Raw genomic sequence first — 225,147 nt, 5'->3', positions numbered from 1 at the left:
GCCACCGCCGACCAGCTCTCGCAGAGCCCGCAGGCGCTCATCGTGGTGCCCACCCGCGAGCTCTGCACCCAGGTCACCAACGACCTGCAGACCGCCGGCAAGGTCCGCAACGTCCGCGTCCTCGCGGTCTACGGCGGCCGCGCGTACGAGCCGCAGGTCGAGGCGCTGCAGAAGGGCGTCGACATCGTCGTCGGCACCCCCGGCCGCCTGCTCGACCTCGCCGGGCAGCGCAAGCTCGACCTGTCGAAGGTCCGCGCGCTGGTCCTCGACGAGGCCGACGAGATGCTCGACCTCGGCTTCCTGCCGGACGTCGAGAAGATCATCACCATGCTGCCCGCGAAGCGGCAGACCCTGCTCTTCTCGGCCACCATGCCCGGCCAGGTCATCTCGCTGGCCCGCCGGTACATGAGCCAGCCCACCCACATCCGCGCCGCCGCGCCGGACGACCAGGGCGCCACCGTCGCCAACATCGAGCAGCACATCTTCCGTGCGCACTCGCTCGACAAGGTCGAGATGGTCTCCCGGATCCTGCAGGCCGACGGCCGCGGACTGGCGATGATCTTCTGCCGCACCAAGCGGACCGCCGCCGACGTCGCCGAGCAGCTGACCAAGCGCGGCTTCGCGGCCGGCGCCGTCCACGGCGACCTCGGCCAGGGCGCCCGCGAGCAGGCGCTGCGCGCCTTCCGCAACGGCAAGGTCGACGTGCTGGTGTGCACCGACGTCGCCGCCCGCGGCATCGACGTCGAGGGCGTCACCCACGTCATCAACTACCAGTGCACGGACGACGAGAAGACCTACCTGCACCGGATCGGCCGCACCGGCCGCGCCGGCGCCTCGGGTACCGCCGTCACGCTCGTCGACTGGGACGACATCCCGCGCTGGCAGCTGATCAACAAGGCGCTGGACCTCCCGTTCAACGAGCCGGAGGAGACCTACTCCACCTCGCCGCACCTGTACGAGCTGCTCAAGATCGCTCCGGGCACCAAGGGCATCCTGCCCCGCTCCGAGCGCACCCGGGCCGGCCTGAACGCGGAGGAGGTCGAGGACCTCGGCGAGACCGGCGGCCGTGGCCGCGGCCGCGGCGGGCGCGACGGCGGCCGGGATGCCGGCCGTGACGCGCGCGGCGGTCGGGACGGCCGCGACGGGCGTTCGGGCGGCGGGCGTGACGCCGCTGCGGCGGCCGAGGCCGTTGCCGAGCGTCCGGCGCGCCGCAAGCGCGAGCGCCGCCGTACCCGCGGCGGCAGCCAGCTGGAGGCGGGCGCCGTCGCCACCGAGTCGGTGGCGTCCCCGGCCGCCGTCGAGGCGCCGGTGACCGAGGAGGCGCGGGCCCCGCGCAAGCGCACCCGCAACCGCCGGGGCGGCGGGGAGAACGCCGCCGCGGCAGCCGTCGAGACCCCGGTGGTCGAGGCCGCCGCGGTGGTCGAGGCCGCTCCGGTCGCGGAGGAGGCCCCGGCCGCCCCGCGCAAGCGGACCCGCAGCCGCAAGACCGCCGAGACCGCCCCCGTCGCCGAGACCACCGCGGTGGTCGAGGCCCCCGCGCCGGTCGAGGCCGCTGCGGTGACCGAGGAGGCCCCGGCCGCCCCGCGCAAGCGGACCCGTGCCCGCAAGGCCGCGGAGGTCGCCCCCGTCGTCGACACCCCGGTCGTCGAGACCCCAGTGGTCGAGACCCCGGTGGTCGAGGCCGCTCCGGTCGCGGAGGAGGCTCCGGCCGCCCCGCGCAAGCGGACCCGCAGCCGCAAGACCGCCGAGACCGCGCCCGCCGCCGAGACCACCGCGGTGGTCGAGGCCCCCGCGCCGGTCGAGGAGGCTCCGGCCGCCCCGCGCAAGCGCGCGGCCCGGAAGACCGCCGCGGCTCCGGTCGCCGAGGCCGCTCCGGTGGCCGAGGAGGCCCCCGCGCCGCGCAAGCGCGCGGTCCGCAAGGCCGCCGCCCCGGCCGCCGAGACCCCCGCCCCGGCGGCGGAGGAGGCCCCCGCCGCCCCGCGCAAGCGGGCCAGCCGGGCCAAGAAGGCCGTCGAGGCGGACGCCACCGCGGTCGAGACCGCCGAGACCGCCGCTCCGGCGGCCGAGGAGGCCCCCGCCGCGCCGCGCAAGCGCGCGGTCCGCAAGGCCGCCGCCCCGGCCGCCGAGGCCCCCGCCCCGGCGGCGGAGGAGGCCCCCGCCGCCCCGCGCAAGCGGGCCAGCCGGGCCAAGAAGGCCGTCGAGGCGGACGCCACCGCGGAGGCGACCACCCCCGCGCCGCGCAAGCGGACGGCCCGCAAGACGGCCGCGACCGCGGCCGAGGAGATCCCGGCGCCGCGCAAGCGCGCCACCAAGGCCGTGGCCGAGGTCGTCGCCGAGGGCTGACACCGACCGGAACCGTCCTGACCAGGGGCGCGGGGAACCGCGCGCAGCGGTAGAGCCGACCGCCGCACCTCCACCGGAGGGCAGCGGCACAGAGGTAGGCTCCTGCCGACTCGCGCAGTTCCCCGCGCCCCTCGGCTGTCTCCAGGGCCCCGGCGCGAGGGCGGTGCGCCCACCCTCACCCCTGCTGGAGCCCGCTGTGAGCACTCCCCCGTTCCTCAAGCTGCCCGCCTGTGCCCGCGCGCTGCGGGTCGAGACCGACCGCGGTGCCTTCGCGGCGCTGTGGGCTGAGCCGGCGGCGGGGCCGCGGCGCGGGACGGCGCTGCTGGTCCCCGGCTTCACCGGCAGCAAGGAGGACTTCATCGCGCTGCTGGAGCCGCTCGCCGGCGCGGGGTTCCGGGTGGTCGCGGTGGACCAGCGCGGGCAGTACGAGACGGGCGGCGAGCCCGACCCGGCGGCGTACGCGGTGGCGGAGCTCGGCCGGGACGTCCTGGCGCTGACCGCGCGGCTCGCCGACCCGGACGGCCTGCACCTGCTGGGCCACTCCTTCGGCGGCCAGGTGGTGCGGGAGGCGGTGCTCGCGGCGCACGCGTCCGGGGAGCCGCTGCCGTGGCGCTCGCTGACCCTGCTGTCGACCGGCCCGGGCGCGATCGACCCGGCGGAGGCGGCCCGCACCCAGCTGCTGGTCGACGCGCTGGGATCGCTGGACCTGGAGACGATCTGGCAGATCATGCGCGAGATGGACGCCGACAGGCCCGCGCCCGCGCCGGAGATCGGCGAGTTCCTGCACCGCCGCTGGCTGGCCAACGTCCCGGTCGCGCTGTCCGCGGCCGGCTCGCACCTGGTGGCCGCCCCGGACCGGGTGGACGAGCTGGCGGCGGTGCCGCTGCCGAAGCTGGTGGTGTCCGGCGTGGAGGACTACGCGTGGCCGGTGCCGGAGCAGTCGGCGATGGCCGAGCGGCTGTCCGCGCGGCGCGCGGTGGTGGAGGGTGCGGGGCACTCCCCGAACGCCGAGCGACCGGCCGAGACGGCCGCCGTGTTGACGGACTTCTGGTCCGCTTGAGCGGCGCTTGACCGGTGCTCGGGACAATTGGGGCGACAGAAATCGTTAGCTCGGGTAATATTTGATTCTGTCCGGGATCACTGCACGCGCGAACAGCCGACCATCTCGACTGAAACAGCGACTTAACGGGCGGGCAACCGCTCCGACTCCACCGCAGGGCACCGTTGTTCCATCGCCACACCGAGGCACTCCCGCCTCTCCCCGGTGCCACCGTCCCGGACGCCCGACCGATAGACCTGGAAGGGAGAAGCCCATGCGTTTCGAGATCCTCCGACTGGACGACACCAACGGCGTCGCCACCGATCGCCTGATCGCCGACGCCGAGACCGTCAGCGAGTACGTGAAGGCCGCGGCGCTCGCCGGCGAGCGCCTGTACATCCGGCCGTGCGAGGCCTGCTGAACGATCGGGGCGCCACTGACGTCCCGATACCCGACTGACGCCCCGTCATCGCGCAGCGCGCGGCCGACGGGGCGTCAGTGCGTCCGGGCCCGGCCCCGACCAGCGCGGTGTTTGGCGGCGCCCCCGGCGGGACATCCCCCGAACGGATCGGCGGCGGCCGCCGGTCGACGGCCGGTGACACACCGTGACACACCCCTTACGGGTGATCGTCCTTGACGCGGCTGTCCGGAGGGAGGACCGTTGTCGGTTATGAGGGGCGAGCCAAGCTGCCCGAGGTGCGCCGGTCGGGTCCGCGCCCCCGGTCTCTTCTCCGACACCTGGCAGTGCGACCAGCACGGCGCCGTGTACCCGATGCAACCGGTGCTGCCCCCGAGCGTGGAGGCGCTGAACGTCGCGGTCACCCGTTCGCAGGTGCCGGTCTGGATGCCGTGGCCGCTGCCGGTCGGCTGGCTGTTCACCGGCATCGCCCATGCGGGTGACGACCTCTCCGGCGCCAGGGCCACCGCGGTGGCGTGCTCCGGTCCGGCGCCGCTGGGCGGATTCGGCGAGCTGGTGCTGGTCGCGGAGGAGCTCGGCGTGGGCCTCGGCGCCCGGTACGCGGGGCTGGTCGGCCCGGATCCGGGCGACTCGGTGTCGCTCTACAAGCCGGCCGACGCCAAGCTGATGGCGGCCGGGCGGCCGACCCCGATGTTCCACGTCCCCGAGGCCCCGGACGACCGGGCGGTGTACGTCGGCGAGGCGCGCGGCCTGTGGCTGTGGGCGATCGCCTGGCCCGAGCAGTCGGCGCTGCTGATGCACGACGAGCTGGTCCTCACCGACCTCCGGGACGCCGGCGCCGAGCTGGGCCTGCTCCCCTGCGGCGCCCTCAGCACCCGCCTGCTGGGCTGAGGCAGGCGGCGCCGCCGGGCTCCCTATCCTGGACGGCATGCGCATCGACCTGCACGCCCACAGCAACGCGTCCGACGGCACCGACTCCCCCGCCGAGCTGGTGGCGGCCGCACGCGCGGCCGGACTGGACGTGGTGGCGCTGACCGACCACGACACGGTGGCCGGGTACGGGGAGGCGACGGCGGCGCTGGCCGGGACGGGACTGACGCTGGTGCCGGGCGCGGAGCTGTCCTGCCGGGCCGGCGAGATCTCGATGCACCTGCTGGCGTACCTGTTCGACCCGGCGGAGCCGGAGTTCGCGGCGGAGCGGGACGCGGTCCGGGGCGACCGCTTCCGGCGCGGCCGGGCGATCGTGGAGCGCTGCCGGGAGCTGGGCGCGCCGATCAGCTGGGAGCAGGTCGAGCGGATCGCGGGCGAAGGCTCGGTGGGCCGGCCGCACATCGCGTCCGCGCTGGTGGAGGCCGGGGTGGTGGCGACCGTGTCGGACGCGTTCACCGCCGACTGGCTGGCCAACGGCGGCCGGGCTGACGTCCGCAAGCACGAGACCGACCCGGTGACGGCGGTCCGGCTGGTGCGGGCGGCGGGCGGGGTGCCGGTGTTCGCGCACCCGGGTGCGGTGAAGCGCGGGCAGACCGTCTCGGACCAGGTGATCGCGGACCTGGCGGCGGCCGGGCTGGCCGCGCTGGAGGTCGACCACATGGACCACGACGAGCCGACCCGGGCCCACCTGCGAGGGCTGGCAGGCGAGTTGGGACTGCTGGTGACCGGTTCGAGCGACTACCACGGGCACCGCAAGACGGTCCGGCTGGGCGAGTGGACCACGGACCCGGCGGTGTACGAGGCGCTGGTGGCGCAGGCGAGCGGGGCGAAGCCGGTCACCGGCTGACCGCGGCGCGGCGGGCGGGGGCGGTGTGGCGTTGGTCACCCGCCGGTCCGGCAGGTCCGGCCGGTCCGACCCGCTGCCGCGGCCGTCGCCCCCCTGCGTCCGCGGACCCGGGTCAGTCCAGCGGGACGCCCCGGCGCTGCGGGTCGCGCAGGTCGGTGCCGTGCTTCAGCCAGCGCTCCTCGAGCGCGGCGGCGCCCTGGACGCGCTTGAACGCGGCCTCGTTGGGGGTCATCGGCAGCAGCGGCAGGAAGCGGACCGGCTCGGCCGGATCGGCGAGTTCCAGGTCCTCGACCAGACCGCCCGGTTCGGCCGCCAGGACCGAGGTGAACGGGGCTCCGGTCCACAGCGGGGAGCCGAGGTCGAGCGAGCCGCCGGGGGCCACCACCAGGCCCTCGACCTGCGGGGTCGAGGCGAAGACGGCCAGCGCGCGGTGCACCTCGTCGCGCCCCCCGCGGACGGTGAGCACCAACTCGGCACGGGGGCCCCGGACCGGGTCGGCGACCGCCGAGGTGGGGTCGGCCATCGGTGCGCCGGCCATCCCGAGCGTCGCGTAGCGGACCAGCCCGTCGGCGTCCGGGCCGAAGCGCAGCACCTCGATCCGGTCGGCGCCGACGAAGGTGACCGCCGCCCGGCCGCTGGGCTCGCCGAAGGTGGCGAGCAGCCGGGCCTCGACGGCGGCGAGCACGGCGGAGCGGGTGAGCTCGGAGCCGGCGTCCGGGTCGGAGAAGTCGCCGAAGAGCGGGAAGTCGTGCGCCATGCACGCGACCTTAGCGCGCCACGGGCCGTGCGTTCCCGGACACCCCAGCGGGCGGGGCAGAACAACTGTTAGTGTGAGCAGCTGGCCACCGGGGATCCTTGTCTCCGGGGCCTCGGCGTGAAGGAGGTGGTCGCGGTGGATAGCAGTCGACCATGCAGTACCGGCAGCTCTGCCCGGCCTGCCGACCTCCGCTGCGCCCTCGCCCGCTGATCTGCGGCCTCTCGACGCGGCGTCACTTCCCTGGCCGGGAGAGCACCTTCCCCGGAGTCTGACCGCCCAAACCATCGCCCTCGGCGGTTTCTTGGCGCGCGCCCAGGCACCGGCGTGTCCATCGGTGTATCCCGCCGCCGCCCCAGGCCGCCCCATGACCTGCCGTGCGACGGCTCCCGCGCAAGGAGCCAGCTGCCATGTCGATGATCAACAACCTTCGCGCCGCCGTCCGTCCGGCCCGCCGCCGCGCCGACGACTCGTACGACACGCTCCGCCCGGGCCACGCGCCGTCCGCCGTGGTGGACTGCGCGGTGTACCAGCACGGCAAGCGGGCGGGTGACACCTGCAGCCCGCGCGAGGCGGCCCGCCGGGTCCGCGCGGCGGGCGGGCACGAGGACGGCCGCTCGTTCAGCTGGATCGGCCTGCACGAGCCGACCGAGGCCGAGTTCGAGGGCATCGCCCAGCGCTTCGGCCTGCACCCGCTGGCCGTCGAGGACGCGGTGCACGCGCACCAGCGCCCCAAGGTCGAGCGCTACGACGACGTGCTGTTCGCGGTCTTCAAGACCATCCGGTACGTGGAGCACGACCAGCTCACCCCGACCAGCGAGGTGGTGGAGACCGGCGAGCTGATGGTCTTCGCCGGGCAGGACTTCGTGATCACCGTCCGGCACGGCGGCCACTCCTCGCTGCAGGAGCTGCGGCACCGGCTGGAGGCCGACGCCGACGGCGCGGGCCTGCTGCAGAAGGGCCCGCACGCGGTGCTGCACGCCATCGCCGACCACGTGGTGGACAACTACCTGCTGGTCGCCGACCGGCTGCAGACCGACGTGGACGAGATCGAGTACGACGTCTTCGCCAACAAGGGCGGCCGCGGCACCGACGTCGGCCGGGTCTACCAGCTCAAGCGCGAGGTGCTGGAGTTCAAGCGCGCGGTGACCCCGCTGCTGCGGCCGATGCAGCAGCTCTCCGAGCCGATGCAGCGGCTGGTCGACCCGGACATCCAGAAGTACTTCCGGGACGTCGCCGACCACCTGGCCCGGGTCACCGAGCAGGTGCACGGCTTCGACGAGCTGCTCAACTCGCTGCTCCAGGCCAACCTGGCGCAGGTGTCGGTCGGGCAGAACGAGGACATGCGCAAGATCACCGCCTGGGCGGCGATCTTCGCCGTGCCCACCATGATCACCGGTGTCTACGGCATGAACTTCGACTACATGCCGGAGCTGCACCACAAGTACGGCTATCCGATGGTGCTCGGCGCGGTCGCGCTGATCTGTGTCGGCATGTACCGCGGCTTCCGCCGCAACGGCTGGCTTTAACGTTTCGCCGGCCGGGCGACCAGCACCAGGCCCAGCAGGATCAGGCCGACCGCCGGGTACGCGGCCACCGGCGGCCACTGGCCCAGCCACAGGGCCGCGATCAGTGCCGCACCCGGGGTCTCCAGCAGGATCGCCGTCGAGGTGATCGACGGACCCAGGGTGCGGACCACGCGGTTCGACAGCGAGTGCCCGAGCAGCTGCGCCGCCACCATCAGCAGGAAGATCTGCCACCACACGCCGCCCGACCAGCCGCCCAGGTCCACCCCGGCCACCAGGCAGACGGCCAGCAGCGCCACCGCGCAGGTGGCGTAGCAGACCAGGGTGTACGCGGTGGTGGAGACCGTCCTGCGGACCTCCGCGCCCAGCAGCATGTACCCGGCCGCGGCCAGGCCCGCGCCCAGCGCCAGCGCGTCGCCGAGCAGGGCGCGCGGCGACAGCGACAGGTCGACGCCGGTCAGCACCAGCACGCCGGCGAACGCCACGCCCGTGCCCAGCCACACCGTCCGGGGCGCCCGCACCCCGAGGATCCGCATCAGCAGGATGGTCCACAGCGGGGTGGTGGTGACCAGCGCGGTCGCCGAGGCCACCGAGGTCATCCGCAGGCTCGGCATCCACAGCGCGAAGTGCACGGCCAGCAGGACGCCCGCCGCCATCGCCAGCAGCAGCGCCCGGCGGCCGATCCCGCGCAGCTCCGCCCGGTGCCGCAGCAGCGCGTACGGACCGAGCACGCCGACCGACATCAGGTTGCGCCAGAACGCGATCGCCAGGGCGGGCGCGGCGGTGGCGCTGATCAGCGGCGCGGAGAGCGAGATGCCGGCGATCGAGACGGCGAGCAGCAGCAGGTCGACCCGGGGCAGGCCGGCCCCGGTGTCGGTGGGGGCGGCCGCGGCGGGGGCGAGCGCGGTGTCGGGCCGGGCGGCGGGCACGGCACTCCTCATCAGGGCGGAACGGACCGGGGAGACACTACGGTAAGGCCTGTCGAGCGGGGACGGAACTGTCGTCCCGGGCCGTGAGACACCCGGCGGACGGGGGGTGAGGCCAGGCCGTACGCTGTGCGCCATGGAGCGTACGACGACCGCCGCAGCCGACTTCCTCGACCGGGCGCTGCTGGAGGAGGCCGCGAAGAAGTCCGGGCTGCTCTGGGTGCTGCCCGCCGGGCAGCCGCAGGCGCGCGCGCTGTGGCACGCCTGGCACGACGGCGCGGTGGTCGTGGTCGGCGACGGCTCCGAGCAGCCGCTGCACGGCCTCGCGGCCGGCTCGACCGCGGTGGTGACCGTGCGCAGCAAGGACAAGTGGGGTCGCCTCACCGGCTGGACCGCGGCCGTCAGCGAGCTGGCCCCGGGCAGCGAGGGCTGGCAGGGCGCCGTCGAGGAGCTCAAGGGCAAGCGGCTGAACGCGCCCGACACCGACACCATCGGCGACCGCTGGGCCCGCGAGTGCCGGGTGCTGCGCCTGGAGCCCGCCGGCGGCCTGACCGAGCAGCCCGGCGCCATGCCGGACGGTCCGCTCACCGCCCAGCCGATGCCCTCCCCGGCCACCACCCGCAAGCCCGTCCCGGCGGGCCTGCCCAAGCTGCTCCTCAAGCGACGGCAAAGCAGGTAAACCCGGGCGAGGCCGCCGAGCCCGGGCGGGGGCGCACGGGTAGCCTGGGCCCGGGACCACGCGCGCGAGGAGGAAGTCCATGGCAGGGCCGGGCGGCCGGGTCTTCATCTCGCATCTCTCCGGCCTCGCGGTCTTCGACCCCAACGGCGACCAGGTCGGCCGGGTCCGCGACGTCGTGGTGACGCTGCGGATCGGCGGGCGCCCGCCGCGGGTGCTCGGCCTGGTGGTCGAGGTGATCGGGCGGCGCCGGATCTTCCTCCCGATGACCCGGGTGACCAGCCTGGAGTCCGGCCAGGTGCTCACCACCGGCGTGGTCAACATGCGGCGCTTCGAGCAGCGCGCGTCCGAGACCCTGGTCCTCGCCGAACTGCTGGACCGCACGGTCACCCGGGTGAAGCACGGCGACGAGGTCACCGTGCTGGACGTGGCGATGGTGCAGGCCCGGGTCCGCGAGTGGGAGATCGACAAGGTCTTCGTCCAGGTGGGCAAGGTCAGCCGGCTGCGCCGGGCCAAGGCCGAGACGCTGCTGCTGGACTGGTCCGCCGTCACCGGCTTCTCGCTCACCGAGGAGGGCCAGGGCGCGGCCAACCTGCTCGCCACGTTCGAGCAGCTGCGCGCCGCCGACCTCGCCAACGTGATGCACCACCTCTCGTCCAAGCGCCGCGCCGAGGTCGCCGCCGCCCTCGACGACGACCGGCTCGCCGACGTCCTGGAGGAGCTGCCGGAGGACGACCAGGTCGAGATCATCGGCAAGCTGAAGGAGGAGCGCGCCGCCGACGTCCTGGAGGCGATGGACCCGGACGACGCGGCCGACCTGCTGAGCGAGCTGCCCGAGGAGGACGCCGAGCGGCTGCTGCGCCTGATGGAGCCCGAGGACGCGGCCGAGATGCGCCGGCTGCTGTCCTACGCGGAGGACACCGCCGGCGGCCTGATGACCACCGAGCCGATCGTCCTGGAGCCGGACGCGACGGTGGCCGAGGCCCTGGCCCGGGTGCGGATCTCCGACAACAAGCCGGCCCTCGCCGCCCAGGTGTTCGTCTGCCGGCCGCCGAACGAGACCCCGACCGGCAAGTACCTGGGCACCGTGCACTTCCAGCGGCTGCTGCGCGAGCCCCCGTACACGCTGGTCGGCTCGCTGATCGACGACGACCTGGACCCGCTGCCGCCGGACACCCCGCTGCCGCTGATCACCAGCTACCTGGCCACCTACAACATGGTCGCGGCCCCGGTCGTCGACGAGGGCGACCACCTGCTCGGCGCGGTCACCGTCGACGACGTGCTCGACCACCTGCTGCCCGAGGACTGGCGCGAGGCGTCGCTGCACGACCTGGCGGAGAGCGAGGTGTCCGGTGGACGCTGACCGCAAGGGGCGCCGCGAGGACTCCCCCCGCCAGCGGATCCAGGGCGAGCTGCGGGAGCTGCGCCAGCTGCGCGAGCTGCGCGCCCGCGAGGGCGGCCGGGACCGGCGGCCGGAGACCACGACCGGCACCGGCCGGGTCCGGCTCGACCAGCCGCGCACCGGCCGGCCCGGGCTGATCACCCTGCCGACCTACGACCCGGAGGCGTTCGGCAAGCTCTCCGAGCGGATCGCCCGCTTCCTCGGCACCGGGCGGTTCATCGTCTGGATGACCGTCGTGATCATCGCCTGGGTGGTCTGGAACACCCTGCTGCCCGACGCCGTCCACTTCGACGACTACCCCTTCATCTTCCTCACCCTGATGCTCTCCCTGCAGGCCTCGTACGCCGCGCCGCTGATCCTGCTCGCGCAGAACCGGCAGGACGACCGCGACCGGGTCAACATGGAGCAGGACCGGGCCCGCTCGGACCGCAACATCGCCGACACCGAGTACCTCACCCGCGAGGTCGCCGCGCTCCGGCAGGGCCTCGGCGAGGTCGCCACCCGCGACTTCATTCGCTCCGAACTGCAGCAGTTGCTCAAGGAGCTGGACGGGCAGAAGGAATCCTCCGAAGCGTTGTGACCGGCGGCACGCCACCGATGGGTCAGGCGCTTTTCCGCGGCGCCGTACCATCAAGGCATGGCCAACGAGACTGAGGTTGCGGCCGGTGTGACGGAGGAATCCGTCCGCGAGGCCCTGGCGACCGTGCACGACCCGGAGATCAACCGCCCGATCACCGAGATCGGCATGGTGAAATCCGTCGGGATCGCCGACGGCGGCGCGGTGAGCGTCGGCGTCTACCTGACCGTCTCCGGCTGCCCGATGCGCGAGACCATCACCCAGCGGGTCACCGACGCGGTGTCCGCCGTCCCCGGCGTGACCTCGGTCGCCGTCGAGCTGGACGTGATGAGCGACGAGCAGCGCCGCGAGCTCTCCACGCTGCTGCGCGGCGGCGCCCCCGAGCGGGAGATCCCGTTCGCCAAGCCCGGCACCCTGACCCGGGTCTACGCGGTCGCCTCCGGCAAGGGCGGCGTCGGCAAGTCCTCGGTGACCGTCAATCTGGCCGCCGCGATGGCCGCCGACGGCCTCAAGGTCGCCGTGGTCGACGCCGACATCTACGGCCACAGCGTGCCCCGCATGCTCGGCGTCGAGGGCCGGCCCACCCAGGTCCAGGACATGATCATGCCGCCGTCCGCGAACGGCGTGAAGGTCATCTCGATCGGCATGTTCACCCCCGGCAACGCGCCCGTCGTCTGGCGCGGCCCGATGCTGCACCGCGCCCTCCAGCAGTTCCTCGCCGACGTCTACTGGGGCGACCTCGACGTCCTGCTGCTCGACCTGCCGCCGGGCACCGGCGACATCGCCATCTCGGTCGCCCAGCTGGTCCCCAACGCCGAGATCCTGATCGTCACCACCCCGCAGATGGCCGCCGCCGAGGTGGCCGAGCGGGCCGGCACGATCGCCCTGCAGACCCACCAGAAGATCGTCGGCGTCATCGAGAACATGTCGGGCATGCCCTGCCCGCACTGCGACGAGATGATCGACGTCTTCGGCACCGGCGGCGGCCAGACCGTCGCCGACGCGCTCACCCGCTCGGTCGGCGCGACCGTCCCGGTGCTCGGCTCGATCCCGATCGACGTCCGCCTGCGCGAGGGCGGCGACGACGGCCGCCCGGTCGTCCTGGCCGCCCCCGACTCCCCGGCCGGCGCCGCCCTGCGCGCCGTCGCCGGCAAGCTCGGCGGCCGCCAGCGCGGCCTCTCCGGCCTGTCCCTGGGCCTCACCCCCAAGAACAAGTTCTGATCAAGCACCGGGCTGGTCAGCGGCTGGGCCCTCGCCCACCCCGCTGACCAGCCTTTTTGCTGTCATCAACCGTCAACGTTGGTTGCTTTCGGCTTACGTCGCACGGCCCACAGACGGCCCCGGCTCACCCGCCGGGGCCGTGACTTGTTCCCCTCAGACCTTGACCAGCGCAGGAAATAGGAACTAACGTTCGATCTTGCTGGTTCCAAAAATCCCGCCTCAGATGAGGTACGATTTTTGGAACTGACACAGGAGGTGGCATGGACCCCGTGCTTCACGTGGGCGTCAACGCAGTTGCGCGCCTGCAGAGCCTCGACTTGGCTCCCCGCGACCTGCACCGTCCGCTCGAAGCTGCGGCTGCCGAGGCCCGCCTCTGCACCGACATGGACTCGCCCGGCATGGCCGGGTACGTGTTCTGGTCCCGCACAAACCGGTTTTTCCGGGAACGTCAGGAGCGTCACGGGTGGACTTACAGCAACTCCCAGACCATCTTGCGTTGCATTCACCCGTCGCGGAGGTTCGCGATCACCGCCGTGAGCGGTTCCGGTAAGGTTGGCGATGAGGACGCGGCCTGGTCCGGGGACGTGCGCTCAAAGAACCCGAAGGGTGCAGCAGTAGCAAAGCTGGTCCAGCGGAACTTCGAGCAGCTACCCCTGTTCTCGTTGCCTGGATTTCCGGTCGATGACCAGGAAATCAATGCAATCCCCACATGGTTTTTGCTGTACAAGTCCGGCGAGGAGGGACTCTCCTTCGAGCTTTCCATGCCTGTTGAGATGCACGGCAAGTACGTCGACACATGGCAAGAGCGCATCATCTTGCCGGACAACCCGTTCGCCGGTCCTCAATTCGACATCAAGAAGCTGGACGCGGTATTGGAAGGCCCCGCCGTTGACGTTCCGGTGGGCTTCCGGGGGGCGATCTAAAGCACTACTTTTTAGGAGAGAGTGTCATGCTGACTTCTTCGCGATTGATCCTTGCGCGGAAGAGGCGGCGCATGACACTTGCCAGCCTTGCCAAGATGTCGGGTGTATCGACCCGCAGCTTGACGGCCTTTGAAAATGGCCACAAGAACCCGGCACCAGAGACAATCGAGTCTCTGGCCCGGGCTCTTGAGCTGCCTGTGTCATTCTTCCTGGCATCCGACGTCGACGAGATTGAAGTCGACGCCATCAGCTTCCGGGCGCCCTCAAAGATAAGCGCACTTGATCGGGACTCTGCGCGGAGCGCCGGCCGGATCGCCGTAGAGATCAACGACTGGATCGAGCATCTCTTCAGTCTTCCGAAGTCCGATGTACCGACGCTCCCTCACCTATCTCCGGAAGATGCTGCCGAGCGAGTTCGGGCGCTATGGGGACTCGGCGAAGCGCCGATTCCTAACATGGTGCATCTTCTCGAAGCTCACGGCGTTAGGGTTTTTTCACTCGCGAGCGACTGCTCCGTCGTAGATGCATTCTCTTTTCGATGGCAGCGAACTCGACCTTTCGTGGTCCTGAACCTCGAAAAGAGTGGCGAGCGAGGCAGGTTTGATGCAGCTCACGAACTTGGACATTTGGTTCTTCATGCAGAGCATAGAATTCCGCACGGCCCGGATGCAGAGCAGGAGGCCCAACAGTTCGCCTCAGCCTTCTTGATGCCTCGATCCGGCCTGCATGCCCAAATGCTTCACAGTGCTGACACGGCAAGAATTCTTAGCGCAAAGCGCAAATGGGAAGTGGCCGCTGTCGCGCTAGCCTACCGCCTCCGAGACATGGAGCTCATCTCCGAGTGGGGGTATCGAACGTCCGTGAAGCAGCTTTCACAGATGGGATACCGCAGCGGGGAGCCAAACGGAATTCGCCGGGAGAGCTCCCAACTACTCGGCAAGGTATTTTCTGTTTTGAGGTCCGAAAAAATCTCACCCTTGACCATGGCGCGCGACTTGAATCTCACCGTCGATGAGCTAAATATGCATGTATTCGGTTTGGTGCCACTAGCTCTCGACGGGGGAAGCGAAGCATCAAGTTCTGCGAAGCCACAGCTGCGCCTGGTCCAAGCTTGACGGACCGCTGGCGAGTGCGCGTCGCTACGGATGGTGGAGTCTCAATGCCCGAAGTCAAGCCATCGACAGTAGATGCCCGCCTCCAGAAGGCGGGCCATGCTCACCTGTCATGACCTGCGCCGATGCCGCTTCTACCGAGACCGGCGAGCCGGCCCGCTAGTGTCCCGGCTGACCGTGGCGTGCCGCCCGACCTGGCACGACTGCGGCACGGTCGATGCCCAGCTTGAGGGTGACAGCACCAGCCGACCGCTGACCAGCGCACTCGCCGATCCGGGGCAGGAGTGGGCACCTTGCCGTTTCCCCGCTAGGTACCAGCTGGTCGGCCACGAGGAGGGCACTGCGTTGTGATGGGCGTCTAGGCGTTCAGGAGCCGCTTCCCGTGGGTGGTAGCAGCACTTCGCCAATAGCAAGCCGTACAACGTTCCAGGTATACGTGCGGCGACGCATCCATGGCTTCAACCTCTGGCATCTCCCGGAAATTGCGGCGGTCGTGTACTCGCCCGCATGGGGCGTCGGCCGAGTGGTAGACGGTCAGACTCGGCCCCGGGGTGCATCGCACAAGGCACGGCAGGCTGGAGCTTCGGTCCCCCAGCTGCCGGATCTCGTTGTCGACTTCTCGGAGCAGGGCATCCACACCCCGTCGCAGCCTCCCCTGAGCCTGGTGGTAGTCATCCAGGATCTTGAGCCTCCGGAGCCGGAGCGTGTTCATCTCTTCAGCGATCGTAGTCACAGGGACTCCTAAGAATTGCTAGGCGCGATGAGCACTTCTTAGGGCCCGGAGATGGCCGCCGTCACGCCGATGGGCCGGATCGACAGATAATGGCCGGCCAGTGCCGCTTAGTGACAGGTTAGACGCATATGATGGCCGATCCGTGGAGCACCTTGACCACGCGGGTGGTGGAGTCCTAATGATCGAAGTCGAACCTGGGAGTGCGTTCTGAGCTTGGGAATCTCGCTGCTAAGCTGATCCACCAGCCGCTTTCACCTGCAGTCATGCTGACCGTCCGGCCGGTTCGCCCGGCCCGACCGCAGGTCGCCATTGACCGTGGTTTGTCGCTCTCGCCCGCCCGCTCGGGCACGGTTGGGACACGCGCCCGCCTACACCGTGCGGAACAGCTCTGGTGGAACGTGGGGCGGCATCGCGTTGGTGAGAGTCACGTACACCGGCCCCGTACGGTGTCTCGACACGCCAGTGTTCCCACTGGTCCAGCTCGTGCGAGATGTACCGGCGCACCAGGTTCCGGAGCTGGTCCCACTTCACGTTGGACAAGCGGCCCTTGGGCTCCACGCGGGGCCGCTGTAACGCCGTTAGACACCCAGCTCGGCGCGCCCCGGGCGTTCGCTAGCGCCTCGCCGACGAGCCGGGAGTTCCAAGATCCCCCTCAGCGATTCGCTGAGAGATTGCTCGGTTCACAATGGCAGTGACGGTCGGCGTCATCCCCTCCAGATTAAACCGGTTGATGAATGCCACGATGCCCATTTCAAGCGCCAACTTTCCTAGAACTTCATCGGCAAAGCTTGAGGAAACGACATTTACGCCACTGAAGTCCAGAATTAGGCGCGGCGCGCCTAGATTCAGGTAGTTTACCAACTTCGTTCGAACTTGCTCGGCCGAGCGCCTGGTGCCTAGTCCTTCTTCAAATTCAGCCACACTGATTCTATGCTCCCCGGCCTCGTCCTCGATCCGCTCAAGCAGAAGGTTTGGCTCTGGGAAGTTGAGCGCCTCGACCAGGCTCACTGGGCGACTTAGATCTAGCTGCCAATCCACTGTTGTGCCATGGTGATCGTTGAGATCGAGAAGTGGCACCGAATAGGAGCAGTCGCCCTTGAGGCTTCCATCCTGGAACTCCAGCCATCCTCGCCCTGATCGGATTTGCAGGCTCCCCCGGTTCAGCCCGACGACTCGCATCAGGCCGTACAGGCCGTTGCCCATGTTCTTGGCCTTGCTGGTGACTTTCTCTTGCACGGCCAGCATGATGGCTTCATATGCATTCTTGGCCGAATATACTTGACTCTCGATGAATGATTTATGGATTCCGATGCCATAGTCTGATACGGCAACGGTGCAGAGCCTATTCTTTCGATGGATCTGCATCATCGCATAGCCGCAATCTGCATGACTATGCTGAAATACATTGTCGAGAACCTCAAATAGGCACCAATTTAGCGACTCGATTACACCGTCTTCGCACAGTGCGTTCTCTTCGAGCATCCTAATGAAAGCGTTGCACAGATCATTCGCCTGAGTCTCGCTGCTGTACTTCCATACGACATTGCTAAGGGGATTGGCGTCCAAATTCCTCCGCGTGGCGGGGAGGGGGTTGAGGAAATTTGTTCGCCTGACATTTTCATTGAGGCCCGATGCGGCAACCCTGAGCCCTTCTTGACGAAAGTACTCCAATGCTGTCGCCATCGGGACCGCGCCGTTGGGGTAGATGGCGTGGGTGCCAGAAAGGTCGAGTGACAGGCCTCCGCCTTTCGCCCTCTGGGCGGCACTAATGAGCGCTGACGTATCGGCCGCACCGGACATGCTCCGGACGATGTAGGGAGGCATATTCGGATCGTAGCGCTGTGAGCACCCTGCAGGTGGGCACACCGCAGGAACGCGGGTGGTGGAGCGGTTTTGGCCGGTGTCCTGTCTGGTCTGGGTCGATCATGATCGGGGGCCGCAAGCTGCTGCAACTCGGTCAGGGCTCTTGGGCCTGACCGCAATTTGGCCGAGTGGCCCCCTGTCTTGCTCGGTGCGGGTCCCGGTCCTGGCAGGTGGGTAAAACCGTGGAGCCGCCCGCCCCCAGCCCAGGCGAGGTTCTGGGCTCAGCCCTCCTCTGCCGTCCGTCCGCCGGCGCGGCCGGGGCACCGCCGGAGCGGGGCGAAGACAGGAGCGTCGGCGAGCGGCCAGGGCCGCGCGCTGGCGCGCCGTGCGCGCCTTGATGAAGTAGCGAAACTCGTAACACGCAAGCAATCGGAGGGGCCGCGGACACCGTCCGCAGCCCCTCCGCTCATCTCTGGTCAGCGCGGGAAACCACCTGACCGCCCGCAGGCAGCCCCGGCTGGCGGCCCACCTCCCGCTCGAAGAGCGCCCCGGACTGCCTATGCGGCAGGTCAACAGTCCGAAGCAGGTTGAAGCCCTGTCCCCGGTAGTACCGGTGAAGCGCGGGGTTGGTCTTCCACGCGTCGAGCCGGAGCCGCGACTTGCCCACAGCCGCCGCGCGGCCGGCCGCCCAGTCGAGCATCCGGGCCCCGAGCGCCTGTCCCGCCGCATCCCGGGCGATCGCCATCCGGTGCACGTACAGCGCCGTTTCGGGTTCGTCGCCCGGCTGCCAGAACTCCGGGTCAGCCTGCTCGTCAACGGTCAACGTGCCGACGACCCGACCGTCAAGAGAGGCAAGGAAGCACTCACCTCGGCTCATTGACTCGATCAACCGCTCACGGCGGGGCGGGAATTGCCACTGATCGCTCCCCAGCGAGGCAAGCCATTCCGAAGCGCCCGCCAGCAGGTCCTCGACCAAGCCGAGCTCATCCGGCCGGGCGGCGCGCATCTCCAATGCGGTCACTCGGCACCGTCCTGGGGCTCCCAGCGGCGCTCATAGGAAATCACGTGGCGATCGCCAGGCAGGACGGTCACCGCGACGCGCACCGGCTTGCCCTCCGCGGTATAGCCCGTGCAAACGTGGTAGCCGACCGGCGTTCCCGGTCCCAGCTCCAAGCGGTGCACCTCATCCGGGGTGGGCATCCGCACGTAGACCTCATCAAGGGCCGTCACCTGACGGTAGCCCAGCTCAGCCAACACCTCGTTGGCACCACGCGTGATGTCCTCGGGGCGCATGATCTCGGACTCCCGCACGATGTCCAGCGGGAAGTAACTGTCGTTCAGGTTGAATGGTTCGCCGTCCAGCCACCGGATCCGGCGCCGCACTGCAGCCAGCTGACCCGGTTCGAGCTGCAGCCGCTTCGCAATGTCCGGGGCGGGCTCCACGATGGCCACCTCGATCAGCTGACGGGGCTCCCGCCCGTCAGCCGAGTGCTCCAGGACAAACGCGTCCATCTCGGCCGAGAACGGCCGCTTTCGGAACTCAGCCTGGGGCCGGAACACCATCGGCCGGCGCTCCCGCACGAAGTAGCCGCGGGGCCGCTGCGGCACGACAAGCCCCGCGTTGACCAGATCTCCGAGCGCCTGGCGGACCGTGCCGCGCCCAACACCGTACCGCTCCGTCAGGTCAGCCTCGGTTGGCAGCTGCGCACCGGCCGGGAGCGTTCCATCTGCGATCTGCTGCCGCAGAGCTTCAGAGATCTGCTGGTACATCGGGGCTCGCCCGGAGCGCATCGCTGACATGCCGTCCATGGAACCGCAGCTCAGGACGCATTGTCCAGTCAATGCGGACGATGCGCTTGACCGGCGATCGCAGAGCGTGCCAATCTCTTCACCGGCAGCATTGTTCGGACAATGCGGACGATGCCAAAGGCTTTGCCGTGGAGCGGTGCCAAACCGCCAAGTCAACCACCGCTCCACGCCCCTCGAAGGGAGCTCCATCATGCACGCAACGCTCTCCACTCCGCAGCTTTCCCCTGCCTCTGCGGTCCTGTCCGGCACGGCTCGCGCGGTGGCGCTATACGCCTCGGACATGCCGGACCGCAGCCGTTTCAGCGCGACCGGTGAAGTCCAGACCGAAGCCTGGGTCTCGCAGGGCGTCGAGCGCCTGGGCCTGGAGCAGGTCCAGGCGGACGGCGAGTTCCTGCGCTCGTTCCACCTGTCGCTGATGCGCTTCGAGGACACCCCGGCGGACCACCGGGCCTTCCGGCAGCGCTTCCCGTCCAAGCGCCGGATCTCCAGCGCCGAGGACATGGCGGCCATGCTCACCTGGACCCAGGCGAATCGCGCCGACGCGCAGCGCGTCAAGGTCGTCCCGTTCCCGTACACGGTGCAGTCCACCGAGGAGCTGATCGCCGAAGGCTGGATGGCCGCATAGACCGTCGTGAGCGCGCTCACGGCCTGATTGCCCGCGCTCACCGGTGACCAGCCAGGCCGTTCCCCGGGGTGTACCCGATCTTGGGAACGTTCCGGCGGACCGACCGCCACGGGACGACGTAGCCGCCGGTGGCCTGCGGCGGAACCGTAACCCGACCCGGTGAGCGCGTCCGTGAGCACCACGTGAGCGCCGGTGAGCGCGCCCCCGACTCCCGGCCCCGGGATCGGCCGATCCACGCAGGCCAGACCCCGACCAGCACCCTCCTTCGCACCGCCGCCCGACCGGCCGTGAGCGCCCCGTGAGCGCTCGTGAGCGTCGGTGAGCACCCGACCCAACCCACTTGTTTCGGGCCCGCCGCCCGACCGAGGAGACCCGCATGGACACCACCGTCTCGCACACCGCCGACCCGACCCCGCCCGCGCTCGCGGACCCGACCGACTACCTGACGGTGCCCCAGGTCGCGTTCGCCCTGCGACTGTCGCAGGAGACCGTCTGGCGTATGGCCCGCAGCGGCACCCTGGCCGCCTACCGGGTCGGCAACGGCCGGGGCCAGGTCCGTATCTCCCGCGACGCGTTCCGCGCCTACCTGACCGCCACCGGGCTGCCCGCCGGCCTGTCCGCCGTCGCCGCCTCCGCCCCCTCCAGCAGCCGCGAGCGCGCCCCCTGGACCAAGCCGCGCCGCTGACGAAGACGCTTACCGGCCGCGCGGCACTCGCGTCCCTAACGGCAAGAAGAGCACCGGCCCGCCCGGCGCGGGGTGCTCCTCTTGCTGTTCGGCGAAGCCGCCCGAAGGTCGTGCCGCGAAGCGGCTCCTCCTTTTGCTCTGAGAGAGCGCCTAAGTACAAGAACAGCCCCTCTTTTTTCCTAAGTAGAAGACGCTGCGTCACCTTCGTCACCCGAGCCGAAAAACGGCCCCTGACCTGCGACAACAAAGGTGACGCAGACGGCTTCCTCTGCGTCACCTCTGCGTCACCGCGTCACCTCCAGGACGCAGCCTGCGTCACCCGGTGACGCACACCCGAATCCCCTCGATTCCTGCGTCACCCGAAAACCGCAGGTCAGAGCGCTAAATGACGCTGATGTCGCGGTGACGCAGAAATCCCTACCTGGGACACACGCGCCCCGCCCCGCTCCGGGCTGACACCCCTGACACCTGACACCCCTGACACCCAAACCCCTAGGCAAACGCGGGTGTCAGGGCCCGCTGACACCCGCTGACACCCGCCCCTGACACCTCGCTGACAGTGCCGCAAGCAGTCCGGCACCGCCGCCTACTCCCCGCCTGCAGCACCTCGGCCAGCCCCCGGAGTGCCCGAAGCCCGGTAGCAGGCCCGCTATCGCTAGCACCTCCACCCGCTAGCGATAGCACCCCCGTTAGCAGCCCAAAGCCCGCCCGGCCTGGGTGTTAGCGGATAGCACCCCACCGCCGGTAACCCCGAAAACCGCCCCAACCCCGGGTTTCCGACCCCCGACACAGCCGCTACCAGCAGCACCAGCTGGCACTAGCGGTAGCGGTCCGATGGCACCCGACCCGACAACCACCGGCCAGCCCACTTGGTCACTCACAGCTACTGAGTACTGGGTACTGGCTACCACGCCACTAGCCAGTAGACGCCCCTCCAGGGGCCCAAAACGGCCTCTCCCGCTGGGAATCCCCAGTACCCACTCTCCAGTACGGCCACTGTCAGTGACGCCCAGCGCCTAGCGCACACCTCGCTAGATCTAGCGAGGTCGCCAGCGACCCAAATCAGCCCTGACCAGTCGCCTAGCGCCTTAGCACCGCCCCCAGCACCACCCGGAAGCCCGCCCGCGCCAGTGGCCCGGCACCCCGCCGGCCGCTAGCGCTAGGCCAAACCGGAGCGGCACCAACCGCCAAGTCAACTGCCGCTCACCATGCCTCGAAGAGGAGTCCCGCCTCATGACCAGCCGCCAGCGATCCGACGCCGCGCGACTGCTCCACAGCCTCAGCACCCACGGCAGCGGCCCCGGTGCCCCACCGAGCCTGCCCGCCCGCTACCTCAGCCCTGAGGACGTCGCCGCCCTCTTCGGCGTCCCCCTGGAGACCGTCTACCAGTGGCGCCGCAAGCGCACCGGCCCGCCCGGATTCCGCGTCGGCCGACACCTGCGCTACGACCCCAACGCCGTCGCCCAGTGGGTGGCCGACCAGAGCCGAGAGGTGGCCTGACCCGTGGCCGGACACATCCAGGACCGCTGGTACAAGACCGAGACCGGCCCCGACGGCAAGTCGCGCCGGGTGAAGACCGACCGGCACGGAACCGGCAGCCGCTACCGGGCTCGGTACGTCGGCCCGGACGGTAGCGAGCGGAGCAAGTCGTTCCCGGACCGCCAGAAGCGGCAGGCCGATCAGTGGCTCGCCCAGATCGAGGCGGACATGGCGCGCGGCCAGTTCATCGACCCGAACGCCGGGCGCATCACGGTCAAGCAGTTCGCCGAGAAGTGGCTGGCGTCGCTCACCATGGACCCGCTCTCGTACGTCACTACCGAGCAGCGCGTCCGACTGCACGTCGTGCCGCACCTCGGCATGCGGCCCCTGGCATCGCTCCGACCGTCCGACCTGCGCGAGTGGTTGGTGAAGCTCGCAGAGGGAGGCCTGTCGGCGGCAAGCCAGCGAGGGGTGTTCGCCAACCTCGGCACCATGCTGACCGCCGCAGTCGAGGACCGGTTGATCCCGAACAACCCGTGCAGGTCGACGTCGGTGAAGGCTCCGAAGCTGGACACCCGCAGGATCACGCCCTGGCTCCTCGATCAGGTCCTCTCCGTGCGGAAAGCCCTCCCGGAGAGCTACCGCCCGCTGGTGGACCTGGCCGCTGGATGCGGTCTTCGTCAGGGGGAGACCTTCGGCCTGGCCGTGGACCAGGTGGACTTCATCGAAGGCACAGTGCACGTCGTCCGGCAGATTCGGCTCATCCGCAATCGGCCGGTCTTCTCTCCGCCGAAGGGTGGCAAGACCCGGCCTGTACCGCTTCCGGAGACCGTGGCTCGGGAGCTGCGAACGCACATCACGGCTCATCCTCCGGTCAGCATCACGCTCCCCTGGGTCCGGGTGGACGGCCCGCCCGTCACCGCCAACCTGCTGTTCGTCGACGCCAAGAGGCGTCACCTGCACCGCAACGAGTTCAACCGGACGGTCTGGCGTCCCGCCCTCACGTCGGCCGGCGTCCCGCTGGGTCGCGACAACGGCATGCACGCGCTGCGGCACTTCTACGCCTCGGTCCTGCTCGACGCCGGGGAGAGCATCAAGGCCCTGAGCGCGTACCTCGGTCACCACGACCCGGGCTTCACGCTCCGCACCTACACGCACCTGATGCCCAGCAGCGAGAAGCGGACCAAAGAGGCGGTCGACCGGGTCTTCGGGGGTGGCCCCGATGCGGCTGACGGCCCCACGACGGCCCAAGGGCCCGAGTGACCCACTTCCACCGCAGGTCAGAGGGCATCCCGCCCGAGTTGAACAAGTTCTGACGCGGCGGACACCGACGGCCCCGGGCGGGAGCGCCCGGGGCCGTCGCGCGCGGGTCAGCGGCCGTTGTAGACCGTCAGGTCGGGCACCGTGGTGAAGCCGGTGCCGTAGGCGGAGACGCCGCGGCCGTAGGCGCCGAGGAGGACGCCGGGGGCCTCGCCGGCCAGGACCCAGCCGTACTCGGACTCGCGGTAGCGGAAGGGCTGCGGGAGGCCGTTGACGGGCAGCGTGAGCGAGGACCAGCCGGGGCCGTCGAGGTCGTCGGCGAGGTCCCAGGCGAGCGCGGACTGCTGGTCGAGCCAGTCCTGGCGGAGCGTGCGGTCGAGGTTGCCGGGCCAGGTGGCGGCGAGCAGCCCGGAACCGGCCAGCCAGGCGGCCGAGGAGGCCGAGGTGGCCTCCAGGGTGCCGGTGTTGTCCGCGGAGCGGCGTCCGGGGCGGCGGGCGACGGTGACCACGACCGCGAAGCGGCGGATGTCGCGGGCGTCGCGCGGGTCGGCCTGCCGGGCGGGCTCGTCGCCGTGCCCGAGGGTGCCGTAGTCGGCGGTGGCGGGGGTGTCGGCGGTGGCGCGGCCGGTCTGTCCGGCGCCGACCTGGCCGAGCCAGCGGCGGCCGGTCCAGCCCTCGTCGAGGCCGTACCAGGGGAAGTCGGCGGCCAGGTAGGGCGCCAGCGGGTCGATCGGGCCCGCTTGGGCCCCCACCGTGCGCGCGGTGGCGGTGGCCCCCGTGCTCCCGGTTGTCGTCGCGTCCATCCCCGGTCCTCCTCAGGCGACTGGCTCCGGCCGGAGCGCGCTCCATGGTGGCGCACCGCGGCTGCTCCGGCGCGCATTCCGGCACCGACACGTCCGGTGGTGGCGGACGGCGGCGACGGACCGCGCGGCGGAGTCAGTCAGCACAATAGCGGCGCGGACGCCGACGCCCCGTCCACGGGGACGGGGCGTCGGGCGGGCGGGGCGGGACGGCTCAGGTGGCGTCCGGGTCGAACGGGGGCCGTTCGCCGGCGGCCAGCGGCGCGGACGCGCTCGCGATCGGCGAGGCCGGCTTGCCGAGGTCGGTGCGCGCCGCGGCGGGCGCGGAGCCGCCGTTCAGCGTGGACTTGAGGTCCAGGCCGTCCTTGATCTCCTTGAAGCCCAGCGGGTCGTCGTTGCCGCCCAGCAGCTGCTTGCGGACGAAGGTCTTCGGGTGCAGGTCCTCGAACTCGAAGTCCTGGAACTGCGGGCCGAGCTCGCTGCGGATGTCCTCCTTCGCGGTGTCGGCGAAGGAGCGGATCTTGCGGATGAAGCCCATCGTGTCCTGGATGAGCTTCGGGAGCTTGTCAGGCCCGAAGATGACGATGGCCATGATGGCCAGCGTCACGACCTCCAGCCCGCCTATGTCTGAAAACACGTGTGCTCCCCAGCGCCCGACTACGGTCTTCTACAGGGTAATGGAGCCGCAGGTTAGCGCAGCAGACCGTGCGGGTCACCCGGCTCGGTCGGGCCGGACCGGCCGTGCGAGGGGTAGTCGCGGAAGTCGGCCGTGAGCTGGGCGTTGACCGGGACGACGCCGCCGGCCGGGGTGACGGTGGTGGGGCGCTGGGCGCCCCCGGAGGCGGCCGGGAGGCTGCCGACGCTGCCGAGGGTGACGGCGGCGACGGAGACGGCGCCGGCCGCGGCGAAGACCAGTCGGCGGCCGCGCGGGGCGGCGCGCAGGACCGGGGCCCCGGCGACGGCGGCGAGCGGGCGCGGCAGCGCGGACTGGCCGCGCCGGCCCGCGAAGGGCTCGCCGAAGGGGCGGCGGGCGCGCGGGTCGATCCCGGGTATCGGGGCGTCCGCGCCGAGCGCGCCGCCGCCGAAGGTGGAGCCCGCGCCGCGGCCGAACGAGCCGCCGGTCAGCCGGCTGCCGCCGAACACGCCGGTGGACGGGCCGGGCTCGTCCCGCCCGGTGTGCGGGTCGGTCGCGGAGTGCGGCGGCTGCGGGCCGGGGCCCTGGGCGCCGTCGGAGTCGTCCGGCAGGGCGGCGACCGCCAGCAGCCGGGCCATCAGCATGGAGGACGGCGGCGGGGTGCCGGTGCCGTGCAGGGCGCGTTTGACCGCGCGGGCCGACTCGGCCTCCGCCAGGCAGTCCGGGCAGGTCGCCAGGTGGGCCTGGACCCGCTCGCGGGAGTCGTGGCCGAGTTCGCCGTCCAGGTACGCCGAGAGGCGGTCGCCGAGGTGCTCCTCGACGGCCGGCTCGACCGGACGCACCGGCAGGGCGCGCAGCTCGGGCGCGGCGGCCGGCGCGGGCTGCTCGGAGCGCCGGGCGAGCTGCGCCCAGCGGGAGCGGCTGCCGCCTTCCGTGCGGCCCTCGCTCATGAGCCCCTCCGATCGCTGTCGGCGGGCTCCGCGCCGACCGGCACCGGTTCGGCGGAGCCGCCGCGGCGGGCCCGGCCGGCGGCCGTGTTCGGCGCGCGGTGCTTGAGCGCGGCGCGCAGGTGCGAGCGGCCGCGGTGGATCCGGCTGCGGACCGTGCCGAGCTTGACGCCCAGGGTGGCGGCGATCTCCTCGTACGAGAGGCCCTCGATGTCGCAGAGCACCACGGCGGCGCGGAACTCGGGCGCCAGGGTGTCCAGCGCCTGCTGGACGTCGGCGTCGAAGTGGGTGTCGCTGAAGTGTTGGGCCGGGCTGGGCTCGCGGCTGGGCAGCCGCTCGGCGGCGTCCTCGGCGAGGGCGTCGAAGCGGATCCGCTGGCGTCGGCGCACCATGTCCAGGAACAGGTTGGTGGTGATCCGGTGCAGCCAGCCCTCGAAGGTGCCGGGCGTGTAGGTGGAGAGCGACCGGAAGACGCGGACGAAGACCTCCTGGGTGAGGTCCTCGGCGTCGTGCTGGTTGCCCGTGAGGCGGTAGGCCAGGCGGTAGACCCGGGCGCTGTGCGCCTCGACGATCTCCTCCCAACTGGGCGGCGTCCAGCTCTGCGCGTCGGGGCCCTCGGCGAAGGTGGCGAGCGTGCCGACGGTCTCGGTCGTCGAGTCGTCTTCGTCCGACTTGTCCAGGGGGGAGTGCAGAGTCTGGTTCATCACGGGCTTCGGCGTACGGGCCGACGCAATGCCGCGGGAGTGCCGCTGCACAGGGACGTCGCCCTCGGCCACACCTCCTCGGTCGGCTCTTCTGCCCAGCAGAGCCACCACCATATCCACCTCACCCGTCGGATCCGGATAAAAGCGATTGAAAGCCAACCCGTAGGACTTCAACGGCCAGCCGCCGAACACGGTTCCCGCCCGGCCAGTAGTCTGTGCCGGGAAATGTCGACATCGGGTCGGCACCACCGCTGCGGAGGGGCAGCCATCACCGAATTCGGGCCGGCGCGGGTGGCGCTCGCCGACACCTACGTCGGCGAGGACGCGGTGCTGACCTACGCCCGGGCGCTGTCGGCCCGCACCGGGATCCGGGCGATCGGCCCGAGCGGCGGCGCCTGCCTGCGGCTGCTGGCCGCCGCGCTGGACGCCAAGGCGGTCGCCGAGATCGGCACCGGCACCGGCGTCTCCGGCGTCTACCTGCTGCGCGGGATGCGGCCGGACGGGGTGCTCACCACCGTCGACTCCGAGCCGGTGCGCCAGCAGTACGCCCGCGAGGCGTACCACGCGGCCGGCTTCGCCCCCAACCGGGCGCGGTTCATCCCCGGCCGGGCGCTGGACGTGCTGCCGCGGCTCGCGGACGGCCAGTACGACCTGGTGTTCTGCGACGGCGACCCGGCGGAATCCCAGTCGTACCTTGCAGAATCGTTGCGCCTGCTGCGGCCCGGCGGGATGGTCTGCTTCGAGGGCGTCTTCCAGGAGGGCCGGCTCGCCGAGCCCGAGCTGGACGACCCGCAGACGCACGCCGTCCGGGAGCTGGTCCGCGAGGTCCGGGAGAGCGAGCTCCTGCTGCCCGCGCTGCTGCCGGTCAGCGACGGGCTGCTCTGCGCGGTCAAGCGCCACTGAGCGGCGGGCGCCGTCGCTCCGACGGGCCCGGAGCGAAAGAAGGCCCGGGCCCGTCGGAGTGACGGACCCGGGCTCTCCCAGGATCAGAGGGGATACCTGCCGACGTCAGCCGCAGGCCTTCTTCAGCGCCTCGCCCAGGGCATCGGCCTCGTCCGGCGTGAGCTCCACCACCAGGCGACCGCCGCCCTCGAGCGGGACCCGCATGATGATGCCCCGCCCCTCTTTGGTGACCTCGAGCGGGCCGTCACCCGTCCGCGGCTTCATGGCCGCCATGCTCGTTCCCCTTCCTGCAACCGCTCAGCTACGTACCGGCAGTCCGTCCACCGCCGGTATCGAACGCATTGATCGGAAGCCATTATCCCGCATGCGACGCCCGGATGACCAACATCACTCTCTCCGCACACCCGCCCGGACCGGGCCGAAACCCCTGATTACCTGCCGGAAGCCGCATCCCGCCACGGGCCGACACGCGCCCCGAAGGTGCGGCACCTCACACTCCCCAGCCGGGCCGCCGCTCCGGCATGCTGGCGGACGACCACCCACGAACCCCGGGAGCCCTCGCCCATGACCGACACCGTCAGCCACGAGCTCGACGGCGGCCTGGCCGTCGTCACCATCAACCGCGCCGACGCGATGAACGCCCTCGACGTCGCCACCAAGGTCGCGCTGCGGGACACCCTGATCGCCGTCGCCGAGGACAGCGCCGTCCGCGCCGTCCTGCTCACCGGCGCCGGCGACAAGGCGTTCTGCGTCGGCCAGGACCTCAAGGAGCACCTCGGGCTGCTCAAGCGCCAGGAGGAGACCGGCGAGGGCGCGCTGCGCACCGTCGCCGAGCACTACAACCCGCTGGTGCGGGCGCTGGCCGGGATGCGCAAGCCGACCGTCGCCGCGGTCAACGGCGTCGCGGCCGGCGCGGGCGCCTCGCTCGCCTTCGCCTGCGACTTCCGGATCGTCGCCGACACCGCGGGGTTCAACACCTCGTTCGCGGGCGTCGCGCTGACCGCGGACTCGGGCGCGTCCTGGACGCTGCCCCGGCTGGTCGGGCACGCGAAGGCCACCGAGCTGCTGATGCTGCCGCGCACCGTCAAGGCCGACGAGGCGCTCTCGCTCGGCCTCGCCACCCGGGTGGTGCCGGCCGCCGAGCTGGCCGCGACCGCGCGGGAGTTCGCCCAGCGGCTGGCCGAGGGGCCGACCGTGGCGTACGGCGCGATCAAGGAGTCGCTGGCCTACGGCGCCTCGCACTCGCTGGGCGAGCTGCTCGACAAGGAGGACGAGCTGCAGACGCTCGCCGGGCAGAGCGAGGACCACGCGATCGCGGTGCGGGCGTTCGTCGCCAAGGAGAAGCCCGCCTACGTCGGGCGCTGAGCCCCCGCCGGGTGCCCCGGGCCCGCCGTCGGGCGGGCCTCAGCGGGGCGCCCGGTACCCGCAGTCCGCCAGGTGGTCGTTGACCAGGCCGCAGGCCTGCATCAGGGCGTACGCCGTGGTCGGGCCGACGAACCGGAAGCCGTGCTTCTTGAGGTCCTTGGCCAGCGCGGTGGACTCCGGGGTGACCGCGGGGACGTCCGCGAGGGTCCGCGGGGCCGGCCGGGCGGGATCGGTGGCGTACCGCCAGACCAGCGCGTCCAGCTCGCCCTCGCCGAGGTCGAGCGCGGCCCGGGCGTTGGCGACGGTGGCCTCGACCTTGGCCCGGTTGCGGATGATGCCCTCGTCCTGGAGCAGGCGCTCCACGTCGGCGGGGCCGTACTCGGCGACCCGCTCGATGTCGAAGCCCGCGAACGCCGCCCGGAAGCCCTCGCGGCGCCGCAGGATGGTGATCCAGGACAGCCCGGACTGGAAGGCCTCCAGCGAGATCCGCTCGAACAGCGGACCGTCCCCGTGCACCGGCACGCCCCACTCGGTGTCGTGGTAGACCCGGTAGTCGTCCGCCGAGTCGCCCCACGGGCAGCGCAGCAGGCCGTCCGCGCCGAGGACGGCGGCGGTCACTTCAGCTCCTTGCGCTGCTCGGGAGCGGCCGGCCCCTCCTCCGGCTCGACGACCTTGGCGAAGGACTCCAGACCCGGCAGCGGCTCGCCCGCGCCCGCCTCGGCGCCCGCGCCGGCCTCGACCGAGCCGCGGACCACCGCGACGGCCTCCAGCTCGGCGATCCGGGAGTCGCGGAGGGCCAGCTCGGCGCCGAGCCGGTCGAGGACGTCGTCGACCTCCTCCATGCGGTAGCCGCGCAGCGCCATCGGCAGGCGCAGCTCGTCCACGTCGAAGCGGCTGAGCGGACGGTCCTGCGGGAGGCGGGGGACGAGCCGGTCGTGCTCGGCCTCCGGCAGCGAACCGCCACCGCCGAGCGCCACCAGCGCCGCACCGCCGACCACCACGGCCATCGCGGCCACGATCACCCAGAACACGAGTCGTCCTCCGTCAGTCCCCGGTACGCCACGGCCGGTGGGATCATGGTCCCTGTGTAGGCCGGGGCCCATCATTGCACCCGGGCGAGCTGTGGAGGAGACACCGGTGGCACTACGTCTTGGCCCGTGCGAATTCGGCCCCGACGAGCTGGTGATCATGGCGATCGTCAACCGCACTCCGGACTCCTTCTTCGACCACGGCGCGACCTTCGCCGACGAGCCGGCGTTCGCGGCGGCGGAGCGGGCGGTCGCCGAGGGTGCGGCGATCCTGGACATCGGCGGGGTGAAGGCCGGCCCCGGCGACGAGGTGACGGTCGAGGAGGAGCTGCGCCGGACCGTGCCGTTCGTGGCGGAGCTGCGCAAGCGCCACCCCGACGTGGTGATCAGCGTGGACACCTGGCGGCACGAGGTCGGCGAGGCGGTCTGCGAGGTCGGCGCGGACCTGCTGAACGACGCCTGGGGCGGGGTGGACCCGAAGCTGGCGGAGGTCGCGGCCCGGTACGACGCGGGGCTGGTGTGCACGCACGCGGGCGGCGCCGAGCCGCGGACCCGCCCGCACCGGATCGGGTACGAGGACGTGATGGCCGACATCCTGGGCGTGACCGTGGGCCTCGCGGAGCGGGCGGCGGAACTCGGGGTGCGGCGGGACGCGCTGATCATCGACCCGGGGCACGACTTCGGGAAGAACACCCGGCACTCGCTGGAGGCGACCCGGCGGCTGCCGGAGATGACCGCGACCGGCTTCCCGGTGCTGGTCTCGCTCTCCAACAAGGACTTCGTCGGCGAGACGCTGGACCGGCCGGTGGACGAGCGGCTGCTCGGCACGCTGGCGACCACCGCCGTCTCGGCCTGGCTGGGCGCGCAGGTCTACCGGGTGCACCAGGTGGCCGAGACCCGGCAGGTGCTGGACATGGTGGCCTCGATCCGCGGCACCCGGCCCCCGGCGGTGGCCCGCCGGGGGCTGGCGTAGCGGCTCAGATCTCGGTGCCGGCGGGGCGGCGGCTGTCCTCGAGGATCTTCAGCACGTCGTCCACGTCGTCGGTGACGTGGAACAGTTCGAGGTCCTTCGGGGCGGCCTTGCCCTCGGCGACCAGGGTGTTCTTCAGCCACTCGACCAGGCCGCCCCAGTAGGAGCTGCCGAAGAGGATCACCGGGAAGCGGGTGACCTTCTTGGTCTGCACGAGGGTGAGCGCCTCGAAGAGCTCGTCCAGGGTGCCGAGCCCGCCGGGCAGCACCACGAAGCCCTGCGCGTACTTCACGAACATCGTCTTGCGGACGAAGAAGTAGCGGAAGTTGAGCCCGAGGTCGACGAACTCGTTGAGGCCCTGCTCGAAGGGCAGCTCGATGCCGAGGCCGACGGACAGCCCGCCGGCGTCCGAGGCGCCGCGGTTGGCGGCCTCCATCGCGCCGGGGCCGCCGCCGGTGATGACGGCGTACCCGGCCTCGGCGAGGGCCCGGCCGATGGCCACGCCCGCGGCGTACTCGGGCGAGTCGACCGGCGTCCGGGCGGAGCCGAACACGCTGATGGCGGCCGGGAGTTCGGCGAGGGCGCCGAAGCCCTCGACGAACTCCGAGGTGATCCGCCAGACCCGCCAGGGGTCGGTGTGCAGCCAGTCGGTGGGGCCGGTGGTGTCCAGCAGGCGCTGGTCGGTGGTGCTGGTGCCGACCTGGTCGCGGCGCAGCAGCACCGGACCCTTCTGCTTCTCGGGCCAGGGCTTCTTGCGTTCGGGCGCGGCGGCTTCCTCGGGTCCGTGCCCGTAGTGCTTGTCATCTCCGGTGGCTGTCATGACGAAACCCTACGCCCGGCCGCCCGACATTCCGGGGAACACCGGGCAACGGCCGGCTTTCAGCTCAGCCAGGCGCGCAGGCGCTCCTCGGCCTCGGCGATGGCGGTCAGCGAGACGTGCTCGTCGACCTTGTGGGCGAGGTTGGGGTCGCCCGGGCCGTAGTTGACCGCGGGCACGCCGAGCGCGCTGAACCGGGCCACGTCGGTCCAGCCGAACTTGGCCCGGGGCTCGCCGCCGATCGCCGCGACGAAGTCCCGGGCGGCGGGCTGGGAGAGGCCCGGCAGGGCGCCCGGGGAGACGTCGACCAGGTCCAGGTCGTAGCCCTCGAAGACGGAGCGCAGGTGGGCCTCCGCCTCCTCCACGGTGCGGTCGGGGGCGTACCGGAAGTTCACGTGCACCCGGCACTCGTCCGGGATGACGTTGCCGGCCACGCCGCCCTCGATCCGGGTGGCGTTCATGCCCTCGCGGTACTCCAGGCCGTCGATGACCACCCGGCGGGGCTCGTACACCGAGAGCCGGCGCAGCAGTTCGGCCGCCTTGTGGATGGCGTTGTCGCCGAGCCAGCTGCGGGCGGAGTGCGCGCGGGTGCCGCGCAGCACGATGTCGCAGCGCAGGCTGCCCTGGCAGCCGCCCTCGACCACACCGCCGCTGGGCTCCATCAGCACCGCGAAGTCGGCGGCCAGCCACTCCGGGTGGGCCTGGACGAGCACGCCGAGGCCGTTGCGGAACGCCTCGACCTCCTCGCAGTCGTAGAAGACGAAGGTGAGGTCGCGGTTGGGCTCGGGCAGGGTGGCGGCGAGGCGCAGCTGCACGGCGACGCCTGACTTCATGTCCGAGGTGCCGCAGCCCCAGAGCAGGTCGCCGTCGACCCGGGAGGGCACGTTGCCGGCGATCGGCACGGTGTCGAGGTGGCCGGCCAGCACCACGCGCTCGGCCCGGCCCAGCTGGGTGCGGGCGACGATGTTGTTGCCGTGCCGGTCGACGGTGAGGTGGGGGTAGGCCCGCAGCGCGTTCTCGACGGCGTCGGCGAGGGCCTTCTCGTTCCCGCTGACGGAGGGGAAGTCGACGAGCCGGGCGGTCAGCGCTCCGCCGTCGATGGTCAGGTCGAGGGGCGTGTCAGGGCTGCTCATGGTCGGCAACTGTACCGGAACGGTTCACTCTCCGTAACGGTCGCAACCGATGGCGGCCGTACAACCGTCCGACCGGTTACGGTGTCCGCGAACGGCGGGACCGGAGCGAGAGGAGCCGCAGGTGACCGAGCACGCCGAGGGCACGGACGGCGGGCAGGCCGGGCGCGGGCGGCGGCCGTGGGGCCGGATCGCGGTGGGCCTGGTGGCACTGTCCGTGGTCGGCGGCCTGGTGCTGTACCTGAACCGCGAGCACCTGACGCTGCCGCCGGAGGGGTGCACGGTCGCGACGGCCGCCGGTTCGGGCACGCTGGACCTGTCGGCCGCCTCCAACGCGGCCACCATCACCGCCGTGGCGATGTCCCGCGGTCTGCCGGAGCGCGCGGTGACCATCGCGCTGGCCACCGCGATGCAGGAGTCCAAGATCCACAACCTGGAGGGCGGCGACCGCGACTCCATCGGCCTGTTCCAGCAGCGGCCCTCGCAGGGCTGGGGCACCGCCGACCAGATCAAGGACCCGGTGTACGCCACCAACAAGTTCCTGGACGGCCTGGTGAAGGTGCCCGGGTACGCGCGGATGCCGCTCACCGACGCCGCCCAGCAGGTGCAGAAGTCCGGCTACCCGCAGGCGTACGCCAAGCACGAGACCAACGCGACGCTGGTCTCCTCCGCGCTGACCGGGCGCGAGCCGGCCGCTCTCAGCTGCGTGGTGCACGACCTGGCGCAGCCCGCCCCCGACCCCTCCCCCGCGCCGGGGCAGCAGCCCACCGACCTGGGCGAGCGGATCCGCCGCGAGTTCGGCAAGGTCGTCACCGTCGCGCCGGGAACGCCGGCCGCGAAGGACCCGCGCAAGGTGCTGGTGCTCACCCCGCAGGCCACCGCGAGCGCCGACTCCGGCCCCGGCGCCGCCCGCCAGGTCGGCTGGGCGGCCGCCCAGTGGACCGTCGCGCACGCCGTCGAGCTCGGCGTCGGCGCGGTCGCGTTCGACGGCAAGGTGTGGCGGGTCGACAAGCCCGCGGACGGCTGGAAGGCGCAGCCCTCCGGCGCCCCGGCCGACCGCGTGACGGTGACCCTGGGCGCCCCCGCCAAGAAGTGACGGTGCACCCGGTTGACGGACTGGTGAGCGGGTTGCCGCTCTCCGGGTGATTCCGGTCAACCGCGCTTGACCTCGGGTTTCGCGGCCACTTCGCTTGTGACACAAGGGAAGTGACGTTCCCTCGGCGCCTTCCCGCGGCCCCTGCTTGGGGGTTGCTTTACCTTGACCGGCCGAAACCTTCTCGCTCCCCTAGCGGTAAGCAACGAGTCCGCCCGGCGGACCGTTCACCTCACCTCTTAGGAGCACCATGTCCCTCCCCCTCACGCGTCGGATCGCCCAGGCCGCGCTGGTCGTCGCCGCGAGCGCGGCGCCCTTCGCCGCAGCCGGGTCCGCCTCCGCCACCGAGGTGGTGCCGCCGACCGACCTCGGCGCCGGTGTGACCAAGCTGGCCGACGTGCCGAACTCGGGCTCGACGGTGCAGGGGGCGACCCACGAGATCGGTCAGGTGGTCGGCACCACCGGCTCCGCCACCCTCGCCGCCGGCGGCCCCGCCGCGGGCGACGCCGCCGGCAACACCCTGGCCAGCACCCTGCCGGACACCGACGACGCGCTCGGCGAGCTCGGCCCGGTCGGCAAGGCCTCCGTCCTCACCGACCAGCTCGGCACGCTCACCGAGCGGGCCGCCCCCGCCGTCCAGGACAAGGTCGGCCCGGCCGTCACCGACAAGGTCGTCCCGGCCGCCCGCACCGCCACCGCCAGCCCGCTCGGCACCGTCTCCAAGGGCCTGCCGACCAGCAGCCTGACCCAGAGCCTGCCGGCGGCCGGCGCGCTCGCGCCGGTGACCGGCGTCGCGCAGAGCCTGCCGGGCGGCTCGGCGCTCAGCGGCCTGGCGGAGCACGAGTCCGCGAACCGCCTCGGCTCCATGCCGGGCCTCGGCGGCGGCAGCAGCCCGCTCGGCGGCGCCACCGGCGCCCTCGGCCCGGTCGGCGGCCTGCTGGGCGGCGGCCTCCCGCTCCTCGGCGGCTGAGAAGGCCCCACCAGGGGCTCACCGGCAGAGGCTCACCGACAGGGGCTCGGGGCTCTGTCCGATCTGCGGCTCCGCCGCGTGAGCGACGCCAACCCCGCTCCCGCTCGCACCAGCGCTTGACGCCGACCACGTGAAGGGGCGCGAGGAACTGCGCCGCCGACCATCGCTCTACCGAGTGCATGGCCGGTCGCGCAGTTCCTCGCGCCCCTGTCGTGCTTGCGCTATCCCCGCAGGCGCGCCACCGCGGCGGCGACCCGCTCGTCCGTCGCGGTGAACGCCACGCGGACGAAGCGCTCCCCCGCCGGCCCGTAGAAGTCGCCGGGCGCCACCAGGATGCCCAGCTCCGCGAGTTCGGCGACGGTCTCCCAGCACGGCCGGTCCTGGGTCGCCCACAGGTACAGGCTGGCCTCGGAGTGCTCGATCCGGAAGCCGTACGCCTCCAGGGCGGCCCGCAGCGCGGCCCGCCGCGCCGCGTACCGCTCCCGCTGCTCGACCACGTGCGCGTCGTCGCCGAGCGCCGCGATCGTCGCGGCCTGCACCGGCGCCGGCACGATCATGCCGCCGTGCTTCCGGATCTCCAGCAGCTCCCGCACCACCACCGGGTCGCCGGCGACGAACGAGGCGCGGTAGCCCGCCAGGTTGGAGCGCTTGGAGAGCGAGTGGACCGCGAGCAGCCCCTCGTGCCCCTGCTCCCCGCAGACGGACGGGTGCAGCACCGAGACGGGCTCGGCGTCCCAGCCCAGTTCCAGGTAGCACTCGTCGCTGACCAGCAGCACCCGGTGCTCCCGGGCCCAGGCGACGGCGGCGCGCAGTTCCTCCGCGCCGAGCACCCGCCCGGTCGGGTTGGACGGCGAGTTCAGCCACAGCAGCCGCACCCGCGAGCCGTCGAGCTCGTCGACGCTGTCGTACGCGACCGGCTCGGCGCCGCAGAGCAGCGCGCCGACCTCGTACGTGGGGTAGGCGAGCCGCGGGTAGGCGACCTGGTCGCCGGGGCCGAGGCCGAGCTGCCCGGGCAGCCAGGCGACCAGCTCCTTGGAGCCGACGGTGGGGAGCACCGCCTCGGGGCCGATCTCCGCGCCGACGCGCCGCCGCAGCCACCCGGAGACGGCGCCGCGGAGCTCCGCGGTGCCCCAGACGGTCGGGTAGCCGGGGGCGTCACCGGCGTCGGCGAGGGCCTTCTGGATGACGTCCGGCACCGGGTCGACCGGGGTGCCGACGGAGAAGTCGCACAGGCCGCCGGGGTGGGCGAGCGCGGTCGCCTTGTACGGCTCCAGCTTGTCCCAGGGGAAGACCGGAAGGCGGTCGGATACGCGGCGCGCCGCCCCCGGGTGTCCCGGGAACGGCGCGGACGTGCTGTTCTTGGTGCTCACAGCTCGGATGCCACCGATCAGTGGTCGGTGTTCTGCGGCGGAAGGGCCGCGATGAACGGGTGGTCCCGCTCGATCAGGCCCAGCTTGGAAGCGCCACCGGGCGAACCGAGGTCGTCGAAGAACTCGACGTTCGCCTTGTAGTAGTCCTTCCACTCCTCCGGGGTGTCGTCCTCGTAGAAGATGGCCTCGACCGGGCAGACCGGCTCGCACGCACCGCAGTCGACGCACTCATCCGGGTGGATGTACAGAGAGCGCTCGCCCTCGTAGATGCAGTCGACCGGGCACTCTTCGATGCACGCCTTGTCCTTGACGTCGACACAAGGCTGCGCGATGACGTAGGTCACGCTGTCGTTCCTCCTCGGAAGGGCTGCCGCCCTACTGTTTACTCGGTCGCGCAATTGAGCGCGGCGTCGTCGATGCCCGCCCCTAGTATCGCGGGTCGGAGACCGCAAATGCACAGGAGGTGCCGATGAGCCCGAGTGGAACGCCGGTGGAGGGCCGTCCCGAGGTCCGGATAGACCGGTCTGACGTGGGACGACGGGTGTCCGTCCGGCGTGTCTCGGAGTTCGTCGGCGACCGGCCGGTGTTCCGCGATCTGATCGGCGTTCTCGAGTCCTGGGACGATCATGGCATCTCGGTGGTGCCCCGCAGCGGCGAGTCGGTCACCTTCCCGGCCGACCGGCTGGTCGCGGGCAAGACCGTGCCGCTCTTCCCGGCCCGTCGGGTGCGGCCCCCGTCCGCGACCCCGCTGGAGCTGCAGCGGATCGCCGCCCGCTCCTGGCCGGCGGTGGAGAACGAGCCGCTCGGCGAGTGGACGCTGCGGGCCGCGGCCGGCTTCACCCGGCGGGCCAACTCGGTGCAGGCGCTGGGCGATCCTGGCCTGCCGCTGGGCGAGGCGCTGGACCGGGTGCGCGGCTGGTACGCGGCCCGCGGCCTGCCCGGGTACGTCGAGGTGATCACCCCGGGCTCGCCGCCGGACCTCGCCGCCGAGCTCGACCGGATCGGCGCGGCGTACGCCCCGACCCTGGTGCGCACCGCACCGCTCGCGCCGCTGGCGAAGCTCGGCCGCGGCCACGAGAGGGTGCGGCTGTCGCGCACCGCCGGGCCGCGGTGGATGTCGCTGTACCGGCGGGTGACCGCCGACCCGGCGGTGGAGGAGGCGGCCCGTCAGGTGATCCACGGCGGCCCCTCGGTCTGGTTCGCCACCGTGCCGGGGCCGGACGGCGGCGCGCCGCTGGCGATCGGCCGGCTGGCGGTGGACGGCGCGTGGGCGTGCTTCGGCGCGATCGAGGTCGCCCCGAACGCCCGCCGGACGGGTCTGGCGACCACAGTGATGGCGGTGCTCGCGGCCCGGGCGGCCGAGGAGGGGGCGGGTGCCGCGTGCCTGCAGGTGGAGGCGGAGAACGCGGGGGCGATCGCGCTGTATGACGGACTGGGCTTCGCGACCAGTCACACTTACCACTACGCGCGTCTTCCGTAGCCCTCGCGCGTCGCCCCACCTCTTCCGTACCGAAGGCTGCTGAACCGAAGGCTGCTGTGACCGAGCAGAGCAGATCCCGCTTCCGGGCCGAGGCCCGCGCCGAGCATCCCGACCCGGTGCTGTTGTGTGTGCTCGCGGCCGCCGAGCACACCCTCGGCGACCTGGGCGCCGACCCGGGCGACACCGGGGAGAGGCCGACCCTGCAGGCCTTGCTCTCCGCCTGCCAGGCGGCGCTGGACCGGCATGCCGCCGCGATCCGGCAGGCGGTGGCCGAGCGGCGGCCGTCCGGGCCGGAGGAGACGGCCGCGCTGCTGGCGGCGGTGCTCGGCGGGCGGGAACGCTTCCACGGGCAGCAGTCGGACTACCGGCGGCTGGAGTCCTCGCTGCTGCCGGAGGTCCTGCGGCGGCGGCGCGGGCTGCCCATCATGCTGTCGCTGGTGTGGAGCGCGGTGGCGTCGCGGGCCGGGCTGACCGTGCACGGGATCGCGCTGCCGGGGCACTTCATCGTCGCGGTCGGCGGGCCCGCCGGCGGCGAGGAGTACGTGCTGGCGGATCCGTTCCACGGCGGGCGGCTGCTCGACCTGCCGGACGTGGAGCGCCTGGTGATCGCGGCGGGCCACCGGTACTCGCCCGAACTGCTCACCCCGGCGCAGCCGCTGGACATCGTGCTGCGGGTGCTCGGGAACATCCGGAGCTGGGCGGCGGACCGCCCGGAGCACGCCCGGACCCAGCTCTGGGCGGCGGAGCTCGGGCTGCTGCTGCCCCGGCATCCGGCGCAACTGCGGCTGGAGCGGGCCGAGCTGCTGGTGAAGACCGGCGACTTCCTGGGCGGCGCGGCCGAGATGGAGGCCTACGCGGAGATCCTCGACGCGTTCAACCCGGAGGCGGCGGCCAAGGTCCGGCACGAGGCGCGGGCCGCCCGCCACCGGCTGAACTGAGGGGCCGGGGGCCGGCCCTCCGCCACGGCCGGCCCTCCGCTACAGCCAGCCCTTCTCCCTGGCGACCCGGACGGCCTCGGCGCGGTTGCGGGCGCCGGTCTTCTGGATCGCCATCGACAGGTAGTTGCGGACGGTGCCCTCCGACAGGTGCAGCCGGCGGGCGATGTCGGCGTTGACCGAGCCGTCGGCGGCGGCGGCGAGCACGTCGAGCTCGCGGCCGGTGAGCGGGTTGGCGCCCTCGGCGAGCGCGGCGGCGGCGAGCGTCGGGTCGATGACCCGCTCGCCGCGCAGCACCCGGCGGATGGCCTCGGCGAGTTCGCCGGCCGGGGCGTCCTTGACCAGGAAGGCGTCGGCGCCGGACTCCATGGCGCGGCGCAGGTAGCCGGGCCGGCCGAAGGTGGTGGCGATGACGATCTTGGTGCCGGGCCGGCGGCGGCGCAGTTCGGCGGCGGCGTCGATGCCGGTCATGCCGGGCATCTCGATGTCGAGCACGGCGACGTCCACGTCGTGCTCGACGGCGGCGTCGACGACCTGGTCGCCGCGCGGGACCTGGGCGACCACGTCGATGTCCGGTTCGAGGCCGAGCAGGGCGGCGAGCGCCTCGCGCACCATTCCCTGGTCCTCGGCCAGCAGGACCCTCACCGAACGCGCCTCGTCTGTCATGCCGTCAGCCTACGGGCGGCCGAAGGCGTCGAGCTCCAGTTCGGTCAGCTCGGCGATCAGCAGCCGGTAGACCTTCTCGACCAGGTCGGCGGGGATGCCGTGGCCGTCGGCGAGCGCGCGGACCCTGTCCACGACCTGCTGGACGCGGTCGGGGGCGCGGACGGCGGTCTCGTCGGTCTTGTGCCGGGCGACCCGGTGGACGACGGCGATCCGCTCGGCGAGCAGGGCGACGATCCGCTCGTCCAGGCCGTCGATCTCGGCGCGCAGCGAGGCCAGTTCAGGGGATGCGGGGGTCATGGCAGCGCAGCCTACCCACCCGGCGCACCCACCCCGGCCCGCCCGCCCGGCCTAGCCGCCCGTCGCGGCCGGGCGGAGCGGGACGAGGGCGCGCAGGCTGAAGCCCCTGCCGTGCGGGCCGGCGCCGGTCTCCAGCCGGCCGCCGACCTGGGCGAGCCGTTCGCGCAGGCCACAGAGCCCGTTGCCGGGGGCGGACTTGCCGGGGCCGCGCCCGTTGTCGGTGACGTCCAGGACGGCCCAGCGGGTGCCGTCGTCCTCCCAGGTCTCGTCGAGGGTGACGGTGCACCGGGTGGCGCCGGCGCCGTGCCGGACGACGTTGGTGACGGCCTCGCGCAGCGCCCAGGCCAGCGCGCCGGCCTCGTCGCCGCCGAGCCCGGGGCGGCCGTCGGCGAGCGCGGGGTCGGTCTCCAACCGGACCCCGGTGGTGGTCAGCGCGGTGCGCGCGGCGGCCAGCTCGACGGCGAGGGTGGGCCGGCGGAAGCCGCTGACGGCCTCCCGGACGTCGATCAGGGACTGCCGGGCGACGCTCTCGATGTCGGCGACCTGCGCGCGCCCCTCGGCGGTCTTCCCGGCGTCCAGGAAGCGGCCGGCGAGCTCGCTCTTGATGGTGATCAGCGAGAGCGAGTGGCCGAGCAGGTCGTGCAGGTCGCGGGCGAGTCGCAGCCGCTCCTCGGAGGCGGCGAGGTGGGCGACGGCGGCGCGGGCCTCGCGCAGCTCGCGCATGGTGGCGATCAGCCGCTGCAGGCCGGTCATGGCGAGTCCGCCGAGCAGGCAGGGCAGGGCGATCGCGCCGACGGTGTCCCGGTCGGCGTCGACCAGCAGGCCGATGCCGAGGGCGAGCGCGGTGACGGCCAGCACGCCGTGGACGCTGCGCCGGGGCGGCAGCACGATGGCCATGCAGACGGTGGTGTACGTGAAGAGGGTGAGCCAGGACTCGCCGAGGGTGAAGGTGGTGGTGACCGCCAGGGTGGACATCACCGCCACCGGCACGTACTTGCCGCGGTAGCCGTCGGCCCGGGTGGAGCGGATCGTCACCAGCGAGAAGTAGGCGGTGAGGAAGACCGCGAGGGCCACCGCGCCCGCCACCGTGGCCGCGGTGGTGTGCTTCCCACCGGCCAGGTCCTTGACCGGGTAGACCAGGTAGACCAGCCAGAGCGACATCCAGCAGAGCTTGACCAGCAGTTGGCGCCGGTTCTCCACCACGGCGCCGGGGATGTTGCCGTAGCCGCGGGCGTCCGGGCCCGCCTCCTCCGCGGCAGCGGGGCGACGGGCCCGGAAGGTCTTCAGCATGCGGGCCATCATGCCCGCCGCGCGTCCTTGCGGTACAGGTGGGCCGCGGCCGCGACGAACAGGGCGAGGAAGCCGGCCAGGAAGGCGACCGCGGCGGTGTCCAGCGCGTGTCCGGGCTGCACGAAGGTGGCCAACCGGTTGTACTCGTACACCGGGTTGAACCGGGCGAAGGCCTTCAGCGAGTCGTCCACCGGGAACCAGGTGCCGCCGAACAGCGCCATCAGCATGTAGACGATCATCACCATCGGCTGCACCGCGTCGGGCTGCGCCGCGTACCCGAGGGCGACGCCGAGCGCGGCGAAGACGAAGCTGCCGAGCCAGAGCGCGAGGCCGAGCCCCAGCCACTGGGCCGCCGAGAGGCTGACGCCCTCGATCGCGCCGATCGCGAAGACCACCAGGATCGCGGGCAGGGTGGTCACCGCGCAGGAGGCGATCTTGCCGACGGTGTACGCCCGCCCGGGCAGCGCGGTCAGCCGCAGCTGGCGGGTCCAGCCGTTCTTGCGCTCCAGCGAGATCCGCTGCGCGGAGCCGGTGAGCACCGCGCCGACCGCGCCGAAAGTGGCCATCGAGACCATGAAGTACGACTTCGCCGGGATGCCGCCGGCCACGTTGCCGCCGCTGTAGGCGCTGATGAAGAACACGTACAGCAGCGCCGGGTAGAGGATCGTGAACATCAGGTACCGCTTGTTGCGCAGGGTGCGCAGGATCTCCAGCCGGATCAGGGTGGTCATCGCGCGCTCTCCGTTTCGAGGGTCTCGACGGCGTCCTGCTCGCCGGTGATGGTCAGGAAGGCCTGCTCCAGGCCGAGTCCGGTGACCTCCAGGCCGCGCGGCTGCAGGCCGGCGCGGTAGAGCGCGGCGACGTCCGCGTCGGCGTCGGCGGAGCGGATCCGGACGGTGCGCACCGCGTCGGGCCGGCCGGTGACGTCCAGGCCGACGACGCCGGGCAGGGCGCGCAGCAGGCCCTCGTCGACCGGGCCGTCCTCGGGGTGGAGGTCGAAGCTGATCCGGCGGGCGCCGGCCCTGGCCTTGATCTCGGCGGAGGTGCCGTCGGCGATCAGCCGGCCGCGGTGCAGCACCAGCACCCGGTCGGCGACGGAATCCGCCTCCTCCAGGTAGTGGGTGGCGAAGAGGACCGTCCGGCCCGCGTCGGCCTGGGCCCGCATGGCGGCCCAGAACCGCTGCCGGACGGAGACGTCCATGCCGGTGGTGGGCTCGTCGAGGACGATCAGGTCGTTGGCGCCGGCCACCGCGAGGGCGAAGCGCACCCGCTGCTCCTGGCCGCCGGAGAGCTTGTCCACCTTGCGGTCGGCGAGCTCGGTGATGCCGGCGGTCTCCAGCACCTCCTCGGGGCGGTGGCCGCGCGGGTGGACGGCGCAGGCGAAGGCCACCAGTTCGCGGACCTTGACGTCGCTCATCAGGCCGCCGCTCTGCAGCATCGCGCCGACCCGGCCGGCCTCGATCGCGGCCCGCGGCGCTCCGCCGAACAGCTCGACGGTCCCGTCGTCGGGCTCGCGCAGGCCGAGCAGCAGGTCCAGGCTGCTCGACTTGCCGGCCCCGTTCGGGCCGAGCAGCGCGACCGTCTCCCCGGGCCGCAGCACCAGGTCCAGGCCGTCGACGGCCCGGACCCGGCCGTAGCTCTTGCTGACGTTCCGGAAGGCCGCGACCTCCCCCGTTCCCGCACTCATCGTTTCCTCTTCCGAGAGTCGTCTTCTCCGACCTCTTCAGAGTCCCCGGAACGGGGGGTCGCCCGGCAGTGCCCGCCGTCGCGTCTGCGGCATGACAGATGTCATGCCGTGCCGAGGGCCTGCTTCAGGAAGTCGACCTGGAGCAGCAGCAGGTTCTCGGCCACCTGCTCCTGCGGGGTCATGTGGGTGACGCCGCTGAGCGGCAGGACGGTGTGCGGGCGGCCGGCGGCGAGCAGCGCCGAGGACAGCCGCAGGGTGTGCGCGGCGACCACGTTGTCGTCGGCCAGGCCGTGGACGATCATCAGCGGCCGGCGGAGCTTCGGGGCGTCCGCGATCAGCGAGTTGGCGTCGTACACCTCGGGGCGCTGCTCGGGGTGGCCCAGGTAGCGCTCGGTGTAGTGGGTGTCGTAGAGCCGCCAGTCGGTGACCGGGGCGCCGGAGACGGCGGCGTGGAAGACGTCCGGGCGGCGCAGCGCGGCGAGCGCCGCCAGGTAGCCGCCGTACGACCAGCCGCGGACGGCCACCCGCTGCAGGTCGAGCGGGTACCGCTCGGCGAGCGCCCGCAGGGCGTCCACCTGGTCGTCCAGGGTGGCGCCGGCGAAGTCGAAGGCGATCGCCTTCTCCCAGGCGGGGCTGCGTCCGGGGGTGCCGCGGCCGTCGGCGACCACCACGGCGAAGCCCTGGTCGGCGAACCACTGCGAGGTCAGGTGGGCGTTGTGCGCCTGCACCACGCGCTGCCCGTGCGGCCCGCCGTAGGGGTCCATCAGCACCGGCAGGGCGCCGTCGCGCTCGGCGTCGTACCCGGTCGGCAGGAACACCGCGCAGGGGATCCGCCGCTCGCCGGCGTAGGTGAACGCGGGCCGGGCGGTGAGCAGCGGCACCTCGGCGTGCGAGTCGACGGTGGCGACCGGCTTGCCGTCGACCAGCACCCGGGCGGTGGTGCCGGGCCGGTCGGCGGAGGCGGTGAGCAGGACGGTGGTGGCGCCGCCGCGGACCGCGCTCGCGGTGCCGGCGTCCTCGGGGCCGAGCTCGCGGACGCCGTCCGGGCCCGCCTGGTAGAGGCCGGTCCGGCCGGGCTCGGCGGCCTCGTCGGCGGCGCCGGCGGAGGCGGTGAACAGCACCTCGTCCGCCCCGACGGCGAGCACGGCGCGCACGTGCAGCTCGGCTCCGGTGACCGCGCGGTCGCCGATCCGCAGGTGCCGGGCGCCGCCCTCGTCGCTGATCCGCACCAGCCGGCCGTCCGGGGTCCAGGCCGGGACGCCGGGGAACAGGTCGTGCCAGACCGGGTCGGTCTCCTCGACGAGCACGGTGGTGGCGCCGCTCGCGGTGTCCACCGTCAGGAGCTGCTGGGTGCGCTGGTCGCGGGCCTGGGCCAGTAGCAGCGGCGGGCCGCCCGCCGACCAGTGCACCCGGGCCAGGTACGGGAAGGCGTCGGCGTCCCAGCGGACCTCGGTGCGCGAGCCGTCCAGGCCGATCAGCCAGAGCGTGACGGCGGCGTTGCCGGTGCCGGCCGCCGGGTACGCGACCTCGGCGGGCACGGTGCCCGGGTTGGCCGGGTCGGCGATGTACCAGCGCTGCACCGGGGCGTCGTCGGCGCGGGCGGCGAGCAGCGACCGCCCGTCCGGCGCCCACCAGTAGCCGCGGTCGCGGTCCATCTCCTCCTGCGCGATGAACTCGGCCTGACCCCAGGTCACCCCGTCCGCCTCCGGCGAGGCGAGCGCCCGGTCACCGGCCCCGTCGGTCCGGCTGATCCGCAGCTCGCCGGCGGTGTTGGCGTACGCGACGTGCGCGCCGTCCGGGGCCGGGCGCGGGTCCAGCAGCGGACCGGCGGCCGGCAGTTCGCGGACCTGACCGCCCACCAGGTCGGCCAGGAAGAGCCGGCCGGAGAGCGCGAACGCGGCCTGCGCGCCCGCCCCGTCCAGCGCGTAGCCGACGATGCCCGCCGAGCCCTCGCGGCTGCGCTCGCGGCGCGCCCGCTCGGCGGCCGACAGGTGCTCCTCGCCGCCGACGAGCAGCGCGTGCGGGTCGGCCGCGACCCGTTCCACCCCGGTCGCCGGGTCGAGGGTCCACAGCAGGTTGGCCCGGTCACCGCCGCCCCGGGAGCGGAGGAAGACGACCCGGGAGCCGTCCGGTGCGACGGCGAACGAACGGGGCGCGCCCACGGTGTAGCGCAGGGTCCGCGCCGACTGCCGGGGGAAGGTGTCCTGAGGGTGCTCGGTGGTCATGACAGCAGAGCCTAGGGGCAGGGCTGAAGATGATCACTCGTTCGGCGCAAGGAGAGGTCACTCGACGTGATGCGACGGTCACCGATCGGGTATCTGTTGACCAACCTTTCGACGTCGCCCCGTCCCTGGGCGGCGCACTCGAGGAAGGGTGTGAGCCGCAATGGCTTTGTCCGTCTCCGCAGTGGTGCTGATGCTCGTCATCGTCTGGGTGCTGGTCCGGCGCTCAGGCCTGAAGCTCACGCACGCGATCGTCTGCGCACTGCTCGGCTTCTATCTCGCGTCCAGTTCCATCGCCCCGTCGATCCAGCAGGTGACCGCCAACGTCGCCGGCATGATCAACGGCCTGAAACTCTGAGCCGCCGGGTGGAGGCCCGGGGCCTGGCCGACCGCCCGGCGGGAACGGTCGGCCAGGCCCTAGGCTGCTGGGCATGACTTCCGTCTCTGCCCAGTCCACGCGCGGCCTGCTGCTGGTGCACGCCCATCCGGACGACGAGTCGATCGGGAACGGCGCCACCATGGCGCGCTACGCGGCCGAAGGAGTGCGGGTCACCGTGGTGACCTGCACTCTCGGCGAGGGGGGCGAGGTGATCCCGCCGGAGCTGGCGCACCTGACGGCGGACCGGGAGGACACCCTCGGCGAACACCGGATCGGCGAGCTGGGCTCCGCGATGCGCGAGCTCGGCGTCGCCGACCACCGCTTCCTGGGCGGGGTCGGCCGTTACCGCGACTCCGGGATGATGGGCGTCGCGGACAACGACGTGCCGGGCTGCTTCTGGCGGGCGGACGTGGACGAGGCGGCCGGGCACCTGGTCGCGGTGGTCCGCGAGGTCCGCCCGCAGGTGCTGGTGACCTACGACGAGGACGGCGGCTACGGGCACCCGGACCACATCCAGGCGCACCGGGTGGCGATGCGCGCGTACGAGCTGGCCGCCGACCCCGCGTACCGCCCGGAGCTCGGCGGGCCGTGGCGGATCGCCAAGGTCTACTGGAACCGGATGCCGCGCTCGGTGATCGAGCGGGGCCTCGCGGAGGTGGCGGCGAAGGCTCCGTTCCCCGGGGTCGCGGCGCCGGGCGACGTGCCGGGCGTGGTGGACGACGAGCTGGTGACCACGGTGCTGGACGGCGCGGCGTACGCCGGGGCGAAGGCCCGGGCGATGGCGGCGCACGCCACCCAGGTCACCGTGGACGGCCCGTTCTTCGCGCTCAGCAACGGCCTGGGCCAGCCGCTGCTGGCCACCGAGTACTACCAGCTGGTCCGCGGCGAGGCCGGACCGGACCGTCCGGAGACCGACCTGTTCGCGGGGGTGGCACGGTGAAGGTCGTCAGCCGGGTGCTGGGCACCAGGGAGCAGCGCCTCAAGGAGCCGCTGCCGCCGCGCGGGGTGCGGATCGCGCTGTACGCGGCGCTTTTCCTGCTGGGCGGCCTGGTGTCGCTCTTTGGAGCCTTTGTGCAGACTGTGTGGCCCCCGGTCGGGCTGCTGCTGACCCTGGTGGCGACCGCGGCGCTGTTCTACGCCGGGCTGCGGGCGACCGGGACGAAGCTGGGTGCCGGGGTGCCGCTGGCGGGCTGGTTCGTGGTGCTGATGGTGCTTCTGGCGCCGCGCCAGGAGGGCGACCTGGTCCTGGAGGCGAGCGTGACCTCCTACCTGTACCTGTTCCTGGGGGCGGTGGCCGGGGTGGTGTGCGCGACGCTGCCGACCCGGTCCGGTTTCGGCTTCGGCGTTCCGCCGGCCGAGCCGCGACAGGCAGTCAGGAACGGCCGACCGTAGTCCCGTACCGGGCGAACCGGGCATATCGGATACCGAGGTTGCCGTCCGGCCGGTTTTGCCGCCCAGTAAGGTGTTGCTGCGGCGAGTCGGCCGCAGTCTCGAGAACAGCTGGCACAAAGCCGCCGCCGGCCCCCGCCGGCCCGGCCGCGAATCCGGAGCAGAGCAGCATTGAGCAGCCGCGAATCTGACAGCGCCTTCCCGCCGCCTCGTCGCAGCGGCCCCGACGCCTACCCGTCGGGCACCCCGCCGTACGGCACCGGCCTGCCCGCTGGCTTCGGCGCCGAACCGGCCGCGGAGCCGGACGACGTCCCGAAGACCGAGACGACGCTGACCACCCGGGTGCGGATCAACATCCCGGGCTCCCGGCCGATCCCGCCGGTCGTGGTGCGCAGCCCGGTGAAGGACGAGAAGCCCGCCGCCGAGCCGGCCGAGCCCCAGGGGCCCCGGCACCGCGGCGGCAACGACCCGGTGCGCGGCGTGATGGACGCGAACCCGCGGACCACCACCCCGCCGAACCTCCCGCCGGAGTGGCAGGAGCCGGCGCCCGCGCCGGCCGCCTCCGAGGCGGAGTCGACCGGCGAGTGGTTCAAGCCCCGGCAGAAGGCCGGCAGCGCCGCGCCCGCACCCGCGCAGGTGCCCGCCGGCGCCCCGGCCGGCGGCCCCGCACCGGCGGCGGCCCCGGCGCCGGGCCGACCCGCGCCGGCCGCCCAGGGCGAGCCGCGCCGCCCCGCGGCACCCCGGCCCACCGGCGCGCCCGCCTCGCCGTTCGCCCCGGCGGCGGCCGGGGCCCCGGCCGGCCGGCCGGGGCAGGGCGGCCGCGTCGAGCGCCCGGCGGGCGACCCGTACGCGGGCTCGCCGCACCAGGACCAGTTCCGGGAGCCGTTCCACGACCCGTTCGCCGCCGCGCCGTCCCCGGCGGCCGATCCGTTCGCCGCGGGCCGTCCCGCCCCAGGAGCCGATCCGTTCGCCGCAGGTCGTCCCGCCCCGGGCGCCGACCCGTTCGCCGCGGATGCCGGCCCGTTCGCGACGACGCGCCCGGGTCCGGCCGGGGCCACCCGTCCGGCACCGGTCGAGGAGCCCGAGGACACCCAGATCGGCGGCTTCGACCCGATCGAGGACGAGCCCCGCCAGGGCCCCGGCATACCCGGGGGACCGAACGGCCGCCCGTTCGAGTCCGCTCCCCCGGCCGCCGGCTCCGCCGATCCGTTCGGCACCCGGCCCGCGGCCGACCCGTTCGGCACCGACCCGTTCGGCACCGGCCAGTCGTTCCAGCGCCCCGCCGCCTCGCAGGCCGCCGACCCGTTCACCGCCCGCCCGCCCGGCGGCGGCCGCTTCGCCGACGCGCCGGAGCCGGCCCAGCCGTTCCCGGGCTCGCCCCGGGCGGCCGCGCCGAAGGGCGCCGAGCCCGCCGCGGCCGAGACCCAGGCCGCCCCGGCGGCGGCCCCGGCGTCCGCCGCCCCGGCGAAGAAGAAGTCCGGAAGGGCCGGCAAGCTGGCCGGCTACGCGGTCGGCGGCCTGCTGTTCGCCGGCGCGGCCGCGTACGGCACCGGCCTGATGCTCAACCAGGCCGACATCCCCAAGGGCACCACGGTGCTCGGCACCGACATCGGCGGCGACACCCGCGACCAGGCGGTCACCGCGCTGGACGGCTCGGTGGCGAAGACCGGCCAGCAGCCGCTCAAGCTGAAGATCGGCGACAAGGCGGTGGACCTGGACCCGGCCAGCGCCGGCCTGAGCTTCGACACCACCGCGACCGTGGACGGGCTGACCAAGCACAGCTGGAACCCGGTCGAGGTGATCGGTTCGCTGGCGGGCGGCGGCAAGGCCGTGGAGCCGCAGGTGCGGATCGACAAGTCCAAGCTGAAGGCCGCGCTGGACGACCTGGCGGGCAAGTCCGGCCAGGGCCTGCAGGAGGGCTACGTCCGCTTCACCGACGCCGGCCCCGAGGTCGTGCCGGGCAAGGCCGGGCAGGCGGTGGACTCCGCCTCGGCCCTCGCCCAGGTCGAGCAGGCGTACCGCAACCGCGCCGCCGGCCGCCCGGACGGCGACGTGGCGCTGCCGCTGGCGGCCGCCCAGCCCAAGGTCGGACAGGACGCGCTGCAGGCCGCCGCGGACTCGCTCGGCAAGCAGGTGCTGGCCGGCAACGTGCAGGTCTACGTCGGCACCGTCAAGAAGTTCGAGTTCGGCAAGGCCACCGCGGCCAAGGCGCTCACCCTCGTACCGGACGCCTCCGGCAAGCTGGTGCCCAAGTGGGACCTGGACAAGCTGGCCGCCGCCTACGGCACCTCCTTCGACAAGCTGAAGTTCAAGAAGGGCGGCCAGTCGGTGCCGATCACCGCGCAGGACGTGGCGGACGGCATCGCCTCGGCCTTCGAGAAGACCGGCAAGGACCGGGTGTTCCGCTTCACCAGCTGATCCCCGCTCAACCCCGTTCGCCGGGGCCGGTGTCCCTCCGGGGCGCCGGCCCCGGCGCCGTTTGGCGGATCCTCGCCAATGGCGGGGCCCGGCATCGACAACGGCCGTCGATGATCTCCAAGATGGCCCGCATGCTGCCGAGACCCCGGATCCCGCTCGCCCTGGCCGCCTCGGTGGCGGCGCTGTCCTTCGCGCTGTGCTCCTGCGCCCAACCGGACGGGGTCCCGGCGGGCGACCGGGCGGCGGCGGCAGCGGCGGCGGACGGCGGCGCGCCCCGGATGACCCAGCAGTCGCTGAACAGCCGGCCGCGCGACCAGCTGCGCCGCGGCGGCACGCTGAACTGGGCGATCGACCAGTTCTCCGGGCAGTGGAACCCGCTGCACACGGACGGCTCCGAGGCCTCCACCAACGACGTGATGAAGTCGCTGCTGCCGACCTTCTGGCGCTCCGACGCCGGCGGCACCCAGACCCCCAACCCGGCCTACCTGCGCGACGTCCGCACGGAGACCCGGCAGGGCCGCCAGGTGGTCGTCTGGACGCTGAACCCGAAGGCCCACTGGTCCGACGGCAAGCCGATCACCTGGCGCGACCTGCAGGCCACCTGGCAGGCGTTGAACGGCACCGACGACGCGTACAAGCCCTCCAACACCTCCGGCTTCGACCAGGTGGAGAGCGTCACCAGGGGCGCGGACGACTTCCAGGCCGTGATGGTCTTCAAGGAGCCGTTCTCCGACTGGCAGGCGATGTTCAACAACGCAGGCAACGCCCCGCTGCTGCCCGCCGAGTACATCTCCGGGCCCGAGCAGTTCAACACCGCCTTCAAGGGCCGGATCCCGGTCACCGCGGGCCCGTTCAAGCTGGAGAGGCTCGATCCCGCGGCGCGCACCGTGACGGTGGTCGCCGACCCGGACTGGTGGGGCGACAAGCCGATGCTGGACCGGATCGTCTTCAAGGCGATCGACACCGGCGCGATGCCGGACGCCTTCGCCCGCGGCGAGGTCGACTTCTACAACAACGGCCCCAACGCGGCCGGTTACAAGAAGATCCAGGAGACCCCGGGCGCCGAGGTGCGCAAGGCCGGCGGCCCCAACCTGCGGCACATCGTGCTGAACGGCCGCAACCCGCTGCTGACCGACGCCAGGGTCCGCCAGGCGCTGTTCCGGGCGCTGGACCGGTCCGAGATCACCCGCACCGACCTGGCCGGCCTGGACTGGCCCTACGTCCCGATGAACAACCACTTCCTGGTGCCCGGCCAGCACGGCTACCAGGACAACTCGGACGGGCTGAGCCGCTTCGACCCGCAGGCCGCCGCCCAGCAGCTGGACGAGGCGGGCTGGAAGGCCGGCCCGGCCGGCGTCCGGATCCGGGAGGGCAAGGAGCTGGCGCTGCGCTTCGTGGTGCCGACCGGCAACCAGGTGGCGGCCAACGAGAGCACCCTGGTGACCCGGATGCTCGGCCAGGTCGGGGTGAAGGTGACGGTGCAGGCCGTGCCGGCCGCCGACTTCTTCGACAAGTACGTCTACAAGCACGACTTCGACCTGACCGCGTTCGCGCTGCTCGGCACGCCCTTCCCGGCGACCGGCTCGACCAGCACCTTCCAGCAGGACGCCGGCGGCAATTACGCCCAGGTGGGCAGCAAGGCCCTGGACAAGGCGATGGCGGACGCCGCCCGGGCGGACACCCCGGACGCCGCGACCGAGGCGATCAACCGCGCGGACGCCGAGGCGTGGGAGGTCGCCGGCATGGTCCCGCTGTACCAGCGGCCCGCCATCTACGGGGTCCGGAAGAACGTGGCCAATCTCGGGGCGCCGGGTTTGTCCGACTTCGTCTACGAGAACATCGGGCTGCTGAAGTAACCGTCCGGCGAAAACTCGCCAATGGCGTGAAATTGCCAGCCGACCCGGGTAGCCCCCGCTCGACCTAATTCGGATGCACCGACCCCTCTAAATAGCGGGCGGACCCCTCGCCGCGATAGTGTCCGATTATCGGACACCCAATTACAGTGAACAATTCACTGTATTGATGGCAATTCGGGCAGCCGATCTACACGCGTCGCGCGACCGCCCAGCCGCACGTCGCGTCCTGATACCGGACTTGTCGCGCTCGGGTTACGGACGTGTGAACCACGTTCGGGGCGCTATGTCCGGTTTTGACCGTCTCACCGGGAGGCTGTCAAGAAGTTTCGAACTACGAAGTGGTTGACATTCCAGCACGATGAAAAAAATGGCTGGCCAGCAACTGAGAAACTCTTGACGTTCGATAAACGACTTGCAAGAGTCCGTGCATCCAACTTCTTACTCCTTGCTGCTGCACGGACCACGGTCGGGAGCTTTTGCACCATGACGACGCCACCAGGGGCCACGACAGAGGCCGACCCCGTCCTCGTCGAGCCCACGAAGGACGTGCCCGGCAACAAGCCCGGCGAGCTCCTCGGGCGCACGCCGGGCCAGATCGCCTGGAGCCGCTTCAAGCGCAACCGGACGGGCGTGATCTGCGCCTGGATCGTGATCTTCTACGTGGTGGTCGCCCTGTGCGCCCCGCTGATCTCCGCGCTGTACGGCAAGGACCCGTACACCTTCTACGGCCTGCGGGACGTCTCGCTGCTGGACGAGTTCAACATGCCGGCCGGAGCCAACGGCGGCATCAGCGGTGAGTACTGGTTCGGCATCTCGCCGCAGACCGGTCAGGACATCTTCACCAACGTCATCTACGGCGTCCGCACCTCGCTGGGCATCGCGGTGGTCATCGTGATCATCTCGACCCTGCTGGGCGCGGTCATCGGCATCGCCCAGGGCTACCTCGGCGGCAAGTTCGACTACTTCGTCGGCCGCTTCAGCGACCTGCTGCTCGCGATGCCCTCGCAGCTCTTCTTCATCGCCTTCACGCCGATCGTGCTGAACCTCTTCGTGCCGATCGACAAGGAGACCCCGACCCACATCCGCATCCTCGCGATGTGGACCGTGCTGGCCCTCCTGGGCTGGATGGGCCTCGCCCGCCTCCTGCGCGGCATGACCCTCTCGCTGCGCGAGCGCGAGTACGTCGAGGCCGCGAAGATCGCCGGTGCCTCCTCCCGGCGGATCATCTTCAAGGAGCTGCTGCCCAACCTCTCCACCACCATCCTGGTTCAGACCACGCTCCTGCTGCCGGCCATGGTCACCACCGAGGCGGGCCTGTCCTTCCTCGGCGTGGGCATGGTGAGCCCGACTCCGGACCTCGGTCGGATGTTCTCGGACGCGGCGCAGTACTACGACACGGATCTGACCTACCTGCTCTTCCCGGGCCTCACGCTGACGATCTTCGTCCTCGCGTTCAACCTGCTCGGGGACGCGGTCCGGGACGCTCTCGACCCGAAGACCATCGCGTAACACCGCACCACCCTGCACCCCTGCACACGTAGTACCCGCAAGACCCGCAACCCCCAGTCCGGCAGTCCCGGCGGCCCAGGCGGTCCGCGCTGACCAGACATCACATGTCCAGTGACAGGTAGGAATCCATGAGACTTCGCAAGGCAGCGTACGTGCCCGCGATGCTGGCCATCAGCGCCCTGGCCCTGACCGGCTGCTCCAGCGGCAGCGGCAGCAAGTCCGGCGACGGCGGCACCAAGGGCGGCGCCAAGTCCGAGGTGCAGAACTTCGGTCTGGGCACCCTCGCCGACTCGACCGGTCCGGCCCCGGAGGTCAAGGGCGCCAAGACCGGTGGCGTTGCCTACGGCATCGAGGCCGCCGGCTTCGACCACCTGGACCCCGGGCAGATCTACGTCAACGAGTACCAGGCCCTGGCGCAGCTCTACAGCCGCAGCCTGACCGGTTACAAGATCGACCCGGCCACCGGCAAGACCATCCTGGTCGGTGACCTGGCGACCGACACCGGCAAGTCCTCCGACGAGGGCAAGACCTGGACCTGGACCCTCAAGGACAACCTGAAGTTCGAGGACGGCTCGCCGATCACCTCGAAGGACGTCAAGTACGGCATCGAGCGCCTGTACGCGACCTACCAGGACCAGGGCCCGACCTTCATCCAGGAGTGGCTGTCGGGCGCGGACTACCGCAAGACCTACGAGGGCCCGTACGACGGCAAGGAGCTCGGTGACGACGTCATCGGCACTCCGGACGCCAAGACGATCGTCCTGCACTTCAAGGAGTCCCACAACGACGCGCCGTACGCGGCGGCGATGCCGAACATCACGGCCATCCAGAAGTCGAAGGACACCAAGGAGAAGTACGACGTCAAGCCGGACTCGATCGGCCCCTACAAGATCGAGAGCCACGAGCCGGACAAGTCCCTCAAGCTGGTCAAGAACCCCAACTGGGACCCGAAGTCGGACCCGATCCGCCACCAGTTCGTGGACTCCTGGGAGTTCGAGCTGGGCATCACCAACCCGGCGCTGACCACCCGTCTGATGGCCGGCAACGGCAACGACAAGAACGCGCTGACCCTGGTCCAGAACGCCGACGCGCCGAACATCGCCAAGATCTCGGCCGACGCGTCCTACAAGGACCGCCTGATCAACAAGTTCCAGCCGTTCGTCGACACCTTCGACATCAACAACACCCGCGTGACGGACCCGAAGGTCCGCAAGGCCCTCGCCCTGGCCTTCCCGCGCGCCCAGGTGCAGAAGCTGCTCGGCGGCGCCGCCACCGGCGACATGGCCACCAACCTGATCAGCCCGACCGTCTCGGGCTGGAAGGACACCGACCCGCTGGGCCTCAAGGCCAAGCCGGAGGGTGACCCGGAGGCCGCCAAGGCGCTCCTGAAGGAGGCCGGCAAGGAGGGCTACCCGATCGTCCTCGCCTACGCGAACACCCCGCGTTGGCAGCCGATCTCGGCCGCCGTCCAGGAGGCCCTGAACTCGGCCGGCTTCAAGGTCGAGCGCAAGGAGCTGGACCCGACCACCTACTACTCGGTGATCGGCAAGAAGGACAACCCGTACGACCTGTACCGCACCGGTTGGGGCGCGGACTGGCCGGTCGGCGCGACCGTGATCCCGCCGACCCTGGACGGTCGCAAGATCGCTGACGGCTCGCCGAACTACTCGCACTACAACAGCGACGCCACCAACGCGGAGATCGACCGCATCCTGAAGATCTCGGACGCCAAGCAGGCGAACGAGGAGTGGATGAAGCTGGCCGACAAGATCCTCGCGGACGTCCCGAAGATCCCGACCACCTACGGCAAGTTCTACCAGGTGTACGGCGCGGGCCTGGGCGGCGTGGCCTACAACGAGGTCATCGGCGCCACCGACGTGAACAGCGTCTTCGTCAAGTAAGCACCACCCCGGGCAGCGGGACCCGCTCCCGCACCCGACCCGGTGGGGCCGCTCTTACCGAGCGGCCCCACCGGGCCCACTGCCGACCACCCACAGGCCCTCATCAGGGCCCCGACCGTGCCCGGCACTCTCCACGACGCGGCCGCCGCCGGCGCCCTCACTCGGAAGAGCCCAACCCATGCTCAGATTTCTCATCCGCCGGGCGCTCGGCGCGATTGTCATCCTCTTCCTGCTGGTCCTGCTGACCTATCTGGCAGTGATGACCCTGCCGGTCGACCAGGCCCTGCTCAACTGCCCCAAGGGCTGTACACCGCAGCAGCTCGCGACGATCCGGCACAACATGGGTCTGGACAAGTCGCTCGTGGAGCAGGTCTACAGCTACATGAAGGGCCTTGTCCTCGGCACGCAGTACAGCGACGGCTTCTGCAACGCCCCCTGCCTGGGCTACTCGTACGGCCGCCACGACTACGTGTGGAACATCATCCTCAGCAACTACCCGGCCACCTTCGTGCTGGCCGCCGGTGGTGCGGTGTGCTTCCTGGTCATCGGCGTCACCCTGGGCATGCTGTCCGCCTGGAAGCAGGGCAGCACGTTCGACAAGGTCGCCAGCTCGATCTCGCTGCTCGGCCAGTCGACCCAGATCTACTTCATCGCCCCGCTGTCGATCGGCATCTTCGTCACCGCGTTGCACTGGCTCGAGAAGCCCGGCTACGTCCCCTTCACCGAGGACCCGGCCGGCATGGTCGCCGGCATGCTGCTGCCGTGGCTCGTGATGTCGGTCATCTTCTGGTCGAACTACTCGCGCCAGGTCCGCTCGTTGATGATCGAGCAGCTCTCCGAGGACCACATCCGGGCTGCCCGGGCGAAGGGCATGTCGTCCGGCTACGTCTGGTGGCGCTACGCGCTGCGCGGCGCGATGGCCCCCGTGATCACGATCTTCGGCATCGACCTCGGCGCGGTCTTCTCCGGCGCGATCATCACCGAGTTCTCCTTCGGCATCCACGGCCTGGGCATGCTCGCGGTCCGCTCGGTGCTCACCCAGGACACCATGCTGGAGCTCGGTGTCCTGATGGTCAGCGCCGCCTCGATCCTGATCTTCAACATCATCGTCGACGCCGCGTACGGCCTCCTCGACCCCCGGGTGAGGATCGGATGACCACCGCAGCATCCGCCCCCGCCCCGCACCACGCTTCCGAGGAGAAGGCCGTGAGCAGCTTCCTGTCCGTCCAGGACCTGCAGGTCCGCTTCCGCACCGAGGACGGCATCGTCAAGGCCGTCAACAACCTGAGCTTCGAGCTGGAGGCCGGCAAGACGCTCGGCATCGTCGGCGAGTCGGGCTCCGGCAAGTCGGTGTCGAACCTGGCCGTCATGGGCCTGCACAACCCGCGCAACACCACCATCGAGGGCTCGATCAAGCTCGACGGCCAGGAGCTGCTCGGTCTGCCGCAGAAGGAGCTGGAGAAGCTCCGCGGCAACAAGCTGGCGATGATCTTCCAGGACGCCCTGGCCGCGCTCTCCCCGTACTACACGGTGGGCCGCCAGATCGCCGAGCCCTTCATGAAGCACACCGGTGCGAACAAGAAGGAGGGCCGCGCGCGGGCCATCGAGATGCTGACCAAGGTCGGCATCCCGCAGCCCGACAAGCGCGTCGACGACTTCCCGCACCAGTTCTCCGGCGGCATGCGCCAGCGCGCCATGATCGCCATGGCGCTGGTCTGCGACCCGAAGCTGCTGATCGCCGACGAGCCGACCACCGCGCTCGACGTGACCGTGCAGGCCCAGATCGTCGACCTGCTGAAGGACCTCCAGCAGGAGATGGGCACCTCGATCATCTTCATCACCCACGACCTCGGCGTGATCCGCGAGATCGCCGACGACGTGCTGGTGATGTACGCGGGCCGGGCCGTCGAGCGCGGCACCATGCGGGAGATCCTGAAGTCCCCGCAGCACCCGTACGGCTGGGGCCTGCTCAGCTCGATCCCGCGGATCAACGCCTCCGTGGACATCCCGCTGCAGCCGATCCCGGGCACCCCGCCGTCCCTGCTGAACCCGCCGAGCGGCTGCGCGTTCAACCCGCGCTGCGAGTACCGTGAGCTGGTCGTCGGCGACAAGTGCACCACCGAGCGCCCCGCGCTGGAGCTCGCCAACGGTCACCTCTCGGCCTGCCACCTCACGGCCGCGCAGAAGCAGTCCATCCTCACCGAGCAGATCCTGCCCCGGCTGAGCAGCTGAGTCCGGAACTCGGTTAAGGAGCAATGAACCATGAGCGCTGAGCAGACTCTGACCGAGCCGGCCGCCTCGGCCACCGCCCCCGGCGAGACCCTGCTGGAGGTGAGCGGCCTCACCAAGCACTTCCCGGTGATGGGCGGTTTCCCGTTCCGTCGCCAGGTCGGTGCCGTCCAGGCGGTCGACGACGTCAGCTTCACCGTGGGCGCGGGCGAGAGCCTGGGCCTGGTCGGTGAGTCCGGCTGCGGCAAGTCGACCACCGGCCGTCTGGTGACCCGGCTGTACGAGCCGACCGCCGGCTCGATCAAGTACCTCGGCCAGGAGATCGCGCACGCCTCCCGCAAGGAGCTGGCGCCGATCCGGTCCGAGATCCAGATGATCTTCCAGGACCCGTACTCCTCGCTGAACCCGCGCCACACCGTCGGCACGATCATCAGCGGCCCGATGGAGATCAACGGCATCAACCCGCCCGGGGGCCGCGAGGCGCGGGTCAAGGAACTGCTCGAGATCGTCGGTCTCAACCCGGAGCACTTCAACCGCTTCCCGCACGAGTTCTCCGGCGGCCAGCGCCAGCGCATCGGCGTCGCCCGCGCGCTCGCGCTGAACCCGAAGCTGATCGTCGCCGACGAGCCGGTCTCCGCGCTCGACGTGTCGATCCAGGCGCAGGTCGTCAACCTGCTCCAGAAGCTCCAGCGCGAGATGGGCATCGCCTTCGTCTTCATCGCGCACGACCTGTCGATCGTCCGGCACTTCTCGCAGCGCGTCGCGGTGATGTACCTCGGCAAGATCGTCGAGATCGCCGACCGCGACTCGCTGTACAACGCGCCGCGGCACCCGTACACCCACGCGCTGCTGTCGGCCGCGCCGGACGCCGACCCGGACTCCGACGCCATCGAGCGGATCCGGCTGACCGGTGACGTCCCGTCGCCGCTCAACCCGCCGTCCGGCTGCCGCTTCCGCACCCGGTGCTGGAAGGCGCAGGACAAGTGCGCCTCGGAGGAGCCGCCGCTGATCCAGCTCGGCGGCAGCGCGGCGGGCCACCTCACGGCCTGCCACTTCCCCGAGGACGGGGTGACGGCCAAGCCGGCCAAGACCCTGGTCCCGGAGCCGCGCGACGCGGAGTGACCAGAACGAAGGGCCCCCGGTTCACCGGGGGCCCTTCGTCATTGCTCGGTCATTGCCCGGTCTCGCGCTCCGCCGCGCTCTACTCGGCCTCGCGCTCCGCCGCGCACTACTCGGCCTCGCGCTCCGCCGCGCACTACTCGGCCTCGCGCTCCGCCGCGCTCTGCCCGATCTCGCGCTCCGCCGCGAAGTGACACGCGGAGTCGTGCGCCGCGCGCCCGTCCAGCCACTCCCGGACGGTGAGCGCCGGCACCTCCTGCACGCACTTCTCCTGGGCCTTCCAGCAGCGGGTGCGGAACCGGCAGCCGGACGGCGGTTTGGCCGGCGAGGGCACGTCGCCGGTCAGCACGATCCGGTCCCGGAACTCCCGGGCCGTCGGGTCCGGCACCGGCACGGCGGAGAGCAGCGCCTGGGTGTACGGGTGGGTGGCGTGGTCGTAGATCTCCGCGTCGGTCCCGATCTCGACGATCTTGCCGAGGTACATCACGCCGACCCGGTCGGAGATGTGCCGGACGATCGAGAGGTCGTGCGCGATGAACATGTACGACAGGTTGAACTCGCCCTGCAGCTTCTCCAGCAGGTTGATCACCTGGGCCTGCACCGAGACGTCCAGCGCGGAGACCGGCTCGTCGCAGATGATGACCTCGGGCTTGAGGGCCAGCCCCCGCGCGATGCCGATGCGCTGGCGCTGGCCGCCGGAGAACTGGTGCGGGTACCGGTTGATGTACTCCGGGTTCAGGCCCACCACGTCGAGCAGGTCCTGGACGGCCTTGCGGCGGTCGCCCTTCGGCGCCACCTCGGGGTGGATCTCGAACGGCTCCCCGATGATGTCGCCGACCGTCATCCGCGGGTTGAGCGAGGTGTACGGGTCCTGGAACACCATCTGGATGTTGCGCCGCACGGCCTTCAGCGCCGAGCCGGACAGCCGCGAGATCTCCTCCCCCTTGTACTTCACCGAGCCGCCGGTGGCGGGCTCCAGGTTCATCAGGACCTTGGCGAGCGTCGACTTGCCGCAGCCGGACTCGCCGACGATGCCCAGCGTCTCGCCCTGCATCAGGTCGAAGGAGACGCCGTCCACCGCCTTGACCGCGCCGACCTGCTTCTTGAACAGGATGCCCTTGGTCAGCGGGAAGTGCTTGACCAGGTCGCGCACCTCCAGGATCGGTTCGCCCCGCTCGACCTCCTTCTCGAAGGAGACCTCCTCGGGCACCAGCGCGCCGGCTGCCGACGATCCGTTAGGCGTCATGGATGGTCTCCTTCCAGAAGAAGCAGGCGCTCCTCCGGCCGGCGATCGGCGTGCCGTCGTCCTCGGTGACCTGGAACAGCTGGGGCACCTCCTGCCGGCAGATCTCCTGGGCCCGCGGGCAGCGCGGGTTGAAGGCGCAGCCCGGGGGGATCCGCAGCAGGTTGGGCGGCAGGCCCTTGATCGCGTAGAGCTCCTGGCCCTTCTGGTCCAGGCGCGGGATGGAGTCGAGCAGGCCGCGGGTGTACGGGTGGGCGGGCCGCCCGTAGAGCTCGTGCACGGGGGCGGTCTCGACGATCCGGCCGGCGTACATGACCGCGATCTTGTCCGCGACGTCGGCGACCACGCCGAGGTCGTGGGTGATCAGGATCAGGCCCATGTGGTACTCGGCCTGCAACTCGGCGAGCAGGTCCATCACCTGGGCCTGGACGGTGACGTCCAGCGCGGTGGTGGGCTCGTCGGCGATGATCAGGTCCGGCTCCAGGGCCAGCGCCATCGCGATCATGATGCGCTGGCGCATGCCGCCGGAGAACTGGTGCGGGTAGTCGCCCACCCGCTCCGCGGCGGCCGGGATGCGGACCCGGTCCATCAGCTCGATCGCCTTGAGCTTGGCGTCCTTGCGGCTGGTGCCCCGGTGGGCGCGGTACATCTCGCCCAGCTGGTGGCCGACGGTGAGGACCGGGTTGAGCGAGGAGAGCGCGTCCTGGAAGATCATCGCGATCTTCTGGCCGCGGATCCTGCGCCGCTCCTCCCGGCCCATGGTCAGCATGTCCTGGCCGCGGAAGAGGATCTCCCCCTTGGGGATCCGGGCCGGCGGCATGTCCAGGATGCCCATGATCGCCTGCGCGGTGACGGACTTGCCGGAGCCCGACTCGCCGAGCACCGCGAGGGTCTCGCCCGCGCTGACGTCGTAGTTCACGCCGTTGACGGCCCTGACGACGCCGTCCCGGGTCTTGAACTCCACGTGCAGGTCCCGAACGTCCAGCAGCGGCCCGGAATAGGGCTCCTCCCGTACCGGCTCGGTGCGGTCGACAGCGGTGGTCACGGTGCGTCTCCCTCGCTCAGCGCAGCTTCGGGTCGAGGGCGTCGCGGACCGCGTCGCCCAGCATGATGAAGGCCAGCACGGTGACGGACAGCGCGGCGGCCGGGAAGAACAGCACGAACGGCGCCTGCCGGATGAACTTCTGGGCCGAGGAGATGTCCACGCCCCAGGAGATCGTCGGGTCCTGCAGGCCGATGCCGAGGAAGCTCAGCGTCGCCTCGGCGGTGATGTAGCCGCCGAGCGCGATGGTGGCGACCACGATCACCGGGGCCAGCGCGTTCGGCAGGATGTGCTTGAACATCAGCCGCCCGGTGCCGGCGCCGAGCGCCTTGCCGGCCACCACGTAGTCGGCCTGCTTGATCGTCAGCACCGAGCCGCGCATCACGCGGGCCAGCTGGGTCCAGCCGAGGAAGGCCAGCGCGATCACCACGGACCAGACGTTGCGGACCGCGAAGGCGTTCAGCAGGACGAGCGCGCCGAGCAGCAGCGGGATGCCGAAGAAGATGTCGATGATCCGGGAGATCACCGCGTCGGTCCAGCCGCCGAAGTAGCCGGCGATCATGCCGGCCAGGCCGCCGGTGATGGTCACGGCGAGGGTCACGCAGATGCCGACGGTGATCGAGGCGCGGGCGCCGTAGATCACCCGGGCGTAGACCGAGCGGCCCTGGCCGTCGTAGCCGAACCAGCCGGCCCCGAAGAAGTCGGACCAGTCGGGCTTCTTCAGGAAGTCGTTCTGCAGGTCGGCCTGGCGCGGGTCGGCGTCGGTGAACAGGCCCGGCCAGATCGCCATCAGCAGCAGCAGGATGATCAGCAGCGCCGAGATGATGAAGATCGGCCGCCCGCGCAGGTCCCGCCAGGCGTGGCCCCAGAGGCTGCGGGCCGCCTCGCGCTTCTCCGGATCCGGTTCGATTAAAGTGTCCTGCTCGACCGCGAGCCCCTGCTGGCCCACGTAGTCCAGGTGGTCGCTGTCGGTCGGCTGGATGTGCCGCAGCGGGTCGTGGTCGTCGGGGAGGTCGTTGCTAGGCATAGCGGATCCTCGGGTCCAGGATGGCGTAGAGCAGGTCCACCACGAGGCTGGCCACCAGGTAGACGATCACCAGGACGGTGACGATGCCCACCACGGTCGGGCCTTCCTTGGTCCGGATCGCCTTGTAGAGGATGTTGCCGACGCCCGCGATGTTGAAGATGCCCTCGGTGACGATCGCGCCGCCCATCAGGGCGCCGAGGTCGGTGCCGAGGAAGGTCACCACCGGGATCAGCGAGTTGCGCAGCAGGTGCCGGCTGATGATGGTCCGCCGCGGCAGGCCCTTGGCGATGGCGGTGCGCATGTAGTCGGCGCGCAGGTTCTCGCCGATCGAGGTGCGGGTGAGTCGGGCGACGTACGCCAAGGACAGTGATGCCAGGACCGCGCCTGGCAGGATCAACTGGGTGATGTCCGTGGAGTCCTGCACGGTCGGGGTGACCCAGCCCAGATTGGTCGCGAAGATCGTCTGGGCGATGTAGCCGAGCACGAAGACCGGGATCGAGATCACCACCAGGGTGATCAGCAGCACGCCGGTGTCGGCGAACGAGCCGCGCTTGAGGCCGGCCAGCAGGCCGAGCGGCAGGCCGATCACGATCTCGAAGAAGAAGGCGACGAAGGCGAGCCGGATGGTGACCGGGAACGCGTCCGCCATGATCTCCGAGACCGGGCGTCCGGTGAAGCTGGTGCCGAAGTCCAGCTGGAAGACGTTGCCCATGTAGATGAAGTACTGCTTCCACCAGGGCTCGTCGAGGTGGTACTTGTGCCGCAGGGCGGCGACCTGGGCCGGGTCGGCGGCCTTGTCGCCGAACATCGCCGCGATCGGGTCGCCCGGCAGCATGTACACCATCATGAAGATCAGGAACGTGGCACCGAAGAAGACCGGGATCATCTGCAGGACACGCCGAATGACGTAGTGGCCCATCGAACCTCCTTCCGAAGGGGTGACTCAGTGCCGGAGCCCCGCCCTCCGTGCGGGGAGGACGGGGCCGGCGTCGGGTGGCGTCAGCCCTTGACCTCGACCTGGGTCCAGGCCGGGTTGCCGAAGGAGTCGAACTTCACGTTCTGCACCTTGGTGGAGTAGCCGGAGTTGGTCCGGTAGTACCAGAGCGGGATCGCCGGCATGTCCTGCGCCAGCACCGCCTCGGCCTTCTGGTAGCCGGTGGCCGAGTCCTGCACGGACGCCGCCTGGTCCGCCTGGTTGGCCAGCTGGTCGAACTGCGGGCTGGAGTAGCCGAAGTCGTTGGAGGCCGCGCCGGTCTTGTAGACGTCGGCCAGGAAGTTGGCGTTCAGCGGGTAGTCCTGCACCCAGCCGGTGCGGAACATGCCGTTGATCTGGTGGCCGGTGATCGCCGCGCGGGCGGTCTTGAAATCGGTCTTCGGGTCGCCGACGCAGTTGACGCCGGTGGCCTGGCGGATCGAGTTGCAGACCGCGTCGACCCACTCCTTGTGGCCGCCGTCCGCGTTGTAGGTGATCTTGAGCGAGTTGCCGGGGACGCCGCCGCCCTCGGTGATCAGCTGCTTGGCCTTGTCGGCGTTGAAGGTGCAGAAGTCGCCGCAGGTGCCGGCCTTGTAGCCGTCCACGCCCTCGGCCGTCCACGCGCTGGCGGGCGAGCGGGAGCCCTGCAGCACCGTCTTGGTGATGGTGTCGCGGTCGATCGCCATCGACAGGCCCTGGCGGACCTTGGCGGTGTTCGGCCCGGACCACTCGGGCTGGTAGAGCGTGAAGCCGACGTTCTGGATGGCGCCCTGCGGGGCGTCGATCGCCCGGTCGCCGAGGTCGTTCTTGTAGTTCGCCAGCGCCGACGGCGGCACCTGGTCCATCACGTCCAGGTTGTTGGACTGCAGATCCGCGTAGGCGGCCTCGGCGGTGGTGTACATCTTGAAGACGACGCCGCCGTTCTTCGGCTTGTCCACGCCCTGGTAGTTCGGATAGGTCTTGGTGACCACCTGCGAGTTGTGGTCCCAGCTCACGAACTGGTAGGGCCCGTTGCCGACCGGCTTCTGGCCGTAGCCGTCCGGGTCCTTGAAGAAGCCCTCGGGCAGCGGCGAGAACGCGATGTACCCGAGCTTCATCGGGAAGTACGCGACCTTGCTGGTCAGCTTGATGGTGAAGTGGGTGTCGTCGGTCACCGTCAGGCCGGACATGGTGTCCTTGGTGGGGGTGGCGCCGGCGCCGGACGGGTGGACGTCGTTGTAGCCCTCGATGTCGGAGAACCAGGAGCTGTTGATCTGGTTGTTCTTGGTGTTGGCCGCCCAGTTCCAGGCGTTCACGAAGGAGGAGGCGGTGACCGGGGTGCCGTCGTGGAAGGTCCAGCCCGACTTCAGCGTGACGTTGAAGGTCTGCGCGTCGCTGGACGCGATGTTCTCCGCGACCTGGTTGCGCATCTCGCCGCTGTTGGGGTCGTAGTCGATCAGGCCCTTGAAGAGGTTCTGGAGGATGCGTCCACCGCCGACCTCGTTGGCGTTGGCGGGCTGGAGGGGGTTCTGCGGCTCGCTCGACTGGTAGCTGAAGGTCGCGCTGGAGTTGGACGGACCGCCTCCCCCGCCGCTGCTGCTGCACCCGGTGGCCACCAGGGCCACGGATGTCGCACCGACGACGGCCCAGCGCATTCGGGCTGCAGGCATGGATGTCCTCCTCGGGGTGTATGAGACGCATCTCACCCCATGAGAAGGTCGCCGTCGCGGTGGCGCGACTCCGGCTCCGCCGGATGGGTGCACAAAACTCCCCGGTCCCGCCGAGCGGGTCCGGGGAGTTCCGGTGACTGCGGGTCAGGCCGCGGCGGCCTCGGTCCGGACCTCCGCGAAGTGGCACGCTGACTGGTGCTTGGCCGGGCCGCTCAGCACCTCGGGCACCGCCAGCAGCGGGACCTCGGTGGAGCAGCGCTCCTCCGCCTTCCAGCAGCGGGTGCGGAAGCGGCAGCCGGACGGCGGGTTGGCCGGCGAGGGGATGTCGCCGGAGAGGATGATCCGCTCGCGGCCCTCGCGCCCGGTCGGGTCCGGCACCGGCACGGCGGAGAGCAGTGCCTGGGTGTACGGGTGGGTGGCGTGCTCGTAGATCTCCTCGTCCGAGCCGATCTCGACCATCTTGCCGAGGTACATCACGCCGACCCGGTCGGAGATGTGCCGGACGATCGAGAGGTCGTGGGCGATGAACATGTAGGAGAGCTCGAAGTCCTTCTGCAGCTTCTCCAGCAGGTTGATCACCTGGGCCTGCACCGAGACGTCCAGCGCGGAGACCGGCTCGTCGCAGATGATGACCTCGGGCTTGAGGGCCAGGCCGCGGGCGATGCCGATGCGCTGGCGCTGGCCGCCGGAGAACTGGTGCGGGTACCGGTTGATGTACTCCGGGTTCAGACCGACCACGTCGAGCAGGTCCTGGACGGCCTTGCGGCGGTCGCCCTTCGGCGCCACCTCGGGGTGGATCTCGAAGGGCTCGCCGATGATGTCGCCGACCGTCATCCGCGGGTTGAGCGAGGTGTACGGGTCCTGGAACACCATCTGGATGTTGCGCCGCACGGCCTTCAGCGCCGAGCCGGACAGCCGCGAGATGTCCTCGCCCTTGTACAGCACCTGGCCGGAGGTCGCGCGCTCCAGGTTCATCAGGACCTTGGCGAGCGTCGACTTGCCGCAGCCGGACTCGCCGACGATGCCCAGCGTCTCGCCCTTGTGCAGGGCGAAGGAGATGCCGTCGACCGCCTTGACCGCGCCGACCTGCTTCTTGAAGAGGACGCCCTGGTTGAGCGGGTAGTGCTTGACCAGGTCCTTGACCTCCAGGATGGGCTCAGCCATGGAGGGTCTCCTTCCAGAGGTGGCAGGCGCTCTTGCGGCCGGCGAGCTCGGCGCCGTCCTTGTCCGTCACCTGGTGCAGCGCGGGGATCTCGGTGCGGCAGAGGTCGGTGGCGACGTCGCAGCGCGGGTTGAAGGCGCAGCCGGCCGGGACCTTGTACAGGTTCGGGGGCAGGCCCTTGATCGCGTAGAGCTCCTCGCCCTTCTGGTCCAGGCGCGGGATCGACCGGAGCAGGCCCTTGGTGTAGGGGTGGGCGGGGTTCGCGTAGAGCTCGTGCACGGGCGCGGTCTCGACGATCCGGCCGGCGTACATGACCGCGATCTTGTCCGCGACGTCGGCGACCACGCCGAGGTCGTGGGTGATCAGGATCAGGCCCATGTGGTACTCGGCCTGCAACTCGGCGAGCAGGTCCATCACCTGGGCCTGGACGGTGACGTCCAGCGCGGTGGTGGGCTCGTCGGCGATGATCAGGTCCGGCTCCAGGGCCAGCGCCATCGCGATCATGATGCGCTGGCGCATGCCGCCGGAGAACTGGTGCGGGTAGTCGCCCACCCGTTCCTTGGCGGCCGGGATGCGGACCCGGTCCATCAGCTCGATCGCCTTGGCCCTGGCCTCCTTCTTGGAGGCGCCCTCGTGCACCCGGAACATCTCGCCGAGCTGGTAGCCCACCGAGAGGACGGGGTTGAGCGAGGAGAGCGCGTCCTGGAAGATCATCGCGATCTTGCGGCCGCGGATCTTCCGGCGCTCCTCGCCCGACATCTTCAGCATGTCCTGGCCGCGGTACAGGATCTCGCCCGCGGTGACCCGACCGGGCGGCATGTCCAGGATGCCCATGATGGTCTGGGCGGTGACGGACTTGCCGGAGCCCGACTCGCCGAGCACGGCGAGGGTCTCGCCGGCGGCGACCGAGTAGTTCACGCCGTTGACGGCCTTGGCGACGCCGTCGCGGGTCTTGAACTCCACGTGCAGGTCGCGGACCTCGAGCAGCGGGGTGCCCGGGGTGAGCTTGTCCTTGGCAGCCAGGGGCTTCTCAAGTGCGGTGGTCATGATGTGCGTCCGCCTCTCTCAGCGCAGCTTCGGGTCGAGGGCGTCGCGCACCGCGTCACCGAGCATGATGAACGCCAGCACCGTGATGCTGAGCATGCCGGCCGGGAAGAACAGCGCGAACGGCGCGGTCCGGATCACCTTCTGGGCCGAGTTGATGTCGATGCCCCAGGAGATGGTCGGGTCCTGCAGGCCGATGCCGAGGAAGCTCAGCGTGGCCTCGGTGGCGATGTAGCCGCCGAGGGCGATGGTGGCGACCACGATCACCGGGGCGATGGCGTTCGGCAGGATGTGCTTGAACATGATCCGCGCGGTGCCGGCGCCGAGCGCCTTGGCGGCGGTCACGTAGTCGGCCTGCTTCACGGTGATCACCGAGCCGCGCATCACGCGGGTCATCTGGGTCCAGCCGAGGGCGACCAGGGCGAAGACCACCGACCAGACGGTGCGCACCGAGAAGGCGTTCAGGATGACCAGCGCGCCGAGCAGCAGCGGGATGCCGAAGAAGATGTCGGTGACCCGGGAGACGATCGTGTCGACCCAGCCGCCGAAGTAGCCGGCGAGCATGCCGGCCAGGCCGCCGAGGACCGTGACGCCGGCGGTGACGCAGATGCCGACCACGACCGAGGCGCGGGCGCCGTAGATCATGCGGGCGTAGATGGAGCGGCCCTGGCCGTCGTAGCCGAACCAGTCCGGCTGGAAGACGTGCAGGTAGTTCGGCTTGGCCAGGTAGTGCGCCCGCAGGTCGCCGGCGCGCGGGTCGACCGAGGTGAACAGGCTCGGGGCGATCGCGAAGGCGATCAGCAGCACGATCAGTGCCGCGGAGATGATGAAGATCGGCCGCTTGCGCAGGTCGTGCCAGGCGTCCAGGCCCAGGCTGCGGGCCTTCTCCGGCTTCGGCTCGGCCGGCTCGCCCGCGCGCTGCGCGGGGATCTCCGGGTTCTTGGCGAGCAGGTCAGGCATACCGGATCCTCGGGTCCAGGACCGCGTAGAGCAGGTCGACGAGCAGGCTGGCGGCGAGGTACACGAGCACCAGGACGACGACGAAGCCGGAGACGGTCGCGCCCTCCTTGAGGTTGATCGCGTGGTAGAGCTCGAAGCCGACGCCCTTGACGTTGAAGATGCCCTCGGTGACGATCGCGCCGCCCATCAGGGCGCCGAGGTCGGTGCCGAGGAAGGTGACCACCGGGATCATCGAGTTGCGCAGCAGGTGCGTGCCGATCACCTTGCGCTTGGGCAGGCCCTTGGCGACCGCGGTGCGCATGTAGTCGGACTTGATGTTCTCGACGATCGAGGTCCGGGTGAGCCGGGCGACGTACGCGAGGGAGAGCGAGCCGAGCACGATGGCGGGGAGGACCAGCTGCCCCAGGTTCATCGAGTCCTGGACCGTCGGGGTGATCCACTTCAGCTGGATCGCGAAGACGTTCTGGTAGATGAAGCCGAGCACCGGGACCGGGATCGAGATCAGCAGCAGGGTCAGCACCAGCGAGCCCTTGTCGAAGGCCTTGCCGCGGCGGAGCCCCGCGAACAGGCCGATCGCCACGCCGATCAGCAGCTCGATGCCGAACGCGAGGAGCGCCAGGCGGATCGTCACCGGCATGGCGGCGGAGATCTTGTCGATCACCTTGCGGCCGTCCATCGCGGTGCCGAAGTCACCGGTGAACAGCTTGCCCATGTAGTCGGCGTACTGCTGGATCAGGGGCTGGTCGAGTCCCCGGGCGTGCTTGAAGGCGGCGAGCTGGGCCGGGTCGGCGGCCTTGTCGCCCCACATCGCGGCTGCCGGGTCGCCGGGCAGCACGTTCACCATGAAGAAGATCAGGGTGACCGTGCCCAGGAAGACCGGGATCATTTGGAGCAGTCGCCTCGCGACAAAACGCCCCATCGTGCCTCCAATTCGCTGCTCTGACGGGCCGTCATCCCGATTCAGAGGTGTCGTCGCGCGACAAGGCCGGCGCCGGCCCGCCCTTGTGGGGCGGGCGCGGGCACCGGCCGTGTCGTTCCAGGCCGTTGTGGTGCCGACCTGGTTACTTCTGCTTGACCTCGATCTGCGTGAAGACCGGGTCGCCGAAGGAGTCGAACTTCACGTTCTGGACGTTCTTCGAGTAGCCCGAAGTCGTCTTGTAGTACCAGAGCGGGATGGCCGGCATGTCCTTGGCCAGCTGGGCCTCGGCCTGCTGGTACAGCTCGGCGGTCTTCTCCACGGTGGTGGACTTGTCGGCCTCGGCGGCGAACTTGTCGAACTCGGGCGAGGAGTAGCCGGCGTCGTTGGCCGCGGCACCGGTGCCGTAGACGTCACGCAGGAAGTTCGCGTTCAGCGGGTAGTCCTGCACCCAGCCGGTCCGCATCATGCTCTGGACCTGCTTCTTCTTGATCAGGTCGCGCGAGGTCTTGAAGTCCGGCTTCGGGTCGCCGATGCACTCCACGCCGGTGGCCTGGCGGATGGAGTTGCAGACCGCGTCCACCCACTCCTTGTGGCCGCCGTCGGAGTTGTAGACGATGGTGATCTTGTTGCCCGGGACGCCGCCGCCCTCGGTCACCAGCTGCTTGGCCTTGGCCGGGTCGTACTTGCAGGCGTCGCCGCAGGAGTTCTCCTTGTAGCCCATGACGCCCGGGGCGACCCAGCTGGTGGCCGGCTGGCGCGAGCCGTTCAGCACGGTCTTGGTGATGGTGTCGCGGTCGATCGCCATCGAGAGGCCCTGGCGGACCTTCGCCTTGTCGACCGGCTTCCAGCCGTCCTGGTACATCGCGAACGAGATGTTCTGGATGGCGCCCTGGGCCTGGTCGACGGCGCGGTCGCCCAGGTCGTTCTTGTACGAGGCGAGGTCGGCCGGGTCGACCTGGTCCAGCACGTCCAGGTTGTCGGAGACCAGGTCCTTGTACGCGGCCTCGGCCTGCGTGTAGTTCTTGAAGACGATGCCGCCGTTCTTCGGCTTGTCGACGCCCGCGTACTTGTCGAAGGCGGCGACGGTGATCGCCTTGTTGTGCTCCCACGAGACGAACTTGTAGGGGCCGTTGCCCACCGGCGACTGGCCGAACTTGGCCGGGTCGGCGTAGAACGCCTTCGGCAGCGGCGAGAAGGCCGTGTAGCCGAGCTTGTACTGGAAGTACGAGACCGGGCCGGTCAGCTTGATGGTGAAGTGGGTGTCGTCCACGACCTTGAGACCGGACATGGTCTCGGCGGTCGGGTCGCCCTTCTCCGGGTGGACCGCCTCGTAGCCCTCGATGTCCGAGAACCAGTCCGAGTTGATCTGGTTGTTCTTGACGTTGGCCGACCAGTTCCACGCGTCCACGAAGGAGGCGGCGGTGACCGGGGTGCCGTCGTGGAAGGTCCAGCCGGACTTCAGGGTGACGGTGTAGTTCTGCGCGTCGGTGGTCTCGATCTTCTCGGCGACCTGGTTGCGCAGCTTGCCGTCCGCGGGGTCGTAGTCGACCAGGCCCTTGAAGAGGGACTTGATGACGCGACCGCCGCCGACCTCCATGGCGTTGGCCGGCTGGAGCGGGTTCTGCGGCTCGCTGCTCTGGTAGCTGAGCGTCCCCGCGGCGTTGACCGGACCACCCGCGTCGGTGGAACCGGTGCTGCTGCCGCAGGCAGTAGCGGCGAGGGCGACCGCAGCTGCTGCGACGACCCACTTGACCTGGCTGGCACCGCGCATCGGTGTGCCTCCTGAATCCGTGTTACACACTCGCGGCCTGGCGCGCACCCCTGCGCATGAGCCTTGACCCGAGCTCGACTGATCCCACTATCAGTCACGTACGGATACGAAGGTGACCACTACCGATCTCAATTTGGTCACATGAACGGCCAATTAATCCCAGGAATCGGACATAAGAGACATACGCAGACACCCCCAAAACGGACAGTTGTCACGCATGACGGACAGTAGCGTCCGGAAAGCGAACAGACGGCCACCGGCGGTACATCACGCAACGTCACGGAAAACCGAACGGCCGGCGTCCCGGAGGACGCCGGCCGTTCGGGCCGTCAGGGGGCGGGTCAGCCCTTCTTGGCGCGGGACGCGGTGCGGCCGCGGTCCTTGGCGTCCAGGACGACCTTGCGGATGCGCACGGTCTCCGGGGTCACCTCGATGCACTCGTCCTCGCGGCAGAACTCCAGCGACTGCTCGAGCGAGAGCTTGCGCGGCGGGACGATCGACTCGGCCACATCGGCGTTCGAGGAACGCATGTTGGTGAGCTTCTTCTCCTTGGTGATGTTCACGTCCATGTCGTCGGAGCGCGAGTTCTCGCCGACGATCATGCCCTCGTACACCTCGGTGCCGGGGTCGGTGAACAGGACGCCGCGCTCCTGCAGGTTGGTCATCGCGAAGGCGGTGACCACGCCGGAGCGGTCGGCGACCAGCGAGCCGTTGTTACGGGTGGTCAGGTTGCCGAACCACGGCTCGTAGCCCTCGTGGATCGAGTGCGCGATGCCGGTGCCGCGGGTGCTGGTGAGGAACTCCGTCCGGAATCCGATCAGACCGCGGGACGGCACGACGAACTCCATGCGCACCCAGCCGGAGCCGTGGTTGGACATGTTGTCCATCCGGCCCTTGCGGACGCCCATGAGCTGGGTGACGGCACCCATGTGCTCCTCGGGCACGTCCACGGTCAGGCGCTCGACCGGCTCGTGGGTCTTGCCGTTGATCTCGCGGGTGACCACCTGCGGCTTGCCGACGGTCAGCTCGAAGCCCTCGCGGCGCATGGTCTCGATCAGGATGGCCAGCGCCAGCTCACCGCGGCCCTGCACCTCCCAGGCGTCGGGACGCTCGGTGTCCAGCACGCGCAGCGAGACGTTGCCGATCAGCTCGCGGTCCAGGCGGTCCTTCACCTGGCGGGCGGTCACCTTGCGGTCCACCTTGGCGCCGGCCTTGGCGTCCGCGCCCTTGCCGGAGCCGCCCTTGCCGACCAGCGGCGAGGTGTTGGTGCCGATGGTCATCGAGATGGCCGGCTCGTCCACCGTGATCAGCGGCAGCGCGATCGGGTTCTCGGTGTCGGCCAGGGTCTCGCCGATCATGATGTCGCCGATGCCGGCGACCGCGCAGATGTCGCCCGGGCCCGCCACCTCGGCCGGCTTGCGGGTGAGCGCCTCGGTCATCAGCAGCTCGGAGATGCGCACGTTCTGGATCGAGCCGTCGCGCTTGATCCACGCCACGGTCTGGCCCTTGCGCAGCTCGCCCTGCTCGACGCGGAGCAGCGCGATGCGGCCGAGGAAGTTGTCGGCGTCCAGGTTGGTGACGTGGGCCTGCAGCGGGGCGGCCTCGTCGTAGGTCGGCGCCGGGACGTGCTCCAGGATGGTGGAGAAGAACGGCTCCAGGTTGGTGGAGTCGGCCGGCACGGTGCCGTTCTCCGGCTTGGTCAGCGAGGCGACGCCGTCACGGGCGCAGGCGTAGACGATCGGGAACTCGATCTGGTCCTCGTCCGCGTCCAGGTCCAGGAACAGGTCGTAGGTCTCGTTGATGACCTCGTCGATCCGGGCGTCCGGACGGTCGGTCTTGTTGATGCACAGGATGACGGGCAGGCGGGCCGTGAGCGCCTTGCGCAGCACGAAGCGGGTCTGCGGCAGCGGGCCCTCGGAGGCGTCCACCAGCAGCACGACCGCGTCCACCATCGACAGGCCGCGCTCGACCTCGCCACCGAAGTCGGCGTGACCCGGGGTGTCGATGATGTTGATGGTGATCGGCTTGCCGCCGTCCTTGGGGTGGTACTTGACCGCGGTGTTCTTCGCGAGAATGGTGATGCCCTTCTCGCGCTCCAGGTCGTTGGAGTCCATCATGCGGTCGTCCAGCTGCTGGTGGGCGGCGAAGGCGCCGGCCTGCTTCAGCATGGCGTCGACCAGGGTGGTCTTGCCGTGGTCGACGTGGGCGACGATGGCGACGTTACGAATGTCGTTGCGCGTGGGCATGCGGCGCTGATTCTCCCGGAATCGTGGGTCACGGTGCCCGGCCGCGTAATCGTTACCACCGGTCCACCCGCCGGGCAGGACATGCCACGGCTTCCTCCTATCGTACGGGGAACCCCCCAACGGAGCCGAAACGGGCAGGCCCGGCGAGGCCGAGATCACAAGTGCGTCACAGGTCTTCTGCCCGGCGACGGTGATCCACCAGCCTGTTCCGATGAGCTCCTCCCCCAAGCCCGCCGCCGGCCGCGGCCGGCAGATCCTCCTCAAGGTCGGCCTGATCCTCGCGCTCGGCGTCGTCGTCCGCGACGGCGTCTCCGGCAGCTGGGGCCCGCTCGCCGCCGGGCTGACCGCAGGCCTGGGCGCGCTGCTCTCGCTCCAGCTGACGATGGTCTGGGTGCTGGTCCTCGGGCGGTTCTCCGGCTTCGCGGTCACCGCGGTGGAGCTCGGCTACGGCCGGCGGCTCCTGTCCGCCCGGATCGGCGGGGTGCCGGTCAATGTCCGGCGGCTGCCCTTCCCCTTCGTGTCGGTGGTCTGGGCGCCGATCCGGCGGCCCGGCCTGCGGTGGCGGCTGGTGGTCTCCGCGCTGCTCCAGCTCGCCGCGCAGATCGGGACCGGGCTGTGGCTGCTGCGCTCCGCCCCCGCCTGGGCCTTCCCCGGCGCCATGGCGTTCCTGGTGTTCGCGCTGGTCATGCTGGCGACCTTCAACCTGCCGCTGACCATCGGCTGGGTGCTCTTCAGGATGCCCTTCCTGCCCGCCGAGGCCCTCACCACGTACGCGCTGCGCCCCGGCGAGGAGCTCGCGGCGCGCGCCCTGCGGGACGGCCGGGTCGAGGACGCCCGGGCCGCCCTGGAGCGGGTCGCGGACGACGGCGCGCCCGGGTTCCAGAGCCACCTGGTGCACGCCGGCGTCGACCTGGCCGAGGGCCGGTACACCGAGGCCGCCGTCGAGGTGAACCGGGCGCTGGAGGCCGGGCCCCACCCGCGGTACGCGGCCGTCGCCGTCGGCCTGCGCACCGCCTCGCTGGTCGGCGCCGCCGAGACCGGGACGCTGCCGGCCACCCAGGCCGTGCCGTGGCTCGGCCAGTCCGTCGGGCTGCTGCGCACCTGGAGCCCGATGCTGCTGCGGAGCCTGCCCGCCGACGCGGACCTGGCCCTGCTGGAGAACCGCCGGGAGGAGGCCGTCCGACTGGCCGGGAAGGCCGCCGGGCGCACCGTGGACCGGTTCTGGGAGGCCCACGCCGCCTGCAGCCACGCCGCCGCGCTGGCCTCCGTCGGCCGGCCCGAGCAGGCCCGGGCGGAGCTGGACCGGGCCCGCCGGGCGATGCCCGGCCTCGCCCGGATCGCCCTGGTCGAGGCACGGATCGGGCTGAACGTGATCGAGGTCGACGACCCGCGCGAGAGCGTGGGCCCGGCTACTTCTTGAAGCCGACGTCCTGGTAGCGCGGGGTGCTGAAGCCGTACGCGCCGGCCCCGGCCACGGTGCTGCGGACGGCGACCAGGTCGGGCCGCTGGTAGAGCGGCACCGAGTGGGCCAGCTGCCAGATCCGGGCGTCCGCCTCCTGCAGCAGGGTGCGCTGGACGGCCGGGTCGAGTTCGGCCGCGGCGCGGGCCAGCAGCTGGTCGAGCTCGGCGCTGCCGGTGCCCGCGTAGTTCAGCCCGGCGACCGGGTGGCCGTCCGGGCCGGGCCGCGGCTTGGTGTACAGCGCCCGCTCGTCGGCGGCCGGGTAGCCGGTCGCCGGCCAGGAGAACAGGGCCAGGTCGAAGTCTCCGGTCGCCAGGTGGTCCTTGACGAAGGCGTCCGGCGCGACCGGCTGCGGGCGGACCGTGATGCCGGCCCCGGACAGCTCGGCGGCCAGCGTGTCGGCGGTCCGGCGGGCGGTGGCGGAGCCGTCCGGGAGCAGCAGGGTGAGGACCAGCTCCTTGCCGTCCTTGCTGCGGACGGAGGCGCCGCCGCTCTTCCAGCCGGCCTGGTCGAGGAGCTGGGCGGCGGGCTCGGAGCCCGCCGCGGCACTGTTGTCGCGGTAGCCGACCTGGCCGTTCATCAGCAGGTGGTTGCCGAGCGGGACGGCCCGCACCCCGAGCGGGGAGAGCGCGGCGTCGGCGACCTGCCGGCGGTCCACGGCGCGGACCACCGCGCGGCGCACCGTCTGGTCGGCGAGCGGGCCGCGGGTCGAGTTCAGCGTCAGCTGGGTGAATCCGGCGGCCGCCGCCCGGTGCAGGGTGAGGCCGGGCAGCGCCTCGGCCCGCTTGAGCGCCTGGGCGGACGCCTGGGCGACCGCGGCGGCGTCCGGCGGCGGGGCGGTCCTGGCGGTGCCGGGCGGGGTGGCCCGGTCGATGGCGTCGGTGAGCGCGGCGACGTCGAGCTTCCCCTGGTCGAGGGCGTCGAGCCGGTCGGCGGGCGGGACGGCGAGGAAGTCGATCTGCTCCGCCTTCGCCGGGGCGCCCCACCACTTCGGGTTGCGGGCCACCGTCGCCCGGCCCGCCGCGGCGTCGGCGGCCTGCAGGGTGAACGGGCCGGCCGAGGGCACCTCGGTCAGCGGACGGTTGAACGCCTCGGGGGTCGCCGTCGCGGCCGCCGGGTAGAGCGGGCTGAACAGCCCCTTCCAGGACGCGTACGGCTGCTTGAAGACCACCCGGACCTCGCGCGGGTCGCTGCCCTGGGCCACCGACTCGATGGCGCCGTAGCCCGCCGGGAGGTCGGCGACGTACGCCGGGTCGGAGCCCGCCAGCGCCTTCCACTGCGCGGTGAAGTCGGCGGCGCCGATCGGGGTGCCGTCGCTCCACGCCGCCTTCGGGTTGAGCCGGTAGGTGACGGTCTGCGGGCTCTGCCCGGGCGGGGTGGACTCGGCGGAGGCGAGGTAGTCCGGGTCGGGGAGGGGCCGGGCGGTGGCGTCCAGCCGGAACAGCGTCGGCAGCAGGGCGCGGGCCACCAGGCCGGAGTCCTCGGTCGCCCCGGGCTGGAAGACGTTCAGGGTGGCGGGGACGGCGTCCACCGCCCAGCGCAGGGTGCCGCCGTCCCGGACCTCGGACCGGTCGACCGTCGGGACGTCGCCGGCCGGGGCGGGCGCGGCGTCGTCCGAGCAGGCAGCCAGCGATCCGGCCAGCAGCAGGGCGACCGCCGGGGCGAGGTACTGGTGGGCGCGCATCCGAGCCTCCGTCCGGTGGACCAGAGGACCACTGAACGGCACAACGGCGCCCCGCGCGTCAGGACACGGCGGACGGTACCCGTCGATGCACCCGCACGGCGGAACGGTCTCGTGTCCGGCCCGCCTACAGGGCCAGTTCGAACCAGACGATCTTGCCCTTGGGGGTGCGGCGGCTGCCCCAGCGTTCGGCGAGGAGGCTGACCAGCTGGAGGCCGCGACCGCCCTCGTCGGTCTCCTGGGCGCGGCGCTGGCGGGGCTGGGCGTAGCCGTCGTCCCAGACCTCGCAGACCATCGTCCGGTCGCGCAGCAGCCGCAGCCGGATCTCCCCGCGCCCGTGCCGCAGCGCGTTGGTGACCAGCTCGCTGACCAGCAGCTCGGAGGTGTCGACCAGCTCGTCCAGGCCGCGTTCCAGCAGCCACCCGCAGGCGGCCTCGCGGGCCTTGGCGACCGAGGTGGGCTCCGGCGGCAGCTTCCAGTCCCCGACGGCACCGGACGGCATCGCCCGGACCTTGGCCATCAGCAGGGCGATGTCGTCCTCGCCGTGGTGCGGGTTGAGCTCCTCCAGCACCTGGTCGCAGAGCAGCTCCAGCTCGCTGGAGCCGTTGGTGAGCGCGGTGCGGAAGGCCCGCAGGCCCTCGTCCAGCTGGTGCTTGCGGGACTCGACCAGTCCGTCGGTGTAGAGGCCGAGCACGGCGCCCGCCTCCAGGCCGACGGTGACCTCCTCGAACGGCTCGCCGCCGACGCCGAGCGGGAGGCCCGGCGGGACCTCGATCATGCGGGCGCCCTCGCCGGGGCTGAGCACGACCGGCGGCAGGTGGCCGGCGTTGGCGAAGGTGCAGCGCTGCTTGACCGCGTCGTACACCGCGTACACGCAGGTCGCCAGGTAGAGCTCCTCGCCGGGCGAGGTGTCCTCGCCGCCGAGGCCGCGGGCGATCTCGTCGAGGGCGGAGAGCACCTCGGCGGGATCGAGGTCGAGCATGGCGAGGGTGCGCACGGCCGTCCGCAGCTGGCCCATGGCGACGGCGGCGCGCAGGCCGCGGCCCATCACGTCGCCGATCACCAGCGCGGTGCGGGAGCCGGGCAGCGGGATGACGTCGAACCAGTCGCCGCCGACCTCGGTGTTGTTGTTGCCGGGCAGGTAGCGGCGGGCGATCTCCAGGCCGCTGGCGGCCGGGTTGCCCGGGGGCAGCAGGCTGCGCTGGAGGATCAGCGCCCGCTCGTGCTCGCGGCGGTAGAGCCGGGCGTTGTCGATGCAGACGGCGGCACGGGCGACCAGCTCCTCGGCGATCGCCACCTCGCGGGCGTCGAACGGCTCGCTGCCGATCGCCCGGGAGAGCTGGACCAGGCCGAGCACCCGGTCGCGGGCGACCAGCGGGACGACCAGGGTGGAGCGCAGCAGCGGGTCCGGGCCGGGCTGCGGGACGGTGGAGCGGCCGGTGCGCAGGGCCCGGGCGTGCGGGGAGCGCGGCGGGTAGCAGAGGGTGCCGCCGGCCTCGGCGACGCGGACGCCGCCGCGTTCGGTGCCGAGCACGGAGGGGGCGTTGCCGACCACGCTGGAGACGGCGACCCGGCGCAGCTCGCCGGTCTCCGGGGTGGCGGAGAGCGGGGCGGTGTCGCCGGAGAGCAGCGCGGTGTACAGGTCGACGGTGGCGACGTCGCAGAACTGCGGGACGATCACGTCGAGCAGTTCCTTGGCGGTGGTCTCCAGGTCGAGGGTGGAGCCGATGTGACTGGAGGCCTCGTTTAGCAGGGCGAGGTTGCGGCGCACGCCGGCCGCCTCGCGCTCGGCGATGTGCCGGCTGGTGACGTCCTGGACCTGCCCGGCGACGCCCATCGGGCGGCCGGCCGGGCCGTTGAGCCGGTACAGCGAGACGGCCCAGGTGCGGTGGTCGCCGCGGCCGGCGGGCCGGCGCTCGGGGTGGTGGGCGGCGCTGAGCCGCAGGTCGAGCACGGGTTCGTCGCCGGCCAGCACCTTGCGCAGGGCGACCTGCAGCCGGTCGGCGTCGCCGGGCTGGAAGACCTGCTCGGCGGTCAGGCCCTGCAGGGCCTCCGGGGCGAGCCCGACCCCGGCGGCGAAGGCGTCGTTGACGCGCTGCAGCCGCAGGTCGAGGTCGAAGAGGAAGAAGCCGGTCGGGGTCTGGCCGAAGACCGCCTCGGAGGCGGCCAGTTGGGTCTCGACGGAGCGCAGCCGGCCCAGGTCCACGGCCAGGCAGGTGGCGGATCCGGCCTCCCTGGCGGGCATCACGTACACCTCGGCCAGGCCCTCGCCGCCGGTGGAGTCGCGGTACGGGGCGGTGCCGACCCACTCCTCGCCGGAGAGGATCCGCTCCAGCCGGGCCCGGCCGCGCTGCCACAGCTCGCGCGGGACGAAGGTGGTGATCGGGTCGGCGCCGACCGCGTCGGCGGCCGGGACGCCGAAGAACTCCGCGGCCCGGTCGCTCCACTGGGCGATCCGCCCGTCCGGGCCGATCGCGAAGGTGGCGACCCGGATGTAGTCGTAGATCGAGCCGGACTTCGGGTCGTGGCCCCAGCCGGGCGGCGGCGCGACGGGGTACGACGAGGGCGCCGGGTGCGGTGACTGCGCGCCCGGCTGGCCGGGCACGGCGGCGCGGCCGCTGCCACTCGTCGCGTTGCGTGCCGGGATGCTGTTCAACGGACCGACCCCTCCAATATCCGCGCCCATCCGGATGTCGAGAAGACCGAGGTATTCCGTCCGAGTATTCATCATCCGGGCGCGGGCGCACACGTCCCGGACGTCACAACATCGAATCGGGTGGCTGAACGGCACCTTCCTCCAGGGCGAGTTCGAACCAGACGACCTTGCCCATACCCTCCGCGCGGGCCCCCCAATGCAGGGCGAGCCTGCGCACCAGCTCCAGTCCGCGGCCGCCCTCGTCGCCCTCGGCGGCGTGCCGCTCGCGGGGCGGGTCGGGCAGCGGGTCGGAGATCTCCACCAGCAGCGTGTCGCCGAGGGTGAGCCGCACCCCGATCGGGGCGCTGGCGTACCGGACGGAGTTGGTGACCAGCTCGCTGACCAGCAGCTCGGCGGTGTCGGTCAGCTGTTCGACGTGCCACTCGGAGAGGGTGCCGCGGACCAGCCGGCGGGCCCGGGAGACGGCGGTCGGCTCGGCGGGCAGGGTCCACCCGGCGGTCGGGGTGCCGGCCTGGCCGCGGCCGAGCCGGGCCAGCAGCAGCGCCACGTCGTCCGGCTCGCGGCCCTGCTCCATGGTGTCCAGCACCGCCTCGCAGGCCTGCTGGATCGAGGCGTACGGCTGCTCCAGGACGCTGACCAGCCGGCCCAGGCCCACGTCCAGGTCCTTGTCCCGGGACTCCACCAGGCCGTCGGTGCACAGCGCCAGCAGGCTGCCCTCGGGGATCTCCAGCTCGATCGACTCGAACGGCACCCCGCCGACGCCCAGCGGCGCGCCGGACGGCAGGTCGAGCACCTGGCCGACGCCGCCGGGCAACGGGCCGCCGGTCCGGGCCGGCTCCTCCCCCGGCGCGGGCCCCGGCACCACCAGGACGGGCGGGATGTGCCCGGCCTTGGTCACGGTCAGCCGCTGCCCGGCCGGGTCGAAGACCGCGTACACGCAGGTGGCGAGCAGCGCCTCGTCCGGGCCCTGGGCGAGGTCGTCGGCCAGCTCGTGGACGTGCCGCAGCAGCACGTCGGGCGGCAGGTCCAGGGCGGCCAGCACCCGGACGGCGGTGCGCAGCCGGCCCATCGTGGCGGCCGCCCGCAGGCCGTGGCCCATCACGTCGCCGACCACCAGGGCGGTGCGGTCGCCCGGCAGCGGGATGACGTCGAACCAGTCGCCGCCGACCTCGGTGCCGCTGGAACCCGGCACGTACCGGTAGGCGACCTCCACCCCGGCGGGCTGCGGGACCTGCTGCGGCAGCAGGGTGCGCTGCAGGGTCAGCGCGGCGGTCCGCTCCCGGGCGTACAGCCGGGCGTTGTCCAGCGAGCTGCCGGCCCGGTCGGCGAGCTCCACGGTGAACGCCAGGTCGTCCCGGTCGAAGCCCTCCCGGTAGCCCGCCCGGGAGACCACCAGCAGGCCGATCACGATGCCCCGGGCGCGCAGCGGGACCACCAGCCGGGAGTGCACGCCCAGCTCGTGCGCGGCCTGCACCTTGGGGTCGCCGGGGTAGGAGACGTCGCTCAGCTCGTCGCTGCCGGAGAGCAGCTCGGGGACGCCGCTGCGCAGCACCCGGCCGAACGCGGAGTCCTCGGCGAAGGTGATCCGGGCGCCGCGCCGCAGCATCACCTCCACCTCGGGGCCGTCCTGGACGGAGGCCACCCCGAGCTGCAGCAGCGAGGTGCGCCGGTCGTGCCCGTGCCGGGGCAGGTCGTCGCCGTGCGCGACGGCCTGGAGCAGGATCACGCCGGCGTAGTCGGCGAGCCGGGGCACCACGGCGCCGGCCAGCTCCTGGGCGATCCGGGAGGCGTCCAGCAGGTCGCCGACCCGGGAGCCGAACTCGTTCAGCAGCGAGAGCCGGCGCCGGGCGTGCTCGACCTTGGCGACCGCCCGGTACCGCTCGGTGACGTCCATGACCGTGCCCGAGATGCCGAGCACCCGGCCCGAGCGGTCGGTCATCCGGCTGTAGGAGATCGAGCGGAAGCCGGAGCGGGCGGTCACCGGGGAGGCCAGCGTCACGTCGATCACCGGTTCGCCGGTGGCCAGCACCTGGCGCTGGATCGCGGTGATCTCGTCGGCGGCCCGCTCCGGCAGGGTCTCGCCGGTGGTCCGGCCGACGTGCTCCTCCGGGGCGACGCCGTTCATGTCGGCGAGCGTCCGGTTGACCGCGGTGTAGCGCAGGTCGGTGTCGAGCACCGCGATGCCCAGCGGCGACTGCTCGAACAGCGCGTCGCGGACCGCCAGGTCGCGCTCCACCGCCTGCAGGGTGCCCGCGTCGGCCAGCGCCACCTGCAGGAACGGCGTGCCGTCGCCGTCCACCAGCAGCGACAGCCGGGCCTCCACCGCGATCGGCGCCCCGTCCCGGTCGTTCAGCTCGGTGAAGCCGTGCCAGTTGCCCAGCCGCAGGGTCTCCTGGATCGCCGCCCGGACCCGGTCCACCATGCCCGGGTCGTTGATCAGCTCCTCGATCGTCCGGCCGACCAGCACCTCGCTCGGCCAGCCCAGCATGTCCTCCGCCGCCGGGCTCCACAGCACCACCCGGCCGGCGGTGTCCAGGATGATGATCGCGACCTTCACCACGTCCAGCAGGCTGCCGCGGGTGGCCGGAGCGCCGCTCGGGCCGCTGCCGTAGGGGAGCGGCGCCGGAGTGCCGGGGAACGGGACGGTCGGGCGGCCGCGCACCGGCAGCACCGGCACCGCGCCGTCCACCGCCTGGGTGCCCGCCGGGCCGGCCTGCGCCTCCGCCGCCGCCCGGGCCGCCACCCGACGGCGGCGCAGCCGGGCACGGGCCGCCGCACCGCCGAACGCGCCCACGGGGCGGGCTCGGCGCCCCGCGTCACCCGAACTCGACACCTAGCGGGCCTCCGGCCGTCGGACCGCGCACCGCGGCGGGCGCCGCGGGTGCGGGCAGCGCCGCGTGACGCGGTCTCGGATCACCGATGGTGACGAATGCTGCCGAACAGTGACATACCCCGTGGAACGCGGCACTATCCCGGCATACGGGTCGTCTTTGCCCCATGCGAGGGGCCGTCCGGGCCGGGGCGCCGCACCGTCCGGGTCAGCGTGCGCGCAGCAGCTCAGCGACGTGCGGCAGCACCTCGCGGTCGTGCGCCAGCCACTCGACGGACTCCAGCTCGGCGGGGCCCAGCCAACGCACCTCGGAGTGCTCCAGCAGGGCGCGCGGCTCGCCCTCCAGCAGCTCCGCCGCCCAGATCCGCAGCTCCAGGCCCGGCCGGACCACCCAGCTGCCCGGCAGTTGCCGAAGCGCCCGGGCCCGCACCCCCAGCTCCTCGGCCAGCTCGCGCTCCAGCGCCTGCTCCACCGACTCCCCCGGCTCCGCCTTGCCGCCCGGGAACTCCCAGAACCCCGCCACCTCGGCCGGCGTGCTGCGCCGGGCCGCCAGCACCCGGCCGTCGCGGACCAGCGCGCCGCCGACCACGATCCGCACCTCGGCCTCGACCCAGTACAGCTGCTTGTGGCCGCGCGCCTCGAACTCCGCCGCCATCTCCTCGGCCGCCGACCGGCCCAACCCTCCCGCCACCGGGAAACGGTTGCCGTTGTCGTCCTGCCGCATCACCCGAAAACTGGTCTCCACCCCGCCACGGTAGCGATCCCGGCCCGGTGGGGGTCGGGCCGGGCGCGCCAACCTCGGACCCGACCGTACCCACCCTTTGCTACCGGCGAGTAACGCCGAACGTCAACAGCGTGTGAACCGCGGGCGCGGGCGGGCCCGGCGCGTCAGAGGGCGTAGAAGTCGGTCGGCGGGGTGGACGCCAGGGCGAGCGCCCGACGCAGCGGCGCGGCCAGTTCGTCCAGGGCCGCGTCGGCGTCCTGGGCGGCCTGGACGGCGGCCTTCTGCCGGGTGGGGTTGCCGGCCCCCTCCACCTGCTGCCAGGCGTCGGCGCTCGCGGCCAGCCCGTCGGCGAGGGCGGCCGCCGCGGGCCGCTGGGCGTCGGGCAGGGCCGCCTTGCGCAGGGCGTCGGCCGACTTCCGCTCGGCCTCGGCGACGGCGGCCGCGTACGTCCGCCAGGGCTCCCAGGCCGACGGGTCGGCGGAGGCCCACGCTTCCGGGACGGCGGCCGCGACCGCCGAGTCGTAGGGCTCCACCGCCGCCAGGTAGGCGGCCTGGGCGCCCTCCGGACGGGCGCTGCGGAGCGATCCGGTGACCAGGGTCCGGCCGCTGGCGAGGAAGCAGTGGATGGTCTCGCCCCGGGTGAGCCTGGAGGTCGCCGCCGGGTAGTAGTACGACGGCACGACACCCTCCGGCAGGCTCCACCGGTCGGGCCGGTAGCCCGCGAGGGCCGGCCCGCAGAGCGCGCCGGCCTGCCGCAGCGCCTCGTCCTCCAGGTAGGTGCCGCGCTTCAGCGGCGCGGCGGCGGTGATCTCGCCGTTGTGCGGCTCGGTGCACGGGAGCACCACGACGGCGTCCGGCATCCGGGAGTGGTCCGAGAGGTCGAGCCCCCTCCCGGCGCCGTCCAGATAGGTGAAGCAGTCCCCGGTCTCCAGCGCCTCCACCGGTACGGTCCTGCCCCCGTCGGGCCGGTCGAGGTGGAGGAACTGCACGGTGGTGACCAGCGCGCCGAGGACCGACAGCACCAGCCCGACGATCGCCAGGCCCTTGCCGCGCCGCCCCTTGCGCACCTTGACCAGCGCGGTGACCGCGAAACCGGCGGCGAGCGGCCACAGGCCGAGCACCCCGGTGGCGACCGAGGCAATGGCGAACCTGGTCATCGGTCGCTGCCAGCCGACGGTCACCGGCCGATCCGGCTCGGAGACCGGTGCGGCGGGCGCGTCGTGGGCGGTGTCGGGCATGCGGGTCCTTCTGTCGGGCGGTCCGTCGGTCGCGATCGCGGGGGAACGTACCGTCGGCGCGGAGCCCCGGGCAAACGGATTCCACCCAGCCCGTCTCATCAGGCGGTAATCGCCATCTTGAGGAGCGAGACACCTAGACTGGCGGGCATGGGAAAGACATACGAACGCATCGATGGCCGGTTGCGGGAGTTCATCGATCGTCAGCCCGTCTTCTTCGTCGCCACCGCGCCGCTGGGCGCGGACGGGCACGTCAACCTCTCGCCGAAGGGCCGCTCGGGGACGCTGGTGGTCCTCGACGAACTGACCCTGGCGTACCTGGACTTCGGCGGGTCGACCGCGGAGACCCTGGCGCACCTGCGGGAGAACGGGCGGATCACGCTGATGTGGTGCGCGTTCGACGGTCCGCCGACCGTGGTGCGGGTGCACGGGCAGGGCGAGGCGGTGTTCCGGGACGACCCGCGGTTCGCGGAGCTGCTGGGCCGCTTCGACCCGGCGGCGGACGGCTCGGCGCTGCGCGCGATCGTGCTGGTGCGGGCCGAGCGGGTCAGCGACTCGTGCGGGTTCGCGGTGCCGTTCATGGACTACCGGGGCGAACGCGAGCTGCACGAGCAGTACTTCGACCGCAAGACGGACGAGGAGTTCAACACCTACTGCGAGGGCAAGCCGTACATCGCCACCAGCATCGACGGCCTGCCGGCGCTGCCCCTGCCGCTGCCGCCCCGGCCCGAGCGGGCCGGGGCGGCGGGCGGAACCGCCGGCTGACGCCGGACCGGCGCCCTCCGCCTCGGTGCCGCCGTCCGGGAGGTGTCCGGCAGGAGGGGCAGCCGACCCGCCGTGCGGTCGGGAGCCGCGGCCGGCGGACGTACGGTGAGGGCAGAGCCAGCCGAAGGAGCCCGCCGTGCCACGTCCGTACGTCCTGCTGAGCGCTGCCGTGTCGGTCGACGGCTACCTCGACGACGCCTCCCCCGAGCGGCTGCTGCTGTCCGGCGCGGAGGACTTCGACCGGGTCGACGAGCTGCGCGCCGGCAGCGACGCGATCCTGGTCGGCGGCAACACGCTGCGCCGGGACAACCCCCGACTGCTGGTCAACTCCGAGGCCCGGCGCGCCGAGCGGGTCGCCGCCGGCCTCCCGGCGCACCCGCTGAAGGTGACCCTCAGCGCGAGCGGCGGACTGCCGGCCGCCCTGAACTTCTGGCACACCGGCGGGGCGAAGGTCGCGTACACCACCGACGCCGCCGCGCCCCGGCTCGGCGCCGAACTGGCCGGGCTGGCGGACGTCGTCGGGGTCGGGTCGCGGGTCGGGCTCGGCGCGGTGCTGGACGACCTCGGGGCGCGCGGGGTGCGGCGGCTGATGGTCGAGGGCGGCGGCAGCGTGCACACCCAGTTCCTCGCCGAAGGGCTCGCGGACGAGCTGCAGCTGGCCGTCGCCCCGCTGCTGGTCGGCCAGGCCGACGCGCCGCGCTTCCTCGGCACCGCCGACTACCCCGGCGGCCCGCGGCACCGGATGCGCCTGCTGGAGGCACGTACGGTGGGGGACGTCGTGCTGTTGCGCTACGCCCCGAAGGAGTCCGACGCGTGAGTGGTGACCCGGTGAACGACGGCCCGGCCAGGGGTGACCTGGCCTTTCTTGCCCGGGCGGTCGAGCTGTCCCGGCTCTGCCCGCCGTCCGAGAGCGCGTTCTCGGTGGGCGCGGTGATCGTCGGCGCGGACGGCGAGGTGCTCAGCGAGGGCTACAGCCGGGAGCTGGACGCGCACAACCACGCCGAGGAGGCCGCCCTCGCCAAGCTGCCGGACGGCGATCCGCGCCTGCGCGGCGCCACCGTCTACTCCACGCTGGAGCCGTGCGGGGAGCGCAAGTCGCGGCCCCGGCCGTGCGCCCGGCTGATCATCGCGGCCGGGATCCCCCGGGTGGTGGTGGCCTGGCGGGAGCCGGCCCTGTTCGTCGCGGCCTGCCAGGGGACGGAGCTGCTGGAGGAGGCCGGCATCGAGGTGGTCGAGCTGCCGGAGCTGGCGGACGCCGCCCGGGCGGTCAACGCCCACCTGCTCGGCGGATGATTTTGTATCATGGAAAAACAAAGCCATCGGCACCTCCGGAGGACCCCCCGATGACCACCGCCGCCCTGACCGTCCGCGCCCTGCTCCTCGACATGGACGGGACCCTGGTCAACTCCGACGCCGTCGTCGAGCGGGTCTGGCGCCGCTGGGCCGCCCGGCACGGCCTCGACGCCGACACCGTGCTGCACGTCGCCCACGGCCGCCAGGGCCACCTCACCATGGCCGAGCTGCTCCCCGACCGGCCCGTCGAGGAGAACCTCGCCGAGAACCGCCAGATGCTCGCCGAGGAGACCGCGGACCTGCTGGGCGTCGTGGAGGTGCCCGGCGCGGCCGCCCTGCTCGCCCAGCTAGCCGGCCTGCCGCACGCGCTGGTCACCTCGGCCGACGAGCCGCTCGCCCGTGCCCGGATGGGCGCGGCGGGGCTCGGCCTCCCGCCGCTGCTGGTCACCGCCGAACGGGTCGGCGCGAGCAAGCCCGACCCGGAGGGCTTCCTGAAGGCCGCCGCCGAGCTGGGCTTCGAGCCCGCCGACTGCCTGGTCCTGGAGGACTCCGAGGCCGGCATCGCGGCCGGCCGGGCCGCCGGCATGCCGGTCCTCGGCATCGGTCCGCGCGCCGGGGCCCAGCGGCCCACCGTGCACGCCCCCGACCTGCTGGGGGTCACCGTCACGGCGGGCGCCGAGGGAATCCTCACGGTCGAGGTGCGGTGAACGGCCCTTCTTCGGCCCGGCCCTCGGCCGGTCGTCCGCCGGCCGACCGCGTCCGGCGATCGGGCTATCGGGCTATCGGGCTTCGGTGACGCACATCGGGTGTCCGGCGGGATCCAGCAGGACCTTCCAGTCGTCCCCGCCCGGCTGGTCGTCCGGGAGGCTCGCGCCGGCCGCGACCAGTGCCGGGATCCCGGTCGCGAAGTCGGGGACCGTGAAGTCCAGGTGGGCCCGCGGATTGCCGCCCGGCCACCGGGGACGCAGGTAGCCGCCGATCCGCTGGAAGCCGATCCGGGTGGCACCCTCGCCGATGAAGACGAAGGTCCCGCTGCGGTAGCTGACCTCCCAACCCGTGATCTTCCGGTAGAACTCGGCGAGTTCGTCGGGGTCGGCGCAGTCGAGGACGACGGCGTGCAGGGCGGCGATCGGCGACATGCCGGCCACTCTACGGGCGGGCCCGCGGCACGCGACACCCGCGAAATCCGTTCGCCGACGACCAGCACTACTGACATATGATCACTTCGATCGTCTGTTCAGTTTCCTCGGGGGGAATTCTCGTGAACATCCGTCGCTCGCTGGCGGCTGCCTTTTTCGTCGCGGCCGTCGCCGCGCCCACCGCCTTCGGCGCCGCTCCCGCCCTCGCCGAGGAGCTCCCCACCGGCCAGTCGCAGCCGGACACCGCACCCGCCACCGGCCAGGCCGACGACGAGGCCGCCAAGAAGGACGCGGAGAACCGCGCGAAGATCGAGCAGATCAAGGCCGACCCGAAGAGCGGCCCCATCGTCCGCGAGGCCGCCGAGCAGGCCCTCGCCGGCACCCCGGCCGACCGCCGACAGTTCCTGGACGCGGGCCGGGCCTCGGCCCAGCTCGTCGACGACCGGCTCCGCGTCGTCCAGATCATGTCCCTCGGCGGCAAGGCCGTACGCGCGGCCGCCAATGCCGCGCTCAGCGACAGCAGCCCTGCGGCGATCACCAAGTTCCTCGAGGTCGACCAGTTCAGGGCCCGCGCCGAGGACAACCGGGCCGCCGTGGCCGCCGCGATGGCCGGCCCGTACGCGTCCGACTACCTGCGCGAGGCGGCGGGCAAGGCGCTCGACGGCGGCGACGCCGCGGTCGAGCACTTCCTCACCGTCGAGCTGCCGAAGATCCAGCTCGACGACCTCCGGGTCTGGGTGGCCCGGGCCGCCGGCGACCCGAAGAACAGCCCGCGGGTCCGCGAGGCCGCCGAGAAGGCGCTCAAGGCCGGCGACGCGGCGATCCGGCACTTCCTCGACGTCGAGCTGCCGGCCGTCCAGGCGAGCGACCGCCGGGTCCGGGTCGTGCAGATCTACTCCGACCCGGCCAGCAGCCCGGCCGTCCGCGAGGCCGCGCAGCAGGCGCTGAACGGCAGCGACGCCGACGTCCTGGCCTTCCTCGAGCACCGGCTGGCGAGCATCCAGGAGCACGACAAGCGGGTCGAGCTGATGCGGCTCATCGCGTCCAAGGACCACGGCCGGATCCTGGAGGACGCCGCGCAGAAGGCCATGGGCGGCACCGCCGCGGACGTCGACAGGTTCTTCGCCGACCTGCCGTCGATCCGCCGGTCCGACGACCAGCTGCGGATCTCCCAGCTCGCCGAGAGCGGCGGTCCCGCGGTGCGGAAGGCGGCGCTCGCCGCGCTCGGCACCGGCGACGCCGCGACGTACCGCGCCTTCCTGACCAGCGGCCTCGCCGCGGCCCGGGCCCGGGACAACGCCGCCACCACCGGCAACCAGCAGACCGGCACCACCGTGACCCCGGCGTCCGACACCACCGCCGGCACCGCGCGGGGCACCGGCAGCAGCGGCACCACCACCGCCGACCGCCTGGCCTCCACCGGCACCGAGACGCCGTTCGGCGCCCTCACCGCCGCCGGCGGCGCGGCCGTCCTCCTCGGCGCCGGCGCCCTGGTCGCCACCCGCCGCCGCATCCGGGCCTGACCGCACCGGGAACGAACCGGGATCAAGAGGAGGCCGGCCCCCGGGAACCCCGGGGGCCGGTCTCCTCGCGTGCTGCCGGTGCGTCAGACGTTGAAGCGGAACTCCACGACGTCGCCGTCCTGCATGACGTACTCCTTGCCCTCGATGCGGGCCTTGCCCTTGGAGCGGGCCTCGGCGATCGAGCCGGTCTCGACCAGGTCGGCGAAGGAGATGACCTCGGCCTTGATGAAGCCCTTCTGGAAGTCGGTGTGGATCACACCGGCGGCCTCGGGGGCGGTGGCGCCCTTCTTGATGGTCCAGGCGCGGGTTTCCTTGGGGCCGGCGGTGAGGTAGGTCTGCAGGCCGAGGGTGTCGAAGCCGACCCGGGCGAGGGTGGCCAGGCCGGGCTCCTCCTGGCCCATGGACTGGAGGAGTTCGAGGGCCTCGGCGTCGTCCAGCTCGATCAGCTCGGACTCGATCTTGGCGTTGAGGAAGATCGCCTCGGCGGGGGCGACCAGCTCGCGCTGGGCGTTCTTGAAGTCCTCGTCGGCCAGCTCGTCCTCGTCCACGTTGAAGACGTAGAGGAAGGGCTTGGTGGTGAGCAGGTGCAGCTCGCGGATCGAGGTCGCGTCGAAGCCGGCCTCGAAGAGGGTCTTGCCGGTCTCCAGGATCGCCTGGGCCTCCTTGGCGGCGGCCAGCACGGCGGCGGTGTCCTTCTTGAGCCGGGCCTCCTTCTCCAGGCGCGGCAGGGCCTTCTCGACCGACTGGAGGTCGGCGAGGATCAGCTCGGTGTGGATGGTCTCGATGTCGTCCTTGGGCGAGACCTTGCCGTCGACGTGGACCACGTCGGGGTCGGTGAAGGCGCGGACGACCTGGCAGATCGCGTCCGACTCGCGGATGTTGGCGAGGAACTTGTTGCCCAGGCCCTCGCCCTCGCTGGCGCCGCGGACGATGCCCGCGATGTCGACGAAGTCGACGGTGGCGGGCAGGACCCGCTGCGAGCCGAAGATCCCGGCGAGGACGGCCAGGCGCTCGTCCGGGACGCCGACCACGCCGACGTTGGGCTCGATGGTGGCGAACGGGTAGTTGGCCGCCAGCACGTCGTTCTTGGTCAGGGCGTTGAACAGGGTCGACTTGCCGACGTTCGGCAGGCCGACGATTCCGATCGAGAGCGACATGAAGCGATGTCCCGTGGCTTGGAGGGCGTGGAGCGGCGCGGGGTTGCGGGCCGATCCCCCAGTCTACGGGGCGCGCTCAGGCGGACCGGTCGGGCTCCAGGAACTCCAGGCGGTTGCCGAACGGGTCGGCGCTGTGGAAGCGGCGGAAGCCGGGGAAGTCCTCGTCCCAGCCGACCGGGTGGCCGGCGGCGGCCAGGCGCTCGGCGAGCGCGTCGAGGCCGGTGACCAGGATGCCCGGGTGGGCCTTGGGCGAGGGCGCGTGCCCGGCGACCACGCCGAGGTGCACCTCGTACCCGCCGCCGCGGAACCAGCAGCCGCCGCGGGCGGCCAGGACGGGCGGCTTCGCCAGCTCGGTCATGCCGAGCAGGCCGCCCCAGAACGCCCGGCAGCGCTCCTCGGCACCGGGCGGCACGTCCAGCTGGACGTGGTGCAGCCTGTCGAACGAGAACCCGGTCGTCCCGGTCATACCGTCCACCCCCCCTGATGATCGTTCCAACCGAACGTTACTCCGTACGCGGACACGGAAGAACCCGTTCGCGCCCATTACACAGGGTGCCGATGATCGGACCGTACGTTGGACCGGTGGAGCAGAGCATCCGAACCTCGCCGCCAGGGCCGAGAAGGCGACCGCCGGGGCGCGGCGCCGCCGAGGCCGCCGTACCCGGACCCGCGTCGCCCCCCGACTCGCGGCTGCGGACCGCCTCGGCCGGGCGGTCGGTGCCGCGGGTGCGGCTGCGGCTTCGGCTGCCGCTCGGCCGCGGGCGGTCCGGCACCGGGCGCCCGGCCCGGCTGACCGGGATGGGCACCGGGGTCGCCGGGGTGGCCGCGATGCTGCTGGTGGCGGGTGCGGACCGGCTGCTGTTCGGCGGCCTGGGCGTGCTGTTCGGCCTCGGCTACCTGGTGGTCTGCTTCCAGCTGGCGGTGCGGGTGCGGTTCACCGACCTGCCGGCCGCGCCGATCAGCGGGCCGATCGCGTTCGCGGCGGCGCTGCTGGTGGTCCAGCCGGTGGCGGCGGACGGCGTGACCGGCGAGGTGGTGGCGCTGGCCGGCGGGCTGGCGCTGCGGGCCGGCTGGCTGTTCACCGGCACCGGCCTGGCGACGGCGATCGTGGCCGCCCGCTTCGTCGCCCGGCGCCGCCTGCGCCGCACCCGCTGAGGCCGGTCCGGCGATTCCCGCCGGCCCCCGTGAGGGGCCGACGGGTGGTGGCCGGTACTCAGCCCGAATCCACCGACCTGATTCTGGAGTGATCGGATCTGGGTTTTGGCGGGGGTGACTGGGTGGTGGGTGTGGGGTGTTTGCTGGTCTGCCCAGCTTTTCCACGTCTGCTCCGGTCGGGCCCTGTCGGGCGGGTGGTCGGGTTGGTGATCAGGCCGGTGGCGGGTGGGCGGCGTCGAACAGATCGGTGAGCGCGTGTTGCCAGGGCCAGTGGTCGGGCAGGTGGAGCGTCAGCCTGCGGGCCGAGCGGGCGATGCGGGCCGGGACGTGGATCAGGTGGGCCCGCAGGGTCGCGGTGGTGGCTCTCGCGTGGAAGGTCCCGGCGAGGGATCCGGCGGCTCGCAGCAGGTTGTGGGCGATGGCCCACAGGGTCAGCCACGCGTTGTTCGCCTGGAAGTTCCCGGAGGGCAGGTGGGCCAGGGCCGATCCCTTGCCGTCCGCGATGACCTGCTCGATCGTGGCGTGCTGCCGGTGGTGGAGTTCGGCCTGGAGCGTGGCGAAGGGGCTGTCGGTGAACACCGGGTGGTAGCGCCAGGCGGTGAACAGCTCGCCCTGCCCGGCAGCCGTTTCGGCGTTCAGGCGGCGGACCCGGCGCACGATCAGCCGGGCAGTGGTGTGCTCGGTCTTCCTGCGGCCGGTGAACGCCGTGTAGGTGATCTCGGCGACCTCGGCGTCGGAGACCAGCTCGCCGGTGTCCGGGTCGACGAACGCCTCGGGGTATCGGATCGGCGTCCAAGCGTCCTCGCCGATCGCGCTGATCGCGGCGGCGACGTGGGGGTTCATCCGCACCGTCACGGAGAAGTGCGCTCTCGCGCGGCGGCAGGCGGCCACCACGTCGGCGTTGTAGAACTGGCTGTCCGCGCGGACGATCACGGTTCCGCCCGCCCCGGCCTGGCGGGCGGCCGCCAGGGCCTCGCTCGTGAACGGTCCGGCGCCGCGGGCGTCGGCCGCTTTGCCCCGCCGCAGGCGGACCGCCGCGACCACCGGGCGGGCCGTCGGTGTGCTGAGGGTGGCCAGGATCGGGTGCAGGGTGCGCACGCCCTTGAACCGGCCGACCTCGGCACCCTGCTTGGCGCGTCCGTAGACCCGCCGGTGGGTGGGGTCGACGTCCACGAACGCCACCCGGTCCAGGCCGGGCAGCAGCGGGGTGTCCCGTGCGAGACGGGCGAGGAAGTCCCGGTGCACCGCATGGAGTTGCCGGTTGTGCCCGTGCGTGAACGCGCGCAGGAACGTGCCCAGCGTGGAGGGCGCGCGCACCCCGCCGAACAGCCGGCCCATCGCGCCGTGCCGCAGCCGGCCGGTGTCGTCGATCGAGTCGGCCCCGGCGCACATCGCCGCGACCAGCGTCATCACCTTCGCAGCCGGGTTGGCACCGCCGCTGTTGCCCGCACCGTCGAGCCTCAGCCTGTCTTCGACCAGTCCGGGAAGCCCGACCCGCTCGGCCAGCCGGACCAGCGGGACGAGCCCCGCGTCCGCGACCAGGTTCGGCTCGTCGAACGCGGCGGTGAGCGCGGCGGAGCTGTGGGAGGATTTCACTTACGAGGTGCCTTGCTGGTTGGGCCGGACGGAAGCGTAGAGAACTCCCATCCTCCCAGCTCAGCAGGCACCTCTCTGCGTCAGCCCGTCCCCACCTCAGTCACAGCCCGGTGGATCCGGGCTCAGTACTGGGCGGCGGCCATCGCGGCGCCGACGATGCCCGCGTCGTTGCGCAGCAGCGCCGGAACGACCTCCGCCGTGCGGTCCTTGAGCAGCGGCAGGAACTTGTCGTGCTTGCGGCTGACCCCGCCGCCGATGATCAGCAGCTGCGGGGAGAAGAGCATCTCGACCAGGTCGAGGTACTCGTCGACGCGGCCGGCCCAGTCGGCCCAGCTGAGGTCGTGGCGCTCCTTGGCGGCCGAGGAGGCCCGGCGCTCGGCGTCCTTGCCGCGCAGTTCGAGGTGGCCGAGCTCGGTGTTGGGGACGAGCACCCCGTCGGAGAAGAGCGCGCTGCCGATGCCGGTGCCGAAGGTGAGGACCAGGACCACGCCGCCGCGGCCGCGGCCGGCGCCGTGGGTCATCTCGGCGACGCCGGCCGCGTCCGCGTCGTTGAGGACGGTGGCGGGCAGGCCGAGGGTGTCGGAGAAGAGCGCGGCGGCGTCCCGGCCGATCCAGCCCTTGTCGACGTTGGCGGCGGTACGGGTCCGCCCGTCGACGACCACGCCGGGGAAGGTCAGGCCGACCGGCCCGCGGTGGTCGAAGCTGCGGACCACCTCCTGGACGGCCGCCGCCACCGCCTCGGGACCCGAGGGGTGCGGGGTGAGCACCTTCAGCCGCTCCTGGGCCAGGGCCCCGGCCTCGAGGTCGACCGGGGCCCCCTTGATGCCCGAACCGCCGATGTCCACGCCGAATACCGTCGTCATCTGCCGCTGCCCTCCGTTGCGCGCGGTCGTCGTCCACAGCCTGTGCACAACGCTACGGGCGGGGATTCGCGCCCGCAGCCCGATAGCTGAAGCAGTACGGCCCGGAACATCCGGAACAGCACGACGCCCGGCCCCTGGGGTCGGGGCCGGGCGTCGTGGACGGCGGGTCAGAGCTTGCCGGCGGCCTCCGCGCGCAGGTCGCGGCGGAGCTCCTTGGGCAGCGAGAAGGTCAGGTGCTCCTCGGCGGTCTTCACGGTCTCGACGGTGTCGTAGCCGCGCGCGGCGAGGAACTCCAGCACGCCGTCGACCAGCACCTCGGGGACGGAGGCGCCGCTGGTCAGGCCGACCGTGGTGACGCCGTCCAGCCAGGCCTCGTCGATCTCCTCGGCGAAGTCGACCAGGTGGGCGGCCTTGGCGCCGTACTCGAGGCCGACCTCGACCAGCCGGACCGAGTTGGAGGAGTTCTTGGAGCCGACCACGATCAGCAGGTCGGCCTCGGGGGCCAGCTGCTTGACCGCGACCTGGCGGTTCTGGGTGGCGTAGCAGATGTCGTCGCTGGGCGGGCTGACCAGCAGCGGGAAGCGCTTCTTCAGCTCGCCGACGGTCTCCATGGTCTCGTCCACGGAGAGGGTGGTCTGGGAGAGCCAGACGACCTTGGACTCGTCGCGGACCTGCACGTTGGCCACGTCCTCGGCACCGTCCACCAGGTGGATGCGGTCCGGGGCCTCGCCCATCGTGCCGATGACCTCCTCGTGGCCCTCGTGGCCGACGAGCAGGATGTCGTAGTCCTCGTCGGCGAAGCGGACGGCCTCCTTGTGCACCTTGGTGACGAGGGGGCAGGTGGCGTCGACGGTGGCGAGCTTGCCGACCCGGGCCTCGTCGTGCACGGACGGCGCGACGCCGTGCGCGGAGAACACCACGATCGAGCCCTCGGGCACCTCCTCCGTCTCGTCGACGAAGATCGCGCCCTTCTTCTCCAGGGTCTGCACGACGTACTTGTTGTGGACGATCTGCTTGCGGACGTAGATCGGCGCCCCGTACTGCTCCAGGGCCTTCTCCACGGCGATCACGGCGCGGTCGACGCCCGCGCAGTAGCCCCGGGGGGCGGCGAGCAGGACACGGCGCTGAGCACTGGTGGACATGGCTCCATCGTACGGGCGCCGGTCCGGGCTGCCGACGCGCCCGGCCCGCGTGGCCCTCCGGCGCGGCGCGGCGGCGGTGGTCGAATGGGGAGAATGAGCGATCGATCGGAAGCCGGGGCCCTGCGGCGCAGCCTGGGCGTGCGCGACCTGATGGTGTACGGCCTGCTGTTCATCGCGCCGATGGCCCCGGTCGGGGTGTTCGGGGTGCTGGACGCCAAGAGCGGCGGCGCGGTCGCGGCGGTGTACCTGCTGGCGACCGTGGCGATGGGCCTCACCGCGTGGTCGTACGCCCGGATGGTGCGCGCGGTGCCGCAGACCGGCTCGGTGTTCGCGTACGCGCGGGCGGGGCTCGGGGAGGGGCCGGGGTTCGTCGCGGGGTGGATGGCGATGCTGGACTACCTGCTGATCCCGGCGGTGGCGTACCTGTTCTCCGGGATCGCGCTGAACTCGCTGGTGCCCGGGGTCTCCCGGTGGGTGTGGACGGCGCTGGCGGTGGTGGTGACCACCGGGCTCAACCTGGTCGGGGTGCGGACGGCGGCGGCGGTCGGGTTCGCGGTGCTGGCGATGGAGATCGCGGTGCTGGCGGTGTTCCTGGTGGCGGCCGCCGTGGAGCTCCTGCGGCACGGCTCGGCTCGGGACTGGCTGTCCCCGGTGGAGGGCGTCGGCGGCTTCTCGCTGACCGCGGTGGTGTCGGCGGTCTCGGTCGCGGTGCTCTCGTACCTGGGTTTCGACGCGATCGCCTCGTTCGTCGAGGAGGCGGTGGGCGCGTCGGCGGCGGTCGCCCGGGCGCTGCTGTGGTGCCTGGCGCTGGCGGGCTTGCTGTTCGTGGCGCAGACCTGGCTGGCGGCGCTGCTGGAGCCGCTGTCGCCCGCCGAGCTGGCGGCGGACCCGGCGCAGCAGGGGTCGGCGTTCTACGACACGGTGGAGACGGGCGTCGGGCACTGGCTGCACGTGCTGATCGCGGCGAGCAAGGCGATCGGGGCGGCGTTCGCGGCGCTCGCCGGGCAGGCGGCGGCCGGGCGGCTGGTGTACGCGATGGGAAGGGACGGGCGGCTGCCGCGCTTCCTGGGCGCGGTCGACCCGGTGTCGGCGGTGCCGCGCCGGGCCCTGCTCACCACGGCCGCGGTCACCATGGCGGCGGCGGTCTGGGCGGCGAGCCGCGACGACGGGCTGGACCGGCTGACCAGCGTGGTGAACGTGGGCGCGCTGACCGCGTTCGCCCTGCTGCACGCCTCGGTGATCGGGTGGTATGTGGTCCGGCAGGGCGCGCGGCCGTGGTGGCGCCACACGGTGGTGCCGGTGCTGGGCATCGCGGTGATCGTCTGGGTGCTGGTGGAGGCCTCGTCCACCGCCCTGCTGGTCGGGGCCCTGTGGCTGCTGGTCGGGCTGGCGGTGCTGCTGGCGCAGTCGCGGCGGGCTGACGGGGTCAGGCCGTAGCCTCGTCCCCATGGCCAACACGAGCTCGCCCGAAGCCCCGGTACCGGTGGGGAAGGTCTCCGCGCTGATCGGCGGGTGGATCGACCGGCTCGGGGAGGTGTGGGTGGAGGGGCAGATCGCCCAGCTGAACCGGCGGCCCGGGGCGGGCATGGTGTTCCTGACGCTGCGCGACCCGGAGCGGGACGTCTCGCTGACCGTCACGTGCTTCCGCTCGGTCTTCGACCAGGTCGCGGAGGCCGTCCAGGAGGGCTCGCGGATCATCGTCCACGCCAAGCCGGAGTGGTACACCGCGCGCGGCACGCTCTCGCTGCGGGCGACCGAGATCCGGCTGGTGGGGCTGGGCGAACTGCTGGCCCGGCTGGAGCAGTTGAAGCGCCGACTGTTCGAGGAGGGCCTGTTCGAGCCGGCCCGCAAGCGGTCGCTGCCGTTCCTGCCGGACCGGATCGGCCTGGTGACCGGCCGCGGTTCGGCGGCCGAGCGCGACGTGCTGGAGAACGCCCGCCGCCGCTGGCCGGCGGTCCGCTTCGAGGTCCGCAACGTGCTGGTGCAGGGCCCCAGCGCGGCGGGCCAGGTCGCCGCGGCGGTACGGGAGCTGGACGGCCACCCGGAGGTGGACGTGATCGTCGTGGCCCGCGGCGGCGGCAGCGTGGAGGACCTGCTGCCGTTCTCCGACGAGGAGTTGATCCGGACGGTGGCCGCCGCGACCACCCCGGTGGTCAGTGCGATCGGGCACGAGCCGGACCAGCCGCTGCTGGACTTCGTCGCGGACCTGCGGGCGTCCACCCCGACCGACGCGGCCAAGCGGGTGGTGCCGGACGTCGGCGAGGAGCTGGCCCGGGTGCACCAGCTGCGCGACCGGGCGCGCCGGGCGGTCGGGCACCGGGTGGAGCGGGAGCTGGCCGGGCTGGCCGCGCTGCGCAGCCGGCCCGCGCTCGCGGCGCCGCAGCAGGCCCTGGTGGCGCGCGGCGAGGAGCTGGAGGCGCTGCTCGGCCGGGCCCGGCGGGTGCTCGGGCACCGGCTGGACCACGCGCAGACGGACCTGGGCCATGCGCTGGCCCGGGTGGTGGCGCTGTCGCCGCTGGCGACGCTGGAGCGCGGCTACGCGGTGCTGCAGAAGGCGGACGGCGAGGTGGTGACCGACCCGGCGCGGGTGGCGGCGGGCGAGACGCTGCACGCCCGGGTGGCGGGCGGCGGGTTCGACGTCACGGCGGCTGCTCCGGACGGCGGCTGAGCGGCTCGCGGGCGTCCCGCGGCCGGCCGCGCTCGGCGTTGGCGCGGCGCAGTTCGGCGTGGACGTCGGCGAGCAGCCGCAGCAGGACGGCGCTGGTCTGGGCGGAGGTCAGCTCGGCCAGGGCGCGGGCCTCGCGCTGCTGGGCGCCGCCCAGGTAGCGGCGCAGCCGGGCGATGGCGTACCCGGTGCCGGCCAGGCCGGCGACGGCCAGGCAGCAGAGGACGGCGGCAGGCAGGATTTCCCGCATTACGTGCTCGCTTTCGCGATCGGTCGGGGTGGGGGGTGAGCGTACTCCCGACGGAAAGATCACCTGGAGAATTGCGGAAAATTGCCGGGATTTCGCGCCGGACGCCCGGGGTTCGAGCCCCCGGCGGCGGCTCGCGGGCGGGCGCTGCGGCCGATCGGGGGGCATTTTCGGGGAATCGCTTGCCGTCGGGCACAACGGCTCGTAGCGTGACGCCTCCCCTTTCCCGGAGGTTCCCATGGAAGTGAGACCTTCCCTAGTCGAGGCCGCGAAGTCCGGGGACAGCGAGGCCTGGGCACAGCTCTATCTCGCTTATCACGGCGTGGTGTTGGCGTTCCTGATCCGGCGGACCGGAAATCGCGTCCTGGCCGAGGATCTCGCCCAGGACACTTTTGTCAGGGCAATGGCGGGAATTCACGGTTTCCGCTGGACCGGCAAGGACATCGGCGCGTGGATGGTGACCATCGCGCGCAATGTGATGCTCGACCACGACAAACGCCGCTCCACCCGCCGGGAGTCGGCGGTGGCGACGGTCGCCGACACCGACTCCGGCGTGCGGGTGGAGGAGGCGGTGCTGGCGGCGGTCGACGCCGACCGGGTCTGGGCGGCGCTGGAGTCGCTGAACGACCGGCAGCGCACCGTGCTCACCATGCGGTACTGGGAAGAGCTGAGCTCCCACGAGATCGCCGACCGGATCGGCCTGCGGGTGGGCGCCGTGAAGACCCTCACCTACCGGGCCCGGGCCAACCTGCGGCACGCCCTCGGCGACAAGTGACCCGGCGTCAGCCCTCGAGCGGCCGGGTGCGGGAGAGCGCCGTGGAGTGCTCGTGGAAGCCGAGGCTGCGGTAGAGCGCCTCGCCGCCGTCGCTGGCGTGCAGGTCGATCCTGGTGGCCCGGTGGGCGTCGAACCAGGCGAGCAGGGCCTCGGTGCAGGCGCGGGCGTAGCCGCGCGAGCGCTGCCCGGGGTCGGTGCAGATGTTGAAGACGAAGCCGAAGAGCCCGTCCGGGTGGCCGGGCGCGGGCAGTCGGCGCTCCAGGGTGCCGACCGCGCAGGACGCCAGCCGGCCCGGGTCGGCGGGGTCGTCCACCACGAACGCGGCCAGGGTCCGCACGGGCTCGGCCAGCCGGGCCCGGAGCTCCGCCTCGGCGGTGGCCCGCCAGGGGCCGTGGTCCTCGGCGCCGGTCATCGCGGCGAACATCAGGCCGCGCAGGCGGACCAGCTCGGGCGCGTCGGCGGGCCGGGCGGGGCGCACCGGGGTCGGGCGCGGCACCGCGGCGCGGGCCGGAACGGGGCGTTCGGGGGTCATGGCGCGCAGGATAGGCGCGGCCCGTGCCGGGCGCAGCGGGTTTTGTCGGCGACAGGCCCTACGCTGGGCGCCATGGCTGATCAGGGCAACGGCGAGGTCACCGGTACGGCGCCGGGGGCGGACGACGCGCTCGGCTACGAGCAGGCGCGGGACGAACTGCTGGAGGTGGTGCGGCGGTTGGAGACCGGCGGTACCTCGCTGGAGGAGTCGCTGGCGCTCTGGGAGCGCGGCGAGCGGCTGGCGAAGGTGTGCCAGCGCTGGCTGGACGGCGCCCGGGCCCGGCTGGACGCAGCGCTGGCGGCGGAGGGGGCGGACGGCGACCCGCAGGCCCGGCCGTGACGGAGTGGCTGTGATGCGTATCACTTGTCCGCACGGAATGGTTTAACGTTCACCCACTGTTGGAAGCGGGTGTGCGGCACCAATGCCGCCATCCGAATTCAGCATGAGGTAGGACATCATGACCCTGGCTCTCGACGCCGCCGCTCAGGACCTGCTCTTCCGTGAGGCCCGCACGGCCAACACGTTCACCGACGAGCCCGTCACCGACGAGCAGGTCCAGGCGATCTACGACCTGGTCAAGTTCGGCCCGACCGCCATGAACGCCCAGCCGCTGCGCGTGGTGCTGGTCCGCACCCCGGAGGCCCGCGAGCGCCTGGTCAACCTGATGAGCGACGGCAACAAGGAGAAGACCGCCAGCGCCCCGCTGGTGGCCATCCTGGCCGTGGACAACGAGTTCCACGAGGAGCTGCCGACCCAGTTCCCGCACTTCCCGGGCGCCAAGGACATGCTCTCCGACCGCGCCGGCCGTGAGCCGATGGCCGCGATGAACGCCGCCCTGCAGGCCGGCTACTTCATCATCGGCGTCCGCGCCGCCGGCCTGGCCGCCGGCCCGATGGCCGGTTACGACGCCGCGGGCATCGACAAGGAGTTCTTCGGCGACGGCGAGCACACCGTCCTCGCCGTGGTGAACATCGGCAAGCCCGGCGAGAACGCCTGGTTCCCGCGCGGCCCGCGCCTGGCCTACGACGAGGTCGTCACCACCGTCTGACCGGACGGCGACGGCGAAGGGCCCCCGCTCCGGCGGGGGCCCTTCTCGCGTCCTGCGACCGGGAGGGCTACTTGAGCGCCTCGGCGAGCTGCGCCAGCTCCTCGTACGTCGCGGTGCCGGTGACCACCGTGGTGCCGGTGGTGCCGGCCGGGTGGGTCAGGCCGCGGTAGCGCTCACCCTTGAAGCGCGGCCACTCCTGGCCGGCCACCGTGGAGCTGCCGTCGGCGGTGAAGCCGGGCACCTTGTCGGCGAGCAGCGCGTCCCGGTCGACCGCGCTCTGCTCGACGGCCGCGTACTGCCCGGACGGGGTGACGAAGCCCAGGTGCCAGACCTCGTGGCCGTTCTTGTCCGCGCGGTACTCGACCGACGTCGCCCGCCACTGGTCGGAGAGCCCCTGCGGACCGAGCACCGGGAACGGCGCGGCCCGCTTCGCCGAGGCGAGCGCGCTCCGGTAGTCGACCGTGTGGACGCCGTCGCCCGCCGAGTGCGGGAGGAAGACGAAGCCCACGGCCGCGACGCCGCCTACCGCCAGCATCGACAGGATCATGTCCCGTACGGTCTGCCGGCCTCTCTTGCTGCTGTTGCCTGCCACCCGGCCCATGGTAGGCGGGCTTACCCGGGGCCCTGCGCCCGGGACCCGGCGGCCGGCCGGCCGGGAGGTGCGCCACAGACACCCGTCCGGTGGGCGGATACGATCGCACCACCCTCACCACGGCGTTCGACGCAGGCAGTAGTCGGGCGCTCACAGGCCGTCGCGTACAGAGAGGTAACGACGATGACCGCGCAGTACCCGCACAACCTCCCCAGCTCCCTCGAGGTCGCTCCGGAGGCCCCGGACCGCAACCTCGCCCTCGAACTGGTCCGCGTCACCGAGGCCGCCGCGATGGCGGCGGGCCGCTGGGTCGGCCGCGGCGACAAGAACGGCGCCGACGGCGCGGCCGTGAAGGCCATGCGCACCCTGGTCTCGACCGTCTCGATGAACGGCGTGGTCGTCATCGGCGAGGGCGAGAAGGACGAAGCGCCGATGCTCTACAACGGCGAGCGGGTCGGCGACGGCACCGGCGCGGAGTGCGACGTGGCGGTGGACCCGGTGGACGGCACCACGCTGACCGCCAAGGGCATGCACAACGCCGTCGCCGTGCTCGCGGTGGCCGACCGCGGCACCATGTTCGACCCCAGCGCGGTGTTCTACATGGACAAGCTGGTGACCGGCCCGGAGGCGGCCGACTTCGTCGACATCACCGCCCCGACCGCGGTCAACATCCGCCGGGTCGCCAAGGCCAAGGGCATCGCCGTCGAGGACGTCACCGTGGTGGTGCTGGACCGCCCGCGCCACGAGGGCCTGGTCCGGGAGATCCGCGAGGCCGGCGCGCGCATCAAGTACATCTCCGACGGCGACGTGGCCGGCGCCATCATGGCGGCCCGCGAGGGCACCGGCGTCGACCTGCTGATGGGCGTCGGCGGCACCCCCGAGGGCATCATCGCGGCCTGCGCCATGAAATGCATGGGCGGCGTGATCCAGGGCCGGCTGTGGCCGAAGGACGAGGCCGAGCGGCAGAAGGCGCTGGACGCCGGGCACGACCTGGACCGCGTCCTGACCACCAACGACCTGGTCAGCGGCGAGAACGTGTTCTTCGTGGCCACCGGCATCACCGACGGCGAGCTGCTCCGCGGCGTGCACTACCGCCAGGAGACCGCCACCACCAGCTCCCTGGTGATGCGCTCCAAGAGCGGCACGATCCGCGAGGTCCACGCCACCCACCGGCTGTCGAAGCTGCGGGCGTACAGCGCGATCGACTTCGACCGGGCGAACTAGCCCCGGCCCCCCGCCACGGCCCGCCCCGCGCCCCTCAGCCGGCTATCCGGCGGGGCTCGGCGGCGAGCCGGCGGGAGTCCCGGAGTTCGAGGTCGCGGCGCCGGCGGCGGGTGAGGACGACCCTGCGCTCGGCCGCGGTGAGACCGCCCCAGACGCCGTACGGCTCCGGCTGCGCGAGCGCGTGCTCGCGGCACTCCAGCAGCACCGGGCAGCGCGCGCAGACCCGCTTCGCCTGCTCCTCCCGGGCCAGCCGGGCCGCCGTCGGCTCCTTGGAGGGGGCGAAGAACAGCCCCGCCTCGTCGCTGCGGCAGGCCGCACCGGTGTGCCAGGGGTCGTCCTCCACCGCGGCGGCGCGGGGGGTGCTGGACTCGATGGGATGCAGCACGGCGTACTCCTGACTGACCAGGGACATGGCTTGGCATGGCACGGGGAAGTGTGCGAGGGGAACTACCCCGCGGTATCCCGATTCATGCACACCGCACGCAACCGACTACGCAGTGCACTCGACGCAACGCCGAGTGCCCGCGCGGGAATTGACGGAGCGCAGGATTCCGCCGCCCGGCCGCCGACCGGCGCCGTCAGCCGTCGAGCTGCTTGCGCACCCACTCCTTGAGCTTCTTGCCCCGGCGCGGCCGCGCGCTGCAGCCGCCGAACACCGCGCCGCCCTTGATCCGCACCACCGGCGCGTACGGGTCCGGCGAGGTCTGCTCCTTGACGTCGAAGCCGCCGAAGATGCCGACGCCGCTGCCGTGCAGCGAGACGTTCTCCGGCACCTTGATGTCCACGCCGCCGAAGACCGCGGCCACCTCGATCACCACCTCGGGCGACTCGAAGACGGCGTCGGTGAGGTCGATGTCCACCCCGCCGAAGACGGCGATCGCGCGCAGGTGCGAGCCGACCCGCCAGCGGCCCTTGCGGGTGGCGCCGCCGAACACCGCGACCATGGACGGGGACTCGGTGCGGGCCGGGGGCAGCTGGGTGCTCCCGCCGAGCGGCGGCTTCTCCATCGACGGGCGCGGGGTCCCGCCGGCCACCGGCAGGTCGCGGGTGAGCGGGACGAGATCGCCGAAGGTCTTGGCGCCGTAGGCCGCCTCGATCCGCTCGGCGTGCTCGTCGACGGTCAGCCGGCCCTCGGCGTAGGCGTCCCGGAGCAGTTCGGCGACCCGCTCGCGGTCGGCGTCGGAGCAGCGCAGGTCCGCCTCGGCGACGGGGGCGGACTCGGGCCGGGTCACGGCCTTGTTCATCGGTACGGGCTCGCGGCCCTCGGTGCCCGGGCCGTCCTGGGCTGCAGCGTTGTCCACGTCACACAGCCTATCCAGGCCCACCCGGCACCGAACGGCAGTTCGGCGGATTGGGCGTGACCCCTGTCACGCAGGCCCACCTGGCCGCCGGGCACCGACCGGGTGCACCTACCCTGGAGGGTGCTTCGTCGACGCAGCTGACAGAACTGAGGATCTCCCCCATGGCTCCCACGCCAGAGTTCGCCTACAGCGACCTGCTCCCGCTCGGTGCCGACCCGACGCCGTACCGGAAGATCACCTCCGAGGGCGTCTCGACCTTCGAGGCCGGCGGTCGCACGTTCCTCCAGGTGGAGCCCGAGGCGCTGCGGCTGCTCACCGCCGAGGCGATGCACGACATCTCGCACTACCTGCGCCCCGCGCACCTCGCCCAGCTGCGCCGCATCCTGGACGACCCGGAGGCCAGCCCGAACGACCGCTTCGTGGCGCTGGACCTGCTGAAGAACGTCAACATCTCGGCCGGCGGCATCCTCCCGATGTGCCAGGACACCGGCACCGCGATCGTGATGGGCAAGCGCGGCCAGAACGTGCTCACCTCCGGCCAGGACGAGTCCGCGATCGCCCGCGGCGTGTACGACGCGTACACCAAGCTCAACCTGCGCTACTCCCAGATGGCCCCGGTGACCATGTGGGACGAGAAGAACACCGGCAACAACCTGCCGGCCCAGATCGAGCTGTACGCCACCGACGGCGACGCGTACAAGTTCCTCTTCATGGCCAAGGGCGGCGGCTCGGCCAACAAGTCGTACCTGTACCAGGAGACCAAGGCGATCCTCAACGAGTCGTCGATGCTCTCCTTCCTGGAGCAGAAGATCCGCTCGCTGGGCACCGCGGCCTGCCCGCCGTACCACCTGGCGATCGTGGTCGGCGGCACCAGCGCCGAGTTCGCGCTGAAGACCGCCAAGTACGCCTCGGCGCACTACCTGGACAACCTGCCGACCGGCGGCGACGCGAAGACCGGCCACGGCTTCCGCGACCTGGAGCTGGAGCAGAAGGTCTTCGAGCTGACCCAGAAGATCGGCATCGGCGCGCAGTTCGGCGGCAAGTACTTCTGCCACGACGTGCGGGTGATCCGCCTGCCGCGGCACGGCGCCTCGCTGCCGGTCGCGATGGCGGTCTCCTGCTCCGCCGACCGCCAGGCGCTGGGCAAGATCACCGCCGAGGGCGTCTTCCTGGAGCAGCTGGAGACCGAGCCGGCCAAGTACCTGCCGGAGACCACCGACGCCCACCTCGACGGCGAGGTGGTCCGGGTCGACCTGAACCAGCCGATGAGCGAGATCCGGGCGCAGCTGTCCAAGTACCCGGTGAAGACCCGCCTCTCGCTGTCCGGCACCCTGGTGGTGGCGCGCGACATCGCGCACGCCAAGATCAAGGAGCGGCTGGACGCCGGCCAGGGCATGCCGCAGTACATGAAGGACCACCCGGTGTACTACGCGGGCCCGGCAAAGACCCCCGAGGGCTTCGCCTCCGGCTCCTTCGGCCCGACCACGGCCGGCCGGATGGACTCCTACGTGGACCAGTTCCAGGCGGCCGGCGGCTCGATGGTGATGCTCGCCAAGGGCAACCGCTCCAAGCAGGTCACCCAGGCCTGCGGCACCCACGGCGGCTTCTACCTCGGCTCGATCGGCGGACCCGCCGCGCGCCTGGCCCAGGACTGCATCAAGAAGGTCGAGGTGCTCGAGTACCCCGAGCTCGGTATGGAGGCGGTCTGGCGGATCGAGGTCGAGGACTTCCCCGCGTTCATCGTGGTGGACGACAAGGGCAACGACTTCTTCGCCGAGGTCACCGACGGCCCGCTGATCACCAGCCTGCGGGTGCGCTCGGCCGAGTAGGCCCCGCGAACGACGAATGCCCCGGTCCGTGCGGACCGGGGCATTCGGTGCGTCGGGTCACGGGCGGCTGGTGATGTTGCCGAGCGGCTCGAAGACCTCGTCGTTCTTGGGCTCCTCGGTGGCCGGCTCGACGGTCGGCTCGGGGTCGGCGGCCAGCAGTTCGAGCGCCTGCTCGATCGCGTTCGGGTCGACCGGGGTCGCGCTGTGCTCGGTGGGCACGGTCTCGGCAGCAACCGGGGTGGTGGTCTCGTCGGCCATGGCTTGGGCCGCCTTTCGGGTCATCAGATCGAACGGCCCGGAAGGATCCTCCTGGGCGCCCGGACAGTATCGTAGGGACCGTTAAATGTCCTATAAACGATCCACGCCCTTTCCTGTTCGTGGATGTTTGCGCGCGGTCTCATAGGCTGGACACTTCACGGGCGGACCAGCCATCACATCGGGGGAGGACATGGAGCATCAGGGGACACCGTCCACCGACGCACTGCGGTTCCAGGTGCTCGGCCCGGTGCAGGCCTGGCACGGCGAAAGGGCACTGGCCCTCGGCTCGCCGCAGCAACAGGCCGTGCTGACCGCACTGCTGCTCAGCCACGGCCGCCCGGTCACCACCGACGACCTGGTCGACGGCATCTGGGGCGAGCGCACCCCGCCGCAGGCACTGGCCGCACTGCGCACGTACGTCTCCCGCCTGCGCACCGTCATCGAACCGAACCGCGAGACCCGCAAGCCGGCCGAGATCCTGGTCTCGGTCTCCGACGGGTACGCGCTGCGGATCCCGGCGCAGTCGCTGGACCTCGCCAGCTTCGAGCGGCAGGTCGCCGAGGCCGCCGACGCCAAGTCGGCGGGCGACTACCGCGGTTCGCACGACCTCCTGCTCTCCGCCCTGGCACTGTGGCGCGGCAAACCGCTGCCCGGGGTGCCCGGCCCGTACGCGGAGGCGCAGCGCAACCGGCTGGCCGAGCGTCAGATCGCGGTCGCCGAGGAGCGCTGCGCCGTGGCACTGGAGATCGGCCTGCATGCCGAGGTGGTCTCCGAGCTGAGCGCGCTGTGCGCCGCGCAGCCGCTGCGCGAGCGGCTGCGCGAGCTGCTGATGCTGGCGCTGTACCGCTGCGGCCGACAGGCCGAGTCGCTGGGTGTCTACGCGGACACCCGCAAGCTGCTGATCGAGGAGCTCGGGGTCGAGCCCGGCAGCGGGCTGGCCGCGATGCACGCCCGGATCCTGGCCGGCGACCCGACGCTGATGCCGACCGCGGCGGCCGCGCCGCGCGGCGAGGTCGAGGAGTCGGCCGCTTTCGTGCCGCCCGCCCAACTGCCGGCGGACGTATCCGACTTCAGCGGGCGATCCAAGATCGTTCATGAGCTGCGGGACGTCCTGCGAGCCGGCTCCGGGCAGGCCGTGGTGGTCACCTCGCTGGCCGGCATCGGCGGCGTCGGCAAGACCACCCTGGCGGTGCACGTCGCCCACGGTCTGCGCCCGGACTTCCCGGACGGCCAGCTGTACGTGGACCTGCGCGGCGCGGGCGAGTCGCCCGCCGAACCGGCCGTGGTGCTAGGTGACTTCCTGCACGCGCTCGGCGTGACGGACACCCCCGACTCGCTCGACCAGCGCGCTGCGCTGTACCGCTCGCTGCTGGCCGACAAGCGGATGCTGATCCTGCTCGACAACGCCAGGGACGCCCGGCAACTGCTGCCGCTGATCCCCGGGGTCTCCGGCAACGCCGTGATGGTCACCAGCCGCTCCCGGCTGGCGGAGATCCCCGGCGCGCACCTGATCGACATCGAGGAGCTCACCCCGGACGAGGCGCTGGCACTGTTCTCGGCCATCGTCGGGATCGAACGGGTGGCCGCCGAACCGGAGGCCGCGCTGGCCGTGGTCACCGCGTGCGGCTTCCTCCCGCTCGCCGTCCGGATCGCCGCCGCACGCCTCGCCAGCCGGCCGCGCTGGAGCGTCTCGGACCTCGCGCGGCGGTTAGCGGACCAGCGGAACCGGCTCCAAGAACTCCAGCTCGGCAATCTGGCCGTGGAGACCACCATCGGTCTCGGCTACGGCCAGCTGCAGCCGGAGGAGGCTCGGGCGTTCCGCCTGCTCTCCGTCGTCGACTCGCCCGACCTGCCGCTGTCGGCCGTCGCCGCGTTGCTCGGCACCGAGGAACGCGCGGCCGAGGACCTGGCCGAGGCGCTGGTCGAGGCCAACATGCTGGAGTGCTTCACCCCGGGCCGTTACCGCTACCACGACCTGCTGCGGCTGTACGCGCAGCGGCAGAACGAGCGCCTCGGGGACACCGCCGAACAGCAGGCCGCCCTGCTGCGGCTGCTCGACCTGCTGCTCGCCACCTTGCAGAACGCCGCCCGGGTGCTCGAACCGGACGACGAGCTGAGCGAGCTGCTGCACGACTCGACCACCGCGGGTCTGCGGCTCGCGGACAGCACCTCCGCCCGGGACTGGCTGCGGTCCGAACTCGCGCTCCTGCTCAGCGCGGTGGAGCGGGCCGTCGACGGCCCGCCGGCCCTGCTGCGGCCGGGGGTCGACGTGGTGCTGGTGCTGCGCGCGCTGGTCGAGGACCCGACGCTGAGCCCGCGGATCGGCAACGCCCTGCGCACCGCGGCCTCCGGCGCCCAGACGCAGCGCGACACCGACGCGCTGGCCCGGATCCGGTACGCGCTGGGCCACGTCCAGCAGATGACCGGCGAGCTCACCGAGGCGGAGGCCTCGCTGCGACAGAGCCTCGGCCTCCAGGCACCGGACGACCTCACCCACCTGCGGGCGTCGGTCGCCAACGAGCTGGCCGTCGTCCTGGACCTGGCCGGCCGGACCGACGAGGCGCTGCCGTTCTACCAGCAGGCGCACGAGATCAGCCGGGCGCTGGGCGCCTCCATCGGCGAGGCCCGGCTGCTGGGCAACATGGCCCGGGCGTACGTCGGGCTGGGCCGGCACGCGGAGGCGGTGGAGTCGGCGCGGGCCGCCGTGGCGGTGGCCCGGACCGCCGGCAACACGCCGTGCCTGGCGGACACCCTGTACCAGCTGGGCGTGGTGCTGAGAGCCACCGGTTCGACGGCGGAGGCGGCGCGCGCGCTGCGCGAGGCGCACGGACTGTTCCAGTCGCAGCAGTTGAGGTTCTGGGAGGGCTACGCGCTGGCCCGGCTGGCAGCCTGCCTGCTGGACGAGGGCCAGCACCCGCAGGCGGCGGAGGCCGCCGAGGAGTCGCTGTCCATCGCCCAGGAGATCGACGCGGCCTACTGCCAGGGGCTGGCCAACGCGGCGCTCGGCGAGGCGCTGCTGGCGCTCGGGCAGCCGGCCCGCGGCCTGGCGTGCCTGAGCGAGGCGCACGCGGTCTTCACCCGGCTCGGTGTGCCCGAGGCCCTCCCCGTGCAGAGCCTCATCTCCGATCAGCACACCGAGCCCACCGCTCCCCCCGCGCCGTAGCCGCCTCTCCCCCCGGACCGGCGGCCTTCCCCCCTCGGTGCGTCGGCGTTCCCGCAGCCCCCCGGCTGCGGGAACGCCCTGACGCTTCCCCGGCGCTGAGGAAGACTCTGCCAGGTCCCGATTGACGTTCGATAAACGTCGCCGTACGCACCGTCGCCAAGGACGTCCGCGCAGGTCGGCGCGGTTCCCGGGAGTGCGCGCCATGCGGCGCGAAACGGCTCCGCTCACCACCCCGTCCGCACCCCGCGCTTCCACCGTCCGGTGGGATTGGCCCCATGGGTCACGAGTTGGCCGGAAAGGTGCCCCATCCGCCGGAGATCACGCATATTCTCGAAGGCCGGTACACCCGGCGAAGGGCGATCGACGTCTGACCCGTCTGAAGAACAGGGCAGCCCGTGCGCGACCATCGAAAACCCCTCGCGGGCCAGCCGCCGACCGTCCCGGTCCAGCGGCACCCGGCGTCGCAGGACGGCCCGACCGACCGCCCGCCCGCGTCGGACCGGCCCCGGCTGGCGGAGCGGCTCACCCGCCTGGACACCGCCGCCCGGCGGATCAACAGCTCGCTCGACCTCGCCACCACCCTGCGCAACCTCGGCCGCGTGCTCGTCCCGGCACTCGCCGACGCCCTGGTCGTCCAGCTGCGCGACCCGCTGCCCAACGTCGAACTCGCCACCGGCGAACCGGCCGCGCTGCGCGTCCACCACACCCAGGGCACCCGGCTCGGCCGCCGCTCCCGGCTCCGCCCGGTCGACCCCGGCGGGCCGCTCGCCCGCGCCCTGCGGCTGCGCCTGCCCACCGGCCCGGTGGTGCTCGGCCGGCCCGGCGCCGACCCGCACCGACCGCTCCTCACCGAACTCCTCGGCGCCCGCGGCCTCGGCCGGCTGCCCGCCGGCACGGCGCTGCTCGCCCTCCCGCTGCACGGGCGGGACACCGCCCTCGGCATGCTGCTGCTGGTCCGCCGCCCCGGCAAGGAGGGCCCGGCCGGCTTCGACGGCACCGACACCGCCACGGCCGGCCACCTCGCCACCCAGGCCGGGCTGGCCGTCGACACCGCGCTGCGCTACACCCGCGAGTGGGAGATCGCCGACCAGCTCCAGCGCTCCATGCTGCCCGCGCACCTCCCGCAGCCGCACGGCGTGCGCCTGGCGCACCGCTACCTGCCCGGCGAGCGCGGGGCGCAGGTCGGCGGCGACTGGTACGACTCCATCCCGCTGCCCGGCAACCGGGTCGCCCTGATCGTCGGCGACGTGATGGGCCACTCACTCACCTCGGCCGCCGTGATGGGCCAGCTGCGCACCAGCGCGCAGACCCTCGCCGGGCTCGACCTGCCACCGCACGAGGTCCTCTACCACCTCGACGAGCAGGCCCAACGCCTGGGCCGGGAACAGCACTTGGCGACCTGCGTGTACGCGGTCTACGACCCGATCGGCAACCGGGTGACGGTCGCCAACGCCGGGCACGTCCCGCCCGTGCTGGTCCGCCCCGACGGCGGCGCCGAACTGCTCGACCTGCCGGCCGGCGCCCCGATCGGCGTCGGCGGCGTCGACTTCGCCTCCGTCGAGCTGCCCGCGCCGCCCGGCTCCGCGCTGCTGCTGTTCACCGACGGGCTGGTGGAGACCCGGCGGCGCTCGCTCACCACCGGTCTCGAACTGCTGCGCGCCCGGCTCGCCGGCGCGCACGCGCACTCCCCCGAGCACCTGTGCCAGGAGGCGCTGCGGATCCTGCCGTCCGGCGACCGCGGCGACGACATCGCGCTGCTCGCCGCCGCCTTCGACGGCATCCCGGCCGAGGACGTCGCCTACTGGTACCTCCAGCCCCGGCACGAGACGCCCGGCCGGGCCCGCCGGCTGGCCGCCCACGCGTTGCGCCGCTGGGGGCTGGAACACCTCACCGAGAAGACCGAGTTGATGGTCAGCGAGCTGGTCACCAACGCGATCCAGCACGCCACCCGGCCGGTCACCCTGCGGCTGGTGCGCACCTCGCTGCTGCGCTGCGAGGTCGGCGACGACAACGCGGCCCTGCCCCGCCCCCGCCGGGCCGCGCCCGACGACGAGCGCGGCCGCGGCCTGCAGATCGTGGCCCGCTGTGCGGACCGCTGGGGCGCCACCCGGCTGGGCGCCGGCAAGGTGGTGTGGTTCGAGCAGCGCCTGCCGCGGCCGGGCCCGGGGGCCTGAGCGGCCGCCCGACGCGATCCGGAGGAGCCGGCCTAGCGGAACCTGCGGTCGGTGCGGGCGAGTTGGTGGAGAGCGAGCAGCACGTCGGGGCCGAGGACGGCCTCGGCGAGGACGGGCAGGCCGCGCAGCCGCAGCACGGCGCGCAGGACGTCGGCGTGGTGCAGCAGGCGCAGCGCCTCGGCGTACTCGTCGGCGTCGGCGGGCGCGGCCGCGTGCCAGGTCAGCAGCAGCGCCTTGACCACGGTGAACATCATCCGTCGGCCGCGCACCAGTTCGGCCCGGGTGTTCAGGCCGAACACCTCGATGGTGGCCGCTCCCTTCGGGGTGAGCGGGTCGTAGTCGCCGGAGGCCAGGTAGAGCCGCAGGTGGTCGGCCGGGTCCTCGCGGGACGGGTCGACCAGCAGCTGTTCGCCGGTGTCCGGGTCGCGCGGGAAGCGGTCGCGTTTCTGGTTGCTGTTGCAGTGGGCGCAGGCCAGCAGGTGGTTCTGCCAGTCGAAGGTGCGCAGCGGCGCCTGGGCGATCGGCTCGAAGTGGTCGATGTCGGTGCCCAGGTTGTCGCCGCAGTACATGCAGCGTTCCAGTCCGGGTGCCATCTGGCGCAGCATCAGCCGCAGTTGGGCCTTCTGCCGGACGGCCTTGTGCCAGGCGGCGCGGCCGGTCGCGGTGTTGGGGCCCGCGGTGTGGATGGCGGCGGTGTGGCGGGCGAGTTCGGCGGCGAGGTGCGGCTGCAGGCGCGGCCGCTGCAGCGGGATCACGGCTCTCTGCCGAGCAGCCGGGCGGCGACCTCGTCCGCGCGGGCGCCGAGCGAGGAGTTCAGTTTGGCGCCCAGCTCGCGGTACTCGGCGAGTTCGGCGTCCGAGGCCTGCCCGGTGTACAGCTTGCGTTCGAGGCGGACCAGCAGGCGGCGCTCCGCCTCGGCGGCCGGCGAGTAGCTGCTCGGCAGACCGAAGAGGTCGGAGACGGCGGTGTCGTCGCCGCTGCCGTAGAGGATCCGCTGGTGCAGGTCCTCGTCGAGGCGGTACGGGGCGCGGCCGGAGTCGGCGGACGGCAGGTGGACCAGCGCGCCGGGGTCGGCCGCCTGGCAGACGTACGGGCTGTGCGCGGCGACGATGAACTGGGCCTGCGGGAAGTGGCCGGTCAGCCAGCCGCCGATGCGCTGCTGCCAGGCGGGGTGCAGGTGGGCGTCGACGTCGTCGATCAGGATCGGGACGTCGGCGGGGGCGGCCGCGGCGACCGCGGAGGCGAGCAGGGCGAGGGCGGCGGTGCCCGCGCCGAGGTCGGCGAGCGGCACCTCCAGGCCGTCGCGGACCACGTACCGGCGGACCGGGTCGGAGACCTGCCAGCCGGGCGGCAGGATGCCGTCGGCGAGCAGCGCGGGGACGAGCGGGGCGCCGGGCCGGGCGGTGACGTAGTGGGCGCGGCGCAGCCGGGTGGAGGAGGCGGTGGACAGCCGCCAGCGCGGGGCCCCGTCGACCTCGACCACGGCGTCCGGCTGCCCGGGGGCGAGCCAGCGGGCGGCGGCGACCGGCGGATGCGCGCCGAGGGCCAGCGCGAGCGCTTTCAGCAGGGTGGTCTTCCCGGCGCCGGCCGGGCCGGCCAGCACCGTCCAGCCCGGTTCGCCGTCCAGCGCGAGGTCCACCTCCCGCGGCCCGGCGAAGCACTTGAGCCCGGCAACCCTGACCCGCGACACGTACACGGCCCACCCCCGTCGACTCGATCACGTACCGGAGGTATGCCCCCGTTGGGGGCTGCTCCAATCGGTGATCCGGACCGGAAGCTCGCCGAGCGCCTCGCGCAGCGCGGCGGCGAAGCGGTCGTACTCGGGGGTGCGGGCGGAGCCGGGGCGGTGGGCGAGGCCGATCCGCCGGCCGGGGGCGGGGGCGGCGAAGCGGACGGCGGCCAGCCGGTCGGTGCGGCCGGCCTCGACGTCGAGGGCGGTGGCGGGCAGCAGGGTCACCCCGAGCCCGCCGGCGACCAGCTGGACCAGGGTGGAGAGGCCGGCGGCCCGGGTGGTGGAGCCGCCCGCGTCGGCGCCGACCTCGCGGCAGATGTCGAGCGCCTGGTCGCGCAGGCAGTGGCCCTCCTCCAGGAGCAGGACGTCCAGGTCGAGCAGGACGTCCCTGGGGACGTCGATCCGGCCGGCGAGGTCGTGCTCGGGCGGGGTGACCAGGACGAAGTCCTCGTCGAAGAGCGGGATGTCGCGGGTCGGCGAGGCGCCGCCCGCTGGCAGCGCGAGCAGCAGGACGTCGAGCCGTCCGGCGGCCAGGCCCTCCAGCAGCGAGGGGGTGCGCTCCTCGTGGACGTGCAGCTCCAGGTCGGGGTAGCTGTCGCGGACCAGCCGGAGCACGGTGGGCAGCAGGTACGGGGCGACGGTCGGGATCACGCCCAGGTGGAGCGGGCCGGTGAACGGGCGGCGGGCGGCCTCCACCTCCTCGGTGAGCTCGTGCAGCGCGCCGAGCACCCGGCGGGCGTGGGCGGCGACCCGCTCCCCCAGCGGTGTGACGATCACCTTGCGTGTCGTACGCTCCACCAGTTGCGCGCCGAGCGCCTCCTCCAGGGCGGCCACCGCACCGGACAGCGCGGGCTGGCTGGTGCCGATCGCGGCGGCGGCGTCGCGGAAGTGCAGGTGCTCGGCGACGGCGGTGAAGGCCCTCAGCTGGGCCACGGTCGGGGTGCGGTGCCTGGGCTGAACAGTACTGATAGCTCTCTCCGATCAGATACATCGAGTGTAGCTATTTCCCCGATCAGTCCACGATGTGGGACTGTGGATCACGTCCGCAATCCGGACGCACCCTCCCCTCACGCCCTATCCAGGAGAAGCGAACGTGCTCACGATCGGTGACAAGTTCCCCGAGTTCGAACTCAACGCCTGCGTGGACCTCGACGCGGCGAACGCCTTCGCGCAGATCGACCACAAGACCTACGAGGGCAAGTGGAAGATCGTCTTCTTCTGGCCGATGGACTTCACCTTCGTCTGCCCGACCGAGATCGCCGCGTTCGGCAAGCTGAACGAGGAGTTCGCCGACCGTGACGCCCAGATCCTCGGCGTCTCCGGCGACAGCGAGTTCGTCCACCACGCGTGGCGCAAGGACCACAAGGACCTGCGCGACCTGCCCTTCCCGATGCTGGCCGACATCAAGCACGAGCTGATGCAGGCCTGCGGCGTCGAGGCCGCCGACGGCACCGCCCAGCGCGCCGTGTTCATCGTCGACCCGAACAACGAGATCCAGTTCGTCATGGTGACCGCCGGCTCCGTCGGCCGTAACCCCAAGGAGGTCCTGCGGGTGCTGGACGCCCTGCAGACCGACGAGCTGTGCCCGTGCAACTGGAACAAGGGCGAGGACACCCTCGACGCCCAGGCCCTGCTGGCGGGCTGACCCATGGCCCTGGACGAACTGAAGGCCGCGCTCCCCGAGTACGCCAAGGACCTCAAGCTCAACCTGGGCTCGGTCATCGGCAACTCCGACCTGCCCGAGCAGCAGCTCTGGGGCACCGTGCTGGCCTGCGCGATGGCCACCCGCTCGGCGGCCGTGCTGCGCGAGCTGGAGCCCGAGGCCCGCTCGTACCTCAAGCCCGAGGCCTACGAGGCCGCCAAGGGCGCCGCCGCGATCATGGCGATGAACAACGTCTACTACCGGACGCTGCACCTGCTCTCCGACAAGGAGTACGGGACCATGCGGGCCGGCCTGCGGATGAACATCATCGGCAACCCCGGCGTGGACAAGGCCGACTTCGAGCTGTGGTGCTTCGCCGTCTCGGCGATCAACGGCTGCGGCCAGTGCCTCGACTCGCACGAGGGCGTGCTGCGCAAGGCGGGTGTCGACCGCGAGGTGATCCAGGCCTCCATCAAGATCGCCGCCACGGTCCAGGCCGTCGCCGCGGTGCTCGACGCCGAGGCCCAGCTCGTCTGAGCCCGGCCCACCGGACGACGGAAGGGGCCCGAGGACCGACAGGTCCTCGGGCCCCTTCCGTTTTCGTCGCGCTACTTCACCCGGGCGGCCTCCAGCGCCTCGAAGACCTCCTGGCCGGCGGCGTTGCGGCGGCGGAGGTGGCCGACCACCGTGTTGGTGACCGCGATCAGCGGGACGGAGACGATCGCGCCGGCGATGCCGCCGACGATCGAACCGGCGGCGACGCCGAGCACCACCCCGAGCGGGTGGACCCGCACCGCCCGGCCCAGGATCAGCGGCTGCAGGATGTGGCCCTCGATCTGCTGGACGGCCACCAGCACCACCAGCGTCATCAGCGCGGTGAACGGCCCGACCGCGACCAGCGCGATCAGCACCGCGATCGTCCCGGTGACCAGGGCGCCGACCAGCGGCACGAACGCCCCCAGGAAGATGATCACCGCCAGCGGCAGTGCCATCGGCACCCCGAGCAGTTCCATGCCGACGCCGATGAACAGGGCGTCGATGAAGGCCACCGCCACCGTCCCGCGCACGTACGCGGTGAGCGTCGCCCACGCCTTGGGGCCGGCTCCGGCCATCGCGTAGCGCGAGTGCAGCGGCAGGCCGCGCAGCACCCACCCCCAGATCCGGGCGCCGTCGTACAGCAGGAAGAAGGTGCTGAACGCGGTGAGCACCACGCCGGTCAGCACCTCGACGGCGATGGTCACCCCGGTGAAGCCCGCCGAGGTGATCTGCTCCGAGTTGGTGCCGATCGCCTTGGAGATCTGGTCGGCGAAGTCGTTGATCTGCTGCTGGGTCAGGTGCAGCGGCCCGTCGACCAGCCAGTCGCGGACCGAGGTGACGCCCTCCTGGACCCGGCCGGTGACCTTGTCGAGGTTGGTGGACACCTGCCAGACCACGAACCAGCCGACCAGCCCGATGCCGGCGATGCCGCTGAGGAAGGTGCCCGCCGCCGCGAGCGAGCGCGGCACGCCGTGCCGGCGCAGCCAGGAGACGGTCGGCTCCAGCAGCGCGGAGATCAGGATCGCGGCGAGCAGCGCGAAGGCGACCAGCCGCAGGGTGTCGACCACCCGGAAGACGATGTAGAGGGCGACGCCCAGCAGCAGCAGCCGCCAGGCGGACTCGGCCGCGACCCGCAGGCCCCACGGCACGGCCTCGGCGGGGGTGGCGGGCCGGCCGAGCGGATGGGTGCTCGGCGCGGCGAAGCGCACCGGCGTGCGCGGCGCGGGGACGCCCTGCCCGGCCCGGTCGCCGTCCGCCGCGTCGGCGGGCTCTCGCCCGGCGGCGTCCCGGCCGGCGGCCGCCGCGGGGACCGCGGCGTGCAGGCGCTCGACCCGGGCGGCCAGCAACCGCGCCTCGGCGGCCTCCCGTTCGGCCTGCGCCCGTTCGGCCTCCGCGCGTTCGGCGGCGGCCAGGGCGCGGCGGTGCCGCTCGGCGGCGGCGAGCGCGCCGGCCGCCACCGCCCCGGCCTTGGCCAGCCCGCGCCAGCCCTTCGAGTCCCGCTCCTCTTCCGGCATGACAACCCCCGTTAGACCGCTCCGCCGTGGATCGCGCCACGGCCGTCCCCACGACGCTACCCGGCCGTCAGGCAAGTGTGGCGACGGCCCCGGAAGCCGACGGAGAACCGCTGGTGACAAATCGGGACGGACCATCCGGTTTCAGACCGTCGGGGGTGGGGAGGAGGCCGGTAGAGCCAACTGAACGCGGACCGGCCGGGGCCGGAGGTACCAGGACCCTCTCCGGCTCCCCGCGTCCGCACCACCGGCCGCACCGCCCGTGAGCGCACTGGTCAGCGCCGCCCGGGCGGCGCTGCCGGCGCTCCGCAGGCCGCTGTCTCGCGGCAGCACGAAGGCCCCGCTCCGCAAGCGCGGAGCGGGGCCTTCGGCACGGTCGGTACCGGCCTAGTACCAGTGGTGCGACTGCCAGAACGACCAGGCGCCGCAGGGGCTGCCGTAGCGGCTGTTCATGTAGTTCAGGCCCCACTTGATCTGGGTCGCGGGGTTGGTCCGCCAGTCGGCGCCGGCCGAGGCCATCTTGGAGCCGGGCAGCGCCTGGACCAGTCCGTACGCGCCGGACGAGGCGTTGGTGGCGGTGTAGTCCCAGCCGCTCTCGCGCTTCACGATCTGGCTGAAGCACTGGAACTGGTTGGCGTCGCCGATGATCTGCAGCGCCATGTCCTGGACGGACCCGGGGCTGATCGACGCGAGCGCGCTGCGGGCGGCCGACCGGTTGGCCTCCTCCTGCTTGCGCTTCTCGTCGGCCGCCTTGGCAGCCTTGTCCGCGTCGGCCTTGGCCTGCGCGTCGGCGGCGGCCTTCTGCCGGGCGGCCTCTTCGGCAGCCTTCTTGGCGGCGGCGTCGGCGGCCACCTGCTGGGCGTTCGCCTGGGCGGCGAAGCCGTCGCTGACGTTCTGCGCCTGCAGGCCGGTGGGCACGTCGGCGAGCAGCGTGGCGCTCGCGACGTCGACCGTCTGGACGGCCTTGCCCTCACTACCCGAGGCGGCACCCACGACGGCACCGACGGCGGTCACCGCGGTGGCGGAGGCGACAGCGACTCCCCGGACCGAGATCCGAGTCACATGGTTTCCTTCCAGCAGCTCCCGTGCGCGACCGTACGGGTGCGATCTGCCCCTTGCACCGGCCTCCGCACTGCTCTGGTCACGGGAGGCGCTGGCCCGGCCGACCGGCCGAGCTGACCTCGGACGGGCGGTTGGATCGAGCGGCGTACGGCCTTTCGGTGTTCAGTTTTCCGCCCGCCGACCGGAGTTGCCGGGCGTGGATCTGCCGTACGCGGGGCCTGACAGAACCCTCACCATGCCGCACCGGGACGTGTCTACGCAATTCCCGGTTGCGTGGCGGATCTCACAGACTTCGCCGAGCTGGGGGTTTGGCGAAAAGTCGGACGAGCGCCAGTCAGATGTGATGACAACAAAGGGAGTCTGCCGCTATGCGACAGACTCCCTTTGCCCGACTATGTCCCACTTCAGGGCTGGATGTCCTCCAGCATCTCGGTCACCAGCGCGGCGATCGGCGAGCGCTCCGAGCGGGTCAGGGTGATGTGCGCGAAGAGCGGATGGCCCTTCAGCTTCTCCACCACCGCGACCACGCCGTCGTACCGGCCGACCCGCAGGTTGTCCCGCTGGGCGACGTCGTGGGTGAGCACCACCCGCGACCCCTGGCCGATCCGGGACAGCACGGTGAGCAGGACGTTCCGCTCCAGCGACTGGGCCTCGTCCACGATCACGAAGGCGTCGTGCAGCGAGCGCCCGCGGATGTGGGTGAGCGGGAGAACCTCCAGCATCCCGCGGGAGATCACCTCTTCGATCACGTCCGGGGTGGTGACCGCGGAGAGGGTGTCGAACACCGCCTGGGCCCAGGGGCCCATCTTCTCCGCCTCACTGCCCGGCAGGTAGCCCAGCTCCTGGCCGCCGACCGCGTACAACGGCCGGAACACCATCACCTTGCGGTGCTGCTGCCGCTCCAGCACCGCCTCCAGGCCGGCGCAGAGCGCCAGCGCGGACTTGCCGGTGCCCGCCCGGCCGCCCATCGAGACGATCCCGACCTCGGGGTCGAGCAGCACGTCCAGCGCGATCCGCTGCTCGGCGCTGCGACCGCGCAGCCCGAACGCCTCGCGGTCCCCGCGCACCAGGCGGACCTGCCCGTCCTGGGTGACCCGGCCGAGCGCCCTGCCCCGCTCCGAGTGCAGCACCAGACCGGTGTGCACCGGGAGTTCGGCGGCGCCGTCGATGTCCACCGGGACGTGCTCCGCGTTGAACAGGGTGTCCACCTGGTCGCCGGAGACGTGCAGCTCCGTCATGCCCGTCCACCCCGAGGTGATCGCCAGCTCGGCCCGGTACTCCTCGGCCAGCAGGCCGACCGAGCTCGCCTTGATCCGCAGCGGCAGGTCCTTGGAGACGACGGTGACGTCGTACCCCTCCGCCTGCAGGTTGCGGGCGACCGCGAGAATCCGGGTGTCCGCCTCGCCGCCCCCGACCCGGTAGCCGGCCGGCAGTATCGAGGTGTCCGAGTGGTTCAGCTCGACCCGGATCGTGCCGCCCAGGTCCCCGACCGGGATCGGCTCGTCCAGCCGACCGTGGCGGACCCGGTAGTCGTCCAGCATGCGCAGCGCCTGGCGGGCGAAGTAGCCCAGCTCCGGGTGGTGCCGCTTGGCCTCCAGCTCGGTGACCACCACCACCGGCAGGACGACCTCGTGCTCCTCGAAGCGGGTCATGGCCAACGGGTCGGCCAGGAGCACGCTGGTGTCGAGAACGTACGTGCGCCGGTCTGGTGTCCGGCGGCTCTTGGTACTGACCACTAGGCCTCCAGAGCGGGTGACCCGACGTCACCCGCGGCTCACCGGTCCCCGCGACCCCGGTGGCCGGGGTACCGGTCTGAGTGGTCTATGCCCACCGGAGGCCTACCATGAACCCGCCGGAGCGAACAGCGGGATCACAACCGGTGAACGTTTCCCCTCCCCGACCTGCGGGTATGCCAACCTGACCGGCGGTCAGCCACCGTACGGACCGGAGACGGTCCCGGCCGCAGGCCCACGCCCCGGCGTGCGGCAGCCCTCGCCGGAGGCGACTCTCAGAGGCCCGAAGCCCCACGTGTCGAAGACCCCCGCCGGAGGCGAGTGGCAGACCGGGGGCGAGCGTCAGAGGCCCATCCGCCGGTTGCGCAGCTGGTAGTCCCGCAGCGCCCGCAGGAAGTCGACCTTGCGGAAGGCCGGCCAGTACGCCTCGCAGAAGTAGAACTCGCTGTGCGCGCTCTGCCAGAGCAGGAAGCCGGACAGCCGCTGCTCGCCCGAGGTGCGGATGACCAGGTCGGGGTCGGGCTGGCCCTTGGTGTAGAGGTGCTCGGCGATGTGCTCGACGTCGAGGATCCCGGCCAGCTCCTCGATCGAGGTGCCGCGGCCGGCGTGCTCCTGGAGCAGCGAGCGGACCGCGTCGGCGATCTCCTGCCGCCCGCCGTACCCGATCGCGACGTTGACCGTGATGCCCTGGATGTGCGCGGTGGTCGCGGCGGCCTCCTTCAGCACCTCGGCGGTCCGGTCGGGCAGCATGTCGAGCGCGCCGACCGGGTTGACCTTCCACCGCCCGGCGGCGACCAGCCCCCGCACCGCGTCCTCGATGATGCCGAGCAGCGGCACCAGCTCCTCGGCGGGCCGGGAGAGGTTGTCGGTGGAGAGCATCCAGAGGGTGACGACCCGGACGTGGGTCTCGTCGCACCAGCCGAGGAACTCACTGATCTTGTCGGCGCCGCGCTGGTGGCCGTAGGCGGTGGTGCCGCCGGTGGCCTTGGCCCAGCGGCGGTTGCCGTCGAGGATCACGCCGATGTGGCGGGGGGTGTTGTTGAGGTGCACCTCGACCCGGCGGCCGTAGAGCCGGTAGGCGTTGTCCAGCAGGCTCCGAAGCCCCGGCGTGCGCTCGACCACATCGCGCAGACCCATTGTGTACGGCCCCTCCGTGCTGATTGACCCGGGTGCGAACTCCCCCGGCGCAGCCTACTCCGGGTGGGTGGACGGCGGTAAAGCCGCAGGTACCGGAGTTGTCACAGTCCGCACTCGGATACGGAACGGTCTCCGCTTCCTTAAGCGGCCCCTAAGCCCCGATCCGGGTCCTTGACGCTTGCCATTGGTCTAGTCCAGCGTGTGGTCAGCACCACATCGGCACCACTGCGGACCCTCCCCCACAGCGGAGCCGCCGCGCCCCCCACCGCGGCGGCTCCTTCCCTCCCGCTCCTGTTTCCCAGGAACCACCCCAGGAGACCCCCACATGGCCCGTACGCTGCAGCAGCCGTCCCACCGGCGCCGCAACAAGCTCCCCGCCGTGCTCGCCGCCGGCACCACCGCGGCGGCCCTGGCCGCCACCGGCCTGACCCTGTTCGCCGGCGGCGCCGATGCCGCGGTCGGCAACCTGGTGGGCAACGGCGGCTTCGAGGCCGGCAACCTGTCCGGCTGGAGCTGCGCCGGCACCGCCGCCGTCGCCTCCGCCCCGGTCCACACCGGCTCGTACGCGCTCACCGCCACCCCGAGCGCCGCCGCCACCGCCGAGTGCACCCAGACCGTCAGCGTGCTGCCGAACAGCTCGTACACGCTGTCCAGTTGGGTCCAGGGCCCGTACGTCTACCTGGGCGCCCGGGGCACCGGCGGCACCGACCCGTCCACCTGGTCGAGCCAGAGCGCCTGGAACCAGCTGTCCACCACCTTCACCACCGGTGCGAACACCACCAGCGTCACCCTGTACGTGCACGGCTGGTACGGCCAGTCCGCGTACAGCGCCGACGACGTCCAGCTGATCGGCCCGGGCGGCACCGCCTCCCCGTCCCCGTCGCAGACCTCCGCGTCGCCCTCCCCGTCGCAGACCTCGGCCTCGCCGTCGCCGTCGCGGACCTCCGCGTCGCCGTCGCCCTCGCAGACCTCGACCTCGCCGAGCCCGTCCGCGACCGTGACCACCCAGCCGCCGACCGGCAACCTGCCCAAGCACGTGCTGACCGGTTACTGGCAGAACTTCGACAACGGCGCGCCGGTCCAGCGCCTGCGGGACGTCCAGGCGAACTACGACATCATCGCGGTGTCCTTCGCCGACGCGACCACCACCCAGGGCGCGATCAGCTTCACCCTGGACCCGGCGCTCGCCTCCAAGCTCGGCGGCTACACCGACGCCGACTTCAAGGCGGACATCGCGGCCAAGCACGCGGCCGGCAAGCGGGTCGTGCTCTCGGTCGGCGGCCAGAACGGCGCGATCAGCGTCGGCAACGCCACCGCGGCCACCAACTTCGCGAACACCGCGTACGCGCTGATCCAGCAGTACGGCTTCGACGGCATCGACATCGACCTGGAGAACGGCGTCGACCCGACGTACATGTCGCAGTCGCTGCACACCCTGCAGTCCAAGGTCGGGCCGAACTTCATCCTGACCATGGCGCCCGAGACCATCGGCATGTACTCCACCGCCGGTGCGTACTTCCAGCTCGCGCTGAACACCAAGGACATCCTGACGGTCGTCAACACCCAGTTCTACAACTCGGGCGGCATGAACGGCTGCGACGGCAAGGTGTACACCCAGGGCACCATCGACTTCATCACCGCGCAGGTCTGCACCCACATCCAGGGCGGCCTGCGTCCCGACCAGGTCGGCATCGGCGTCCCGGCGTCCTCCCAGGCGGCCGGCGGCGGCTACGTCAACTCCACCGTGGTCAACAACGCGCTGGACTGCCTGGCCACCGGCAACCACTGCGGCAGCTTCGTCCCGCCGGCCAAGTGGCCGACCATCCGCGGTGCGATGACCTGGTCGACCAACTGGGACCAGAAGAACGGCAACGACTTCTCCACCAACGTCGGCAACTTCGCCCACGCCATGCCGTAACTCCTGAACGTGCGGCGCCTCTTGAGGGTGGGGCCACCGCACTTGAATAGGGGCCCGTCGTACCGCTGGGGTACGGCGGGCCCCGCCCATTCCCCCGCACCCTCACCGCCGCAGTCGGCGCCCCAGGTACGCCCCGCCGCCGAGCAGGACCAGCAGCAGTCCGACCGCGGCCGGCGCCCAGGGGCCGGTTGGCCCTCCGTCGGCTCTGCTCGGTCGCCATGCGGCACTACTCCCTCAGTGGTTCACCAGGGCGAGCAGTGTGCCAAGAAGCATGGCCGGACCGAAAGCGAGTTCGGTGCCGCGCCCGGCGCGGCGGGTGAGGAGGAGGGCGACGGCCCAGAGGCCGGCCAGCAGGCAGGTGTAGAAGAGGCCGCTGGTGAGGGCCCGCAGGCCGTAGAGGCCGAGGACGGCGCCGAGGGCGGGAGCGAGCTTGACGTCGCCGAAGCCGAGCGGCGCGAACAGCGCGAGCAGGCCGAAGAGCAGGCCGAGCGCGGCGGCGGCGAGCAGGCAGCGCAGCAGCACGGCGGGCCGGTGCTCGACCAGCGGGAGCAGGACGGCGGTGCCGGCCAGCAGCGGCAGGGTGAGCGGGTCGGGCAGCCGGTGCACCGCGGCGTCCACGAAGGCGAGCACCACGCCGAAGGCGGCCGTCCAGGCGAGCAGCAGCACCACCGGCGCTTCGGCGGTGGCGGCGACCGCCCAGCCGACCGCGGCGCAGACCGCCTCGACGCTGCCGGGCGGCGGTCCGGTCCGGCTGCGGCAGCGGGCGCAGCGCCCGGTGGGCAGCGCCGGCAGCGGCCGCGGGCAGCAGTCGCGGCGCGGCTCTCCGGACGGCACGGCGAAGCGCACCGCGGTGGCGCGCAGCAGCGGCGCGAGCAGCAGTCCGACCGCGGCCCCGGTCCATGCCCAGTCCACAGGCCCTCCCCCGTCCGGTTGGGGGCGAGACTAGTCGCCCGTCCGTGTCCAGGTGGCGAACACCACGGAGTAATCGGCGTAACACCGCCGTAAAGTGGGTGGGTATGCAGGTCATCCAGTCCAGCAAGCTCGCCAATGTCTGTTACGACATCCGCGGCCCGGTGCTCGACGAGGCGATGCGGCTGGAGGAACAGGGCCACCGCATCCTGAAGTTGAACACCGGCAACCCGGCCGCCTTCGGTTTCGAGGCGCCGCCGGAGATCCTGCAGGACATTCTGCGCAACCTCGCCTCCGCGCACGGCTACGGCGACTCCAAGGGCCTGCTCTCGGCCCGCCGCGCCGTGGTGATGCACTACGAGGAGCGCGGCCTGCACGGCCTGACGGTCGACGACGTCTTCCTCGGCAACGGCGTGTCGGAGCTGATCCAGCTCGCCATGACCGCGCTGCTGGACGACGGCGACGAGGTGCTGGTCCCGGCGCCGGACTACCCGCTGTGGACGGCGTCGGTCTCGCTGGCCGGCGGCACCGCCGTGCACTACCGCTGCGACGAGCAGTCCGAGTGGTACCCGGACCTGGCGGACATCGAGGCCAGGGTCACCGACCGGACCCGGGCCATCGTGGTGATCAACCCGAACAACCCGACCGGCGCGGTCTACCCGCAGGAGGTGCTGGAGGGGATCGTCGAGATCGCCCGGCGGCACAAGCTGGTGGTCTACGCGGACGAGATCTACGACAAGATCCTCTACGACGACGCGGTGCACGTGCCGCTGGCGACGCTGGCGCCGGACCTCTTCTGCGTCACCTTCAACGGCATGTCCAAGTCGTACCGGGTGGCCGGCTTCCGCAGCGGCTGGATGGTGCTCTCCGGCGACCGGCACCGGGCCCGCAGCTACATCGAAGGGCTGAACGTGCTGGCCTCGATGCGGCTGTGCGCCAACATGCCGGCCCAGCACGCGGTGGCCGCGGCGCTCGGCGGCCGGCAGTCGATCAAGGACCTGGTGCTGCCCGGCGGGCGGCTGCTGGCCTCCCGCGACGCGGCGTACGAGCTGCTGAACCAGATCCCCGGCGTCAGCTGCGTGAAGCCCAAGGGCGCGCTGTACGCCTTCCCCCGGCTGGACCCGCAGGTCTACAAGATCAAGGACGACGCGCAGATGGTCCTGGACCTGCTGCGCTCGCAGCGGATCCTGATCGTCCAGGGCACCGGCTTCAACTGGCCCGAGCCCGACCACTTCCGCCTGGTCACCCTGCCGCGCCCGGAGGACATCACGGACGCGGTCACCCGGATCGGCGACTTCCTGGCCGGGTACGTCCAGCCGTAGCCGCAGCCGCGACCGCGCCGGAAACACCGGAAGGGCCCCGGGGAACGTTTCTTCCCCGGGGCCCTTCCGTGTGCGGGTCAGCCCAGGCGCTTGACCAGGCTGCGGTACTCGTCCCAGAGCTCGGTCGGGGTGTGCTCGCCGAACATCTCCAGGTGGGCCGGGACCAGCGCGGCCTCCTGGCGCCAGATGTCGGCGTCCACCGAGAACAGCAGCTCCTGGTCGGCGGCGGAGAGCTCCAGGCCGTCCAGGTCGAAGCCCTCGACGGTCGGCAGCACGCCGATCGGGGTGTCGACGCCCTCGGCGGTGCCCTCCAGGCGCTCGACGATCCACTTGAGCACGCGGCTGTTCTCGCCGTAGCCCGGCCAGACGAACTGGCCGTCGCTGTTCTTGCGGAACCAGTTGACGTAGTAGATCTTCGGCAGCTTGCCGGCGTCGGCCGAGGCGCCGACCTTCAGCCAGTGCGCGAAGTAGTCGCCCATGTTGTAGCCGCAGAACGGCAGCATGGCGAACGGGTCGCGGCGCAGCTCGCCGACGGTGCCCTCGGCGGCGGCGGTCTTCTCGGAGGCGATGTTGGCGCCCAGGAAGACGCCGTGCTGCCAGTCGAAGGACTCGGTGACCAGCGGGACGGCGGTGGCCCGGCGGCCACCGAAGAGGATGGCGGAGATCGGGACGCCCGCCTGGTCCTCCCACTCGGGGGCGATGGTCGGGCACTGCGCGGCCGGGACGGCGAAGCGGGCGTTCGGGTGGGCCGCCGGGGTGCCGGACGCCGGGGTCCAGTCGTTGCCGCGCCAGTCGGTCAGGTGCGCGGGGGCCTCGTCGGTCAGGCCCTCCCACCAGACGTCGCCGTCGTCGGTCAGCGCGACGTTGGTGAAGACGGTGTTGCCCCACAGCGTCTTGATCGCGTTGGCGTTGGTGTCCTCGCCGGTGCCGGGGGCGACGCCGAAGAAGCCGGCCTCGGGGTTGATGGCGTAGAGCCGGCCGTCGGCGCCGAAGCGCATCCAGGCGATGTCGTCGCCGATCGTCTCGACCTTCCAGCCGGGGATGGTCGGCTGGAGCATCGCCAGGTTGGTCTTGCCGCAGGCGGACGGGAACGCGGCGGCGACGTACTTGACCTCGCCGGACGGCGGGGTGAGCTTGAGGATCAGCATGTGCTCGGCCAGCCAGCCCTCGTCGCGGGCCATGGTCGAGGCGATCCGCAGCGCGTAGCACTTCTTGCCGAGCAGGGCGTTGCCGCCGTAGCCGGAGCCGAAGGACCAGATCTCACGGGTCTCCGGGAAGTGCGAGATGTACTTGGTGCTGTTGCAGGGCCACGGCACGTCCTGCTCGCCCTCGGCCAGCGGGGCGCCGACGGTGTGCACGGCCTTGACGAACTCGCCGTCCTCGCCGAGCTGGTCGAGCACGGCCTGGCCCATCCGGGTCATCACGCGCATCGAGACGGCGACGTAGGCGGAGTCGGTGATCTCGACGCCGTACGCGGCCAGCGGGGAGCCGACCGGGCCCATCGAGAACGGCACGACGTACATCGTGCGGCCCTTCATCGAGCCCCGGAAGAGGCCGTTCGCGCCGGCGAAGATCTCCCGCATCTCGGCGGGGGCCTTCCAGTGGTTGGTCGGGCCCGCGTCCTCCTCCTTCTCGGAGCAGATGAAGGTGCGGTCCTCGACGCGCGCGACGTCGGTGGGGTCGGAGGCGGCGTAGTACGAGTTGGGGCGCTTGGTCTCGTCGAGCTTGGTGAAGGTGCCCTGGGCGACCAGGAGGTCCGCGAGGCGCTGGTACTCCTCCTCGGAGCCGTCGCACCACTCCACGCGGTCCGGCTGGGTCAACTCGGCGATCTCGCCGACCCAGTCCACCAGGCGCTGGTGGCGGGTGGGCGCGGACTCGGCGAGCGCAGAGATCTCGAGGGACACGATCGCTCCGTTTCACACCATCTCGGCCAGGAGACGGCATCGCGGTTGGTTGAGGGTGCTTACACCGTAGCCCCGTACACCAGCCCGCCCTTCGGCAGAACGGAGCAGTTGACGCAATCTTTACTACGAAGTGGCAGAATCGACGGGCTTGCGGAGGGCTTGGTGACACCTCGCGAGGCCCGGGGTGACCGTCCTCAACACTCCAGAACGTCTAAAAGTGACGATCGCCACTGACTACGGGCCAGTAACCTACGGTTCCGTAGGATGCTGCCCATGACTGCGGAAGCGACAGCGGACGGGGCTGCGGAAGCCCTCCTGATCAAGCCCAAGTGGCGCGGCTGGCTGCACGCCGGGATGTTCCCGGCCGCCGTCGCGGCGGGCATCGTGCTGATCTGCCTGGCCGGCACGACGGCGGCCACGGTCGCCTGCGTGGTCTACTCGGTCAGCGCCTGGATGCTCTTCGGCGTGAGCGCGGTGTACCACCGCTTCGCCTGGGGCCCGCGCGGCGACGCCGTGCTGCGGCGCCTCGACCACGCCAACATCTTCCTGATCATCGCCGGCACCTACACCCCGTTCACCATCCTGCTGCTGGACGGGGCGCGGCAGCAGGTCCTGCTCTGGCTGGTGTGGGGCGGCGCGCTCGCCGGCATCGCCTTCCGGGTGTTCTGGGTCGGCGCTCCGCGCTGGCTCTACACGCCCTGCTACGTGGCGCTGGGCTGGGCCGCGGTCTTCTTCCTGCCGGACTTCCTGCACAAGGGCGGCGCCGCCGTACTCACCCTGATCATCGTCGGCGGCGTGCTCTACACCCTCGGCGGCGTGGTCTACGGGCTCAAGCGGCCCGACCCGTCACCGCGCTGGTTCGGCTTCCACGAGGTCTTCCACGCGTTCACCCTGGGCGCGTTCATCGTCCAGTACGTGGGCATCTCGATCGTCGCCTACACGGCGGCCTGAGGCCCCGCCGCTCAGGCGGCGTCCAGCCGTTCCCGGGCCCGGCGGCAGCGCTCGCAGTGCGCCGCGTCGGGCCCGTCGCCCGCCCTGCGCACGTGCGCCCTGGAGCTGAAGCGGCGGCCGACGTAGGCCATCACCGCGAGCACCTCCACGGCGGACACCGCCCAGACCGCCCGGGGGCCGCCGAGCAGGTAGCCCGCCACCACCGCGAGGGCGGCGGCGACCGCGGCCACGCCGCCCCAGAACTGCTCGGGACCGAACTCCATGCGAAGACCCCCCGTCGTCTGATTGGGCATCAGATCCATCCCCACCCAGGGTGACATGTGCAGCACCCGGTGGGGCGAACGGGGGGTCAACGTTGCGGCAACACCGGTGGAGCCCGTGTGAAGGTCAGGTCCGGCGGCGCCGGAGCGCGACGGTCAGCCCGGTGACGGCGGTGACGCCGACCGCCGCGCCGGCCGTGGCCAGCGGCAGGACGCCGCCGCGGTCGGCCGCCGCGTCGTCGTAGCCGCCGCCCTTGCCGGCCCGGTCGTACGCCGAGCCGGGCAGCTTGTCGCCGTACCGCTGGTGCACCAGCTTCTGGTACCCGGCGACGCTCGTCCCGCCCTCGCCGACGGACCGGCGGGCCTCGTCGTCCAGCGGCAGCACCCGGTCGCCGCGCAGCACGTACCAGGCGTTGATCTGCGGCTCCCGGAAGGCGGTGCCGCCACCGGCCGCCGCCTTCGCGGCGTAGTCGGCCTCGTCGCCGCCGGAGGCGATGTTCACCACCTTCCAGGACGCGCCCTGCCGGACGGTCCACACCGAGGCCCGCTGCCCGTCGGCGGCCACCGCCGTGGTCGCGGCGAACTCCGCCGTCGCGACCGACGCGTCCGGTCGCCCGGCGACGAACTCGGCGGAGAGGCTGTAGACCGCCACCGTGTCGCCGGTCAGCCGCGGCGCCGCCTCGCCGGCGGCCCGCGCCTCCTCGGCGGCCCCGATCGCGAGCTGCTGGTTCGGCGGGACGCCCTTGCGGGCGAAGAAGTGCCCCAGCTGGTCCAGGACGGCCGGGGTCTGCGCCGCGCCCCGGGCGGCCGCCAGGTCCCCGGCGCCGAGCGGGGCGGGCTGCGCCGGCCCGCCGGCCGCCGTGGCGAGCGGCGCGGCGGCGAGCGCGAGGCCGGCCGCCAGGAGGGCGGCGGCGGCGGTTCGGGCGAGGTGCTTGCGGTAATCGGTCATGGCTCGCTCCTCACGCGCCGATCCGGTACAGGGAGTGGGTCCAGGAGAACGAGCTGTTGTTCACGTAGTACCAGTAGTCCGCCCAGTTGTAGCGGTAGTTGGACGGCCACGGGTCGCCCCAGTAGACCCAGTTGTTGGCGGTGTCGTAGCCGTAGACGACGTGCATGTGGCCGCCGCCGGAGCTCCACTGGATGCGGGTCTCGATCGGCCGGTTGGCGTCCACCTCGGTCTGCACGGTGGTGTAGCGCAGGTACCCGGTGACGTACGAGCCGGGGTTGATGCCGATCCAGCTGAGGCCGTTCTGGACGTCGCCGAGGGTGGCCTGGCTGTTGGGGCAGCTGGAGTTGACCGAGCGGCCGAAGGCGGCGTTGCAGAACTGGTTCTGGCTGTAGCCGTAGCCGTAGAAGGTGGCGATGGTGTTGCCGCTCGCCGCCCAGCACCAGTTGGTCTGCTGCTGTTGCTGCATGGTGATGTTGAGCTTGCGCCAGGTGCCGTCCAGGGCGGCCGCGGCGGTGGGGGCGCCGGGCGCGGCGAGGGCGGCGGGGACGGCCGCCTGGGCGGCCCGGGCCGGGGCGGTGGTCACCGCCGTCAGGGTGGGGGCGAGGACGCCCAGGGCGAGCGCAGCGACGGCACGGCGCAGCCGGGTCCGAGTGCGTGGCATGGGGGATTTCCTCCTTGCGTCTGCGCAGGAGAGGGATGTGGGGGCAGCGGCGTCCGGACGCGCTGCCGATGAGCATCCGGCGTTGCCGGGTACCGGTCAACGCCCGTCCCCCGCGCCGGCGTTCGGATGTGAACGGACCGCGTCCCGATGTGAACGGCGCGGCTGCGAGCAGCGCGGAAATCGCCGGGACCGGTGACAACGGCGCCCACGGGTGTGAATATTCACGCTCTACTCCCGGAGGTGCCGATGCCGTACGCCGACCGGCCCGACCTGGTGACCGCCCTGCGCACCGGGCCGTTCCACCTCGCCCTGCGCACCGCGATCACCGCCCGCGGGCTCGCGCTGCACCGGGTCCGCGAACACCTGGCCCAGCGCGGGGTGCGGGTCGGGGTGACCAGCCTGAGCTACTGGCAGCAGGGCCGGCGGCGGCCCGAGCGGCCCGAGTCGCTGCGCGCGGTCCGGGCGCTGGAGGAGGTGCTGGAGCTGCCCGCGCACTCGCTGACCCGGCTGCTGGGCCCCCGGCAGGCCGCGCCCGGCCCGGCCGCCCCGGCCACCCGCCCCTACCGCGACCTGATCGCGCCGGCCGAGGCGGTGGACGGGCTGCTGGCCGTCCTGTCCGGGCCGCCGGGCACCGCGCTGCACACCGTCACCCACCTGGAGCGGATCCGGGTCGGCGCGGACCGGCGGCAGGTCAGCCGCGACTCGCAGCACGTGCTGCGCGCGCACCGCGACGGCATCGACCGCTACCTGGCGATCTACCAGGGCGATCCGGGCTGCGACATCGAACGGGTCGCCGTCCGCGCCGAGGAGAACTGCCGGCCCGGCCGGATCCGCCGCGACCGGGCGGCCGAGCTGCTGGTCGCCGAGCTCCTGCTGGACCGGCGGCTGCGCACCGGCGACACCCACCTGCTGTCGTACGGCTTCGACGACGCGCCGGCCGCGGAGGCCAGCCAGGAGTACGTCCGCGGCTTCAACGCGGGCGCCGGGCAGTACGTCCTGCAGGTCAGCTTCCACCCGGACGCGCTGCCGGTCCGCTGCACCCGCTTCGCGGCCCGGGAGCCCGGGGCAGCCCCTTACGAGACGGAGGAGTTGACCCTGGACGGGCACCACTGCGTGCACCTGGTGGCGTCCGCCCTGCGGCCCTGCCTGCTCGGCATCTCCTGGGACTGGGAGTAGCTCAGTTCAGGTCCAGCACGATGCAGTCCTCGACCGGGCGGTAACCGAGCTTCTGGTAGACGGAGTTGCTGGTCGGGTTGGCGAGGTCGGTGTAGAGCAGCACCTCGCCGGCGCCCTCGGCGACCGCGTGCGCGGAGGCCCCGGCGACCACCGCGCCGGCGTAGCCGTTGCGGCGGTGCTCCGGCGGCGTGTAGACCGGGCCGATCCGGGACATCCCGGCGATCACCGGGCTGGCCCCGGCGAACGAGACCGGTCGGCCGGCCGACTCCCAGACGTGCCAGCTGCGTTCGGCGATCCGCTGGTCGACGATGGCGGCGGCGTCCAGGTCGGGTTCCATCACCCCGGCCTCGGCGACGAAGGCGGTCAGCCACTCGATCAGCAGCTCCCGGTCGGCGCTCCGGGCGAGCCGGAAGCGGCCCTCGGGGGCCGGCGAGGGCGGCGTCAGCCCGTCGAGCCGGTAGAGCCGTTCGTCGGTGCGGACGGCCGGCTCGGCGCCGGTCAGCCGCTGCCAGCGCTCGGCGAAGGCCAGCGCCGCGGCCTTGCCCCCGGAGACGGCGGCGAGCGCCTCGCCCCGGGCGTGCAGGGCGTCGGCGAGCGCGGCGCCCGCCCCGACCGGGGTGCGGCCGAGTCTGGGCGGGTACGGCGGGGTCTGCAGGAAGACGCCGTCGACCGGGGCGTCCGGCCGCGGGCGCCACCACCCGAACCGGGGAGGCTGCGCGCCGAAGGCGTTCAGCCCGTTCCGCTCCAGCCGGTCGGCGATGGTCAGCAGCGCGGTGTTCTCGGCCGGGTGCGCGGCGAGGTACTCCCCGGCGGCGGCCCGGAACTCGTCCAGGGATGCGGTGATGGTCCACGTCATGGGTCCATCCCTAACCGATCGGCCCCGCCGCCCACCACCGCTTTCCGGCCGGTGTTGCGCCTACTGCCGCCGCCCACGAAGCAACGGCTACCGCTCCGTCCGGCCGAGCCGGGCGGCCAGCTCGCCGGCGTCCGCGGTCGGCGCGTCGCAGGTGAACCGGCGGCAGACGTACGCGGCGGCGCGGCCGTCCAGCAGCGGGCGGTCGGCGAGCAGCGGGACGTCCTCGCGGCCGGGTTCGCCGACCGCGACGACCGCGCCGGGGGCGGTGGCGGCGAGCGCGGTGCGGTGCAGCAGCGCCCGGTCCGGGTCGTCGGCGGCGCCGACCACGGCGATCTCGCGCGGCCCGTCGAGCAGCGCCTCGGCGACGGCCAGGCCCCAGCCGGTGAACCGGGGGGCCCGGGTGCCGAGCGCGCCGACGACGGCCAGCGCCCGTTCGGCGGCGGTGCGGTGCCGCTCCGAGCCGGTGTACGCGGCGTAGCCCAGCAGGGCGCCGGCGGCGGCGCTCCAGCCGGACGGGGCGGCGTTGTCGGTGGGGTCCTGCGGGCGGCGGATCAGCTGCTCGGCGTCGTCGGCGGTGTCGTACAGCGCGCCGGAGACGGTGTCGGCGAAGTGCAGCAGCACGATGTCGAGGAGCTCCCCGGCGAGGTCCAGCCAGGCCGAGTCGCCGGTGACGGCGTACAGCGCGAGGAAGCCCTCGGCGGTGTCCGCGTAGTCCTCCAGCACGCCCGCGTTGGTGCCGGCCCGGCCGTCCCGGGAGGTGCGCAGCAGCCGGCCGTCGGCGGTGAGGTGGACGGTGATCAGCAGGTCGGCGGCGCGCTCGGCGGCGTCGACCAGGTCGGGGCGGTCCAGCAGGGCGCCGGCCTCGGCGAGCGCGGCGATCGCCAGGCCGTTCCAGGCGGCGACCACCTTGTCGTCCCGGGCGGGCGCCGGGCGGGCGGCACGGGCCTCGAACATCGCGGCGCGGATCCGCAGGTACTCGGCCTCGTCCTGCGGGTCGACCGGCAGCTGCAGGGTGGAGGTGCCGTGCTCGAAGGTGCCGGCGGCGGTCACCGTGAACAGCCGGGCCGCGGTCGCGGCGTCGGCCGGGCCGAGCAGGTCGACCAACTGGCCGGGCTCCCAGACGTAGTAGGCGCCCTCGGCCTGCTTGCCGGTCTCCTCGTCCAGGCTGTCGGCGTCCAGCGCGGAGGCGAAGCCGCCCTCGGGGGTGCGCAGGTCGCGCAGCAGGAAGTCGGCGGTCTCCAGGGCGATCCGGCGGGCCAGGCCACTGCCGGTGGTGCGCCACAGGTGCAGGTAGACCCGCAGCAGCAGGGCGTTGTCGTAGAGCATCTTCTCGAAGTGCGGCACCACCCAGGCGCCGTCCACCGCGTAGCGGGCGAAGCCGCCGCCGAGCTGGTCGTACAGGCCGCTGCGGGCCATCGCCTCGCAGGTCTGCTCGGTCATCTGCAGCGCCGCCTCGGAACCGGTCCGGGCGTGGAAGCGCAGCAGGAACTCCAGCACCATCGACGGCGGGAACTTCGGCGCCCCGCCGAAGCCGCCGTGCTCGGCGTCGAAGGTGCGGCCCAGCTCGGTCAGCGCGCCGTGCAGCTCGGCCTCGCCGGGGGCGCTCATCACGCCGCTGCCCACCGCGTACACCGAGGCCCGCTCGGCCAGGTCGGCGCTGATCCGGGCGGCCACCTGGCCGACCTCGTCGCGCCGGTCGCGCCACGCCGCCGCGACGCCCTCCAGGACCTGCCGGAAGCCGGGCATCCCGTGCCGGGGCTGCGGCGGGAAGTACGTCCCGAAGTAGAACGGCTCCTTGTCGGGCGTCAGGAACACCGTCATCGGCCAGCCGCCCTGCCCGGTCGCCGCCTGCACCGCCTCCATGTAGACGGCGTCGACGTCCGGCCGCTCCTCGCGGTCCACCTTCACCGCGACGAAGTGCTCGTTCAGGTACTCGGCGACCGCCTTGTCCTCGAAGGACTCGTGCGCCATCACGTGGCACCAGTGGCACGCCGCGTAGCCGACCGACAGCAGCACGGGCACCCCGCGCCGCTCGGCCTCGGCGAAGGCCTCGGGCCCCCAGGGCCACCAGTCCACCGGGTTGTCGGCATGCTGCAGCAGGTACGGCGAGGTCGCGTCCGCGAGACGGTTCGGCATGCCCCCATCCTTGCGCATCCCGCGGGCGGAGCGGCTACTCCTTGGGCTGCTCGGGCTCCTCGACGAAGTCGATCTTCTTGAAGCGGGTGTTCATCGACTTCAGCAGGAACCAGGTGGCCACGCCGAGGGCGGCGAAGACCACGAAGCCCAGCAGGCCGGGGGTCACCTTGGCCTCGTCGAGGGCGAGGTACGACAGGTTCATGGGGGTGCTCATTCCTCCATGGTGACCCGGCCCTGCGGGGGCCGGGTCACCGGGGTACCGCGGGGGCTACTTGCGCAGGCCCGCGAACAGGTCGCTCTCCGGCAGGTCGGTGTCGACGTGGGCGCGGACCAGCTCGTAGTCCTCGGTGGGCCACACCTCGCGCTGGACGTCCAGCGGGACGCGGAACCACGGCCCGTCCGGGTCGATCTGGGTGGCGTGGGCGATCAGCGCCTTGTCCCGGACCTCGAAGAAGTCGTCGCACTTCACCCGGGTGGTGATCTCGCGCTCCTTGCGGCCGCTCTTCTCCCAGCCGGCGATCCACTCGCCGTACGGGGAGTCGTGGCCGTTGTCGGTGAGGTACGCGTGCAGGGCGCGCATCCGCTGCATCGGGAAGCCGTGGTTGTAGTACAGCTTCTGCGGCTGCCAGGGCTCACCGGCCTCGGGGTACGCCGCGGGGTCGGCGGCCGCGTCGAAGGCGACCATGGTGATCTTGTGGGTCATGATGTGGTCGGGGTGCGGGTACCCGCCGTTCTCGTCGTACGTGGTGATCACGTGCGGGCGGAACTCGCGGATCAGCCGGACCAGGGCGCCGGCGGCCACCTCCACCTCCTCGAGGGCGAAGCAGCCCTCGGGCAGCGGCGGCAGCGGGTCGCCCTCGGGCAGGCCCGAGTCGACGTAGCCGAGCCACGCCTGCTGGACGCCGAGGATCTCCCGGGCGGCGTCCATCTCCTTGCGGCGGACCTCGTGGATGTTCTCCTCGACCCACTTGTCACCCTGGAGCTTCGGGTTGAGGACCGACCCGCGCTCGCCGCCGGTGCAGGTGGCGACCAGCACCTCCACCCCTTGCGACACGTACATCGCCATGGTGGCGGCGCCCTTGCTGGACTCGTCGTCCGGGTGGGCGTGCACCGCCATCAGTCGCAACTGCTCAGTCAACGCCTGGTTCCTTCCAGGTATGTCCGGTTCGTCGGGCGGCCTCCCCCGCCGCCTCCGGCGCGGACGTGCCCCTCCTATAGTGACGGACTGAAGGGCGCGTCCATTCCCCCGGCAGGCGGACCCGTCCTCGTCGAAAGGACCGAGCCCGCCATGGACCAGAGCACTACGTCCCTCCCCGAGGGCCGGTACAGCCGCCGCACCGACCAGGAGGCGGACCGCCGGCTGCGGACGGCCGCGATCGTCTGCGGCGTGCTCTTCCTCGGCCTGGTCGGCTGGCTGGGCACCTCGTACCTGCTGCGGGAGACCGCGATCAACGGCTCGGTGCCGACCTTCCAGGCGGTCTCGGACAGCGAGCTGCAGCTGCAGCTGTCGGTCAGCAAGCGCGAGGGGACGGCCGGGGTGTGCACGGTCCGCTCGCAGGGCGAGGACGGCGGCGTGGTCGGCCAGTACGACTTCCCGGTGCCCGCCGAGGGCGACCGCTACAGCGCCGTGGTGACGCTGCGGACCACCGCCCGCGGCACCACCGCCCAGTTGCTGGGCTGCACGCCGCGCGGCTGACGGGCTTTTGCACGGCTCACCCGTTCGGGCGCATATTCGAGGGAGCGGGCGGGAACGGAGACTCCCGTCCGCCCCCGGAAATTGTTAGGCTCGTGGTTTCGCCCCTTCCGAGCCGAGCGGCACGGAAGCGGGCGTTGCTTTGTAATGCCGCCTGACACCGCCACTGCTGACGAAAAACCCCTCAGCACCGCCAGCACCGACGAGGAGCACCTGTGACCCAGACCAGCGATGACGTGACCTGGCTCACTCAGGACCACTACAACAAGCTCAAGGCTGAGCTGGAGCACCTGACCGGCCCCTGGCGCATCGAGATCGCCCAGAAGATCGAGGCCGCCCGCGAGGAGGGCGACCTCAAGGAGAACGCCGGCTACCACGCGGCCAAGGACGACCAGGGCAAGGGCGAGGCGCGGATCCGCCAGCTCACCCAGATCCTGGAGCGCGCCAAGGTCGGCGAGGCCCCGGCCGACTCCGGCGTGGTCGCGCCCGGCATGCTGGTCAAGGTCGCCTTCGACGGCGACCTGGACGACACCATGGAGTTCCTGCTCGCCTCCCGCGAGGTGGTCGACGGCGCGCTGGACGTGTACTCCCCGCAGTCGCCGCTGGGCCGCGCCATCACCGGCAAGGCGGTCGGCGAGGACGCCACGTACGAGCTGCCGAACGGCAGGAAGACGTCCGTGAAGATCGTCGACGCCAAGCCGTTCACCGGCTGAGCCTTCCCGACACGCCGAAGCGGCCGTCCCCCGTACGGGGGACGGCCGCTTCGTCCGTCGCACTGCCCGACCGCGGAGCGGCCGGCGCTACCGGACCGCGGAGCGGCCGGCGCTACCGGACCGCGGAGCGGCCGGCGCTACTGGACCGCGGAGCGGTACTTGCGCACCGACAGCCAGGAGAACACGCCCATGATGACCAGCGACCAGACCACCGACACCAGCACCGCGTGCTGCATCGGCCAGGCGTCGTCGACCGGGCCGACCTGGTTGCCGAAGAGGTTGCGGCAGGCCTGCACGGTGGCGCTGAACGGGTTCCAGTAGGCGATCGGCTGCAGCCAGCCCGGCATCGAGCTGATCGGCACGAACGCGTTGGAGATGAAGGTCAGCGGGAACAGCCAGATCAGACCGGCCGAGGTGGCCGCCTCGGGGCTGCGCACCGAGAGGCCGATCAGCGCGCCGATCCAGGAGAAGGCGTAGCCGAGCAGGAGCAGCAGCGCGAACGCGCCGAGCGCCTTGAGGACGCCCTCGTGGATCCGCCAGCCGACCAGCAGCGCGACCAGGGCCAGCACCAGCAGGGTGAAGGCGGTCTGGACGAGGTCGGCGAAGGTGCGGCCGGTGAGCACCGCGGCGCGGGCCATCGGCAGCGAGCGGAAGCGGTCGACCAGGCCCTTGGTCATGTCCTCCGCGATGCCGGCGGAGGCGCCGGCGACCGCGAAGGTGACGGTCTGGGCGAAGATGCCGGCCATCAGGAACTGGGTGTAGGCGTCGGAGCTCGCGGTCGTCCCGGGGATCTGGATCGCGCCGCCCATGACGAACGAGAACAGCAGCACGAACATGACCGGCTGCATGAGGCCGAAGACCACGATCTCGGGGATCCGGGTCATCCGGCGCAGGTTGCGCTTGGCCACCACCCAGGAGTCGTGCAGGGTCGCGGCGGCACCGGTGCGGTGCCGGACCTGCGCCTGGCCGATGGCGTGCTCGGTGGAGGTGCTCGCGGTGGTCGGTCTTAGGGGGGGAGGGGGGGGGTGGGGGGGGGGGGGGGGGGGGTGGGAGGGGGAGGGGGGGGGGGGGGAGAGGGGGGGGAGGGGGAGGGGGGGGGGAGGGGGGGGGGGGGGGGGGGGGGAAGGGGGGGAGGGGGGGGGGGGGGGGGTGGGGTGGGGGGGGGGGGGGGGGGGGGGGAGGGGGGGGGGGGGGGGGGAGGGAGAGAAGGGTGGGAGGAGGGGTGAGGGGGGGGGGGAGGGGAGAGGGGGGGGGGGGGAGGGGGAAGGAGGGGGGGGAGGGGGGGGGGGGGGGGAGGAAGGGGGGGGGGGGGGGGGGGGGGGGGGGGGGGAGGAGGGGGGAGGAGGGGGGGGGGGGGAGGGGGAAGGGGTGGGGGGGTGGGGGGGAGGGGGGGGGGGGGGTGAGGGGGTGGAGGGGGGGGGTGAGAAGGGGGGGAGGGGGGAGGGGGGGGGGGGGGAGGGAGGGAGGGGTGGGGGAGGGGGAGGGGTGAGAGGGGGGGAGGGGGGGGGGGGGGGGGGGTGGGGGGTGGGAGGGGGGGGGGGGGGGGGGGGGGGGGGGGGGGGGGGGGGGGGGGGGGGAAGGGGGAGAGGGGATAGGAGGGGGGGGGGGGAGGGAGGAGGAAGGGGGGGGGGGGAGGGGGGAGGGGAGGGAGGGGGGGGGGGGGGGGAGGTGGGTGAGGGGGGGAGGGGGGGGGGGGGGGGGGGGGGGGGGGGGAGGGGGAAGGGGGGGGGGGGGGGGGTGGGGTGGGGTGGGGGGGGGAGGGGGGGTGGGGGGGGGGAGGGTGGGGGGGGGGGGGGGTGGGGAGGGGGGGGGGGTAAGGGAGAGGGGAGGGGGGATAGAGGGTAAGAGAGAAGGGAGAGAAGGGGGTGAGGGAAGGGTGGAGAGTCAAGGGCCGCGGGCGATCACCTTGCCGTGGTCGACCACCGCGATGTCGTTGGCGAGGCGGTCGGCCTCCTCCAGGTACTGGGTGGTGAGCAGCAGCGTGGTGCCCTGGGCGACCAGGGTCTCGATCACCTCCCACAGTGCCAGGCGGTTGCGCGGGTCGAGGCCGGTGGTCGGCTCGTCCATGAACATCACCGGCGGGCGGACGACCAGGGCGGCGGCCAGGTCGAGCCGGCGCCGCATGCCGCCGGAGTACGTCTTCGCGGTGCGGTCCATCGCCTCGGTGAGGTTGAACCACTCCAGCAGCTCCAGCGCGCGGGCCTTCGCGTCGCGGCTGCTCATCTGGTAGAGCTCGCCGACCATCTGGAGGTTCTCCCGGCCGGTCAGGTACTCGTCGACCGCCGCGTACTGGCCGGAGAGGCCGATCAGGCTGCGCACCTTGTTGGGGTGCTTGAGCACGTCGACGCCGGCCACCACGGCCTGCCCGGAGTCCGGGCGGAGCAGGGTGGTGAGGACCCGGACGGTGGTGGTCTTCCCGGCGCCGTTCGGGCCGAGCAGCCCGAGCACGGTGCCCTCGGGGACGTCCAGGCTCACTCCGTCGAGGGCCCGGACGTCGCCGAAGGTCTTCACCAGGTTCTCGGCTTGGATGGCTGGCGCCATGGACCTGCCTCATCTCCTGATTAGGGTGATTTGTCCTGATCTGTGGTACCCGAACCGGCGCAGGCCGAAGCTCGCGATACATCGCGAGATGCTGGCAGTACGCGATATATCGCGTCAAGCGATTTCCGGCTACTGGCCCACCACGTACCCGGCGTCCCGCAGCTCCGAGACCACCGACGCGCAGTGCTCCGGCCCCTTGGTCTCCAGGTGCAGGTCCACCTCCACCTCGGCGAGGCCCAGCCGCGGGTCGATCCGCACGTGCGCCACGTCCAGCACGTTGGCGTCCACCCGGGTCAGCACGCCCAGCAGGTCGGCCAGTGCGCCCGGCTTGTCCGCCAGCCGCACCCGCAGCGACAGGTACCGGCCGGCCGCCGCCAGGCCGTGCCGCAGCACCCGCTGCATCAGCTGCGGGTCGATGTTGCCGCCGGACAGCACCGCGACCACCGGGCCCTCGAACGCCTCCGGCTGCTCCAGCAGCGCCGCGATCGGGCTCGCCCCGGCCGGCTCCACCACCAGCTTCAGCCGCTCCAGGCCGACCAGCAGGGCCCGCGACAGCGCGTCCTCGGAGACCGTCCGCACCCCGTCCGCGAGGGTGTTGACCACCTCGAACGGGATGTCGCCCGGGCGGCCCACCATGATCCCGTCCGCCATGGTGGAGAACTGTTCCAGCGACACCGGCCGGCCCGCCGCCAGCGACGGCGGGTACGCCGCGGCGGCCGCCGCCTGCACGCCGACCACCCGGACGTCCGGCCGCAGCGGCTTCACGGCCGCCGCGATCCCCGCCAGCAGTCCGCCGCCGCCCACCCCCACCAGGATCGTGCGCACCTCCGGGCACTGCTCCAGGATCTCCAGGCCCATCGTCGCCTGGCCGGTGATGACGTCCCAGTGGTCGAAGGGGTGGATGAACACCGCGCCGGTGGAGTCCGCGTACCGCTGCGCCGCCCGCAGCGCCTCGTCCACGGTGGAGCCGTGCAGCCGCACCTCGGCGCCGTAGTCCCGGGTCGCCGACACCTTCGGCAGCGGCGCCGCGACCGGCATGAACACCGTCGAACGCACCCCCAGCAGCGAGGCCGCCAGCGCCACGCCCTGCGCGTGGTTGCCGGCGCTCGCCGCCACCACCCCGCAGGCCCGCTCCACCGGCGACAGCCCGGCGATCCGCACGTACGCGCCGCGCAGCTTGAACGAACCGGTGCGCTGCAGGTTCTCGCACTTGAGGTGCACCGGCGCACCGACCAGCCCGGAGAGGTACCGGCTGCTCTCCATCGGCGTGACCCGGGCGATCCCGGCGAGCATCTTCTGGGCGCCCCGGACGTCGTCCACGGTGACCGGCCAACTCTGCATGCGGCTCAGGCTAGCCGGGTCCGGGCCCCGGGCCCGTGAAGCGCGGGCTGTTCCCGCCGCTGCCCGCCGCGCGTACGCTGCTGGGCACACGCCGCCCGAACCCCGCACTCCGCGCCGCCCGGTCCAGCCGTACGAAGCACCCTCACCGCACCCCCGAACGTGAGCCGCGATGACGACACCCTCGCCCCACGACCCCGGCAGCAACGACCCCCTCCACACCCAACTCCAGTACCAGGTGGCACTGTTCGCCCGACGGATGGAACAGGCCCGGCACGGCGCGGTCGGCGCCCTGGACCGGGCCGGCTACCTGCTGCTCGACCACCTCGCCCGGCACGGCCCGGCCAACGTCAAGGCCCTGGCCGAGGCGCTCGGCATCGACTCCTCCACGGTCACCCGGCAGGCCGCCCCGCTGGTCCGCGCCGATCTGGTCGGCCGCGTCCCCTACCCGGCCGACCGTCGCACCGTCCGGCTCGCCCTGACTCCGCTCGGCGGCCGTCGGCTCGCCGAAGTCCGGGCCGACCGCGAGGAGTTGATCCGCAGCCTGACCGCCGACTGGCCGTCCGAGGAGCAGCGGGCGTTCTGCCGGCTGCTGGCCCGCTTCAACGACTCCCTCGAGTCGTACTCGACCGACCGGAAGCCGTGATCCGCGCCGCACCGGTCACGCGGCGCGAGCGGTGACGATCACCGCGTGAACGGCGCCCGACGCCCGCCACCACGGACTCCCCCGCCCACCGAGCGGCTCGCCGGGACGCTCAACCGCTTCGCCGGGCGCAGCTGAACCGCACCCGGCGAACCCGGCGAACCCGGCGAACCCTCGGCCCGAGAGCCGACCCTCCGTCAGCCGAGCGCCTGCTGGAGGTCGGCGAGCAGGTCGTCGATCGACTCGATGCCGACCGAGACGCGCACCAGGTCGGCCGGCACCTCCAGCGGGGAGCCGGCCGCCGAGGCGTGGGTCATCCGGCCCGGGTGCTCGATCAGCGACTCCACACCGCCCAGCGACTCGCCGAGGGTGAACAGCTGCGTGCGGTTGCAGACCTCGACCGCCGCCTCCTCGCCGCCCGCGACCCGGAACGACACCATGCCGCCGAACGCCTTCATCTGCTTCGCGGCGACGTCGTGCCCCGGGTGCTCGGCCAGGCCCGGGTATAGCACCTGGCTGACCTTCGGGTGGCGGGTGAGCAGCTCGGCGACCTGCTCGGCGTTGGAGCTGTGCCGGTCCATCCGGACACCCAGCGTCTTGATGCCGCGCAGCACCAGCCACGCGTCGAACGGGCCGGACACCGCGCCCATCGCGTTCTGGTGGTAGGCCACCTCCTCGGCCAGGCCCGCCTCGGCCACCACCAGGGCCCCGCCGACCACGTCCGAGTGGCCGCCCATGTACTTGGTGGTGGAGTGCACCACCACGTCCGCGCCGAGCGCGATCGGCTGCTGCAGGTACGGGCTGGCGAAGGTGTTGTCCACCACCAGCAGCGCGCCCGCCGCGTGCGCGATCTCCGCGACCGCGGTCAGGTCGGTGATCCCCAGCAGCGGGTTGGACGGGGTCTCCACCCACACCGCGCGGGTGTTGGGACGGATCGCCTCGCGCACCTTCTCCACGTGGTGGGTGTCGGCGACGGAGAACTCCACGCCCCAGCGGGTCAGCACCTTGGCGAACAGCCGGAAGGTGCCGCCGTACGCGTCGTTGGGGATCACGATGTGGTCGCCCGGCTTGAGGATCGTGCGCAGCAGGGTGTCCTCGGCCGCCAGGCCGGACGCGAAGGCGAGGCCCCGGACGCCGCCCTCCAGCGCCGCCAGGCACTCCTCCAGCGCGGTCCGGGTCGGGTTGGCGCTGCGGCTGTACTCGTAGCCGCCCCGCAGGCCGCCCACCCCGTCCTGCTTGTACGTGGACACCTGGTAGATCGGCGTGACGACGGCCCCGGTCTGGGGGTCCGCTTCCTGACCCGCGTGGATGGCGAGGGTCTCGAAGCCCTGGGAAAGCTGGTGCTCGGTCATACTCCTGAGCCTAGTGGCCCCGAAGCCCCGCAGCCCGCCGCGGAGCCGCCGGGCCGTGTCCCGGCCGGTGGCGCTGCGATAGCCTCCGCGCGTGATCACGACCGTACGACGTGCCGCGGAGCTCCCGAACCAGCGGCGGACACCGGTCCGGGGGCTGCGCGTCTCCCGGACCGCTGCCGGAGTGGCCGCGGGCGCCGTCCTCCTGGTCGGCTGCGCCCTGGCGCCCGCCGACCACCCGGGCGCCCCCGCACCAGCGGCGGCGAGCCCCGCGCCGACCGGGGAGAGCCCCGCGCCGACCACCGCGAGCCCCGCGCCCTCGGCCGCGGACCTGTCGTTCAGCTACCACGCGAAGGGCGGCCAGGAGTACATCGACCAGACCCTCGTGGTCACCAGCACGGCGACCGGGTCCGTCGTCCCCACCTTGGCGATCACGCCCGTGGACAGCTCGGGCCGGCCCGTGGCCGGGGTGTCCGTGTCCACTGCCTACGGCAGCGATCGCGGAACTCTCGTCGTCGGCCCGGGACGCGGCGGCGCGTACGACGTCCTGGCCTTCTCCGGGCCCGACAGGGCCCGGGTGGCGGGCGTGACCGTCTCGGTGACCCGGGTGCTCCCTGCGACGGCTCCGGCGGGAGCCGACTACGTCACGGCCCGGGCCGCCGACCAGGGTGGCGGGTCGATCAGCAAGTTCGACCGGTTCCGGCAGGTCGTGCTGCAGAATCCGAACGGTGCCGCGGTGTCGGTCCGGACCGTCTACATCGTCTACGACCAGCCGCGGGACGGGACTTCGCAGCAGGCCGTCGCCGTCGTGCCCATCGGCGGGCTGACCACCGTCCCGGCCCACGGCTCCGTGACCGTCCCCGTGACTGGTGCGGCGCAGGAGGCGGTCGCGAAGTACTCGGGCGGCCCGGCGGTCAGCATCAAGACGTACTTCTCCCAGTGAGCACCGGGGCGGTGGGCGGTCCGGTGCGGGACGCGTCGGCCGGTCCGGTTGATCCGTGCCCCGCGCCTCGCGGGGGCCGGGGGCCGGGCGGAGACTGGAAGGGTCGGCGGGGCGCGTGGATGCCGGCGCGGCCGGTGGCGGTGCCCCTCGTGACAGGGTGAGGAGCGGTCATGGCCGGGCTGGTGCGGATGAGTCTTGACGAGCCGGAGGAGGTCCGCCCGTTCGAGGGCGGGACCGGACAGCTGGCGCTGGTGAATCTGGAGGGCGGCGCGGTCGGACGCGCGGTGTTCGAACCGGGCTGGCAGTGGTCGAAGCACGTGAAGCCGATCGCGAAGACCGAGAGCTGTCAGGCGTCCCACATGGGGTACATGGTGTCGGGCCGGATGAAGGTCGTGATGGACGACGGGCAGAGCGAGGAGTTCGGCCCGGGCGACGTGATGATCTGCGCGCCGGGGCACGACGCCTGGGTGGTCGGCGACGAGGCCTGCGTGGTGATCGACTGGACCGGCTTCGCCGACTACGCGCAGGGCTGATCCGGTGCGGCGCGCCGCACTTCGTGCATGAAGCAGCCGAAGGCGAGGGCCCGGACGTGGACCACGGCGACGTCCGGGTCGGCGAGGAGTTCAGCGGCCAGGGCGGGGAGCTCGTCGGGTTCTCCGGGGACGCCGCGGAGGATCCGGCCGGCCGCGTCGTAGGCGCGGAGCACGCGCGGGCCGCCGTGCATGGCGCCGGGCCAGCCGCCGGCGGGGCCGGGGCAGGGGTCGGCGTGCACGAAGACCGGGCCGAGTTCGTCGTAGGGGCCGGGGTCGGCGCCGGTCTCGGCGGCCCAGCGGCGCAGCGGGGCGTAGCCGAGCAGGGCGATCCGGTCGCCGGGGCGGGCGCGGTCGAGGCAGCAGCGCAGCGGGGCGCCGCCGGCGGTGTCGACGGAGTGGACGGGGGGCCGTCCGGCGTCGTCGGCGGTGCGCAGGGCGGTGAGGACGGCGGGGGCGATGGGGCGGACGTCGAGTGCGGTCACGCGGTCCATCCTGGACGGCGCGCGGGCCGCCGTCCGGCGGGAAACGGACGTCGCGTTCCCCGCCGGAGGGCGGCCCGTGGGTGCGGGGTCGGTCAGCTCTTGAGCTGGACGAACTCCTTGAGCTCCTCGAAGGTGAAGCCGGCCTCGTTCATGGCCTTGGCCTGCTCGCGGCTCATGCCGAGCTTGGCGAGCTCGGCGAGCTGGGCGTCGGTGAGCGGCGCGGCGTCGCCGGGGCCGGTGGTGGGGCCGCCGTCCTCGATGTCGCCGCCGGCCATCTCGCCGAAGCCCTTGGTGAGGTCCTCGACGTCCTTCTTGGTGACCTCGGTGGCGCCGCCGGGGGCCTCGATCGCCGGGACGTCGCGGCCGAAGCCGATCCGGATCGGGAAGTGGATCTCCGGGCCGGCCTTGTCGGTGAGCTGGGCGATGTCGAAGGTGGCGTGCGAGAGCGCGCCGTCGCGCAGGTAGACGTCGGCGCCGACCTTGCGGTCGGGGACGGTGGCGGGCGCCGAGTCGGGCAGCGGGGTGTCCGTCGGGAGGTCCTTGACCAGCGGCTTCGCGGCCTTGAGGAAGCCCTCGACGATCGGGCGGGCGTTCGCGGAGACGTGGATCTGCTGCAGGCCGGCGCTGGCGCCGCGGTCCTCCAGGGTGACGTTCTTGGCGAACACGTCCTTGAGCGCCTTGCCGAAGCCCTCGACGGCCTTCGGGTCGAGCGAGGGGACCGCGCTGGGCGAGGCCGCGGCCTTGCCGGTGGCGCTCTCGGCCTGCTTGGAGAGCTCTTCCACCAGGGCCGGGTCGAAGGAGATCCACTTGCCGTCGAGCAGGTCCTTGGCGACCTTGAAGGACGGCGGCAGCGCCGCGGACATCTCGTCGATCCCGGCGGTGGACTCGCCGGTCAGCTGGGCGACGCCCCGGGCGTCGACCTTGAGGTAGCCCTTGCCGCCGACGACGCGGAAGTCGAAGTAGTTCTTGCCGCTCTTCTTGCCGCCGATCTCGTACGCGAGGTCGACGTCCTTGCTGGTGGCGAGGGCGTTGTAGTCGCCGCCGGCCTGGGCCTTCTTGAAGTCCTCGACGTCCTTGAGCGGCTTCTTGGCGCTGACCGAGACGGTGAGGCTGAGGTCGGCGAGGGCCTCGGCGGCGTTCCGCTCGATCGGGTCGTCGACGGCCTTGCCGAAGGCGACCAGCTGGTCGGCGGTGGCGTCGACGGAGAGCTCGGCCTTGAAGGTCTTGCCGTCGCCGAGCTTGTCGAACGCGTCGGCGATCTTCTCGCCGGCGGTGAGCTGCTTGACGGTGCCGCAGGCGGTGAGGCCGGTGGTGAGGGCGAGGGCGCACGCGGTGGCCGCCACGGTCAGGCGGGCGGTGCGGCGTATGGCGGTGTTGATGGCTGGCTCCTGTGGAAAGGCTGGGCGGCGGCGCCAGCCAACCACGGCGGCACCGGTGCCCACACCTGGTTATTCGCCGAGTGTCGCGAACAAACTACCGGGAGCCCCCGACGGCCCCCGGAGCCGGGGCCGTCGCGGGACTTCGCAGGTCGGACCGGTCGCAGCTCAGACCGCGCTGCCGGCCTTCCACTGGGCCCAGGGCATGTTCCAGCCGTTGAGGCCGTTGGCCGGGTCCACCGTCCGGTCGCCGGAGTTCACCACCTCCACCACGTCGCCGATGATCGAGGAGGCGTAGAACTTGGCGGCGTTGGTGGTCGGGTCGCCGGCGCCCTGGACGTCGCGCAGCGCGATGCAGCCGTGGCTGGTGTTGGCGTTGCCGAACTGGGAGGCGGGCGACCAGTAGTTGCCGTGGATGAAGGTGCCCGAGGTGGTGAGCCGCTGGGCGTGCGGGACGTCCGGGATGTCGTACTCGCTGCCGAGGCCCACGGTGGCGGAGTTCATCCGGGTCTCCTTGTACTGCTCGGAGATCACCATCTTGCCGGCCCAGGTCGTGTGGTCGGGCGCGCCGCCGATCACGGGGTAGGTGGCGGTGACCTGACCGTCGGTGGTGACGGTGAGGGTGTCGGCCTTGAGGTCGGCGACGCTGACCTGGCTGCGGCCGACGGTGAAGCCGACGTCCTTGGACTGGGTGCCGTAGACGCCCTTGGCGCCCTGCACGTCCTTGAGCCGGAGCTTGAGGGTGACCTTGGTGCCCTTCGCCCAGTAGGTCTCGGGGCGGAAGTCGAGGCGGGTGCTGGAGAACCAGTGGCCGACGATCTCGACGCCCGGCTCGGCGACCACCGTGATCGCCGACTGGACGGCCGCGCGGTCGGTGATCGCCTTGTTGAAGTTGATCGACACCGGCATGCCGACGCCGACCGTGGTGCCGTCCTCCGGGGTGAAGTACCCGACGAAGGTGTTGGCGGGCGAGGCGGTGCCGAAGACGGTGTTGGCGTCGGCCTCGCGCTGCTTCTTGTCGAGGGCGACGACGGCGACGGTGTACTTGGTGCCGCTGGCGAGCGGGTCGGTGGAGGTCCAGCTGGTGCCGTCGAGGCCCAGCTGGCCGACTATCTTCTTCCCGTTCCCGCCGGTGACCGTGACGGACTGCAGGATGCCGTCCGCGACCGTGACCTTGACCGGCTGGTCGAACGGGGCGGCGGTGGTGCCGTCGGCGGGGACGACGGTGATCTTGGCGATGGAGAGTTCGGGGCTGGGCGAGGCGTCGGTGGCGCCGGTGCCGCCGGCTCCGGCGCCCGTTCCGCCGGACGGGGTGTCCTTGTCGCCGCTGCAGGCCGCCACGAACAGGATCGGGGCGCCCAGCAGCCCGCCGATGACGCCGCGCCGGGTCCAGTTGCCGCCGCGCGGCCGGTCCCGCTTCTCCGATGCCGTCACGTCACGCTCCCTGGACTCGTACGAAAGTGTTCAGATCGTACGAGACTACCCATACGGTCGCCATAACGGACAAAAACCCGGTCCGGATGGTTCCGGACCGGGTTCTCGATGTGACGCAGGGCTCACTGCACCTCGTACTCGTCCCAGCTCTCGTCGTCCGGGTCGTAGTCGGTGGTGGCGGACTCCCAGGTGGCCGAGGCCAGCTCGACGCCCGGGACGTCGCCGAGCAGCGCCACCGGGTCGACGAAGTGGGCGAGCGACCCGGACGGGTCGACCTCGATCGCCTCGACGGCCTGGGCGCGCTCCTCGTCGTCCAGGTACTCGTCCTCGGTGACCTGGGACAGGGCGGCGGCCTTGAGGGCCTTCTCGTCCGTGATCTCGGCGATGAGCTCGATGGTGAGGCGTACGAAACGCGGTGCGTCCTGCTCGGGCAGGTCAGTGCTGGTCATGCCAGCGAGCGTAGGGGTTCGGACAGGTATCCGGAAACGTCGGCGCCGGGATACGGCGAGGGCCGGTCCCGGATACCGGGACCGGCCCCGCCGCTCCGCAGCGGCACCCCCACCCGGGAGCCGGTACGGAGCCGCGCCTCACGGCGCGACGGTTGCCGCGGGAGCCGCCGCACCCTGCCGCCGGCAGCGCCGGGCAGGGGCGGGACGACGGCAGCCCCCGCGGGCGGACACGGTGGGCCGGGTCAGGGCCGACCGACGTGTCCGGGACGGCCGCGGTGCCGGGGAGCCGCTCCCGGTCTTCGCTGTCGTCCTGCTCGGCGTTCTCGCCGTCGACCACTACATTGCCGAACGGTTGTTAACCCGGTGATGCGCGGAGGTGACGTCCGCGTACCAACCAGCCGGGGCGGCACCTGTTCACCCGTTCGGCGCACAACCGGTGACGCTTCCTCAGTGGCCGGCCCGGGCGGTCAGGAAGGCCAGCAGGTCCTGCCGGGTGACGATGCCCTGGGGCTTGCCCTCGACCAGCACCACCACCGCGTCGGAGTTCTCCAGCACGGTCATCAGGTTGGTGACCGACTCGCCGGAGCCGACCACCGGCAGCGGCTTGGACATCACCTTGTCCAGCGTGTCGGTGAGCTGGATGCGCTGCGCGAACAGGCCCTCCAGCAGCTCGCGCTCGACCACCGAGCCGACCACCTCGCCGGCCATGATGTCCGGGTGCCCGGCGCCCGGGGAGACCACCGGCATCTGCGAGACACCGAAGTCGCGCAGCACCCGGACCGCCTCGGCGACGGTCTCGCCCGGGTGCATGTGGACGAACTGCGGGATGCCCTCGTGCTCCAGCGCGTCCTTGCGGGCCAGCACCTCGCCGATGTGGGCCTCGTCGGTGGCGGTGGGCAGGAAGCCGTAGTCGGCCATCCAGTCGTCGTTGAAGATCTTCGACAGGTAGCCCCGGCCGCCGTCCGGCAGCAGCACCACGACGACGTCGTCCGGGCCGAGCTCGCGGGCCACCTCCAGCGCGGCGACCACGGCCATGCCGCAGGAGCCGCCGACCAGCAGGCCCTCCTCCTTGGCCAGGCGGCGGGTCATCTGGAAGGAGTCCTTGTCGGACACCGCGACGATCCGGTCGGCCACGTCACGGTCGTAGGCGGTCGGCCAGAAGTCCTCGCCGACGCCCTCGACCAGGTACGGCCGGCCGGTGCCGCCGGAGTAGACCGAGCCCTCCGGGTCGGCGCCGATCACCTGGACCTTGCCGCCGGAGGCCTCCTTCAGGTAGTTGCCGGTGCCGGAGATGGTGCCGCCGGTGCCGACGCCCGCCACGAAGTGGGTGATCCGGCCGTCGGTCTGCTCCCACAGCTCGGGGCCGGTGGAGTGGTAGTGCGAGGCCGGGTTGTCCGGGTTGGAGTACTGGTCCGGCTTCCAGGCGTTCGGCGTCTCCCGGACCAGGCGGTCGGAGACGTTGTAGTAGGAGTCCGGGTGCTCGGGGGCGACCGCGGTGGGGCAGACCACGACCTCGGCGCCGTAGGCGCGCAGGGTGTTGATCTTGTCCGTGGAGACCTTGTCGGGGCAGACGAAGATGCACTTGTAGCCCTTCTGCTGGGCCACGATCGCCAGGCCGACGCCGGTGTTGCCCGAGGTCGGCTCGACGATGGTGCCGCCGGGCTTGAGGGCGCCGGACGCCTCGGCGGCCTCGATCATGCGCATCGCGATCCGGTCCTTCACGGACCCGCCGGGGTTGAAGTACTCGACCTTCGCCAACACGGTGGCGCTGATCCCCTCGGTGACCTTGTTGAGCTTCACCAGGGGCGTGTTGCCGACCAGGTCGATGATCGAATTGTGGTACCTCACGGGGGTCCTCCCGGTGTGTGGCAGCTGTGACTGTGGGTACGGAAAGCCTATGGCCACGGATGGCCGATGCGGGTCGGTAGCGCGCCGCCCGGACGGGTACCAGTGGGGTACGCAACGTCAGCCGCCTCGAATCCAAGGGGGTACCGGATGCCAGGGGCACAGGCGTCGAGGGCCCGGGTGGCCCGGAGGATCGCCACCGCCGCCGCGTACGGCGGGGGCGGGCTCGGGCTGCTCGGCGTGGGCCTGGCCGGGGTGCTGCTGACCGAGAGCCGCCTCGCCGTCCGGGCGATCGGCATACTGGACGGCGACCCGCCGCGCGCCGACGGCGTGTACGGCGCCGCCTTCGCCGACGCCGACGACACCCGGCCGCCACTGGCGCTGGCCTTCGTCGGAGACTCCACCGCCGCCGGGCTCGGCGTCACCCGGGCCCAGGAGACCCCCGGCGCGCTGCTCGCCGCCGGGCTCGCCGCGATCGCCGAGCGGCGGGTGCGGCTGGTCAACGTCGCCAAGTCCGGCGCCCGCTCCTGCGACCTCGCCCAGCAGGTCGAGCAGGCCCTGGCCGAGCGGCCCGAACTCGCGGTGATCATGGTCGGCGCCAACGACGTCACCCGGCACAGCCCGGCCGCCGTCTCGGTGCGGGAGCTGGGCGACGCGGTCCGGACGCTGCGCGCGGGCGGCTGCGAGGTGGTCGTCGGCACCTGCCCGGACCTCGGCACCATCAAGCCGGTCCGGCCGCCACTGCGCTGGGTGGCTCGGCGGCTCAGCCGGCAGCTGGCCGCCGCCCAGACCATCGCCGTGGTCGAGGCGGGCGGACGGACGGTCTCACTCGGCTCGCTGCTCGGCCCCGAGTTCGCCGCCCGGCCGGAGATGTTCGCGGCCGACCGCTACCACCCGTCCGCCCAGGGGTACGCCACCGCCGCGATGGCCCTGCTGCCCTCGCTCTGCGCGATCCTCGACCTGTGGCCGGAGGAGCCGGCCACCGGGCCGGAGCCGATCGAGCCGCAGGCCGTGCTGCCGGTGGCGATCGCCGCCGCCGCGGCCGCCGGGCGCGCGGGCACCGAGGTGGCCGCCGCCGGACCGGAGGCCGGGGCCTGGCGCTGGGCCCTGCTCAAGCACCGGCTGCGGCTCGGACTCCCGGGCGCGGAGGAGACGCGGAGCGCGTCGCCGACCTCACACTCCGGGACCGGTGACGTCGGAGCTACCAAGCGGTAACTTGGCGCGCGGGCGTCCGGCCGGTGCCGGGCACCCGACCACCAGGCCGTTCAGCGAGGAGCCCGCCATGCCCGAAGCCGTCATCGTCAGCGCCGCCCGTTCGCCGATCGGCCGCGCGTTCAAGGGCTCGCTCAAGGACGTCCGCCCCGACGACCTGACCGCCCAGATCATCACCGCCGCCCTCGCCAAGATCCCCGAGCTCGACCCGCGGCAGATCGAAGACCTGATGCTCGGCTGCGGCCTGCCCGGCGGCGAGCAGGGCCACAACCTGGCGCGCATCGTCGCGGTCCAGATGGGCATGGACCACCTGCCCGGCGCCACCATCACCCGCTACTGCTCCTCCTCGCTGCAGACCACCCGGATGGCCCTGCACGCGATCAAGGCCGGCGAGGGCGACGTCTTCATCTCCGCCGGCGTCGAGACCGTCTCCCGCTTCGCCAAGGGCTCCTCCGACGGCATCCCCGGCACCACCAACCCGCTCTTCGACGACGCGATCGCCCGCACCGCCCACCGCGCGGAGCACGGCGGCGGCGAGTGGCACGACCCGCGCGAGGACGGCCTCCTCCCGGACGCCTACATCGCCATGGGCCAGACCGCGGAGAACCTCGCCGCCCTCAAGGGCATCACCCGCGCCGAGCAGGACGAGTTCGGCGTCCGGTCCCAGAACCTCGCCGAGGCCGCGATCGAGTCCGGCTTCTGGGCCCGCGAGATCACCCCGGTCACCACCCCCGACGGCACCGTCGTCAGCACCGACGACGGCCCGCGCGCCGGCGTCACCCTCGACGCCGTCCAGGGCCTCAAGCCGGTGTTCCGCCCCGACGGCACCGTTACCGCGGGTAACTGCTGCCCGCTCAACGACGGCGCCGCCGCCCTGGTCATCATGTCCGACACCAAGGCCCGCGAGCTCGGCCTCACCCCCCTCGCCCGCGTCGTCTCCACCGGCGTCTCCGGCCTCTCCCCCGAGATCATGGGCTACGGCCCCGTCGAGGCCTCCAAGCAGGCCCTCAAGCGCGCCGGCCTGTCGATCTCCGACATTGACCTGGTCGAGATCAACGAGGCCTTCGCCGCCCAGGTCATCCCCTCCTACCGCGACCTCGGCATCGACCTCGACCGCCTGAACGTCAACGGCGGCGCCATCGCCGTCGGCCACCCCTTCGGCATGACCGGCGCCCGCCTCACCACCACCCTGATCAACTCCCTCCAGTGGCACGACAAGCAGTTCGGCCTGGAGACCATGTGCGTCGGCGGCGGCCAGGGGATGGCCATGGTCATCGAGCGCCTGAGCTGATCGACTCACCCATGTGGAGTCACGCTGCGTAATTGAGGGCCGAATCACATCCGCGATGCGATTCGGCCCTCTTCCGCACCCCCGGAGACCGATTTGTCGACGGTCCGAATTGGATCAACTCCGCAGCGTAGAGGGGCTTTACCTAACAATTTGAGGACAAGGCAGAAAGTCCGGGACAAATCGGACATCAGCCCCTGCTGTTACGGACGCACATACGGCAGTGTGGAGACGTAACCCCGTTCCGCCCCTCGTTGGGAGTACGTTCCGTGAGCGTCGTCTACACCTCCCTGCTGCTGATCCTGGTCGCCGTGTCGACCGCCGCCCTGATCCACGTCCGCGCGCTGACCCGCAAGTTGGATGCCGGTCCGGGGGCGGGGCGGACCGGCGGCGTCGACGAGGCGCTCATACGCCGCGCCGTCACCGAGGCACTCGCCGCAGACCGCGAGCGCGAGATCACCGAGGCCCGCGCGTTCTGGGCCGAGCAGGAGGCCCGCGCCGCGGAGGACGCACCGCTCTTCGACGCCCCGCTCACCACCATCGGCGAGGACTGGCCGCTCTTCTTCCCGCGCCCCACCGGGCCGCAGGACGCCGCCGACAACGCCGGGACGATGGACCCGGAGTTCGGCGAGGCGCTGCGCAGCGCCCTGGAGGACCTGATCAAGGAGGGCAACGGCGGCGCCCCCGCCGCGGGCTCCGACGAGGGCGGCGTCCGGCCCGCGCACCCGTCGCACCCGGCGGCCGGCGGCGGTGCCCCGGTCCCCGTCGACCCGGCCGGGGACGCCCGGGCCCGCCGCGAGGCCGACCTGCTCGCCACCGGCCTGGAGGCCGGGCTGCTCGACGCCGAGACCGAGCCCGCCGCCAAGCCCGACCCGCGCCGGCACCCCTCGCACCCGGACTTCGTGCCGAGCCCGACGCCGTCCCGCGAGTGGACCGACGACCGGCTGGCCGCCCTCGCCGAGGAGTGCGTCGCGCTGATCGACGTCCGTCCCGGCCCGCTGGGCACCCTCGACGTGTACGCCTTCGCCGACGGCACCACCCTGTGCGTGGCCCCCGGCGACCGTGAGGCCGCCTACCGGCTGATCGACGCGGTCCGGGCCGGCGAGGACGTCCGGCTGCTCGGCGGCTCGCGCTTCAGCGGCTCGTACTCGCTGACCTTCTCCACCGACGAGGAAGCCGTCTACGTCCTCGCCGACCGCGTGGTCGCCTCGATCTGATCCAGCAGCCGGGCCCGGGGGCGCCTCCCGGCCGGGGGGCGTGCGCGCTCCGGCCGCGGCCGCCCGGCGTGGTCCGACAGGGGCGGGCTCAGAGGGCGGCTCCGGTCGCCTCGACGTCGGCCAGGGCCGCTGCGAGGGCCTCGGCGTCGGCCACCGCGGCGAGGTCGTGGCCGGTGACGGCGAGCTGGTCGCCGACCGCGAAGGGGCCCGCGTCGGGGACGTCCTGCGGGGGGCGGCCCTCCAGGGCGAGGGCCGTGGCGGCGAGCCGACGGGCGAGGGCGAGTCCGGCGGCGGCGCGGGACGGGTGGCCGGGCACGGCGCCCAGCAGGCGGCTCTGCGGCATGGAGCGGAAACGATCCGCCAGGCGGTCGACGGCGGCCGTGAAGGGCGTCTGATCGGGCATGAGGACGAGCGTAGCCCCGGGGGGCGGGCTCCCCGGGGCTACGGTCACGCCGGGGGCGTCAGTCGTCGCCGCGCAGGATGGCGATCAGCCGGAGCATCTCCAGGTAGATCCACACCAGCGACAGCGTCAGGCCGAACGCGGCCCACCAGGCCTCCTTCTCCGGCGCACCGCCCCGAATGCCCTCCTCCACCTCCGCGAAGTTCAGTGTGAGGAAGAAGGCACCGAGCGCGATGCCGATCAGGCCGACCACGATGCCGAGCGGGCCGGAGCGCAGACCGAGGTCGGCCCCGAGCCAGTACGCGACCGCGTTGACCATCATGAGGATCATGAAGCCGATCGCGATCGAGAAACCGATCCGGAAGTACCGCGCGGTGACCCGGATCCGGCCGCTCTTGTAGGCGATCAGCGTGCCGGCGAAGACCGCGGTCGTCCCGAGGACCGCCTGGACCACGATCCCCGGCCAGAGGGTCTCGAAGACCTTGGAGGCCACGCCGAGCGTGACGCCCTGCAGCGCGGAGTAGAGGAGGATCAGCGGCGGGCTGACGGCCCGCTTGAACATGATGACGAGGTAGACGCCGAAGGCGGCGAGGGAGACGAGGCCGAGGGCCGCGTAGGTCTCGACGGGCAGCGCGAACCAGGCGAGGGCGCCGGCGGCGACCAGGGTGAGCAGGGTGAGGCCGGTGCGGGCGACCACGTCGTCCATGGTCATCCGGCCGGTCTGCAGCGGGCCGGCGGCCGGCCGCTGGTACATCTCGGCGAGCTGCCCGTCGGTCATCGTCTGCTGCGCGTACGGGTTGTTGCCGTAGGGGTTGCTGCCGTACGGCTGCTGCTGGGTCGTGCTCGACCCGAAGCCGGCGTAGGCGGCGTCGCGGGTGAAGGACCCCTCCCGCGAGAAGACCGGGTTGCTGCTTCTCATCACATTCCCTCCGGGACGGCACGTCGCCGCCCACGGACACCAGGGTAATGGTTTGGCAAAAGGATCCGCCTCAACCGCGAGGACGATCTCGCGGGGCCGCGGTGGCGGAGTTGGTGCCCGGAGCCGGACTCGAACCGGCACGGCCTCGCGGCCAAGCAGTTTTAAGCTGCCCGTGTCTGCGTTCCACCACCCGGGCGAACCACTCTCCGCCCCTGTACGGGCTACCCCTGAGCCTAGTCTCCTTCCTGCCCGTTTCGCATATTTCCGGCCGCGGAAGTTGTCATGCTTCCTTGCCTTCTGACGAACCGTCCGTGATTCGGCCAGCGGTGCACCGGAATCGGCCAGGGCGGGCCGGGTCGGGGGCGGTGTCATACCGCAGGAGGAGACCGGCGCGCCGGAGTACGCCTGGCGGGGTGGGTCCAACCGTCCGCCGGAGCGACGGAAAACCATGATCGCGAGGCGGAGGATGGAACAGCGGTCGGAGCCCCGGGCTCCGGCCGTCCGGACGTTCCGCCGCCCCCTCCCGACAGGAGAGCCCTCGATGACCACGACGACCGCACGGCCCGCCGCCACCGGCCTCGCGGCTGCCCGCGCCACCGGCCTGAACAAGGTCTACGGCGACGGCGAGACCCGCGTCGTGGCGCTGGACGACGTCAGCGTGGTGTTCCCGCGCGGCGAGTTCACCGCGATCATGGGCCCCTCGGGCTCGGGCAAGTCCACCCTGATGCACTGCATGGCGGGGCTGGACACGGTCTCCTCGGGCTCGGCGATGATCGGCGACACCGAGCTGGTCGGGCTGAAGGACCGCCAGCTGACCCAGCTGCGCCGCGACAAGATCGGCTTCGTCTTCCAGGCGTTCAACCTGCTGCCGACGCTGACCGCGCTGGAGAACATCACGCTGCCGATGGACATCGCCGGCCGCAAGGTCGACCGGCCGTGGCTGGACCGGGTGGTCGAGACGGTCGGCCTGTCCGGCCGGCTGAGCCACCGCCCGTCGCAGCTCTCCGGCGGCCAGCAGCAGCGCGTGGCGTGCGCCCGGGCGCTGGCCTCCAAGCCCGAGATCGTCTTCGCCGACGAGCCCACCGGCAACCTGGACTCGCGCTCCGGCGCCGAGATCCTCTCCTTCCTGCGCAACTCGGTCCGCGAGCTCGGCCAGACCGTGGTGATGGTCACCCACGACCCGGTCGCCGCCTCGTACGCGGACCGGGTGGTCTTCCTCGCCGACGGCCGGATCGTCGACGAGCTGGCCGCCCCCACCGCCGACGCGGTGCTCGACCGGATGCGCCGCTTCGACGCCAAGGGCCGGACGAGCTGACGCCCTGACAGCACAGGCCGCCGCCCCGACCACCCAGGACTGACCCCATGTATCGCACCGCACTGCGCAATGTGCTGGCCCACAAGGGCCGACTGCTGATGACGGCACTGGCCGTCATGCTCGGCACGGCGTTCGTCGCCGGAACGATGGTGTTCTCCGACACCGCCGGCCAGGCCATGAAGAACAGCTTCTCCAAGAGCTACTCCGACGTCTCGGTGATGGTCACCGACAACGCCGCCGGCGGCCACGCCTCCGCCCGGGAGAAGAGCGAGGGCGCGGCCGGCAAGCTGACCGACGCCACCGTCGCCCAGCTCGCCGCCCTGCCCGGCACCCAGTCGGTACGCCCGGTGGTCTCCGGTTTCACCGGGGTCGCCGACAAGCAGGGCAACCTGATCGGCCAGGCGTGGAGCGCCCGCGGCACCAACTTCGTGCCGGACGCGACCGGCAAGGACGCCCGCTACCCGATGGCCGAGGGCCGCGGCCCGAAGGCGCCCGGCGAGATCGCGCTCGACCGGGAGACCGCGAAGGCCGGCGGCTACCGGGTCGGCGACACCGTCCGGATCGCCGGCAACGCCGCCGCCCAGGACGCCAGGCTGACCGGTGTCTTCACCACCGACGACCCGGAGGTCAGCTCAGGCGGCACGCTCACCCTGATGGACACCGCCAGTGCCCAGAAGGCGCTGCTCACCCCCGGCCAGTACAGCTCGATCGTGCTCGCCGCCAAGCCCGGCGTCACCCAGGAGGCGCTGCAGACCCAGGCGCTGGCCAAGGTGCCCGGCGAGACCCGGTTCGTGGTGCAGACCGGCAAGCAGCTCGACGACCGGCAGCAGGAGATGGTCGCCAGCTCCACCACGGCGCTCAAGACCGTCCTGCTGGTCTTCGCCGGGATCTCGCTCTTCGTCGGCATCTTCATCATCGCCAACACCTTCACCATGCTGATCGCCCAGCGCACCCGTGAGCTGGCCCTGCTGCGCGCGGTCGGCGCGGGCCGCGGCCAGGTCACCCTCTCGGTGCTGGCCGAGGCGCTGGTCATCGGCGTCTCCGCCTCGGTGGCCGGTCTGCTGGCCGGTATCGGGATCGGCGCCGGCCTGCAGGGCGGCATGACCCTGCTCAACCCGAACTTCCCGACCGGTTCGCTGGTGGTCGCCCCGGCCACCGTCGTCACCGGCCTGGTGGTGGGCGTCCTGGTCACCGTGCTCTCCGCAGTGCTGCCCGCCGTCCGCGCCGCCCGGATCCCCCCGGTCGCGGCGATGGCCGGCGGCGACCAGCCGGCCACCCAGAAGGGCCTGATCATCCGCAACACGATCGGCTCGCTGATCGCGGCCGGCGGCATCGCGCTGATCCTGGCCGGCGCCTCGGCCGGCAAGGACGGCCGCACCCTGCTGGAGGCCGGCACCCCGATCACCCTGATCGGCATCTTCATCCTGCTGCCGCTGCTCTCCCGCCCGGTGATCTCCGTGGTCGGCCCGGTGCTCGGCAGGCTGTACGGCACGGCGGGCCGGCTGGCCCGGCTGAACGCACTGCGCAACCCGCGCCGCACCGCCGCCACCGCGGCGGCGCTCACCATCGGCCTGACCCTGGTCAGCGCGCTGACCGTGCTGGGCACGTCGGTCAACGACGCGGTCGCCCGCTCGGTGACCGGCTCGATGAAGGCCGACTACGACGTCGCCATGGCCGGCGGCGCCGGCCAGCTCTCGCCGGAGGTCGGCAAGCTGGTCGCCAAGGCCCCCGGGGTCGCCGCCTCAAGCCCGGTCGCCAACGTGTACTGGGACTTCGACGGCAAGACCCGTGCGGTGCAGGGCTTCGACGCGGCCGCCCTCGACAGGCTGATGAAGGTCACCATGGACTCCGGGTCCACCGGGGCCCTCCAGCAGGGCCAGATCCTGGTCAACGACGAGGTGGCGAAGAGCGCGAACCTCAAGGTCGGTTCGACCCTGAAGGTGGCGTACCCGGACGAGACCACCGGCACCGTGACGGTCGGCGGCGTGTTCCAGCGCGCCGAGACCCTCTCCCCCGTGCTGATGGCCAACGCCGAGGTCCTCAAGCACGAGCCCGAGGCCTACATCAGCGACATCCTGGTCAAGGGCACCGACGGCGCGACCGGCGCGCTCAAGCAGTCGATCAAGGACGCCACCGGCAACAACCCGGTGATCGAGGTCAAGACCAAGCAGGACATGCAGGACGAGTTCAGCCGGCAGATCTCCTTCGTCCTGAACCTCATGTACGGCCTGCTCGCGATGTCCGTCCTGGTCGCCGTGCTCGGCGTGGTCAACACGCTGGCGATGTCGGTGTTCGAGCGCAAGCGCGAGATCGGCATGCTGCGCGCGATCGGCCTGGACCGGCGCGGCATCAAGCGGATGGTGCGGCTGGAGTCGGTGGTGATCTCCGTCTTCGGCGCCCTGATCGGCGTGGGCCTCGGCTGCTTCGTGGCCTGGGCCGCCAACCAGACCATCGCCCCGGATCTGAAGGGACTGACCACCGTGATCCCCTACGGCCAGATGCTGGTCTTCCTGGCGCTCGCCGCGCTGGTCGGCGTGATCGCCGCCCTGTGGCCCGCCCGCCGGGCGTCCCGGCTGGACATCCTGACCTCCATCAAGACGGACTGACGCCCCGTCGACCGGCCCCGGCCGGCGGGAACGCACGAAGGCCCCCCACCCGCGAGGGTGGGGGGCCTTCGGCACTTCTGCACTTCTGTACTCCGCCCGGTTCGCACAACCGGCTGAGCACCACGGAGGTCGTGGTCCGGCAGCGCTGCCGGGCGGAGGGCCTCCGACTCGTCCCCGAGATCCGTCGGGTCTGGTCGCTTACTTGCTGGTCGCGAGCTCCTTGGCGGGCTCGGCGGCGACGGCGGGCTTCGGCGCGGGGCCGGCCGCCTCCTGGAACGCCGCGAACGGCTTCTCCATCTCGGCGAGGCCGACGGTCTCGCGCTTGAGGAACATCGCCAGGGTCCAGTCGGTGAAGACGCGGACCTTGCGGTTCATGGTCGGGACCATCGCGCCGTGGTAGCCGCGGTGGAACCACCAGGCCAGACGGCCCTTCAGCTTGACCTTGCCGAAGAGGATCGCCACGCCCTTGTGCAGGCCGAGGCCGGCGACCGCACCGAGGTTCTTGTGCTTGTACTCGGACTGCGGGAAGCCGCGCATGCCGGCCACCACGTTGTCACCGAGGACGGCGGCCTGACGGACCGCGTGCTGGGCGTTCGGCGGGCACCAGGCACCCTCGCCGGCGGCGAGGTCCGGAACCTGGGCGTTGTCGCCCGCCGCCCAGACGTAGTCGAAGCCCTGGACCTGGAGGGTCGCGGCGGTGTCGACGTGGCCGCGCGGGCCGAGCGGGAGGCCGAAGTGGTTCAGCACCGGGTTCGGCTTCACACCGGCGGTCCACACGATGGTGGAGGCGTCCATCTCCAGGCCGTTCTTCAGCACCACGTGCTGGTCGACGCAGGAGTCCATCGAGGTCTCGATGTAGATCTCGATGTTCCGCTCCTCGAGCTTCTCCTTGGTCCACAGACCGAGGTCCGGGCCCATCTCGGGGAGGATGCGGTTGGCCGCCTCGACCACGACGAAGCGCATGTCGTCGCGGGAGACCGTCTTGTAGAGCTTGGCCGCGTCGCGGGCCATGTCCTCGATCTCGGCGATGGTCTCGATGCCGGCGAAGCCGCCGCCGATGACCACGAAGGTCAGCGCCTTGCGGCGGACCCCCTCGTCCGTGGTGGACTCGGCCTTGTCGAGCTGCGACATGACGTGGTTGCGGAGGGTGATCGCCTCCTCGACCGTCTTCATGCCGATGCCGTGCTCGGCCAGACCCGGGATCGGGAAGGTGCGGGAGACCGAGCCGGTGGCGACGACGAGGTAGTCGAAGGGCAGCTCGTAGGAGTCGCCGGCTGCGGGCTGGATGGTGGCGACCTTGCGGGCGTGGTCCACACCGGTGACCGCACCGGTGAGCACCTCCGCCTTCTTGAGGGCGCTGCGCAGCGGCGCGACGAGGTTGCGAGGCGCGACGTTGCCGCCGGCCGCCTCGGGAAGGAAGGGCAGGTACGTCATGTACGACCGCGGGTCGACGACCGTGACGGTCGCTTCGCCGTAGCGCATCTTCTTGAGGATGCGCATCGCGGCATACAGGCCGACGTAACCACCGCCGACAATGAGGATGCGAGGACGCTCCGTGGTGCTCATATCCGAAAGTATCCACCCCCTCCCGACCGGCACTTCGTGAGGGGAGTCACAAGGTGCTGGACAGCGGGTGCTACACTACGCGCCCGCACAAGCCGGTCGGGGCCTTCGGCTCACCGCCGCCGGGCGCCCGCGGTGAGCGGTCGGACACGCGGAGCCCCGCTGAGCAGCAACGATCCAGGTGGGGCGCGGGTTCCCGGCCGCTTTTTCGATTTACCCGGCCGTCGGCGGGCCTGGCCTGCGATCCGCTGGCAGACCCGCCGACAGAGCCTTCGGTCCCACATATCGGACGGACCGGACACCTGGGTGCGACGAAAGCATGGTTCGTCATGTGAAGAAATTCACGAACCTTTTCCGCCGACACGCGTCAGGCGATGCTCCAGGCGATCCCGTCCAGGATGTCGTGCTCGCTGACCAGAAGCTCCAAGGCCCCGGTCCGCTCCATGATCTCCAGCAGCACCAGCGCCCCGGCGGCGATCACGTCCACCCGGCCCGGGTGCATCACCGGGATCGCGGCCCGCTCGTCGTGGGTCGAGGAGAGCAGCCGGGCGGTGGTCTCCCGGACCTGCTCGACGGTCAGCCGCGCGTGGTGGATCCGCTCGGACCGGTACTCCGGCAGGTCGAGCACGATGCCGGCCACCGTGGTGACCGTGCCGGCCAGGCCCACCAGGGTGGCCTCGGCGTCCAGCGGCACCGTCTTCGCGGCCTCGTCCAGGGCGGCCAGCACGTCGGCCTGCGCGGCGGCGATCTGCGCCTGGGTCGGCAGCCCGGCACCCGCGAAGTGCCGCTCCGTCAGCCGCACGCACCCGATGTCCACCGACCGGGCCGCCTGCACGTCCTCGGCGCCCAGCACGAACTCGGTGGAGCCGCCGCCCAGGTCGAAGACCAGGTAGGGGGGCTTGTGCGGGCCGGCGGTCAACTCCTTGGTGGCGCCGGTGAAGGACAGCCGGGCCTCCTCGTCACCGCTCACCACGCTCGGCGTGACGCCCAGGATCTCCCGGACGCCGTCGGTGAACTCGGCGGCGTTCTCGGCGTCCCGGGACGCGGAGGTGGCGACCATCCGGATCCGGTCCGGACCGACCCCGTGCTCGGCGATCAGCGCCGCGTACTCGCGGCAGGCGGCGAACGTCCGCTCCAGCGCCTCCGGGTGGAGCCGGCCGGTGCTGTCCACGCCCTGGCCCAGCCGGTTGATGACCATCCGGCGGTCCAGGTCGGTGATCGAACCGGTCTCCGGGTCCAGGTCCGCGATCAGCAGCCTGATCGAGTTGGTGCCGCAGTCGATCGCGGCCACGCGCGTCATGGTCAACTCTGCTCCTCCTCCGCCTGGCGCTTCTTCTCGGCGCGCTCGGCCGTCTTCTGCTGCTTGGCGGCGATCACGGCCGCGTGGTCCTCGCCCTTGGCGCGGTTCTTCAGGACCCGCGCACCCGCGGCCTCGACCTCGGCCGGGGAGACGCACGGGCCCTTGGCCCACCAGTCCTCCAGCATGCCGAGCGCCTCGTCGCCGAGCGGGTTCACGCCCTCGCCGGCGGCCAGCGAGTGGCCGACCAGCACGTGCAGGCACTTCACCCGGTCCGGCATGCCGCCGGCGCTCGGGAAGCCCTCCAGCACCTCGATCGCGTCCCGGCGGGCGATGTAGTCCTCGTGGGCGCGTCGGTAGGCGGCGGCCAGCTCCGGGTCCTCGGCGAGGCGGGCGGTCTGGTCCTTCATCACGCCCTCGGCCTCCAGGGTGCCGATCAGCGAGGCCGCCTTGGGGCAGGTCAGGTAGTACAGCGTGGGGAACGGCGTGCCGTCCGGCAGCCGGGGCGCGGTCTCCACCACGTCCGGGTTGCCGCACGGGCAGCGGTGCGCCACCGCGCGCAGGCCGCGCGGGACGCGGCCCAGCTGGGCCGCGATGGCGGCGATGTCGGAGTCGGGAACGGCAGCGGGTTCGTTGGTCATCAGCGGTCTGTCTGTCAGTGGGATGCGGGGGGTTCGGTACCCGGCTGGGCGGTGTCGGCCAGATCGACCGAATCCCAGAGCTCGGCGTACCAGGGCTTGGCGGCCTTCGGCCGGACACCGGCCACGGCACCGGCGGCGGGGGGCCGGCCGTCCGAAGTGGGCTTGGGGTCCACCGAGACGAACGGCGTCTCGCCCGGAAGCGCGTAGTGCAGCCGCTCGCGGGCCTGCGCCTTCACGTACTCCGGGTCCTGCCAGCGGGCCCGCTCGCGGCGCAGCTCCTCGACCTGCTGCCGGGCCTGCTCGGCCTTGGCGCGCTGCGCGGCGATCTCCGAGCGCTGGGCGATGAACTGCCGGGTGGGATACGCGAGTATCGCGATCAGCGAGCACAGGACGAGCACCAGCACGGTGGCGCGGCTGGTGAAGCGCGGCCGCGCCGCCAGCCCCGGGATCCTCCACTTGGCCATCTCGTACCCCTCCTGCACATGCCGGTGCCCCGGCCCCACCCTACGCGGTGGGAGCCGGGGCACCGGTCAGGCTGGCTCAGCCCTCGTGCTTGAAGCGGGGGAACGCCCCGCGACCCGCGTACTCGGCGGCGTCGTCGAGGATCTCCTCGATGCGCAGCAGCTGGTTGTACTTGGCGACGCGCTCGGAGCGGGCCGGGGCGCCGGTCTTGATCTGGCCGCAGTTGGTGGCGACGGCGAGGTCGGCGATGGTGACGTCCTCGGTCTCGCCGGAGCGGTGCGACATCATGCAGCGGTAGCCGTTGCGCTGGGCGAGCTCCACGGCGTCCAGGGTCTCGGTCAGCGAACCGATCTGGTTGACCTTCACCAGCAGCGCGTTGGCGGTGCCGGTCTCGATGCCCTGGGCCAGGCGGGCCGGGTTGGTGACGAACAGGTCGTCACCGACCAGCTGGACCTTGTCGCCCAGCTTGACGGTCATGGCCTTCCAGCCGTCCCAGTCCGACTCGTCCAGCGGGTCCTCGATGGAGACCAGCGGGTACGCGGCGACCAGCTCGGCGTAGTACTCGATCAGCTCGGCGGCGGAGAGCGCCTTGCCCTCGAACTGGTAGGCGCCGTCCTTGTAGAACTCGGAGGCGGCGACGTCCAGCGCGAGCGCGACGTCCTTGCCCGGCACGTAGCCGGCCTTCTTGATGGCCTCGGTGATGAGGTCCAGGGCCTCTCGGTTGGAGTCCAGGTTCGGCGCGAAGCCGCCCTCGTCGCCGAGGCCGGTGGACAGGCCGCGCTCCTTCAGGACGCCCTTGAGGGTGTGGTAGACCTCGACGCCCCAGCGGACGGCCTCCGAGAAGGACTCCGCACCGATCGGGGCGATCATGAACTCCTGGATGTCCACGTTGGAGTCCGCGTGCGAACCGCCGTTGAGGATGTTCATCATCGGGACCGGCAGGACGTGCGCGTTCGGGCCGCCCAGGTAGCGGAACAGCGGCAGGTCGCTGGCCTCGGAGGCGGCGTGCGCCACGGCGAGCGAGACGCCGAGGATGGCGTTGGCGCCGAGCGAGGACTTGTCCGGGGTGGCGTCCAGGTCCAGCATGGCCTGGTCGATCAGGCGCTGCTCGGTCGCGTCGTAGCCGACCAGCTCCGGGCCGATCTGCTCGATCACGGCGAGGACGGCCTTCTCGACGCCCTTGCCGAAGTAGCGGTTCTTGTCGCCGTCGCGGAGCTCCAGCGCCTCGAAGGCGCCGGTGGACGCGCCCGACGGGACAGCGGCACGGCCGGTGCTGCCGTCGTCGAGGCCGACCTCGACCTCGACCGTGGGGTTGCCGCGGGAATCGAGGATCTCGCGGGCTACGACGACATCAATGGACGGCACGAGGCATCTCCTAGCGGAAGCGGATGTGTAGTCGTTACGACCAGAGCCTAACCGTCCCGGGCTTCCGGTCCACGTTGACCTTCGTCCCGTCTCACCGTGTGGCGCGCTACTCGCCGGTAGTTCATCTGAATGCCCCGCAAAAGCGGGCACGCCGGACGGTCCGGAGTGCCCGCTCCCGCAGCCGTCAGAACGACAGGACCTGACCCGGCATGATCAGGTCCGGGTTGCCGCCGATCACCGGACGGTTGGACTCGTACAGCTTCTGCCAGCCGCCGGACACGTGCTGGGCGGCGGCGATGCCGGACAGCGTGTCACCGGGGCGCACGGTGTAGCCGCCGCCGGCGGCGGCCGGGGCCTGGGCGCCCTGCGGCACAACCCGGGGCGCACTCTGCGACGTCGCGCCCTGCGCCGCCGCCTCGGGGGTCGCGGTCTTCGGCGTCGCGGCCTTGGGCGTCGCGGCCTTCGGGGCCGCCGCGCGGGTCTCGGAGCGCGAGGCGGTGTCCGTCTGGGCCGACGACCCGCCCTTGGTCAGGCCCGCGCGCTTCGAGCAGACCGGCCACGCGCCGGGGCCCTGCGAGGCGAGCACCTTCTCGGCGACGGCGATCTGCTGCCCCTTGCTCGCCTGGTCGGCGCGCGGCGCGTACTGGCCGCCGCCGAACGACTTCCAGGTGGAGGAGCTGAACTGCAGGCCGCCGTAGTAGCCGTTGCCGGTGTTGATCGACCAGTTTCCGCCGGACTCGCACTGCGCGACCTTGTCCCAGACGGAGACCGGGGCGGCCTGGGCGCCGGTGGCGGTCAGCAGGGGCAGGGCCAGACCCACGCCCGCGACGCCCGCGGCGGCGATGGCCTTCTCGGCCTTGGTACTGCGACGGTGGCGGCCGGAACCGGTGAACAGCATGGCGAATCCTCTCCGCACGCCTGCGAGGTGAGCTGTCGGGTTCGGACCGGGAGGTGGCCCGGCCGCCGGGAAGGCGGCTTCACCCCAAGCCGTGGGGGACGGCGTCAAACCTGGTTCCCCCGCCCCTGTCCGGGTCGTTGTCGGATTCCCTGCGGCGCGGCGGACAGGATTCGGCGTTCCGCACCCGGGGCCCGCGGCTGCGAGCAGAGGGAGAGTAGGCAGATCCGACGATCAATCACAAGCTCATATCACCGGTATCACGCAAGAATTACGAAGCGTCACAACTCGGGTACGAACTATGCAGGTACGTCCGGTTTGATCCGCATTCAGCCCCCGCGACACGACGCGCCGTCAGGCGTGCACCGGAGTGAAGGAGACCGGCAGTTCGCGCAGGCCGCGCATGATCAGACCGCCCCGCCAGCGCAGTTCGGACGGGTCGGCGGCAAGACGCAGATCGGGCAGCCGGGTCAGCACCGTGGCGAGCGCCCGCTGCCCCTCGAGCCGGGCCAGCGGCGCGCCGATGCAGTAGTGGATGCCGTGCCCGAACCCCAGGTGCGGGTTGTCGGCGCGGGCCAGGTCGAGGGTGTTCTCCCCGGCGAACCGGGCCGGGTCGCGGTCCGCCGCCGCCAGCACCACCAGCACCGGGTCGCCGACCGGGACGTCCACCCCGCCGATGGACAGCGGCTGCGTCGCGAACCGCCACGTCGCCAGTTCCACCGGCCCGTCGTAGCGCAGCAGTTCCTCCACCCCGGTCTCCAACAGCCCGCTCTCGCCCCGGGCCAGCGACTCCTGCAGCAGCGAGCGCTGCCCCGGGTTGCGCAGCAGCGCGTACAGGCCGTTGCCGATCAGGTTCACGGTGGTCTCGAAACCCGCGAAGAGCAGGATGAACGCCATCGCGGCGGCCTCGTTCTCGGTGAGGTGCTCGCCGTGGTCGCTGGCCCGGATCAGCCCCGAGATCAGGTCGTCCCCGAGGTCCGCCCGCTTGCGGTGGATGAGTTCGGCCAGGTACGTGCGCATCCGCTTCACCGCCCGGCCGACACCCCCGCGTTGCCCCCCGTGGTGCCGGATCATCATCCCGGCCCAGTCCCGGAAGTCGTCCTGGTCCTCGGCCGGGACACCCAGCAGGTCGCAGATCGCGTAGATGGGTAGCGGGAACGCGAACTCGTGGATCAGGTCCGCCGAGCCGCGCTCCGCGAAGGAGTCGATCAGCCGGTCGGTGAGCTGCTGCACCCGCGGCTCGAACTCCGCCACCCGGCGCGGCGTGAACGCCTTCGACACCAGCCGCCGCAGCCGGGTGTGGTCGGGCGGGTCGATGTTCAGCAGGTGCGTCATCAGGTTCGCCTGGCGCTCGCCCGGGATGCCGACCCGGCCGCTGCGATGAGCATGCGCGTTGTGCTGCGCGGGGTTCTTGGAGAGCCGGCTGTCCGCGAGGGCCTGCCGCGCGTCCGCGTACCGGGTCACCAGCCACGCCTCCACTCCGCTCGGCAGGGTCGTCCGGTGCACCGGCGCGTGCTCGCGCAACCACGCGTACGCGGGGTACGGATCGGCGGCGAACTCCCAGGTGAAGAGCTCCGGGCGGGTGGTCTCGGGCGTGTGGGACATGCCTTGACGGTATCCGGTGCCCCGACCTGCGTGAGTCTGGTCACCTGGCGGGTAATCCCTGTTGCGGAGGGTCGTGGCGTGCCTACGATCCTCCGACAACCGTTGGTGGGCGGCGTGCGGACCGGCCACCGGGCGTCTCAAGGAGGAGCAGTCCATGCGGGTAACCGGGGCAGTGGTGGTCATCGCGGTGCTCGACGGAGGTTCGGGGGCGGAACTCGCCCGCCGCTTCACCGCCGCCGGCGCCGCCCGCCTCCTCATCGCCGACCTGCGGCCCGGCGTCGCCGAGGACCTCGCCACCGAACTCGACCGGCCCGACTGCCACGTCGTCGGCGTCTCCGGTGACATCCACCGCCCCAGCGACATCGCCGCGCTGGTCTCCACCGCCGTCAAGCACCTCGGCCCGATCGACCTCTTCGCGGTCGCCGGCCCCGACGGCGAGCGGATCGTCCAGCTCGCCGACCTCCCCGACCACCTCGACCCGCTCGCCGACCTCCTCGCCCTGCTCGGCGAGGCGATCGGCGAGGTCGTCCCGCAGCAGCGGCGCAGCCCGGAGCCGGCCGCCGTCGCCTAGCCCCCGGCCCCCGGCCCCCGGCGTCCCGCTCCCGGCATCCCGCTCCCGGCGCCCGGGGCCCCGGGGCTGCGCTGGTGACCGCAGCCCGGCGGGTCACTACGGGTTGAGGCCCTCGGCCTGTCGCACCGCGGCGCGGTAGCGGCGGGCGGCGGCCCGCAGGGCGGCGTCCACGTCCACGTCCGCGTCGTACGCGCGCTGGGCGATCGCGAGCAGCAGGTCGCCCGCCGACCGCTCGGTCAGCTCCGCCGGCAGCTCGTACGCGCCGTCCGGCACGCCCACGAAGTTGGCCCGCCGCACCCGGGAGACCAGCTTCGCCGCGTACGCGAGCGCCGGCAGCCCCGCCGGCACCCCGTCGAGCACCGACTCCCGCTGCTTCTCGGCCGCCTTCAACTGCTCCCAGTTCGCCTCGACCTGCGCCGCACCCGACGCCTCCACGTCACCGAAGACGTGCGGGTGCCGGTACATCAGCTTCTCCACGATGTCGCCGGCCACGTCGTCGATCGAGAACGGGTCGTCCGGGTGCTCCTCGGCGATCCGCGAATGGAAGAACACCTGGAGCAGCACGTCGCCGAGCTCCTCGCGCAGGGTCTCCCGATCCCCCTCCTCGATCGCCTCGACCAGCTCGAACGCCTCCTCCACCAGGTACTTCACCAGGCTCGCGTGCGTCTGCTCGGCGTCCCACGGACAGCCCCCCGGCGAACGCAGCCGGTCCATCACCGACGCCAGGTCGAGCAGCCGCGCACCCGGCAGGTCGTACGAGCCCGGCAGCACCTCGATCTCCGGCACCCGGCCCGCCTCCTCCACCGAGATCCGCGCCAGCGCGTCCGTCAGCCCCGGGTCACCGTCCGCACTGCCCAGCCACAGCACCGGCGCCGCCTCCACCAGCATCCGTGCCAGCGCCGGAGCGGAACCCCGCTCCACCACCTCCACCACGACGCCCGCCTGGCGGACGGCGGGCAGCTGCGGGTGCGAGGCGTCGCCCGCGAGGACCCGCGGCGCGGACCGCAACGCCTCCCACGCGGGCCAGGAGAGCAGCCCGGGGGCCACGCGGTGAGTAGTGGTGAGCAACGTCAGCTTCGGAGTGTCCACACCCCAGAACCTACCCGCTCCCCCACCAGCCGCCCGGCCCTCCGCGACCCCCGCCCACCATCCCCCGAGGACGCTCCGCGAGCTGGCTGCCGCCAAGCGCCTCCGGCGAGGCGCTGCGCGACGGCGAGATGCGCAGGGCGCCTCCGGCAAGGCGCTCCGCGAGCGGCACACGCCCGACGACCGCCTCCGGCGGGGACGCTCCGCGAACCGACTGCCGCCAAGCGCCTCCGGCGAGGCGCTGCGCGACGGCGGCATGCACGGGACGCCTTCGGCAGGACGCTCCGCGAACCGGCTGCCGCCAAGCGCCTCCGGCGAGGCGCTGCGCGACGGCGGCATGCACGGGACGCCTTCGGCAGGACGCTCCGCGAACCGGCTGCCACCAGACGCCTCCCGCAGGGCGCTCCGCGAGCGGCACACGCCCGACGACCGCCTCCGGCGGGGACGCTCCGCGAACCGACTGCCGCCAGGCCCCCGCAGGGCGCGCGTAGTGCCGGCCCGGCGGCGGGGGCGGAGGGGTCAGGCGGGGTTGGTGTTCTGGGGGAGCCAGGGGTCGACGGTGTCGGCGAGGCCGATCTGCTGGACGTCCCAGTGGCCGTAGCGGGGGTTGACCTGGATGTCGAGTTCGGTGCCGGCGGCCACCAGGGCCTTGCGGATGGCGGCGTTGCCGGCGTCGGTGCGGGGGTCCTCGCCCTGCGCGGCGGCGAGCTTCTGGATGCCGAGCTGCTGCCGGTAGAACGCGTCGATGCCGCCGCTCGGCACCGCCTGCCGGAGCAGGAGTTCCCGGGCGAGCTGGGCCTCCCCGCCGAGTGCCTTGGCGTCGGCGCTGCGCCCGTCGGCGATCTCCGTGTCGGTGACGCTGAGGCCGTGGTCGGTGAGGGCCTGGGCGATGACCCGGTCCAGGACGAGGTCGGAGACGGTCTTGCGGGCGAGGCCGGCGCGCTCGTTGTGGGCGCCGCCGTTCTGGCCCTGCGCGGCGGCGACGCCGTCCCGGACCTCGGCGACCCGGGCGTCCACCGCGGCGATGCTGATCCGCTGGCCGCCGACGACCGCTGCGGCGCCCTGGTGCGCCGGCTGCGTCCCGCAGGCGGTGAGCGCGGCGGCGGCGAGCGCGAGGCCCGCGGCGCCGACGGCGGTCCGCGTGCGGCGGCGGATGGAGCTGGTGCGGATCACGAGGTGCCTCCCGGGGGTGGGGTGGGGCCGGTGCGTTCCGGTGGTACTCCTGGGGTGGTTCGACGAGCTGGGACGAACAGTAGAGCGCACTGCCCGCCCTTGCCCAGACCGCTGCGGCAACGGGCCGCCGGGGCCTCAGGCCGTGTACGGGTTGCCGCTGGTGGTGCGGGTGGCGCCGAGCTGTTCGAGGTGCCGGCGCAGGCGGCGGACGTCCTCGTGGTGCGGGCCGAGCCGGCGTTCGGTGTCGAGCAGCAGTTCCAGGAGGGCCTGCCAGCCGCCCTCGCGGTCGCCGGCCGCGACCTGGGCGAGTCCGGCGCGCTCGCGCAGGCCGGGGACGGCCGGGGAGTCGGCCGGGTGTGCGGCGAGCAGTGCCCGGTACTCGGCGAGCGCGTCGGCGGGGCGGTCGGCGGCGAGCAGGGTGCGGGCCCGGATGGTGCGGACGGTGAGGACCAGGGGTGCGCCGGGGCCGAGTTCGGCGACCGCGCGGGGCAGCAGGTCGGCGGCGAGGGCCAGAACCTCGCCGTGCCGGCCGGCGGCGACCAGGTCGGAGAGCCGGGCGCAGGCTTCGGCCAGGGCTTCCGCCCTGCCGGCGGGTCCGGCCTCCGGGGCGGGGACCGGGGTGGGGGCCGGGCCGGTGGGGGCGAGGCGGGGGTCGGGCAGCGCGGGCATCACGACGGGGACGGAGGCGGCGGCCGGTGGCGGCGTGCCGGGTCCGGGTCGGCGGTCCGGCCGGGGCGGGCCCGGCCGCGTACCGGACGGCGGCTGCGGGTGGTGCGGGTAGCGGTAGGGACGGGTCGGGTCCGGGACGGCGCCGTGCGGCGGTTGCGGGGCGACGGTCGGGGCGGGGAGCAGCGGCAGCAGCCGGGCGTGGACCTGCTGGGCGTCGGCGGGCCGGTCGGCGGGCCGTTTGGCGAGCAGGTCGAGGACGAGGACTTCGACGGCGGCGGGGAGCTCGGGGCGCAGTGCGCGCAGCGGCACCGGCGGGTCGTCGACGTGCCGGCGCAGGACGCCGAGCGCGGTGGGAGCGGGGAACGGTGCTTGGCCGGTCAGCATCTCGTGCAGCATGCAGCCGAGCGCGTACAGGTCGCTGCGCGGGTCGGCGCCGGCGGCGAGGGCCTGTTCGGGGGCCATGTAGGCGGGGCTGCCGATCGGGCTGCCGGTGAGGGTGAGGCGGGTGGCGTCGGGGTCGAGGGCGGTGGCGATGCCGAGGTCGAGCAGGACCACCCGGCCGTCGTCCCGGACCATCACGTTGCTGGGTTTCAGGTCGCGGTGGACCACGGGGACGGCGTGCACGGCGGCGAGCGCGGCGCACACCTGGCCGGCGACGGCGGCGGCCTGCTCGACGGGCAGCGGTCCGTCCTCGGCGATCAGGTCGGCGAGGCTGAGGCCGGGCACCCGCTGCATCACGAGGTACAGCTCGCCGCCGTCCGAGCCGGCGTCGAAGACGGTGACCAGTCCGGGGTGGTCGAGGGCGGCGCTGACCCGGCACTCGCGCAGGAAGCGGCGGCGCAGTTCCTCGCCGCGGCTCGCGGCGGCGTCGGACGGGTCGGCCAGCAGGTCGGTGCGCAGCAGTTTCACGGCGACGTGTCGTTCCAGCCGCTCGTCGAAGCCCGCCCAGACCTGGCCCATCCCGCCGTGGCCGATCTTCTCGGCGAGCCGGTAGCGGCCGTCGACCACCCGGCCGGCGGTCACGGGCGGCCTTCCTGCGCCTGCCGCCGGAGCAGTTCGCCGAGCTGCCGCAGCTCCTCGCCGGTCGCGGACGGCGCGGGGGCCTGCGCCGGGACCTGCCCGGGCGCGGCGGGCGTCGGCGCGGCGGGCGTCGGCGCGGTCGGCACCGGTGTCGCGGCCGGCACCGGTGTCGCGGCCGGCGCCGCCGCGGGCGGGTAACCGTAGGTGGGCTGCGCGGGGTACGGCTGCGGGTACGGGGTGTACTGCGGGTACGCCGCCGCCTGCTGCGGGTACGTCGGGTAGGTCGGCGGGTACGCCGGGTACGCCTGCGGGTACGGCTGGGCGAGCGGCTTCAGGCCGGGCCACATGCTCCGACGGTTCATCAGCAGGAAGTGCAGCGGCGCGCCGATCCACATCGGGAGGACGACGATCGTGCCGAGCGTGTCCCACACCGAGCCGCCGGCCTTCGGCGCCAGCGCGGCCGACACGTAGAGGGTCAGCTGGAGCAGGCCGAAGACCACCGCGCCGACGATGTCCGCCGGACGGCGGCGGCCGACGGCGAGCACCGTGGACGGCACCATGCCGAGGATTCCCAGCGTCAGGAGCGGGAGCGCGCAGCACAGGACGGTCGGGCCGACGCGGTAGGGACCTGACGCGGCGGGGCCGGGCATGCGCGCTCCTCAGCAACGGTGGCGGCGGCGGACGGTGACGGTGCTTCGCACACCGTACCGCCCCCGCGCGACACGCCGGGATCGCTTATCCGTCGCTCTCCCCGCCGCCGTCGGCGGGCTCCACGGTGCCGGCGGCGAGGGCGTCGGTGAGGGTCCGGGTGAGCGTGTCGGCCAGCTCGGTGGTGCGGGCCAGGTCGGTCCGGAAGTCGGCGAGGCGGCGGAACGCCGCGCCGAGGACCCGCTGGCGTTCGACCGGGAGGCGCGGCAGTTCGAGCCGCCGGATGTCCAGGCGGGTGGTGGTGGAGGCGTAGCTGCTGGCCCGGCGGGCGGCGCCGGTGGCGCGCAGCCGGCCCGCCAGGTAGTCCGGGTCGACCTGCTCGGGGTCGGGACGCAGCAGGTGCAGGCGCGGGCCGAGCACCGCGCCGTCGTACGGGTCGCCCGCGCGTACCGCGTGCGCGGTCTCGCCGCCCAGCGCGGGCAGCAGGACGTCGCCGGGACGCGCGGTCGGCGCGTCGGTGGCGTCGGTGGTGCCGGACGGGGGGCGGCCGGCCAGCAGGTCCTGGTCGGTGAGCAGCGGGGTGGCGCCGGTGCCGGCGGCCGGGCCCTGACCGGAGGAGTGGACCTCCAGGGCACCGGCGCGGGCGAGTTCCCCGACCGTGACCGACGGCGGGACGACCGGCTCGGCGACGGCGGTGACCTCCGGCAGCCGGGCGTCCAGGTCGGCGAGCGTGCCGAGCAGCTCGCCGACACGGGTCCGCAGGTGGGAGAGGGTGTCGGGCGGTGCGGTGGGGGCGGCCGGCAGGTGGCGGGCGGGCGACAGGTCGGTCTCGTCGTCCAGCAGGTCCAGCGCGGTGACGGTGCGGTGCACGCCCGGGCGGTCGGCCGGGAGCGGGCCGCCGGAGCGGGCGGCGGCGTCGAAGGCGTACCAGGTGTCGAGGACGGTCCGGGTGAGCGCCGGCCAGTCGATCCGGTCCCGGCCGCCCTCCGCCGCCGGGTGGGCGGCGGCCGCGTCCAGGAGCAGCACCTGCCGGAAGTCGTCACCGGGCCGCGGCCGGCGCAGCACCCACAGGTGCAGCGGCACGCCGTACGGCGGGGCCGTGCCGGCGGGCAGCGCGACCACGGCGCGCAGCGCGCCGGTGCGGATCAGCTCGGAGCGGACCCGGCGGCCGGCCCGGCGCGAGGCGACGGTCGGCGGCAGGAGCAGGGCGGCGAGGCCGCCGGGGCGGGTGTGCGACAGGCAGTGCAGCAGCCACGCCAGTTCGGACTCGCCGCGCGGCGGGACGACGCCGCCGGACCAGCGCGGGTCGAACTGCAACTCGTCGTGGCCCCAGTCGCGTTCGTTGTACGGCGGCTGGCAGAGCACCGCGTCGGCGAGCAGGCCGGGGTGCGCGTCGGCCCGCAGCGCGTCACCGGGACGAAGGTCGACCGCGAGCGGGCCGGGCCACGCGCCGGGCGTCTGCAGGGCGAGCCGCAGCACGGCGAGCGCGGCGTACCCGGCGTCCAGGTCCTGCCCGGCCCGGACGGCCCCCGGCCCGGCCGCCAGCAGCAGCGCCCCCAGCCCGCAGGCCGGGTCGAGCACCGTCACCGCCCCGGCAGCCGACGGACCGGGCGGAACCGCCGGGCCACCGGCAGCGGCAGCGGCGTGCGGCCAGGCCGGGGCGGCGGCGCCGGACGGCCCGTCGGCCGCTCCGGAGTCGGGTCGCGACACGGCGCCGGTGTGCCACGGCGCGACGCCCGGCTCGTCCAGCGGTGCCCCGCCCGCGTCCGCGGCGCGGTGCGGCCGGGCCGCAGCGGCGCCTGTCGTCTCGGCGGCGTGCGGCGCCGTGCCGGTCTGGGGGAGGGCGGCGAGGAGGGCGGCGGCTTCGGGCGGGGTGGGGGCGAGCTGGCGGGTGTTGGCCTCGGCGTGGCGGGTGAGCAGCTGCTCGTAGGCGGCCGGCGCGCCGTGGGCGTCGGCGAGGCGGGCGAGGAGGCGGGCCAGGTCGAGGTAGGTGGGGCCGACCAGCGGGGGGAGGCCGAGGCGGTCGGTGGCGTCGGGGCCGATCGCGGCGCGGGCGGCGTGTCGCAGGGCGCGGGGCAGGTCGGTGGCGAGCCGGGTGTCGGGCCGGTCGGCGAGTGCGGTCCAGGCGGCGGGGTCGCGGTGGAGCAGCAGCAGGAAGGCGCCGGCTCCGATCAGCGGGGCGACCGGGGGGCCGTCGGGGTCGCGCAGGGTCTCCAGCTGCTGCCAGGCCCGCTCCAGCGGCGGCAGTTCGGCGATCTTGCCCTGGTCGCGGAGCCACTGCTCGACCTGGTCGAGCGGGAAGGTCGGGCTGCTGTCGGTGCCGCCGACCGGGCGCGGGAAGTCGGGGTGACGGCGGCGCCAGTTGGAGACGGCGGCCCGGCCGACGCCGGCGAGCCGGGCGATCTCGACGGCGGTCACCTCGGGGCGGTCCGGCATCGCTGGCTCCTCACGTTCACGACCGACTGTGACCACACAGCATAGCGATCGAACCCAACCGACTCCGTTCACATGTGAACAGAGCAGTTTCATGAATGACTGTTGACATGGTTCACAGCAGCATGGTCTGATCTAGTCGTCGCCAGGGAGACCCCGGGCGACAGGCAGCACCGACAGAACAGACCGAACAGACCGAGGAGTCAGTCATGGCCGTCACCACCACCGCCCGCCGTAGCGCCGCGTTCCTGCTGGGTGCTTCGCTGCTGGTCCTGGGCGCCACCGCCTGCGGCCCGTCCGACAGCGGGGTGTCCACCGAGGCGAAGCCGAGCGCTCCGGCGTCCGCCGCCGCCAGTGCCGGTGCCGGTGCCGGTGCCGCCGAGTCGAAGCCGGCCGCGGCCGCCGCCAAGGTGGGCGACACGATCGCGCTGAAGGGCATCGAGAAGAGCAACACCGCCGACGTCACCCTGGTGAAGGTGGTCGACAACGCGGAGGGGGAGGACGAGTTCACCAAGCCGGCCGACGGCAAGCGCTTCGTCGCGGTGCAGTTCCGGATCAAGGCGACCGGCAGCAAGGCGTACAGCGACGCCCCGATGAACAGCGCCAAGCTGCTGGACGCGCAGGGCCAGGCGTTCGGCACCGCGATCGCGGACACCAAGGCGGGCCCGTCGTTCCAGGTCCCGGCGAACATCGCCCCGGGGGAGAGCGTGCTCGGCTTCCTCACCTTCGAGGTGCCGAAGGACGCGGTGCTCGCCAAGGCCCAGTTCAGCCTGGACAGCGGCATCGCCGACCAGACCGGCCAGTGGAAGCTCGGCTGACCCACCGGCACGCGGGGCCGTACAGCGAGGCCCGTACAGCAAGGCCCGCACAGCGGGGCCCCGCACAGCAGGGCCCGTACAGACGCGACGGCGGCCTCCGGCCCGAGGGCCCGAGACCGCCGAGGAGCGCGGGGTGGCGTCAGCGCTTGGCGCCCGCCAGGTCGTCGAACATGGTGGTGAGGAACTCCGTGCACCAGGCGAGGAGTTCACGCCCGACCAGCGGCTTGCCGCCGATCCGCCCGCCGCTGGCGGGCTTGGGCACCAGCAGCTGCTGCGCGGCGGACTTGATCTGGGTGCGCGGGTAGAGCCGGTTCAGCCGCAGCTCCTGCGACTCGCGCAGCTCGACCGGCCCGAAGCGGACGAAGTTGCCCTGCAGGGTGATGTCGCCGATCCCGCAGCGCCGCGCGTACAGCCGCAGGGCGGCGACCAGCAGCAGGTTCTCCACCGGCTCGGGCAGCTTGCCGTAGCGGTCGGTGAGCTCCTCGCGGACCTGGACGATGTCCTGCTCGGAGTTGACCGCCGCGATCGAGCGGTACGCCTGGAGCCGCAGCCGCTCCCCCGGCGCGTAGTCGTGCGGCACGTGGGCGTCGACCGGCAGCTCGATCTTCACCTCCAGCGGCTCCTCCTCCGGCTCGCCGCCGCCGGCCTCCAGCGACTCGCGGAACTCGGCGACCGCCTCGCCGACCATCCGCATGTAGAGGTCGAAGCCGACGCCCGCGATGTGGCCGGACTGCTCGCCGCCGAGCAGGTTGCCGGCGCCGCGGATCTCCAGGTCCTTCATGGCGACGTACATGCCGGCGCCCATCTCGGTGTGCTGGGCGATGGTGGCGAGACGCTCGTGCGCGGTCTCGGTGAGCGGCTTCTCCGGCGGGTAGAGCATGTACGCGTAGCCGCGTTCGCGACCGCGGCCGACCCGGCCGCGCAGCTGGTGCAGCTGGGAGAGGCCGAAGGTGTCGCCGCGCTCGACGATCAGGGTGTTGGCGTTGGAGATGTCGATGCCGGATTCGACGATCGTGGTGGAGACCAGGACGTCGAACTCCTTCTCCCAGAAGTCGACGACGACCTTCTCCAGCTGGGTCTCCCCCATCTGTCCGTGCGCGGTGGCGACCCGCGCCTCGGGGACGAGGTCCTTGAGCCGCGCCGCCGCCTTGTCGATCGACTCGACCCGGTTGTGGATGTAGAACACCTGGCCCTCGCGCAGGAGTTCACGCCGGATGGCGGCGGCGATCTGCTTCTCGTCGTACGGGCCGACGAAGGTCAGCACCGGGTGCCGCTCCTCCGGCGGGGTGGTGATGGTGGACATCTCGCGGATGCCGGTGACCGCCATCTCCAGGGTGCGCGGGATCGGGGTGGCGGACATGGTGAGCACGTCGACGTTGGCGCGCAGCTTCTTCAGCTGCTCCTTGTGCTCGACGCCGAAGCGCTGCTCCTCGTCGACGATGACCAGGCCGAGGTCCTTGAACCGGGTCTCGGAGGAGAACAGCCGGTGGGTGCCGATGACCACGTCCACGGAGCCCTCGAAGAGGCCCTCCAGCACGGCCTTCGCCTCGGCGTCGGTCTGGAACCGGGACAGCGCCTTCACGTTGACCGGGAAGTTGGCGTACCGCTCGGCGAAGGTGGAGAAGTGCTGCTGCACCAGCAGCGTGGTCGGCACCAGGACGGCGACCTGCTTGCCGTCCTGCACGGCCTTGAAGGCCGCCCGGACGGCGATCTCGGTCTTGCCGTAGCCGACGTCGCCGCAGATCAGCCGGTCCATCGGGACGGACTTCTCCATGTCCGCCTTGACCTCGGCGATGGTGGTCAGCTGGTCGGGCGTCTCCGCGTACGGGAAGGCGTCCTCCAGCTCGCGCTGCCAGGGGGTGTCCGGGCCGAAGGTGTGGCCGGGCGCGGCCATCCGGGCCGAGTACAGCTTGATCAGGTCGGCGGCGATCTCCTTGACCGCCCTCTTCGCGCGCTGCTTGGTCTTCGCCCAGTCCGCGCCGCCGAGGCGGTGCAGGGTGGGCGCCTCGCCGCCGACGTACTTGGTGACCTGGTCGAGCTGGTCGGTCGGCACGAACAGCCGGTCGCCGGGGTGGCCGCGCTTGGCGGGCGCGTACTCCAGCACCAGGTACTCGCGGGTGGCGCCCTGCACGGTGCGCTGCACCATCTCCACGTACCGGCCGACGCCGTGCTGCTCGTGGACGACGAAGTCGCCGGCCGCGAGGGCGAGCGGGTCGATCGCGTTGCGGCGGCGGGACGGCATCCGGCGCATGTCCTTGGTGGAGGACCTCTGGCCGGACAGGTCGGTCTCGGTGATGACGGTCAGCTTGAGCGTCTCGTCGACGAAGCCGTGCTCGATGGAGCCGCAGGAGACGTGGACGACGTCCCGGGTCGGGGCGTCGGCGAGGTCGGCGACCAGCCGGGCCGGGATGCCCTCGTTGCCGAGCACCTCGGCGAGCCGGGACGCCGGGCCGTGGCCCTCGGTCACCATCACGACCCGCCAGTCGGCGTTCAGCCGCTCCTTGGCGTCGGCGATGGCGCGCGCGGTGTCGCCCCGGTACGCCTCCACCGCGTGCATGCCCAGGGTGAGCGTGTCGGCGTCGAACTCCAGCATCTCGCTCACGCTGGAGTCACTGGTCGCGAACGGGCTGACCGACCACCAGGGCAGGCCGATGTCGGCGGCGTGCTCGCGCACCGAGGCCAGCGGCCAGAGCGAGGCGGCCGAGACGTCGATCATCTCGATGTCGATCGGCCGGTCGGCGCCGGCCGCCGCGGCCACCCAGGAGGCCTGCAGGAACTCCTGGCTGGTGGCCACCAGGTCGGCCGCCCGGGTGCGGACCCGCTCCGGGTCGCAGACCACCGCGACCGAGCCCTTGGGCAGCACGTCCAGCAGCAGCTCCATGTCGTCGACCAGGACCGGGGCCAGCGACTCCATGCCCTCGACGGCGATGCCCTGGGCGATCTTGTCGAGGATCTCGGCCAGTTCCGGGTGGTCCTGCGCCAGCTCGGCCGCCCGCGCGCGGACCTCGTCGGTCAGCAGCAGTTCGCGGCAGGGCGGCGCCCACAGGCCGTGCTCGGCGATCTCCAGCGAGCGCTGGTCGGCCACCTTGAAGTAGCGGATCTCCTCGACGTCGTCGCCCCAGAACTCCACCCGCAGCGGGTGCTCCTCGGTCGGCGGGAAGACGTCCAGGATGCCGCCGCGCACCGCGAACTCGCCGCGCTTCTCGACCAGTTCCACCCGGGAGTAGGCGGCCGCCGCGAGCTTGCGGGCCACCTCGCCGAGGTCGTGCTGCTCACCGCGCTGCAGCGCCACCGGCTCCAGCTCGGCCAGGCCCTTGACCTGCGGCTGCAGCACGCTGCGCACCGGCGCCACCACGACCTGGACGGGCCCGGCCGCCGGGTCGTCGGCACGCGGGTGGACGATCCGGCGCAGCACGGCGAGCCGCCGGCCGACGGTGTCGGAGCGCGGGGAGAGCCGCTCGTGCGGCAGGGTCTCCCAGGCCGGGAACTCGGCGACCGCGTCGGGCGGCAGCAGCGAGCGCAGGGACGCCGCCAGGTCCTCGGCCTCCCGGCCGGTGGCGGTCACCGCGAGCACCGGCCGGCCGAGCTCCCCGCTCCTGGCGGCGAGCGAGCGGGCCAGCGCGGCGATCGCGAACGGCCTGGCGGCGGGCGGGCCGACCAGGTCGAGGTGCTGCCTGTGTCCCGTGGCGGCCGCCTCGATCGCCTCGGCGAGAGCGGCGTCGCGTACGACGACATCGAGCAGTCCGGACAGGCTCATACGTCAAGTTCTCCACGGCCGGAGTGGCCCGGCGGCGACGGCCGGCCGGGCAGCGCGAACGGCCCGGCACGCGGTGCGCCCCGGGGGTTCCCAGCCTACGCCGCACGACCGGTGCGTACGCGGCGCGGCGGCACCGGCGGCGCCCGTCGATGCCCGCCGGGTGGCGGGGTGTCCGGTCAGGCCAACACCAGAGATCATGAATCGGACATACTCCTGTCACTGTCCGTCCATGGTCGCCGCGCAAGATGGTCTCAGCGCACGCCGCACCCAACCGTGGGGGATGGCTGTGGCAGCGCGAGTCGCACCCCCGATGGGGGTCGGGTGTGCGAGGCCGGGCGACCCTGGGTGGGGGCGCCCGTGCCACCTTCGCCGGGACCGCGGCGCCCACTGCACGGGCGCCGCAGGTCTCGGCGCCGCTGTCTGCGGCCCCGGTCGGCCCCGGGAGGCCCCGGTCCGACCCACTTCGCCGGAAGCCGCCCGCGCGGCGCGGCGCCTCCGTACCCTCATGTGAAGAAGGTGTGGGGACACCGTTCGCGATGCAGGGGGTACTTCGGTCATGCGCGTCGTCATCGCAGGTCAGGGCTATGTCGGGCTTCCGCTGGCGGTACGCGCCGCGGAAGTCGGCCACCAGGTCGTCGGGTACGACGTGGACGAGCGACGGATCAAGCGGCTCGCCGTCGGCGAGTCCTACGTGGAGGACATCCCGGGTGAGCGGCTGCGCCCGCTGCTGGACGGCGGCGCCTACCTGCCGTCCGCCGAGCCCGGCGACGTCGCCGGGTTCGACATCGCGGTGATCACCGTGCCGACGCCGCTGCGCGACGGGGCACCCGACCTCTCGTACATCGAGTCCTCGGCCCGGCTGCTCGCCCGGCACCTGCGGCCCGGCGCCACCGTGGTGCTGGAGTCCACCACCTACCCGGGGACGACCGAGGAACTGCTCGCCCCGCTGCTGGAAGAGGGCTCCGGGCTCACCGCCGGCCGCGACTTCCACCTCGGCTACAGCCCCGAGCGGATCGACCCGGGCAACCCGCAGTGGAAGCTGGAGAACACCCCGAAGGTCGTCTCCGGCACCACCCCCGAGGGGCTCGCCGCCGTGGACGGCTTCTACGGGCAGCTGGTCGAGCGGACCGTGCCGGTCTCCTCCTGCAAGGAGGCCGAGCTGACCAAGCTGCTGGAGAACACCTTCCGGCACGTGAACATCGCCCTCGTCAACGAGCTCGCCATGTTCGCCCACGACCTCGGCATCGACGTGTGGGAGGCGATCGACGCCGCGTCCACCAAGCCGTTCGGCTTCCTGCGCTTCACCCCCGGCCCGGGCGTCGGCGGGCACTGCCTGCCGATCGACCCCTCGTACCTCTCCTGGCGGGTGGAGCGGGCGCTCGGCCGGTCCTTCCGCTTCGTGGAGCTCGCCAACGACGTCAACAACCACATGCCGGACTACGTGGTCCGCCGGCTGTCGGAGGCGCTCAACGAGCGGCGCCTGTCGGTCAACGGCTCGCGGGTGCTGGTGCTCGGCCTGGCGTACAAGAAGAACACCGGCGACGCCCGGGAGACCCCGGCCGCCCGGATCGTCGAGCTGCTCACCCGGATGGGCGCCGACGTCCGCGCCGCCGACCCGCACGTGGTCGCGGGCGTCCACGTCGCCGAGCCGGCCATCCCCGGCCAGCGCAGCGTCGACCACCACGAAGGCGGTCCGCTCGCCTCGGTCCGCCGGGTCGACGCCACGCCGGAGGAGCTGGCCGCCGCCGACGCGGTGGTGCTGCTCGCCGACCACGACGAGTTCGACTACGACGCGGTGGTCGCGCACTCGCGGTACGTCCTCGACTGCCGCCGCCGGGTCACCGGGGCGGCGGTCGAAGTGCTCTGATCAGCCCCTGACGACTACCGCCGCGTGATGCGGTGGGCGTCCTCGTCGTACTCGGAGCCGTCGTCGACGATCACGATCTTCGGGACGATCGCCGTCCGGGCCTGGGCGGTCGGCGGTTCGACGACCGGCTTCGCCCAGGGGGCGGGCGGCGGGGGCGGGGTGCCCGGGGCGATCGCGGGCTTCGGCGGGGCGGCGGACGGCGCGGCAGCGGCCGGCCCGTCCTCCTCGTCGGCGCCCGCCGACCCGGTGTCCGCCGCCCCGGTGTCCGCAGCGTCTGCGGCGGCTGCGGCGTCCGCGGCGGGCTCCGGGGCACCGACCGCGGAGCCGGTCAGCTCGGCGAGGTTCTTCTTGATGTGGTCGAGGTGCTCCTGCACCTTGTCCAGCCGCGCGCCGAAATCGCGCTGCTCGCGCTCGCTCTCCGCCTTGATCCGCTCCGCCTCGCGCCGCGCCCGGGCGACCACCTCGTCCGCCTCGGCCTGCGCCTGCGTGTCGATCCGCCGGACCTCGTCGAGCATCGCCTCGCGGTGCTGCTCCGCCTCCCTGACCTTCCGGTCCGAGCTGGCGGTGATCGCGGCCTCGGCGGCGTCGCCCTCGGCCTCCTTGGCGGCGGCCTCCTCGTCGGCCCTGCGGCGCCTGTCGGCGAGTGCCATCTCGGCGCTCTCCTCGGCCTCCGCGGCCGCGAGCCGGATCTTCGCGGCCTCCGAGGTCGCGGCGTCCCGCAGCGAGCGGGCCTCCCGGTCGGCCTCGGCACGGATCCGCTCGGCCTCGGCGCGGCTGCGGTCGTCCGTCCGGCGGGCCGCCTCGTCGGCCTCCTCGCGGGTGGCCCGGGCGAAGGCCTTCGCCGCCTCCCCCGCGGCCTGCCCGGCGTCGTAGGCGGCGTCGCGGGCGTCCTCGGCGGCCCTCTCGGCGGCGGTGCGCACCGCCAGCGCCTCGGCCTGGGCGGTCCTCATCAGGCCGGCGGCCTGCTCGGAGAGCACGCCGAAGTCGGGGTCCGGCGCGTCCTCGGCGGCCTGCCGGACGTCGGCGAGCCGCTTCTCCATTTCCCGGATGCCGGCGCCGAGGACGCTCAGCCGGTCCCAGGCCTCATCACGTTCACCGCTGAGCGCCTCCAGGGCGCGGTCGACCTGGTCGGGCGCGTAACCGCGGCGGGCAACGCTGAAGCCGTTCTGGGAGACGGCGTCACTCATCGGCTCTTCCCCTCGTACGCGCGGGGTCCGGGGCCCCTCGTCCGGTGATCAGATCGGATGAATTGCTCCATCCTCTTGACCTATTTTGCGCAGATAACGCACCAAACCAAACAGCATCCCGCCACGACGCACGCGAAGGGGCCGTGCCGACCACCGGGACGGCCCCCTTTCGCGAGTTCATGACGGGACGTCACATCAACCCGTCCCACATCTGTTCCAGCAGCACGCCCCACCACGACTCCGGGGTGTGCACGGCCGCCGCATCGACCGCCATCAGCTGGGCCTGCAGGTCGGTCGTCCAGCGCCCAGCCTGCTCCGGGGTGAGCCCGAAGCGCAGCCGCCACATCCGGCCGAGCACCGCGAGGCTGCGGACGAACTCCGGCACCCCGCTGTTCACGAAGCGCGGCGGCTCGCCGGCCCGCTCCAGGTCCACCGCGACCACCGCCGCCGTGCCGTACTGCACGCACAGCTGCCGGCCGTAGTCGTTGCCCAGGACCAGGTAGCCGCCGAAGTCCGGACCGCCCGGCAACCCGCGCTCGGCGGCCAGCTCGGCCAGCGTCGGGATCGGCCGGCCCTCCTGGGCCTGCGCCCAGAAGAACGGCGGGAACTCGCGGGGCAGGCCCGCCCACATCAGCGTCTGGGCGACCACCTCCGGCACGCCCTGCCGGGCCACCGCGCGCTGCTCGAACCGGAACACCGACAGGCCGAACTCCTGCCCGAGCTCCGCCGCCAGCTGCTGCGGCGGCACCGGCGGCATCGGCGGGACCGTCCCGGGTGCGGGCAGCGGCACCCGGACGGCGCGCGGCCGCTGCGGGGCGGACGCCAGCTGGTGCAGCTGGTCCAGGTGGTCGTGCAGCAGCGCCATGCCGGACTGCCGGCCCGCGACGTCCTTGCCGTACGGCACGGTGTGGCTGATGCGCACGTTCGGCCAGGACGCCTGCACCATCCGGGCGCAGTAGCCGCCCGGCAGGTCGCACAGCTCCAGGTCGGTGTGCAGCTCCAGCACCTGGTCCGGCGGGACGTTCAGCCGCCGCATCTCGTGCAGCGCCTTCCACTCCGGGTGCGGGGTGCCCGGCTCACTGCGCATGATCACGGTCTGCTCGGAGCCGTCCGGACCCCGGTAGCTGACCACCGCCTGGGTGCCGGGGCCGATCGCGGGCACGCCGGACGGCAGCACCGGCGCGGCCGGAGCCGGAGCGGGGGGCGGCGCGGCCTGCGCCGGCGGCGCGCCCATCGGAACGCCCGCCGCCGGGAAGCCGTACCCGGCCGGCGCGCCCGGACCCGGTGGCGGGAACGGGCCGCCGGGCGGGAACGGCGCGGCGTGGCCGCCGGGGCCGCCGGGGCCGAACGGCGCGCCACCGGGCGCACCCGGAGCACCGGGGGCACCGGGCGCGAACGGACCCGAGGCGGGCAGGTCCAGGGCCGGCGCGAGCTGGGTGGCCTGGTGGGCGACGTTGGCCGCGTCCGGGCCGGGGGCGGCCGGGGCGGGCGGCGCGGCACCCTCCCCCCGCAGGGCGCCGGGCGGCGGGGGCGGCGGGACACCCGGGCCGCCACGGCCGGTGCCCGAGCCCGCCGGGCCACCGGCACCGCCGAGCAGCTCGCCCGGCGGCGGGGGCGGCGGCGCGGTCGGCGCGGTACGGCCGGCCACGCCGTGGGCGGGGCCGGCTGCCGGGTTGAGCAGGGCGGCGGGCGGCGGGGGCGGCGGGACACCCGGGCCGCCACGGCCGGCACCGGCCGGTCCGGGCTGCGCGGGCGCCGCCGGAGGCATGCCGGGGGCGCCGGGCAGGCCCATCAGGCCGGGCGGGCCGTCGGTGGCCAGCACGGTCGGCGCGTAGTCGATCGACGGACCGCCCGCGCCCGGCGGCGGACCGTCCGGGGCGGCGAGCATCGTCGCCGCGTGCTCGTTCCCGCCGCCGGGCGGCGCGAACGGGGGCACGGGCGTGCCTGGCACCGGCGTCCCGCCGGGCGGCGCGAACGGCGGGGTCGGCGTCCCACCCGGGGGCGTGAACGGCGGCACCGCGGCGCCGGGACCGGGCGGCGCGAACGGGGGCACGGGCGTGCCCGGCACCGGCGCCCCGCCGGGCGGCGCGAACGGCGGGGTCGGCGTGCCGCCCGGGGGCGTGAACGGCGGCACCGCGGCGCCGACCGGGCCGGCCGCGCCGACCGGGAGCGGCGGCACCTCGGGCATCCGGACGGTGGCGTCCTCCGCGCCGTGCGCCGGTCCGGGGACGACGGCGGGCGGGGCGAGCATCGTGGGGGCGTCGCCGGCGGGGCGGCCGGACTCGGGCGGGGTGGTCAGCCGGGCCGGGCCGTCGCCGCCCTCGCCCAGGCGCGCGGACTCCGCCGCGATCGCGGCCTCGCCCGCCTCCTGGAGCCACTGCGGCGGGCTGAGCAGGAAGGAGGTCGCCTCGATCGCGCCGCGCACCGGCTTGGCCGCGCCGGCCGGGTTGGGCTCGACCCGGGTGCCGTACAGCTCCTCGAACTGCCGGACCACCTCGTTGACGGGCAGCGCGGGCCAGAGCGTGCTGGCGCCGCTGTCCCGGGCGATCACCAGCCGCAGCTCACCGGGGCCCGGCTGCCCGGCCGTCCCCTCCGGTCCGTCGTGCCCGGCCCGCCCGGCCTCGCGGGCGACCGCCCAGCACACGAAGCCCAGGTCGAACTCCCGCACCCGGACCTCGCGCTGCTGGGAGCGCGGCACCCCGGCGTTGATCCAGTCCTCGGCGATCTCCTGCGCCTGCGCGTACGTCGTCGTCACGAACGCCACACCCCTTCGTTCTGCCAACAGCCGGTGCGTTGCGCCGGGCTCAGTCCACCGGGACGGCGCGGGCGAACCCGCCGTCCACCATCAGCTCCGCCACCGTCTCCAGTTCGGGCGGGCTGCCCGCGAGCCGGAGCAGGAACTCGTCGATCCCGTCGCCGCAGGGCAGCAGCAGCCGCTCCACCCGTGCCTCGGCCGACGCGTCGGCCCCGTTGTCGCGCGCGTCGTCGTACGGGCAGAACCACACCGAGCCGGTCCGCTCGCCGCGCACCTTGAGCGCCAGCAGGCCGCCCTGGACGTAGGCGATGCCCAGGTAGTCCTTGGTGAGGTGGTCGCGCAGGCACTTGTTGGCGTACACCAGGTCGTGGACGCCGTACTCCTCGCTGAGCGTCAGGAACGGCTGGTCGAGCAGCAGGCCGAGCTCGACGTCCAGTGCCACGCCCACCGGGGCGCGGCCGCCGGCCAGCTTGAGGAAGTCGCGGTACGCGGGCGGCAGCGGGTGGCCCAGGCGCTGCTCGGCGCGCTGGACCAGGTCCTCGGTGACGGCGATCGGGTCGCCGCCGTCCTTGGCCAGGCCGAAGTGCGCGGGGCGCTGCTCCTGCAACGGGCGGGTGCCGCGCCGGCCGTGGTCGGCGCTGGACCGGGCCAGGCCGCCGTGGTGCCGCAGCAGCGCCTTCACCTCGACCGGGATCAGCTCCATCCGCCGCCAGCCGGGGGCGGCCCGGCCGACCGCGTGGTGCCACGTCCAGCCGGGCGGGGTGGCGACGGCGCTCTCCACGTCCGCCCACAGCTGGTGGCCCTGGGTGTAGAGCGCGGCGTTCGCCGAGACGTAGTCGGTGAGCCGGAGTTCGTCCACGCCGAAGCCCTGCGGCGGGTCGGCGACCTCGGCGGCGGCCGCCGCGTAGGAGGCGAAGTCGGGGAAGCCGTACTCGTCGATCCGGACGCCCGCCGGGTGCAGCCCGCTGCGCACCGGGTCGGGGAACCGGACCACCTGACCCGCGTACGCCGAGTTGGGCACGGCGGCAGCGGTGCCGGGCCGACCTGTCGTCATCTGGGTTCCCCCACTGGCAGAAGGCGATTACCTCGACCACCAGCCTAGGGGACACGAACAGCGGATTCGCCAGGGGCTCGGAACGCAGGTGCCTTCGGGGGCTCGGGGTCGGCCGCGCCGTTCCCCGAGCCCTCGTCCCCCTAGCCGTTCGCCTTGAGCGCCGCGGTCAGCGTCTCCGCGACGCGGGTCTGCTGGCCCTCGGTGATCTGCGGGAAGAGCGGCAGGGTGAGGATCTCCGCCGCGGCCCGTTCGGTGGCCGGGAAGGCGCCCTCGCCGTGCCCGAGTCCGCGGAACGCGGGCTGCAGGTGGACCGGCACCGGGTAGTGCACGCCCGCGCCGATCCCGGCCGCGTGCAGCGCGGCGAGGACCGCGTCGCGGCCGCGCTCGACCCGCACCGCGTACAGGTGCCAGACGTGCTCGTTGCCGGGCAGGACGCGCGGCGTGGTGATGCCCTCCAGCCCGGCCAGCAGCTTGTCGTAGCGCTCGGCGGCGGCCCGGCGGGCCTCGTTCCAGCCGGGCAGCCGGCGCAGCTTGGCCCGCAGCACGACGGCCTGCAGGGTGTCCATCCGGGAGTTGAAGCCGAAGCGCTCGTGGACGTACTTGCGGCCGGAGCCGTGGTCGCCGATCAGCCGGACGGCGGTGGCGAGTTCGGCGTCGTCGGTGACGACCGCGCCGGCGTCGCCGTAGGCGCCGAGGTTCTTGCCGGGGTAGAAGCTGGTGGCGGAGATCCGGCCCCAGGAGCCGGAGACCCGGCCGTCCTGCCGGGCGCCCTGCGACTGGGCGCCGTCCTCGATCACCGGGCGGCCGCCGGCGGCCCGGAGCAGCTCGGCCATCGGCGCGAGCTGGCCGTTCAGGTGGACCGGCATCAGCGCGACGGCGTCGTCCACCACGTCGGCGACCCGCTCCGGGTCCATCAGCAGGTGGTCCTCGTCCACGTCGACCAGGACCGGCCGCAGCCCGGCCCGGACGACCGCCTCGGCGGTGGCGACGAAGGTGTTGGCGGGCAGCACCACGCCGCCGCCCCCGGGCAGGTCGAGGGCGCGCAGGGCGAGCTCCAGCGCGTCCGTGCCGTTGGCGGTGCCGATCGCGTGCCGGACGCCGGAGAACTCGGCGTACTCCTGCTCGAACGCGGTCACGTCCGGGCCCTTGATGTACGCGCCGCTCGCCAGGACCCGGTCGAAGCCCTCGCGGACCTCGGCGGCGATCTCGGCGTGCGCGGCGTGCAGGTCGACGAGCGGGATGTCGGTCATGCGCTGGGCTCCTCCGGTAGGACCGGCACTGGATCGCCGGGTTCGGGCTCGACGTGCAGGGGCAGGGCGCCGCCTTCCAGGCAGGCCCCGGTGGCGGTGGACCACTTCCAGTGGTGGCGCGGGCACTCGACCACCCCGTCGGCGATCACCGCGTGGCTGAGGTCCTCGCCGGCGTGCGGGCACCAGCGCTGCAGCCGCAGCCCGTCGCGGCTGATCGTCTCGCCGCCGCGGCCGGACCGCTCGCGCGCCAACTGGCGGGTCTGGGCCGGCCGGTGGCCGTAGCGCAGCAGGCCGAGCAGGGTCAGGTCGAAGACGTCCGGGTCGCGGTGCAGGCCGAGCCGCATCGAGAGCAGCGCCTCCTCCCAGCCGGCCCGGCCGTCCAGCACCGCGCGCAGGGCGCGCGGCGGGATCCGGATCGTGTACGCCGGGTCGACCGGCGGGTCCTCCAGGTCGACCCGCTCGGCCAGTTCGCCCAGGGTCAGCCCCCACGCGGCGCCGTCGGCCTCGACCCGGATCCCGGTGCGGTAGTCGGCGAGCAGCGGCCGGTTGAGCCGCTGCAGCCGGGTGAAGTACGCGGCGACCTCGTCCGCCCCCACCGGCGCGCACGGCTCGGTGTGCCACGCCTGCCATTCGCTCCGGCGGCGCTCCCGGTACGCGGCCAGGTAGCCGGCCGGATCGGTGGCCCAGCTCCCGGGCGGCGAGGGGGCGTCCACCCGGTCCCCGGGCGCGGTGCGGACCACCCTGGTCTCCGGGCAGGCCGCGGCGAAGGCGTCCGCGACGTCCTCCCACTGGGGGAAGATGGTCGCCGCCCGGTCGTTGAACCGGTCCAGCTCCGGGTCGAGGAAGCACGCCGGCCCGGCCGACGGCAGGTACGTCCGGGCGCCGGTCAGCTTGACCTTGCGGGCCAGGGTGTCCAGCAGGTCGGCGCGGACCGCCGCCGTCTTGGCGGCCATCACCTCCGCCGGGTAGTCGTACGCGTTCGGGTACCACATGGCCCCCGAGTACTGGGCGGCCAGCAGGTCGACGTCGGACGGCAGCTCGGACATCGGGGTGTTGCAGTCGTTCAGGTCCAGGAAGCGGTAGCCGCCCAGGTCGAGCAGCAGCCCGCTGTCCTCCTTGTGGCTGGTGTCCAGCAGCATGGTCGCCACGAGGTCCGGCCCGAGCCGGTGCGCCTCGCGGTGGCCCAGCCGCACCTGCCGCTCGAAGCCCAGCGCCCGCAGCCGCCGGGCCGGCTCCCGGCTGCGGAAGTCCGGCACCAGCACGGTGACGTCCCGGGAGAGCAGGGCGAGCAGCCGGGCGTCGAAGTGGTCCTCGTGGGTGTGCGACACGTACAGGTAGTCGTAGGACCCGGCCACCACCTCGGGCAGCAGCTCCCGGTTGTCCGGGTACGGGAACCACGCCTCCAGGAACGCCGGGTGGAACCACGGGTCGATCAGGACGCGCACACCGGCGTGCTCGACCACGAAGCCGGCGTGCCCGAGGTGCCGGATCGACGTCACCCGAGGGACTCCCGCAGCGCCCGGACCACCCGGTCCTGCTGCTCCTCGGTCAGCGAGTGGTACAGCGGCAGGACCAGCGACCGCTCGGTCAGCAGCTCGGTCGCCGGCAGCGGCACCCGGGCACTGCCCTTGTACGGCAGCTCCAGGTGCGCCGCCATGATGCCGCGCCGCGCGGACACGCCGCGCTGCGCCAGCCCGGCCAGCACCTCGGTGCGCTCCGGCGCGCCCTCGGGCAGCAGCAGCCAGCAGGACTGGAAGTTGCCCGTCCCGTGCTCGGGCTCCGCCACCAGCCCGGACGCCAGGTCGCCCAGCAGCTCCCGGTACCGGGCCGCCAGCTCCCGGCGGCGGGCGACCATCGCGGGCAGCTTGCCCAGCTGCACCAGGCCCACCGCCGCCTGGATGTCGGTCATCCGGTGGTTGAAGCCGATCTCGTCGTACGTCTCCACCAGACTCGCCCCGCCACCCGCCGAGGCGTGCCGGTCGGCGGCCGAGACGCTCATCCCGTGCTCGCGCAGCCGGCGCAGCCGGGCGGCGAGCTCGCCGTCCTGGCAGGTCACCATGCCGCCCTCGCCGGTGGTCAGCAGCTTGCGCGGGTGGAAGGAGTACGCGGCGATCTCCGCGGTGGCGCCCGCCGGACGGCCGCGGTACGTGGAGCCGGCCGCGCACGCGGCGTCCTCGACCACGGTGATGCCGCGGGGCTCGACCAGCGCCCGGATCGCGTCCAGGTCCACCGGGACGCCGCCCTGGTCGACCACCACCACCGCCCTGGTCCGCTCCGTCAGCAGCGGCGCGACCGTCTCCGGCGTCAGGTTGCCGGTCGCCGCGTCCACGTCCGCGAACACCGGCGTCCCGCCGACGTAGGTGACGGCGTTCGCCGTCGCGATGAACGACAGCGACGGCACCACCACCTCGTCGCCCGGGCCCACCCCGGCACCGACCATCGCCAGGTGCAGCGCCGTCGTGCACGACGACACGGCCACCGCGTGCGGCACGCCCAGGTGCTCGGCGAAGGCGCGCTCGAACTCCGCGACCCGCGGCCCCTGCGCCACCCACCCCGACCGCACGGCCTCGGCCGCGGCCGCGGCCTCCTCCTCGCCGAGCCAAGGAATCATCACGGGAATCGTCTGCATGTACGGAACTCCTGGCAGGGGCGCGGATCGGAGGGTACGGCGCCGTTGATCGCCCTCACCCGGGTGAGTTGCACGTGCCGCGATCTGACTGGGTGGTGACGGTGGCTGGCGCGGTGCTTTCGTCAGCTCTGCTGTCGCCACCAGGTGACGAGCCGGCGGAGGCCCTCTTCGAGGTCGCGCTCGGGCTTCCAGCCGAGGTCGCGTTCGGCGGCGGAGATGTCTGCGAGGCGCCGGACCACGCCGCCGGCGGTGCCGCGGGCGGGCCCGTGCTCGACGTCGAGGTCGGAGTCCATGGCGCGCAGCAGCGCGTCGGCGAGGCCGCGCAGCGAGACCTCGGTGGCGGAGGCGATGTTGTACACCCGGTCGGTGACGGGCGCCGCGGCGGCGAGCAGGTTGGCCCGGGCGATGTCCTCGGTGTACACGAAGTCCATGGTCTGGGCGCCGTCGCCGAAGATCAGCGGGGGCAGGCCGGCGACGATGCGCTCCATCCAGCGGATGAAGACCTCGGTGTAGCGGCCGTGGACGTCCATCCGGGGGCCGTACACGTTGAAGTAGCGCAGGGCGACGTAGTCGAGCCCGTACATCGCGTGGAAGCTGCGCAGCAGGCCCTCGTTGAAGACCTTGGCGGCGCCGTACAGGGTGTCGTTGTTGTAGGGGTGCTGGGTCTCGGGCGTCGGGAAGACGTCGGCGAGGCCGTAGACCGAGGCGGTGGAGGAGGCGATGAGCTTCTTGACGCCCTTCTCGGCGGCCGCCTCGACGACGTCGAAGGTGCCGTCGACCATGACCTCCAGGGCGAGCCGGGGTTCGGCGGCGCACTGGGTGATCCGGATGGCGGCGAGGTGGAAGAGCAGGTCGGTGTCGTCGCCGAGGAGCTCGCGGAGCAGCGCGCGGTCGCGGATGTCGCCGTCGACGACGCGCAGTTGGCCGGGCCGGGCGGTGGCCCGGGCGTGGGCGAGGTTCTCCGTCCGGCCGCGGACGAAGTTGTCGAGGACGACGACCTCTCCGGCGCCGGCTTCGATCAGCTGGTCGACGACGGTGGAGCCGATGGTGCCGGCGCCGCCGGTGACCAGGCAGCGGGATCCTTCGACGGTGACGGCGTTCATCGGGCGGCTGCCCTCTCCTGTTCGGTGATCAGTTGCACATCGGAGCCGGCGCCGACCGGGACGGTGGCGCCGCCGAGTTCGAGGCTGCGGGAGGCGGCGTGCAGCAGTTGGAGGACGCGCAGGCCGGAGCGCCCGTCGGTGAGCGGTGCCCGGCCCTCGGTGATCGAGGCGGCGAACTCGGCCATCACGTTGCGCAGCGCCTCCTGCTCGACCAGCGCCGGGGCGACCATGTCGCCGACCCGGTAGGAGATCAGGGCGCGGTGCCGGATGGCGTCGGTGAGCTCGTCGGGCGGGGTGAGGTCGACGCCGCGGTCGTGCATCGCCAGCCGTGCCTGCGGATTGAGGTCGTCCCAGACCAGGGTGCGCCGCGATCCGCCGATCATCGTCGTCCGGACCTTGGTCGGGGAGAGCCAGTTGACGTGGCAGTGGGCCAGCGCGCCGTTGCTGAGCTTGACGGTCAGGTAGGCGACGCAGGCCCGCCCCGCGCCGATCGGGTCGGCGCCCTGGGCGCTCACCCCGACGGGCTCGACGCCGGGCGGCAGCACGAAGTCGAGGATGGACAGGTCGTGCGGTGCCAGGTCCCACAGGACGTCCACGTCCGGCTGGACGAGGCCGAGGTTGATCCGCACCGAGTCGAAGAACTGGACGTCGCCGATCTCGCCGCCGTGCACCAGCTCCCGGATCCGCCGGACCACCGGCGTGTAGCAGAAGGTGTGGTCGCACATCAGGACCAGGCCGCGCGCCTCGGCGATCTCGACGAGCTCGGCGGCGTCCTCGACGGTGGTGGTGATCGGCTTCTCGACCAGGACGTGCTTCCCGGCCTCCAGGGCGGCCCGGACAAGTTTGTAGTGGGCGGCGGCCGGGGTGGCGACGGCCACCGCGTGCACCCGCTCGTCGGCCAGCACGTCCTCGAAGGAGGTGGTGGACCGTACGGTGCTGTACTCGCCGAGGACCCGCCGGGAGCGCGCCTCGTCCAGGTCGCAGAGCCAGTGCAGCCGCAGTGCGGCGGTCTGCTGGGCGTTGCGGACCAGGTTCGGCCCCCAGTACCCGGCGCCGACCACGGCCAGGCCGATCCTCTCGGCGTACCGCGGTTCCGGGACTCCCGGAGTCGGTACGTGCTCCCCCGGCGCTTCGTGCGCCATGTCCTTAGGTGCGCTCGTCATTGCAAGACCCCCCTTGCCCGCGCTCACTGGAACGCTACCGGTCACGGCCTGCGGCGAGGGGCCGATTCGGGAAACCCGGGGGCGGTCGGAACCGGCGCGCGGAGCGTGCGCCAGGCGTGCGCGTGGCCGCGTGCGGGCCCTCCGTACACCCCGGCTCGGAGATTGTCGGAAGCGTTTGGCAGGCTGGTCCCCTCACGGGGAGATCACCGTCCATCAGCAGACCCCCGGCAGCCGAGAACTGCCGGTGCACCGGGCACGACCGAGGAGACAGCCATGGACCAGCCGGACGCACGACCACCGGCACTGCGCCACCACCGGGACAGCCTGCTGCCCGCGGTAGCGGCCGCGCTGTCGCTGCGCGGCGGCGAGGTGCACACCCTCGCGGGTGAGAAGTCGGAGCTGGCGCCGGCCCTGCACCCGCTGGTGGCGGAGTTCCTGGCAGGTCTTCCGGTGGAGCAGCGGGAGCGCTTCATGGGCCGCTGCCCGGAGGCGGCGCTGCTCTCCCAGTACCTGGTCTCGGTGGACGCGGGCCGTTCCAAGCGGGCGGCGCGCAAGCCGCTGACCGTGCAGGAGGCCCGGAAGTCGCTGAAGGGCGCCCGGCTGACCACGGTGCGGATCCGTGAGGAGGGCGACCCGGCGCACGGTACGCACGCGCCGCCGTGCCGCTCCTGCGCTCCCCTGCTGGAGCACCTGAACGTGGCGAGCGTCGCCGTCGGCCCGGCCGCCGGCTGATCCCTCCGCCGCACCGCCCCTGTCCCCCAGTCACCGGAGCCGACCCTGAACGCGAGCACCCTGCGCACCCAGCCCCGTTTCCCCGCCGACGTCGCCGCCGCCCTCAAGCAGGCCGGCTGGCACCCCGGCCGGTGGGAGATCCGGCAGGCCGAACGGTGGGCCGACGCGCTGGTCGCCCACGGCGGGGCGCTGGACCCGCAGCACGCGGTCTTCCCGGCCGCGATCGAGGCGTGGGCCGAGTTCGGCGGCCTCTCCTTCGACGTGCCCGGGCCTGGCCGCACCCTGGCGCGGACGCCGTTCCTGCTGGATCCGCTGGCCGGCCTGCACCAGCCGCGCACCCTGGCCGACCTGGGCCGGGCGCTGGGCACCAAGCTGGCGCCGCTCGGCGAGGAGCTGTACGGGCAGGCGCTGCTGGCGGTGGACGAGCACGGCCGGGTGTTCAGCCTGGACCACACCGGCGAGTGGTTCCTGGGCCGCTCGATCGACCAGGCGCTGGCCACCCTGATCCTGGGCCTCGCGCCGCACCGCCTGACCACCGGGGCCTGACCGGCCCGAGCACAACGGCGCGACCCCGTCACCGGATTGGTGAATCCCCTCCCGCCACCGGTCGGTTGCCGCCACACTGAGGCGCACCCGGTTGTGGAGCTTTTGAGGAGATCCGGATGGGTGAGCGCCAACCGCTCTTCGACAACGCCAAGTTCGCGGCCGTCGCGCTGGTGGTCTGCGCCCACACCTGGATGCCGCTGCTGGCGTACGACCGCACGGTGGCGGCCGCGGTGCTCACCGTGGCGGCGTTCTCGATGCCGCTGTTCATCACCCTCTGCGGGTACTTCGCCAGGCCCCGTCCGGGCCGCCCGCAGGTGGACGGACCGCGGCTGATCGGCCAACTGGCCGTCCCGTACGTGGTGTTCCAGCTGCTGTACAACCTGGTCGGGATGGCGCTGGAGCGCCGGCTGGCGCCGATCCACCTGCTGGAGCCGCGCTGGCTGACCTGGTTCCTGCTGTCGCTGCTGATCTGGCGCCTGACCGTGCCGCTGTGGACGGCGCTGCGCCATCCGCTGCCGGTGGCGGTGCTGGTGGCGGCCGCCACCGGTGTGGTGGACGCCTTCCCGGCGGAGCTGGCGTTCGGCCGGACGCTCGGGTTCCTGCCGTTCTTCGTGCTCGGCCTGGTGCTCCGCCCGGAGCACTTCGCGCTGCTGCACCGCCGGGCCGTGCGCCGCTGCGCCCCGGCGGTGCTGGCGGGTGTCGCGGCGACGCTCTGGGTGGTCGGCCCGAAGCTGCTGAACCCGGGCTGGCTGGAGTACACCGACTCGGCCGCCCAGCTGAGGGTCGGCTACCCGGTGTGGCTGGCGGTCCGGGTCGCGCTGGGCGCGCTGGCGCTGGTCGCCGGCGCCGCGTTCCTCGCGGTGCTGCCGGCCCGCCGCACCCGGTGCACCGCGCTGGGCGCCGCCTCGCTGTACGTCTACCTGCTGCACGGGCTGCCGCTGAAGCTGGTCCAGGCGTCCGGGATCTACCACGCCCGGCTGCTGCACCACTGGTGGACGGCGCTGCCGCTGCTCGGCGCCTGCGCGCTGGCCCTCGCGGTGGTGCTGGCGCTGCCGCGCACCGTGCGGCTGTTCACCCCGCTGGTGCAGCCCCCGCTCGGCCGGCTGCTGCACCCGGAGGGCACCTCACGGGACCAGCCGGTCCCGCTGCACCGCGAGGCGTGAGGGCAGCACCGCCTCCACCCGGAAGCCGCCGTCCCCGTCCGGCCCGGCGACGAAGCTGCCGCCCAGCGCCAGCACCCGCTCGCGCATCCCGACCAGGCCGTTCCCGCCGCTGGGCAGCACCACGCCGACGGCGCCGCGCGCCGCGCGCTCGTTGACCACCACCACCCGCACGCCGTTCGGCACGTACGCCAGCACCACGGCGACCGCCGCGCCGCCGGCGTGCTTGTGCGCGTTGGTCAGGCCCTCCTGGACCACCCGGTAGGCGGTCCGCTCGGCCTCCGGCGCGTACGGCAGCCGGTCGCCGCGCACCGTCAGGGTGACCGCCATGCCGGCCGCCCGGGACTGGTCGACCAGCCGGGGCAGCTCGGCCAGGGTGTCGGCGGGATCGGCGGCCGGCCCGGGCTGCTCGACGGTCTCGGACATCCGCAGCACGCCGAGGATCTCGCGCAGCTCGTCCAGCGCCTGCCGGCCGACGTCCCCGACCAGCTTGGCGCTCTCCTGGGCGCGCGCCGGGTCCTTGGGGATGATCCGCTCCAGGGCGGCGGCGTGCACCACCATCAGGCTGACCCGGTGGGCGACCACGTCGTGCATCTCCCGGGCGATCCGGGTGCGCTCCTCCAGCCGGGCCCGGCGGGCCCGCTCCCGGGCCCGCTCGGCGAGCAGGTCCAGCTCGGTCTCCAGGCCGTGGGCGCGGTCCTTCAGCGACTCGATCAGCCGCCGCCGGGCGCCGACGTACAGGCCGGTCGCGACCGGGGCGACCACCAGGCCGACCGCCATCACGGCGGCGATCAGCACGAACACCCAGTACGGCGGCAGCGGCTCGGCGGAGGCCGGCTCGGCGGGCACGGACAGCACGAACAGCGCCATGCCGAAGGTCTCCACCATCGCCAGCGCGGAGAGCAGCACCACCCGCAGCCGCCGCGACGGCCACTCCCAGGTCGCCGCCAGGGTGTACAGCGACACCACCAGCAGCACCACGCCGAACAGCCCCGGCACGAACACCATCGCCGCCAGCACCGGCACCGCCGGCCAGCGCCGCCGCACCACCAGCGACAGCCCGGCGAGCACGCCCAGCGCCGCGGCGACGGCCCCGGCGGGCACCCCCAGGTGCAGCCGGTCGTGCACCACCCCGTACGCGCCGAACGCGCACTCCAGCCCGGCCAGCAGTGCCAGCCCGATGTCCAGCACGGCACTGCGGCGGCGCTGCCACCACCACGGCCCGCTGCTCCGGTCCCCCTCCGGCGTCTTGCTCATGGGAGACAGACTATGGCCGACCGGCACACGGGGTGGCGTCGCGTGCCGGTCGGCCACGGCTCGGTGTCCGCCATGCGGCCAGGCATCGGACGCGGCACCCGGTGCCACCTATGCTGGTCCGGTCCGGACAGCGCGGTCCGCACACGTCACCCCTCAGCGGGTGATGCAGAGCCGTTGCCGAACCCCACCACCACAGGGAGCCAGCCGTGACCGCTCCGGTCCCCAACTCGGCGGACAACCCATCGCCGAACGTCGCCGACAACGCAGCGCTCCGTGCGGACATCCGCCGCCTGGGCGACCTGCTGGGCGAGACGCTCGTCCGTCAGGAGGGCCCCGAACTGCTGGGCCTGGTCGAGCAGGTCCGCCTGCTGAGCCGCACCGACGGCGAGGCCACCGCGCAGCTGCTCGGCGAGATCGACCTGGACACCGCCGCCAAGCTGGTCCGCGCCTTCTCCACCTACTTCCACCTGGCGAACGTCACCGAGCAGGTGCACCGCGGCCGCGAGTTCGCCGCCCGCCGGGCCCGCGAGGGCTCGCCGCTGTCGCAGACCGTCGACCAGCTGGCCGAGGCGGACCCCAAGCACCTCGCCGACACCCTGGCCAACCTCGCGGTCCGCCCGGTCTTCACCGCGCACCCGACCGAGGCCGCCCGCCGCTCGGTGCTGAACAAGCTCCGCCGGGTCGGCGAGCTGCTGGAGCGCATCCACCGCGAGCACGCCGCCTCCGGCCTGCTGGAGGCCGACCCGGCCCGGCACACCTCGGCCCGCCGCAGCGCCGACCGCCGCCTCGCCGAGGTGATCGACCTGCTCTGGCAGACCGACGAGCTGCGGATCGCCCGCCCGGAGCCCACCGACGAGGCCCGCAACGCCGTCTACTACCTCGACGAGCTGTACCGCGACGCGGTCCCCGAGGTCCTGGAGGAGCTGCACGAGGAGCTCGCCCGGGTCGGCCTCGCGCTGCCCGAGGGCGTCCGCCCGCTGACCTTCGGCACCTGGATCGGCGGCGACCGGGACGGCAACCCGAACGTCACCCCCAAGGTCACCTGGGACGTGCTCAACCTCCAGCACGAGTACGGCATCAAGGACGCCCTGGCCGCCGTCGACGACCTGCGCGCCTCGATGTCCACCTCGGTCCGGCTGGCCGGCGCCTCGGAGGAGCTGCTGGCCTCGCTGGAGGCCGACCTCAAGGAACTGCCGGAGCTCAGCCCCCGCTACAAGCGGATGAACGCCGAGGAGCCGTACCGGCTCAAGGCCACCTGCATCCGGATCAAGCTGGAGAACACCCGCGACCGCCTGGCCTCCGGCACCCCGCACGTGGTCGGCCGCGACTACGTGGGCACCCGCGAGCTGGTCGCCGACCTCAAGCTGATCCAGGACTCGCTGCGCGCCCACCGCGGCGGGCTGATCGCCGACGGCCGGCTGGCCCGGGCGATCCGCACCATCGAGGCGTTCGGCCTGCAGCTCGCCACCATGGACGTCCGCGAGCACGCCGAGGCGCACCACCACGCGCTCGGCCAGCTCTTCGACCGGCTCGGCGAGGAGGCGTGGCGCTACACCGACATGCCGCGCGAGTACCGCCAGCGCCTGCTCTCCAAGGAGCTGCGCTCGCGCCGCCCGCTGGCCCCCACCCCGGCCCCGCTGGACGCGGCCGGCGCCAAGACCCTCGGCGTCTTCTCCACCATCCGGGAGGGCTTCGAGCGGTTCGGCGACGAGATCGTCGAGTCGTACATCATCTCGATGTGCCAGGGCGCCGACGACGTGTTCGCCGCCGCCGTGCTGGCCCGCGAGGCCGGCCTGATCGACCTGCACGCCGGGATCGCCAAGATCGGCATCGTGCCGCTGCTGGAGACCACCGACGAGCTCCAGGAGGCCGACCGGATCCTGGACGAGATGCTCTCCGACCCGTCGTACCGCCTGCTGGTCTCGCTGCGCGGCGACATCCAGGAGGTCATGCTCGGCTACTCCGACTCCTCCAAGTTCGGCGGCATCACCACCTCCCAGTGGGAGATCCACCGCGCCCAGCGCCGGCTGCGCGACGTCGCCCACCGCTACGGCATCCGGCTGCGCCTGTTCCACGGCCGCGGCGGCACCGTCGGCCGCGGCGGCGGCCCCTCGCACGAGGCGATCCTCGCCCAGCCCTGGGGCACCCTGGAGGGCGAGATCAAGGTGACCGAGCAGGGCGAGGTCATCTCCGACAAGTACCTGCTGCCCTCGCTCGCCCGGGAGAACCTGGAGCTGACCCTCAGCGCCACCCTGGCCGCCTCCGCGCTGCACACCGCCCCGCGCCAGGCCCCCGAGGAGCTGGCCCGCTGGGACGCCGCGATGGACCAGGTCTCCGAGGCCGCGCACACCGCGTACCGCGCCCTGGTGGAGCAGGAGGACCTGCCGAAGTACTTCTTCGCGGCCACCCCGGTCGACCAGCTCGCCTCGCTGCACCTGGGCTCCCGCCCGTCCCGCCGCCCCGACTCCGGCGCCGGCCTGGACGGCCTGCGGGCCATCCCGTGGGTGTTCGGCTGGACCCAGTCCCGCCAGATCGTGCCCGGCTGGTACGGCGTCGGCTCCGGCCTCGCCGCCGCCCGCGCGGCGGGCCTGGGCGACGTGCTGGACGAGATGCACGGCCAGTGGCACTTCTTCCGCAACTTCCTGTCCAACGTCGCCATGACGCTGGCCAAGACCGACCTGCGGATCGCCCGCCACTACGTCGAGCAGCTGGTCCCCGCCGAGCTGCACCACGTCTTCGACCAGATCGTGGCCGAGCACGACCTCACCATGCGCGAGGTGCTGCGGCTCACCGGCGAGGGCGAACTGCTGGAGCACAACGAGGTGCTGAAGCAGACGTTCAACGTCCGCGACGCCTACCTCGACCCGATCTCCTACCTGCAGGTCGCGCTGCTGCGCCGCCAGCGCGAGGAGGCCGCCGCCGGGCGTCCCGAGGACCCGCTGCGCGCCCGCGCGCTGCTCCTCACCGTCAACGGCATCGCGGCCGGCCTGCGCAACACCGGCTGATCCGGGACGGTACGCCGCGAGGGGCGCGGGGAACCACGGCGGTTCCCCGCGCCCCTCGTGTCTGCGCTCAGCCGGTGACGACCTCAGCGACCAGCGGCCCGTACCGCTCCACCAGCTGCTCCCGGGTCTGCGACGAGACCACCCGCAGGCCGCTGCCGTCCGCCCGGACCGACACCGCGGAGACCGCGGGGTCCTTCCGGACCAGCGCCGCGATCAGGCACTGCTCCTGCCAGGGTGCCGCGGCGTCGACGAACTCGACCGTCACCGAAGGCCGTTGGGCCGCGGCCGCGCCCACCTGGGTGTCGAAGGTGCTGCCGGGGTACCGCATCACGTACAGCGTCCGGTCGTCCCAGCAGACCCCGAACAGGACGTCCGGGTGGTCGGTCGGGCCCAGCTCCGCGACCGTGCCGTTCAGCGCCGCGAGGTCCAGCGGAAGCAGCACGTCCCCCTGCGTCGCCGGGCCGTCCGCCACCAGACCGCGCAGCGCCGCCGGGCCGCCGCGGCACTCCCGCAGGCCGGGCCGCCCGGGCAGGGGGGCCGGGCTCGGCGAGGCGGAGACCACCGGGTCGGCCGGCCCGACCTCCGGGGCCCCGGCGCCGCCGGGCACCGTCAGCAGCGCCGCGCACCCCGCCACCACGGCGACGGCCGCCACCGCCCGGCCGGCGCGCACCCGGAGGGCCCGTCTCCGTCCGGCCGCCCGGAGCTCGTCCAGCGGGATCCCGCCGGTCGGCCGCAGCCCGCGGGCGCGCTCCGCCAGCCCCTCCGCCAGCTCCGCCTCGAATCCGTCCTCATCGGCTGCCACGTGCGATCGCCTCCCTGTCGTGTGCCAGCTCCTGGCGGAGCGCCTTCATCGCTCTGGCCAGGTGGGTCTTGGCGGTGGCGGGCGAACAGCCCATCTCCTCGGCGACCAGCCCGGTCGGCAGGTCCGCGTAGTACCGCAGCACCACCGCGGTCCGCTGGCGCGGCGGCAGCCGGCGCAGCGCGGCACCCAGCCGCTCGTCCGTCTCGGCGACCGCGGGGGCGGCGCGTTCCGGCGGGTGCGCGGTGAGCGCCTCCCGCCGGGTGCGCCGCCAGCGGGAGATGTGGGCGCGCACCATGGCGCGGCGCACGTACGCCTCGGTGGCCTCGGTGTCCCGGATCGCCGAGCGGCGGGTGTACACCCGGGTCAGGGCGTCGTGCAGCAGGTCGGTCCCGTCGTGGACGTCCCCGGTGATCAGGTACGCCGCGCGGAGCAGCGCCCGGTACCGGGCCGCCACGAACACGTCGAACGCCGGAGGCTGGTGCCCCGTGCCGTCCGCCTTCATCCGTCTCATGTCCCCTGGACGCGCCGGGGCCCGGAAACGGATGACAGGGAAACGGAAAAGGGCCGACCCTCCGCTGCGCGGGGCCGGCCCTCCCGGGTGCGGGTCAGTGGACGGTGACCTTGCCGGCCCGCTTGCGCCGCAGCCAGGCGGCGGCGCCGCCGGCCACCAGGACCATGCCGCCGCCGACGGCGTAGACGCCCGCCGATCCGACGCTGCCGGAGGCGGGCGGGGTGGTGGTGAGCTGGGCGGCGGCGGGCTCGGGCGAGCCGCTGGCCTCCGCCGCAGCGGCGGGCACGGCCCAACCGGCGGCCGCGGCGCACAGGACCGCTCCCCCAACGACTACCCGCGCGACACGTTCCGACCGAACCACGCCCCATACCCCCAACAACGGTTTTCCAACCCCTGCGTACCGGTCCGACCGTATCCGATGGATCGCTCCGTACCGACCCCGTTCCGGTAACCACCGGGCAAGCGTTGTACGACCGTTGCGTAATGCACCGGGTCTTCCTGACGACGGCTCAGGAGTTGTACGTGGACTGGGCGCGCTCCAGCCCCTCGGTGACCACGGCCTCCACGGCGTCCGCGGCCCGGTCGACGAACCACTCCAGCTCCTTGCGCTCGGTGGACGAGAAGTCCTTGAGCACGAAGTCCGCGACCTCCATCCGGCCGGGCGGCCGGCCGATGCCGCAGCGCACCCGGTGGTAGTCCGGCCCGAGCGACTTGGTGATGGACTTCAGGCCGTTGTGCCCGTTGTCGCCGCCGCCGAGCTTGAGCCGCAGGGTGGCGTAGTCGATGTCCAGCTCGTCGTGGACGGCCACGATGCCGGCGGTGGGCACCTTGTAGAAGTCGCGCAGCGCGGTGGTCGGGCCGCCGGAGAGGTTCATGAAGGTCATCGGCTTGGCGAGGACCACCCGCTTGCCGCCGATCCGGCCCTCGGCGACCTGGGCACGGCTCTTGTGGGTCTTGAACCTGGCGCCCATCCGGCCGGCCAGCAGGTCGGCGACCATGAAGCCGATGTTGTGCCGGTTGCGGGCGTAGCCCTCCCCGGGGTTGCCGAGGCCGACCACCAGCCAGGGCCCGTCGTACGCGTCAGTCATCGGGACCGCTCCTCACTCGGGTCTCCCCATCATGTCGTTGAACGCGGCTTCCTGGACACGCCGCTGCCCCGGCCTCTCCAGGGGAGCGGCCGGGGCAGCGGGTTCAGGCAGCGGAGGCTCAGGCCTCGGTGGTCTCGGCCTCGTCGGCGGCCTCGTCCTCGGTGGCCTCGGGGGCCTGGGCGCCGATGACCTGCAGCACGACGGCGTCGGCCTCGACGGCGAGGGAGGTGCCGGCCGGGAGGGCGATGTCGCCGGCGGTGATGGAGGCGCCGGCCTCCAGGCCCTCGACGGAGACGGTGACGGCCTCGGGCAGGTGGGTGGCCTCGGCCTCGACCGGCAGGGCGTTCAGCACGTTCTCGATCAGGTTGCCGCCGGGGGCCAGCTCGCCCTCGGTGTGGACCGGGATCTCGACGGTGACCTTCTCGCCGCGCTTCACCAGGAGCAGGTCGACGTGCTCGATGTTGCGCTTGATGGCCTCGCGCTGGACGGCCTTCGGCAGCACGTACTCGTCCTTGCCGTCGATCGGCAGCACGATGAGGGCGTTCGGGGTCTTGAGGGCCATCATCAGGTCGTGGCCGGGCAGGTTCAGGTGAACCGGGGCGTGGCCGTGGCCGTAGACGACACCGGGGACGAAGCCGGCGCGGCGGGCGCGGCGGGCGGCACCCTTGCCGAACTCGGTGCGGGGCTCGGCGGCAAGGCGGATCTCGGACACGACTGCACTCCTCGTGGAATACGACTGGGTGCAGAAACGACAAACCGCCGGCCACACCCTCGGATACGTTCAAGGGGACGCTCGGCGGACTCATCCAGCGCGTCGATCACGGAGCGCAGAGGCATCCCTCGCCGAGCAGTCTCCCGAGTCTAACCGCACACCGCGCGGGGGACGAAATCGGCCCCCGGCACCACGCGGGCGCCGGGGGCCGAAACGATCATGCAGTTGCCGCGGGGGTCAGTGCACGCCCTCGAACAGGCTGGTCACCGAGCCGTCCTCGAAGACCTCCTTGATCGCGGCGGCGATCGAGGGGGCGATCGAGAGCGTGGTCACCTTGTCGAGCTGGAGCTGCGCCGGGGTGGGCAGCGTGTTGGTGAAGACGAACTCGCTGACCCGGGAGTTCTTCAGGCGGTCGGCGGCCGGGCCGGAGAGCACGCCGTGGGTGGCGGCGACGATGACGTCGGCGGCGCCGTTGTCGTACAGCGCGTCGGCGGCGGCGCAGATGGTGCCGGCGGTGTCGATCATGTCGTCGACCAGGACGCAGATCCGGCCCTTGACGTCACCGACGACCTGGGCCGACAGGATGGTGTTGGCCTGGGTCAGGTCGCGGCGCTTGTGGATCACGGCCAGCGGGGCGTCCAGCCGGTCGCACCACTGGTCGGCGACCTTCACCCGGCCGGCGTCCGGCGAGACGATGGTCAGCTTGGACCGGTCGGAGACCCGGTCACCGACGTAGTCGGCCAGCATCGGCAGGGCGAACAGGTGGTCCACCGGGCCGCTGAAGAAGCCCTGGATCTGCGCGGTGTGCAGGTCCACGGCCATCAGGCGGTCGGCACCGGCCGTGTGCAGCAGGTCGGCGACCAGGCGGGCCGAGATGGGCTCGCGGCCGAGGTGCTTCTTGTCCTGGCGGGCGTACCCGTAGAACGGCAGGATCGCGGTGATGCTGCGGGCCGAGGCCCGCTTCAGCGCATCGATCATGATCAGCTGTTCCATGATCCACTGGTTGATCGGAGCCGTGTGGCTCTGGATCACGAAGCAGTCGGCGCCTCGCGCGGACTCCAGGAAGCGGACGTAGATCTCGCCGTTGGCGAAGTCCAGGGCCTTGGTCGGGACGAGTTCGGTGCCCAGCTCGCGGGCCACCTCCTCCGCCAGCTCGGGGTGGGCACGGCCGGAGAAGAGCTTCAGCTTCTTCTCACCCGACGTCGTGATCCCGCTCACTGCACCGTCTCCTCGCGTTGCTGCCGCCGTTTTACCCCACCCGAGCACACCCGGGCAGGACCCGGGTGGGCAGGTGGGTGGGGGAATGTGGAGTACGCCGAGGCGCGGACAGGAGGCCCAGTGGCGCACGTATGTACACCAGGTTACGCGTACCTCGGAGCAGGCGGCGTGCCGGGACCACCCCTCAAGATCCTCGTGGGCCCCGCACGACCGGCTACTGCTGCTCCGCCCCACCCGTCGCGGCCGCGGCGGCCTGCGCCGAGCTGGAGCCGGGCCGCTTGCGGGCCACCCAGCCGGCGATGTTGCGCTGCTGCGCGCGGGCGACGCCCAGCGAGCCGGCCGGCACGTCGTTGGTGATGACCGAGCCGGCCGCGGTGTAGGCGCCGTCCCCCACCGTCACCGGGGCGATGAACATGTTGTCGGACCCCGTGCGGCAGTGAGCCCCGATGACCGTCCGGTGCTTGTTCACGCCGTCGTAGTTCACCGTGACGGAGGCCGCGCCGACGTTGGTGCCCTCGCCGATCGTGGCGTCCCCGATGTACGACAGGTGGGGGACCTTGGCGCCCTCGCCGAGCTCCGAGTTCTTGATCTCCACGTAGGTGCCGGCCTTCGCCCCGCGGCCCAGCTTCGTCCCCGGACGGAGGTACGCGTACGGGCCCACCTGGGCCCGCTCGCCGATCTCGGCGCGCTCCGCGGTGGTGTTGCTCACACGGGCGCCCGCGCCGACCGAGGTGTCGGTCAGCGTGGAGTTCGGACCGACCTCGCAGCCCTCGCCCAGGTGGGTGGCGCCCTGCAGCTGGGTGCCGGGCAGCACCACCGCGTCCGGCTCGTAGGTCACCTGCACGTCGAACCAGGTGGACGCCGGGTCGACCACGGTCACGCCCTCGCGCATGGCGCGCTCCAGCAGCCGGTCGTTGAGCATCCGGCGGGCCTCGGCCAGCTGCACCCGGTCGTTGATGCCCGCGACGTCGCGGAAGTCGTCCGCCACCACGGCGCCGACCCGGTGGCCGGCGGTGCGCAGGATCTCCAGGGTGTCGGTGAGGTACTCCTCGCCCTGCACGTTGTCGGTGTTCAACTGGGAGAGCGCGTGCGCCAGCAGCTTGGCGTCGAAGGCGAAGACGCCGGAGTTGATCTCGTCGACGGCGCGCTGCGCCTCGGTGGCGTCCTTGTGCTCGACGATCGCGGCGACCGAGCCGTCCGCCTCGCGCAGGATCCGGCCGTAGCCGGTGGCGTCCGGGACGACCGCGGTCAGCACGGTGACGCCGTTGCCCTGGGCGCCGTGCGCGGCGGCCAGCGAGGCCAGGGTGGCGCCGGTGAGCAGCGGGGCGTCGCCGGTGGTGACGACCACGGTGCCGTCCAGCTCGACGCCGTCGGCGGCCAGCGCCTCCAGCGCGGTGCGCACGGCGTGGCCGGTGCCGTTCTGCTCGGCCTGCACGGCGGTCCGCACGCCGGGGTAGTGCGCCGTCAGGTGCTCCTCGACCAGCTCGCGCAGGTGGCCCACGACCACCACCAGCTGCCGGGGGGTCAGCTCCTGGGCGGCGGCGACCGCGTGGCCGACCAGGGAGCGGCCGCAGAGGGAGTGCAGGACCTTCGGCAGGGCCTTGGACTTCATCCGCGTACCGCCACCGGCGGCGAGCACGATCACGGCGGCGGTCTGGTTGGCGCTCAACGCGGGGGCTCCTCGATACGAGTGGGCTGAGGGAGCACCGAGGATACCGACGTCAGGTGACCTGAATCGCCCGATGGGCTCCCGGAGGAGGATTCGAACCCCCACAAGCTGGACCAAAACCAGCTGTCCTGCCATTAGACGATCCGGGACCGTCACCGCCTCCGCCCCGGGCCCCCGGGACGGGCACGGCTAAGCCTACGGGCTGCGGGCGCGCACATCCACCACCATTCACCGCCCGGTCTGCGACACGTCTTCCCTTCGCGGTCCGGGTTACCTACGATGCCGTAGGTTACGGCCACGTAGGTATCGGCACGGTCCCTCCGGAATCCCCAGGAACCCCCATGACCATTCAGGCCGACGAGGCGGCGCCCGGCGCCGTCGTCGAAGCGGCCGAGCCGCCGCCGATCTCCGCCACGCTGGGCGGGGAGAAGCAGGGGCTCGCCGAGCGGATCACCCTCGCCCTCTTCATCGGCATCCCGTTCCTGGCCCTGGTCGCCGCCGTCCCGGCGGCCTGGGGGTGGGGCCTGGGCTGGCTCGACCTGTCGCTCGCCGCGGGCATGTACTTCCTGACCTGCCACGGCATCACCATCGGCTACCACCGGTACTTCACCCACAGCTCCTTCAAGGCCGGCCGGGCGCTGCGGATCGCCCTCGCGGTCGCCGGCAGCCTGGCCGTCGAGGGCCCGCTGGTGCGCTGGGTCGCCGACCACCGCAAGCACCACCGGTACAGCGACAAGGACGGCGACCCGCACTCGCCGTGGCGCTACGGCGAGACCGTGCCCGCCCTGCTCAAGGGCCTGTGGTGGGCGCACATGGGCTGGCTCTTCGACGAGGAGCAGACCCCGCAGCAGAAGTACGCCCCGGACCTGGTCGCCGACACCGCCATAAGGAACATCTCCCGGCTGTTCTGGCTGTGGACCCTGATCTCGATGCTGATCCCGCCGGTCGTCGGCGGACTGGTCACGCTCTCCTGGCAGGGCGCGCTGTCCGCGTTCTTCTGGGGCTCGCTGGTCCGGGTCGCGCTGCTGCACCACGTCACCTGGTCGATCAACTCGATCTGCCACGCGGTCGGCGAGCGCCCCTTCAAGTCCCGCGACCGCTCCGGCAACGTCTGGTGGCTGGCCGTGCTGTCCTGCGGCGAGTCCTGGCACAACCTGCACCACGCCGACCCGACCTCGGCCCGGCACGGCGTGCTGCGCGGCCAGGTCGACTCCTCCGCCCGGCTGATCCGCTGGTTCGAGCTGGCGGGCTGGGCGAGCGACGTCCGCTGGCCGACCGCCAAGCGGATCGACGCCCGCCGCGCCGGATGAGGCGAGTCCTGCAGCATGATGTAGGGGTGAACGGGAGCAACGGAGGCAAAAAGGCCGGCGGCCGGGTCCGGATGACCGGCAAGCAGCGCCGGGAGCAGCTGCTCGAAATCGGCCGGTCGGTCTTCGCCGAGCGCGGTTACGACGGCACCTCCGTGGAGGAGATCGCCGAGCGGGCCGGGGTGTCCAAGCCGGTGGTGTACGAGCACTTCGGCGGCAAGGAGGGGCTGTACGCGGTCGTCGTCGACCGCGAGATGCAGCTCCTCCTCGACATGGTGACCGGCGCGCTGACCGGCGGGCACTCCCGGGAACTGCTGGAGCAGGCCGCCTTCGCGCTGATGGACTACATCGACACCTCGACCGACGGCTTCAAGATCCTGGTCCGCGACTCGCCGGTGGCGCAGTCCACCGGCAGCTTCGCCTCGCTGATCGGCGACATCGCCACCCAGGTCGAGGACATCCTGGGGCTGGAGTTCAAGTCCCGGGGCTTCGACCCGCGGCTCGCCCCGATGTACTCCCAGATGCTGGTCGGCATGGTCGCCCTCACCGGCCAGTGGTGGCTGGAGGTCCGCAAGCCCGGCAAGGCCGAGGTCGCCGCCCACCTGGTCAACCTCGCCTGGCACGGACTGGAGGGACTGGAGCGCCACCCCAAGCTGGTCGGCGACCGCAAGACCTGAGCTGCTGCCGTCGCCGGGCCCCGGGCATAGGCTGGCCGGGCGACGTTCGGAAGGTCTCCCGTGGCGGTCTTCATCCTGGCGATCGGCGCGGCCTGCTGCCTCGGCCTCGGGTTCGTGCTCCAGCAGCACGCGGCCCAGCGCGCCCCCAAGAGCGATCTGCTGCACTGGCGGCTGCTGCTCCACCTGGCGCGGATGCCCGACTGGCTGCTCGGCATCGCGTTCATGATCGCCGGTCAGGTGCTCAGCGCCCTCGCCCTCGGCCAGGGCGAGGTCGCCCTCGTCGAACCGCTCCTCGCCACCAACCTGGTCTTCGCGATGGCCCTCGCCCGGGTCCTCACCGGCACCTCGCTCGGCCGCTCCGGCTGGATGGGTGTCGTGCTGATCGCCCTCGGCGTGGCCGTCTTCATCGCCGCCGGGCAGCCCACCGGCGGCGGCGCCCGGGCCGGCCCCCTGCGCTTCTGGCTGGTCGTCGGCGTGGTCTCCGGGCTGGCGCTGGTCCTGGTCGCGATCGCCCGCCGCTTCGACCTGTTCGAGGAGGCCACCCTGCTCGCCCTCGCCGCCGGTCTCCTCTACGGCCTCCAGGACGCGCTCACCCGGATGAGCGCGGACCGACTGGAGGACGGCGGGATCGGCGAGGCGCTGCGGAGCTGGCAGCCGTACGCCGTGATCGCCATCGGGGTGGTCGGGCTGCTGCTCGTCCAGTCCGCGTTCGAGGCGGCGCCGCTGCGGATGTCCCTGCCCGCGCTCACCGCCGCCCAGCCCATCGCCGGCATCGCCTGCGCCGTCGGCTTCCTCGGCGACACCCTGCGGGTCACCCCGGCCGCCGTCACCGCCCAGGTCCTCGGCCTGCTCGCCGTCGTCACCGGCGTCGTCGTCCTCGGCCGCCACCCCGCCATGCCCGGCCAGGGCCACCACACCCACCTGCCGCACCTGCCGCACCTGCCCGCGAGCAACCACCGGGACGGGGCCTAGCCTGGCTCCATGTGCTGGAGCGCCCAGGCCGATGCGGTGGCGGGCGGCGCCGTGGCCGCGCTCGGCGTCGCCTGCCTGGTCCCCGTCCGCGACGTCCGCCGGCTCCCCCTCGCCTGCCTCCCGCTGCTCCTCGGGGTGCACCAGCTGCTGGAGGCGGCCGTCTGGTCGGGCGGGGCGTGGGCCCGCACGCCCTGGGCGGTGATCGCCCTGCCGCTGCTCCCCCTGCTGGTCCCTGCCGGGGTGCTCGCCGCCACCGGCCGCCGGAGCGCCGCCGTCCTGACCGCGGTCGGCGCGGCGGTGGCGCTCCCGCTGGCCGCGGACCTCGCCGCGGATCCGCTCTCGGCGAGCCCGCACGGCCACACCCTCACGTACGGCATCGGCGTGCCGTACGCCCCGCTGCTGCTCGCCGGCTACCTGCTGGCGACCGTCGGCTCGCTCCTGCTCAGCGGCGACCGGACGCTGCGCCTGCTCGGCGTCCTGACCGGGGCCGGCGCCCTGGTCTGCGCGGCGCTCTGGCACTACGCGTTCGTCTCCACCTGGTGCGCGGTGGCGGCGGCGGCCGGCCTGGTGCTGCTCCCCTGGGCCCGGCGGCCGGCCGGGCCCTAGCGGGGCGCTCCGGTGCGGACGGCCACCGCGAAGACGCGGCGGAAGGGGAAGACCGTGCCGTGCGGGCCGGCCGGGTAGGCGTCGCGCAGGAGGGCGGCGTACTCGGCCTCGAACGCGGCCCGTTCCGCGGGGTCGGGGAGGAGGGCGAGGACGGGCCGCAGGGCGGTGCCGCGGACCCACTCCAGCACCGGGTCGTCCCCGGTCAGCAGGGTGCTGTAGGTGGTCTCCCAGACGTCGGCCGTCGCGCAGCCGGCGCCGAGCAGGACGTCCAGGTACTCCTCGGGCCGGTGCACCCCCGCGCGGACCGCGTCCTGGCCGAGCGCCTCCCGCCAGCGCGGGCTGCGGCGCAGGTCGGCGAGGAGCCGGTGGCTCGGTGCGTCGAAGTTCCCGGGCACCTGGAAGGCGAGCACCCCGCCGGGCCGCAGCGCGGCGGCCCAGCGGGTCAGTACGGCGAGGTGGCCGGGGGCCCGTCCCTCCTTGCCCGCCTTCGGCGAGGAGGGCCCTTCTGCCGCCTGGCCGGCTGCCGAGAAGCCCAACCACTGCAGGGTCGCGTTGGAGGCGATCAGGTCGGGCCGCTCGCCGGCCGGGTCCCAGGTCGCGGCGTCGGCGAGCCGGTACTCGGCGCCGGCGACTCCCGCCGCGGCGGCCAGCATCTCGGGTGAGCTGTCGATGCCGACCAGGGTGGCGTCGGGCCAGCGCTCGCGCAGCACCTCGGTGGAGTTGCCCGGGCCGCAGCCGATGTCGAGGACGACGGGCGCGGGCGGCAGGGCCGGCACCCGGGCCAGGAGTTCGCGGAAGGGCCGGGTCCGCTCGTCGGCGAACCGGAGGTACTGCTGGGGATCCCAGGTGGTCACGGCGGGCCTCGCAAAGTATCTCGACATCAAGATATCCACGAAAAGTCTCCATCGCGTTATCTCTTGATGTCAAGAGACTTCACATCGACACAACCCCCGATACACTGATCGCCATGGAGGACGAGGTCGACCGCCTGGTCGCAGCATGGCGCCGAGAGCGCCCCGACCTCGACGTGGAACCGCTCGAGGTGCTCAGCCGGGTCAGCCGACTCGCCCGGCACCTCGACCGCGCCCGCCGCACGGCGTTCGCCGAGCACGGCCTGGAGCCGTGGGAGTTCGACGTGCTGACCGCGCTGCGCCGGGCCGGCTCGCCGTACCAGCTCTCCCCCGGCCAGCTGCTGACCCAGACCCTGGTCACCTCGGGCACCATGACCAACCGGATCGACCGGCTCACCGGCAAGGGCCTGGTGGTCCGCCTCCCCGACCCGGACGACCGTCGCGGGGTGCTGGTCCGGCTGACCGACGAGGGCCGGGACAAGGCCGACCAGGCACTGGCCGGGCTGCTCGGCCACGAGCGCGAGCTGCTCGCCCGGCTGAGCGCCGCCCAGCAGGGCGAGCTCGCCGCGCTGCTGCGCGCCCTGGTCGCCCCGTTCGACCGCGCCGGCTGACCCGCGCCGCCCACCCGCGCCGGCTGACCCGCGCCGCCCGCCCGACGGCTTTCGCGCGGCGGAGGCGGCCCGTCCACGTGACCGGTGCCGCCTCCTCGGCGAGCTCGCGGTCCACCCGTCAGAAGCCGTCCGGGTAGGGGGTGGCGAGCGCCGGGACCGGATCCGCCGCGGGGGTGCGGTAGCCGGGCAGCAGCTCGGCCAGCCGACGGCGGACCTCCGGGTCGGAGTTGACCGACGCGGCCTGGTAGAGCCCGGTCAACCCGCCCGCCAGGTCCTCCGGGCCGGCGTCGTGCTCGGCGACGGTGGCGAAGATCCGGGCGTGCTCGGTGGGCAGCCGCTCCTCGCCCTCGGAGAACAGCGCCTCGTTGAGCTTCTCGCCGGCCCGCAGGCCGGTGTACCGGATCTGCACCTCCTCCGGGCCCAGCTGCACCTGCTCGGCGAAGTTGTGCACCAGGTCGACGATCCGCACCGGCTCGCCCATGTCGAGCACGAACACCTCGCCGCCCTCGGCCATCCGGCCGGCCTCCAGCACCAGGCCGACCGCCTCCTCGATGGTCATGAAGAAGCGCGTCACGTCGGGGTGGGTGACGGTCACCGGACCGCCGCTGCGCAGCTGCTCGGCGAGCACCGAGAGCAGTGAGCCGCGCGAGCCCAGCACGTTGCCGAACCGGACGGCGGAGAACACGCCGGTGCCGAGGTTGCGGGCGTCCCGGGCGTTGGCCTGGACGATCAGCTCGGCGAGCCGCTTGGACGCGCCGAGCACCGAGGTCGGGTCGGCCGCCTTGTCGGTGGAGATCAGCACGAACCGCTCGACGCCGGTGGCCAGCGCCGCCTCGACCAGGTTGTCGGTGCCCAGCACGTTGGACTTCACCGCCTCGCTGGGGTGGCGCTCCAGCAGCGGCAGGTGCTTGTGCGCCGCCGCGTGGAAGACCACCTCGGGCTTGAGGTCGCGGAAGATCTGCTGGATCCGCGGCCGGTCCCGGATGTCGGCGATCACCAGGGAGTCGTCGGTGAGCAGTGCCTCGCCCCAGATCTCCAGCTGGAGGCGGTGCAGATTCGACTCGTCGTGGTCCAGCATGTAGAGCTCGGACGGGCCGAACGCATGGACCTGGCGGCAGAGTTCACTGCCGATCGAGCCGCCGGCGCCGGTCACCAGGACTCTCCGCCCCTCGATCACCGCGCGGACGTCCGGGGAGACCACGTGCACCTCGTGCCGGCCGATCAGCCGGTTCACGTCCAGGGTGCGCATGTCGGAGCCGACCACCTCGCGGCGGAGCGCCGACAGGAAGGACGGCAGGTAGCGGACGGCCACCCCGGCGGCGGCCGCCGAGGTCGCCAACTCCCTTACCTGCTGGTGCGGGAGGCCGGGGATGGCGAGCACCACGACCTGGGCGCGGTGCGCGACGGCCAGGTCGGTGAGCTCGGCCAGCCGGCCGAGGACGGGTACGCCGGCGATCTCCAGGCCGGCCTTGGCGGGGTCGTCGTCCAGGACACCGATCGGGCGCAGCCCGAACTCCGGTGTTCGGCCCAGGTCGCGGACGAGGGCGGACCCGGCGGCGCCGGCCCCGATCACCAGGGCGCGCAGGCCGGTCGGGCCGGCCGGCTGTCCGGGAATCCGTGTACTGATCGAATTCAGGCGTGCGGCAGTGCTGTTCGGCGACATCTGTCCTCCGGTATCCCTGACCTCACGGATTCGGTACCCGGTCGGCGCGCGGGCTCAGCCGACGCCCGGGCCCGTGGTCGAGGCGACGGTCGATGGGGCGGTTGAGGCGACGGTGGGGCCCGCGGCCGGGGAAGCGGAAGCGGGAGAGGGTTCGGGTGTGGTGGTAGGGGGGTCGGAGGGGGCGATCCCCGCCCGGCGGGCCACGGCGACGGCCGCGAGGGTGGAGTGCACCCCCAGCTTGCCCAGGACGTTCTGCATGTGGGTGCGGACGGTGTGCGGCGAGAGGTAGAGCCGCTCGGCGACCGCCTGCCGGCCGAGGCCGGCGACCATGCACCGCAGCACCTCCTCCTCGCGCGGGGTGAGTGCCGCGACCAGCCGCTCGCTCTCCGAGCGGTCCCGCCGGGCGGAGGTCAACTCCCTTACCACGCCGGTGAGCAGGGTGGGCGGCAGGTGGGTCTCGTCGCGCAGCACGCCGCGGACGACGGCCATCAGCGCGGTGAGCGAGCTGTCCTTCGCCACCCAGCCGCAGGCGCCGGCCTGGAGTGCGCGGACGGCGCGCTGCGGGTCGTCCGCGGCCGCGAGCACCACGGCGCGCAGCGCCGGGTGGGCACGGCAGACCCGGGCGAGCGCGGCGATGCCGTCGACGGCGGAGTGGATCCGGGCCGCCGGGACGGGCCCCGCGGGCGGCGGGGCCGGGGCGGTGGGCGGGGCCGCGCGGCGGGGCTGCGGGACCGCGAAGGCGGTGCTGCGGGGCTCCGGCACGAGGGGCCGGCGGTGCGGCGGGACGGGGCCGGCGCCGAGGTCGGCGTCGATCAGCACCACGTCGTACGGGCGGTGTTCGGCGGCGGCGCGGTCCAGGGCGCGTTCGGCCGCGACCGCACTGCCCGCGGCGCCGACGTCCACGTCGGGCTCGGCGGCGAGCGCCGTGGCCAGTGCCTCGGCGAAGATCCGGTGGCCGTCGACCACCAGGACGCGGATCCGCCCCATCGTCACTTCCCCCCTGCTACGGCCCGACCCCCACCGGTGCCGGACTCAGCGTACGGGCGGACGGGGCGACGGCGTGGGGGATTCGTGAAGTTCCCGCAAGCGACAAATGGTTCGAGCAACCACAACAGGGGCGCGTGCGGGATCGTCCCCACGCGCCCCTGTCGAAGGCCGACTCGGGCCTACAGGCGGCGTGCTCCGGCCGCCGGCGTGGCCGCGAAGGCGCGGGGAGCGGCGTACCCGGCGTCGGCGAAGGCCGCGGCGACGGCGCCGGCCACGGTGTCGAGCAGTTCGGCGGCGACCAGGGCGATGACGGAGCCGCCGAAGCCGCCGCCGGTCATCCGGGCGCCGAGGGCGCCGGCCGCCACGGCGGTGTCCGCCGCGAGGTCGGTCTCCGGGCAGGAGACCCGGTAGTCGTCCCGCAGCGAGGCGTGCCCGGCGGTGAGGATCGGCCCGATCCCGGCCAGGTCGCCCGCGTCCAGCAGCCGGATCGCCTGCTGGACCCGCCCGTCCTCGGTGACCACGTGCCGCACCAGCGGACGCAGTTCGGCCGGCAGCCGGCCGAGCGCGGCGTCCAGGCCGTCGGCCGGCAGGTCCCGCAGGGCGGGCAGCCCGAGCAGCTCGGCGGCCCGCTCGCAGCCGGCCCGCAGCTCGGCGTACGCCCCGTCGGCGAGGTCGTGCTTGACCCGGGTGTCGATCACCAGCAGGCGCAGGCCCGCGCCGGCCAGGTCGATCGGCACCTGGCGCTGCCCCAGGTCACGGGTGTCGAGCAGCAGGGCCGACCCCTCGGCGCAGCACATCGAGGCCATCTGGTCCATCACCCCGCAGGGCACGCCGACGAAGTCGTTCTCCGCCTTCTGCGCGAGCAGCGCCAGCTCGGGCGCCGTGAGCCCCAGCCCGTACAGGTCGTTGTACGCGACGCCGACCGCGCACTCCAGGGCGGCGGAGGAGGACAGGCCGGCACCGGTCGGCACGTCGCTGTCGAACCACAGGTCCGCGCCGCCGACCCGGTGGCCGGCCTGCCGGAGCGTCCAGACCACGGCGGCCGGGTACTTGGCCCAGCCCGCGACCGCGCCGGGGGCGAGCCCGTCGAGGCGCAGCTCGACGACCTCGCCGTCGCCCTGGGCGCTCCACAGGCGCAGCACGCCGTCGTCGCGGCGCCGGGCCTCGGCCCGGACGTGGTGCGGGAGGGCGATCGGGAGCACGAACCCGTCGTTGTAGTCGGTGTGCTCGCCGATCAGGTTGACCCGGCCGGGCGCCGCCCAGGCCCCTTCCGGGGCGGCGCCGTACACGGTCTGGAAGTCGTTCATCAGGCTCGGTGCTCCAGGGTGAAGTTCCAGGCGTCGGCGACGATGTCGTCGAGCGAGGGGCGGCTGGGCTGCCAGCCGAGCGCCTGGTGGGCGCGGGCGGCGGAGGCGACCAGGACGGCGGGGTCGCCGGGGCGGCGCTCGGAGACCACCACGGGGATCTCGCGGCCGGTGACCCGCTTGACGGACTCGATCACCTCGCGGACCGAGAAGCCGCTGCCGTTGCCGAGGTTGCAGATCAGGTGCTCGCCGGGCTTGGCGGCCTTCAGGGCGAGCAGGTGCGCCTCGGCGAGGTCGGCGACGTGGATGTAGTCGCGGACGCAGGTGCCGTCGGGGGTCGGGTAGTCGTCGCCGTAGACGGCGATGTGCGGGCGCTGCCCGAGGGCGGCCTGGAAGACCAGCGGGATCAGGTGCGACTCGGGCTCGTGCCGCTCGCCCCAGGTCTTGTACGCGCCGGCCACGTTGAAGTAGCGCAGCGAGACGGCGGCCAGGCCGTGCGCGACGGCCTCGCTGGTGATCAGGTGGTCGACGGCCAGCTTGGTGGCGCCGTAGGTGTTGGTCGGCGCGGTGCGCGCGGTCTCCGCGATCGGGACCTCCTCCGGCTCGCCGTAGGTGGCGGCGGTGGAGGAGAACACCAGCTTGCGGACGCCGGCCTTGCGCATCGCGGAGATCAGCTCGAGCGAGCCGGCCACGTTGTTGCGCCAGTACTTCTCCGGGTCGGCGACCGACTCGCCGACCTGCGAGGAGGCGGCGAAGTGCAGCACCGCCTCGTAGGAGGAGTCGAGGACCTCGGCGGCGTCCTGGATCCGGCCGCGGACGAACTCGGCGCCGGCCGGGACGCCCTCCAGGAAGCCGGTCGACAGGTCGTCGAGCACGGTGACCTGGTGCCCCGCCTCGAGCAGGTGGGCGGCGACGACGCTGCCGACGTAGCCGGCACCGCCGGTGACCAGGTACTTGCTCATGATGCAACCTCCCGCAGGCGCTGTGCCGCCGCCTCCGGCGACACATCGTTGACGAACGCGTCCATGCCGGACTCCACGCCGGCCAGGAACTTCAGCTTGCCGACCGTCCGCCGGATCGTGAACAGCTCCAGGTGCAGGGCCAGTTCCTCGCCGTGGAGGGTGGGTGCCTGGTGCCATGCGGCGATGTACGGCGTCGGGGCGACGGAAGTATTGTCCCCCGGCTCCGTGAAGAGCCGGTCAAAGCGGCGGAGAAGTTCCAGGTAGACCTCGGGGAACTCGGCCCGCTCGGCCTCGTTCAGGCCGGTCAGGTCGGCCACCCGGCGGTTGGGGTAGAGGTGGACCTCGTACGGCCAGCGGGCGGCGAAGGGCACGAAGGCCGTCCAGTGCTCGCCCGCCAGGACCACCCGGACGGGGTCGCGGCGCTCGGCGGCGAGCAGGTCCTCGAAGAGGTTGCCGCCGGTCCGCCGCCGGTGCTCGGCGGCGGCGGCGATCATCTTCGCGGTGCGCGGGGTGGTGAACGGGAAGGCGTAGATCTGGCCGTGCGGGTGGGCCAGGGTGACGCCGATCTCGGCGCCCCGGTTCTCGAAGGCGTAGACCTGCTCGACGCCGGGCAGCGCGGAGAGCTCGGCCGTCCGGTCGGTCCACGCGTCCAGCACCAGGCGGGCCTTGGCCGGGGTGAGGTCGGCGAAGGAGGCGCCGTGGTCGGCGGTGAAGCAGACCACCTCGCAGCGCCCGGCACCGGCCGCGATCACGTGCAGCGGGTCGCCGTCCCCCGCCGGGGCCGGGGCGCCGGGCGCGAGCGAGGGGAAGCGGTTCTCGAACACCGCCACGTCGTACGCGTCGGCCGGGATCTCGCTGAGCCGGCCGTCGGCCGACGGGCAGAGCGGGCACTCGTCGGCCGGCGGGTGGTAGGTGCGGCCCTGGCGGTGGGCGGCCACCGTGACCCGGTCGCCGGTCGCCGGGTCCCGGCGGATCTCGGACAGGCTCGCGGTGGGCTCCAGCGGGCGCAGGTCGGCGGAGTCGCGGACGGCGGACTCGTCACTGTCGAAGTAGATGAGTTCGCGGCCGTCCGCGAGCTTGGTCACGGTCCTCTTCATGTCCGACAGTTTCAAACACACCCACACATTAGTCAACACTCCCGGACATGGCCGCGCTCCCGGAGGACGGCCGGGCGCCGGTGGGTCCGCGCGGGGCGGTCAGTTCCGGCGCCAGCCCGGGTCGCGGCCGGTCAGCGCGATCAACCGCTCGAACGGCGGGGCGTCCGGCCCGGTCGGGACGGCCTCCGCGAACATCCCCATCTCCCGGCCGGTCGGCGCCAGCTCCGCCGTCAGCGGCACCAGGTGCCCGACCGCCGCCGGATCCGGGGCGAACGCCACCCCGAGCGCCGCCGCCAGGTCCCAGACGTGCACCGTCAGGTCGAGCAGCACCATCCCGCCGACCCGGTCCGCCGGCATCCCCATCCCGCCGGTCACCCCCTCGACCGCGGCCGGCCGCGACCACGCCGCCGCCAGCCGCTCGCCCTCCCGCACGAACCGCTCCCGCCAGTCCCCCGCCAGCCAGTCCCGGTCCTCGGCCCAGTCCACCGGCCGCTTCTCGGCCAACTCCTGGAAGTTGACCACCACCTGCATCAGGTGCCCGAGCAGCTCCCGCACCGTGTAGTCGCCGCACGGCGTCGGCAGCTCCAGCTGCTCCTCCGCCACCCCGCGCACCACCGGGGCCGCCTGCCGCAGCGCCCCGTCGATCAACCCGCCGATCATCGTCGTCATACCGGCCACGCTAGGCAGCGCGCCGGCCCCGGGGCTTGAAGAAACGCGACAGTACGATCGGGCCATGGCACCCAGGCGGGACACCCGCGGCATCCTCGACGCCGCCGGGCTGCTCTCCCTGGTCCGCTTCCGCCGCCGCGAGGCCGCCGAGCCGCTGCGCCGGTACGTCGAGCACTACTGGCTGATCGACTGGGACCTCCCCCGGCCGTACACCACCCGGGTGCTGCCCCACCCCTCGGTCAACCTGGTGCTCCAGCGGTACGGCGACGCTCCCGCGCACGGCGAGCTCACCGGGATCGCCCCCGGCGTCTTCCGGCAGCGGCTGGCCGGCACCGGCCGGGTCTGCGGCGTCCAGTTCCGGCCCGGCGGCTTCGGCCCGTTCGCCCGCGACCACCCGGTCTCCCACTGGACCGGACGGCGCGTCCCGCTGCCCGAGGCGCTGCCCGGCACCCCGCCCGCCGCCACCGTCACCGGGCCCGCGGACGAGGACGACCGGGTCGCCGCGCTGGACGCCCTGCTGCTGGGCCTGCGGCCCGAACCGGACCCGGACACCGACCTGGCCGTCGCCCTCGCCGAGCGGATCCGCACCGACCGGACCCTGCGCCGGGTCGCCGACCTCGCGGCGGACGCCGGACTGTCGGTCCGCGCCCTGCAGCGGCTGTTCGCCCGGCAGGTCGGCGTCGGCCCGAAGTGGGTGATCCTGCGGCACCGGATCCACGAGGCGATCGAACGCGCCGAGACCGGCACCGCCGTCGACTGGGCCGCCCTCGCCCACGAACTCGGCTACAGCGACCAGGCCCACCTCACCCGCGACTTCACCGCCACCCTCGGCGTCCCCCCGACCGCCTACGCCGGCGGCTGGGCCCCGCCGGCCGCGTCCCCGACCCCACGGGGACGGAGCGGCTAGCGCAGGCGGTCCAGCAGGCCGGTGCGGGCGGCCACCGCCGCCGCCTCCAGGCGGGAGCGGGCGCCCAGCTTCATCAGGACCCGCTGCACGTGGGTGCGCGCGGTGCTCGACGCGATCGCCATCCCGGCGGCGATCGCCGCGGTGTCCTCGCCCTCGGCGATCCGCACCAGCACCTGCACCTCCCGCCGGGTCAGCACCCGCAGCAGCCGCAGCGCCTCGTCGTCCGGCTCCGCCGCCGGCCACAGCAGGTGCTCGAACGCCGTCCGCAGCACGTCCACCGCGACCGCCGCCTCCCCGGCCCGGACCCGGCCGATCGCCCGGTCCACCAGGTCGATCCGCTCGTCGCCCCGGACGTAGCCGGAGGCCCCGGCCGCGAACGCGCCGGCCACCCGGCCCGGCACCCCGAGCGGGCCGAGCACCACCACCGCGACCTCCGGCCGCTCCCGGCGCAGCCGCCGCAGCGGCGCGTACGGGTCCTGGTCCGGCGGGTGCCCGCCGACCCCGAAGAGGCAGACGTCCGGCCGGCGGCCGGCCATCAGCTCCACCGCCGCGCCCGACGGCGCGCCCACCGCCAGCACCCGGTGGCCGCGCTGCTGCAGCGCGGCCGCCAACGCCTCGGCGAGCAGCCGGTGGTCGTCCACCACCACGAGTCGCGCACTCAACGCCCAGCACCCCCGTCCCCGGCTCCGCGACCGGCTGACGCACCATCACAGCGCATCCCCACCGCTCTCGCCAGAGCCCGGACAGCACGAAGGCCCCCCGCCGGTGGCGGGGGGCCTTCGATCCTCTGAGCCCCCATGCGGAATCGAACCGCAGACCTTCTCCTTACCATGGAGACGCTCTACCGACTGAGCTATAGGGGCCGGCTCCGGGCTTCCGTCTTTCCTGCCCGTCGCAACGAGGAAGACATTACATGGTCAGCGAGCCGGTTGGGAAATCGTCGCGGCACCGCCGCGCACGGCGAGGTCGCCGCCCCGGGTCTCGGGCAGCGCGGCGAGGCAGGCCAGCGAGACCAGGCCCAGGGCGGCGAGGTACCAGCCGACCGGCTGGGCGGTGCCGTAGTGCGCGGTGAGCCGGGTGGCGGCGATCGGCGCGGTCGCTCCGCCGACCACGCCGCCGAGGTTGTAGGCGAGCGCCGCGCCGGTGTACCGCACGGGGGTGGGGAACAGCTCCGGCAGGTACGCGGCGATCGGCCCGAAGAGGGCCCCGAGCACCGCCATCGACCCGATCAGGGCGAGCGCCGCCCAGCCGGTCCGCCCGGTCTCCAGCAGCGGGAAGAGCAGCACCGCCCAGCCGGCGGCCGCGGCCGCCGCGGCCCGCAGGGTGCGCCGCCGCCCGTACCGGTCGGCCGCCCCGGCGCCGGTCCACCCGGTCGCGGCCATCACCACCGACCCGGCCATCAGCAGACCGAGCACCGGGCCGCGTCCCAGCCCCAGCTCCCCGGTGGCGTAGGCGAGGGCGTACGTGGTGGTCACGTAGAACAGCCCGTACCCGACCACCAGCGTGCCCGCCCCGAGCAGCACCGCCCGCAGGTGCCGCCGCAGCACCTCGGCGAGCGGCACCCGCACCGGTTCGCCGGCTGACCGGAACAGCGGCGTCTCGGCCACCCGCAGCCGGACGAACAGCCCGACCGCGACCAGGGCGAGCGAGGCCAGGAACGGCAGCCGCCAGCCCCAGCCGCGGAAGTCCGCCTCGCCGAGCGTCCGGGCGAGCAGCAGGTAGGCGCCGGTGGCGAGGAAGAAACCCGTGCAGGGGCCGAGTTGGAGGTACCCGCCGTACCGGCCGCGCCGCCCGGGCGGGGCGTACTCGGCGAGCAGCAGGGCCGCCCCGCCCCACTCGCCGCCCAGGCCGAGGCCCTGGCAGAAGCGCAGCGCGGTGAGCAGCGCCGGCGCCCACAGGCCCCACTCCCGGTAGCCGGGCAGCACTCCGACCGCCGCCGTGGACAGGCCCATCAGCAGCAGCGACGCCACCAGGGTGGCCCTGCGGCCGAGCCGGTCGCCGAAGTGCCCGAAGAGCACCGCGCCGAGCGGCCGGGCGAGGAAGGCCACCGCGTACACCGAGAAGGCGGCGAGCAGCGCCCCGGCGCCGCCCAGGTCGGGGAAGTACACGGCGGGGAAGACCAGGGCGGCGGCGGTGCCGTAGATGAAGAAGTCGTAGAACTCGATGGCGGTGCCGGTGAGCGCGGCCGCGGCCACCCGGCGCAGGTCCGTCGCCGACGGGGTGTCAGGGGTCATGCCGCCCACGATGTCCGGTCGCTGACCTGCGCGGACAGCAGGCGGCAGGGTGATTCGGGAGCGCACCGGTCCGGGTGCGCCGCGGGTGGTGCGTCCGGGCTCCGACGGCGGTATGGTGACCGCTCCCGGCGTGGAAGGGGCGGACGCATGAGGGATCTCTTCGACGAGAACGGGGTGTTCGACCGGGTCGTCGCGGTCGCCTGTCTCGGCCTCAGCCTGTTGCTGCTCGACCTCGGTGTCGGCCAGGTCCGGCAGGGCGGCTCACCGGCCTGGGCGATCACCGGCGGCGCCCTGGTCCTGGCCTCCGGGTGGGAGACCTTCCGGCGCTTCCGCCACCCCCGCTGAGCGCAGGGGCGCCGACCGGACCGGGCGGCGGCACTCCCGTCCGGATCGGCGCGTGATCCCTTGTCAGCCCCCGGCCGCCCGACCGCCTGGTGGGCGCGCGCCGCCCGGCCGGCCCGGCCGCCGCTGCCGCGGGCGCTGATGGTGCGCGGGGCGCTCGGCACGGCCGTCCCGCTCGGTCTGGGGCTGCTGCTGGGCCGGCTGGACCTCGCCACCTTCGCAGCGCTCGGCGCGATGCACGCCACCATGAACGACCGGGTCGAGCCGTTCCGGCTGCGGGCGCCGCGGATCGCGCTCGCGCCGGCCGCCGACGAGCTGGACGCCCTGCTGGGCCGACCCGGGGACACCGGAGGTACGGCGAAAGGCGGTTGTTGCCGTCAGTGGCGGCTGCCACACTCCTTCTCGGCTCGGCGGCGACCCCGCCGTCGGCCGTCCGGTCACCACTTCTCGGGGGATGAAGCATGACGTTCAGCCTGCCCAACCGCCCGCTCGCCCGGTCCGCCGCGGGCGTCGGCCTCGCCCTGGCGCTCGCCGCCGGGACCACCCTGCTCACCGGATCCGCCGCGCACGCCCAGACCGTCACCAGCGGGTCGCTCGCCTTCTCCGGCGACCCGGGCGACTGGATCAGCGGGGGCCAGTCCTACAGCTACTCCACCGCCGGCCAGGACCGCCTCGACGTCACGGCGAACCCGGAGCACACGGCGATCAGCGTCTCGCTGAGCGGCGCCCACGGCGACTGGTGGTACCTCGACCTGGCCGCGCCGGAGGGGCAGACCCTGCAGGCCGGCACCTACACCGGTGCCACCCGCTCGCCCTTCAACGGCCCCGCCGAGCCCGGCCTGAGCCTGTCCGGCGACGGCCGCGGCTGCAACACCCTGACCGGCTCCTTCACCATCACCGACGTGGTGTACGGCCCGAACGGCTACGTCCAGACCCTGGACGCCGCCTTCGAGCAGCACTGCGAGGGCGGGTCCGCGGCCGCCCGCGGCGAGGTCCACCTCAGCAACCCGGCGCCGCCGGCCGAGCTGGCCCTGGGCGTCGGCGTCGCGGTGGACGGCACGGCGAGCACGCTCAACGGCAACGCCACCGTGCACGGCACCGTGACCTGCAACAAGCCCGTCGCGGTGAACGTCAGCAACCGGGTGACCCAGGTCAGCCACCGCGCGCTGATCCGCGGCAGCTACGGCACCACCGTGAACTGCACGCCGGGCGCGCCGGTCGCGTGGAGCGCCACGGTCGCGCCGGAGGGCGCGGTCCCGTTCCAGAAGGGCGACGTGGAGGTGGCCTCGACGGCGACCGCCCTCGACCCCGACTACCAGGTGAACGTGACCGCGACGAAGACCGTCGCGGTCCACCTCACCAAGGGCTGAGCCGCGCCGCGGGCCCGGGGCCGGGCCCCGGGCCCGCGGGGGCGGGTCAGACGTCCTCGGCCAGCTCCAGCCAGGCCATCTCCAGCTCCTCCTTCTCCTCCTTGACCTTGCGCAGCTGGGCGTCCAGCTCCGCGACCTTGGAGAAGTCGGCGGCGTTCTCGGCGAGCTTGGCGTGCAGCTTGGACTCCTGGTCGTCCAGCTTGGCGATCTGCCGCTCCAGCTTCTGCATCTCCTTCTTCGCCGCGCGGGTGTCCGCCGCGGGCTTGGCGGCGGCCGCGGGGGCGGGCGCCTGCGGGGCGGCGGCCTCGGCCATCGCGGCGCGGCGCTCCAGGTACTCGTCGACGCCGTTCGGCAGCATCCGCATCCGGCCGTCGCCGAGCAGTGCCTGCACGGTGTCGGTGGTGCGCTCGATGAAGAAGCGGTCGTGGCTGATCACGATCATCGAGCCGGGCCAGCCGTCGAGCAGGTCCTCCAGCTGGTTGAGGGTCTCGATGTCGAGGTCGTTGGTCGGCTCGTCGAGGAAGAGCACGTTCGGCTCGTCCATCAGCAGGCGCAGCAGCTGCAGCCGCCGCCGCTCGCCGCCGGACAGGTCGCCGACCGGCGTCCACTGCTTGTCCTTGCCGAAGCCGAACTGCTCGCAGAGCTGGCCGGCGCTCATCTCCCGGCCCTTGCCGAGGTCGACCCGGCCGCGCACCTGCTCCACGGCCTGCAGCACCCGGGTGGCCGGGTCCAGCTCCGCCACCTCCTGGGAGAGGTAGGCCAGGCGGACCGTCTTGCCGACCTTGATCACGCCGGACGCGGGCTGCACGTCGCCCTCGGTGGCGAACGCCGCCTGCATCGCCCGCAGCAGCGAGGTCTTGCCGGCGCCGTTCACGCCCAGCAGGCCGATCCGGTCGCCCGGGCCGAGCTGCCAGGTGAGGTTCTCCAGCAGCAGCTTCGGGCCGGCCTTGACGGTCACGTTCTCCAGGTCGAAGACCGTGCGGCCGAGGCGGGCGTTGGCGAACTTCATCAGCTCGGACTTGTCGCGCGGCTCCGGCACGTCCGCGATCAGGGCGTTGGCCGCCTCGATCCGGTAGCGCGGCTTGGAGGTGCGGGCCGGGGCGCCGCGGCGCAGCCAGGCCAGCTCCTTGCGGGCCAGGTTCTGCCGCTTCTGCTCCTCGGTGGCCTCGATCCGGGAGCGCTCGGCGCGGGCGAAGACGTAGTCGGAGTAGCCGCCCTCGTACTCGCGGACCTCGCCGCGCTGGACGTCCCACATCCGGGTGCAGACCTGGTCCAGGAACCACCGGTCGTGGGTGACGCAGACCAGCGCGGAGCGGCGGTTCTGCAGGTGCTTGGCGAGCCAGGCGATGCCCTCGACGTCGAGGTGGTTGGTGGGCTCGTCCAGCACGACCAGGTCGGGCTCGCCGAGCAGCAGCTTGGCCAGCGCGATCCGGCGGCGCTCGCCGCCGGAGAGCGGGCCGATCACGGTGTCCAGGCCGTCCGCGAAGCCCGGCAGGTCCAGGCCGCCGAACAGGCCCTGGATGATGTCGCGGATCCGGGCGTCGCCGAGCCACTCGTGGTCGGCCCGGTCGGCGATCACCTCGTGCCGGATGGTGGCCTTCGGGTCGAGCGAGTCGTGCTGGGTGAGGACGGCCATCTGCAGCCCGCCCGAGTGGGTGATCCGGCCGCTGTCCGGCTCCTCCAGCTTGGCGAGCATGCGGATCAGCGTGGTCTTGCCGTCGCCGTTGCGGCCGACCACGCCGATCCGGTCGCCCTCGCTGACGCCCAGGCTGACGGCGTCCAGCAGGGCCCTGGTGCCGTAGACCTTGCTGACGGACTCGATGGTGGCGAGGTTGACGGCCACTGCTGCGTTACTCCCTGACTGGACACCCGGGCTCCCCGCCCGGTACGTCCAGCCTAGTGGCCGCCGCCGTCGGACCCGCCCGGCGCCGGGGCCCGTACGCGAAGGCCGCGTCCTCGACCGCCGCGTCCAGCGGCCTCGTCCGCCTCGCCGGAGACCGCGCCCGATTCCGCTCGGTCACCTCTGCCGGTCAGCGGGCCTCGTCCAGCCGGGCTCGCTGCTCGGCGGTCAGCTCCAGGTCGACCGCGTCCAGCGACTCCTGCAGCTGCCCGGTCGAGGACGCGCCGACCAGCGGGATCACCGGCACCGCGCCGCCGAGCAGCCAGGCCAGCACCACCTGGTTGGGCGTCGCGCCGCAGTCCTTCGCCACCTCGTGCAGCGCGGCCAGCCGGGCCGGCGTGCCCGCGTGGTCGAAGGACGGGCCGAGCGGCTTGTCCTGGCGCACGTACCCGCCGCCGAGCAGCGGCGAGTAGGCGATCAGCGCGAGCTCCGGGTTCTCGCGGACGTACGCCAGCAGGTCGCCCTGGACCGCCGCGTTGTCCCCGCCCTCGGAGAGCAGCCCCGGCAGGTCCGCGCGGCGCCGCAGGTAGCTGTGGCCGTACTGGAGCACCTGGTACCCGGGCAGTCCGGCCCGCTCGGCGATGTTGCGGGCCCGCTCCACCCGCCACGACCAGTGGTTGCTGACCCCGAGCAGCCCCACCGTGCCCTGTTCCACCAGCTCGCCGAAGGCGTGCACGGTCTCCTCCAGCGGCACCTTCGGGTCCTCGACGTGCGCGTACAGCAGGTCGAGCTTCTCCACCCCGAGCCGCTTGCGGCTGGCCTCCGACTGCTCCCGGACCACCTCGGCGGAGAGCCCCTCGCCGTTCTCCACGAAGCCCGTCCCCGGCGCCTTCGGCCGCGCTCCGAGCTTGGTGGCCACCACCACCTCGTCGGTGATCCCCCGGCTGCGCCGCCAGCGGCCGATCACCTCTTCGCTGGTCCCGCCCTGGCTGTCGTCCAGCCAGTACGCGTAGTTGTTGGCGGTGTCGACGAAGGTCCCGCCCGCCTCGACGAACCGGTCGAGGATCGCGAACGAGGTCGCCTCGTCGGTCAGCGTCCCGAACAGCATGGCGCCCAGGCTCAGCACGCTGACCTCGCGGCGGCCCCGCGCGTCGGTGCCGATGGTGCGGTACTTCATGGTGACTCCCCTCGCCGGCGGCCCGTGGGTTCCGGCCGCTGCCGAGGAGTCTGGATTCTGGAGCGCACTCCAGGTCAACCGGTCCGGACCACCGCTCCCGGGACCGGGCCGTGGGTGGCGTGGGCGGTGCGGCAGGTGCCGGAGGCGCGGAGGGCGGCGGCGACGGCGGCGGCGGCTTCGGCGTCCTTGGTGAGGAAGGCGCAGGTCGGGCCGGAGCCGGAGACCAGGGCGGCGAGGGCGCCGGCGTCGGTGCCGGCCCTGAGGGTGTCGGCGAGGGCGGGGCGCAGCGAGAGGGCGGCGGCCTGCAGGTCGTTGGCGAGGGCTCCGGCGAGGGCGACCGGGTCGCCGTCGGCGAGGGCGGCGAGCAGGGCGGGGTCGGCGTCCGGGGTGGGGACGTCGGTGTCGGTGAAGCCGGTGCCGGCCTCGGAGCGCAGCCGGTCGCACTCGCGGAACACGGCCGGCGTGGAGAGTCCGCCGTCGGCGACGGCGAACACCCAGTGGAAGGTGCCGGCGACCGGCAGCGGCTCCAGGATCTCGCCCCGGCCGCGGCCCAGCGCGACCCCGCCGAGCAGCGCGAAGGGCACGTCCGAGCCGAGTTCGGCGGCCAGCTCCAGCAGGACCGGGAGCGGCGTGGCGAGGCCCCACAGGGCGTCGCAGGCGACCAGCGCGGCGGCGCCGTCCGCGCTGCCGCCGGCCATGCCGCCGGCCACCGGGATCGCCTTGGCGATGTGCAGGTGGACGCCGGGGTCGGCGAGGCCGTGGTGGGCGGCGAGCAGCCGGGCGGCGCGGGCCGCGAGGTTGCTGTCGTCGAGCGGGACGACGTGCGCGTCGGGGCCCTCGCAGCTGAGCGTCACGCCCTCGCCGGGGGTGGCGGTCACCTCGTCGGCGAGTGCCACCGCGAAGAAGACGTTGGCCAGGTCGTGGAAGCCGTCGGCGCGCAGCCCGCCGACCCCGAGCTGGACGTTGACCTTGGCGGGGACGCGGACGGTGACGCTCACTCGGAGTCCTTCGGGGGCTTGTGCTCGGCGATCGCGGCGAACTGCTCCACGGTCAGCATCTCGCCGCGCAGCTTGTGGTCGATGCCGGCGGCGGCGAGCGCCTGCTCGGCGGCGGCGGGCGAGCCGGCCCAGCCGGCCAGTGCGGCGCGCAGCGTCTTGCGGCGCTGGGCGAACGCGGCGTCGACCACCGCGAACACCTCGCGCCGGGTGGCCTTGGTGACCGGCGGCTCGCGGCGGATCAGCGAGACCAGGCCGGAGTCGACGTTCGGCGCGGGCCAGAAGACGTTCCGGCCGATCGCGCCGGCCCGCTTCACGTCCGCGTACCAGTTGGCCTTCACCGAGGGGACGCCGTACACCTTGTTGCCGGGCTTGGCGGCGAGCCGGTCGGCGACCTCGCTCTGCACCATGACCAGGGTGCGCTCGATGCTGGGGAAGGTCTCCAGCATGTGCAGCAGCACCGGCACGGCCACGTTGTAGGGAAGGTTGGCGACCAGCGCGGTGGGCGGCGGCCCGGGCAGCTCGCGGACCTCCATGGCGTCGCTGAGCACCAGGTCGAAGGCGTCGGCCTTGGCGGGCATCCGGGCGGCGACGGTGGTCGGCAGGTGCCGCGCGAGCAGCGGGTCGATCTCGACGGCGGTGACGTGCCGGGCGACCTCCAGCAGCGCCAGGGTCAGCGAGCCGAGCCCGGGCCCGACCTCCACCACCGCGTCCTCGGCGGTCACGCCGCCGGCCCGGACGATCCGCCGCACGGTGTTGCCGTCGATGACGAAGTTCTGCCCGCGCTGCTTGGTCGGCTTCACGCCGAACGCGGCGGCGAGTTCGCGGATGTCCGCGGCGCCCAGCAGGTGGCTGTCAGTGGTGGGGTCGGTGCTGCTCACCCGCCCAGGATACGGGCCGCTCAGTAGCCGAAGGCGCGCGCCGTGTTGGCGGCGATCGCCGTGGCGAGCTCGTCCTCGGCGAGATCCAGGTGGGCGGCCATGGCCCGGACGGTGACCGGGATCAGGTACGGGGCGTTGGGCCGGCCGCGGAAGGGGTGCGGGGTGAGGAAGGGGGCGTCGGTCTCGACCAGGACGCGGTCGAGCGGGGTCGCCGACAGGGCCTCGCGCAGGACGTGGTTGGCCTTGTAGGTGACCGGGCCGGCAAAGGAGAGGTACCAGCCGTGCTCGGCGCAGGTCTTGGCCATCGCGGCGTCGCCGGAGTAGCAGTGGAAGACCGTCCGCTCGGGCGCGCCCTCTTCGAGGAGCAGGGCGATGACGTCCTCGTGGGCGTCGCGGTCGTGGATGACCAGGGCCTTGCCGTGCCGTTTGGCGATCTCGATGTGGCGGCGGAAGGACTCCTTCTGGATGTCCACGCCCTCGGGGCCGGTGCGGAAGTAGTCGAGGCCGGTCTCGCCGACGGCGAGCACCTGCGGGAGGGCGGCGAGCGCGTCGATCTCGGCGAGTGCCGCGTCGAGCGCGGCGGCGCCGCCGGGTGCCCGGTGCTGCCCGGACCAGCCGTCGGGGTCGCCGAGGAAGATCCGCGGCGCCTCGTTGGGGTGGAGCGCGACCGCGGCGTGCACCTGCTCGAACTCGGCGGCGAGGTCGGCCGCCCAGCGCGAGCCGGGGACGTCGCAGCCCACCTGGACGACGGTGGTGACCCCGACCGAGGCGGCCCTGGCGAGGCCTTCGGCGGGGGTGCCGGACTGCATGTCCAGGTGGGTGTGGCTGTCGGCCACCGCCACGACCAGGGGTTCCGGCAGCGGCGGCGGCGTCGAGCGGTCTGCGTCCTTGGGAGCCATCAGCTCGCGGGCTTCTCTTCCAGGCGGGGGAACAGGATGTCGCCCTTGGTGACGGTGGAGCCGGCGGGCAGCCGGCCCCAGTCGGCGACGGTGGCGATGGTCTGCGAGCCGAGCGGGCCGAGCGAGGCCTCGGCGCCGAGCGACTCCCAGAGCTTCTCGGAGGTGCTGGGCATCACCGGGTTGAGCAGCACGGCGGTGGCCCGCAGCGCCTCGGCGGCGGTGTACAGGACGGTGGCGAGCCGCGCCCGGCCCTCGTCGGAGGTGTCCTTGGCGACCTTCCACGGCTCCTGCTCGGTGAGGTAGCCGTTGACCAGCTTGACGAACTCGAAGATCGCCGCGATGCCGCCGGCGAAGTCCAGCTCCTCGCCGATCTTGCGGTCGGCCTCGGACACCGCCTTGGCCAGGCCGTCGACGACGGCCTGCTCGGCCGGGCCGGAGGCGGTGGCGGCGGGCAGCGCGCCGTCGAAGTACTTGCCGACCATGGCGGCGACCCGGGAGGCCAGGTTGCCGTAGTCGTTGGCCAGCTCGGAGGTGTACCGGGCGGTGAAGTCCTCCCAGGAGAACGAGCCGTCGGTGCCGAACGGGATGGCCCGCAGGAAGTAGTAGCGGTACGCGTCCACGCCGAAGTGCGAGGTGAGGTCCTGCGGGGCGATGCCGGTCAGGTTGGACTTGGACATCTTCTCGCCGCCGACCATCAGCCAGCCGTTGGCGACGACCCGCTTGGGCAGCGGCAGCCCGGCGGCCATCAGCATCGCGGGCCAGATCACCGCGTGGAAGCGCAGGATGTCCTTGCCGACCAGGTGCACGGAGGCGGGCCACAGCTCGGCGAAGCGCTCCGGGTCGGAGCCGTAGCCGGCGGCGGTGATGTAGTTCTGCAGCGCGTCCACCCACACGTAGAGCACGTGCTTCTCGTCCCAGGGCAGCGGGACGCCCCAGTTGAAGGTGGAGCGGGAGATCGACAGGTCCTTGAGGTCCTGCTCGACGAAGCGCAGCACCTCGTTACGGGCCGAGGCGGGCTGGATGAAGTCCGGGTTCGCGGCGTAGAACTCCAGCAGCTTCGGGCCGTACGCGGAGAGGCGGAAGAAGTAGTTCTCCTCCTCCAGCCACTCGACCGGGCGCTTGTGCACCGGGCAGAGCTTCTCGTCCTCGGTGGCGCCGGGGAGCAGCTCACCGGGGAGCTTGTACTCCTCGCAACCGACGCAGTACGGGCCCTCGTAGCCGCCCTTGTAGATCTCGCCCTTGTCGAACAGGTCCTGGACGAACTCCTGGACCCGGTCGGTGTGGCGCTTCTGGGTGGTGCGGATGAAGTCGTCGTTGGCGATCTCGAGGTGCTGCCAGAGCGGCTTCCACTCCTCCTCGACCAGCTTGTCGCACCACTGCTGCGGGGTGACGCCGTTGGCGTCGGCCGTGCGCATGATCTTCTGCCCGTGCTCGTCGGTACCGGTGAGGTACCAGACGTTCTCGCCGCGCTGGCGGTGCCAGCGGGTGAGCACGTCGCCGGCGACGGTCGTGTACGCGTGGCCCAGGTGCGGGCGGTCGTTCACGTAGTAGATCGGGGTGGTGACGTAGTACGCCGAGCGCTGCGCCTCGGTGCTGGTGTGGTCTTCAGTGGCCGCCATACGACCGAATCTTAGTCGCGCGAAGGAACCACCCTCGACCGTGTTTCACGGCGGGGGCGGTTCCCGCGCTCCGGCGGCGGCCCGGTCCGGGCGGCCGCGCGGTCGGATCGGCCCGGGGTCAGTCGGCCCGGCGGGAGAAGAAGCCGAACCAGCGCCGGCGGGTCGGTGCCGGCACCACGCCGGGCCCGGTCCGGTCGGCCGGCTCGGCGTGCGCCGGGTACCCGGGGGCGTGGTGCCAGAGCTCCTCCGCCGACGCCACCCGGCCCGCCCGCATGATCCGCACCTTGTGCCCGCCGCACCCGGGGCAGCTCGGTTCCTTCAGCGGGGACGGCACGCGGACACCGTTCGCCTTGTACTCGAAGAGGATGTGGCCGTCGCCGGCCACGTGGTGCTCGATGTCGTAGGCCTGCTCCCAGCCGTAGCCGCAGCTCAGGCAGGCGAACGAGTAGGCCTCCCGGACCGTCTCGACCGCGGAGCGCGGCCGCGAGGTCACCCCGAGGCCGCTCGGTGCGTTGC

The 225,147-nt window shown here is 72.9% G+C and carries 200 protein-coding genes, 3 tRNA genes, 2 pseudogenes and 1 riboswitch (2 of these 206 only partly in view); of the genes and pseudogenes, 80 read left to right on the top strand and 125 right to left on the bottom strand.

Annotated elements, in window-relative coordinates:
• From ABEB06_RS23460 to ABEB06_RS23440, 5 genes are all read left to right on the top strand, one after another.
• Positions 1-2,343, top strand: partial view of a DEAD/DEAH box helicase gene (locus ABEB06_RS23460; RefSeq protein ID WP_425559681.1) — the 3' portion only. 330 nt of this gene lie to the left of the window's left edge; only the last 2,343 of its 2,673 coding nucleotides appear in the window; its start codon lies beyond the left edge, outside the window; the stop codon is at positions 2,341-2,343.
• Between the two features lie 196 nt (positions 2,344-2,539).
• Positions 2,540-3,403 carry an alpha/beta fold hydrolase gene (locus tag ABEB06_RS23455; protein WP_345698857.1) on the top strand — a complete coding sequence of 288 codons (864 nt, stop codon included), beginning with the start codon at positions 2,540-2,542 and terminating at the stop codon, positions 3,401-3,403.
• Between the two features lie 253 nt (positions 3,404-3,656).
• Entirely contained in the window at positions 3,657-3,803 is a 147-nt protein-coding gene (locus ABEB06_RS23450) for a hypothetical protein (RefSeq protein ID WP_345698856.1), read from the top strand.
• Between the two features lie 249 nt (positions 3,804-4,052).
• Positions 4,053-4,691 carry a DUF6758 family protein gene (locus ABEB06_RS23445; protein WP_345698855.1) on the top strand — a complete coding sequence of 213 codons (639 nt, stop codon included), beginning with the start codon at positions 4,053-4,055 and terminating at the stop codon, positions 4,689-4,691.
• A gap of 37 nt (positions 4,692-4,728) precedes the next feature.
• Positions 4,729-5,577 carry a PHP domain-containing protein gene (locus ABEB06_RS23440; protein WP_345698854.1) on the top strand — a complete coding sequence of 283 codons (849 nt, stop codon included), beginning with the start codon at positions 4,729-4,731 and terminating at the stop codon, positions 5,575-5,577.
• 112 nt (positions 5,578-5,689) lie between these two features.
• Here the strand turns inward: ABEB06_RS23440 and ABEB06_RS23435 are convergent, their stop codons facing one another.
• The gene (locus ABEB06_RS23435; protein ID WP_345698853.1) at positions 5,690-6,334 is read right to left on the bottom strand and encodes a suppressor of fused domain protein; all 645 of its coding nucleotides are present in this window, start codon (positions 6,332-6,334) and stop codon (positions 5,690-5,692) included.
• A 407-nt stretch (positions 6,335-6,741) separates the two neighbouring features.
• On the opposite strand from ABEB06_RS23435, the gene corA reads away from it, so the two are divergent.
• Complete coding sequence (gene corA, locus ABEB06_RS23430) at positions 6,742-7,860, top strand: magnesium/cobalt transporter CorA (RefSeq protein ID WP_345698852.1); 1,119 nt, start codon at positions 6,742-6,744, stop codon at positions 7,858-7,860.
• Here corA and ABEB06_RS23425 read toward each other — a convergent pair.
• Positions 7,857-8,786 carry a DMT family transporter gene (locus ABEB06_RS23425; protein WP_345698851.1) on the bottom strand — a complete coding sequence of 310 codons (930 nt, stop codon included), beginning with the start codon at positions 8,784-8,786 and terminating at the stop codon, positions 7,857-7,859. The two genes, corA and ABEB06_RS23425, sit on opposite strands and share 4 nt — an antisense overlap.
• Before the next feature lie 133 nt (positions 8,787-8,919).
• Between ABEB06_RS23425 and ABEB06_RS23420 the strand changes: the two genes are divergently transcribed.
• The 6 genes from ABEB06_RS23420 (at position 8,920) to ABEB06_RS23395 (ending at position 14,697) form a co-directional block, all read left to right on the top strand.
• Complete coding sequence (locus ABEB06_RS23420; protein ID WP_345698850.1) at positions 8,920-9,462, top strand: pyridoxamine 5'-phosphate oxidase family protein; 543 nt, start codon at positions 8,920-8,922, stop codon at positions 9,460-9,462.
• Positions 9,463-9,541: 79 nt separating this feature from the next.
• Positions 9,542-10,822 carry a magnesium transporter MgtE N-terminal domain-containing protein gene (locus ABEB06_RS23415; protein ID WP_345698849.1) on the top strand — a complete coding sequence of 427 codons (1,281 nt, stop codon included), beginning with the start codon at positions 9,542-9,544 and terminating at the stop codon, positions 10,820-10,822.
• A gap of 49 nt (positions 10,823-10,871) precedes the next feature.
• A complete protein-coding gene (locus ABEB06_RS23410) occupies positions 10,872-11,441 on the top strand; it encodes a DUF1003 domain-containing protein (protein WP_425559798.1) in 570 nt (189 codons plus the stop codon).
• 57 nt (positions 11,442-11,498) lie between these two features.
• Positions 11,499-12,659 carry an Mrp/NBP35 family ATP-binding protein gene (locus ABEB06_RS23405; RefSeq protein WP_345698848.1) on the top strand — a complete coding sequence of 387 codons (1,161 nt, stop codon included), beginning with the start codon at positions 11,499-11,501 and terminating at the stop codon, positions 12,657-12,659.
• Between the two features lie 260 nt (positions 12,660-12,919).
• A complete protein-coding gene (locus ABEB06_RS23400; RefSeq protein WP_345698847.1) occupies positions 12,920-13,582 on the top strand; it encodes a hypothetical protein in 663 nt (220 codons plus the stop codon).
• A 26-nt stretch (positions 13,583-13,608) separates the two neighbouring features.
• On the top strand, positions 13,609-14,697 hold the full coding sequence (locus ABEB06_RS23395) for a helix-turn-helix domain-containing protein (protein ID WP_345698846.1): 1,089 nt from the start codon (positions 13,609-13,611) through the stop codon (positions 14,695-14,697).
• 1,342 nt (positions 14,698-16,039) lie between these two features.
• Here ABEB06_RS23395 and ABEB06_RS23390 read toward each other — a convergent pair.
• From ABEB06_RS23390 to ABEB06_RS23380, 3 genes are all read right to left on the bottom strand, one after another.
• On the bottom strand, positions 16,040-17,251 hold the full coding sequence (locus ABEB06_RS23390) for an STAS-like domain-containing protein (RefSeq protein ID WP_345698845.1): 1,212 nt from the start codon (positions 17,249-17,251) through the stop codon (positions 16,040-16,042).
• Positions 17,252-17,696: 445 nt separating this feature from the next.
• Positions 17,697-18,251: a GNAT family N-acetyltransferase gene (locus tag ABEB06_RS23385; RefSeq protein ID WP_345698844.1), complete on the bottom strand. Its 555-nt coding sequence runs from the start codon at positions 18,249-18,251 to the stop codon at positions 17,697-17,699.
• Positions 18,248-19,000: a GntR family transcriptional regulator gene (locus ABEB06_RS23380; protein ID WP_345698843.1), complete on the bottom strand. Its 753-nt coding sequence runs from the start codon at positions 18,998-19,000 to the stop codon at positions 18,248-18,250. Before ABEB06_RS23380 ends, ABEB06_RS23385 begins: the two co-directional genes overlap by 4 nt.
• A 319-nt stretch (positions 19,001-19,319) precedes the next feature.
• On the opposite strand from ABEB06_RS23380, the gene ABEB06_RS23375 reads away from it, so the two are divergent.
• The 4 genes from ABEB06_RS23375 (at position 19,320) to ABEB06_RS23360 (ending at position 23,091) form a co-directional block, all read left to right on the top strand.
• Complete coding sequence (locus tag ABEB06_RS23375) at positions 19,320-19,664, top strand: hypothetical protein (protein WP_345698842.1); 345 nt, start codon at positions 19,320-19,322, stop codon at positions 19,662-19,664.
• Positions 19,665-20,040: 376 nt separating this feature from the next.
• Positions 20,041-20,349, top strand: a complete 309-nt coding sequence (locus tag ABEB06_RS23370) for a helix-turn-helix domain-containing protein (protein ID WP_345698841.1) — start codon at positions 20,041-20,043, stop codon at positions 20,347-20,349.
• A 1,233-nt stretch (positions 20,350-21,582) separates the two neighbouring features.
• On the top strand, positions 21,583-21,849 hold the full coding sequence (locus tag ABEB06_RS23365) for a helix-turn-helix domain-containing protein (RefSeq protein WP_345698840.1): 267 nt from the start codon (positions 21,583-21,585) through the stop codon (positions 21,847-21,849).
• Between the two features lie 3 nt (positions 21,850-21,852).
• Complete coding sequence (locus ABEB06_RS23360; protein ID WP_345698839.1) at positions 21,853-23,091, top strand: tyrosine-type recombinase/integrase; 1,239 nt, start codon at positions 21,853-21,855, stop codon at positions 23,089-23,091.
• Positions 23,092-23,198: 107 nt separating this feature from the next.
• On the opposite strand, the gene ABEB06_RS23355 is transcribed toward ABEB06_RS23360, so the two are convergent.
• From ABEB06_RS23355 to sigE, 4 genes are all read right to left on the bottom strand, one after another.
• On the bottom strand, positions 23,199-23,891 hold the full coding sequence (locus ABEB06_RS23355; RefSeq protein WP_345698838.1) for a hypothetical protein: 693 nt from the start codon (positions 23,889-23,891) through the stop codon (positions 23,199-23,201).
• Positions 23,892-24,102: 211 nt separating this feature from the next.
• Positions 24,103-24,525, bottom strand: coding sequence for a sec-independent translocase (locus ABEB06_RS23350; RefSeq protein ID WP_345698837.1), 423 nt, complete (start codon positions 24,523-24,525; stop codon positions 24,103-24,105).
• A 53-nt stretch (positions 24,526-24,578) separates the two neighbouring features.
• Positions 24,579-25,472, bottom strand: a complete 894-nt coding sequence (locus ABEB06_RS23345; RefSeq protein WP_345698836.1) for a zf-HC2 domain-containing protein — start codon at positions 25,470-25,472, stop codon at positions 24,579-24,581.
• Complete coding sequence (gene sigE / locus ABEB06_RS23340) at positions 25,469-26,173, bottom strand: RNA polymerase sigma factor SigE (RefSeq protein WP_393069315.1); 705 nt, start codon at positions 26,171-26,173, stop codon at positions 25,469-25,471. The genes ABEB06_RS23345 and sigE overlap by 4 nt, the downstream gene beginning before the upstream one ends.
• Positions 26,174-26,398: 225 nt before the next feature.
• On the opposite strand from sigE, the gene ABEB06_RS23335 reads away from it, so the two are divergent.
• Complete coding sequence (locus ABEB06_RS23335; RefSeq protein ID WP_345698834.1) at positions 26,399-27,076, top strand: O-methyltransferase; 678 nt, start codon at positions 26,399-26,401, stop codon at positions 27,074-27,076.
• 105 nt (positions 27,077-27,181) lie between these two features.
• On the opposite strand, the gene ABEB06_RS23330 is transcribed toward ABEB06_RS23335, so the two are convergent.
• Entirely contained in the window at positions 27,182-27,349 is a 168-nt protein-coding gene (locus ABEB06_RS23330; RefSeq protein WP_014137929.1) for a DUF3117 domain-containing protein, read from the bottom strand.
• A gap of 291 nt (positions 27,350-27,640) precedes the next feature.
• On the opposite strand from ABEB06_RS23330, the gene ABEB06_RS23325 reads away from it, so the two are divergent.
• The gene (locus ABEB06_RS23325; protein WP_345698833.1) at positions 27,641-28,441 is read left to right on the top strand and encodes an enoyl-CoA hydratase/isomerase family protein; all 801 of its coding nucleotides are present in this window, start codon (positions 27,641-27,643) and stop codon (positions 28,439-28,441) included.
• A gap of 39 nt (positions 28,442-28,480) precedes the next feature.
• Here the strand turns inward: ABEB06_RS23325 and ABEB06_RS23320 are convergent, their stop codons facing one another.
• Together ABEB06_RS23320 and ABEB06_RS23315 are read right to left on the bottom strand one after the other, a co-directional pair.
• Positions 28,481-29,059, bottom strand: a complete 579-nt coding sequence (locus tag ABEB06_RS23320; RefSeq protein WP_345698832.1) for a DNA-3-methyladenine glycosylase I — start codon at positions 29,057-29,059, stop codon at positions 28,481-28,483.
• A complete protein-coding gene (locus tag ABEB06_RS23315; RefSeq protein ID WP_345698831.1) occupies positions 29,056-29,472 on the bottom strand; it encodes a DivIVA domain-containing protein in 417 nt (138 codons plus the stop codon). Before ABEB06_RS23315 ends, ABEB06_RS23320 begins: the two co-directional genes overlap by 4 nt.
• 157 nt (positions 29,473-29,629) lie before the next feature.
• Here ABEB06_RS23315 and folP point away from each other — a divergent pair, with 157 nt between their 5' ends.
• Positions 29,630-30,442 (top strand): dihydropteroate synthase, encoded by an 813-nt coding sequence (folP, locus tag ABEB06_RS23310; RefSeq protein ID WP_345701952.1) that lies wholly within the window; start codon positions 29,630-29,632, stop codon positions 30,440-30,442.
• Positions 30,443-30,446: 4 nt separating this feature from the next.
• On the opposite strand, the gene ABEB06_RS23305 is transcribed toward folP, so the two are convergent.
• Positions 30,447-31,259, bottom strand: a complete 813-nt coding sequence (locus ABEB06_RS23305) for an LOG family protein (RefSeq protein WP_345698830.1) — start codon at positions 31,257-31,259, stop codon at positions 30,447-30,449.
• Positions 31,260-31,318: 59 nt separating this feature from the next.
• A complete protein-coding gene (dapE, locus tag ABEB06_RS23300) occupies positions 31,319-32,389 on the bottom strand; it encodes a succinyl-diaminopimelate desuccinylase (protein ID WP_345698829.1) in 1,071 nt (356 codons plus the stop codon).
• 121 nt (positions 32,390-32,510) lie between these two features.
• Here dapE and ABEB06_RS23295 point away from each other — a divergent pair, with 121 nt between their 5' ends.
• Both ABEB06_RS23295 and ABEB06_RS39405 read left to right on the top strand, forming a co-directional pair.
• Positions 32,511-33,482, top strand: a complete 972-nt coding sequence (locus tag ABEB06_RS23295) for a VldE C-terminal domain-containing protein (RefSeq protein ID WP_345698828.1) — start codon at positions 32,511-32,513, stop codon at positions 33,480-33,482.
• Positions 33,483-33,729: 247 nt separating this feature from the next.
• Positions 33,730-34,449 carry a hypothetical protein gene (locus tag ABEB06_RS39405; protein WP_425559680.1) on the top strand — a complete coding sequence of 240 codons (720 nt, stop codon included), beginning with the start codon at positions 33,730-33,732 and terminating at the stop codon, positions 34,447-34,449.
• A 221-nt stretch (positions 34,450-34,670) separates the two neighbouring features.
• On the opposite strand, the gene dapC is transcribed toward ABEB06_RS39405, so the two are convergent.
• Both dapC and fdxA read right to left on the bottom strand, forming a co-directional pair.
• Positions 34,671-35,819, bottom strand: coding sequence for a succinyldiaminopimelate transaminase (gene dapC / locus ABEB06_RS23285; RefSeq protein WP_345698827.1), 1,149 nt, complete (start codon positions 35,817-35,819; stop codon positions 34,671-34,673).
• A 17-nt stretch (positions 35,820-35,836) separates the two neighbouring features.
• Positions 35,837-36,163 carry a ferredoxin gene (gene fdxA, locus ABEB06_RS23280; RefSeq protein ID WP_191289380.1) on the bottom strand — a complete coding sequence of 109 codons (327 nt, stop codon included), beginning with the start codon at positions 36,161-36,163 and terminating at the stop codon, positions 35,837-35,839.
• 125 nt (positions 36,164-36,288) lie between these two features.
• Between fdxA and ABEB06_RS23275 the strand changes: the two genes are divergently transcribed.
• The gene (locus tag ABEB06_RS23275; protein WP_425559679.1) at positions 36,289-37,299 is read left to right on the top strand and encodes a GNAT family N-acetyltransferase; all 1,011 of its coding nucleotides are present in this window, start codon (positions 36,289-36,291) and stop codon (positions 37,297-37,299) included.
• Between the two features lie 56 nt (positions 37,300-37,355).
• Positions 37,356-38,237: a transglutaminase family protein gene (locus ABEB06_RS23270; RefSeq protein WP_345698825.1), complete on the top strand. Its 882-nt coding sequence runs from the start codon at positions 37,356-37,358 to the stop codon at positions 38,235-38,237.
• Positions 38,238-38,276: 39 nt separating this feature from the next.
• Here the strand turns inward: ABEB06_RS23270 and ABEB06_RS23265 are convergent, their stop codons facing one another.
• The 6 genes from ABEB06_RS23265 to ABEB06_RS23240 form a co-directional block, all read right to left on the bottom strand.
• Positions 38,277-38,900, bottom strand: coding sequence for a response regulator (locus ABEB06_RS23265; RefSeq protein WP_345698824.1), 624 nt, complete (start codon positions 38,898-38,900; stop codon positions 38,277-38,279).
• Between the two features lie 9 nt (positions 38,901-38,909).
• Positions 38,910-39,197 (bottom strand): chorismate mutase, encoded by a 288-nt coding sequence (locus ABEB06_RS23260; protein WP_345698823.1) that lies wholly within the window; start codon positions 39,195-39,197, stop codon positions 38,910-38,912.
• A 51-nt stretch (positions 39,198-39,248) separates the two neighbouring features.
• Positions 39,249-40,487, bottom strand: a complete 1,239-nt coding sequence (locus ABEB06_RS23255; protein WP_345698822.1) for a sensor histidine kinase — start codon at positions 40,485-40,487, stop codon at positions 39,249-39,251.
• An 8-nt stretch (positions 40,488-40,495) separates the two neighbouring features.
• Complete coding sequence (locus ABEB06_RS23250; RefSeq protein ID WP_345698821.1) at positions 40,496-41,218, bottom strand: ABC transporter permease; 723 nt, start codon at positions 41,216-41,218, stop codon at positions 40,496-40,498.
• Entirely contained in the window at positions 41,215-42,174 is a 960-nt protein-coding gene (locus ABEB06_RS23245) for an ABC transporter ATP-binding protein (protein WP_345698820.1), read from the bottom strand. Before ABEB06_RS23245 ends, ABEB06_RS23250 begins: the two co-directional genes overlap by 4 nt.
• Positions 42,175-42,275: 101 nt before the next feature.
• On the bottom strand, positions 42,276-44,399 hold the full coding sequence (locus tag ABEB06_RS23240) for a S9 family peptidase (protein ID WP_345698819.1): 2,124 nt from the start codon (positions 44,397-44,399) through the stop codon (positions 42,276-42,278).
• A 160-nt stretch (positions 44,400-44,559) separates the two neighbouring features.
• Here ABEB06_RS23240 and ABEB06_RS23235 point away from each other — a divergent pair, with 160 nt between their 5' ends.
• The 10 genes from ABEB06_RS23235 to ABEB06_RS23190 all read left to right on the top strand — a co-directional run bounded on the left by ABEB06_RS23235 (position 44,560) and on the right by ABEB06_RS23190 (position 57,199).
• Positions 44,560-44,754, top strand: coding sequence for a DUF2304 domain-containing protein (locus ABEB06_RS23235; RefSeq protein WP_345698818.1), 195 nt, complete (start codon positions 44,560-44,562; stop codon positions 44,752-44,754).
• A 73-nt stretch (positions 44,755-44,827) separates the two neighbouring features.
• On the top strand, positions 44,828-45,715 hold the full coding sequence (gene mshB / locus ABEB06_RS23230) for an N-acetyl-1-D-myo-inositol-2-amino-2-deoxy-alpha-D-glucopyranoside deacetylase (protein ID WP_345698817.1): 888 nt from the start codon (positions 44,828-44,830) through the stop codon (positions 45,713-45,715).
• Complete coding sequence (locus ABEB06_RS23225) at positions 45,712-46,167, top strand: DUF6113 family protein (RefSeq protein WP_345698816.1); 456 nt, start codon at positions 45,712-45,714, stop codon at positions 46,165-46,167. Before mshB ends, ABEB06_RS23225 begins: the two co-directional genes overlap by 4 nt.
• 168 nt (positions 46,168-46,335) lie before the next feature.
• The gene (locus ABEB06_RS23220) at positions 46,336-48,582 is read left to right on the top strand and encodes a peptidoglycan binding domain-containing protein (RefSeq protein ID WP_345698815.1); all 2,247 of its coding nucleotides are present in this window, start codon (positions 46,336-46,338) and stop codon (positions 48,580-48,582) included.
• A gap of 131 nt (positions 48,583-48,713) precedes the next feature.
• Positions 48,714-50,438, top strand: a complete 1,725-nt coding sequence (locus ABEB06_RS23215; RefSeq protein ID WP_345698814.1) for an ABC transporter family substrate-binding protein — start codon at positions 48,714-48,716, stop codon at positions 50,436-50,438.
• Positions 50,439-50,921: 483 nt separating this feature from the next.
• Positions 50,922-51,947: an ABC transporter permease gene (locus tag ABEB06_RS23210; protein ID WP_345698813.1), complete on the top strand. Its 1,026-nt coding sequence runs from the start codon at positions 50,922-50,924 to the stop codon at positions 51,945-51,947.
• Positions 51,948-52,075: 128 nt separating this feature from the next.
• A complete protein-coding gene (locus ABEB06_RS23205) occupies positions 52,076-53,848 on the top strand; it encodes an ABC transporter substrate-binding protein (RefSeq protein WP_345698812.1) in 1,773 nt (590 codons plus the stop codon).
• A 178-nt stretch (positions 53,849-54,026) separates the two neighbouring features.
• The gene (locus ABEB06_RS23200; RefSeq protein WP_345698811.1) at positions 54,027-55,004 is read left to right on the top strand and encodes an ABC transporter permease; all 978 of its coding nucleotides are present in this window, start codon (positions 54,027-54,029) and stop codon (positions 55,002-55,004) included.
• The gene (locus ABEB06_RS23195) at positions 55,001-56,080 is read left to right on the top strand and encodes an ABC transporter ATP-binding protein (RefSeq protein ID WP_345698810.1); all 1,080 of its coding nucleotides are present in this window, start codon (positions 55,001-55,003) and stop codon (positions 56,078-56,080) included. Before ABEB06_RS23200 ends, ABEB06_RS23195 begins: the two co-directional genes overlap by 4 nt.
• A 30-nt stretch (positions 56,081-56,110) precedes the next feature.
• Positions 56,111-57,199 carry an ABC transporter ATP-binding protein gene (locus ABEB06_RS23190; RefSeq protein ID WP_345698809.1) on the top strand — a complete coding sequence of 363 codons (1,089 nt, stop codon included), beginning with the start codon at positions 56,111-56,113 and terminating at the stop codon, positions 57,197-57,199.
• 133 nt (positions 57,200-57,332) lie between these two features.
• Here the strand turns inward: ABEB06_RS23190 and ABEB06_RS23185 are convergent, their stop codons facing one another.
• The 11 genes from ABEB06_RS23185 to typA all read right to left on the bottom strand — a co-directional run bounded on the left by ABEB06_RS23185 (position 57,333) and on the right by typA (position 71,232).
• A complete protein-coding gene (locus ABEB06_RS23185) occupies positions 57,333-58,442 on the bottom strand; it encodes an ABC transporter ATP-binding protein (RefSeq protein WP_345698808.1) in 1,110 nt (369 codons plus the stop codon).
• On the bottom strand, positions 58,432-59,484 hold the full coding sequence (locus ABEB06_RS23180) for an ABC transporter ATP-binding protein (RefSeq protein WP_345698807.1): 1,053 nt from the start codon (positions 59,482-59,484) through the stop codon (positions 58,432-58,434). Before ABEB06_RS23180 ends, ABEB06_RS23185 begins: the two co-directional genes overlap by 11 nt.
• 16 nt (positions 59,485-59,500) lie before the next feature.
• A complete protein-coding gene (locus tag ABEB06_RS23175) occupies positions 59,501-60,508 on the bottom strand; it encodes an ABC transporter permease (RefSeq protein ID WP_345698806.1) in 1,008 nt (335 codons plus the stop codon).
• On the bottom strand, positions 60,501-61,427 hold the full coding sequence (locus ABEB06_RS23170) for an ABC transporter permease (protein ID WP_345698805.1): 927 nt from the start codon (positions 61,425-61,427) through the stop codon (positions 60,501-60,503). Before ABEB06_RS23170 ends, ABEB06_RS23175 begins: the two co-directional genes overlap by 8 nt.
• Positions 61,428-61,507: 80 nt before the next feature.
• Positions 61,508-63,130 (bottom strand): peptide ABC transporter substrate-binding protein, encoded by a 1,623-nt coding sequence (locus tag ABEB06_RS23165; RefSeq protein WP_345698804.1) that lies wholly within the window; start codon positions 63,128-63,130, stop codon positions 61,508-61,510.
• 144 nt (positions 63,131-63,274) lie between these two features.
• Entirely contained in the window at positions 63,275-64,294 is a 1,020-nt protein-coding gene (locus tag ABEB06_RS23160; protein ID WP_345698803.1) for an ABC transporter ATP-binding protein, read from the bottom strand.
• On the bottom strand, positions 64,287-65,339 hold the full coding sequence (locus ABEB06_RS23155; RefSeq protein WP_345698802.1) for an ABC transporter ATP-binding protein: 1,053 nt from the start codon (positions 65,337-65,339) through the stop codon (positions 64,287-64,289). Before ABEB06_RS23155 ends, ABEB06_RS23160 begins: the two co-directional genes overlap by 8 nt.
• A gap of 18 nt (positions 65,340-65,357) precedes the next feature.
• Positions 65,358-66,296 (bottom strand): ABC transporter permease, encoded by a 939-nt coding sequence (locus ABEB06_RS23150; RefSeq protein ID WP_345698801.1) that lies wholly within the window; start codon positions 66,294-66,296, stop codon positions 65,358-65,360.
• Entirely contained in the window at positions 66,289-67,215 is a 927-nt protein-coding gene (locus tag ABEB06_RS23145; RefSeq protein WP_345698800.1) for an ABC transporter permease, read from the bottom strand. The genes ABEB06_RS23150 and ABEB06_RS23145 overlap by 8 nt, the downstream gene beginning before the upstream one ends.
• 142 nt (positions 67,216-67,357) lie before the next feature.
• A complete protein-coding gene (locus ABEB06_RS23140) occupies positions 67,358-68,986 on the bottom strand; it encodes a peptide ABC transporter substrate-binding protein (RefSeq protein ID WP_345698799.1) in 1,629 nt (542 codons plus the stop codon).
• A gap of 341 nt (positions 68,987-69,327) precedes the next feature.
• Complete coding sequence (typA, locus tag ABEB06_RS23135) at positions 69,328-71,232, bottom strand: translational GTPase TypA (protein WP_345698798.1); 1,905 nt, start codon at positions 71,230-71,232, stop codon at positions 69,328-69,330.
• Positions 71,233-71,443: 211 nt separating this feature from the next.
• Here typA and ABEB06_RS23130 point away from each other — a divergent pair, with 211 nt between their 5' ends.
• Positions 71,444-72,652: a hypothetical protein gene (locus tag ABEB06_RS23130; RefSeq protein ID WP_345698797.1), complete on the top strand. Its 1,209-nt coding sequence runs from the start codon at positions 71,444-71,446 to the stop codon at positions 72,650-72,652.
• Here the strand turns inward: ABEB06_RS23130 and ABEB06_RS23125 are convergent.
• From ABEB06_RS23125 to ABEB06_RS23105, 5 genes are all read right to left on the bottom strand, one after another.
• Complete coding sequence (locus ABEB06_RS23125) at positions 72,642-74,375, bottom strand: ABC transporter family substrate-binding protein (RefSeq protein ID WP_345698796.1); 1,734 nt, start codon at positions 74,373-74,375, stop codon at positions 72,642-72,644. The two genes, ABEB06_RS23130 and ABEB06_RS23125, sit on opposite strands and share 11 nt — an antisense overlap.
• A gap of 124 nt (positions 74,376-74,499) precedes the next feature.
• Positions 74,500-77,058, bottom strand: coding sequence for a SpoIIE family protein phosphatase (locus tag ABEB06_RS23120; protein WP_425559678.1), 2,559 nt, complete (start codon positions 77,056-77,058; stop codon positions 74,500-74,502).
• Between the two features lie 73 nt (positions 77,059-77,131).
• Positions 77,132-79,822: a SpoIIE family protein phosphatase gene (locus tag ABEB06_RS23115; protein WP_345698795.1), complete on the bottom strand. Its 2,691-nt coding sequence runs from the start codon at positions 79,820-79,822 to the stop codon at positions 77,132-77,134.
• Between the two features lie 244 nt (positions 79,823-80,066).
• Complete coding sequence (locus tag ABEB06_RS23110; RefSeq protein ID WP_345698794.1) at positions 80,067-80,603, bottom strand: (deoxy)nucleoside triphosphate pyrophosphohydrolase; 537 nt, start codon at positions 80,601-80,603, stop codon at positions 80,067-80,069.
• 143 nt (positions 80,604-80,746) lie between these two features.
• Positions 80,747-81,820, bottom strand: a complete 1,074-nt coding sequence (locus tag ABEB06_RS23105) for a DUF4190 domain-containing protein (protein ID WP_345698793.1) — start codon at positions 81,818-81,820, stop codon at positions 80,747-80,749.
• A gap of 147 nt (positions 81,821-81,967) precedes the next feature.
• Here ABEB06_RS23105 and ABEB06_RS23100 point away from each other — a divergent pair, with 147 nt between their 5' ends.
• The 3 genes and pseudogenes from ABEB06_RS23100 (at position 81,968) to ABEB06_RS23085 (ending at position 84,582) form a co-directional block, all read left to right on the top strand.
• A complete protein-coding gene (locus ABEB06_RS23100; RefSeq protein WP_345698792.1) occupies positions 81,968-82,582 on the top strand; it encodes a pyridoxamine 5'-phosphate oxidase family protein in 615 nt (204 codons plus the stop codon).
• 136 nt (positions 82,583-82,718) lie between these two features.
• Positions 82,719-83,875: pseudogene (locus ABEB06_RS39400) on the top strand (dihydrofolate reductase family protein).
• Positions 83,876-83,925: 50 nt separating this feature from the next.
• Entirely contained in the window at positions 83,926-84,582 is a 657-nt protein-coding gene (locus ABEB06_RS23085) for an HAD-IA family hydrolase (protein WP_345698789.1), read from the top strand.
• 72 nt (positions 84,583-84,654) lie between these two features.
• Here ABEB06_RS23085 and ABEB06_RS23080 read toward each other — a convergent pair whose 3' ends face one another.
• Complete coding sequence (locus ABEB06_RS23080; RefSeq protein WP_345698788.1) at positions 84,655-85,014, bottom strand: VOC family protein; 360 nt, start codon at positions 85,012-85,014, stop codon at positions 84,655-84,657.
• A 122-nt stretch (positions 85,015-85,136) separates the two neighbouring features.
• On the opposite strand from ABEB06_RS23080, the gene ABEB06_RS23075 reads away from it, so the two are divergent.
• Complete coding sequence (locus ABEB06_RS23075; protein ID WP_345698787.1) at positions 85,137-86,537, top strand: ALF repeat-containing protein; 1,401 nt, start codon at positions 85,137-85,139, stop codon at positions 86,535-86,537.
• Between the two features lie 83 nt (positions 86,538-86,620).
• Here ABEB06_RS23075 and ychF read toward each other — a convergent pair whose 3' ends face one another.
• Positions 86,621-87,694, bottom strand: coding sequence for a redox-regulated ATPase YchF (ychF, locus tag ABEB06_RS23070; RefSeq protein ID WP_345698786.1), 1,074 nt, complete (start codon positions 87,692-87,694; stop codon positions 86,621-86,623).
• Positions 87,695-87,770: 76 nt separating this feature from the next.
• Positions 87,771-88,160 carry a VOC family protein gene (locus tag ABEB06_RS23065; RefSeq protein WP_345698785.1) on the bottom strand — a complete coding sequence of 130 codons (390 nt, stop codon included), beginning with the start codon at positions 88,158-88,160 and terminating at the stop codon, positions 87,771-87,773.
• Between the two features lie 260 nt (positions 88,161-88,420).
• Here ABEB06_RS23065 and ABEB06_RS23060 point away from each other — a divergent pair, with 260 nt between their 5' ends.
• Positions 88,421-88,849: a DUF6542 domain-containing protein gene (locus ABEB06_RS23060; RefSeq protein ID WP_345698784.1), complete on the top strand. Its 429-nt coding sequence runs from the start codon at positions 88,421-88,423 to the stop codon at positions 88,847-88,849.
• Positions 88,850-89,059: 210 nt separating this feature from the next.
• On the opposite strand, the gene ABEB06_RS23055 is transcribed toward ABEB06_RS23060, so the two are convergent.
• The 3 genes from ABEB06_RS23055 to ABEB06_RS23045 form a co-directional block, all read right to left on the bottom strand.
• Entirely contained in the window at positions 89,060-90,445 is a 1,386-nt protein-coding gene (locus ABEB06_RS23055) for an IS1380 family transposase (RefSeq protein WP_345696755.1), read from the bottom strand.
• 122 nt (positions 90,446-90,567) lie between these two features.
• Positions 90,568-91,308, bottom strand: a complete 741-nt coding sequence (gene ppgK, locus ABEB06_RS23050; RefSeq protein WP_345698783.1) for a polyphosphate--glucose phosphotransferase — start codon at positions 91,306-91,308, stop codon at positions 90,568-90,570.
• A gap of 167 nt (positions 91,309-91,475) precedes the next feature.
• Positions 91,476-92,450 carry a 4-hydroxy-3-methylbut-2-enyl diphosphate reductase gene (locus ABEB06_RS23045; protein WP_345698782.1) on the bottom strand — a complete coding sequence of 325 codons (975 nt, stop codon included), beginning with the start codon at positions 92,448-92,450 and terminating at the stop codon, positions 91,476-91,478.
• Between the two features lie 84 nt (positions 92,451-92,534).
• On the opposite strand from ABEB06_RS23045, the gene ABEB06_RS23040 reads away from it, so the two are divergent.
• Both ABEB06_RS23040 and xseA read left to right on the top strand, forming a co-directional pair.
• Positions 92,535-93,887: an APC family permease gene (locus ABEB06_RS23040; protein WP_345698781.1), complete on the top strand. Its 1,353-nt coding sequence runs from the start codon at positions 92,535-92,537 to the stop codon at positions 93,885-93,887.
• 10 nt (positions 93,888-93,897) lie between these two features.
• A complete protein-coding gene (gene xseA, locus ABEB06_RS23035; protein WP_345698780.1) occupies positions 93,898-95,118 on the top strand; it encodes an exodeoxyribonuclease VII large subunit in 1,221 nt (406 codons plus the stop codon).
• Here the strand turns inward: xseA and ABEB06_RS23030 are convergent.
• The gene (locus tag ABEB06_RS23030; RefSeq protein ID WP_345698779.1) at positions 95,090-95,365 is read right to left on the bottom strand and encodes a hypothetical protein; all 276 of its coding nucleotides are present in this window, start codon (positions 95,363-95,365) and stop codon (positions 95,090-95,092) included. The genes xseA and ABEB06_RS23030 overlap by 29 nt on opposite strands.
• A 235-nt stretch (positions 95,366-95,600) precedes the next feature.
• Here ABEB06_RS23030 and ABEB06_RS23025 point away from each other — a divergent pair, with 235 nt between their 5' ends.
• Positions 95,601-96,137, top strand: coding sequence for an RNA polymerase sigma factor (locus tag ABEB06_RS23025; protein ID WP_345698778.1), 537 nt, complete (start codon positions 95,601-95,603; stop codon positions 96,135-96,137).
• 7 nt (positions 96,138-96,144) lie between these two features.
• Here the strand turns inward: ABEB06_RS23025 and ABEB06_RS23020 are convergent, their stop codons facing one another.
• Positions 96,145-96,669 (bottom strand): GNAT family N-acetyltransferase, encoded by a 525-nt coding sequence (locus tag ABEB06_RS23020; protein ID WP_345698777.1) that lies wholly within the window; start codon positions 96,667-96,669, stop codon positions 96,145-96,147.
• A gap of 72 nt (positions 96,670-96,741) precedes the next feature.
• Here ABEB06_RS23020 and ABEB06_RS23015 point away from each other — a divergent pair, with 72 nt between their 5' ends.
• The gene (locus ABEB06_RS23015; protein WP_345698776.1) at positions 96,742-97,008 is read left to right on the top strand and encodes an exodeoxyribonuclease VII small subunit; all 267 of its coding nucleotides are present in this window, start codon (positions 96,742-96,744) and stop codon (positions 97,006-97,008) included.
• Positions 97,009-97,126: 118 nt separating this feature from the next.
• Positions 97,127-97,717, top strand: coding sequence for a malonic semialdehyde reductase (locus ABEB06_RS23010; RefSeq protein WP_345698775.1), 591 nt, complete (start codon positions 97,127-97,129; stop codon positions 97,715-97,717).
• A 67-nt stretch (positions 97,718-97,784) separates the two neighbouring features.
• On the opposite strand, the gene ABEB06_RS23005 is transcribed toward ABEB06_RS23010, so the two are convergent.
• Positions 97,785-98,309, bottom strand: a complete 525-nt coding sequence (locus ABEB06_RS23005) for a DUF4245 domain-containing protein (protein WP_345698774.1) — start codon at positions 98,307-98,309, stop codon at positions 97,785-97,787.
• Positions 98,310-98,492: 183 nt separating this feature from the next.
• Here ABEB06_RS23005 and glpX point away from each other — a divergent pair, with 183 nt between their 5' ends.
• Positions 98,493-99,533: a class II fructose-bisphosphatase gene (gene glpX, locus ABEB06_RS23000; RefSeq protein WP_345698773.1), complete on the top strand. Its 1,041-nt coding sequence runs from the start codon at positions 98,493-98,495 to the stop codon at positions 99,531-99,533.
• Positions 99,534-99,567: 34 nt separating this feature from the next.
• Here the strand turns inward: glpX and ABEB06_RS22995 are convergent, their stop codons facing one another.
• Positions 99,568-99,945: a WhiB family transcriptional regulator gene (locus ABEB06_RS22995; protein ID WP_345698772.1), complete on the bottom strand. Its 378-nt coding sequence runs from the start codon at positions 99,943-99,945 to the stop codon at positions 99,568-99,570.
• A 166-nt stretch (positions 99,946-100,111) separates the two neighbouring features.
• Positions 100,112-100,834: a DUF1707 SHOCT-like domain-containing protein gene (locus ABEB06_RS22990; protein WP_425559677.1), complete on the bottom strand. Its 723-nt coding sequence runs from the start codon at positions 100,832-100,834 to the stop codon at positions 100,112-100,114.
• Positions 100,835-100,995: 161 nt separating this feature from the next.
• On the opposite strand from ABEB06_RS22990, the gene ABEB06_RS22985 reads away from it, so the two are divergent.
• Positions 100,996-102,663, top strand: a complete 1,668-nt coding sequence (locus ABEB06_RS22985; protein WP_345698771.1) for a fumarate hydratase — start codon at positions 100,996-100,998, stop codon at positions 102,661-102,663.
• A gap of 57 nt (positions 102,664-102,720) precedes the next feature.
• Here ABEB06_RS22985 and ABEB06_RS22980 read toward each other — a convergent pair whose 3' ends face one another.
• The gene (locus ABEB06_RS22980; RefSeq protein ID WP_345698770.1) at positions 102,721-102,921 is read right to left on the bottom strand and encodes a hypothetical protein; all 201 of its coding nucleotides are present in this window, start codon (positions 102,919-102,921) and stop codon (positions 102,721-102,723) included.
• 190 nt (positions 102,922-103,111) lie between these two features.
• Between ABEB06_RS22980 and ABEB06_RS22975 the strand changes: the two genes are divergently transcribed.
• Both ABEB06_RS22975 and ABEB06_RS22970 read left to right on the top strand, forming a co-directional pair.
• Positions 103,112-106,084, top strand: a complete 2,973-nt coding sequence (locus tag ABEB06_RS22975) for an AfsR/SARP family transcriptional regulator (protein WP_345698769.1) — start codon at positions 103,112-103,114, stop codon at positions 106,082-106,084.
• 395 nt (positions 106,085-106,479) lie between these two features.
• Positions 106,480-108,258 (top strand): ATP-binding SpoIIE family protein phosphatase, encoded by a 1,779-nt coding sequence (locus tag ABEB06_RS22970; RefSeq protein ID WP_345698768.1) that lies wholly within the window; start codon positions 106,480-106,482, stop codon positions 108,256-108,258.
• Between the two features lie 32 nt (positions 108,259-108,290).
• On the opposite strand, the gene ABEB06_RS22965 is transcribed toward ABEB06_RS22970, so the two are convergent.
• Genes ABEB06_RS22965 through ABEB06_RS22955 form a run of 3 tightly spaced genes read right to left on the bottom strand, consistent with a single transcriptional unit; the run spans position 108,291 to position 110,923 of the window.
• Positions 108,291-109,013: an HNH endonuclease gene (locus tag ABEB06_RS22965; RefSeq protein ID WP_345698767.1), complete on the bottom strand. Its 723-nt coding sequence runs from the start codon at positions 109,011-109,013 to the stop codon at positions 108,291-108,293.
• Positions 109,010-109,948 carry an AAA family ATPase gene (locus ABEB06_RS22960; protein WP_345698766.1) on the bottom strand — a complete coding sequence of 313 codons (939 nt, stop codon included), beginning with the start codon at positions 109,946-109,948 and terminating at the stop codon, positions 109,010-109,012. Before ABEB06_RS22960 ends, ABEB06_RS22965 begins: the two co-directional genes overlap by 4 nt.
• Positions 109,949-109,975: 27 nt before the next feature.
• A complete protein-coding gene (locus ABEB06_RS22955; RefSeq protein WP_345698765.1) occupies positions 109,976-110,923 on the bottom strand; it encodes a LysR substrate-binding domain-containing protein in 948 nt (315 codons plus the stop codon).
• 160 nt (positions 110,924-111,083) lie between these two features.
• On the opposite strand from ABEB06_RS22955, the gene ABEB06_RS22950 reads away from it, so the two are divergent.
• Positions 111,084-111,635, top strand: a complete 552-nt coding sequence (locus ABEB06_RS22950) for a peroxiredoxin (protein WP_345698764.1) — start codon at positions 111,084-111,086, stop codon at positions 111,633-111,635.
• A 3-nt stretch (positions 111,636-111,638) separates the two neighbouring features.
• A complete protein-coding gene (locus tag ABEB06_RS22945; protein WP_345698763.1) occupies positions 111,639-112,169 on the top strand; it encodes an alkyl hydroperoxide reductase in 531 nt (176 codons plus the stop codon).
• A 71-nt stretch (positions 112,170-112,240) separates the two neighbouring features.
• Here the strand turns inward: ABEB06_RS22945 and ABEB06_RS22940 are convergent, their stop codons facing one another.
• The 4 genes from ABEB06_RS22940 to ABEB06_RS22925 all read right to left on the bottom strand — a co-directional run bounded on the left by ABEB06_RS22940 (position 112,241) and on the right by ABEB06_RS22925 (position 117,612).
• A complete protein-coding gene (locus ABEB06_RS22940; protein WP_345698762.1) occupies positions 112,241-113,683 on the bottom strand; it encodes an AI-2E family transporter in 1,443 nt (480 codons plus the stop codon).
• A gap of 384 nt (positions 113,684-114,067) precedes the next feature.
• On the bottom strand, positions 114,068-114,742 hold the full coding sequence (locus ABEB06_RS22935) for an aggregation-promoting factor C-terminal-like domain-containing protein (RefSeq protein ID WP_345698761.1): 675 nt from the start codon (positions 114,740-114,742) through the stop codon (positions 114,068-114,070).
• A gap of 404 nt (positions 114,743-115,146) precedes the next feature.
• Entirely contained in the window at positions 115,147-116,478 is a 1,332-nt protein-coding gene (gene phoH2 / locus ABEB06_RS22930) for an RNA 5'-3' helicase PhoH2 (RefSeq protein ID WP_345698760.1), read from the bottom strand.
• Between the two features lie 339 nt (positions 116,479-116,817).
• Positions 116,818-117,612 carry an isoprenyl transferase gene (locus tag ABEB06_RS22925; RefSeq protein WP_345698759.1) on the bottom strand — a complete coding sequence of 265 codons (795 nt, stop codon included), beginning with the start codon at positions 117,610-117,612 and terminating at the stop codon, positions 116,818-116,820.
• 325 nt (positions 117,613-117,937) lie between these two features.
• On the opposite strand from ABEB06_RS22925, the gene ABEB06_RS22920 reads away from it, so the two are divergent.
• Positions 117,938-119,530 carry a chitinase gene (locus tag ABEB06_RS22920; protein ID WP_345698758.1) on the top strand — a complete coding sequence of 531 codons (1,593 nt, stop codon included), beginning with the start codon at positions 117,938-117,940 and terminating at the stop codon, positions 119,528-119,530.
• Between the two features lie 234 nt (positions 119,531-119,764).
• Here the strand turns inward: ABEB06_RS22920 and ABEB06_RS22915 are convergent, their stop codons facing one another.
• Complete coding sequence (locus ABEB06_RS22915) at positions 119,765-120,442, bottom strand: prepilin peptidase (protein WP_345698757.1); 678 nt, start codon at positions 120,440-120,442, stop codon at positions 119,765-119,767.
• Positions 120,443-120,546: 104 nt separating this feature from the next.
• Here ABEB06_RS22915 and ABEB06_RS22910 point away from each other — a divergent pair, with 104 nt between their 5' ends.
• Positions 120,547-121,761 carry a pyridoxal phosphate-dependent aminotransferase gene (locus ABEB06_RS22910; RefSeq protein ID WP_345698756.1) on the top strand — a complete coding sequence of 405 codons (1,215 nt, stop codon included), beginning with the start codon at positions 120,547-120,549 and terminating at the stop codon, positions 121,759-121,761.
• A 77-nt stretch (positions 121,762-121,838) separates the two neighbouring features.
• Here ABEB06_RS22910 and ABEB06_RS22905 read toward each other — a convergent pair whose 3' ends face one another.
• The gene (locus ABEB06_RS22905; protein ID WP_345698755.1) at positions 121,839-123,665 is read right to left on the bottom strand and encodes a phosphoenolpyruvate carboxykinase (GTP); all 1,827 of its coding nucleotides are present in this window, start codon (positions 123,663-123,665) and stop codon (positions 121,839-121,841) included.
• A gap of 264 nt (positions 123,666-123,929) precedes the next feature.
• Between ABEB06_RS22905 and trhA the strand changes: the two genes are divergently transcribed.
• Entirely contained in the window at positions 123,930-124,616 is a 687-nt protein-coding gene (gene trhA, locus ABEB06_RS22900; protein WP_425559676.1) for a PAQR family membrane homeostasis protein TrhA, read from the top strand.
• Between the two features lie 11 nt (positions 124,617-124,627).
• Here trhA and ABEB06_RS22895 read toward each other — a convergent pair whose 3' ends face one another.
• The 3 genes from ABEB06_RS22895 to ABEB06_RS22885 form a co-directional block, all read right to left on the bottom strand.
• On the bottom strand, positions 124,628-124,879 hold the full coding sequence (locus tag ABEB06_RS22895) for a hypothetical protein (RefSeq protein ID WP_345698753.1): 252 nt from the start codon (positions 124,877-124,879) through the stop codon (positions 124,628-124,630).
• 124 nt (positions 124,880-125,003) lie between these two features.
• Positions 125,004-125,825 carry a hypothetical protein gene (locus tag ABEB06_RS22890; RefSeq protein ID WP_345698752.1) on the bottom strand — a complete coding sequence of 274 codons (822 nt, stop codon included), beginning with the start codon at positions 125,823-125,825 and terminating at the stop codon, positions 125,004-125,006.
• Positions 125,826-125,835: 10 nt separating this feature from the next.
• The gene (locus tag ABEB06_RS22885; protein ID WP_345698751.1) at positions 125,836-126,486 is read right to left on the bottom strand and encodes a papain-like cysteine protease family protein; all 651 of its coding nucleotides are present in this window, start codon (positions 126,484-126,486) and stop codon (positions 125,836-125,838) included.
• 246 nt (positions 126,487-126,732) lie between these two features.
• Here ABEB06_RS22885 and ABEB06_RS22880 point away from each other — a divergent pair, with 246 nt between their 5' ends.
• Positions 126,733-127,662 carry a hypothetical protein gene (locus tag ABEB06_RS22880; RefSeq protein ID WP_345701949.1) on the top strand — a complete coding sequence of 310 codons (930 nt, stop codon included), beginning with the start codon at positions 126,733-126,735 and terminating at the stop codon, positions 127,660-127,662.
• Between the two features lies 1 nt (position 127,663).
• Here the strand turns inward: ABEB06_RS22880 and ABEB06_RS22875 are convergent, their stop codons facing one another.
• From ABEB06_RS22875 to mca, 4 genes are all read right to left on the bottom strand, one after another.
• Entirely contained in the window at positions 127,664-128,518 is an 855-nt protein-coding gene (locus ABEB06_RS22875) for a GNAT family N-acetyltransferase (RefSeq protein WP_345698750.1), read from the bottom strand.
• 87 nt (positions 128,519-128,605) lie between these two features.
• A complete protein-coding gene (locus tag ABEB06_RS22870) occupies positions 128,606-130,654 on the bottom strand; it encodes a thioredoxin domain-containing protein (protein ID WP_345698749.1) in 2,049 nt (682 codons plus the stop codon).
• A 34-nt stretch (positions 130,655-130,688) separates the two neighbouring features.
• Positions 130,689-130,868, bottom strand: coding sequence for a hypothetical protein (locus tag ABEB06_RS22865; RefSeq protein WP_345698748.1), 180 nt, complete (start codon positions 130,866-130,868; stop codon positions 130,689-130,691).
• A 54-nt stretch (positions 130,869-130,922) separates the two neighbouring features.
• Positions 130,923-131,792: a mycothiol conjugate amidase Mca gene (gene mca / locus ABEB06_RS22860; RefSeq protein ID WP_345698747.1), complete on the bottom strand. Its 870-nt coding sequence runs from the start codon at positions 131,790-131,792 to the stop codon at positions 130,923-130,925.
• 150 nt (positions 131,793-131,942) lie between these two features.
• Here mca and ABEB06_RS22855 point away from each other — a divergent pair, with 150 nt between their 5' ends.
• Positions 131,943-132,350, top strand: a complete 408-nt coding sequence (locus tag ABEB06_RS22855) for a DUF4307 domain-containing protein (RefSeq protein WP_345698746.1) — start codon at positions 131,943-131,945, stop codon at positions 132,348-132,350.
• 212 nt (positions 132,351-132,562) lie between these two features.
• Positions 132,563-133,060 carry a transcription elongation factor GreA gene (greA, locus tag ABEB06_RS22850; RefSeq protein WP_345698745.1) on the top strand — a complete coding sequence of 166 codons (498 nt, stop codon included), beginning with the start codon at positions 132,563-132,565 and terminating at the stop codon, positions 133,058-133,060.
• Positions 133,061-133,197: 137 nt separating this feature from the next.
• Here the strand turns inward: greA and ABEB06_RS22845 are convergent, their stop codons facing one another.
• The 3 genes and pseudogenes from ABEB06_RS22845 to ilvA form a co-directional block, all read right to left on the bottom strand.
• On the bottom strand, positions 133,198-134,031 hold the full coding sequence (locus ABEB06_RS22845; protein ID WP_345701948.1) for an ABC transporter permease: 834 nt from the start codon (positions 134,029-134,031) through the stop codon (positions 133,198-133,200).
• Between the two features lie 919 nt (positions 134,032-134,950).
• Positions 134,951-135,601, bottom strand: a pseudogene (locus tag ABEB06_RS22840) (ATP-binding cassette domain-containing protein); the annotation flags it as partial.
• Positions 135,602-135,730: 129 nt separating this feature from the next.
• A complete protein-coding gene (ilvA, locus tag ABEB06_RS22835) occupies positions 135,731-136,942 on the bottom strand; it encodes a threonine ammonia-lyase (protein ID WP_345698744.1) in 1,212 nt (403 codons plus the stop codon).
• 169 nt (positions 136,943-137,111) lie between these two features.
• Here ilvA and ABEB06_RS22830 point away from each other — a divergent pair, with 169 nt between their 5' ends.
• The gene (locus tag ABEB06_RS22830; protein WP_345698743.1) at positions 137,112-137,585 is read left to right on the top strand and encodes a MarR family winged helix-turn-helix transcriptional regulator; all 474 of its coding nucleotides are present in this window, start codon (positions 137,112-137,114) and stop codon (positions 137,583-137,585) included.
• A gap of 194 nt (positions 137,586-137,779) precedes the next feature.
• Here the strand turns inward: ABEB06_RS22830 and ABEB06_RS22825 are convergent, their stop codons facing one another.
• Positions 137,780-138,934, bottom strand: a complete 1,155-nt coding sequence (locus ABEB06_RS22825) for a cystathionine gamma-synthase (RefSeq protein WP_345698742.1) — start codon at positions 138,932-138,934, stop codon at positions 137,780-137,782.
• A 91-nt stretch (positions 138,935-139,025) separates the two neighbouring features.
• Between ABEB06_RS22825 and ABEB06_RS22820 the strand changes: the two genes are divergently transcribed.
• Complete coding sequence (locus tag ABEB06_RS22820; RefSeq protein WP_345698741.1) at positions 139,026-139,874, top strand: hypothetical protein; 849 nt, start codon at positions 139,026-139,028, stop codon at positions 139,872-139,874.
• A 170-nt stretch (positions 139,875-140,044) separates the two neighbouring features.
• A complete protein-coding gene (locus ABEB06_RS22815) occupies positions 140,045-140,407 on the top strand; it encodes a cupin domain-containing protein (RefSeq protein ID WP_345698740.1) in 363 nt (120 codons plus the stop codon).
• Here the strand turns inward: ABEB06_RS22815 and ABEB06_RS22810 are convergent.
• The 5 genes from ABEB06_RS22810 to ABEB06_RS22790 all read right to left on the bottom strand — a co-directional run bounded on the left by ABEB06_RS22810 (position 140,392) and on the right by ABEB06_RS22790 (position 145,996).
• Complete coding sequence (locus tag ABEB06_RS22810; RefSeq protein WP_345698739.1) at positions 140,392-140,898, bottom strand: DUF1203 domain-containing protein; 507 nt, start codon at positions 140,896-140,898, stop codon at positions 140,392-140,394. The two genes, ABEB06_RS22815 and ABEB06_RS22810, sit on opposite strands and share 16 nt — an antisense overlap.
• Positions 140,899-140,981: 83 nt before the next feature.
• On the bottom strand, positions 140,982-142,232 hold the full coding sequence (locus ABEB06_RS22805; protein WP_345698738.1) for a hypothetical protein: 1,251 nt from the start codon (positions 142,230-142,232) through the stop codon (positions 140,982-140,984).
• A 201-nt stretch (positions 142,233-142,433) separates the two neighbouring features.
• A complete protein-coding gene (locus ABEB06_RS22800) occupies positions 142,434-143,699 on the bottom strand; it encodes a L,D-transpeptidase (protein ID WP_345698737.1) in 1,266 nt (421 codons plus the stop codon).
• Positions 143,700-143,821: 122 nt separating this feature from the next.
• The gene (locus ABEB06_RS22795) at positions 143,822-144,148 is read right to left on the bottom strand and encodes a hypothetical protein (protein ID WP_345698736.1); all 327 of its coding nucleotides are present in this window, start codon (positions 144,146-144,148) and stop codon (positions 143,822-143,824) included.
• 447 nt (positions 144,149-144,595) lie between these two features.
• On the bottom strand, positions 144,596-145,996 hold the full coding sequence (locus ABEB06_RS22790) for a cystathionine beta-synthase (RefSeq protein ID WP_345698735.1): 1,401 nt from the start codon (positions 145,994-145,996) through the stop codon (positions 144,596-144,598).
• 147 nt (positions 145,997-146,143) lie between these two features.
• Between ABEB06_RS22790 and ABEB06_RS22785 the strand changes: the two genes are divergently transcribed.
• From ABEB06_RS22785 to ABEB06_RS22775, 3 genes are all read left to right on the top strand, one after another.
• Positions 146,144-147,208 carry an SGNH/GDSL hydrolase family protein gene (locus tag ABEB06_RS22785; RefSeq protein WP_345698734.1) on the top strand — a complete coding sequence of 355 codons (1,065 nt, stop codon included), beginning with the start codon at positions 146,144-146,146 and terminating at the stop codon, positions 147,206-147,208.
• Between the two features lie 67 nt (positions 147,209-147,275).
• The gene (locus tag ABEB06_RS22780; protein ID WP_345698733.1) at positions 147,276-148,496 is read left to right on the top strand and encodes an acetyl-CoA C-acetyltransferase; all 1,221 of its coding nucleotides are present in this window, start codon (positions 147,276-147,278) and stop codon (positions 148,494-148,496) included.
• 266 nt (positions 148,497-148,762) lie between these two features.
• Positions 148,763-149,710, top strand: a complete 948-nt coding sequence (locus tag ABEB06_RS22775; protein WP_345698732.1) for a hypothetical protein — start codon at positions 148,763-148,765, stop codon at positions 149,708-149,710.
• An 88-nt stretch (positions 149,711-149,798) separates the two neighbouring features.
• Here ABEB06_RS22775 and ABEB06_RS22770 read toward each other — a convergent pair whose 3' ends face one another.
• The 3 genes from ABEB06_RS22770 to ABEB06_RS22760 form a co-directional block, all read right to left on the bottom strand.
• Complete coding sequence (locus ABEB06_RS22770; RefSeq protein ID WP_345698731.1) at positions 149,799-150,113, bottom strand: hypothetical protein; 315 nt, start codon at positions 150,111-150,113, stop codon at positions 149,799-149,801.
• A gap of 58 nt (positions 150,114-150,171) precedes the next feature.
• Entirely contained in the window at positions 150,172-151,029 is an 858-nt protein-coding gene (locus ABEB06_RS22765) for a Bax inhibitor-1/YccA family protein (protein ID WP_345698730.1), read from the bottom strand.
• Between the two features lie 111 nt (positions 151,030-151,140).
• Positions 151,141-151,225 (bottom strand) — tRNA-Leu (locus ABEB06_RS22760).
• A 345-nt stretch (positions 151,226-151,570) separates the two neighbouring features.
• Here ABEB06_RS22760 and ABEB06_RS22755 point away from each other — a divergent pair.
• Positions 151,571-152,344 carry an ABC transporter ATP-binding protein gene (locus ABEB06_RS22755; protein ID WP_345698729.1) on the top strand — a complete coding sequence of 258 codons (774 nt, stop codon included), beginning with the start codon at positions 151,571-151,573 and terminating at the stop codon, positions 152,342-152,344.
• Positions 152,345-152,391: 47 nt separating this feature from the next.
• The gene (locus tag ABEB06_RS22750; RefSeq protein WP_345698728.1) at positions 152,392-154,950 is read left to right on the top strand and encodes an ABC transporter permease; all 2,559 of its coding nucleotides are present in this window, start codon (positions 152,392-152,394) and stop codon (positions 154,948-154,950) included.
• Between the two features lie 198 nt (positions 154,951-155,148).
• Here the strand turns inward: ABEB06_RS22750 and ABEB06_RS22745 are convergent, their stop codons facing one another.
• From ABEB06_RS22745 to ABEB06_RS22715, 7 genes are all read right to left on the bottom strand, one after another.
• On the bottom strand, positions 155,149-156,516 hold the full coding sequence (locus ABEB06_RS22745) for an NAD(P)/FAD-dependent oxidoreductase (protein WP_345698727.1): 1,368 nt from the start codon (positions 156,514-156,516) through the stop codon (positions 155,149-155,151).
• Between the two features lie 364 nt (positions 156,517-156,880).
• Positions 156,881-157,813 carry a Ppx/GppA phosphatase family protein gene (locus tag ABEB06_RS22740; protein WP_345701947.1) on the bottom strand — a complete coding sequence of 311 codons (933 nt, stop codon included), beginning with the start codon at positions 157,811-157,813 and terminating at the stop codon, positions 156,881-156,883.
• Between the two features lie 2 nt (positions 157,814-157,815).
• Entirely contained in the window at positions 157,816-158,451 is a 636-nt protein-coding gene (locus ABEB06_RS22735) for a DUF501 domain-containing protein (protein WP_425559675.1), read from the bottom strand.
• A gap of 14 nt (positions 158,452-158,465) precedes the next feature.
• Entirely contained in the window at positions 158,466-158,915 is a 450-nt protein-coding gene (locus ABEB06_RS22730) for an FtsB family cell division protein (protein ID WP_345698726.1), read from the bottom strand.
• 76 nt (positions 158,916-158,991) lie between these two features.
• Positions 158,992-160,278: a phosphopyruvate hydratase gene (gene eno / locus ABEB06_RS22725; RefSeq protein WP_345698725.1), complete on the bottom strand. Its 1,287-nt coding sequence runs from the start codon at positions 160,276-160,278 to the stop codon at positions 158,992-158,994.
• 184 nt (positions 160,279-160,462) lie between these two features.
• The gene (locus ABEB06_RS22720; protein ID WP_345698724.1) at positions 160,463-161,176 is read right to left on the bottom strand and encodes a transglycosylase family protein; all 714 of its coding nucleotides are present in this window, start codon (positions 161,174-161,176) and stop codon (positions 160,463-160,465) included.
• A 3-nt stretch (positions 161,177-161,179) separates the two neighbouring features.
• A riboswitch (cyclic di-AMP (ydaO/yuaA leader) is annotated at positions 161,180-161,323 on the bottom strand.
• 204 nt (positions 161,324-161,527) lie between these two features.
• Positions 161,528-162,778: a cytochrome P450 family protein gene (locus tag ABEB06_RS22715; protein WP_345698723.1), complete on the bottom strand. Its 1,251-nt coding sequence runs from the start codon at positions 162,776-162,778 to the stop codon at positions 161,528-161,530.
• Between the two features lie 154 nt (positions 162,779-162,932).
• Here ABEB06_RS22715 and ABEB06_RS22710 point away from each other — a divergent pair, with 154 nt between their 5' ends.
• Entirely contained in the window at positions 162,933-163,349 is a 417-nt protein-coding gene (locus tag ABEB06_RS22710; protein ID WP_345698722.1) for an SDR family NAD(P)-dependent oxidoreductase, read from the top strand.
• 96 nt (positions 163,350-163,445) lie between these two features.
• Here the strand turns inward: ABEB06_RS22710 and ABEB06_RS22705 are convergent, their stop codons facing one another.
• From ABEB06_RS22705 to ABEB06_RS22685, 5 genes are all read right to left on the bottom strand, one after another.
• The gene (locus ABEB06_RS22705) at positions 163,446-164,438 is read right to left on the bottom strand and encodes a nucleoside triphosphate pyrophosphohydrolase (protein ID WP_345698721.1); all 993 of its coding nucleotides are present in this window, start codon (positions 164,436-164,438) and stop codon (positions 163,446-163,448) included.
• A 516-nt stretch (positions 164,439-164,954) separates the two neighbouring features.
• Positions 164,955-165,608 carry a SurA N-terminal domain-containing protein gene (locus tag ABEB06_RS22700; RefSeq protein ID WP_345698720.1) on the bottom strand — a complete coding sequence of 218 codons (654 nt, stop codon included), beginning with the start codon at positions 165,606-165,608 and terminating at the stop codon, positions 164,955-164,957.
• Between the two features lie 135 nt (positions 165,609-165,743).
• On the bottom strand, positions 165,744-167,300 hold the full coding sequence (locus tag ABEB06_RS22695; protein WP_345698719.1) for a serine/threonine-protein kinase: 1,557 nt from the start codon (positions 167,298-167,300) through the stop codon (positions 165,744-165,746).
• Complete coding sequence (locus ABEB06_RS22690) at positions 167,297-167,947, bottom strand: hypothetical protein (RefSeq protein ID WP_345698718.1); 651 nt, start codon at positions 167,945-167,947, stop codon at positions 167,297-167,299. The genes ABEB06_RS22695 and ABEB06_RS22690 overlap by 4 nt, the downstream gene beginning before the upstream one ends.
• Positions 167,948-168,032: 85 nt before the next feature.
• Positions 168,033-170,381 (bottom strand): N-6 DNA methylase, encoded by a 2,349-nt coding sequence (locus ABEB06_RS22685; RefSeq protein WP_345698717.1) that lies wholly within the window; start codon positions 170,379-170,381, stop codon positions 168,033-168,035.
• A gap of 206 nt (positions 170,382-170,587) precedes the next feature.
• Between ABEB06_RS22685 and ABEB06_RS22680 the strand changes: the two genes are divergently transcribed.
• Positions 170,588-171,196, top strand: coding sequence for a DUF4352 domain-containing protein (locus tag ABEB06_RS22680; RefSeq protein WP_345698716.1), 609 nt, complete (start codon positions 170,588-170,590; stop codon positions 171,194-171,196).
• Between the two features lie 139 nt (positions 171,197-171,335).
• Here ABEB06_RS22680 and mfd read toward each other — a convergent pair whose 3' ends face one another.
• Positions 171,336-174,953, bottom strand: coding sequence for a transcription-repair coupling factor (gene mfd / locus ABEB06_RS22675; protein WP_345698715.1), 3,618 nt, complete (start codon positions 174,951-174,953; stop codon positions 171,336-171,338).
• Positions 174,954-175,509: 556 nt separating this feature from the next.
• Here mfd and ABEB06_RS22670 point away from each other — a divergent pair.
• The gene (locus ABEB06_RS22670) at positions 175,510-176,820 is read left to right on the top strand and encodes a nucleotide sugar dehydrogenase (RefSeq protein ID WP_345698714.1); all 1,311 of its coding nucleotides are present in this window, start codon (positions 175,510-175,512) and stop codon (positions 176,818-176,820) included.
• A 14-nt stretch (positions 176,821-176,834) separates the two neighbouring features.
• Here the strand turns inward: ABEB06_RS22670 and ABEB06_RS22665 are convergent, their stop codons facing one another.
• From ABEB06_RS22665 to ABEB06_RS22630, 8 genes are all read right to left on the bottom strand, one after another.
• A complete protein-coding gene (locus ABEB06_RS22665) occupies positions 176,835-178,007 on the bottom strand; it encodes a coiled-coil domain-containing protein (protein WP_345698713.1) in 1,173 nt (390 codons plus the stop codon).
• Between the two features lie 190 nt (positions 178,008-178,197).
• Positions 178,198-180,762 carry an SUKH-4 family immunity protein gene (locus tag ABEB06_RS22660; protein WP_345698712.1) on the bottom strand — a complete coding sequence of 855 codons (2,565 nt, stop codon included), beginning with the start codon at positions 180,760-180,762 and terminating at the stop codon, positions 178,198-178,200.
• A 49-nt stretch (positions 180,763-180,811) separates the two neighbouring features.
• The gene (locus tag ABEB06_RS22655; protein WP_345698711.1) at positions 180,812-181,816 is read right to left on the bottom strand and encodes an SMI1/KNR4 family protein; all 1,005 of its coding nucleotides are present in this window, start codon (positions 181,814-181,816) and stop codon (positions 180,812-180,814) included.
• A 140-nt stretch (positions 181,817-181,956) separates the two neighbouring features.
• Positions 181,957-183,066, bottom strand: a complete 1,110-nt coding sequence (locus tag ABEB06_RS22650; RefSeq protein WP_345698710.1) for a DegT/DnrJ/EryC1/StrS family aminotransferase — start codon at positions 183,064-183,066, stop codon at positions 181,957-181,959.
• Entirely contained in the window at positions 183,063-184,565 is a 1,503-nt protein-coding gene (locus ABEB06_RS22645) for an MBL fold metallo-hydrolase (protein WP_345698709.1), read from the bottom strand. The genes ABEB06_RS22650 and ABEB06_RS22645 overlap by 4 nt, the downstream gene beginning before the upstream one ends.
• The gene (locus ABEB06_RS22640; protein ID WP_345698708.1) at positions 184,562-185,695 is read right to left on the bottom strand and encodes a DegT/DnrJ/EryC1/StrS family aminotransferase; all 1,134 of its coding nucleotides are present in this window, start codon (positions 185,693-185,695) and stop codon (positions 184,562-184,564) included. The genes ABEB06_RS22645 and ABEB06_RS22640 overlap by 4 nt, the downstream gene beginning before the upstream one ends.
• Positions 185,696-185,817: 122 nt before the next feature.
• Positions 185,818-186,798, bottom strand: a complete 981-nt coding sequence (locus ABEB06_RS22635) for an NAD-dependent epimerase/dehydratase family protein (protein ID WP_345698707.1) — start codon at positions 186,796-186,798, stop codon at positions 185,818-185,820.
• Complete coding sequence (locus ABEB06_RS22630; RefSeq protein WP_345698706.1) at positions 186,795-187,961, bottom strand: Gfo/Idh/MocA family protein; 1,167 nt, start codon at positions 187,959-187,961, stop codon at positions 186,795-186,797. Before ABEB06_RS22630 ends, ABEB06_RS22635 begins: the two co-directional genes overlap by 4 nt.
• Positions 187,962-188,234: 273 nt before the next feature.
• On the opposite strand from ABEB06_RS22630, the gene ABEB06_RS22625 reads away from it, so the two are divergent.
• The 3 genes from ABEB06_RS22625 to ABEB06_RS22615 all read left to right on the top strand — a co-directional run bounded on the left by ABEB06_RS22625 (position 188,235) and on the right by ABEB06_RS22615 (position 190,402).
• Entirely contained in the window at positions 188,235-188,693 is a 459-nt protein-coding gene (locus ABEB06_RS22625) for a YwqJ-related putative deaminase (RefSeq protein WP_345698705.1), read from the top strand.
• 45 nt (positions 188,694-188,738) lie between these two features.
• Entirely contained in the window at positions 188,739-189,239 is a 501-nt protein-coding gene (locus tag ABEB06_RS22620) for an SUKH-3 domain-containing protein (protein ID WP_345701946.1), read from the top strand.
• A 116-nt stretch (positions 189,240-189,355) separates the two neighbouring features.
• Entirely contained in the window at positions 189,356-190,402 is a 1,047-nt protein-coding gene (locus ABEB06_RS22615; RefSeq protein WP_345698704.1) for an acyltransferase family protein, read from the top strand.
• Here the strand turns inward: ABEB06_RS22615 and ABEB06_RS22610 are convergent.
• Positions 190,364-191,656 (bottom strand): sensor histidine kinase, encoded by a 1,293-nt coding sequence (locus ABEB06_RS22610; protein ID WP_345698703.1) that lies wholly within the window; start codon positions 191,654-191,656, stop codon positions 190,364-190,366. The two genes, ABEB06_RS22615 and ABEB06_RS22610, sit on opposite strands and share 39 nt — an antisense overlap.
• A 206-nt stretch (positions 191,657-191,862) precedes the next feature.
• Here ABEB06_RS22610 and ppc point away from each other — a divergent pair, with 206 nt between their 5' ends.
• The gene (gene ppc / locus ABEB06_RS22605; protein ID WP_345698702.1) at positions 191,863-194,661 is read left to right on the top strand and encodes a phosphoenolpyruvate carboxylase; all 2,799 of its coding nucleotides are present in this window, start codon (positions 191,863-191,865) and stop codon (positions 194,659-194,661) included.
• Positions 194,662-194,728: 67 nt separating this feature from the next.
• On the opposite strand, the gene ABEB06_RS22600 is transcribed toward ppc, so the two are convergent.
• From ABEB06_RS22600 to ABEB06_RS22565, 8 genes are all read right to left on the bottom strand, one after another.
• On the bottom strand, positions 194,729-195,463 hold the full coding sequence (locus tag ABEB06_RS22600) for a hypothetical protein (protein ID WP_345698701.1): 735 nt from the start codon (positions 195,461-195,463) through the stop codon (positions 194,729-194,731).
• Entirely contained in the window at positions 195,450-195,974 is a 525-nt protein-coding gene (locus ABEB06_RS22595; protein ID WP_345698700.1) for a SigE family RNA polymerase sigma factor, read from the bottom strand. Before ABEB06_RS22595 ends, ABEB06_RS22600 begins: the two co-directional genes overlap by 14 nt.
• 94 nt (positions 195,975-196,068) lie before the next feature.
• Positions 196,069-196,260: a hypothetical protein gene (locus ABEB06_RS22590; RefSeq protein WP_345698699.1), complete on the bottom strand. Its 192-nt coding sequence runs from the start codon at positions 196,258-196,260 to the stop codon at positions 196,069-196,071.
• Positions 196,261-196,483: 223 nt separating this feature from the next.
• Positions 196,484-197,062, bottom strand: coding sequence for an aminoacyl-tRNA hydrolase (gene pth / locus ABEB06_RS22585; protein WP_345698698.1), 579 nt, complete (start codon positions 197,060-197,062; stop codon positions 196,484-196,486).
• Positions 197,063-197,180: 118 nt separating this feature from the next.
• On the bottom strand, positions 197,181-197,774 hold the full coding sequence (locus ABEB06_RS22580; protein WP_345698697.1) for a 50S ribosomal protein L25/general stress protein Ctc: 594 nt from the start codon (positions 197,772-197,774) through the stop codon (positions 197,181-197,183).
• 237 nt (positions 197,775-198,011) lie between these two features.
• Complete coding sequence (locus ABEB06_RS22575) at positions 198,012-198,992, bottom strand: ribose-phosphate diphosphokinase (protein WP_345698696.1); 981 nt, start codon at positions 198,990-198,992, stop codon at positions 198,012-198,014.
• 214 nt (positions 198,993-199,206) lie between these two features.
• Entirely contained in the window at positions 199,207-200,661 is a 1,455-nt protein-coding gene (gene glmU, locus ABEB06_RS22570; protein ID WP_345698695.1) for a bifunctional UDP-N-acetylglucosamine diphosphorylase/glucosamine-1-phosphate N-acetyltransferase GlmU, read from the bottom strand.
• A gap of 78 nt (positions 200,662-200,739) precedes the next feature.
• Positions 200,740-200,810, bottom strand: a tRNA-Gln gene (locus tag ABEB06_RS22565).
• Between the two features lie 192 nt (positions 200,811-201,002).
• On the opposite strand from ABEB06_RS22565, the gene ABEB06_RS22560 reads away from it, so the two are divergent.
• From ABEB06_RS22560 to ABEB06_RS22545, 4 genes are all read left to right on the top strand, one after another.
• Entirely contained in the window at positions 201,003-201,971 is a 969-nt protein-coding gene (locus tag ABEB06_RS22560; protein WP_345698694.1) for an acyl-CoA desaturase, read from the top strand.
• Positions 201,972-202,042: 71 nt separating this feature from the next.
• Complete coding sequence (locus ABEB06_RS22555) at positions 202,043-202,645, top strand: TetR family transcriptional regulator (protein ID WP_345701945.1); 603 nt, start codon at positions 202,043-202,045, stop codon at positions 202,643-202,645.
• A gap of 60 nt (positions 202,646-202,705) precedes the next feature.
• Complete coding sequence (locus ABEB06_RS22550) at positions 202,706-203,617, top strand: DMT family transporter (protein WP_345698693.1); 912 nt, start codon at positions 202,706-202,708, stop codon at positions 203,615-203,617.
• 9 nt (positions 203,618-203,626) lie between these two features.
• Positions 203,627-204,223 carry a DUF6629 family protein gene (locus ABEB06_RS22545; protein WP_345698692.1) on the top strand — a complete coding sequence of 199 codons (597 nt, stop codon included), beginning with the start codon at positions 203,627-203,629 and terminating at the stop codon, positions 204,221-204,223.
• On the opposite strand, the gene ABEB06_RS22540 is transcribed toward ABEB06_RS22545, so the two are convergent.
• A complete protein-coding gene (locus tag ABEB06_RS22540; RefSeq protein WP_345698691.1) occupies positions 204,220-205,104 on the bottom strand; it encodes a methyltransferase domain-containing protein in 885 nt (294 codons plus the stop codon). The two genes, ABEB06_RS22545 and ABEB06_RS22540, sit on opposite strands and share 4 nt — an antisense overlap.
• 86 nt (positions 205,105-205,190) lie before the next feature.
• On the opposite strand from ABEB06_RS22540, the gene ABEB06_RS22535 reads away from it, so the two are divergent.
• On the top strand, positions 205,191-205,685 hold the full coding sequence (locus ABEB06_RS22535) for a MarR family winged helix-turn-helix transcriptional regulator (protein ID WP_345698690.1): 495 nt from the start codon (positions 205,191-205,193) through the stop codon (positions 205,683-205,685).
• Between the two features lie 118 nt (positions 205,686-205,803).
• On the opposite strand, the gene ABEB06_RS22530 is transcribed toward ABEB06_RS22535, so the two are convergent.
• The 6 genes from ABEB06_RS22530 to ABEB06_RS22505 all read right to left on the bottom strand — a co-directional run bounded on the left by ABEB06_RS22530 (position 205,804) and on the right by ABEB06_RS22505 (position 212,367).
• Positions 205,804-207,348: a polysaccharide biosynthesis protein gene (locus ABEB06_RS22530; RefSeq protein WP_345698689.1), complete on the bottom strand. Its 1,545-nt coding sequence runs from the start codon at positions 207,346-207,348 to the stop codon at positions 205,804-205,806.
• 54 nt (positions 207,349-207,402) lie between these two features.
• On the bottom strand, positions 207,403-208,335 hold the full coding sequence (locus tag ABEB06_RS22525) for a LuxR C-terminal-related transcriptional regulator (protein ID WP_345698688.1): 933 nt from the start codon (positions 208,333-208,335) through the stop codon (positions 207,403-207,405).
• Positions 208,336-208,514: 179 nt separating this feature from the next.
• Positions 208,515-209,642 carry a galactokinase gene (galK, locus tag ABEB06_RS22520; protein WP_345698687.1) on the bottom strand — a complete coding sequence of 376 codons (1,128 nt, stop codon included), beginning with the start codon at positions 209,640-209,642 and terminating at the stop codon, positions 208,515-208,517.
• Complete coding sequence (gene galE, locus ABEB06_RS22515; RefSeq protein WP_345698686.1) at positions 209,642-210,601, bottom strand: UDP-glucose 4-epimerase GalE; 960 nt, start codon at positions 210,599-210,601, stop codon at positions 209,642-209,644. The genes galK and galE overlap by 1 nt, the downstream gene beginning before the upstream one ends.
• The gene (gene galT, locus ABEB06_RS22510) at positions 210,598-211,698 is read right to left on the bottom strand and encodes a galactose-1-phosphate uridylyltransferase (RefSeq protein WP_345698685.1); all 1,101 of its coding nucleotides are present in this window, start codon (positions 211,696-211,698) and stop codon (positions 210,598-210,600) included. The genes galE and galT overlap by 4 nt, the downstream gene beginning before the upstream one ends.
• Before the next feature lie 99 nt (positions 211,699-211,797).
• The gene (locus ABEB06_RS22505; RefSeq protein WP_345698684.1) at positions 211,798-212,367 is read right to left on the bottom strand and encodes a TIGR03086 family metal-binding protein; all 570 of its coding nucleotides are present in this window, start codon (positions 212,365-212,367) and stop codon (positions 211,798-211,800) included.
• 64 nt (positions 212,368-212,431) lie between these two features.
• Between ABEB06_RS22505 and ABEB06_RS22500 the strand changes: the two genes are divergently transcribed.
• Positions 212,432-213,274: a DUF6597 domain-containing transcriptional factor gene (locus ABEB06_RS22500; RefSeq protein WP_345698683.1), complete on the top strand. Its 843-nt coding sequence runs from the start codon at positions 212,432-212,434 to the stop codon at positions 213,272-213,274.
• Here the strand turns inward: ABEB06_RS22500 and ABEB06_RS22495 are convergent.
• The 3 genes from ABEB06_RS22495 to ABEB06_RS22485 form a co-directional block, all read right to left on the bottom strand.
• Positions 213,271-213,936: a LuxR C-terminal-related transcriptional regulator gene (locus tag ABEB06_RS22495; protein ID WP_345698682.1), complete on the bottom strand. Its 666-nt coding sequence runs from the start codon at positions 213,934-213,936 to the stop codon at positions 213,271-213,273. The two genes, ABEB06_RS22500 and ABEB06_RS22495, sit on opposite strands and share 4 nt — an antisense overlap.
• A gap of 128 nt (positions 213,937-214,064) precedes the next feature.
• Positions 214,065-214,137: transfer RNA gene (locus ABEB06_RS22490), tRNA-Thr, on the bottom strand.
• Positions 214,138-214,191: 54 nt separating this feature from the next.
• Positions 214,192-215,508 carry an MFS transporter gene (locus tag ABEB06_RS22485; protein ID WP_345698681.1) on the bottom strand — a complete coding sequence of 439 codons (1,317 nt, stop codon included), beginning with the start codon at positions 215,506-215,508 and terminating at the stop codon, positions 214,192-214,194.
• A 147-nt stretch (positions 215,509-215,655) separates the two neighbouring features.
• Here ABEB06_RS22485 and ABEB06_RS22480 point away from each other — a divergent pair, with 147 nt between their 5' ends.
• The 3 genes from ABEB06_RS22480 to ABEB06_RS22470 are packed head-to-tail and all read left to right on the top strand — an operon-like array spanning position 215,656 to position 217,220.
• Complete coding sequence (locus ABEB06_RS22480; protein WP_345698680.1) at positions 215,656-215,853, top strand: hypothetical protein; 198 nt, start codon at positions 215,656-215,658, stop codon at positions 215,851-215,853.
• Positions 215,854-215,913: 60 nt separating this feature from the next.
• On the top strand, positions 215,914-216,315 hold the full coding sequence (locus ABEB06_RS22475; protein ID WP_345698679.1) for a hypothetical protein: 402 nt from the start codon (positions 215,914-215,916) through the stop codon (positions 216,313-216,315).
• Positions 216,312-217,220, top strand: a complete 909-nt coding sequence (locus tag ABEB06_RS22470) for a hypothetical protein (RefSeq protein WP_345698678.1) — start codon at positions 216,312-216,314, stop codon at positions 217,218-217,220. Before ABEB06_RS22475 ends, ABEB06_RS22470 begins: the two co-directional genes overlap by 4 nt.
• Before the next feature lie 46 nt (positions 217,221-217,266).
• On the opposite strand, the gene ABEB06_RS22465 is transcribed toward ABEB06_RS22470, so the two are convergent.
• The 7 genes from ABEB06_RS22465 to ABEB06_RS22435 all read right to left on the bottom strand — a co-directional run.
• A complete protein-coding gene (locus tag ABEB06_RS22465; RefSeq protein WP_345698677.1) occupies positions 217,267-219,063 on the bottom strand; it encodes an ABC-F family ATP-binding cassette domain-containing protein in 1,797 nt (598 codons plus the stop codon).
• A gap of 187 nt (positions 219,064-219,250) precedes the next feature.
• A complete protein-coding gene (locus ABEB06_RS22460) occupies positions 219,251-220,237 on the bottom strand; it encodes an aldo/keto reductase (protein ID WP_345698676.1) in 987 nt (328 codons plus the stop codon).
• 74 nt (positions 220,238-220,311) lie between these two features.
• Positions 220,312-221,235 (bottom strand): 4-(cytidine 5'-diphospho)-2-C-methyl-D-erythritol kinase, encoded by a 924-nt coding sequence (locus ABEB06_RS22455; RefSeq protein WP_345698675.1) that lies wholly within the window; start codon positions 221,233-221,235, stop codon positions 220,312-220,314.
• A complete protein-coding gene (gene rsmA, locus ABEB06_RS22450) occupies positions 221,232-222,113 on the bottom strand; it encodes a 16S rRNA (adenine(1518)-N(6)/adenine(1519)-N(6))-dimethyltransferase RsmA (protein ID WP_345698674.1) in 882 nt (293 codons plus the stop codon). Before rsmA ends, ABEB06_RS22455 begins: the two co-directional genes overlap by 4 nt.
• 20 nt (positions 222,114-222,133) lie before the next feature.
• Positions 222,134-223,012, bottom strand: a complete 879-nt coding sequence (locus ABEB06_RS22445; RefSeq protein ID WP_345698673.1) for a TatD family hydrolase — start codon at positions 223,010-223,012, stop codon at positions 222,134-222,136.
• Positions 223,012-224,631 (bottom strand): methionine--tRNA ligase, encoded by a 1,620-nt coding sequence (gene metG / locus ABEB06_RS22440; protein ID WP_345698672.1) that lies wholly within the window; start codon positions 224,629-224,631, stop codon positions 223,012-223,014. The genes ABEB06_RS22445 and metG overlap by 1 nt, the downstream gene beginning before the upstream one ends.
• Positions 224,632-224,749: 118 nt before the next feature.
• Positions 224,750-225,147, bottom strand: partial view of a hypothetical protein gene (locus ABEB06_RS22435; RefSeq protein ID WP_345698671.1) — the 3' portion only. The gene runs 31 nt beyond the window's last position; only the last 398 of its 429 coding nucleotides appear in the window; the start codon falls outside the window, past its right edge; it ends in the stop codon at positions 224,750-224,752.

Origin of the sequence: Kitasatospora terrestris (assembly GCF_039542905.1) — a bacterium.
Taxonomy (GTDB): Bacteria; Actinomycetota; Actinomycetes; order Streptomycetales; family Streptomycetaceae; genus Kitasatospora; species Kitasatospora terrestris.
This window is presented reverse-complemented; position numbering and strand designations above follow the sequence as displayed.

Coding starts and splice junctions, on each gene's coding strand:
- ABEB06_RS22830 (WP_345698743.1), top strand. CDS start 137,112: ATGACGACACCCTCGCCCCACGACCCCGGCAGCAACGACCCCCTCCAC.
- ABEB06_RS22925 (WP_345698759.1), bottom strand. CDS start 117,612: ATGGGTCTGCGCGATGTGGTCGAGCGCACGCCGGGGCTTCGGAGCCTG.
- ABEB06_RS23015 (WP_345698776.1), top strand. CDS start 96,742: ATGGCTGATCAGGGCAACGGCGAGGTCACCGGTACGGCGCCGGGGGCG.
- ABEB06_RS22480 (WP_345698680.1), top strand. CDS start 215,656: ATGAGGGATCTCTTCGACGAGAACGGGGTGTTCGACCGGGTCGTCGCG.
- folP (WP_345701952.1), top strand. CDS start 29,630: ATGGCGATCGTCAACCGCACTCCGGACTCCTTCTTCGACCACGGCGCG.
- ABEB06_RS23370 (WP_345698841.1), top strand. CDS start 20,041: ATGGACACCACCGTCTCGCACACCGCCGACCCGACCCCGCCCGCGCTC.
- ABEB06_RS22920 (WP_345698758.1), top strand. CDS start 117,938: ATGGCCCGTACGCTGCAGCAGCCGTCCCACCGGCGCCGCAACAAGCTC.
- ABEB06_RS23085 (WP_345698789.1), top strand. CDS start 83,926: ATGACCACCGCCGCCCTGACCGTCCGCGCCCTGCTCCTCGACATGGAC.
- ABEB06_RS23120 (WP_425559678.1), bottom strand. CDS start 77,058: ATGGGCGCGGATATTGGAGGGGTCGGTCCGTTGAACAGCATCCCGGCA.
- ABEB06_RS22505 (WP_345698684.1), bottom strand. CDS start 212,367: ATGACGACGATGATCGGCGGGTTGATCGACGGGGCGCTGCGGCAGGCG.
- ABEB06_RS23390 (WP_345698845.1), bottom strand. CDS start 17,251: ATGCCTCCCTACATCGTCCGGAGCATGTCCGGTGCGGCCGATACGTCA.
- ABEB06_RS23150 (WP_345698801.1), bottom strand. CDS start 66,296: ATGCCTGACCTGCTCGCCAAGAACCCGGAGATCCCCGCGCAGCGCGCG.
- ABEB06_RS23155 (WP_345698802.1), bottom strand. CDS start 65,339: ATGACCACCGCACTTGAGAAGCCCCTGGCTGCCAAGGACAAGCTCACC.
- ABEB06_RS22910 (WP_345698756.1), top strand. CDS start 120,547: ATGCAGGTCATCCAGTCCAGCAAGCTCGCCAATGTCTGTTACGACATC.
- ABEB06_RS23200 (WP_345698811.1), top strand. CDS start 54,027: ATGCTCAGATTTCTCATCCGCCGGGCGCTCGGCGCGATTGTCATCCTC.
- dapE (WP_345698829.1), bottom strand. CDS start 32,389: ATGAGCAGCCCTGACACGCCCCTCGACCTGACCATCGACGGCGGAGCG.
- ABEB06_RS22855 (WP_345698746.1), top strand. CDS start 131,943: ATGGACCAGAGCACTACGTCCCTCCCCGAGGGCCGGTACAGCCGCCGC.
- mshB (WP_345698817.1), top strand. CDS start 44,828: ATGACTTCCGTCTCTGCCCAGTCCACGCGCGGCCTGCTGCTGGTGCAC.
- ABEB06_RS22630 (WP_345698706.1), bottom strand. CDS start 187,961: ATGACGAGCGCACCTAAGGACATGGCGCACGAAGCGCCGGGGGAGCAC.
- ABEB06_RS22985 (WP_345698771.1), top strand. CDS start 100,996: ATGGCTCCCACGCCAGAGTTCGCCTACAGCGACCTGCTCCCGCTCGGT.
- ABEB06_RS22765 (WP_345698730.1), bottom strand. CDS start 151,029: ATGAGAAGCAGCAACCCGGTCTTCTCGCGGGAGGGGTCCTTCACCCGC.
- ABEB06_RS22995 (WP_345698772.1), bottom strand. CDS start 99,945: ATGTCCCTGGTCAGTCAGGAGTACGCCGTGCTGCATCCCATCGAGTCC.
- ABEB06_RS22750 (WP_345698728.1), top strand. CDS start 152,392: ATGTATCGCACCGCACTGCGCAATGTGCTGGCCCACAAGGGCCGACTG.
- ABEB06_RS22670 (WP_345698714.1), top strand. CDS start 175,510: ATGCGCGTCGTCATCGCAGGTCAGGGCTATGTCGGGCTTCCGCTGGCG.
- galE (WP_345698686.1), bottom strand. CDS start 210,601: ATGAGCAAGTACCTGGTCACCGGCGGTGCCGGCTACGTCGGCAGCGTC.
- ABEB06_RS23440 (WP_345698854.1), top strand. CDS start 4,729: ATGCGCATCGACCTGCACGCCCACAGCAACGCGTCCGACGGCACCGAC.
- ABEB06_RS23195 (WP_345698810.1), top strand. CDS start 55,001: ATGACCACCGCAGCATCCGCCCCCGCCCCGCACCACGCTTCCGAGGAG.
- ABEB06_RS22735 (WP_425559675.1), bottom strand. CDS start 158,451: ATGACCAACGAACCCGCTGCCGTTCCCGACTCCGACATCGCCGCCATC.
- ABEB06_RS22690 (WP_345698718.1), bottom strand. CDS start 167,947: ATGCCCGGCCCCGCCGCGTCAGGTCCCTACCGCGTCGGCCCGACCGTC.
- ABEB06_RS23210 (WP_345698813.1), top strand. CDS start 50,922: ATGACGACGCCACCAGGGGCCACGACAGAGGCCGACCCCGTCCTCGTC.
- ABEB06_RS23395 (WP_345698846.1), top strand. CDS start 13,609: ATGCTGACTTCTTCGCGATTGATCCTTGCGCGGAAGAGGCGGCGCATG.
- ABEB06_RS22880 (WP_345701949.1), top strand. CDS start 126,733: ATGCCGTACGCCGACCGGCCCGACCTGGTGACCGCCCTGCGCACCGGG.
- ABEB06_RS22635 (WP_345698707.1), bottom strand. CDS start 186,798: ATGAACGCCGTCACCGTCGAAGGATCCCGCTGCCTGGTCACCGGCGGC.
- ABEB06_RS23405 (WP_345698848.1), top strand. CDS start 11,499: ATGGCCAACGAGACTGAGGTTGCGGCCGGTGTGACGGAGGAATCCGTC.
- ABEB06_RS23215 (WP_345698814.1), top strand. CDS start 48,714: ATGCTGCCGAGACCCCGGATCCCGCTCGCCCTGGCCGCCTCGGTGGCG.
- ABEB06_RS22945 (WP_345698763.1), top strand. CDS start 111,639: ATGGCCCTGGACGAACTGAAGGCCGCGCTCCCCGAGTACGCCAAGGAC.
- ABEB06_RS22555 (WP_345701945.1), top strand. CDS start 202,043: ATGACCGGCAAGCAGCGCCGGGAGCAGCTGCTCGAAATCGGCCGGTCG.
- ABEB06_RS22745 (WP_345698727.1), bottom strand. CDS start 156,516: ATGAGCACCACGGAGCGTCCTCGCATCCTCATTGTCGGCGGTGGTTAC.
- pth (WP_345698698.1), bottom strand. CDS start 197,062: ATGACTGACGCGTACGACGGGCCCTGGCTGGTGGTCGGCCTCGGCAAC.
- ABEB06_RS23380 (WP_345698843.1), bottom strand. CDS start 19,000: ATGTACCAGCAGATCTCTGAAGCTCTGCGGCAGCAGATCGCAGATGGA.
- ABEB06_RS22755 (WP_345698729.1), top strand. CDS start 151,571: ATGACCACGACGACCGCACGGCCCGCCGCCACCGGCCTCGCGGCTGCC.
- ABEB06_RS23435 (WP_345698853.1), bottom strand. CDS start 6,334: ATGGCGCACGACTTCCCGCTCTTCGGCGACTTCTCCGACCCGGACGCC.
- ABEB06_RS23030 (WP_345698779.1), bottom strand. CDS start 95,365: ATGCGGGAAATCCTGCCTGCCGCCGTCCTCTGCTGCCTGGCCGTCGCC.
- ABEB06_RS23365 (WP_345698840.1), top strand. CDS start 21,583: ATGACCAGCCGCCAGCGATCCGACGCCGCGCGACTGCTCCACAGCCTC.
- ABEB06_RS22560 (WP_345698694.1), top strand. CDS start 201,003: ATGACCATTCAGGCCGACGAGGCGGCGCCCGGCGCCGTCGTCGAAGCG.
- ABEB06_RS22770 (WP_345698731.1), bottom strand. CDS start 150,113: ATGCCCGATCAGACGCCCTTCACGGCCGCCGTCGACCGCCTGGCGGAT.
- ABEB06_RS23125 (WP_345698796.1), bottom strand. CDS start 74,375: ATGCGCGCCCACCAGTACCTCGCCCCGGCGGTCGCCCTGCTGCTGGCC.
- ABEB06_RS23080 (WP_345698788.1), bottom strand. CDS start 85,014: ATGTCGCCGATCGCCGCCCTGCACGCCGTCGTCCTCGACTGCGCCGAC.
- ABEB06_RS23045 (WP_345698782.1), bottom strand. CDS start 92,450: ATGTCCACCAGTGCTCAGCGCCGTGTCCTGCTCGCCGCCCCCCGGGGC.
- ABEB06_RS23160 (WP_345698803.1), bottom strand. CDS start 64,294: ATGGCTGAGCCCATCCTGGAGGTCAAGGACCTGGTCAAGCACTACCCG.
- sigE (WP_393069315.1), bottom strand. CDS start 26,173: ATGAACCAGACTCTGCACTCCCCCCTGGACAAGTCGGACGAAGACGAC.
- ABEB06_RS22485 (WP_345698681.1), bottom strand. CDS start 215,508: ATGACCCCTGACACCCCGTCGGCGACGGACCTGCGCCGGGTGGCCGCG.
- ABEB06_RS23275 (WP_425559679.1), top strand. CDS start 36,289: ATGAGCCCGAGTGGAACGCCGGTGGAGGGCCGTCCCGAGGTCCGGATA.
- galK (WP_345698687.1), bottom strand. CDS start 209,642: ATGAACGACTTCCAGACCGTGTACGGCGCCGCCCCGGAAGGGGCCTGG.
- ABEB06_RS23265 (WP_345698824.1), bottom strand. CDS start 38,900: ATGACAGACGAGGCGCGTTCGGTGAGGGTCCTGCTGGCCGAGGACCAG.
- ABEB06_RS22655 (WP_345698711.1), bottom strand. CDS start 181,816: ATGACGACAGGTCGGCCCGGCACCGCTGCCGCCGTGCCCAACTCGGCG.
- ABEB06_RS23130 (WP_345698797.1), top strand. CDS start 71,444: ATGAGCTCCTCCCCCAAGCCCGCCGCCGGCCGCGGCCGGCAGATCCTC.
- ABEB06_RS22535 (WP_345698690.1), top strand. CDS start 205,191: ATGGAGGACGAGGTCGACCGCCTGGTCGCAGCATGGCGCCGAGAGCGC.
- ABEB06_RS22610 (WP_345698703.1), bottom strand. CDS start 191,656: ATGAGCAAGACGCCGGAGGGGGACCGGAGCAGCGGGCCGTGGTGGTGG.
- ABEB06_RS22595 (WP_345698700.1), bottom strand. CDS start 195,974: ATGAGACGGATGAAGGCGGACGGCACGGGGCACCAGCCTCCGGCGTTC.
- ABEB06_RS23100 (WP_345698792.1), top strand. CDS start 81,968: ATGGGAAAGACATACGAACGCATCGATGGCCGGTTGCGGGAGTTCATC.
- ABEB06_RS22545 (WP_345698692.1), top strand. CDS start 203,627: ATGTGCTGGAGCGCCCAGGCCGATGCGGTGGCGGGCGGCGCCGTGGCC.
- ABEB06_RS22685 (WP_345698717.1), bottom strand. CDS start 170,381: ATGCCGGACCGCCCCGAGGTGACCGCCGTCGAGATCGCCCGGCTCGCC.
- ilvA (WP_345698744.1), bottom strand. CDS start 136,942: ATGCAGAGTTGGCCGGTCACCGTGGACGACGTCCGGGGCGCCCAGAAG.
- ABEB06_RS22730 (WP_345698726.1), bottom strand. CDS start 158,915: ATGGCCAAGTGGAGGATCCCGGGGCTGGCGGCGCGGCCGCGCTTCACC.
- ABEB06_RS22780 (WP_345698733.1), top strand. CDS start 147,276: ATGCCCGAAGCCGTCATCGTCAGCGCCGCCCGTTCGCCGATCGGCCGC.
- ABEB06_RS22815 (WP_345698740.1), top strand. CDS start 140,045: ATGGCCGGGCTGGTGCGGATGAGTCTTGACGAGCCGGAGGAGGTCCGC.
- ABEB06_RS22615 (WP_345698704.1), top strand. CDS start 189,356: ATGGGTGAGCGCCAACCGCTCTTCGACAACGCCAAGTTCGCGGCCGTC.
- ABEB06_RS22665 (WP_345698713.1), bottom strand. CDS start 178,007: ATGAGTGACGCCGTCTCCCAGAACGGCTTCAGCGTTGCCCGCCGCGGT.
- ABEB06_RS22785 (WP_345698734.1), top strand. CDS start 146,144: ATGCCAGGGGCACAGGCGTCGAGGGCCCGGGTGGCCCGGAGGATCGCC.
- ABEB06_RS23375 (WP_345698842.1), top strand. CDS start 19,320: ATGCCGGACCGCAGCCGTTTCAGCGCGACCGGTGAAGTCCAGACCGAA.
- ABEB06_RS23105 (WP_345698793.1), bottom strand. CDS start 81,820: ATGCCCGACACCGCCCACGACGCGCCCGCCGCACCGGTCTCCGAGCCG.
- ABEB06_RS23245 (WP_345698820.1), bottom strand. CDS start 42,174: ATGAGTGCGGGAACGGGGGAGGTCGCGGCCTTCCGGAACGTCAGCAAG.
- ABEB06_RS23330 (WP_014137929.1), bottom strand. CDS start 27,349: ATGGCGGCCATGAAGCCGCGGACGGGTGACGGCCCGCTCGAGGTCACC.
- ABEB06_RS23355 (WP_345698838.1), bottom strand. CDS start 23,891: ATGGACGCGACGACAACCGGGAGCACGGGGGCCACCGCCACCGCGCGC.
- glpX (WP_345698773.1), top strand. CDS start 98,493: ATGACCGCGCAGTACCCGCACAACCTCCCCAGCTCCCTCGAGGTCGCT.
- ABEB06_RS22810 (WP_345698739.1), bottom strand. CDS start 140,898: ATGGACCGCGTGACCGCACTCGACGTCCGCCCCATCGCCCCCGCCGTC.
- ABEB06_RS22870 (WP_345698749.1), bottom strand. CDS start 130,654: ATGCCGAACCGTCTCGCGGACGCGACCTCGCCGTACCTGCTGCAGCAT.
- corA (WP_345698852.1), top strand. CDS start 6,742: ATGTCGATGATCAACAACCTTCGCGCCGCCGTCCGTCCGGCCCGCCGC.
- ABEB06_RS23305 (WP_345698830.1), bottom strand. CDS start 31,259: ATGACAGCCACCGGAGATGACAAGCACTACGGGCACGGACCCGAGGAA.
- ABEB06_RS23415 (WP_345698849.1), top strand. CDS start 9,542: ATGGCAGGGCCGGGCGGCCGGGTCTTCATCTCGCATCTCTCCGGCCTC.
- ABEB06_RS22885 (WP_345698751.1), bottom strand. CDS start 126,486: ATGCCACGCACTCGGACCCGGCTGCGCCGTGCCGTCGCTGCGCTCGCC.
- ABEB06_RS23020 (WP_345698777.1), bottom strand. CDS start 96,669: ATGACCCCCGAACGCCCCGTTCCGGCCCGCGCCGCGGTGCCGCGCCCG.
- ABEB06_RS23065 (WP_345698785.1), bottom strand. CDS start 88,160: ATGACCGGGACGACCGGGTTCTCGTTCGACAGGCTGCACCACGTCCAG.
- ABEB06_RS23205 (WP_345698812.1), top strand. CDS start 52,076: ATGAGACTTCGCAAGGCAGCGTACGTGCCCGCGATGCTGGCCATCAGC.
- xseA (WP_345698780.1), top strand. CDS start 93,898: ATGGCCAACACGAGCTCGCCCGAAGCCCCGGTACCGGTGGGGAAGGTC.
- ABEB06_RS22795 (WP_345698736.1), bottom strand. CDS start 144,148: ATGACCAGCACTGACCTGCCCGAGCAGGACGCACCGCGTTTCGTACGC.
- ABEB06_RS23240 (WP_345698819.1), bottom strand. CDS start 44,399: ATGACCACCGAGCACCCTCAGGACACCTTCCCCCGGCAGTCGGCGCGG.
- ABEB06_RS22500 (WP_345698683.1), top strand. CDS start 212,432: ATGGCACCCAGGCGGGACACCCGCGGCATCCTCGACGCCGCCGGGCTG.
- ABEB06_RS22710 (WP_345698722.1), top strand. CDS start 162,933: ATGCGGGTAACCGGGGCAGTGGTGGTCATCGCGGTGCTCGACGGAGGT.
- ABEB06_RS22470 (WP_345698678.1), top strand. CDS start 216,312: ATGACGTTCAGCCTGCCCAACCGCCCGCTCGCCCGGTCCGCCGCGGGC.
- ABEB06_RS22715 (WP_345698723.1), bottom strand. CDS start 162,778: ATGTCCCACACGCCCGAGACCACCCGCCCGGAGCTCTTCACCTGGGAG.
- ABEB06_RS23170 (WP_345698805.1), bottom strand. CDS start 61,427: ATGGGCCACTACGTCATTCGGCGTGTCCTGCAGATGATCCCGGTCTTC.
- ABEB06_RS23255 (WP_345698822.1), bottom strand. CDS start 40,487: ATGCTGAAGACCTTCCGGGCCCGTCGCCCCGCTGCCGCGGAGGAGGCG.
- ABEB06_RS22890 (WP_345698752.1), bottom strand. CDS start 125,825: ATGACCGATTACCGCAAGCACCTCGCCCGAACCGCCGCCGCCGCCCTC.
- ABEB06_RS22975 (WP_345698769.1), top strand. CDS start 103,112: ATGGAGCATCAGGGGACACCGTCCACCGACGCACTGCGGTTCCAGGTG.
- ABEB06_RS23335 (WP_345698834.1), top strand. CDS start 26,399: ATGTCGACATCGGGTCGGCACCACCGCTGCGGAGGGGCAGCCATCACC.
- ABEB06_RS23190 (WP_345698809.1), top strand. CDS start 56,111: ATGAGCGCTGAGCAGACTCTGACCGAGCCGGCCGCCTCGGCCACCGCC.
- ABEB06_RS23260 (WP_345698823.1), bottom strand. CDS start 39,197: ATGACCCCCGCATCCCCTGAACTGGCCTCGCTGCGCGCCGAGATCGAC.
- ABEB06_RS23325 (WP_345698833.1), top strand. CDS start 27,641: ATGACCGACACCGTCAGCCACGAGCTCGACGGCGGCCTGGCCGTCGTC.
- ABEB06_RS23140 (WP_345698799.1), bottom strand. CDS start 68,986: ATGCGCGGTGCCAGCCAGGTCAAGTGGGTCGTCGCAGCAGCTGCGGTC.
- ABEB06_RS22895 (WP_345698753.1), bottom strand. CDS start 124,879: ATGGAGTTCGGTCCCGAGCAGTTCTGGGGCGGCGTGGCCGCGGTCGCC.
- ABEB06_RS22875 (WP_345698750.1), bottom strand. CDS start 128,518: ATGACGTGGACCATCACCGCATCCCTGGACGAGTTCCGGGCCGCCGCC.
- mfd (WP_345698715.1), bottom strand. CDS start 174,953: ATGAGCCTGTCCGGACTGCTCGATGTCGTCGTACGCGACGCCGCTCTC.
- ychF (WP_345698786.1), bottom strand. CDS start 87,694: ATGTCGCTCTCGATCGGAATCGTCGGCCTGCCGAACGTCGGCAAGTCG.
- ABEB06_RS22980 (WP_345698770.1), bottom strand. CDS start 102,921: ATGGCCGACGAGACCACCACCCCGGTTGCTGCCGAGACCGTGCCCACC.
- typA (WP_345698798.1), bottom strand. CDS start 71,232: ATGCCCACGCGCAACGACATTCGTAACGTCGCCATCGTCGCCCACGTC.
- ABEB06_RS22740 (WP_345701947.1), bottom strand. CDS start 157,813: ATGACGCGCGTGGCCGCGATCGACTGCGGCACCAACTCGATCAGGCTG.
- ppgK (WP_345698783.1), bottom strand. CDS start 91,308: ATGACGACGGTATTCGGCGTGGACATCGGCGGTTCGGGCATCAAGGGG.
- ABEB06_RS23420 (WP_345698850.1), top strand. CDS start 8,920: ATGGAGCGTACGACGACCGCCGCAGCCGACTTCCTCGACCGGGCGCTG.
- ABEB06_RS23040 (WP_345698781.1), top strand. CDS start 92,535: ATGGGGAGAATGAGCGATCGATCGGAAGCCGGGGCCCTGCGGCGCAGC.
- ABEB06_RS22640 (WP_345698708.1), bottom strand. CDS start 185,695: ATGCAGACGATTCCCGTGATGATTCCTTGGCTCGGCGAGGAGGAGGCC.
- ABEB06_RS23345 (WP_345698836.1), bottom strand. CDS start 25,472: ATGAGCGAGGGCCGCACGGAAGGCGGCAGCCGCTCCCGCTGGGCGCAG.
- metG (WP_345698672.1), bottom strand. CDS start 224,631: ATGGCGGCCACTGAAGACCACACCAGCACCGAGGCGCAGCGCTCGGCG.
- ABEB06_RS23400 (WP_345698847.1), top strand. CDS start 12,920: ATGGACCCCGTGCTTCACGTGGGCGTCAACGCAGTTGCGCGCCTGCAG.
- ABEB06_RS22940 (WP_345698762.1), bottom strand. CDS start 113,683: ATGCCGGAAGAGGAGCGGGACTCGAAGGGCTGGCGCGGGCTGGCCAAG.
- ABEB06_RS23025 (WP_345698778.1), top strand. CDS start 95,601: ATGGAAGTGAGACCTTCCCTAGTCGAGGCCGCGAAGTCCGGGGACAGC.
- ABEB06_RS23450 (WP_345698856.1), top strand. CDS start 3,657: ATGCGTTTCGAGATCCTCCGACTGGACGACACCAACGGCGTCGCCACC.
- ABEB06_RS23250 (WP_345698821.1), bottom strand. CDS start 41,218: ATGACCACCCTGATCCGGCTGGAGATCCTGCGCACCCTGCGCAACAAG.
- trhA (WP_425559676.1), top strand. CDS start 123,930: ATGCTGCCCATGACTGCGGAAGCGACAGCGGACGGGGCTGCGGAAGCC.
- ABEB06_RS39405 (WP_425559680.1), top strand. CDS start 33,730: ATGTCCCTCCCCCTCACGCGTCGGATCGCCCAGGCCGCGCTGGTCGTC.
- ABEB06_RS22460 (WP_345698676.1), bottom strand. CDS start 220,237: ATGAAGTACCGCACCATCGGCACCGACGCGCGGGGCCGCCGCGAGGTC.
- ABEB06_RS22825 (WP_345698742.1), bottom strand. CDS start 138,934: ATGACCGAGCACCAGCTTTCCCAGGGCTTCGAGACCCTCGCCATCCAC.
- ABEB06_RS23445 (WP_345698855.1), top strand. CDS start 4,053: ATGAGGGGCGAGCCAAGCTGCCCGAGGTGCGCCGGTCGGGTCCGCGCC.
- ABEB06_RS23165 (WP_345698804.1), bottom strand. CDS start 63,130: ATGCCTGCAGCCCGAATGCGCTGGGCCGTCGTCGGTGCGACATCCGTG.
- ABEB06_RS23235 (WP_345698818.1), top strand. CDS start 44,560: ATGGCTTTGTCCGTCTCCGCAGTGGTGCTGATGCTCGTCATCGTCTGG.
- galT (WP_345698685.1), bottom strand. CDS start 211,698: ATGAAGAGGACCGTGACCAAGCTCGCGGACGGCCGCGAACTCATCTAC.
- ABEB06_RS22720 (WP_345698724.1), bottom strand. CDS start 161,176: ATGCTGTTCACCGGTTCCGGCCGCCACCGTCGCAGTACCAAGGCCGAG.
- ABEB06_RS22865 (WP_345698748.1), bottom strand. CDS start 130,868: ATGAGCACCCCCATGAACCTGTCGTACCTCGCCCTCGACGAGGCCAAG.
- ABEB06_RS22625 (WP_345698705.1), top strand. CDS start 188,235: ATGGACCAGCCGGACGCACGACCACCGGCACTGCGCCACCACCGGGAC.
- ABEB06_RS22525 (WP_345698688.1), bottom strand. CDS start 208,335: ATGGGGCGGATCCGCGTCCTGGTGGTCGACGGCCACCGGATCTTCGCC.
- ABEB06_RS22680 (WP_345698716.1), top strand. CDS start 170,588: ATGGCCGTCACCACCACCGCCCGCCGTAGCGCCGCGTTCCTGCTGGGT.
- ABEB06_RS22445 (WP_345698673.1), bottom strand. CDS start 223,012: ATGGCTCCCAAGGACGCAGACCGCTCGACGCCGCCGCCGCTGCCGGAA.
- ABEB06_RS22540 (WP_345698691.1), bottom strand. CDS start 205,104: ATGTCGAGATACTTTGCGAGGCCCGCCGTGACCACCTGGGATCCCCAG.
- ABEB06_RS22530 (WP_345698689.1), bottom strand. CDS start 207,348: ATGTCGCCGAACAGCACTGCCGCACGCCTGAATTCGATCAGTACACGG.
- ABEB06_RS23185 (WP_345698808.1), bottom strand. CDS start 58,442: ATGACGCCTAACGGATCGTCGGCAGCCGGCGCGCTGGTGCCCGAGGAG.
- ABEB06_RS23010 (WP_345698775.1), top strand. CDS start 97,127: ATGACCCTGGCTCTCGACGCCGCCGCTCAGGACCTGCTCTTCCGTGAG.
- ABEB06_RS23175 (WP_345698806.1), bottom strand. CDS start 60,508: ATGCCTAGCAACGACCTCCCCGACGACCACGACCCGCTGCGGCACATC.
- ABEB06_RS23145 (WP_345698800.1), bottom strand. CDS start 67,215: ATGGGGCGTTTTGTCGCGAGGCGACTGCTCCAAATGATCCCGGTCTTC.
- ABEB06_RS22650 (WP_345698710.1), bottom strand. CDS start 183,066: ATGACCGACATCCCGCTCGTCGACCTGCACGCCGCGCACGCCGAGATC.